Annotated in this window: 213 protein-coding genes and 3 pseudogenes (2 of these 216 only partly in view); 69 read left to right on the top strand and 147 right to left on the bottom strand. The window is 46.4% G+C overall.

From position 1 onward, the window contains the following. The 3 genes from DLM76_RS11425 to DLM76_RS11415 form a co-directional block, all read right to left on the bottom strand. Window positions 1–524, bottom strand: partial view of a hypothetical protein gene (locus tag DLM76_RS11425; RefSeq protein WP_118965244.1) — the 5' portion only. It extends 1,831 nt beyond the left edge of the window; only the first 524 of its 2,355 coding nucleotides appear in the window; the start codon lies at window positions 522–524; the stop codon falls past the left edge of the window. Window positions 525–616: 92 nt separating this feature from the next. Then, window positions 617–751, bottom strand: coding sequence for a hypothetical protein (locus DLM76_RS22040; RefSeq protein ID WP_118955234.1), 135 nt, complete (start codon window positions 749–751; stop codon window positions 617–619). Between the two features lie 123 nt (window positions 752–874). Next, the gene (locus tag DLM76_RS11415) at window positions 875–2,974 is read right to left on the bottom strand and encodes a PP2C family protein-serine/threonine phosphatase (protein WP_118955235.1); all 2,100 of its coding nucleotides are present in this window, start codon (window positions 2,972–2,974) and stop codon (window positions 875–877) included. A gap of 341 nt (window positions 2,975–3,315) precedes the next feature. Between DLM76_RS11415 and DLM76_RS11410 the strand changes: the two genes are divergently transcribed. From DLM76_RS11410 to DLM76_RS11385, 6 genes are all read left to right on the top strand, one after another. Then, window positions 3,316–5,145, top strand: coding sequence for an alginate export family protein (locus DLM76_RS11410; protein WP_118965243.1), 1,830 nt, complete (start codon window positions 3,316–3,318; stop codon window positions 5,143–5,145). Window positions 5,146–5,173: 28 nt separating this feature from the next. Continuing rightward, complete coding sequence (locus DLM76_RS11405) at window positions 5,174–6,178, top strand: sulfate ABC transporter substrate-binding protein (RefSeq protein WP_118955237.1); 1,005 nt, start codon at window positions 5,174–5,176, stop codon at window positions 6,176–6,178. A gap of 163 nt (window positions 6,179–6,341) precedes the next feature. Beyond that, the gene (locus DLM76_RS11400; RefSeq protein ID WP_118965242.1) at window positions 6,342–7,352 is read left to right on the top strand and encodes a sulfate ABC transporter substrate-binding protein; all 1,011 of its coding nucleotides are present in this window, start codon (window positions 6,342–6,344) and stop codon (window positions 7,350–7,352) included. 42 nt (window positions 7,353–7,394) lie between these two features. Next, the gene (gene cysT / locus DLM76_RS11395; RefSeq protein ID WP_118955239.1) at window positions 7,395–8,231 is read left to right on the top strand and encodes a sulfate ABC transporter permease subunit CysT; all 837 of its coding nucleotides are present in this window, start codon (window positions 7,395–7,397) and stop codon (window positions 8,229–8,231) included. Further along, window positions 8,228–9,067 carry a sulfate ABC transporter permease subunit CysW gene (gene cysW, locus DLM76_RS11390; RefSeq protein WP_118965241.1) on the top strand — a complete coding sequence of 280 codons (840 nt, stop codon included), beginning with the start codon at window positions 8,228–8,230 and terminating at the stop codon, window positions 9,065–9,067. The genes cysT and cysW overlap by 4 nt, the downstream gene beginning before the upstream one ends. 2 nt (window positions 9,068–9,069) lie before the next feature. Continuing rightward, window positions 9,070–10,140 carry a sulfate/molybdate ABC transporter ATP-binding protein gene (locus tag DLM76_RS11385; protein WP_118955241.1) on the top strand — a complete coding sequence of 357 codons (1,071 nt, stop codon included), beginning with the start codon at window positions 9,070–9,072 and terminating at the stop codon, window positions 10,138–10,140. 90 nt (window positions 10,141–10,230) lie between these two features. Here DLM76_RS11385 and DLM76_RS11380 read toward each other — a convergent pair whose 3' ends face one another. The 3 genes from DLM76_RS11380 to modB are packed head-to-tail and all read right to left on the bottom strand — an operon-like array spanning window position 10,231 to window position 12,443. Beyond that, window positions 10,231–10,926, bottom strand: a complete 696-nt coding sequence (locus DLM76_RS11380; RefSeq protein WP_118965240.1) for an ATP-binding cassette domain-containing protein — start codon at window positions 10,924–10,926, stop codon at window positions 10,231–10,233. Beyond that, window positions 10,926–11,678 carry a molybdate ABC transporter substrate-binding protein gene (gene modA, locus DLM76_RS11375; RefSeq protein ID WP_118965239.1) on the bottom strand — a complete coding sequence of 251 codons (753 nt, stop codon included), beginning with the start codon at window positions 11,676–11,678 and terminating at the stop codon, window positions 10,926–10,928. Before modA ends, DLM76_RS11380 begins: the two co-directional genes overlap by 1 nt. A gap of 24 nt (window positions 11,679–11,702) precedes the next feature. Beyond that, window positions 11,703–12,443 carry a molybdate ABC transporter permease subunit gene (gene modB, locus DLM76_RS11370; protein WP_241548225.1) on the bottom strand — a complete coding sequence of 247 codons (741 nt, stop codon included), beginning with the start codon at window positions 12,441–12,443 and terminating at the stop codon, window positions 11,703–11,705. 167 nt (window positions 12,444–12,610) lie between these two features. Here modB and pdxH point away from each other — a divergent pair, with 167 nt between their 5' ends. Together pdxH and DLM76_RS11355 are read left to right on the top strand one after the other, a co-directional pair. Further along, window positions 12,611–13,255: a pyridoxamine 5'-phosphate oxidase gene (gene pdxH / locus DLM76_RS11365; RefSeq protein WP_118965238.1), complete on the top strand. Its 645-nt coding sequence runs from the start codon at window positions 12,611–12,613 to the stop codon at window positions 13,253–13,255. A gap of 987 nt (window positions 13,256–14,242) precedes the next feature. Continuing rightward, a complete protein-coding gene (locus tag DLM76_RS11355) occupies window positions 14,243–15,163 on the top strand; it encodes a DUF4349 domain-containing protein (RefSeq protein ID WP_241548224.1) in 921 nt (306 codons plus the stop codon). A 246-nt stretch (window positions 15,164–15,409) separates the two neighbouring features. On the opposite strand, the gene DLM76_RS11350 is transcribed toward DLM76_RS11355, so the two are convergent. From DLM76_RS11350 to DLM76_RS11295, 12 genes are all read right to left on the bottom strand, one after another. Further along, window positions 15,410–16,615, bottom strand: a complete 1,206-nt coding sequence (locus tag DLM76_RS11350) for a bifunctional 3,4-dihydroxy-2-butanone-4-phosphate synthase/GTP cyclohydrolase II (RefSeq protein ID WP_118955246.1) — start codon at window positions 16,613–16,615, stop codon at window positions 15,410–15,412. A gap of 121 nt (window positions 16,616–16,736) precedes the next feature. After that, complete coding sequence (locus tag DLM76_RS11345; protein ID WP_118955247.1) at window positions 16,737–17,342, bottom strand: riboflavin synthase; 606 nt, start codon at window positions 17,340–17,342, stop codon at window positions 16,737–16,739. Continuing rightward, a complete protein-coding gene (locus tag DLM76_RS11340; protein WP_118965236.1) occupies window positions 17,327–18,571 on the bottom strand; it encodes a bifunctional diaminohydroxyphosphoribosylaminopyrimidine deaminase/5-amino-6-(5-phosphoribosylamino)uracil reductase RibD in 1,245 nt (414 codons plus the stop codon). Before DLM76_RS11340 ends, DLM76_RS11345 begins: the two co-directional genes overlap by 16 nt. Beyond that, the gene (gene secF, locus DLM76_RS11335) at window positions 18,571–19,509 is read right to left on the bottom strand and encodes a protein translocase subunit SecF (RefSeq protein ID WP_118955249.1); all 939 of its coding nucleotides are present in this window, start codon (window positions 19,507–19,509) and stop codon (window positions 18,571–18,573) included. Before secF ends, DLM76_RS11340 begins: the two co-directional genes overlap by 1 nt. A 2-nt stretch (window positions 19,510–19,511) precedes the next feature. Continuing rightward, window positions 19,512–21,440: a protein translocase subunit SecD gene (gene secD, locus DLM76_RS11330; protein ID WP_118955250.1), complete on the bottom strand. Its 1,929-nt coding sequence runs from the start codon at window positions 21,438–21,440 to the stop codon at window positions 19,512–19,514. Between the two features lie 10 nt (window positions 21,441–21,450). Then, window positions 21,451–22,236, bottom strand: coding sequence for an SRP-less Sec system protein (locus DLM76_RS11325; RefSeq protein ID WP_118965235.1), 786 nt, complete (start codon window positions 22,234–22,236; stop codon window positions 21,451–21,453). Further along, the gene (gene yajC / locus DLM76_RS11320) at window positions 22,233–22,556 is read right to left on the bottom strand and encodes a preprotein translocase subunit YajC (protein WP_174714579.1); all 324 of its coding nucleotides are present in this window, start codon (window positions 22,554–22,556) and stop codon (window positions 22,233–22,235) included. Before yajC ends, DLM76_RS11325 begins: the two co-directional genes overlap by 4 nt. A gap of 59 nt (window positions 22,557–22,615) precedes the next feature. After that, window positions 22,616–23,626, bottom strand: coding sequence for an anthranilate phosphoribosyltransferase (gene trpD / locus DLM76_RS11315; protein WP_118965234.1), 1,011 nt, complete (start codon window positions 23,624–23,626; stop codon window positions 22,616–22,618). Beyond that, window positions 23,601–24,347, bottom strand: coding sequence for a CDP-diacylglycerol--glycerol-3-phosphate 3-phosphatidyltransferase (gene pgsA / locus DLM76_RS11310; protein ID WP_118955254.1), 747 nt, complete (start codon window positions 24,345–24,347; stop codon window positions 23,601–23,603). Before pgsA ends, trpD begins: the two co-directional genes overlap by 26 nt. Beyond that, window positions 24,344–25,663, bottom strand: coding sequence for a 30S ribosomal protein S12 methylthiotransferase RimO (gene rimO, locus DLM76_RS11305; protein WP_118955255.1), 1,320 nt, complete (start codon window positions 25,661–25,663; stop codon window positions 24,344–24,346). Before rimO ends, pgsA begins: the two co-directional genes overlap by 4 nt. Window positions 25,664–25,669: 6 nt before the next feature. Continuing rightward, entirely contained in the window at window positions 25,670–26,785 is a 1,116-nt protein-coding gene (locus tag DLM76_RS11300; RefSeq protein ID WP_118965233.1) for a helix-turn-helix domain-containing protein, read from the bottom strand. Window positions 26,786–26,814: 29 nt separating this feature from the next. Continuing rightward, the gene (locus DLM76_RS11295; RefSeq protein ID WP_174714577.1) at window positions 26,815–27,525 is read right to left on the bottom strand and encodes a LolA family protein; all 711 of its coding nucleotides are present in this window, start codon (window positions 27,523–27,525) and stop codon (window positions 26,815–26,817) included. 321 nt (window positions 27,526–27,846) lie between these two features. Here DLM76_RS11295 and DLM76_RS11290 point away from each other — a divergent pair, with 321 nt between their 5' ends. After that, a complete protein-coding gene (locus tag DLM76_RS11290) occupies window positions 27,847–28,383 on the top strand; it encodes a DUF1564 domain-containing protein (RefSeq protein WP_118955257.1) in 537 nt (178 codons plus the stop codon). 166 nt (window positions 28,384–28,549) lie between these two features. On the opposite strand, the gene DLM76_RS11285 is transcribed toward DLM76_RS11290, so the two are convergent. The 5 genes from DLM76_RS11285 to dut form a co-directional block, all read right to left on the bottom strand. Further along, window positions 28,550–31,393, bottom strand: a complete 2,844-nt coding sequence (locus DLM76_RS11285) for a DNA translocase FtsK (RefSeq protein WP_118965232.1) — start codon at window positions 31,391–31,393, stop codon at window positions 28,550–28,552. 186 nt (window positions 31,394–31,579) lie between these two features. Beyond that, window positions 31,580–32,596: an LLM class flavin-dependent oxidoreductase gene (locus DLM76_RS11275; protein ID WP_118955258.1), complete on the bottom strand. Its 1,017-nt coding sequence runs from the start codon at window positions 32,594–32,596 to the stop codon at window positions 31,580–31,582. 1 nt (window position 32,597) lies between these two features. After that, window positions 32,598–33,392, bottom strand: coding sequence for an SDR family NAD(P)-dependent oxidoreductase (locus DLM76_RS11270; protein WP_118965230.1), 795 nt, complete (start codon window positions 33,390–33,392; stop codon window positions 32,598–32,600). A gap of 138 nt (window positions 33,393–33,530) precedes the next feature. Then, a complete protein-coding gene (locus DLM76_RS11265; RefSeq protein WP_118965229.1) occupies window positions 33,531–34,250 on the bottom strand; it encodes a hypothetical protein in 720 nt (239 codons plus the stop codon). A gap of 125 nt (window positions 34,251–34,375) precedes the next feature. Then, window positions 34,376–34,813: a dUTP diphosphatase gene (gene dut / locus DLM76_RS11260; protein WP_118955261.1), complete on the bottom strand. Its 438-nt coding sequence runs from the start codon at window positions 34,811–34,813 to the stop codon at window positions 34,376–34,378. Window positions 34,814–35,185: 372 nt separating this feature from the next. Between dut and DLM76_RS11250 the strand changes: the two genes are divergently transcribed. Further along, window positions 35,186–35,563, top strand: coding sequence for a VOC family protein (locus tag DLM76_RS11250; protein WP_118965287.1), 378 nt, complete (start codon window positions 35,186–35,188; stop codon window positions 35,561–35,563). A gap of 586 nt (window positions 35,564–36,149) precedes the next feature. Here DLM76_RS11250 and DLM76_RS11245 read toward each other — a convergent pair. The 8 genes from DLM76_RS11245 to rimP form a co-directional block, all read right to left on the bottom strand. Continuing rightward, a complete protein-coding gene (locus tag DLM76_RS11245) occupies window positions 36,150–37,436 on the bottom strand; it encodes a M16 family metallopeptidase (RefSeq protein WP_118965227.1) in 1,287 nt (428 codons plus the stop codon). Window positions 37,437–37,454: 18 nt separating this feature from the next. Then, complete coding sequence (gene pnp, locus DLM76_RS11240) at window positions 37,455–39,551, bottom strand: polyribonucleotide nucleotidyltransferase (RefSeq protein ID WP_118965226.1); 2,097 nt, start codon at window positions 39,549–39,551, stop codon at window positions 37,455–37,457. Between the two features lie 11 nt (window positions 39,552–39,562). Then, window positions 39,563–39,829 carry a 30S ribosomal protein S15 gene (gene rpsO, locus DLM76_RS11235; RefSeq protein WP_010575366.1) on the bottom strand — a complete coding sequence of 89 codons (267 nt, stop codon included), beginning with the start codon at window positions 39,827–39,829 and terminating at the stop codon, window positions 39,563–39,565. A gap of 52 nt (window positions 39,830–39,881) precedes the next feature. Next, on the bottom strand, window positions 39,882–40,733 hold the full coding sequence (locus DLM76_RS11230) for a tRNA pseudouridine(55) synthase (protein ID WP_241548232.1): 852 nt from the start codon (window positions 40,731–40,733) through the stop codon (window positions 39,882–39,884). A gap of 34 nt (window positions 40,734–40,767) precedes the next feature. Next, entirely contained in the window at window positions 40,768–41,121 is a 354-nt protein-coding gene (gene rbfA, locus DLM76_RS11225) for a 30S ribosome-binding factor RbfA (protein WP_118955265.1), read from the bottom strand. Window positions 41,122–41,133: 12 nt separating this feature from the next. Further along, the gene (infB, locus tag DLM76_RS11220) at window positions 41,134–43,860 is read right to left on the bottom strand and encodes a translation initiation factor IF-2 (protein ID WP_118965225.1); all 2,727 of its coding nucleotides are present in this window, start codon (window positions 43,858–43,860) and stop codon (window positions 41,134–41,136) included. A gap of 64 nt (window positions 43,861–43,924) precedes the next feature. Then, window positions 43,925–45,319, bottom strand: a complete 1,395-nt coding sequence (gene nusA, locus DLM76_RS11215) for a transcription termination factor NusA (protein ID WP_118955267.1) — start codon at window positions 45,317–45,319, stop codon at window positions 43,925–43,927. Window position 45,320: 1 nt separating this feature from the next. Beyond that, window positions 45,321–45,809, bottom strand: coding sequence for a ribosome maturation factor RimP (rimP, locus tag DLM76_RS11210; protein WP_118955268.1), 489 nt, complete (start codon window positions 45,807–45,809; stop codon window positions 45,321–45,323). A gap of 244 nt (window positions 45,810–46,053) precedes the next feature. Between rimP and DLM76_RS11205 the strand changes: the two genes are divergently transcribed. From DLM76_RS11205 to DLM76_RS11195, 3 genes are read left to right on the top strand one after another with little or no spacing between them, the layout of a single operon-like run. Next, the gene (locus DLM76_RS11205; protein WP_404820622.1) at window positions 46,054–47,172 is read left to right on the top strand and encodes an LIC_12708 family protein; all 1,119 of its coding nucleotides are present in this window, start codon (window positions 46,054–46,056) and stop codon (window positions 47,170–47,172) included. After that, window positions 47,163–48,689 carry a bifunctional ADP-dependent NAD(P)H-hydrate dehydratase/NAD(P)H-hydrate epimerase gene (locus DLM76_RS11200; protein ID WP_118965224.1) on the top strand — a complete coding sequence of 509 codons (1,527 nt, stop codon included), beginning with the start codon at window positions 47,163–47,165 and terminating at the stop codon, window positions 48,687–48,689. The genes DLM76_RS11205 and DLM76_RS11200 overlap by 10 nt, the downstream gene beginning before the upstream one ends. Window position 48,690: 1 nt before the next feature. Continuing rightward, window positions 48,691–49,296: a hypothetical protein gene (locus tag DLM76_RS11195; RefSeq protein ID WP_118965223.1), complete on the top strand. Its 606-nt coding sequence runs from the start codon at window positions 48,691–48,693 to the stop codon at window positions 49,294–49,296. 340 nt (window positions 49,297–49,636) lie between these two features. Here DLM76_RS11195 and DLM76_RS11190 read toward each other — a convergent pair whose 3' ends face one another. Then, the gene (locus DLM76_RS11190) at window positions 49,637–51,112 is read right to left on the bottom strand and encodes a CARDB domain-containing protein (RefSeq protein WP_118965222.1); all 1,476 of its coding nucleotides are present in this window, start codon (window positions 51,110–51,112) and stop codon (window positions 49,637–49,639) included. A gap of 1,133 nt (window positions 51,113–52,245) precedes the next feature. Between DLM76_RS11190 and DLM76_RS11185 the strand changes: the two genes are divergently transcribed. Next, window positions 52,246–52,794 carry a cysteine hydrolase family protein gene (locus DLM76_RS11185; RefSeq protein WP_118965221.1) on the top strand — a complete coding sequence of 183 codons (549 nt, stop codon included), beginning with the start codon at window positions 52,246–52,248 and terminating at the stop codon, window positions 52,792–52,794. 126 nt (window positions 52,795–52,920) lie between these two features. On the opposite strand, the gene DLM76_RS11180 is transcribed toward DLM76_RS11185, so the two are convergent. Further along, window positions 52,921–53,283 carry a hypothetical protein gene (locus tag DLM76_RS11180; RefSeq protein ID WP_118965220.1) on the bottom strand — a complete coding sequence of 121 codons (363 nt, stop codon included), beginning with the start codon at window positions 53,281–53,283 and terminating at the stop codon, window positions 52,921–52,923. A 334-nt stretch (window positions 53,284–53,617) separates the two neighbouring features. Between DLM76_RS11180 and tmpT the strand changes: the two genes are divergently transcribed. Next, on the top strand, window positions 53,618–54,256 hold the full coding sequence (gene tmpT / locus DLM76_RS11175; RefSeq protein WP_118965219.1) for a thiopurine S-methyltransferase: 639 nt from the start codon (window positions 53,618–53,620) through the stop codon (window positions 54,254–54,256). Window positions 54,257–54,365: 109 nt separating this feature from the next. On the opposite strand, the gene DLM76_RS11170 is transcribed toward tmpT, so the two are convergent. Continuing rightward, window positions 54,366–54,968 carry a TetR/AcrR family transcriptional regulator gene (locus DLM76_RS11170; RefSeq protein ID WP_118965218.1) on the bottom strand — a complete coding sequence of 201 codons (603 nt, stop codon included), beginning with the start codon at window positions 54,966–54,968 and terminating at the stop codon, window positions 54,366–54,368. A 145-nt stretch (window positions 54,969–55,113) separates the two neighbouring features. On the opposite strand from DLM76_RS11170, the gene DLM76_RS11165 reads away from it, so the two are divergent. Then, window positions 55,114–55,926 (top strand): alpha/beta fold hydrolase, encoded by an 813-nt coding sequence (locus tag DLM76_RS11165; protein ID WP_118965286.1) that lies wholly within the window; start codon window positions 55,114–55,116, stop codon window positions 55,924–55,926. Window position 55,927: 1 nt separating this feature from the next. On the opposite strand, the gene DLM76_RS11160 is transcribed toward DLM76_RS11165, so the two are convergent. Continuing rightward, window positions 55,928–57,073, bottom strand: coding sequence for a DUF1343 domain-containing protein (locus tag DLM76_RS11160; protein ID WP_118965217.1), 1,146 nt, complete (start codon window positions 57,071–57,073; stop codon window positions 55,928–55,930). Between the two features lie 201 nt (window positions 57,074–57,274). On the opposite strand from DLM76_RS11160, the gene DLM76_RS11155 reads away from it, so the two are divergent. Continuing rightward, window positions 57,275–59,800 (top strand): DUF8509 domain-containing protein, encoded by a 2,526-nt coding sequence (locus tag DLM76_RS11155; protein WP_118955278.1) that lies wholly within the window; start codon window positions 57,275–57,277, stop codon window positions 59,798–59,800. Between the two features lie 155 nt (window positions 59,801–59,955). Here the strand turns inward: DLM76_RS11155 and DLM76_RS11150 are convergent, their stop codons facing one another. Then, window positions 59,956–60,642: a hypothetical protein gene (locus tag DLM76_RS11150; RefSeq protein ID WP_118955279.1), complete on the bottom strand. Its 687-nt coding sequence runs from the start codon at window positions 60,640–60,642 to the stop codon at window positions 59,956–59,958. 165 nt (window positions 60,643–60,807) lie between these two features. Here DLM76_RS11150 and DLM76_RS11145 point away from each other — a divergent pair, with 165 nt between their 5' ends. Further along, window positions 60,808–61,275, top strand: a complete 468-nt coding sequence (locus tag DLM76_RS11145) for a hypothetical protein (protein ID WP_118965216.1) — start codon at window positions 60,808–60,810, stop codon at window positions 61,273–61,275. An 8-nt stretch (window positions 61,276–61,283) separates the two neighbouring features. Then, window positions 61,284–61,823, top strand: coding sequence for a hypothetical protein (locus tag DLM76_RS11140; RefSeq protein WP_118965215.1), 540 nt, complete (start codon window positions 61,284–61,286; stop codon window positions 61,821–61,823). Window positions 61,824–62,072: 249 nt separating this feature from the next. Here the strand turns inward: DLM76_RS11140 and DLM76_RS11135 are convergent, their stop codons facing one another. The 22 genes from DLM76_RS11135 to dapA form a co-directional block, all read right to left on the bottom strand. After that, window positions 62,073–62,549, bottom strand: coding sequence for a tetratricopeptide repeat protein (locus DLM76_RS11135; RefSeq protein WP_118955283.1), 477 nt, complete (start codon window positions 62,547–62,549; stop codon window positions 62,073–62,075). 35 nt (window positions 62,550–62,584) lie between these two features. After that, the gene (dxs, locus tag DLM76_RS11130; protein ID WP_118965214.1) at window positions 62,585–64,489 is read right to left on the bottom strand and encodes a 1-deoxy-D-xylulose-5-phosphate synthase; all 1,905 of its coding nucleotides are present in this window, start codon (window positions 64,487–64,489) and stop codon (window positions 62,585–62,587) included. Between the two features lie 31 nt (window positions 64,490–64,520). After that, window positions 64,521–66,833 (bottom strand): adenylate/guanylate cyclase domain-containing protein, encoded by a 2,313-nt coding sequence (locus tag DLM76_RS11125; RefSeq protein WP_118965213.1) that lies wholly within the window; start codon window positions 66,831–66,833, stop codon window positions 64,521–64,523. Between the two features lie 79 nt (window positions 66,834–66,912). Beyond that, a complete protein-coding gene (gene trpA, locus DLM76_RS11120) occupies window positions 66,913–67,707 on the bottom strand; it encodes a tryptophan synthase subunit alpha (protein WP_118965212.1) in 795 nt (264 codons plus the stop codon). After that, window positions 67,704–68,906: a tryptophan synthase subunit beta gene (gene trpB, locus DLM76_RS11115; protein ID WP_118965211.1), complete on the bottom strand. Its 1,203-nt coding sequence runs from the start codon at window positions 68,904–68,906 to the stop codon at window positions 67,704–67,706. Before trpB ends, trpA begins: the two co-directional genes overlap by 4 nt. Before the next feature lie 2 nt (window positions 68,907–68,908). After that, on the bottom strand, window positions 68,909–70,639 hold the full coding sequence (locus DLM76_RS11110; protein ID WP_118965210.1) for a proline--tRNA ligase: 1,731 nt from the start codon (window positions 70,637–70,639) through the stop codon (window positions 68,909–68,911). 4 nt (window positions 70,640–70,643) lie between these two features. Continuing rightward, on the bottom strand, window positions 70,644–72,371 hold the full coding sequence (locus DLM76_RS11105) for a site-2 protease family protein (protein WP_118965209.1): 1,728 nt from the start codon (window positions 72,369–72,371) through the stop codon (window positions 70,644–70,646). After that, a complete protein-coding gene (dxr, locus tag DLM76_RS11100; protein ID WP_118965208.1) occupies window positions 72,365–73,534 on the bottom strand; it encodes a 1-deoxy-D-xylulose-5-phosphate reductoisomerase in 1,170 nt (389 codons plus the stop codon). The genes DLM76_RS11105 and dxr overlap by 7 nt, the downstream gene beginning before the upstream one ends. A gap of 6 nt (window positions 73,535–73,540) precedes the next feature. Next, a complete protein-coding gene (locus DLM76_RS11095) occupies window positions 73,541–74,455 on the bottom strand; it encodes a phosphatidate cytidylyltransferase (RefSeq protein ID WP_118955291.1) in 915 nt (304 codons plus the stop codon). After that, window positions 74,448–75,128, bottom strand: a complete 681-nt coding sequence (locus tag DLM76_RS11090; RefSeq protein WP_241548230.1) for an isoprenyl transferase — start codon at window positions 75,126–75,128, stop codon at window positions 74,448–74,450. The genes DLM76_RS11095 and DLM76_RS11090 overlap by 8 nt, the downstream gene beginning before the upstream one ends. Before the next feature lie 46 nt (window positions 75,129–75,174). Beyond that, the gene (gene frr / locus DLM76_RS11085) at window positions 75,175–75,729 is read right to left on the bottom strand and encodes a ribosome recycling factor (protein WP_118955293.1); all 555 of its coding nucleotides are present in this window, start codon (window positions 75,727–75,729) and stop codon (window positions 75,175–75,177) included. Continuing rightward, window positions 75,719–76,465: a UMP kinase gene (gene pyrH / locus DLM76_RS11080; protein ID WP_118955294.1), complete on the bottom strand. Its 747-nt coding sequence runs from the start codon at window positions 76,463–76,465 to the stop codon at window positions 75,719–75,721. Before pyrH ends, frr begins: the two co-directional genes overlap by 11 nt. Window positions 76,466–76,468: 3 nt before the next feature. Beyond that, window positions 76,469–77,065, bottom strand: a complete 597-nt coding sequence (tsf, locus tag DLM76_RS11075; RefSeq protein WP_118955295.1) for a translation elongation factor Ts — start codon at window positions 77,063–77,065, stop codon at window positions 76,469–76,471. Window positions 77,066–77,078: 13 nt separating this feature from the next. After that, window positions 77,079–77,948: a 30S ribosomal protein S2 gene (gene rpsB / locus DLM76_RS11070; RefSeq protein WP_118955296.1), complete on the bottom strand. Its 870-nt coding sequence runs from the start codon at window positions 77,946–77,948 to the stop codon at window positions 77,079–77,081. Between the two features lie 3 nt (window positions 77,949–77,951). Beyond that, on the bottom strand, window positions 77,952–78,212 hold the full coding sequence (locus DLM76_RS11065; RefSeq protein WP_118955297.1) for a hypothetical protein: 261 nt from the start codon (window positions 78,210–78,212) through the stop codon (window positions 77,952–77,954). A 22-nt stretch (window positions 78,213–78,234) separates the two neighbouring features. After that, window positions 78,235–78,612 carry a bactofilin family protein gene (locus DLM76_RS11060; protein ID WP_118955298.1) on the bottom strand — a complete coding sequence of 126 codons (378 nt, stop codon included), beginning with the start codon at window positions 78,610–78,612 and terminating at the stop codon, window positions 78,235–78,237. A gap of 8 nt (window positions 78,613–78,620) precedes the next feature. Then, window positions 78,621–78,842, bottom strand: a complete 222-nt coding sequence (locus tag DLM76_RS11055) for a tetratricopeptide repeat protein (protein ID WP_118955299.1) — start codon at window positions 78,840–78,842, stop codon at window positions 78,621–78,623. A 3-nt stretch (window positions 78,843–78,845) separates the two neighbouring features. Further along, entirely contained in the window at window positions 78,846–79,226 is a 381-nt protein-coding gene (gene acpS, locus DLM76_RS11050) for a holo-ACP synthase (protein ID WP_100736512.1), read from the bottom strand. Next, window positions 79,223–80,275, bottom strand: coding sequence for a CdaR family protein (locus tag DLM76_RS11045; RefSeq protein WP_118955635.1), 1,053 nt, complete (start codon window positions 80,273–80,275; stop codon window positions 79,223–79,225). Before DLM76_RS11045 ends, acpS begins: the two co-directional genes overlap by 4 nt. Before the next feature lie 2 nt (window positions 80,276–80,277). Beyond that, window positions 80,278–81,114 carry a diadenylate cyclase CdaA gene (gene cdaA, locus DLM76_RS11040; RefSeq protein ID WP_118955634.1) on the bottom strand — a complete coding sequence of 279 codons (837 nt, stop codon included), beginning with the start codon at window positions 81,112–81,114 and terminating at the stop codon, window positions 80,278–80,280. Between the two features lie 17 nt (window positions 81,115–81,131). Beyond that, the gene (gene dapB, locus DLM76_RS11035) at window positions 81,132–81,941 is read right to left on the bottom strand and encodes a 4-hydroxy-tetrahydrodipicolinate reductase (RefSeq protein ID WP_118965206.1); all 810 of its coding nucleotides are present in this window, start codon (window positions 81,939–81,941) and stop codon (window positions 81,132–81,134) included. 3 nt (window positions 81,942–81,944) lie between these two features. Then, a complete protein-coding gene (dapA, locus tag DLM76_RS11030) occupies window positions 81,945–82,829 on the bottom strand; it encodes a 4-hydroxy-tetrahydrodipicolinate synthase (RefSeq protein WP_118955301.1) in 885 nt (294 codons plus the stop codon). A 95-nt stretch (window positions 82,830–82,924) separates the two neighbouring features. Here dapA and DLM76_RS11025 point away from each other — a divergent pair, with 95 nt between their 5' ends. After that, window positions 82,925–83,950: an MraY family glycosyltransferase gene (locus DLM76_RS11025; protein ID WP_118965205.1), complete on the top strand. Its 1,026-nt coding sequence runs from the start codon at window positions 82,925–82,927 to the stop codon at window positions 83,948–83,950. A gap of 350 nt (window positions 83,951–84,300) precedes the next feature. Continuing rightward, window positions 84,301–84,597, top strand: coding sequence for a helix-turn-helix transcriptional regulator (locus tag DLM76_RS11020; protein ID WP_118955303.1), 297 nt, complete (start codon window positions 84,301–84,303; stop codon window positions 84,595–84,597). 439 nt (window positions 84,598–85,036) lie between these two features. On the opposite strand, the gene DLM76_RS11015 is transcribed toward DLM76_RS11020, so the two are convergent. The 9 genes from DLM76_RS11015 to DLM76_RS10975 all read right to left on the bottom strand — a co-directional run bounded on the left by DLM76_RS11015 (window position 85,037) and on the right by DLM76_RS10975 (window position 92,292). Continuing rightward, the gene (locus DLM76_RS11015) at window positions 85,037–85,543 is read right to left on the bottom strand and encodes a 2Fe-2S iron-sulfur cluster-binding family protein (protein ID WP_118965204.1); all 507 of its coding nucleotides are present in this window, start codon (window positions 85,541–85,543) and stop codon (window positions 85,037–85,039) included. 70 nt (window positions 85,544–85,613) lie between these two features. Beyond that, on the bottom strand, window positions 85,614–86,480 hold the full coding sequence (locus tag DLM76_RS11010) for an AraC family transcriptional regulator (protein ID WP_241548223.1): 867 nt from the start codon (window positions 86,478–86,480) through the stop codon (window positions 85,614–85,616). Between the two features lie 113 nt (window positions 86,481–86,593). Beyond that, window positions 86,594–87,016 (bottom strand): VOC family protein, encoded by a 423-nt coding sequence (locus DLM76_RS11005; protein WP_118965284.1) that lies wholly within the window; start codon window positions 87,014–87,016, stop codon window positions 86,594–86,596. 420 nt (window positions 87,017–87,436) lie between these two features. Beyond that, window positions 87,437–87,937 (bottom strand): tetratricopeptide repeat protein, encoded by a 501-nt coding sequence (locus tag DLM76_RS11000; protein ID WP_118955305.1) that lies wholly within the window; start codon window positions 87,935–87,937, stop codon window positions 87,437–87,439. A 19-nt stretch (window positions 87,938–87,956) separates the two neighbouring features. Next, window positions 87,957–88,400 (bottom strand): hypothetical protein, encoded by a 444-nt coding sequence (locus DLM76_RS10995; RefSeq protein WP_118955306.1) that lies wholly within the window; start codon window positions 88,398–88,400, stop codon window positions 87,957–87,959. Window positions 88,401–88,444: 44 nt separating this feature from the next. Beyond that, window positions 88,445–89,473 (bottom strand): PdxA family dehydrogenase, encoded by a 1,029-nt coding sequence (locus tag DLM76_RS10990; RefSeq protein WP_118955307.1) that lies wholly within the window; start codon window positions 89,471–89,473, stop codon window positions 88,445–88,447. A gap of 53 nt (window positions 89,474–89,526) precedes the next feature. Next, window positions 89,527–89,970: a bactofilin family protein gene (locus DLM76_RS10985; RefSeq protein WP_010575404.1), complete on the bottom strand. Its 444-nt coding sequence runs from the start codon at window positions 89,968–89,970 to the stop codon at window positions 89,527–89,529. A gap of 118 nt (window positions 89,971–90,088) precedes the next feature. After that, the gene (locus tag DLM76_RS10980; RefSeq protein WP_118955308.1) at window positions 90,089–90,856 is read right to left on the bottom strand and encodes a hypothetical protein; all 768 of its coding nucleotides are present in this window, start codon (window positions 90,854–90,856) and stop codon (window positions 90,089–90,091) included. Between the two features lie 95 nt (window positions 90,857–90,951). Then, window positions 90,952–92,292: a tetratricopeptide repeat protein gene (locus tag DLM76_RS10975; RefSeq protein ID WP_118955309.1), complete on the bottom strand. Its 1,341-nt coding sequence runs from the start codon at window positions 92,290–92,292 to the stop codon at window positions 90,952–90,954. Window positions 92,293–92,353: 61 nt separating this feature from the next. Here DLM76_RS10975 and DLM76_RS10970 point away from each other — a divergent pair, with 61 nt between their 5' ends. Next, the gene (locus DLM76_RS10970; protein WP_118965203.1) at window positions 92,354–94,603 is read left to right on the top strand and encodes a lytic transglycosylase domain-containing protein; all 2,250 of its coding nucleotides are present in this window, start codon (window positions 92,354–92,356) and stop codon (window positions 94,601–94,603) included. Here DLM76_RS10970 and DLM76_RS10965 read toward each other — a convergent pair. Next, complete coding sequence (locus DLM76_RS10965; protein ID WP_118955311.1) at window positions 94,600–94,863, bottom strand: DUF2442 domain-containing protein; 264 nt, start codon at window positions 94,861–94,863, stop codon at window positions 94,600–94,602. The genes DLM76_RS10970 and DLM76_RS10965 overlap by 4 nt on opposite strands. Beyond that, complete coding sequence (locus DLM76_RS10960; RefSeq protein WP_206610255.1) at window positions 94,844–95,134, bottom strand: DUF4160 domain-containing protein; 291 nt, start codon at window positions 95,132–95,134, stop codon at window positions 94,844–94,846. Before DLM76_RS10960 ends, DLM76_RS10965 begins: the two co-directional genes overlap by 20 nt. Window positions 95,135–95,335: 201 nt before the next feature. Between DLM76_RS10960 and DLM76_RS10955 the strand changes: the two genes are divergently transcribed. The 6 genes and pseudogenes from DLM76_RS10955 to DLM76_RS10935 all read left to right on the top strand — a co-directional run bounded on the left by DLM76_RS10955 (window position 95,336) and on the right by DLM76_RS10935 (window position 100,820). After that, a complete protein-coding gene (locus DLM76_RS10955) occupies window positions 95,336–96,625 on the top strand; it encodes a citrate synthase (protein ID WP_118955313.1) in 1,290 nt (429 codons plus the stop codon). Window positions 96,626–96,663: 38 nt separating this feature from the next. Further along, window positions 96,664–97,152 (top strand): annotated as a pseudogene (locus DLM76_RS22155) (SAM-dependent methyltransferase); the annotation flags it as partial. Between the two features lie 186 nt (window positions 97,153–97,338). Further along, window positions 97,339–98,010: pseudogene (locus tag DLM76_RS22150) on the top strand (class I SAM-dependent rRNA methyltransferase); the annotation flags it as partial. Continuing rightward, a complete protein-coding gene (locus DLM76_RS10945; protein ID WP_118965202.1) occupies window positions 97,988–98,866 on the top strand; it encodes a class I SAM-dependent methyltransferase in 879 nt (292 codons plus the stop codon). The pseudogene DLM76_RS22150 and the gene DLM76_RS10945, both read left to right, overlap by 23 nt. After that, complete coding sequence (locus DLM76_RS10940; RefSeq protein ID WP_118965201.1) at window positions 98,833–99,696, top strand: TrmH family RNA methyltransferase; 864 nt, start codon at window positions 98,833–98,835, stop codon at window positions 99,694–99,696. Before DLM76_RS10945 ends, DLM76_RS10940 begins: the two co-directional genes overlap by 34 nt. Further along, window positions 99,693–100,820, top strand: a complete 1,128-nt coding sequence (locus DLM76_RS10935; RefSeq protein ID WP_118965200.1) for a glycosyltransferase family protein — start codon at window positions 99,693–99,695, stop codon at window positions 100,818–100,820. The genes DLM76_RS10940 and DLM76_RS10935 overlap by 4 nt, the downstream gene beginning before the upstream one ends. On the opposite strand, the gene mdoH is transcribed toward DLM76_RS10935, so the two are convergent. The 8 genes from mdoH to DLM76_RS10885 all read right to left on the bottom strand — a co-directional run bounded on the left by mdoH (window position 100,817) and on the right by DLM76_RS10885 (window position 113,524). Then, window positions 100,817–102,955, bottom strand: a complete 2,139-nt coding sequence (gene mdoH / locus DLM76_RS10930) for a glucans biosynthesis glucosyltransferase MdoH (RefSeq protein WP_118965199.1) — start codon at window positions 102,953–102,955, stop codon at window positions 100,817–100,819. The genes DLM76_RS10935 and mdoH overlap by 4 nt on opposite strands. Further along, complete coding sequence (locus DLM76_RS10925; RefSeq protein ID WP_118955318.1) at window positions 102,952–103,383, bottom strand: hypothetical protein; 432 nt, start codon at window positions 103,381–103,383, stop codon at window positions 102,952–102,954. The genes mdoH and DLM76_RS10925 overlap by 4 nt, the downstream gene beginning before the upstream one ends. After that, complete coding sequence (locus DLM76_RS10920) at window positions 103,367–104,971, bottom strand: OpgD/OpgG family glucan biosynthesis protein (RefSeq protein ID WP_118955319.1); 1,605 nt, start codon at window positions 104,969–104,971, stop codon at window positions 103,367–103,369. The genes DLM76_RS10925 and DLM76_RS10920 overlap by 17 nt, the downstream gene beginning before the upstream one ends. A 174-nt stretch (window positions 104,972–105,145) precedes the next feature. Further along, complete coding sequence (gene gltB, locus DLM76_RS10915; protein WP_118955320.1) at window positions 105,146–109,642, bottom strand: glutamate synthase large subunit; 4,497 nt, start codon at window positions 109,640–109,642, stop codon at window positions 105,146–105,148. 387 nt (window positions 109,643–110,029) lie between these two features. Continuing rightward, window positions 110,030–111,337 carry a hypothetical protein gene (locus DLM76_RS10910; protein WP_118965198.1) on the bottom strand — a complete coding sequence of 436 codons (1,308 nt, stop codon included), beginning with the start codon at window positions 111,335–111,337 and terminating at the stop codon, window positions 110,030–110,032. Between the two features lie 270 nt (window positions 111,338–111,607). Beyond that, window positions 111,608–112,069: a hypothetical protein gene (locus DLM76_RS10900; protein ID WP_135582499.1), complete on the bottom strand. Its 462-nt coding sequence runs from the start codon at window positions 112,067–112,069 to the stop codon at window positions 111,608–111,610. Between the two features lie 61 nt (window positions 112,070–112,130). Continuing rightward, the gene (locus DLM76_RS10895; protein ID WP_118965195.1) at window positions 112,131–112,670 is read right to left on the bottom strand and encodes a hypothetical protein; all 540 of its coding nucleotides are present in this window, start codon (window positions 112,668–112,670) and stop codon (window positions 112,131–112,133) included. Window positions 112,671–113,287: 617 nt separating this feature from the next. Then, the gene (locus DLM76_RS10885) at window positions 113,288–113,524 is read right to left on the bottom strand and encodes a hypothetical protein (RefSeq protein WP_118955639.1); all 237 of its coding nucleotides are present in this window, start codon (window positions 113,522–113,524) and stop codon (window positions 113,288–113,290) included. A gap of 258 nt (window positions 113,525–113,782) precedes the next feature. Between DLM76_RS10885 and ispG the strand changes: the two genes are divergently transcribed. From ispG to DLM76_RS10870, 3 genes are all read left to right on the top strand, one after another. Further along, window positions 113,783–115,774: a (E)-4-hydroxy-3-methylbut-2-enyl-diphosphate synthase gene (ispG, locus tag DLM76_RS10880; RefSeq protein WP_118965282.1), complete on the top strand. Its 1,992-nt coding sequence runs from the start codon at window positions 113,783–113,785 to the stop codon at window positions 115,772–115,774. A 271-nt stretch (window positions 115,775–116,045) separates the two neighbouring features. Beyond that, window positions 116,046–117,845, top strand: coding sequence for an adenylate/guanylate cyclase domain-containing protein (locus DLM76_RS10875; protein ID WP_118965193.1), 1,800 nt, complete (start codon window positions 116,046–116,048; stop codon window positions 117,843–117,845). Between the two features lie 4 nt (window positions 117,846–117,849). After that, entirely contained in the window at window positions 117,850–119,142 is a 1,293-nt protein-coding gene (locus tag DLM76_RS10870) for a FecR domain-containing protein (protein ID WP_118965192.1), read from the top strand. A gap of 206 nt (window positions 119,143–119,348) precedes the next feature. On the opposite strand, the gene DLM76_RS10865 is transcribed toward DLM76_RS10870, so the two are convergent. The 5 genes from DLM76_RS10865 to DLM76_RS10845 all read right to left on the bottom strand — a co-directional run bounded on the left by DLM76_RS10865 (window position 119,349) and on the right by DLM76_RS10845 (window position 123,378). Beyond that, the gene (locus DLM76_RS10865) at window positions 119,349–119,537 is read right to left on the bottom strand and encodes a hypothetical protein (RefSeq protein ID WP_010575424.1); all 189 of its coding nucleotides are present in this window, start codon (window positions 119,535–119,537) and stop codon (window positions 119,349–119,351) included. After that, the gene (locus DLM76_RS10860) at window positions 119,534–120,325 is read right to left on the bottom strand and encodes a pentapeptide repeat-containing protein (RefSeq protein ID WP_118965191.1); all 792 of its coding nucleotides are present in this window, start codon (window positions 120,323–120,325) and stop codon (window positions 119,534–119,536) included. Before DLM76_RS10860 ends, DLM76_RS10865 begins: the two co-directional genes overlap by 4 nt. A 58-nt stretch (window positions 120,326–120,383) precedes the next feature. Continuing rightward, window positions 120,384–120,587 (bottom strand): 50S ribosomal protein L31, encoded by a 204-nt coding sequence (rpmE, locus tag DLM76_RS10855; RefSeq protein ID WP_118955328.1) that lies wholly within the window; start codon window positions 120,585–120,587, stop codon window positions 120,384–120,386. A gap of 19 nt (window positions 120,588–120,606) precedes the next feature. Then, window positions 120,607–122,061 carry a transcription termination factor Rho gene (gene rho / locus DLM76_RS10850; protein ID WP_118955329.1) on the bottom strand — a complete coding sequence of 485 codons (1,455 nt, stop codon included), beginning with the start codon at window positions 122,059–122,061 and terminating at the stop codon, window positions 120,607–120,609. Window positions 122,062–122,208: 147 nt separating this feature from the next. Next, window positions 122,209–123,378, bottom strand: coding sequence for a transcriptional regulator (locus DLM76_RS10845; protein ID WP_118955641.1), 1,170 nt, complete (start codon window positions 123,376–123,378; stop codon window positions 122,209–122,211). A gap of 600 nt (window positions 123,379–123,978) precedes the next feature. On the opposite strand from DLM76_RS10845, the gene DLM76_RS10835 reads away from it, so the two are divergent. The 4 genes from DLM76_RS10835 to DLM76_RS10805 all read left to right on the top strand — a co-directional run bounded on the left by DLM76_RS10835 (window position 123,979) and on the right by DLM76_RS10805 (window position 132,363). Continuing rightward, window positions 123,979–124,884 carry a hypothetical protein gene (locus DLM76_RS10835; protein ID WP_118955331.1) on the top strand — a complete coding sequence of 302 codons (906 nt, stop codon included), beginning with the start codon at window positions 123,979–123,981 and terminating at the stop codon, window positions 124,882–124,884. A gap of 173 nt (window positions 124,885–125,057) precedes the next feature. Then, window positions 125,058–128,501: a TPR end-of-group domain-containing protein gene (locus DLM76_RS10815; protein WP_158586385.1), complete on the top strand. Its 3,444-nt coding sequence runs from the start codon at window positions 125,058–125,060 to the stop codon at window positions 128,499–128,501. Between the two features lie 9 nt (window positions 128,502–128,510). Next, a complete protein-coding gene (locus tag DLM76_RS10810) occupies window positions 128,511–129,743 on the top strand; it encodes an LVIVD repeat-containing protein (protein ID WP_118965186.1) in 1,233 nt (410 codons plus the stop codon). Between the two features lie 217 nt (window positions 129,744–129,960). Beyond that, window positions 129,961–132,363, top strand: coding sequence for a hypothetical protein (locus tag DLM76_RS10805; protein ID WP_118965185.1), 2,403 nt, complete (start codon window positions 129,961–129,963; stop codon window positions 132,361–132,363). 51 nt (window positions 132,364–132,414) lie between these two features. Here DLM76_RS10805 and DLM76_RS10800 read toward each other — a convergent pair whose 3' ends face one another. From DLM76_RS10800 to DLM76_RS10760, 8 genes are all read right to left on the bottom strand, one after another. Then, entirely contained in the window at window positions 132,415–132,729 is a 315-nt protein-coding gene (locus tag DLM76_RS10800) for an antibiotic biosynthesis monooxygenase family protein (RefSeq protein ID WP_118955338.1), read from the bottom strand. A gap of 75 nt (window positions 132,730–132,804) precedes the next feature. Beyond that, window positions 132,805–133,581, bottom strand: a complete 777-nt coding sequence (locus tag DLM76_RS10795; RefSeq protein ID WP_118965281.1) for a helix-turn-helix transcriptional regulator — start codon at window positions 133,579–133,581, stop codon at window positions 132,805–132,807. Between the two features lie 146 nt (window positions 133,582–133,727). Further along, window positions 133,728–134,954: an LL-diaminopimelate aminotransferase gene (locus DLM76_RS10790; protein WP_118955339.1), complete on the bottom strand. Its 1,227-nt coding sequence runs from the start codon at window positions 134,952–134,954 to the stop codon at window positions 133,728–133,730. Further along, on the bottom strand, window positions 134,938–135,303 hold the full coding sequence (locus DLM76_RS10785; RefSeq protein ID WP_118955340.1) for a DUF2203 domain-containing protein: 366 nt from the start codon (window positions 135,301–135,303) through the stop codon (window positions 134,938–134,940). Before DLM76_RS10785 ends, DLM76_RS10790 begins: the two co-directional genes overlap by 17 nt. Window positions 135,304–135,309: 6 nt before the next feature. Further along, window positions 135,310–136,236 (bottom strand): aspartate carbamoyltransferase, encoded by a 927-nt coding sequence (gene pyrB / locus DLM76_RS10780; RefSeq protein ID WP_118955341.1) that lies wholly within the window; start codon window positions 136,234–136,236, stop codon window positions 135,310–135,312. Window positions 136,237–136,282: 46 nt separating this feature from the next. Then, complete coding sequence (locus DLM76_RS10775; RefSeq protein ID WP_118965184.1) at window positions 136,283–137,281, bottom strand: fatty acid desaturase family protein; 999 nt, start codon at window positions 137,279–137,281, stop codon at window positions 136,283–136,285. A gap of 465 nt (window positions 137,282–137,746) precedes the next feature. Then, complete coding sequence (locus tag DLM76_RS10765) at window positions 137,747–138,013, bottom strand: hypothetical protein (RefSeq protein ID WP_118965280.1); 267 nt, start codon at window positions 138,011–138,013, stop codon at window positions 137,747–137,749. A gap of 166 nt (window positions 138,014–138,179) precedes the next feature. Further along, window positions 138,180–138,701, bottom strand: coding sequence for a DUF4256 domain-containing protein (locus DLM76_RS10760; protein WP_429945071.1), 522 nt, complete (start codon window positions 138,699–138,701; stop codon window positions 138,180–138,182). Between the two features lie 629 nt (window positions 138,702–139,330). Here DLM76_RS10760 and DLM76_RS10755 point away from each other — a divergent pair. From DLM76_RS10755 to lpxB, 9 genes are all read left to right on the top strand, one after another. Continuing rightward, window positions 139,331–140,386 carry an MBL fold metallo-hydrolase gene (locus tag DLM76_RS10755; protein ID WP_118955343.1) on the top strand — a complete coding sequence of 352 codons (1,056 nt, stop codon included), beginning with the start codon at window positions 139,331–139,333 and terminating at the stop codon, window positions 140,384–140,386. Window positions 140,387–140,611: 225 nt separating this feature from the next. Further along, window positions 140,612–141,250 (top strand): Holliday junction branch migration protein RuvA, encoded by a 639-nt coding sequence (ruvA, locus tag DLM76_RS10750; RefSeq protein ID WP_118965182.1) that lies wholly within the window; start codon window positions 140,612–140,614, stop codon window positions 141,248–141,250. 670 nt (window positions 141,251–141,920) lie between these two features. Further along, window positions 141,921–143,093, top strand: a complete 1,173-nt coding sequence (gene sucC / locus DLM76_RS10745) for an ADP-forming succinate--CoA ligase subunit beta (protein ID WP_118955345.1) — start codon at window positions 141,921–141,923, stop codon at window positions 143,091–143,093. A gap of 12 nt (window positions 143,094–143,105) precedes the next feature. Then, entirely contained in the window at window positions 143,106–143,981 is an 876-nt protein-coding gene (gene sucD / locus DLM76_RS10740; RefSeq protein ID WP_118965181.1) for a succinate--CoA ligase subunit alpha, read from the top strand. Window positions 143,982–144,025: 44 nt separating this feature from the next. Beyond that, window positions 144,026–145,615: a TolC family protein gene (locus DLM76_RS10735; RefSeq protein WP_118955347.1), complete on the top strand. Its 1,590-nt coding sequence runs from the start codon at window positions 144,026–144,028 to the stop codon at window positions 145,613–145,615. A gap of 19 nt (window positions 145,616–145,634) precedes the next feature. Next, a complete protein-coding gene (locus tag DLM76_RS10730) occupies window positions 145,635–147,068 on the top strand; it encodes an SH3 domain-containing protein (RefSeq protein WP_118965180.1) in 1,434 nt (477 codons plus the stop codon). Window positions 147,069–147,105: 37 nt separating this feature from the next. Beyond that, entirely contained in the window at window positions 147,106–147,339 is a 234-nt protein-coding gene (locus DLM76_RS10725; RefSeq protein WP_118955349.1) for an FmdB family zinc ribbon protein, read from the top strand. 14 nt (window positions 147,340–147,353) lie between these two features. Next, window positions 147,354–148,202, top strand: a complete 849-nt coding sequence (locus DLM76_RS10720) for an LpxI family protein (protein ID WP_118965179.1) — start codon at window positions 147,354–147,356, stop codon at window positions 148,200–148,202. Continuing rightward, complete coding sequence (gene lpxB, locus DLM76_RS10715) at window positions 148,156–149,451, top strand: lipid-A-disaccharide synthase (protein WP_118955351.1); 1,296 nt, start codon at window positions 148,156–148,158, stop codon at window positions 149,449–149,451. The genes DLM76_RS10720 and lpxB overlap by 47 nt, the downstream gene beginning before the upstream one ends. Window positions 149,452–149,600: 149 nt before the next feature. Here lpxB and DLM76_RS10710 read toward each other — a convergent pair whose 3' ends face one another. From DLM76_RS10710 to DLM76_RS10695, 4 genes are read right to left on the bottom strand one after another with little or no spacing between them, the layout of a single operon-like run. Next, window positions 149,601–150,005, bottom strand: coding sequence for a hypothetical protein (locus tag DLM76_RS10710; RefSeq protein WP_118955352.1), 405 nt, complete (start codon window positions 150,003–150,005; stop codon window positions 149,601–149,603). Continuing rightward, window positions 149,975–152,299, bottom strand: coding sequence for an LIC_12586 family protein (locus tag DLM76_RS10705; protein ID WP_241548222.1), 2,325 nt, complete (start codon window positions 152,297–152,299; stop codon window positions 149,975–149,977). The genes DLM76_RS10710 and DLM76_RS10705 overlap by 31 nt, the downstream gene beginning before the upstream one ends. After that, on the bottom strand, window positions 152,203–152,850 hold the full coding sequence (locus tag DLM76_RS10700) for a tetratricopeptide repeat protein (protein ID WP_118955353.1): 648 nt from the start codon (window positions 152,848–152,850) through the stop codon (window positions 152,203–152,205). Before DLM76_RS10700 ends, DLM76_RS10705 begins: the two co-directional genes overlap by 97 nt. A 2-nt stretch (window positions 152,851–152,852) precedes the next feature. Continuing rightward, window positions 152,853–154,877: an ATP-dependent helicase gene (locus DLM76_RS10695; protein WP_118965178.1), complete on the bottom strand. Its 2,025-nt coding sequence runs from the start codon at window positions 154,875–154,877 to the stop codon at window positions 152,853–152,855. 156 nt (window positions 154,878–155,033) lie between these two features. Between DLM76_RS10695 and DLM76_RS10690 the strand changes: the two genes are divergently transcribed. From DLM76_RS10690 to pepN, 3 genes are all read left to right on the top strand, one after another. After that, window positions 155,034–155,612, top strand: a complete 579-nt coding sequence (locus tag DLM76_RS10690; protein WP_118965278.1) for an NUDIX hydrolase — start codon at window positions 155,034–155,036, stop codon at window positions 155,610–155,612. 1 nt (window position 155,613) lies between these two features. Beyond that, entirely contained in the window at window positions 155,614–156,870 is a 1,257-nt protein-coding gene (locus tag DLM76_RS10685) for an MFS transporter (protein ID WP_118965177.1), read from the top strand. Between the two features lie 167 nt (window positions 156,871–157,037). Further along, window positions 157,038–159,563, top strand: a complete 2,526-nt coding sequence (gene pepN, locus DLM76_RS10680) for an aminopeptidase N (RefSeq protein WP_118965176.1) — start codon at window positions 157,038–157,040, stop codon at window positions 159,561–159,563. A gap of 195 nt (window positions 159,564–159,758) precedes the next feature. Here the strand turns inward: pepN and DLM76_RS10675 are convergent, their stop codons facing one another. Together DLM76_RS10675 and DLM76_RS10670 are read right to left on the bottom strand one after the other, a co-directional pair. Beyond that, window positions 159,759–160,868, bottom strand: coding sequence for an alkane 1-monooxygenase (locus tag DLM76_RS10675; RefSeq protein WP_118965175.1), 1,110 nt, complete (start codon window positions 160,866–160,868; stop codon window positions 159,759–159,761). Window positions 160,869–160,923: 55 nt separating this feature from the next. Next, a complete protein-coding gene (locus tag DLM76_RS10670; protein WP_118955358.1) occupies window positions 160,924–161,514 on the bottom strand; it encodes a TetR/AcrR family transcriptional regulator in 591 nt (196 codons plus the stop codon). Window positions 161,515–162,080: 566 nt separating this feature from the next. Here DLM76_RS10670 and DLM76_RS21560 point away from each other — a divergent pair. The 13 genes from DLM76_RS21560 to DLM76_RS10600 all read left to right on the top strand — a co-directional run bounded on the left by DLM76_RS21560 (window position 162,081) and on the right by DLM76_RS10600 (window position 174,728). Continuing rightward, a complete protein-coding gene (locus tag DLM76_RS21560; protein WP_158586384.1) occupies window positions 162,081–162,236 on the top strand; it encodes a hypothetical protein in 156 nt (51 codons plus the stop codon). Between the two features lie 448 nt (window positions 162,237–162,684). Next, window positions 162,685–162,999, top strand: coding sequence for an LIMLP_04285 family protein (locus DLM76_RS10655; protein ID WP_118955361.1), 315 nt, complete (start codon window positions 162,685–162,687; stop codon window positions 162,997–162,999). A gap of 169 nt (window positions 163,000–163,168) precedes the next feature. Further along, complete coding sequence (gene lipL48 / locus DLM76_RS10650; RefSeq protein WP_118965172.1) at window positions 163,169–164,554, top strand: oxidative stress response protein LipL48; 1,386 nt, start codon at window positions 163,169–163,171, stop codon at window positions 164,552–164,554. A 48-nt stretch (window positions 164,555–164,602) separates the two neighbouring features. Further along, complete coding sequence (locus DLM76_RS10645; protein WP_118955363.1) at window positions 164,603–165,223, top strand: LA3241 family PerA/PerB upregulated protein; 621 nt, start codon at window positions 164,603–164,605, stop codon at window positions 165,221–165,223. Continuing rightward, on the top strand, window positions 165,220–168,183 hold the full coding sequence (locus DLM76_RS10640; RefSeq protein WP_118965171.1) for a TonB-dependent receptor: 2,964 nt from the start codon (window positions 165,220–165,222) through the stop codon (window positions 168,181–168,183). Before DLM76_RS10645 ends, DLM76_RS10640 begins: the two co-directional genes overlap by 4 nt. Before the next feature lie 144 nt (window positions 168,184–168,327). Next, window positions 168,328–169,155 (top strand): MotA/TolQ/ExbB proton channel family protein, encoded by an 828-nt coding sequence (locus tag DLM76_RS10635; RefSeq protein WP_118955365.1) that lies wholly within the window; start codon window positions 168,328–168,330, stop codon window positions 169,153–169,155. Between the two features lie 26 nt (window positions 169,156–169,181). After that, entirely contained in the window at window positions 169,182–169,601 is a 420-nt protein-coding gene (locus tag DLM76_RS10630; protein WP_118955366.1) for an ExbD/TolR family protein, read from the top strand. Beyond that, window positions 169,602–170,018 carry an ExbD/TolR family protein gene (locus tag DLM76_RS10625; RefSeq protein WP_118955367.1) on the top strand — a complete coding sequence of 139 codons (417 nt, stop codon included), beginning with the start codon at window positions 169,602–169,604 and terminating at the stop codon, window positions 170,016–170,018. Window positions 170,019–170,021: 3 nt separating this feature from the next. Further along, window positions 170,022–170,612 carry an energy transducer TonB gene (locus tag DLM76_RS10620; protein WP_118955368.1) on the top strand — a complete coding sequence of 197 codons (591 nt, stop codon included), beginning with the start codon at window positions 170,022–170,024 and terminating at the stop codon, window positions 170,610–170,612. 134 nt (window positions 170,613–170,746) lie between these two features. Next, complete coding sequence (locus DLM76_RS10615) at window positions 170,747–171,271, top strand: DinB family protein (protein ID WP_118965170.1); 525 nt, start codon at window positions 170,747–170,749, stop codon at window positions 171,269–171,271. A 55-nt stretch (window positions 171,272–171,326) separates the two neighbouring features. Continuing rightward, the gene (locus DLM76_RS10610) at window positions 171,327–172,358 is read left to right on the top strand and encodes an ATP-grasp domain-containing protein (RefSeq protein WP_241548221.1); all 1,032 of its coding nucleotides are present in this window, start codon (window positions 171,327–171,329) and stop codon (window positions 172,356–172,358) included. A gap of 169 nt (window positions 172,359–172,527) precedes the next feature. Next, the gene (locus DLM76_RS10605; RefSeq protein WP_118965169.1) at window positions 172,528–173,826 is read left to right on the top strand and encodes an adenylate/guanylate cyclase domain-containing protein; all 1,299 of its coding nucleotides are present in this window, start codon (window positions 172,528–172,530) and stop codon (window positions 173,824–173,826) included. 11 nt (window positions 173,827–173,837) lie between these two features. Beyond that, window positions 173,838–174,728 (top strand): alpha/beta hydrolase family protein, encoded by an 891-nt coding sequence (locus tag DLM76_RS10600; RefSeq protein ID WP_118965168.1) that lies wholly within the window; start codon window positions 173,838–173,840, stop codon window positions 174,726–174,728. A 301-nt stretch (window positions 174,729–175,029) separates the two neighbouring features. On the opposite strand, the gene DLM76_RS10595 is transcribed toward DLM76_RS10600, so the two are convergent. From DLM76_RS10595 to DLM76_RS10510, 18 genes are all read right to left on the bottom strand, one after another. Further along, a complete protein-coding gene (locus tag DLM76_RS10595; protein WP_118955372.1) occupies window positions 175,030–175,749 on the bottom strand; it encodes a DUF4376 domain-containing protein in 720 nt (239 codons plus the stop codon). Next, window positions 175,749–176,615, bottom strand: coding sequence for a hypothetical protein (locus DLM76_RS10590; protein ID WP_118965167.1), 867 nt, complete (start codon window positions 176,613–176,615; stop codon window positions 175,749–175,751). Before DLM76_RS10590 ends, DLM76_RS10595 begins: the two co-directional genes overlap by 1 nt. A gap of 162 nt (window positions 176,616–176,777) precedes the next feature. Continuing rightward, window positions 176,778–177,644: a hypothetical protein gene (locus DLM76_RS10585; RefSeq protein ID WP_118965166.1), complete on the bottom strand. Its 867-nt coding sequence runs from the start codon at window positions 177,642–177,644 to the stop codon at window positions 176,778–176,780. Then, a complete protein-coding gene (locus DLM76_RS10580) occupies window positions 177,631–177,921 on the bottom strand; it encodes an LA_1064 family peroxide-responsive upregulated protein (protein ID WP_118955375.1) in 291 nt (96 codons plus the stop codon). Before DLM76_RS10580 ends, DLM76_RS10585 begins: the two co-directional genes overlap by 14 nt. Further along, a complete protein-coding gene (locus DLM76_RS10575; protein ID WP_118965165.1) occupies window positions 177,918–178,898 on the bottom strand; it encodes a phage tail protein in 981 nt (326 codons plus the stop codon). Before DLM76_RS10575 ends, DLM76_RS10580 begins: the two co-directional genes overlap by 4 nt. Continuing rightward, the gene (locus DLM76_RS10570) at window positions 178,895–180,109 is read right to left on the bottom strand and encodes a baseplate J/gp47 family protein (protein WP_118965164.1); all 1,215 of its coding nucleotides are present in this window, start codon (window positions 180,107–180,109) and stop codon (window positions 178,895–178,897) included. The genes DLM76_RS10575 and DLM76_RS10570 overlap by 4 nt, the downstream gene beginning before the upstream one ends. Continuing rightward, the gene (locus DLM76_RS10565) at window positions 180,109–180,453 is read right to left on the bottom strand and encodes a contractile injection system sheath initiator (protein WP_118965163.1); all 345 of its coding nucleotides are present in this window, start codon (window positions 180,451–180,453) and stop codon (window positions 180,109–180,111) included. The genes DLM76_RS10570 and DLM76_RS10565 overlap by 1 nt, the downstream gene beginning before the upstream one ends. After that, window positions 180,450–181,133: a Gp138 family membrane-puncturing spike protein gene (locus DLM76_RS10560; protein ID WP_118965162.1), complete on the bottom strand. Its 684-nt coding sequence runs from the start codon at window positions 181,131–181,133 to the stop codon at window positions 180,450–180,452. The genes DLM76_RS10565 and DLM76_RS10560 overlap by 4 nt, the downstream gene beginning before the upstream one ends. After that, entirely contained in the window at window positions 181,130–181,948 is an 819-nt protein-coding gene (locus DLM76_RS10555; RefSeq protein WP_118955380.1) for a phage protein, read from the bottom strand. Before DLM76_RS10555 ends, DLM76_RS10560 begins: the two co-directional genes overlap by 4 nt. Continuing rightward, window positions 181,945–182,283, bottom strand: a complete 339-nt coding sequence (locus DLM76_RS10550) for a phage baseplate plug family protein (protein ID WP_118965161.1) — start codon at window positions 182,281–182,283, stop codon at window positions 181,945–181,947. The genes DLM76_RS10555 and DLM76_RS10550 overlap by 4 nt, the downstream gene beginning before the upstream one ends. A gap of 14 nt (window positions 182,284–182,297) precedes the next feature. Further along, entirely contained in the window at window positions 182,298–182,900 is a 603-nt protein-coding gene (locus DLM76_RS10545) for a phage baseplate protein (RefSeq protein WP_118955382.1), read from the bottom strand. Beyond that, window positions 182,900–184,699: an LIC12611 family phage tail protein gene (locus DLM76_RS10540; protein ID WP_118965160.1), complete on the bottom strand. Its 1,800-nt coding sequence runs from the start codon at window positions 184,697–184,699 to the stop codon at window positions 182,900–182,902. Before DLM76_RS10540 ends, DLM76_RS10545 begins: the two co-directional genes overlap by 1 nt. Window positions 184,700–184,741: 42 nt before the next feature. After that, entirely contained in the window at window positions 184,742–184,960 is a 219-nt protein-coding gene (locus DLM76_RS10535; protein WP_118955384.1) for a hypothetical protein, read from the bottom strand. 43 nt (window positions 184,961–185,003) lie between these two features. Then, on the bottom strand, window positions 185,004–185,390 hold the full coding sequence (locus tag DLM76_RS10530) for an LIC_12613 family protein (protein ID WP_118965159.1): 387 nt from the start codon (window positions 185,388–185,390) through the stop codon (window positions 185,004–185,006). Then, entirely contained in the window at window positions 185,387–185,797 is a 411-nt protein-coding gene (locus DLM76_RS10525) for a phage structural protein (RefSeq protein ID WP_118955386.1), read from the bottom strand. Before DLM76_RS10525 ends, DLM76_RS10530 begins: the two co-directional genes overlap by 4 nt. A 12-nt stretch (window positions 185,798–185,809) precedes the next feature. Then, complete coding sequence (locus DLM76_RS10520; protein WP_118965158.1) at window positions 185,810–187,189, bottom strand: DUF3383 family protein; 1,380 nt, start codon at window positions 187,187–187,189, stop codon at window positions 185,810–185,812. Continuing rightward, window positions 187,186–187,710 carry a phage neck terminator protein gene (locus DLM76_RS10515; protein WP_118965157.1) on the bottom strand — a complete coding sequence of 175 codons (525 nt, stop codon included), beginning with the start codon at window positions 187,708–187,710 and terminating at the stop codon, window positions 187,186–187,188. Before DLM76_RS10515 ends, DLM76_RS10520 begins: the two co-directional genes overlap by 4 nt. An 813-nt stretch (window positions 187,711–188,523) precedes the next feature. Beyond that, window positions 188,524–188,886 (bottom strand): helix-turn-helix domain-containing protein, encoded by a 363-nt coding sequence (locus tag DLM76_RS10510; protein WP_118965156.1) that lies wholly within the window; start codon window positions 188,884–188,886, stop codon window positions 188,524–188,526. 329 nt (window positions 188,887–189,215) lie between these two features. Here DLM76_RS10510 and DLM76_RS10500 point away from each other — a divergent pair, with 329 nt between their 5' ends. After that, window positions 189,216–189,467, top strand: a complete 252-nt coding sequence (locus DLM76_RS10500) for a hypothetical protein (RefSeq protein WP_118955390.1) — start codon at window positions 189,216–189,218, stop codon at window positions 189,465–189,467. 69 nt (window positions 189,468–189,536) lie between these two features. Here the strand turns inward: DLM76_RS10500 and greA are convergent, their stop codons facing one another. From greA to DLM76_RS10475, 5 genes and pseudogenes are all read right to left on the bottom strand, one after another. Further along, a complete protein-coding gene (greA, locus tag DLM76_RS10495; RefSeq protein WP_118955391.1) occupies window positions 189,537–192,317 on the bottom strand; it encodes a transcription elongation factor GreA in 2,781 nt (926 codons plus the stop codon). 214 nt (window positions 192,318–192,531) lie between these two features. Then, window positions 192,532–193,479: a flagellar filament outer layer protein FlaA1 gene (gene flaA1 / locus DLM76_RS10490; RefSeq protein WP_118955392.1), complete on the bottom strand. Its 948-nt coding sequence runs from the start codon at window positions 193,477–193,479 to the stop codon at window positions 192,532–192,534. Between the two features lie 23 nt (window positions 193,480–193,502). Next, window positions 193,503–194,222 (bottom strand): flagellar filament outer layer protein FlaA2, encoded by a 720-nt coding sequence (gene flaA2, locus DLM76_RS10485; protein WP_118955393.1) that lies wholly within the window; start codon window positions 194,220–194,222, stop codon window positions 193,503–193,505. A gap of 423 nt (window positions 194,223–194,645) precedes the next feature. Further along, window positions 194,646–195,482: a hypothetical protein gene (locus tag DLM76_RS10480; protein WP_118955394.1), complete on the bottom strand. Its 837-nt coding sequence runs from the start codon at window positions 195,480–195,482 to the stop codon at window positions 194,646–194,648. A 3-nt stretch (window positions 195,483–195,485) separates the two neighbouring features. Next, window positions 195,486–196,478 (bottom strand): annotated as a pseudogene (locus tag DLM76_RS10475) (LIC10775 family protein); the annotation flags it as partial. Window positions 196,479–197,112: 634 nt separating this feature from the next. Here DLM76_RS10475 and DLM76_RS10470 point away from each other — a divergent pair. Then, entirely contained in the window at window positions 197,113–198,681 is a 1,569-nt protein-coding gene (locus DLM76_RS10470; RefSeq protein ID WP_118955395.1) for a beta-propeller fold lactonase family protein, read from the top strand. Between the two features lie 194 nt (window positions 198,682–198,875). Here DLM76_RS10470 and DLM76_RS10465 read toward each other — a convergent pair whose 3' ends face one another. The 3 genes from DLM76_RS10465 to DLM76_RS10455 form a co-directional block, all read right to left on the bottom strand. Then, complete coding sequence (locus DLM76_RS10465) at window positions 198,876–199,607, bottom strand: hypothetical protein (protein WP_118955396.1); 732 nt, start codon at window positions 199,605–199,607, stop codon at window positions 198,876–198,878. Between the two features lie 314 nt (window positions 199,608–199,921). Beyond that, window positions 199,922–201,304, bottom strand: a complete 1,383-nt coding sequence (gene radA / locus DLM76_RS10460; protein WP_118955397.1) for a DNA repair protein RadA — start codon at window positions 201,302–201,304, stop codon at window positions 199,922–199,924. After that, entirely contained in the window at window positions 201,301–201,939 is a 639-nt protein-coding gene (locus DLM76_RS10455; protein WP_118965154.1) for a ribonuclease D, read from the bottom strand. The genes radA and DLM76_RS10455 overlap by 4 nt, the downstream gene beginning before the upstream one ends. 120 nt (window positions 201,940–202,059) lie before the next feature. On the opposite strand from DLM76_RS10455, the gene DLM76_RS10450 reads away from it, so the two are divergent. From DLM76_RS10450 to DLM76_RS10430, 5 genes are all read left to right on the top strand, one after another. Further along, the gene (locus tag DLM76_RS10450) at window positions 202,060–204,000 is read left to right on the top strand and encodes a glycoside hydrolase family 36 protein (protein ID WP_118965153.1); all 1,941 of its coding nucleotides are present in this window, start codon (window positions 202,060–202,062) and stop codon (window positions 203,998–204,000) included. Between the two features lie 61 nt (window positions 204,001–204,061). Further along, the gene (locus tag DLM76_RS10445; RefSeq protein WP_118955400.1) at window positions 204,062–204,547 is read left to right on the top strand and encodes a putative lipoprotein; all 486 of its coding nucleotides are present in this window, start codon (window positions 204,062–204,064) and stop codon (window positions 204,545–204,547) included. Between the two features lie 29 nt (window positions 204,548–204,576). Continuing rightward, entirely contained in the window at window positions 204,577–206,385 is a 1,809-nt protein-coding gene (locus tag DLM76_RS10440) for a hypothetical protein (RefSeq protein WP_118965152.1), read from the top strand. A 47-nt stretch (window positions 206,386–206,432) separates the two neighbouring features. Then, window positions 206,433–206,723, top strand: coding sequence for a BrnT family toxin (locus DLM76_RS10435; RefSeq protein WP_118955402.1), 291 nt, complete (start codon window positions 206,433–206,435; stop codon window positions 206,721–206,723). Continuing rightward, complete coding sequence (locus tag DLM76_RS10430; RefSeq protein WP_118955403.1) at window positions 206,720–206,929, top strand: CopG family antitoxin; 210 nt, start codon at window positions 206,720–206,722, stop codon at window positions 206,927–206,929. Before DLM76_RS10435 ends, DLM76_RS10430 begins: the two co-directional genes overlap by 4 nt. A gap of 9 nt (window positions 206,930–206,938) precedes the next feature. Here DLM76_RS10430 and DLM76_RS10425 read toward each other — a convergent pair whose 3' ends face one another. The 3 genes from DLM76_RS10425 to DLM76_RS10415 are packed head-to-tail and all read right to left on the bottom strand — an operon-like array spanning window position 206,939 to window position 209,772. Further along, window positions 206,939–208,048, bottom strand: a complete 1,110-nt coding sequence (locus tag DLM76_RS10425) for a SpoIIE family protein phosphatase (protein ID WP_118955404.1) — start codon at window positions 208,046–208,048, stop codon at window positions 206,939–206,941. Window position 208,049: 1 nt separating this feature from the next. After that, the gene (locus tag DLM76_RS10420; protein WP_118955405.1) at window positions 208,050–208,865 is read right to left on the bottom strand and encodes a hypothetical protein; all 816 of its coding nucleotides are present in this window, start codon (window positions 208,863–208,865) and stop codon (window positions 208,050–208,052) included. A 1-nt stretch (window position 208,866) separates the two neighbouring features. Then, window positions 208,867–209,772, bottom strand: a complete 906-nt coding sequence (locus DLM76_RS10415; RefSeq protein ID WP_118965151.1) for a histone deacetylase family protein — start codon at window positions 209,770–209,772, stop codon at window positions 208,867–208,869. Between the two features lie 103 nt (window positions 209,773–209,875). On the opposite strand from DLM76_RS10415, the gene pyk reads away from it, so the two are divergent. Then, window positions 209,876–211,303 (top strand): pyruvate kinase, encoded by a 1,428-nt coding sequence (gene pyk, locus DLM76_RS10410; RefSeq protein ID WP_118955407.1) that lies wholly within the window; start codon window positions 209,876–209,878, stop codon window positions 211,301–211,303. Window positions 211,304–211,312: 9 nt separating this feature from the next. Here the strand turns inward: pyk and lepB are convergent, their stop codons facing one another. The 11 genes from lepB to DLM76_RS10350 all read right to left on the bottom strand — a co-directional run bounded on the left by lepB (window position 211,313) and on the right by DLM76_RS10350 (window position 220,380). Beyond that, complete coding sequence (lepB, locus tag DLM76_RS10405; RefSeq protein WP_118965150.1) at window positions 211,313–212,347, bottom strand: signal peptidase I; 1,035 nt, start codon at window positions 212,345–212,347, stop codon at window positions 211,313–211,315. A gap of 46 nt (window positions 212,348–212,393) precedes the next feature. Next, window positions 212,394–213,275 carry a mechanosensitive ion channel family protein gene (locus DLM76_RS10400; protein ID WP_118955409.1) on the bottom strand — a complete coding sequence of 294 codons (882 nt, stop codon included), beginning with the start codon at window positions 213,273–213,275 and terminating at the stop codon, window positions 212,394–212,396. After that, on the bottom strand, window positions 213,275–214,366 hold the full coding sequence (aroB, locus tag DLM76_RS10395; RefSeq protein ID WP_118955410.1) for a 3-dehydroquinate synthase: 1,092 nt from the start codon (window positions 214,364–214,366) through the stop codon (window positions 213,275–213,277). Before aroB ends, DLM76_RS10400 begins: the two co-directional genes overlap by 1 nt. Then, entirely contained in the window at window positions 214,363–214,827 is a 465-nt protein-coding gene (locus DLM76_RS10390; RefSeq protein ID WP_118955411.1) for an NUDIX domain-containing protein, read from the bottom strand. The genes aroB and DLM76_RS10390 overlap by 4 nt, the downstream gene beginning before the upstream one ends. A gap of 56 nt (window positions 214,828–214,883) precedes the next feature. Beyond that, complete coding sequence (gene rnc, locus DLM76_RS10385; RefSeq protein ID WP_118955412.1) at window positions 214,884–215,627, bottom strand: ribonuclease III; 744 nt, start codon at window positions 215,625–215,627, stop codon at window positions 214,884–214,886. 54 nt (window positions 215,628–215,681) lie between these two features. Then, window positions 215,682–215,915 (bottom strand): acyl carrier protein, encoded by a 234-nt coding sequence (acpP, locus tag DLM76_RS10380; RefSeq protein WP_000753030.1) that lies wholly within the window; start codon window positions 215,913–215,915, stop codon window positions 215,682–215,684. A gap of 441 nt (window positions 215,916–216,356) precedes the next feature. Next, on the bottom strand, window positions 216,357–217,121 hold the full coding sequence (gene fabG / locus DLM76_RS10370) for a 3-oxoacyl-[acyl-carrier-protein] reductase (protein ID WP_118955413.1): 765 nt from the start codon (window positions 217,119–217,121) through the stop codon (window positions 216,357–216,359). A gap of 129 nt (window positions 217,122–217,250) precedes the next feature. Then, entirely contained in the window at window positions 217,251–218,537 is a 1,287-nt protein-coding gene (locus tag DLM76_RS10365; RefSeq protein ID WP_118965149.1) for a circularly permuted ATPgrasp domain protein, read from the bottom strand. Continuing rightward, entirely contained in the window at window positions 218,534–219,586 is a 1,053-nt protein-coding gene (arsB, locus tag DLM76_RS10360) for an ACR3 family arsenite efflux transporter (RefSeq protein WP_118955415.1), read from the bottom strand. The genes DLM76_RS10365 and arsB overlap by 4 nt, the downstream gene beginning before the upstream one ends. 6 nt (window positions 219,587–219,592) lie before the next feature. Continuing rightward, the gene (locus DLM76_RS10355; protein WP_118955416.1) at window positions 219,593–220,036 is read right to left on the bottom strand and encodes an arsenate reductase ArsC; all 444 of its coding nucleotides are present in this window, start codon (window positions 220,034–220,036) and stop codon (window positions 219,593–219,595) included. Then, complete coding sequence (locus tag DLM76_RS10350) at window positions 220,036–220,380, bottom strand: ArsR/SmtB family transcription factor (protein WP_118955417.1); 345 nt, start codon at window positions 220,378–220,380, stop codon at window positions 220,036–220,038. Before DLM76_RS10350 ends, DLM76_RS10355 begins: the two co-directional genes overlap by 1 nt. A 91-nt stretch (window positions 220,381–220,471) precedes the next feature. Here DLM76_RS10350 and arsN2 point away from each other — a divergent pair, with 91 nt between their 5' ends. Next, window positions 220,472–220,912, top strand: a complete 441-nt coding sequence (gene arsN2, locus DLM76_RS10345; protein WP_118965148.1) for an arsenic resistance N-acetyltransferase ArsN2 — start codon at window positions 220,472–220,474, stop codon at window positions 220,910–220,912. A gap of 51 nt (window positions 220,913–220,963) precedes the next feature. Here the strand turns inward: arsN2 and DLM76_RS10340 are convergent, their stop codons facing one another. The 11 genes from DLM76_RS10340 to pheA form a co-directional block, all read right to left on the bottom strand. Then, window positions 220,964–221,455 (bottom strand): hypothetical protein, encoded by a 492-nt coding sequence (locus tag DLM76_RS10340; RefSeq protein WP_118965147.1) that lies wholly within the window; start codon window positions 221,453–221,455, stop codon window positions 220,964–220,966. A gap of 115 nt (window positions 221,456–221,570) precedes the next feature. Then, a complete protein-coding gene (locus DLM76_RS10335) occupies window positions 221,571–222,044 on the bottom strand; it encodes a DUF4303 domain-containing protein (RefSeq protein WP_158586039.1) in 474 nt (157 codons plus the stop codon). Window positions 222,045–222,298: 254 nt separating this feature from the next. Further along, a complete protein-coding gene (gene plsX, locus DLM76_RS10330; protein ID WP_118955421.1) occupies window positions 222,299–223,306 on the bottom strand; it encodes a phosphate acyltransferase PlsX in 1,008 nt (335 codons plus the stop codon). Window positions 223,307–223,311: 5 nt separating this feature from the next. Beyond that, complete coding sequence (gene rpmF / locus DLM76_RS10325; RefSeq protein ID WP_000290471.1) at window positions 223,312–223,512, bottom strand: 50S ribosomal protein L32; 201 nt, start codon at window positions 223,510–223,512, stop codon at window positions 223,312–223,314. Between the two features lie 92 nt (window positions 223,513–223,604). Beyond that, a complete protein-coding gene (gene hisG / locus DLM76_RS10320) occupies window positions 223,605–224,222 on the bottom strand; it encodes an ATP phosphoribosyltransferase (protein ID WP_118965146.1) in 618 nt (205 codons plus the stop codon). Further along, window positions 224,222–224,968, bottom strand: coding sequence for a YfgM family protein (locus DLM76_RS10315; protein ID WP_118965145.1), 747 nt, complete (start codon window positions 224,966–224,968; stop codon window positions 224,222–224,224). The genes hisG and DLM76_RS10315 overlap by 1 nt, the downstream gene beginning before the upstream one ends. A 24-nt stretch (window positions 224,969–224,992) precedes the next feature. After that, window positions 224,993–226,675, bottom strand: coding sequence for a 30S ribosomal protein S1 (locus DLM76_RS10310; protein WP_118965144.1), 1,683 nt, complete (start codon window positions 226,673–226,675; stop codon window positions 224,993–224,995). A gap of 57 nt (window positions 226,676–226,732) precedes the next feature. Beyond that, complete coding sequence (cmk, locus tag DLM76_RS10305) at window positions 226,733–227,425, bottom strand: (d)CMP kinase (RefSeq protein ID WP_118955425.1); 693 nt, start codon at window positions 227,423–227,425, stop codon at window positions 226,733–226,735. Continuing rightward, window positions 227,418–228,740, bottom strand: coding sequence for a 3-phosphoshikimate 1-carboxyvinyltransferase (aroA, locus tag DLM76_RS10300; RefSeq protein WP_118965143.1), 1,323 nt, complete (start codon window positions 228,738–228,740; stop codon window positions 227,418–227,420). The genes cmk and aroA overlap by 8 nt, the downstream gene beginning before the upstream one ends. Beyond that, complete coding sequence (locus tag DLM76_RS10295; RefSeq protein WP_118955427.1) at window positions 228,721–229,638, bottom strand: prephenate dehydrogenase; 918 nt, start codon at window positions 229,636–229,638, stop codon at window positions 228,721–228,723. Before DLM76_RS10295 ends, aroA begins: the two co-directional genes overlap by 20 nt. After that, a protein-coding gene (gene pheA / locus DLM76_RS10290) for a prephenate dehydratase (RefSeq protein WP_118955428.1) crosses the window boundary here: on the bottom strand, window positions 229,635–230,686 show its 3' portion. 40 nt of this gene lie beyond the right edge of the window; 1,052 of the gene's 1,092 nt are visible here — the last part of the coding sequence; its start codon lies beyond the right edge, outside the window — the gene reads right to left on this strand; it ends in the stop codon at window positions 229,635–229,637. Before pheA ends, DLM76_RS10295 begins: the two co-directional genes overlap by 4 nt.

Genomic DNA, 230,686 nt, shown 5'->3' with positions numbered 1-230,686 from the left:
CCCAATGCGGAAGAAATCGAATTTTGAAATACGCCAACGATACCCGCGCCGACCGTCCGATCGCCCGGATATAAAAAGTAAAACATAAGCCCAGTCATCGTAAGCAAAGCGTTGCCCGGACTGAGATTGGTTTCGGTGAGAAACAGGAATCCGAGTTTTAAGAACGCGTATGAAAATAAAAAGAGCGTGATCAGAATTCCTAAATTAAACGAAACGCTAAACGGAAGGAAGAACAACAGAAAGGTGTGAAGAAACGAAACCAAAAAGAAAAAGAACGGAGATTGAAAGTAGAAGGTGGGACTTCCCCCTTGCAAGGAACGATCGTATCCGGATGATAGAAAATTCTTAAATAGAACCTGATAGTCCTGTGCGATGAGATATTGATTCTGAAGGGAAACGGATTCGGGAATTCGATCCGAAAATAAAAATCGAAATTGAATGGATAGAAATAAGAAGACTAGGAAAAATACGAGAGGCTTTCGCGCGGCGTGAGGAATTTTCCATTTCCCCGGGATGATTTGCATGGGATGATTCTTACGAAACCCGATTTCCTGACAAGCAAAACGGGCATTTCGATCCCTCTTTCAAATTCCGTTCCCGAAAACGTTTTTCGGATTTACTCTTCCTTTGCGTTTTCCTGAACGTATTTCTTAAATTCCGCTTCCGACATTTTATCGGAGTATAGCGGATAAAGAGCCGCAATCAATTCTTCCAAGGTCGGAAACTTTGCTCCATCTAATTTGTAAGCCATATCAGACTCCTTGCGACTTTTAGAATCGAGCGATCGAACGATTCGAAATACTAAGAACGAATCGCAACCCGCTTCCTTGCCATCTTTTTCGATAGGCCTTTTCTATAAATCGAAAAACCGTTCTTAACTTAAAATCGATCTTTCGATTCCGAGCAAAGTGATATCGTCTTTTTTAAACTCGGGTAAACTCAAAGCATTAGCCGAGCCCAACAATTCTTTACATACGCTTTCGATCGATTGGTTGCATCTTTGCTCGAGCCATCGGTGCATCGAAAAATTCTCGTATTCTCCTTCCGAAAAGATGAATCGATCGGGTAATCCATCCGTAAAGAGATACAATCGAAATTCTTTCGGAAGAATCTCGGATAATTCTTCGTATTTAAATCCGGGAATCATCCCGGCATAGGGTCCGATCAAATCGAGAGAAACCGTTTTTTCGTTCGCACTTAAAATGCAGGAAGGATTTCCCGCGCTTGCAATGAGAATCCGATCGTTTTCGAAATCCAAATCCGCGATCATACCGGAAAAGAAAGGACTGACATCTCCGATTCTCGCGCTGAATCGTCCGGAAAGTTTCGTAAGAAATTCCCCGGGAGAAAGTTTCGGATCGAAGATGGAATTGTATTCGCTCTGAATCACCATCGTCATCAGAGAAGCTTGAACCCCGTGGCCGATCGCGTCCGCAAGAAAGATACGCAGTTTTTTTTCGGCGATCGGACGCACGATATAAAAGTCCCCTCCCACTTTTGCGATCGGTTGATAGAAAGAATACAGACGAATACCCGCGTTTTTTAATACGACATCGTCCGGAACTTCCAAAAAGTCCGTTTGGATTTTGACCGCCATATCCAAATCCTCTTCTATCGTTCGTAAGGCCGCTCGCAGTCTCTGCGTTCTCTCTTCGACTTTTCGCTCCAGATTTCTGGAAAGATCCAAAAGTCTTTGCATGTTTTTAGAATTCCGAACCGAAAGGGAAACGGATTGCGCCGCAAGAAATACGAACGTTCCGATCGAGGAATAATATCCGGTTTCCAAAAAGTAACTTACGTAAAGAAGATCGTTGATCATCGCAAGATAGATGAATACGAACCCGGTCAACAGAATGAGAGAACCTTCCCTCTTTTTACGGACCGCTTTGACGAGCGTATACAATCCCAGACTTCCCGCGATAAAGGCGTTCAGATAATACATCGGAATCGTATGCGTGAAGATCCGCATCGGAAAAAACAAAACCATCGAAGAAGCGACGAGAGAGATCCACCAAAGCACGTCCACGAAGACCCGCTTCAAATCGCGCGGATATAAGGAAAGAATGTAGTTCAAAAAGACGGGAACCGAAAGATAAAAAGTCAAATATTCAATTCGGATCATATTCTCGTAATTGATCGCGTCCGTATATTCCAGAATCAAACGGTTTCCGGGAAACAGACTTCTCGAACCCATGATCAAACAAAATAATCCGAAATACAAAGAAGGCGTCTCCTTTCTTCGTACGATATAAAAGGAAAGATGAAGAAAGGCCATGATCAAAAGACCTCCCACCAAAAAGGAATCCAATCGGAGTGATCGGTTCCATTCGCTGCGAAGCGTTTCCGCGTCCCCGATTACGATCGGAGACCAAAATCCTCCGAGCCGTAAATCTTCATTCGCGATTTGTAATGCGATTTGCAACTCGGCGCCGGAAGGTTGAAATTCGATGAACAACGGACGAATTCCTTCCTCCACCGCTTCCAAACTTCCGTCTTGATTGCGGAGAATGTTTCCGGAATTCAAAACGTGCTTTCCGTCGAGATAGAGTTCATACGACGAACTCTGATCGGGAAGAATCATTCCCAGTTTAAAAGGTTTCGCCGGAAGTTTTACGTCGAGAAGATACGTTCCGAAACCTTTTCCTTTTCTGGATTCCCCGTTCCAAGCAGAAGGAACATATAAGATCTCTCCGGATTTCGAAAGCGCTTCCTCCTCCTTTCCCTGCGGAGAATACTTCCAAGTTCCCCAATAAAACATCCATTCCCCCCGGAGAATCAGTTTCCCTTTTTCGCGGAAGTCCCAAGAGGACGCGTCTAAAATTCCGGATTTTGCGATCGGAGGTTCTTCGTTTTTGCAGGCGACAAGAAGCGCGCATAACGCGGCAACGATCCCAATAAATCGAAACGATGAAAACGGTCTTTGCGTGAAGCGAATCACTCTCGCACTAAAAGATCCGGTTTTGATCGCAAACATAGAGGGAGAATCGTTTCTCAAATTCGTATACTGTTCAAATTCTTTTTGTATTTTTTAGAAGGAATCGATGGTAGTTTCTTCCTCTTTCAACTGTTTTCGCGTTCGTCTTCGATTTATAAAAAGAATTCGTTCTTTGAATTTCGCACATTTGTAGGAGGAATTCTGCCCACGCAACCCATCCACCCTCTCGATAATCCTCTTTTTTCCCAGAATATTTGACAAAATAGCAAAAGAATTATCCTTGATTTTGAAAATATATCCAATATAACGGATTTACTGTTGACTATAACGAGAAAACCGTCTCTTTTGGTAAAAAATTTCTAAAAAGGAGGATTTAGGTGATGCAAACGATTACTCGAATAACAGCAGGAGTTATTTTTATCTGTACTTTCAGCTTTGGCTTACTCTCTCAAGAACCCAAAAAGGAAAAATCGAGAACCGACTCCGCACCGGTCTTAAATCTGGATCCGCCTTCGGATGTGAAATACGAAGAACAACCGAACGATGGAAAAGGGATTCCCGAAATTCAACAGGAACTCGCAAAGGAAGAACCTTATAAAAGTCCGTACAAAGGAAAACTCCCCGGCGAATTTATGAAATCCATGCTCCTTTCTCCGGAACACCAGGACGCGGTGAGAAAGGTGGATCGACTTTGGTTGGGCGATATTTTCCGCGTGGGCTTTCAGATTCGTCCTCGTTTCGACTACAGCCACAACGCCGATTTTGATAAGCGAACTCAGGACGACAGAAACTTTGCGACGCAGAACTCTCAGGTCTCGTTTATCATCGATCCGAACCAGTATGTCGCCGCCAAGGTGACGCTCCAAGACGTTCGAGTTTGGGGTGGCGAGCAATCCCGCAAGGACGGGCAGCTCGGTTATCTCGGTCTTTCCAACTCGGCGGGTGTGGAACTCAGTTCGGCGCCGACTGCTACGAACTCCGTAAGCGTTAAAAACAACACGGACCTCAGAGAAGGTTTTATTCAATTAAAGAATTTCGCGGACGGTTTTGAAGTCTTTCTCGGGAGACAAATCTTCGGATTCGGCGACAACCGATACGTGGGTGGACGAAACGACGGTCAAACCGGAAACTCGTTCGACGGTGCGAGAGTGAAATACAACTCCAAGCATTTCAACTCGGAGGCGTTCACTTCCATCATAGCGGAAGATTCCAACGCCGGCAGCGGAAACAATACCGCAAACGGCGTCAAACGAGGAACCGTTAACGATACCTATCTTTCCGGTTTATACAACACGATCAAGTTCGAAGACTTCCTCGTGGATCTTTACTACTTCAACATCGATAAGAAATGGGAACAAGGTCCCGCTCCGACTACGAGTTTGGATAGAACCAGACAAAGGGACGACTTAAACACGGTGGGATTTCGTTTAACAAACAGAACGGAAAACAACCGTCTGCCGAAAACCAAAGCTTGGGACTGGACTCTGGAAGCGTCTTGGCAATACGGATTCAACGGTCAAAGAGTCAACGCAGGTTGGGACACTCTCAAACAAACAGTCGATGGAAATCCTAAATCACAAAGAATTTATACGGAAAACGTGGAATACGACGCGAAGTATTTCATCGCTCAGACCGGTTATACTTTCTTTGATCGTTTTCGTGTAGGTCTTCAATACTCGATCGGTTCCGGCGACCCGAATCGTACGGACAACAAGGTTGCGACCTATGACGCTTCGTTCGCTACAAGATCGGGAGGATTCCCTTACTTCGACTCCGGAAACGGGATCGTAAACGCGACGTTCTGGTCGAACACGAGAACCAAATCCATCCACTTGATGTATAACTCTCCGAATTACGGAAGATTCATCTTCGTGGCTTACGATATTCAAAAGGCTTCCGAAAACGACGCATGGTATTCCTCCGGTGGAACGGCTAACACGGGTTTAACGACCGAAAACTCGACCGGATCGGCGTTCGGCGGTTACAAACTCGGAGAACGCGGCGGGAAACGTCTGTTCTACGAATTCGATCTGATCTACCAATTCTATCTCAAGGACTACGTATCCATTTGGACCGGCGGTTCTTATCTGTTGGCGGGAGATTCCGTCAGAAACGCGAGAGTGAATCCTTGGGCTCCGAACGTAAACGATCGATACACGTTGGACAACAAGTCCTACAGCTTCTTCCTGTTCGTTCAGTTCGCGATGTAATTCAAATTTAGAAGTTAGGAAAACCAGTATGAAAACAAAAATTTTTAAAACGACCGTGATCGCGTTTCTCGCGATGACTACGAATCTAGGGCTCTTTGCAAAAGACGTAAATCTTCTGAACGTATCTTACGATCCGACCAGAGAATTATACGCGGAATACAACAAACTCTTCGCGAACTATTGGAAATCGAAAACGGGCGACGAAGTGAGAGTCAATCAATCCCACGGCGGCAGCGGCAAACAAGCAAGATCCGTGATCGACGGATTGGAAGCGGACATCGTGACGCTCGCCCTATCCTACGATATCGACATCATCGCTTCCAAAGGTTTGATCGCGAGAGACTGGTTGAAAAGTCTTCCGAACAACAGTACTCCTTACACTTCCACGATCGTCTTCGTTGTAAGAAAAGGAAATCCTAAGAACATCAAGGATTGGGACGATCTTGTCCGCAATAAGGTAAGCGTAATCACTCCGAATCCGAAAACGAGCGGAGGAGCGCGTTGGAATTATCTCGCCGCTTGGGCTTTTGCACAGAAGAAGTTCAACAACGACGCGAATAAGGTGCAGGACTTTATCAAAACCTTATATAAGAACGTTCCCGTTCTCGACTCGGGCGCGAGAGGTTCCAGCAACACGTTCGCGCAAAACGGAATCGGAGACGTTCTTCTCGCATGGGAAAACGAATCCTTTTTGATCCTCGAAGAATTCGGAAAGGATAAATACGAAGTGGTAATTCCTTCCTTGAGCATTCTCGCGGAACCTCCGGTCGCGATCGTGGAAAAGAACGCGGAAAAACACGGAACGTTGGAAACCGCAAAAGCGTATCTTAAATCCCTCTATTCCGAGGCGGCTCAGGAGATCATCGCAAAACACGGTTATCGTCCGAGAAACCCGGCCGTATTGAAAAAATACGAATCCAAGTTTCCGAAATTGGAACTCATCACCATAGACGGACATTTCGGAGGATGGCATAAGGCGCAAAAGGATCATTTTGCCGACGGAGCCTCCTTCGACCAACTCTACGTAAAATAACGCATCCAATTCCGATCCAGCCTGCATTAGAAATCCGAATACCAGGCTGGATTCGCTACAAAATTCTTTACTTTCAAACAATATCTTAAAATATTGGATCAAATTATCTAATAAATTAGATTTTTGTTCACTTTGTTGTAGAACACCCGCAGGAAGGCCCGGGATGAAAACCATCACTTCAAGAATTCAACTCACATCGATCGCACTGTTATTCTTTGCATTTTCCCTCTATTCGGAAACGAAACTCTTAAACGTGTCGTACGATCCGACCCGCGAACTTTACGCGCAAATCAACAAACTCTTTTCAGTCCAATGGAAAAAGCAAACCGGAGAAGATCTTACCATCAATCAATCCCACGGTGGAAGCGGCAAACAAGCGAGAGCCGTGATCGACGGGTTGGAAGCCGACGTCGTAACCCTTGCCCTCGCGCACGACATCGAAGCGATCGCGGAAAAAGGAAAACTTCTTTCCACAGATTGGGAGAATCTTCTCCCGCATCAAAGTTCTCCTTATACTTCCACGATCGTGTTTTTGGTGCGAAAGGGAAATCCGAAGAACATCAAGGACTGGGACGATCTCGCAAAGCCCGGAATCGGAGTGATTACTCCGAATCCGAAAACGGGAGGCGGCGCGCGTTGGAATTATCTCGCCGCTTGGGGTTTTGCGAAAGCGAAATACGGCTCCGAGGAAAAAGCGAAGGAGTTCGTTAAAAATCTATATAAGAACGTTCTTGTATTGGATTCGGGCGCGAGAGGTTCCTTGACGACCTTCGTTCAAAGAGGAATCGGAGACGTACTGATTTCTTGGGAAAACGAAGCTCATCTCGCCATTCAGGAAACCGCCAAAAACTCGAACGGTTCGGTCGAAATCGTTTTTCCTTCGGTGAGCATTTTGGCCGAGCCTTCGGTCGCGGTCGTAACGAAAAACGCCGAAAAACACAAAACGCTCAAAGTCGCGGAAAGTTATCTCAAATATCTTTATACACCGGAAGCGCAGGAAGTGATCGCCAAGAATTACTACCGCCCTACCGATGCGAAAGTCGCATCCAAATATAAAAGTCTATTCAAAAATTTGAAACTGTTTACCATTCGGGACGTGGCGGGATCTTGGAAGAACGCGCAGGAAAAACATTTCGCGGATGGAGCGATCTTCGATCAGATCACTTCCAAGTAAGACGTTTACGGAAGAATCTACAAAGGACTAAAGAGAAGAACATTGGCCAGCTTGAACTTCAGAACCAAACCCTACGGCAAAACGGCCTTCGGAATCACGTTAGGCGTTACGGTCACCTATCTGAGTTTGATCGTAATCATTCCGTTAGGCGCCCTCTTTCTGAAAAGTTCGGGGATCGGCTGGGAAGGTTTTTGGAAACTTCTCACAAACGAAAGAATTTTGGCGGCGCTCTACTTGAGTTTCGGAGCGGGAGCGGTCGCGGCCATCATAAATCTCTTGATCGGATTTTTGTTCGCTTGGGTTTTGGTTCGTTACGATTTTCCGGGTAAATCGCTTTTGGATTCTCTTGTCGATCTTCCGTTTACGTTACCTACGGCCGTAGCAGGGATCGCGCTTACTACGATCTACACGCAGAACGGAATCATCGGAAAACTGTTCATCCCCTTCGACATCAGAATCGCCTACACTCCGATCGGAATCGTAATCGCTCTCGTATTCATCGGATTTCCGTTCGTTGTAAGAACGGTTCAACCCGTATTGGAAGAATTCCCCAAAGAACTCGAAGAATCCGCGTATTGTCTCGGAGCCAACCGCTGGCAGATTTTCAGAAGAGTGATATTCCCCGAACTCGTTCCGCCTTTGATCACCGGCGCGGCCATGGCGTTTGCGAGAGGAATCGGAGAATACGGTTCGGTCGTTTTCATATCGGGAAACCTTCCGGGTAAAACGGAGATTCTCCCTTTATTGATCGTAACCAAACTCGAACAGTATCAATACGAAGAAGCCACCGGAATCGCGTTCATCATGCTCGTAATCTCCTTTAGTATATTATTAGGTATTAATATAATTCAAACGGTTTCCGCAAGGAGAAAGGGATGAGACAGGAATCCTTACTCGTTCGCAGCATTCTGATCGGAACGGTTTTTTTATTAACCGGATTGATTCTACTTCTTCCCATCTACACCGTGTTTCACGAAGCCTTTTCGAAAGGATGGGCGGCGTATTTGGAAGGAATCCAGGAGCCCGATACGGTCTCCGCGCTCAAACTCACGCTTCTGGTCGTATCCATTGCGGTTCCTTTGAACACGATTTTCGGAATCATATCCGCGATCTCGATCACCCGTTTTGAATTTCCCGGGAAGAGCTGGCTTTTGACGATCATAGACTCGCCGTTTTCGGTTTCACCCGTGATCTCCGGTTTGATCTTTATTCTTTTGTTCGGAAGACAAGGTTGGTTCGGGCCCTGGCTCGAAGAAGCGGACATCAAGATCGTATTCAATACGCCGGGACTCGTGATCGCGACGATCTTCATCACGCTTCCTTTCGTCGCGAGGGAACTCATACCCTTACTCGAATCGACCGGAATCGAAGAGGAAGAAGCGGGACTTCTTCTCGGCGCGTCCCCGCTCAAAGTATTCTTTAAGATCGTGGCTCCCGGAATCAAATACGGATTGTTATACGGAATCATTCTTTGCAACGCAAGAGCCATGGGAGAATTCGGCGCCGTTTCCGTTCTTTCGGGTCATATCCGCGGACAAACGAACACCCTTCCGTTGCAGATCGAGGTCTTATACAACGAATACAACTCCGTAGCCGCGTTTTCGGCCGCGTCCTTACTCGTATTTTTATCCTTAATCACATTGGTCGCAAAACAGATCCTGGAAAGAAAGATCAAGATCGGTAAAAAAGAAGATTCGCTTCAAGAGGAGGCATAGTCATGGCAATCGAAGTTAAGAATATTATAAAACGCTTTGGTAATTTTACCGCGATCGACAATCTTTCTTTGGAGGTTCCCTCCGGAGAATTGGTCGCTCTTCTCGGTCCTTCCGGCTCGGGAAAGACGACTCTGCTCCGTATCATCGCGGGACTCGAAGACGCGGACGAAGGTCAGGTCATCTTCGAAGGACTGGAAGTCGGTAAAAAAAACGCGAAGGACCGCGGAGTCGGTTTCGTATTTCAACACTACGCTCTTTTCAGACACATGACGATTTTTGAAAATGTCGCATTCGGACTCGAAGTTCGAAAACGTTCCGAAAGACCGAACAAGGAAGCGATCCGCGAGAAAGTGATGAGCCTATTAAAACTCGTCCAACTCGAGAATTTTCACGGCCGTTATCCTTCCGAACTTTCGGGCGGACAAAGACAAAGGATCGCACTCGCAAGAGCGCTCGCGATCGAGCCCCGTTTTTTACTGTTAGACGAACCCTTCGGAGCCTTGGACGCGAAAGTCAGAAAGGAACTTCGCAATTGGCTCAGACGTCTTCACGACGAAATTCATATCACGAGCGTATTCGTAACGCACGATCAGGAGGAAGCTCTCGAAGTTTCGGACAAGGTCGTGATCCTGAAAGCCGGTAAGATCGAGCAAGTCGGAACGCCGGATGAAGTCTACAATCATCCTAAGAATTCCTTCGTGTTTCACTTTTTGGGAGACGTGAATCTCTTTCACGGAAGGGTGCAAGGCGGACAAACGCATCTAGGAGAAATCAAGGTCGATACCCCCGAACATTCCGAAATTGAAAACGCGTCCGCAGTCGGTTACGTTCGTCCGTACGACGTTGAAATTCTCAGAGCGCCGATCGAAGGTCAAACGATCCCGGCGGAGATTCAGTACATCCACTCGACCGGAAGGACGGTTAAGATCGATCTGAAACGTTTGGATACGGGAACGATTTTGGAATCACAACTCAACTCTTCCGAGTTTCAAGCGCTGAATCTGCTTCCCGGTGAGACTGTCCATATTCGGTTTAAAAAAGTCAAAGTCTACGTGGAAGATTATACGATCTGACCAAAGCGTAGTTCGTAAAGGAAGACGCTGATTTTTTTTATTTGTTAGAACAAAGATAGGCTTCTTTTTCGAACTGACGAATTGCTCGTTTCATTTCCGCTTCGGTTCTTTTTTCTGTTTCAACGGAAACGTAACCCCGTTTTCGATCGAAAGAGAATCCGCTCCGAAATAGGAATAATCCTCCGGATCGTGCGATACGACTACTACGGGAACTTGAAACAATCGTTGGATTTTTTTGAGTTCTTCCTTCATCTTTTCCTTGAGTTCCAGATTCAAAGCGGCAAAGGGTTCATCGAGCAGGAGCAATCCCGGTTTTCCGATCAACGCCCGCGCAAGTGCCACTCTTTGTTTTTGCCCTCCGGAAAGATATCTCGGATAACTGTCGGCGATGTTTTGTATTTCAAAAATTTCTAATATATCATCCACTAGAATCCGATCCGATTCCGATAAACGGAACGAAAAAAGATTCTTTAAGGGAAATTCCAAGTTCTTACGGACCGTAAGATGCGGAAAGAGAGAATAATTCTGAGGCAGATAACCGATCTTTCTTTCTTGGCTGGGAAGATCGATCCGCTTTTCCGAATCGAAAAACAACGTTTCTCCGAGAAGAATTTTTCCCCGATCGGGTTTGATCAAACCCGCAAGAACCTTAAGCGTAAGCGTTTTACCCGCACCCGAAGGACCGTAAATAAACAAGAAATCCTGGATAAATCTGAAATCCAAGTCCAAAAAAAAGGATCTTTTTCGATCGCTTAAGGTTTTTTGAATATTAACGGTTAGGGACACTAAGGTTTTCCGAATCGATATTGCTGAAAGATTTTCTTGGCTTCTTTCGACGTTAAAAATTCGACGAATCGTTTCGCATCGTTCCCATTGGAACTTTTCGCCACGACGATCGCAGGATAAAGAATCGGCTTTGTTTTGAGATTCGCAACCGTGACCTTTATTTTATCCCGAAACAGAGCCGCATCGGTTTTATAAACGAAACCGGCGTCCACTTCTCCCCTGGAAACATAATCCAAAACCTGTCTTACGTTTTCACCGGGAATCCATTTCTTCTCAAGCGCCGCGTCCCATCCTTCTCGTTCCAAAACTTCCTTTGCGTATTTTCCCGCCGGAACGGTCGCCGGATTTCCGAACGAAATTTTCCGAACGGTCTCGCTTTTAAGATCGCTCACTTTTTTTAGATTCAACTTAGAATCGATCGGCACGATCAGCACGAGAGAATTGCTCACGAAATTCTTTCTCGTAGCGGGATCGAATAGGTTCTTAGCCAGCCCCTTATCGACATTCTCCTGATCCGCTGACGCGAATACGTCCACGGGGGCGCCGTTTTCGATCTGCTGGAGCAAAACGCCGGAAGCGGCAAAATTGAAGGAAACCTTAACTCGTTCTTTCTTTTCGAATTCCTTTCCGATTTCGGCAAAAGCCTGCGTCAAACTCGAGGCGGCGGAAACCAAAAGTATCTTCTCTTCGCCGAATACGGGCGAAAGCTGCAGCAGAAAGAAGAGAAGCGCGGGAAACTTGATCTTTGTCATATCATTCTTTCCTTATATTCTAAATTACCAATGTGATTTTCGAAAGATCCGCGTCGATACCGTCAAAATCAGGACGGATAAAATCGAAGTCAGAATCACCAGATAAAACGCGACTTGGTCGTTTCCCGATTGAACCGCGTCGTAAATCGCAAGCGAAAGAGTCTGCGTACGTTTGGGAATGTTTCCCGCGATCATCAACGTGGCACCGAATTCTCCCATTCCGCGCGCATAAGCGAGCATCGCGCCCGCGAGAATTCCTCTCCAAGTTAAAGGAAGAATCACTTCCCAAAAGATGGCGAAGTTCCCCTTCCCCAATGTTTTTGCGGTGTCCTCGTAATCCGGGTCCAGATCTTCCAAAGATGCGAGCGCGGATCGATAAACGAGAGGAAACGATACGAGGATCGAAGCGATCACCGCTCCCGACCAATGGAACAATACGCTGAATCCGAACGATTCCAAAAGAAAGGAACCGATCACCCCGTTTCTTCCGAATAACACCAAAAGATAATATCCCAACACGGTCGGAGGTAAAACAAGAGGAAGGGTCAAGAGGGCATTCAAAAATTCCTTACCGAAAAATCGGAATTTCGAAAGAAGATAAGCGGCCGCCACTCCGAGGACCGTAGCAATCAAAGTGGAAAACAAACTCACGCTTAAAGTCAGAACGATCGGGTATCGAATCGTTTCCCAGTCCAGCTCGGTCATGCACGGATAATACTTCGGTAAACTCTTCGAGGTCAACCAAAGAAGAATCGATTCTTTCAAGGAAACAAATTCTTTTCAGAAAACCGAACCTTCTTCGCTTCACGGTGAAAACGCTTTTCATTCTCCCTTGTAGTCCTTTACGGACAGCCTGCTTCGGAAAAAACGAATCGATGAACTTCAAATTTTTCTTTTCATGTTACGGGCTGCGTGTTTTCTAAAAGGATATTATGAATTCTAAAATCGCGGAAATCAGATCGAGTTATACTTTATCCTCTTTGGACATCGAAGACGCGGGAGAAGATCCCGTTTCATTTTTTCAAAAATGGTTTCAAGAAGCCGTTTTATCGGAAGTAGCGGAAGTCAACGCTATGACGCTCGCAACCGCTTCGAAGGACGGAAGACCGGACGCAAGAACGGTGTTGCTCAAAGGAATCACGAACGATTCGTTCGTCTTTTACACGAACTACGAAAGCAGAAAGGGAAAAGAATTGGATGAGAATCCGCGCGCGTGTCTCGTCTTTTTCTGGTCCGAACTCGAACGCCAAGTCCGTATCGAAGGTTCCGTCAGCAAGGTTTCAAGGGAAGAATCGGAAGAATACTTTCATTCCAGACCGAGAGAATCCCAAATCGGCGCGGTGACTTCTCCGCAAAGCGAAGAGATTCCGGATCGTAAATTCTTAGAGGACCGTTATCAAAAACTTTCCTCTCAATACGAAGGAAAAGAAATCGATCTACCCGGAAACTGGGGAGGTTATGCCGTCCATCCGGAAAGGATCGAATTCTGGCAAGGCCGTTCCAGCCGTTTGCACGATCGGATCGTTTTCGAAAAGAAGTCCGATTCTTCTTGGAGAAAGTTCAGAATCGCACCCTAATTCGCGATCCATAGAGAGCGAATTAGCCAATCGGTAGCGGAGCGTAAAGCCGATGGCTCCCAATGAAATTGGGAAATCTTCGCGATCCATAGAGAGCGAATTAGCCAATCGGTAGCGGAGCGTAAAGCCGATGGCTCCCAATGAAATTGGGAAATCTTCGCGATCCATAGAGAGCGAATTAGCCAATCGGTAGCGGAGCGTAAAGCCGATGGCTCCCAATGAAATTGGGAAATCTTCGCGATCCATAGAGAGCGAATTAGCCAATCGGTAGCGGAGCGTAAAGCCGATGGCTCCCAATGAAATTGGGAAATCTTCGCGATCCATAGAGAGCGAATTAGCCAATCGGTAGCGGAGCGTAAAGCCGATGGCTCCCAATGAAATTGGGAAATCTTCGCGATCCATAGAGAGCGAATTAGCCAATCGGCAGCGGAGCGTAAAGCTGATGGCTCCCAATGAAATTGGGAAATCTTCGCGATCCATAGAGAGCGAATTAGCAATCGGCAGCGGAGCGTAAAGCTGATGGCTCCCAATGAAATTGGGAAATCTTCGCGATCCATAGAGAGCGAATTAGCAATCGGCAGCGGAGCGTAAAGCTGATGGCTCCCAATGAAATTGGGAAATCTTCGCGATCCATAGAGAGCGAATTAGCAATCGGCAGCGGAGCGTAAAGCTGATGGCTCCCAATGAAATTGGGAAATCTTCGCGATCCATAGAGAGCGAATTAGCAATCGGCAGCGGAGCGTAAAGCTGATGGCTCCCAATGAAATTGGGAAATCTTCGCGATCCATAGAGAGCGAATTAGCAATCGGCAGCGGAGCGTAAAGCTGATGGCTCCCAATGAAATTGGGAAATCTTCGCGATCCCGGGAAAAGAACAGCTTCATCTTTGTCGTTCATGCCTTTCCTTGAATCATTCGGAACGTTTTCGAGGAAAAAACGGGTCGACCCAGGTGTTGAATTCAATAAGTTTTCGATCGGGAGATTCGCCTTGAAACAGACAGTTCGATTCATTCTCATAATATCGTTGTTATTCGCTTTCGCGTGCGGAAAAAAAAGCGAAGAATCCAAAGACAGTTCCTCCGCTCCGAGCGAAGTGATGAGCCGATCCGTCGGTTCCGCGGATATGAAAAAATCCGCTCCAATGCCCGAAGCGGAAAAGAAAGAAGCGGCCGATATGGACGATTCTCAGAGTTTTTTCGCTTCGGATAAAGCGGAGAATCAGCTTGGTAAAGTTTTCGCGCCGGTCGCTTCCGCCGGTAACGAAAGGCTTCTCGAATACAACATTCAACTCGCGTATCAATGTTCCGATCTGATTCAAACGAGAAAGCAACTTTTGGATTTTATCGCGAAATACGGTTACTTGGAAAGCAGCTCCGCTACGAATTCCGCTTCTCCATTTATGAGCGCAAGAGTTCACGTTCGTTCGGCGAAACTCTACGAAGCTTTATTAGAACTCGATAAATTAGGAACGCTTCTTTCGGAGGATATCTCAACGATCGATCACACGGAAGGTATGGTCTGGCAAAAACGAAAGATGACCCGTGAAAAGATCCGTCTCGGGAGAAGAAACAACGCGAATAGTCAGATCGGCGCAGGTTCCAAGAACTGGGAAGCGATCGAAGAATCCATCGCAAGCAGCGAAGACGAACTCGATCTCGCGGAACACGAAACGTGGAAGATCAAAGACCGCGTAACGTGGGCTACGATCGCAGTGAGCTACAGCCTTCCCACCGCTCCCGATAAGATCGAAGTTCCCGCATATAAGAACGCTTTTGTCGGTCTCTTGAACGCGTTCCTGCAGCTTACGTATTATTTGATTTGGTGGTTGCCGTTCTTGATCATCGGCGGGGTTGCCGTATATTACGCAGGCGTCGTCTATCAAGCGATTCGAAAGAGGCTCGGAAAGTAAGAAGAGAGGCGCCCGTGTTTTTCAGAGTCTTGTCGGAGTTCCGACAAGACTCTGAGCGTTGAAATTTTGTTGATCACATGCTATTTTTATGATAGAGGGACATTGGCCCGAACACTCCCGCCTCCTCCTAGGCTCAGCGCCTCGCTTCTATGGTCGCTCGTCATCTCCGCCCAATTAAAGGGTGGGGCGCCGTTTTTTACGGAAAGATCGTAGAAACTACAACAAGACCCTTCAATACGATTTAGTTCAGCCGAGTCCCAATATGTGACCGAGCTTCAACTTCTTGGTCATCAAATAACCGTGATTGTCCGAACCCGGTTGGATTTCGATCGGAACTCGTTCTACGACTTCCAGACCGTAACCGTCCAACCCGACGATCTTGCGCGGATTGTTGGTGAGAATCTTCATCTTACCGATGCCTATATCTCTGAGGATCTGAGCGCCGATCCCGTAGTCGCGGAGATCGGGAGCGAATCCGAGTTTCTCGTTCGCTTCGACCGTATCATATCCTTTATCTTGAATATTATAAGCTTTTAATTTATTGATTAGGCCGATTCCTCTTCCTTCCTGCCTCATATAAAGAAGAACTCCCTTTCCTTCTTTGGAGATCATGTCCAGAGCGGAATGAAGCTGAGGACCGCAATCGCAGCGGTTACTCGAAAAAATATCTCCCGTAAGACATTCACTGTGAACGCGAACCATAACGGTTTCGTCCTTTTTGATATCTCCTTTGATCAAAGCGACGTGAATTTTGTCGTCGATCATCGTGGAATATGCGCGGATCGTAAAATCGCCGTATTCGGTGGGAAGTTTGGATTCCACTTCGAGACGGATCAGATTCTCCTTCGCTCTTCTGTAGCGAATCAGATCTTCGATCGTATAAATATTGAGTCCGTGTTTTTGAGCGAACGTTTCCAGATCCGGAAGACGAGCCATCGTCCCGTCGTCGTTCATGATTTCGCAGATCACACCGGCAGAATATAAACCGGCGAGTTTGGACAAATCCACTGCGGCTTCCGTATGTCCTGCCCTTCTCAAAACTCCGCCCGGAACCGCCTGCAAAGGAAACAAATGTCCGGGACGCATTAAATCTCCCGACACCGTTTTTTCGTCCAGAAGCGCCTGCACGGTGATCGCTCTGTCTTGAGCGGAAATCCCCGTCGATGTTCCGTGTTTCGCGTCGACGGAAACCGTAAACGCGGTTCCGTGTTTGTCGCCCAAAGAATAATCGTCCACCATTCGATTGAGACCGAGTTTTTTCAGACGCTCTGCTTCCATCGGCATACAAATCAACCCGCGGCCGAACGTAGCCATAAAGTTGATTTTTTCCTTGTCCGCAAATTCGGCCGCAACCACGAGATCTCCCTCGTTTTCACGGTCTTCCGAATCCACAAGAATGATCATTCTTCCGGATTTGATTTCTTCGATTGCATTCTCAATGGGCTGGATCATAGTTCTGCTCTGTTCTTACCATCTCTTCTATTGGACTATAATTTGGCTACAGAAACTTAAATCTTTGGAACCAAATCCAGGTTTCGAGGCTGTTTCCAAATGAATTAGTTGGAAATCTTAACTATTCCTTAGACTTCAAAAGCTGTTCCAAGTAACGGGCCACGAGATCGATTTCTAAGTTGAGAATCGTGTCGGAACCCCAGGACTTCGCGTTTGTTTTTTTGAGAGTTTCCGGAATCAAAACCAGATCGAATTCTCCCGTGCGAGAATCTACGACAGTCAGAGAAATTCCGTCCACCGTGATGCTTCCCCGAGGCGCGATGTATCGGGAAAGGGAAGAATCGTTTCTTACCGTATAACAGACAACGGAGCCGCCTTCCCTTTCTTCTTTGGAAAGAATTTTCCCGGTTCCATCAACGTGTCCGCTGACCAAGTGGCCTCCGAGTCGAGTTGTAGGAAGAGCGCTTCGTTCGAGGTTCACTTCTTCCCCTACTTTGAGAAGACCGAAGTTGGTGAGTTCGAGAGTTTTAAAGCTCGAGTAAAATCGAAAACGGTTTCCGTTGTTCGTGAACTCCGTCACCGTTTGACAACATCCGTTGACCGATATCGAATCTCCGAGTTTGATGTCGGGTTGAACCCAAGTCGTTTCCACGAGAAATCCTCGTCCGTCCTGCGTGTCGGAGATCTCTAAAATTTTTCCGGTCGTTTCCACTAAACCCGTAAACATCGGTGCGCCTCCCAGCTGTCTTCTCCCACTTCCGTTTTCCAAACGAGAGTTTCCGCGTTCGTTTGCAGCGAAGGCAGAATTCCGTTTTGAATCGATCGAGAAGTTTGAATTTTTAGAATGAGATCGTTTTCCTGCATCTTTGCGGAGAAGGTTTCATAAAGCAGATTGCCGCCTTCCACAAGAAGTAAATTGACTCCGATCGAAGATAAAATCGAAAAACAATCCTCCGCGAGACGATTCGTCGAAACCGTAAAGATTTCGTGATCGGTCAATGAGAACAATGCGCGTTTCGTTTCTTCGGTAAGAATCGCTCCTTCCTTTAACAGAAAGATACATTTCTTAGACTCGTTCCGTTCGTTGATGTTTTTCTGTTTTTCGATCCACTCGGTCGATATATTCTTTTCTTCGAATATAAAAAACACTCGATACGGTTGATACGAAGTTCTCGCGTCCGAGTGAACGTTCCAAACGTCTGCATTCGTTCCGTATCGGAGAATGTTTTTGAGTAAGTTCGCAAATCCGTTTGCTCGTTCCGCTGCAAAATCCGAAAATTCTTCCGTCGCGGCAGGAGCCGGTAAAACCCGAAAATCCAAACCCGGTTTATCATAAAACAAGGTTCCCGGACCGACCAAGACGGCATCGCATTTTGCCCGCAAAAGAGATGTTAGGTGGAGGGAAAGTTTTCCGGATAAAAAAATCTGCGACTTATCGGACGCCGCAAAATATCCTTCTTTCGACACGGCGGTTTTTAAAATCAGAGAAGGTCTTTCGTATTTGATCCGGGAATTGAATCCGAACAGACTTTCGGAGGCGATCTCTGCGAGGTCCTCGTCCTGCACGACGGAAATTCCCGCTTGCGCCGCCTTCTTCAATCCGTCCGTTTCCCGCACAAGAGGGTTTACGTCCTTCCAGCCGTAATACAAGGTCTTCGGTTTGTGTTCTAAAATCAGATCGAGACAAGGAGGGGTTTTTCCGTGATGCGTGCAGGGTTCGAGCGTGACCCACACGTTATGCGCCGTTCCCACCAAGCCGTTCTTTACGAATTCGGAATATGCGTTTCGTTCCGCGTGAGGGCCGCCGGTCGGCGAGGTTCTACCTTTCGCTAGGATTTTTTTATTTTCGATGTCGGTGATGATACAAGAAACGGGCGGGTTCGGAGAACTTTCGCCCGTGGATAAGAAGGAGAGCTTACGCATTTCCTCCCGAATGTTTTCCGGGAGGAAGGTCATCAGCCTCTTGCCTTTCGTATTACGTGATCGTAAATGTCTACGAGAGGGGCGGCGATAAAGATGGAGGAATACGTTCCGATGATGATCCCGAACGTTAAAACGTATGCGAAGTCGAAGAGTTCGGTCGCGCCTCCGATGATGATCGCAATGATGGAAATCAAAGTCGCAAAAGACGTGTTAAACGTTCTTCCGAGAGTTTGGTTGATCGCGGAGTTGATCGTTTGTCCGAAGGTTTCGTTCAGATTTCCTGCCGCATTCTCGCGAATTCTATCGAAAACTACGATCGTATCGTTGATCGAATATCCGAGAAGAGTCAACAAAGCTGCGATGATCGGAACGCTCGGTTTGATTTGAAAGAAGCCGATAAACGCCACGGTCAAAACCAAGTCGTGCGTCAAGGCGACAATCGCACCCAATGCGAACTTGAATTGAAAACGAAAACTGATATAAGCGAGAATGATCGCCATAGTAAGTCCGAGAAGCGTGGTTCCCGTGGAGGAAAGTTCCCCCCCTACTACCGCACCGACTTGGTTCGCACTGAGAACCTTGCTTTTGTCAATTCCGAAATCCGCCATGATGATCGCGATCAACGCGTCGATTCCGGAAACTTCCACCTTATCTTCCGGTTTCAGAGAATTCTTCTGTTTGTATTTTTGAAGAATCGCGTCCACGGAACCGAGGCCGATATCGATCTGATAGTGATTCTTGTCCTTATCGAGCAAAAGAAGAACGGCTTCGATGTTGTTTTCCGCGAAGTAGGTTTCGAGCTTTTTGCGGTCCGTATTCTTATCAAATTCGATTACGGTTCTAAGTCCTCCGTTGAAGTCGAGGGAATTCGCAAAACCGCCGTGAACCACAAACGTATACGTAAAACCGAATACGATTAACGCGAGAGAAGCGCTGATGGAAACGTATTTGTATTTTATAAAATCAAACATTCTTAAGACTCCAATTTTTTAAAGCCGATCTGGAGTTTTTGAACTCCCAGCTTATTGACCAAAAGATCCATCACCAAACGGCTGAGAAACAAGGAGGTAAAAAGTGAAGTAACAATCCCCCAGCAGAGAGTGATCGCAAATCCTTTGATCGGTCCGTTTCCGAGACGAATCATCAGAATTCCGGAAATCAAGGTCGTCACGTTACTATCGATGATCGTCCAAAACGCGTTGTCAAAACCCTGTGCGACCGCGACCGAAGCGGATTTACCCGCTTGGATTTCTTCCTTGATTCGTTCGTAGATGATCACGTTCGCATCCACGGCCATACCGACCGTTAAGATGATCCCCGCAAACCCGGGAAGAGTCAGAGTGAATCCCATCAAGGAAAGAAGCGCGCTCAGAATGATGATGTTCGCAAAGAGCGCAATGTTCGCCACCAATCCGGACAATCTGTAGATCAACAGCATATATAACATTACGAGAACGAATCCGATCATTACGGCTTTCATCCCCACTTCGATCGATTCGATCCCGAGAGTCGGTCCGATAAATCTCATCTCCAAAACGCGGAGAGGAATCGGAAGCGCTCCTTCGCTGATCACGTTCGCAAGATCCACCGCTTCTTCTTTTGCAAAGGATCCGTCGATCTGAGCCACACCGCCCGCGATCGCACCGCGGATCGTAGGAGCGGAAACGACTTTGTCGCCCCAAACGATCGCAAGATTTCTTCCTTTGTTTTGGGAAGTAATCTCGAAGAATTTCTCCGCGCCCGCGCTGGTCAGAGTAAACGATACGATATAACCGAAGGAATTGTTTTCGAAAGAAGGTCTTGCGTCGCGCATATCCCGTCCGTCAAGAGCGATCGCTTTTTCAAGAACGATAAATCTTCTCGGAAGCAACGGAGAATTCTGATTGTTCCCTCTCGCCCAATACGCAAACACTCTGTATTTATCCTTCGGAATTTTATATTTGTCTTCCAAGGATTGAAGGAACTTATCCTGTTCCGCCTTTCCGAGTTTTTGTTTTACGATGTTCTGATATTTAACGATATCGGTTTCTTCGCGTTTGCCGCTTTCCAGAAGTTTGTTTTCTTCCTGTTGAATGATCGCGGCGTAAGTAACACCCGGTCCTGCGGAATTTTCGGGTTCTTCCAAACGATATTCCACGGTTTCGGTGTTCTGGATGATTTCCAAAATCTGAGAAGAGTTCGTCACACCGGGAAGGGAAACCTCGATCGAATCCTGATCCTTTTGAATCCGAACCTGCGGCTCGGTCAGGTTCTGGCTGGTCAAACGGTTGTCGATGATGAGTTTCGCTTTTTCGAGTTCGAGAAGTTTACGGCTCGGTGAAAGTTCGAAATAACTTTCGATCTCCTCGAGGCGGTCCTTCGCCTTTTTCTTTTCCTTCGCGTCCACGGAAGGATCGGCTACGGTTTTATTTAAGGTTTCAATTTCTTTAATATAGCTTTCACGGAGTTTGGAAGCGTAGTCTTCGAAATCCCCTTTCATCGCGACTCTCATCCCGCCTTGCAAGTCGAGACCGAGTTTGATCGTCAGAGGACGTCCTTTGGTGACCCATTCTTCCACGAGAGTCGGGCGAAGTTTATTCTTCGCTTCGAGAATCAGCTCGGGGTTTTCCTGAGAGATCTGATTGATCTTTGCGGAAGTGATGAATCTTCCTTTGACCAAAAGATACGGTTCTTCTTGGAGAGCGGTCGGAGCGGGAGAAATCGTCCAATCGGACTGTTTGTATTCGTGATTCCAACGTTCTTCGAACTTGGCAAGAATCGCTTTTTTCTGTTCCGGTGGGAGCGAAGTGAATTCTTTTCGAACGGCGATTTCTAATTCTCTCGTTGCGAAGTTGGGATAAAGTATGATTGTCGCCGCTAAAATAATAACGAGCGGCAGGAAAATCCATGTCGCAGATTTCAAGGTGAAACTCCTAGTCTCTTCTCATTTTATTGATGGTAACCGGAGATCTGCGGCTGGAACTTCCACGCGATTTACCGGCTTTCAGTCTGTACAAAGCAAATAATAGAATGAATACTACGATGATGATGGGTTTTTTATAATCGGAGATAAAACCCGTAAAGGAACCGGACTTTTGTCCTTCTTGAACCTTCTTCTTTTCCTCTTCCTTTTTCTTATCTTCGCCTAACTTAAGTATGTCGGCGAGGCGGTTCTGAAACGAAGGCCCTTGTTCGTTTTGGGAAGGTTCCGCGGAAGCGGTGTAGCCCGGAAGATTGTTCGGGCGGATTTTCATTTCCTCGTTCACCCAATACGGTTTCGGAAGGCTGCCCGTATCCACGTTAGACGCGCTTGCAACCTGCTGTTCTTCCACGTTACGGGAAGAGGTTTGAGAACCGTTGTTGTTCGATGAGTTCGAGGAGGAATTATTCTGATTGTTCGAACCGTTTTGGGACGAATTCGAAGAAGAATTGGAGAATTCCTCTCCTTGATTCGGTTCCACGTTCTTCTTGCTTCCTTCCGGATTGGTAGGAGTGGAAGACGATGATTTCTTTTTCTTCTTTTTGGATTTTTTCTTTTCCTTCTTTTTGGAAGACTTCGTGGAAGAAGCGGAAGAAGATCCCGAAGAAGACTTTTTGCTCACGGTCTTTTTGGGTTCCGCAACTTTTTCGAGGAAGTCGATTTCTTCCCCGTCCTGGGCGAAGGCAATCGAATTCCAGAGAAATAGAAAGATGGAAATGAAGACCGCGGCTTTTTTCATTTGTCTGCTTGTTTCTTTTTCAAAACGGTGCTTGCCGTAAAGGAAACGTTCGTGTCCTTTGCGATGTTGAGAACGACGACTTCGTTGTTGTCCTTGATTTCCACGACTTTACCGTGAATCCCGGAAGACGTTACGACCTCGTCCCCTTTTTTGAGGCTGTCGATCATCTCTTTGCGTTTCTTTTCTTCGCTTCTCTGAGGACGGATCACGAGAAAGTACATGATAACGAGCATGATCGGGATCAGGAGAAGAGTGGAGAACGGAGACTTGTCGCCTTCTCCCGCCGCCTGAGCCAGTTGTAGTAGAATGATTGAATTCAGAGTCATTTCTTATTCCCTGTATAGATTGAATCGAGGATTCTAACCAGTATTTTTCCAGTTTACTCTTTGGAAATTAAATCTTCGAAATACTTCTTTGTTTTTCCCGAAAGTATCGCTTCCAAGGCGATCTTGGTTCCTTCTTCGATGCTTGCGGCCTTTCCCATCACGAAAAGCCCCGCTCCCGCGTTCAAAGCCACCGCGTGCGTACCGGCGATCTCTTCTCCCTTCAATACGCGTCTGGCCAAAGCCTCGGCGTGATCGGAAGAAGAAGCGTAGACTTCTTCCTTTTTTAATGTCGGCAGTTTTAATACGGAAGGATCAAAAGAATGTCTGCTGATGACCCCGTTCTCCAATAAAGAATAGTCCGTAACCGCAAAGATCGAGAACTCGTCCAGTCCGTCCCGAGAATGACAAACCATCGCCTTTTTGAGTCCGAGAGCCTGCAAAACCTTGATGAAGAGTTCCATCAGCGCTGGTTCGTAGACTCCGATGATTTGGAATTGAGGAGCGAACGGATTGGATAAAGGTCCGATCATGTTGAAGACCGTTCTAAATCCCAATTCCTTGCGGACCGGTCCTGCGTATTTCATGGATGGGTGCCACATCGGCGCAAATAAGAAGGTAAATCCCTGTGATACGAGGTGCGCTTCCACTTCTTCCTGAGTCTTTTCGGTTTTGTATCCAAGTCGGGTTAAAATATCGCTCGATCCGGTATGCGAAGAAACCGATCGGTTTCCGTGTTTGGCGACTTTGACTCCCAGGGAAGAGAGAGTGATCGCGGAAAGAGTACTGATGTTGATCGTTCCCTGCCCGTCTCCTCCGGTTCCGCAAGTGTCCAAAAGATCGAACGGAAATACGGTCTTCGGACGAAGCGCATTTTTACGAAGAGCAAGCGTGCAACCTAACACCTCTTCGACGGATTCTCCGTTGGCGCGCATCGCGGTTAAAAAAGAGGAAAGAAGAATTTCGGATACTTCTCCGCGCATCACTTGACCCAGGAAAGCTTCGGCTTCCTCGGTCGTTAAGTGTTTGCGGTCTATGAGTTTAAGAATGGCTGCTCTGGGTTCCACGTTTCTGAAACATCCTTTTGAGATTGGAAGGGGTCAATACTTTGCTGTTGGTCACAAGATAACGGAGTCCGGAAATCACCGTGATCGCGGTCGTCACGAGCATTCCCCAATACGGAACAAAGGCGCCGAGTCCGAAGATGATATCTCCGAGACCCGTGTATTTGTCCAGGTTTTGAAAAAAGTAGATCGCGTTGCCGGTTGCGATCTCGAAGACCGTCAACCCCGAAGCCTTGCCGGACGCATACGCCTCGTTGATGAGAATGCGCTTCTTGCTCGATACGAGAACGAAGAACACGAGGATGAGAACGATCGCTCCCATCTGGAACGCGGTCTTTACTTTTCCGAGCATGGATGTACGGATGGATTGTCCCTGACGAATCGCGAGATAACGCAAGGAAGTGATGAGCATATCCCTTCCGATGATCAGACAAACCATCCAGAACTCGATCTGTTCCTGCAAAAAGATGAACGTAACGAAACAGCCCGTTACGATGATCTTATCCGCGAGCGGGTCCAAAAATTTTCCGAACTCGGTTTCTTGGTTCCACTTTCTAGCGAGATAACCGTCGATCAAATCGGTGAGAGACGCCGCGATAAAAAGAAGAAGCGCCGCGATATGATATTCGACCTCTTTCTGAAACAGAAGCCATACGAAAAAAGGCACCGCCGCAACGCGGAGCATCGTAAGAATATTAGGAATATTGAAAATAACTTTGTTCATTGGGAAACCCAGGTTCCGTTCATGTCATACTCGTAGAAGGAATCGATTCTCACTTTGCCGATCGTTCCGGGAAGCAGGGATGTATCGTCCACGTAGACGACCTCGTCCATTTCCGGAGCGTCCTGCAGTCTTCTTACGACCGCCTGTCCGTCTTCGATCGCATCCACGATCGCGTCGTAGGTTTTGCCGATTCTGGATTCATGGATCTCTTCCAAGATCGCGAGATGAGCGTCTCGGATCCTATTGATTCGCTTGGATTTTTCTTTTTCGGAAACCGTTTGTTTGGTTTCGGCGCCTTTGGTTCCTTCCTGAGGAGAATAGGAAAACAGGTTCACTTTTTCCGGTCTTGTCTCTTCGATAAACCGTAGAATCTGATCCACGTCGTCCGCTTCTTCCCCCGGATAGCCGATGATAAACGAAGTGCGGATTTCCAATCCCGGTTTTACTTCTCTTGCGAGCGAAAAGAGGTCTTTGAAATAAGAACTTTCTCCGGCTCGATTCATACTTTTTAAAATCTTAGAAGAAACGTGTTGCAAAGGGGACTCGAGATACGGAGCGATTTTCGGAGTTTGACCCATAAGGCGGATCAACTTTTCCGTTTTTTTATCCGGATATAAATATAGAAGTCTCAGGATTTCCAGAGAATCGATTTCGGAAACTCTACGGACCATATCCAAAAGGACTTCCGAATCCCTTCCGTAATACACGGTGTCTTGAGAAACGAGGCAGATTTCTTTTGCGCCCGCACGGATCGCGCGGTCCGCATCACGGATGATATCGTCCACGGGGGATTCTCTGAACTTTCCGCGAAAGGACGGAATGATGCAGAAGGAACAACCGCGGTTGCAGCCGTCCGAAACCTTCACATACGCATACGGCTTCGAGTAGTTTTCGATCCCGGAAGACAGTTTCAATCTTTCTAATATATCATCGTTGAATTCGAGTTTCGGAGGGGAAAGATCGGGGAATTTATCCCGGAGAATTTTTCCGGCCTCCGCATATCTTCCGGTTCCGAAAAACAAATCCACTTCGGGGATTTCCGCGCTGATATTATCGGGATAACGTTCCGCAAAACAACCCACCACTACGAGTTTCTGATGGTGTTGTTTTTTGACCTGAGCGGCGGAAAGAATCGTCTGAATCGTTTCTTCCGTCGCGGATTGAATGAAGGTGCAAGTGTTGATAAAATGAAAGTCCGATTCTTCCGGAAGAGCGGCCGGTGTAAACCCCTCTTCCAAAAGAGAATGGTGCATGCTCATGGAATCCGCTGTGTTCTTCGGACAACCGAGCGTAGTGATGTAGAACTTCTTTTCCAAAGAATTCTACTCTCCCAACTCCCTGATAATGGATTGAGTATTATCGTAAGGGTTTTGCGTTTTTACGAAAATCTTTTTCACGAGTTTTCCCGGACGGCCCAGGGTGATTTTCGGTTTTCCGTTCTGAATCATTTCCACGGCCGAACCGTCTCCGACCTTCAATTCTAAACGATCTTTCGCTTCTAAGCTTCTATTTTCTCCGGCTTGAACGAGGCCTCGGAATCCCATCTGACCGTCGATGATGAATTCGGCATAACTCGCTTTGCTGAAGAACAACGTAACTTGGATCGGAACGTCGCCGAGCGTCTTGGTGTTGTCGACCGCGTTGTTGTTTTCCGGCTTTTGCTCTTCTTCGCTTAACGTTACGAGAACCTTCGCGGAGTTTTCGGTCACGGCCTGCGCGATGATTCTTACGTTGCGTCTTAAGCTGGAGATTTCAGGAATCGTATAACTCAGAACTTTTTCCTGACCCTCGCTCAAACGGAATTTGTAAACGGAGAGATCGGGATAAACGTTGAACGCGAGAACAGCCGTATTCAAAGCCCCGCCTTTTTCCACGGAGTCGATGAACAGTTTACACTGCTGATTGCTCACGGAAAAACTCACGCCCTTATCGGGAGTAAGAATGAAGGACTCGCTTCTGTTGTCCGGAATCGATCTCGATAAGAAGTCGATGTTTTCGGGAATGTCCAGTTTCTTACCGGATTCTTCCACGCTGTCGTCGCCGGACGAGGAACCCATAAAGCTGTCGATGATGAGATAAGCGGAGATGAGAATGATCAATACGGACGCGATCGTAAAGATCTTGTTCTTATCCACGTTGATCTTCGTATAATACGAAGTAGTCGGACGGGTGAGTTCTTCGAGAGGAGCTTGGGATTCTTCGATCTTTTCTCCCCGATATAAGTTGATGAGTTGTCCGGTGTCGAGTTTGAGATAACTTCCGTAATTCTTCAGAAAGCCCATGGTGAACGTTTCACCCGGGAACTGAGAATAATCCTCCGTTTCGAGCGCGAGGATGTATTTAACCGAGATGTTTGTTTCTTTCGCTACGTCTTTAACGCTGAGCTTTTTTTCTTCTCTCGCCTCGCGGAGAATCTGCCCTACTCTTTTCTGATTCAAAGTTTCGCTCCTTCCGGGACTTTCGATTTTTATTGTTCCGACACAAGCGGGTTGTTAACGATTTTCGCGTTTCCGCTGATGTGGAAGTTGAATTGTCCGTCTTCCAGGTCGGGGTTGGTTTCTATATTCAAAAATTCGATTGTAGTTTCCTTTCCTCTTCCGTCGCTCGCGACCGCTTTTTGGATGAAGTAGGATTGCGCGTCCACGTAGAGAAGCATGGTTTCAAATCCTCCGACCTTCTCCCTTTGTTCGAGATTGAGTACGAAGTATTTGCGTCCGTCTTTCGGAGAAACTTGAGGTTGTTCGATGGAATCGAACTTATAATGATACTTTCTGAAAATTCTGGAAAGACCTTCGTCCGTGAAACTGGAAAAGATCGGACCGGATTTATTCGATTTATTTAATGTAAGATCCTGTTTTCCCACCGCGTTCAAACGGGCGATGTAGATATAAAGAGTTTTGCCGTCGGATACGATTTCATCGCCGGAAGGATCGCTGAACTGATACCGGATTCTTCCGCCTTTTTTGTAGAGGCAGACCCCTCTCATGTTTTTGCTTTTTTTATTGGAAACCGTTTGGATCTGAAAATCGGCTTTGTAGGAATTCAGATCGGAGAATTTCTTTTTCACCTGTTTTACCACTTCGGACGGAGAATTCCAGTTATGCGCGGGTTGAGCCAGGAGAGAAGATTCTAAGGCCAGGAATAAAATACAAAAAGAAAGAATGATTGTTTTTTTCATGAGAAAAACCGGATCTCCCGGGATTTTTTTACTAGCTTCGGACGTATCGGGAACCTTGTCACTTTCTAAAATTTTAGGGGTCGGAGTTCCGTGGAATTTCGGTCGAAACGGATTCGGGCGCCCCTTTTTGCTTGGCAGCAAAAAGGCGAGCTCGCCGCGACTCGCTTTCGCTCGGTCCTTTGGACTGCTTCGCATCGCTTTGATCTCTGGCGCGAATTTTATCGTGGTAGAGGATTTTGTGGTAGTTCCAACACTTCTAAAATTCAAAAAAATCTTCGTATTTCGGGTCCTGAGGAAAGACCATACGGAACCGTTTCCGGTATGGGAACATTATTGCTCAATTCGGATTTCCGCATCCAATCGCGTCTTGAGGAAAACAAGACGATCGTAGTCAGCCTTCTGATCGCCGAAGAAGTTTTGCTTCGATATCCTACTCGGATTCGAAAGATTCTCCCGAAAAGAATTCCCGATCTATTACGTCGATATGGAAAATTTTTAACCGCAACCGAACGGATTGGGAACAAGGCGGGCAGGACCTTGTATCAAGCAAGCCCCGGTAAGGAAAAAATGAAAAAGATCAATGCTCGGATCGGCAGTGGAAGCTGGGCCTTACTTGGAACCTTCGCTCAGGCTCACGGAGTGTCGCGATGTTTCCTTTTCGATTATCTTTTATCCCTGGAAGAAGCCGGAGTCGGGGATCTTATCGTGATACCGATGAATGCGGGAGGTCCAACATTTCACGAGAAATACAGTTACATTCTGCATCTCGATCTTCTAAAGAATACGATTTCAAGAACGCTCCAATGCGATCCGAAGGAGAGTTTTTACGTTTTGGATTATCACCACTGGTATCCATAACCCTCCAGGACCTTAAGATAGAAATTAGAATGTAGCAGCTCCTACGTTTTCTCAAAAAGTCGTCGGGTCCGGGCAACCCACACAGAAAATTTTCCCGGAGAGGGGGTAGCGCAAGACGCGCAAGCGGCTGGAGCGAGGGGGACACTTCCCCCTCAACCGCTTCCACCTAACCCGCCCTTAAAATCTCTCTACCCTTCGAACCGATTTGCGCGCTGACATAACCCCTCTCTTCCATGAGCTCCATCAAACGCGCCGCTTTATTGTAACCGATCCGCATTCTTCTTTGGAGATAACTCGCCGAGGCCTTGCGGTCCGTCCGAACGATTTCCCAAGCCTGTTCAAAGAGTTCCTCGTCCTCTTCATCCACTTGGGAAGAATCCGGTTCCTCGTCCAAATCGAATTCCACGTAAGAAGGTTTTCCGTATTTGCGGGCCTCTTCCACGATCTTTTCGATTTCCTCTTCGGAAACGTAAGGGGATTGAATTCTCACTAAGTCGGCCGCGGTCGGAGACTTATACAAAAAGTCCCCTTTGCCGAGAAGAGATTCCGCTCCGTTCTGATCCAGGATGATTTTAGAATCCGTTTTCTGTGCTACGTGGAACGCCATACGCGCGGGGCAGTTCGCCTTAATCAAACCGGTGATTACGTCCACCGAAGGTCTTTGTGTCGCCATGATGAGGTGAATTCCGACCGCTCTCGACTTCTGAGTGATACGGGTGATCGCGTCTTCCAAATCCTTTCCGGAAACCATCATAAGATCCGCCAACTCGTCGATGAAGATCACGATATAAGGCATCTTCTTGTATCCGTCCCGATGCGCGCCTTGTTCCACTTTTTCGTTGTATGTTTTGAAATCCCGGCACTTGAGTTTGGAAACGGAATGATAACGCGCTTCCATCTCTTGAATCGCCCATGCCAAAGCGCGGGTCGCCTTTTTCGGATCGGTGATGACCGGCATCAAAAGATGGGGAATGTCTTCGTATAGCGTGAGTTCCACCATCTTCGGATCGATCATGATAAAACGAACTTCTTCGGGAGAAAGATGAACGACGAGCGAAGAAATCATCGAGTTCAAACAAACCGACTTACCGGAACCGGTCGTTCCCGCGACAAGCAAGTGCGGAAGTTTGTTCAAATCGATGCTGACCAACTTACCGGAAATATCTTTCCCGATCAAAATCGAAAGATCCTTTTTCGGACGCAGACTTAAATTCTGATGCAGAATATCCCCGAGATAAACGTCTTCACGCAGGCTGTTCGGAACTTCGATCCCGATCGTGGACTTGCCCGGAATCGGAGCGACGATACGGATGTTCTTGACCGCAAGATACAAACGCAGCTCGTCCGCGAGAGAAGTGATTCTTCCGAGTTTCACTCCGGGAGGCGGTGTGAGTTCGTAACGCGTGATGATCGGACCGCGTTCCATCGAAACGACCTGCGATTCGTATCCGTATTGACGGATGATCTCTTCGATTTTGCGCGCTACCTTGTCGGCTTCGATCTTAAAGAGTGGATCTTGGATTTTCGTCGTGGTCGTTTTCAAACTCTTCAGAGGAACGTGATAGATCGAACGTTTGGATTTTACTTCCGGGATCAAAGTCACGGGAGGAAACGGTAGAGCTTGTTCGCTCTTCGTTTCCTTTCGTTCGGGAACGGCGATCGGTTTCGGAGCAAACACAACGGGAGAAGGCGCAACTCCGTTCAAGTTTGTCGTTTCGGTTTCGGACGCATCTTCGTCTTCTTCGGAGGAATCTTCCCATTCTTCTTCCGAATCTTGCGCTTCGCCGTCGTCCGCAGCTTCTTCCTCGTCGACATAACCTTCCGCGTCTTCGTACAATTCTTCCTCTTCCAAATCGGATTCTTCTTCCGAATTCGAATCCTGAGCGTAGAAAGAATTCTCCGTCTCCCGTACTTCGTTCAGCTTCACGGAATCGCGCACGTTCGGCTCGATCGAAGGAGGCACGACCAGGGAAACGGGCGGAGACGTTCTCGAAAGAATATTCGAAGATTCTGATGTTCTAAAGTCGATGATTTCCCATTGGGAGGAGGTTTCCTGAAACGTTCTTTCCTCCCGAATCTTTTCCGAAAGGGAAGTTGAAACCGATTGAAAACGGAAAACCTTTCCTTGTTCTTCAAAGGTTCCCGAAAACGCTCCCTGATTTTGAAAACGAACCCGCGAAGTTTCGGGGGTAACCATGGAACTTACGTCGACCTTGGAAAGAAGATCGGACAATCGTCCTTCTTTTCCGAACGTGGAATGAAGTGCGTTTTGCAAAGCGGAAGGTTCGGCTTTAGCCCGAGCCTGTTTGTGAGAACGCATTTGTTGATAGAGTTGTTCGGGAGAATGGTTCCCGCCGTTGTGCGTGGAAAACCAAGGCGGGGTTTCCTCTTTTCTTTGAAATCGTTTGACCGCCGATTGAAAGAGCGCGCCGAGCCCTTCTCCGTTCTTCGCCAAACCCGACTGAAAACCGTCGCGGTATTTCGCTCCGGCGGCGCCGAGAATTCTTCCCAAAAAATGAAGAGGCGATTCGTTTAACAAAAGGATGAAGCCGTAAAAATAAAACACGAGATGGATGAGAGTTTTTCCGGTCGAACCGAAGATGAACTCGAGCCCCGTCGAAAGAAGCTGACCGACGAGTCCTCCTTGCGACGCGAACGGAATCGCCGATACGTGTCCGGTGATCTGAAGCGTAACCGTGAAACAAAATAAGAATACCGGAAGGGAGAAAAGGCGGTTCGTCAGTTCGAATCCTTCTTTGACGAGTCGAAGAGATCCGAGTCCGATCGCGAACAGTCCGGGCAAAAACGAAGCCGCACCGAACATAAAAAACATTCCGTAGGAAAGATAAAATCCGAGTCTTCCGAAGAAGTTATGCTGAATCCCCTGCTCGCCCGCGTCAAAGGAACCCAAGGAAAGGGTCAAAATGATCCCCGCAAAGAGTAACACGTACGGAAGAATCATCTTCCCGTTTTGCAGATTCCAGGCTGGTTTGAGGTCTTTGGATTCCATGCTATTTGTATCGGAAAGAGCCCGGAAAAAGAAAAGAGACTTAATTGGCGTTTTTTGGAAGGGAAATTTCGGGAGAATTCGAAGTGGAAACGGACCGCCTTTCGGTCGGATTTTTTCGTGGGCGGGGAATTGGCCGGAGTTCCGTCCAAACTTTTCGGAGTACGGAAATCCTGCGGTCTTTTCCGTTCAGAGCCTCATCGGCTCCAAATCAAAAACATCCGCAAGCAATTGATACGAACGCAGGCGATCCTCAAAGTCATAACAAATCGTAGTTACGACCACTTCGTCCACGCCGTATTCCGCCGTAAGATTCAAGATCTCCTCTTTGACCTTGTCCGGAGTTCCGGCCACCATTCTCCCCCGATTCTGCGCGATGACCGCTTTTTCAAATTCAGAGTAAGAATGACCGGAAATCTCTTTGTAAGAAACGACCCCTTCACTGATTCCTTTGCCAATGTTCAAAAGCTGTTTGTCCATCACGGTTTGCAATTCTTCCGCCTTGCGTTCGGTTTCCGCACAGAGAACGAAGATCCCGAGGCTCGCTTGCGGAAAATCGAATGCATCCGAAGGTTGAAACCGTTCCTTATACGCGCGCACCGCGTTCGGTCCTCCGAACGGATTGATGAAATGCGCGAACGAAAGAGCGAGACCGAAGTTTGCCGCAAGCAAACCGCTTTCCCCGCTGGAAGTAAGAACCCAAAGTTCGGGAACGGTTTCCGCTTTAGGAATCGCCTTCACCTTTGTTTGAATCGAATCCGCCTCTGCCGTATCGGTCAGAAAACATTGCAGATCCAAAAGCTGTTGTCCGAAATCGTTTCGAACGAATTGAGCGCCCGGATTTAAGATGGAAGCCGTAAGACGATCGCTGCCCGAGGCGCGACCAAGACCGAGATCGATTCTCCCCGGAAAAAGAGTTTCGAGCATTCTAAAATTCTCCGCAACCTTGAGAGAACTGTGATTCGGAAGCATCACTCCTCCGGCGCCGACGCGAATCCTCTGCGTTTCACCCGCGAGATGCGAAATCAAAACCTCCGGAGTGGAACCTGCAAGACCTTGAATATTATGATGTTCTGATACCCAATAACGAGTGTAGCCCAGACGATCCGCGAGTCGTGCGAGTTCCACGGTTTCCTGAATCGCTTGTCTTGCGGTTCCCCCTTTGCGGATGGGGGATTGATCGAGAACGCTGAGTTTCAACTTCATCTTAGAATGCCGACTTCACGACTCCGCCGTCCACTCGCAAGGCCGCGCCGTTCGTTCCGGATGAAAGAGGACTGGAAAGATAAGTAACGAGATTGGCGACTTCTTGCACGCTTGCAAATCGTTGCAGCAAAGAAGTGGGACGTGCGGTTTTAAAGAATTCCTTTTCGATCGCGTCCACGGAAACTTTTTTGTGAGCCGCAAGATTTTCCAGAAATCCGCCGACACCGTCCGAACGCGTTGGACCGGGAAGAACCGAGTTCACCGTAACGTTCGTTCCTTTCGTAAGTTCAGCAAGTCCCCGCGCCAAAGAAATCTGCGCGCTTTTCGTCACTCCGTAGTGAATCATCTCTTCCGGAATCTGAATGCCGGATTCGCTCGAAATAAAGAGAATTCTTCCCCAATTTTGGCGCAGCATCTGCGGCAGATAATATCTTGATAAGCGAACTCCGCTTAACAGATTCACTTCGAAAAAGCGGAACCAATCCTCGTCAGGTATCTCCGCAAATTCCTTCGGTTCAAAAATACCGACGTTGTTGATGAGAATATCTACCGTGGGAATTTTGGAACGGATCGCCTCCACTTCTTCCTTTTTCGCGAAATCCGCGACAACTCCGTGTATCTTCGCGTTAGGCACCGCTTTCCATAACAGTTTAATGGAATTCTCGACCCGCTCCTCGCTTCTTCCGTTGATCCAAACGGTGACTCCCTCTTGCAAAAGTTGTCTCGCGATTTCAAATCCGATTCCGACGGTCGAGCCAGTAACGAGCGCGGTTTTTCCCTTTAAATGTGTATCCATAAATTCAGAACGACTCCGATGCCTTTTACAAGTTAGACTAAAACGGTAACTCCTTACGATCAAAAACGAACGGTCCGATCGACTTAGAGCCGCCTCTAAGTCTAAAAAGACCTGCGTTAAAGAATCCTAAATTCCGTTTTAAGAATTCGAATTTACCGGCAAAAATTCAGACTCGAATTCGTCCTCTCCGGCCCAAATAAAAACGACCGTGATACAGCCGTGGATCAAGGTCCAGACGAAACACGTAAATCGAATCGAAATTACGTTCCAATCATGGAATTCCCGATCAGCTTCTCCCTTTAAACGGAAAAAATCAAAGGCCTCTCGAATCCAATCCGCGGTTCCGAAAAAAACGACTACACCCGAAAGACCGGCGATCAAAGCGATCAGAAATACATAACGAAATTTTAATCTTATATCCGTAGTATATTCAATAATTTTCATCTCCGCAAAGGAAGAAACGCTCAGAATCAGAAAGAATCGCAAAAAATTCAGAAAGACGATGTTTTGTTCGACGAAGTTCGGATCGAACATCCCGTAAAATCGATATTCGACGAGGCGGCTCGAAAGCGCAAAGAGGGAAGCGAAAAGTAAGAATAAAAGATTCGTAAGAATACAAAACAGAGCGAAGGAAAAATTTCGTTTCGGTAGCAGTTTCAGAATGAAATAAAAAGCAAAGGAAAAACCGATCCCGGGCAGTAAGAATGTCGCATAATAAAGAATCGGATGAAGGAGTTTATCGGAATCCGTATAGGTCCAAATTACCCCCGCAAAAAAACCGGAAGCGAAAAGATATTGAAGAGTTTTTATCCATTCGTGAATTCCAAATACCTTCTCGGATGTTTCCGATTTTTCCAACTACGTCCTCCGACCCGCTTCAAATCCGATTACGCTCTCGGCTCTCCGCAGAAAGAAGAATCGAAGTCGTTTAACAAAACAACACTCGATCCGGAAAAAATTCCGTCCTTTTTAGAACGTCGATCTCAATGTCCGGTGGAACCGAAACCTCCCGCACCTCGCGCGGTCTGATCCGCAAACTCGTTCACCAGTTCCCATTCCGCGTACCAGGTTCTTCGGATTAACAGCTGAGCGATTCTCATCCCGTGCTCGACGACAAAGGGAGAATCACCCAAGTTCAAAAGAGGAATCATCAATTCGCCGCGATAATCGCTGTCGATCGTTCCGGGAGAATTCGGAATTAGGATTCGATTTTTTGTGGAAAAGCCGGATCTCGGTCTGATCTCGAAATGATATTCCTCCGGAATCGCGAACGAAAGTCCGGTGGGCACGAGAAAAACCTTACCCGGTTCCAAAACAAGATTCACGTCCAGACAAGCATGAACGTCATATCCGGCTGCGTGTTTCGTTTGTAGAACGGGAAGTTCCGCGTTTGGTTTGAGTTTTTTAACCGAGATTTTCATACGATAAAGATTTCCTTTTGAAAGATCCGAATTTGAATCGAAGTTTCTATTTCCCTGCGAGGGAGAATTCCATGATTTGAGGCCGAAGTTCGATCACAATCTTTTTAAAGGCGAAGAACTGAATGAGAAAAAGGATTTTGTTGAAATTCTGTGTTTCTGCGAATTTCGCATAAATCCTTTGCGCGAAGGGATGGAGTTCGGTCTTTATACGAATGGTGCAGAAAAATCTACTTGGGGGAAGATGGAAACACATAGGTGCGTTTCTGCGAATGTCGCATAAATTCAGCAAAAACTTCCGATTCGAATCTTGAATTTCGAACGAGTTTTTTTCGTTGCGAAGCAGAATCGAAACGAGTACAAAGACAAACTACTATGATTAAATTCAACCAAGTCATGCTTTATGTAAACGATCAAAAAGGAATCGCCGATTTCTGGGTGAGCAATTTAGGCTTTCGGGTGGAAGGAAGAGAGGAATACGGAGAAACCTTCGCCATCATCCTTTCCGACGGAAGACCGAATTCTACCAAACTCGTTCTTCAAAACAAAAAAGCCGTAGCAGCAGCCAATCCGGATATGAATGTCGGAACGCCGTCCATACTCATGTCGACCGACGACGACATCGATGCACTGTACCAAAGACTGAAAGACAAAAAAGTGAACGTCGGGGAAATGGTGAATTTCCCAAACGGAAAAAAAGTATTCAACTTTCCCGATTTTGAAGGGAACTACTTCGCGATCATCGAGGAATAAACAAACGAAAAAGCGGAAATATTTTTCGGTTCTTTTTCAACGAGTGAAAGCCTTATCGATTTCATTTCCGCGGAACGTCGGAAAGTTTTAATACGTCATCACACAACGAAGGCCTATCGAACTTCTGAAAAACTTGTATATTTTGAGTCGATTCACGTAAAAAAGTCAGCGTCGTTGCTGACACATCATATATTTTGAATGTACATCGATTCGGCCGAGTATCTCTCCTCGATCTAATCGATTTATACGAATTTCGTATAAACATACGCACAAACATCGTTATAATCAAAACTATCCCGCGTAAATCTATGAACGTTGTCTAAATTCGGTCGAAGATTTTTGCCCAACGCCTATCTACGACTGTCGCATAAACCGCCCATGCAAACAACAGCTTAACGAAAGCAATGCCGCTGACTTATACGACTGTCGCATAAACGCCCACGCAAACAACGTCCTAACAAAAACAATTCCACCGACTTATACGACTGTCGCATAAACCGCCCACGCAGACAACGTCCTAACAAAAACAATTCCACTGACTTATACGAACGTCGCATAAACGCCCGCGTACGTTCGAATATCTTCGTTAAAACGAAAACAACCGTTGAACGGCCTTTTCTTCCTTAGATCCGAGATTGCCCAACGCAGAAAGATGTAGCTTTGGAATTCCGAATACGGACTTCGCGAACGAATTGAGATCATCCAAAGTGATCGAATAGATTTCCTTTACCCGTTCCTCGTACGAATAATTTCTACCGTAATAAAGCTCCATCAGAGCGATCGTGTTCATTCTCGATTCGGTTTGTTCGTAACTGATGGAAAGCGTCCCTTCGTGATTGGACTGCGCGTCCCGTAATTCTTGTTCCGTAATTCCGCGATCTAAGATGGACTTGATTTCGTCGGAAATCGTTTCCATACAAGTGATGAATTTATCCTTTGAAGTGGAACAAACGATGCTGTTGATTCCGATATCGGCGTAAGAGGAAGGATAAGCGGTAATCTGGTAACAAAGACCTTTTTCTTCCCGCACTTTTTGAAACAAACGGGAAGACGTACCACCGCCCAAGATATGAGTGAAAAGGCTAGCTTTGGAAGCATTGTGAAATTCCCGCGCAAACCCTTCTCCGCCGAGAATAAAATAAACCTGTTCGAGCTTTTTCTTTTTCGGGAAATAACCCCATTGTTTTTTCGGAAGTGAAAGCGAATTTCCTTCCTTCTTTTTCTTTCTGGGCTTATTGAAGTATTTTGCTACGATCGAAAAGATCTCGTCCGGTTCAAAGTTGCCCGAAATCGAAAGAAACATGTTCTCCGTATGATAATACGTATCATAAAAATCTAATAGCTTCTTATGATTGACTCCGCCAACGGATTCTCTCGTTCCGATGATGTCTCGGCCCAGAGAGTTTTTAGGAAAAAAATTCTGATAATAAAAATCGTGGATATAATCTTCGGGAGAATCCTCGTAACCCTGCAATTCTTCCAGAATGACTCCGGCTTCGTTTTCAATGTCCGATTGTTTGAGCAGAGGTTCGTAGATCATCTCGGCTAACAGTTCTAAGCCGAGGCCGATATGTTTACCGGCGACCGTTACGTGAAAATACGTGTATTCCCGGGAAGTCGCCGCGTTCGTAAAGCCGCCCACCCTTTCAATGTCTTCGGCTTGCTGTTTCGCGGTTCTCTTTTCCGTGTCCTTGAAGAGCATGTGCTCCAAGAAATGGCAATAACCCGCGTTCTTTGCGGATTCGTGCCTGGAACCTACGCGGACAAAAACGCCCGCGGAAACGCTGACTGTGTGAGGGGCTTGTTGAAAGAGAACGGTGATTCCCCCGGGCAGAACTTTTCTATGAACTAACTGTGAAGGTTCCTGCGCCAAGGGAATATTAGAAGAATCTTATACTTGTTCTTCTTCGAGAGCGTCTTTTCTGGAGAGATCGATCTTTCCGGTCTTATCGACGTTCAGAACTTTCACTCGAATGATATCGCCTTCTTTGACGATGTCTTTTACCGAGTTCACTCGTTTGAAATCGATCTTGGAGATATGGCAAAGACCTTCTTTTCCGGGAAGAATTTCGACGAACGCACCGAAGTCGGCGATTCGTTTTACTTTTCCTTCGTAGATCTTTCCTACTTCCACTTCGGTAAAGAATCCATCGACCATCTTCGCGGCTTTTTCCGCGGACTCTTGGTTCGAACCGGAAATGGTTACGCGCCCGTCGTCCTCGATGTAAAGTTCCGCTCCGGTCAACTCGCTGATACCGCGAACGTTCTTACCGCCCGGTCCGATCAACTCGCCGATTCTATCCTTAGGAATATTTCGAACGATGATTCTCGGAGCAGTTCCGGCTAACGTAGGCGATGCGGTGGAGATATGTTTCTCCATAATATCAAGAATATGGAATCTTCCCTTTTGCGCTTGAGCGAATACGCTTTCCAAAACGTCGAAGCTGACGCCAGTCACCTTCAAGTCCATTTGGAATGCGGTAATTCCTTTTCTGGTTCCAGCGATTTTGCAGTCCATGTCTCCGAAGTGATCTTCCAAACCGGCGATATCGGAAAGAACCGCATACTTACCGGAAGAATCGGAGAAAAGTCCCATCGCGATTCCGGAAACGCTTCCTTTGATCGGAACACCCGCAGCCATCAGCGCGAGAGAACCGGAACAAACGGAGGCCATGGAACTGGAACCGTTGGATTCTAAGATTTCGGATACGACACGAATCACATACGGAAATTCGTCCGGTTTCGGTAGAACAAGCTTTAACGCGCGTTCTGCAAGGTTTCCGTGTCCGATTTCTCTTCTTCCCGGACCGGAAGATCTGCGAACCTCGCCCACGGAAAACGCGGGGAAGTTATAGTGAAGCATAAAGGACTTTTCTTTTTGTCCTTCGAGTGTTTCGTATCTTTGGTTGTCGGCGCCCGTTCCGAGAGTTACCACTCCCAAGGACTGGGTTTGACCTCTTGTAAAAACGGAGGAACCGTGAGGACCGGGAAGAGGATTTACTTCCACGGAGATCTGACGAATTTCGTCCAACTTTCTTCCGTCGAAACGAGTTCCTTTCGACAAAACCTGTTCGCGAACGATTTCATATTCCAATTCGTGAAGGTAAGCTTTGATGTCCTTGATCTTGTCGGACTCTTCCACGGTTTGTTTGAAGAAGTCCACGACTTCCTTATTTACATTAGAAATTTCTTTACTTCTCGCGGTTTTGTCCGGAGTTTGATTGGCTGCAGTCAGCTTATCAAACGCGTATTCCTTCACCTTTGCGAGAAGTTCAGCGTCACGAACTCTGAGTTTGACTTCTCTTTTAACGACGCCGATTTTTTTCGCGTATTCTTCCTGAAGAGTTACGAATTCCGCGATGTGCTTTTGCGCGAAACGAAGGGCTGCGAGCATTTCCTCGTTGGAAAGTTCTTTCGCTTCTCCCTCGATCATTACGATATGAGTTTTAGTTCCGGCAACGACGAGATCCAAATCGGAATTTACGAGTTCTTTCGTAGTCGGATTGAGGATCAATTCTCCGTTGATTCTTCCGATTCTTGCGCCCGCAATCGGACCGTTGAATGGAATATCAGAAACCGCTAATGCGGCGCTCGCTGCATTCAATGCGTGTCCCGCAACGGAAACGTCTCCGTCCGCGGAAAGAACCTGCACTTGCAACTGAACTTCGCAGAAATATCCTTCTGGAAACAAAGGACGGATCGGTCTGTCTATGATTCTGGAAATGAGAATTTCGTGCTCGGGGGGTTTTGCTTCTCTTTTGAAGTAACCGCCCGGAAAGCGGCCGACGGAATAAAGTTTCTCGGTATATTCGCAAGTAAGAGGAAAGAAATCCTGTCCCTCTTTTGCTTCGTCGGCGGCGCAAACGGTAGCAAGTAAAACCAGATTCCCGGAACGATAGACTACAGCTCCGTGGGCCTGTTTTGCCCAGTTCCCTGTTTCTAAAACGATTGTATCGCGGCCGTATTGGCCGGAGATTGTATGTGCCATGTCTGACTCGCTTACTTACGGAGTCCGAGAGTTTCGATCAGTTTTTTGTAACGGTCTAATTCGGTTCTTTTGAGATAATCCAGAAGTTTCTTTCTTTTGCTCACGAGTCTTAAAAGACCGGTTTTAGAATGAAAATCCTTTTTGTGTGACTTGAAATGTTCGTTGAGTTCTTTGATTCTCGCATCAATCAGAGCGACTTGTACTTCGGTTGAACCGGTGTCTCCCGCTTTGCGGGCAAAATTACTGATAATTTGTTTTTTCTGTTCAGTAGCTATCATATCGTGAATATACCTTTTTACCATTTTTCAGGTGATAGGGACCGCTTTAAAGCTAATTTTTAGGAAAGACCCTTAAATATTTATAATCTAACTCATGAATTCCATGTTCTTCTTTTTTGCACCACGCGAGAATCTCTCCTTCGGGTGAAACGAGAAGAAATTCCGTTCCGGGAATCCATTCTAGTTTGGTCTTTCGTCCATTCAAAACGCCTCGGACTTCCGTGCCGGGGATTTCGACGGTCGGGAATTCTAAGATCGATTCCGGCGGATGAATCTTAACCTTCCCTTCCAACAGATTTTCGTAAGAATCCGCTTGGCTCAGATTTAATTTACCGATGCTCGTGCGGACCAATCGTTCGAGCCGCATCGGGAACCCTGCGCGTTCGGAAATGTCCATCACGATCTTGCGGATGTAGGTTCCCGCGGAAACCCGGATCTTAAAAAAGATCGATTCAGGGGAGAATGTTCCGAGTTCGTATTGATAGATCTTGATTTTTCGGATCGCGGGAACTAAGGCGACCCCTTCCCGAAACAGATCCGATCTTCTTCTCCCGTTGACCTTGAGCGCGGAAACGTCGGGAGCTTCCTGACTTTCCCAGGTCGGGACTTCGAGAAATAATTTTTTGAGTTTATCCTGGTGTTCGTGGAACCAAGTTTCCGTTTGTTCTTTCGGAAGGGATTCTAAGATTTCGCCTTCTTTGTCGCCCGAGTCGGTGGATTCTCCCGGTCTGACCCAAGCCTCGTAGGATTTTTCTTTTTCCAAGAATACGCTGGAAAAACTCGTGCAACTTCCCACGGGAAGAATCATAAGTCCGCTCGCGGCCCGATCCAAGGTTCCGGTATGACCGATCTTTTTGAATCTGAGTTTTTTACGGGCGGTGACCACAAGATCCGAAGAAGTCATTCCTTCCGGTTTGTGGATCAGTAAAAATCCGGATTCAGTCCGGATTTGTGGGTTTTCTGGTAAGTCTGAGTGATTCATCCAAACTCTGAATATATTCCTCATCCCAGAGGAATTGCATTCTTGGTGTGATTCTAAGTCCTAACTTTCCGGACAGCGTCGTCTGAAACAAACCGGCGGCGCTGTTGAGTCCGGATAATACTTTTAATTTCTTTTTGTCCGTGCAGATCGCGGTCACATAAACACGCATGTTCTTTCCGTCGTCGGAAATCTCCGCGCGGTGAACCGAAACCATATGAACTCTCGGATCCTTTACCTTGCCCGATAGGATCATCATCGCAACGGTTCGAACTGCTTCCGCTTCGATTTTTCTTCTTCGGATCGGATTCACGGTCCGGGTTTCCTATTCAAGTTTCCGCTTTATCACGGTGACGTTGTAAGCTTCGATGATATCTCCGACTTTAAAGTCGTTGAAACCGTCCACCTGGATCCCGCACTCGAAACCGGATACGACGTCGTTCACATCGTCTTTGACCCGTTTGAGGGATTTCAGTTTCCCGTCGAACTTCGTTACTCCGTCGCTGATCACGCGCACATTCGCGGACTTCTGGATTCTTCCGGAAGTGACCATACAACCTGCGATGTTTCCGACCTTGGAAACCTTGAAGATTTCTCTGATCTCCGCGGTTCCGATGACTTCTTCGATCTTCTCAGGTTCGAGAAGTCCTTCCATCGCGAGTTTGATCTCATCCACGACTTGATAGATGATATTGTAATACTTGATCTGAACCTGTTCTTTTTCCGCCAAAGCGATCGTCTTCGGATTCGCACGAACGTGGAAACCGATGATCAGCGCGTTCGAAGCGGAAGCGAGCATCACGTCCATATCCACGATGGCGCCTGCGCCGGACTGGATCACGTTCAACTTCACTTCCGGAGTGGAAAGTTTTTCCAAAGATTCTTTGATCGCTTCCGCAGAACCGCGAACGTCGGCCTTGATGATGACCTTGAGTTCCTTCAAAGCCCCTTGTTTGATGAACTCGTTCATGTTCTCGAGAGTTACTTTGGAAGAAGTTCCCGCAGCGGCTCCTGCATTTCCGATTCTTTCGAACTCGATTCTGTGTTGGGAAATATTTCTGGCTTCTTTTTCATCCGCCATCGCGTCGAACGGAGCGCCCGCATCGGGAACGCCGTCGATACCCGTAACCTGAGCCGGGAACGCAGGTCCCGCTTCTTCGATCAGTTGACCGAGGTCGTTGTACATCGCTCTTACGCGACCGGAGAACACTCCCGCAACGAACGGATCTCCCACTCGGAGCGTTCCGTTTTGGATAAGAACCGTTGCAACCGAACCGCGACCCGGATCGAGTTTCGCTTCGATGATGGTTCCTTTCGCTCTCCGTTTCGGATTGGATTTAAGATCCATTACTTCCGCTTGGAGAAGAATCATTTCTAAAAGTTTGTCGATTCCGATGTTTTCACGAGCGGAAATCTTCGCATACATCGTTTCCCCGCCCCACTCTTCGGATTGAAGACCGTGGTTCGCAAGTTCTTGCATGATCTTGTCGGGATTCGCAGTCGGAAGATCGATCTTGTTGATTGCAACGATGATCGGAACTTCCGCCGCTTTTGCGTGGCTGATCGCCTCGAGGGTTTGAGGCATGACTCCGTCATCCGCAGCGACGACAAGAATCACGATGTCGGTTACTTTCGCACCGCGCGCTCTCATCGAAGTAAACGCTTCGTGACCCGGGGTATCCAAGAATGTAATCAAACCGCGTGCGGTTCTTACCTGATACGCACCGATGTGCTGCGTGATTCCGCCGGATTCCGTATCGATCACGGAACTTCTGCGGATCGTATCGAGCAATTTCGTCTTACCGTGGTCGACGTGCCCCATGATCGTAACGACCGGAGGGCGATTGATATAATCTTCTTCGTTGTCTTTTTCTTCTTCGATGATGGTTTCTTCGTAAAGAGAAACTACTTTCACCTTACAACCGTATTCATCCGCGAGAAGTGCAGCCGTTTCCGCGTCGATGATGTTGTTGATCGTCACCATCATACCCATCTTCATGAGTTTTCCGATGACGTCCCCCGGCTTGAGGTTCATCTTCTTGGCGAGTTCGCCTACTTGCACATTTTCTAATACTGTAATTTCTTTCGGTACGGAAATCCCGGAAACTCCGGCGACCTTCGTCTTTTTGAATCTTTGTTTAAAGAATTTCGTGTTTTCCGCGCCGGAAAAATCCCTCTTATCGGAGGATGTTTTTTCTTTTCCGTGGTCTTTCTTTTTGTTCGCACCGGCCGCGCCTCGTGCTTGAGAAAGTTCGACTTCCGCGGAAGTGATCGGCATAGGACGTCCGCCTGGTCCTCCACCGGTACGACCTCCCGGACCGCCGCCGAAACGATTTCCACCACCGGGTCCGCCTTGTCCCGGTCCGCGATTTCCTTGATAACCGCCACCTTGACCTGGACCGCGATTGCCTTGGTAACCACCGCCTTGACCTGGAGCACGATTGCCTTGGTAACCACCACCTTGACCTGGAGCACGATTGCCTTGGTAACCACCGCCTTGACCCGGGCCGCGATTGCCTTGGTAGCCGCCGCCTTGACCTGGACCACGATTGCCTTGGTAACCGCCGCCTTGACCGGGGCCACGATCACGGTTTCCTTGATAGCCGCCGCCTTGACCGGAGCTGCTACGCCCTTGATAACCGCCGCTTTGGGTCGGTCTGGATACGATGATATTAGAATCTTCTTTTTGAAAGGGAGAACGTGAAGTCGGATAGGAAGAATCTCCACTCTGTCCCTGTGAATCCCTGTCTCTTGGAGGACGGGAACCGCTTTGGCCCGCGTCCGGCTTTTTCGGAGATTCTTCGCTTTTTGCGTCTCTCTGAGCGGAAGGAGCGGGACGGACGATCGGTGATTGACCGGAATCGCCTCTTGGAGGCAGCGGGGTGACCGGTTTTGCAGGAGCAGAATCGGCGGCCGCTTCTTTCTTAGGAGATGCAGAGGGGGAAGGAGACGGAGCTTCGTCGCCTTTCTTCTTAATGATCAGCTTCTTGCGTTTTCCCGCGTCCGCTGCGCCCTGGAGCGTTTCCTTGATCGTCTTATTTTTGTCTTCCATAATGATACCCTGGCTTTCCGAAGTCACTGAAGCTCCGGCTCTGAAAAAACCCGTTCGGGTTTTCTCAGTTATCCTCCACCCATTCCACGGATTCTCTCAATAACTTGAGAATCTGTCCGGCGGTCGTATGTCCGATTCCTTGCAGTTTTGCCAGATCGTCTTGGCTGTATTCGATCAGGGTTTCCAGATCTTTGATGCCTTCGCTCTTCAAGATCCCTACAATACGGGCAGAGAGTCCGGGCAGATCTTCCAGAGGAGTCAATCCTTCGTCCTCTTCTTCTTGTTCCGGTTGAACTTTTGCTTCTTCCGCAGGAGTATAAAAAAGTCTTTCGAGTCTTTCTCTCGCTTCCGGAGAAGCAAGTTCCGCGTTGTATTGAGCCACGGTTTTAATATCGATTTTGTAACCCGCAAGCTGAGACGCGAGTTTTACGTTGGAACCGTTGATTCCGATCGCCAGAGAAAGCTGATCGTCGGGAACGACTACCATCGCTTCTCTTCCGGAACCGTCCACTTTTACTTCGACCGGTTTCGCGGGAGAAATCGCGTTCGCGATAAATTCTGCGGCGTCGTCGGAAGATTCTACGATATCGATTCTTTCGTTACCGAGCTCCCGTACGATGGATTGGATACGAACCCCTTTCATCCCGACGCAAGCGCCGACCGGATCGATATCGCCTCGGGTCGCACGAACGACAACCTTCGTTCTGATAGACGGTTGTCTGGCTACGTTTACGATTTCCACAAGTCCGTCGTAGATTTCCGGAATTTCCATTTCGAACAATTTACGAACGAAATCCGCGGAAGCTCTGGAAAGAGTGATCACCGGGATTGGTTCTCTTGGACGAAGTTCCACTCTTTGAATGATTGCTTTGAGTCTGTCTCCGCTGTGATACTTTTCACCCGGATTCTGTTCACGGCGAGGCATGATGCCTTCCACTTTGCCGAGGTCGATGCTCATCGCGTCCTTTTTCCATCTTTGGAAATAACCGTGAGTGAGTTCGCCTTCTTTCGCCTTATACTCGTTATAGAGAAGTTCCTTCTCCATGTCTTTCAATCTCTGAAAGACCATCTGCTTTGCTTGGCTGGAGATGATCCGCGAGAGTTCCACTGGTTTTTCGCGGAACGAAACGACCGAACCGACTTCCGCAGAAGCGTCGATCGCTTTAGCATCTTCTAAACTGATTTCGAGAGCGGAGGAAGGCGCGCCCTCCACTACTTTCTTTGCGATTGCGATGACTACGCTGTCTTTACCGGACGCAAACTCTACGGTAACGGGCGAAGGTATTTCCGAATCTTCGGACTCTTCCAGACCTTCGAGGCCGGACTTTTTCTTATATGCGGTTATGAGAGAATCACGAATGACTCCCATAACGGCTTCCCGATCGAGGGACTTGTCCGCACAAAATTGTTGGATCGCCTCCAACAGATTTCCTTCCGATTGTGTCTTCTTAACTGCCATATCAAATACTTACGTAGAGATTCCCTTTCAGTATATCCTTGAGGTTCAGGGTCGTCTGCTTTTTTCCCGCAGATTTCTTACCCTTCTGGAATTTTTCCAGAATCACCTGATCCCCTTCGCGTCCCACTATCCGAAAAATTCCTTCCTGGGGATTCTCTGATTGTTCGGATAGAAAAATCAGACGAACCGGTATTCCCCGGAAACGATCCAGGTCTCCCGGAAGGTCGAGTTTCCGTTCCGCCCCGGCGGAGGAAACTTTAAGAGTGTAATCCAGATCCGGTGAGATCTGTTCTAACTCTTCTTGCAGTTTTCTGGAAACATGCTCACATTCCAGAAGGCTGACTGAACCATACGGATGTTCAAGATTGTCCAAGACGACCTCGATCAACGAGTGGTTAGGCCTTTGGTTGACCTTTAATGAGTACAGCTTGACAGGCAAATGCAGGACGCCATCCAGAATACTGCTGATTTCTTCCCTGCTTACTGTCAAACCCCGGCCTTAGAGAGAAAACTCAAAAATGAATGAATTTTTCCTGATATCCTAATCAAACTATTCAAATTTGGCTACAGTGTAAAGTAAAAAAACCCGGGTATTCCCAAGCGGAGGGAATTCCCCGGATTATTGCTTGTTTTCCAATCAATGTGTTGGAATGGTATCGTTACATTCCAAGATCCATCAGGCTTTCATGAGAAATCTCAAATCAATTTCCAAAAATCACACCGCAACACGCGGGATGTCGATTCTATTCTTTGGAATCGTTTTTTTAGGCGCGGCAATTCTAGGTTGCACGCGCTTTAAAGTGGACAATTACAACTCTTATCTTTACGGAAGAATCAAGTTAGGCAGCACACTTGCGGACGTTCAGGCCAAAGTTTTGAACGGAGTTCCCACCAATCTCCCCCAAACCTTGCCCGTCGTTTCGAGTAAGATCTATGTTCCGGACTTCGAACAATCCTTATTGAAAGTATTCTCCACCGATGGGGAACTCAAATTCATTTTAGGGACGATCAAGGAAAAAGTCGGAGACAAATACAAACTGATTCCCGCAAAAATCGGAAAGATCGGACTCGTCGCGGTGAACAGCGACGAAGAAATTTATCTTCAATCCAGAACAGGAAAAGAAGAACAACCCAAGGTGGATCCCGCCAACGAAGACATCTTCCTAAAAAAGAGCGGGTCGTTCGACACGGAATACAGAGAAGCGATTCCTTCCGCAATATTACATTTTTCGGATGCTGGAAAACTATTGAATACGATCTACGTGGAAGGAATTTCCGGAACCACTCCGTTCGGATATATCGAACGAATGGAAACCGGAGAAGACGATCTCCTTTTCGTCTTTCACAGATCCGGCGGAGAAATGAAACTTTCCGTGTATGACAACGGAACCCTCCTTCGATCGATCGGAGCTTCCAATTTTTCGGAAGTGATTTCGGATACGGAAACGGCGCAGGCAAGACTCGAAACCATTCTCCCTCATCTGGAAGGAAAATACGCCGTCGCATCGTTCAGCGTGTTCGACAAAAAGAATTCCAGATTCAAATCCCGCAAAATTTTCAAATACGATTTCGAAACCAAAACCGCGACTCCTCTGAAGGAAATCCAAGACCCTTCCGAGTCCCTATATTGGATATTAAAAGATAATAATTTCTTTATATGGGAAACCGAAACAGAAGAGGAAAGTTCGATCCGTCTTCAGGTTCACGACGACGAAGGAAATCACGTCAACAACATCCGCCTCAACTATCTTCCGCCGAGAGGACTTTGGAGAGAAACCTGGATGGATCTAAACGACGAAATCTATTCCGCAAGAATCAAGTCCGGTTATCTGGAAATCCATAAATGGAAATAAAGTTTTTCGAATATTCAGAATCTCTGTTTAACGATCAGGAAAGCGGAGATCTGGATCGAAAAACGATTCTCCAATCCAGAATTTCCGGTTCTCACTTTATGGGCTTTGCCGCCCTCTCCATTTACCAAAAATACAGAAAAAAAATCCTAAAACACGATCGGGTTTGGATCCTCTGCGGAAACGGAAACAACGGAGGGGACGGACTTGCCCTCGCCTTTTTTTTGATCCAGGAAGGAATCGTTCCCGCGGTGTATCTCAAAGATGGAAACTTGTCGGAAGAATCCATGACCTACAAAAACGCGTTCTTAAACGCGGGCGGACAAATTCTTCCTCTGGAGAATTTTTTAACCGAAGAATTTCGTCTCGGAAACGAAAGAATCTTTTTGATCGACGCGCTTCTCGGAACCGGTTTCCATTCTCCCTTAAAACATCCTTTGAACGAGGTCATCGCCCGGATCGAAAGCGTAAAACGTTCCAACCGAAAGCGGGTTTTTGTTCTGAGCATCGACGTCCTATCCGGTTTTACGGAAGACGGAATTCTCCCGTTCGAAGCGGACGCGTTAGCCGAAATCGGAATGAAAAAATGGAGAAACCGTTTTTTACCGAGCAAAATAAAAAGAACGTTTCATCGGATCGGCTTCCCGAGCGGAAATCTACGGAAGGATTCGGGAACGTCTGCTCCTTTCGAAGTCGAAACGAATCCGAATTCATCTTCCACCGGAAAAATTCTCTGGAAAAAAATCCCGAAATCCATTCTGCAAAAAACCTTAGAAAGAACCGAAGATTCGCACAAATACAAAAACGGCTCGGCCGTGATCGTGGGCGGTTCGCAGGGAATGGCAGGAGCGGCGCTTTCTTCCTTACTCGCCTTTCACGAGTTAGGCGGAGGGATTTCTCTTTTGCTGACGCCTTCCGAAAAAACGGTGCGAGCCGTTTTAAAAAAAGATCCTTCGTTGATGGTGAATACGATCCCGGAAACTTCCGAAATACTTTCTCATTCTTTCGTGAAAAAAGCCTCCGTTTTGCTTTTGGGTCCGGGTTTAAAAACGGAAGAATGTCCCAAACTTTTATTGCCCGAGGATAAATTCTGCGTATTGGACGCGGGAGCGATTCTTGCATATAAGAATATTCGAATACACGAAAACGTTTTACTGACCCCGCATACGGGAGAATTGGAACAACTCTTGGGAACCAAGATCGAATCGATTTCGCACGGACTTTCCCTTGCAAAGGAATACGCGCGGAAACACAGCGTGAATCTTTTGTGGAAACGGCATTCTTCCTTTTTGATCGAACCGAACGGAACGGTTTACCTTTGGGAAAAACCCGAGCCCAAGCTCGCCGTGATGGGAACCGGCGATCTTCTTGCGGGAATTCTTTCGTTTTACGGTTCGAGAGGTTTTTCGATTTCCGAAGCGGTTCAACTTTCGTTTTCTTTGCTGACAAGGGCCGCTAAGGAATCAAAAGGCTTTCCAACCGCGTCCGGAATCCGTAAACTACTCAAGGGAGGAATCTAACATGGGCGGTGGGTATCATTCTCGTTCTCCGGAAGAATTCAGAAAATTCTTGGAAGAAAGCAGAAAACAATCCGGCGGAGGAAGATTTTCCAGAGTTCGTTTAATCTTTATCTTGAATTTGGTTTTGGTCGTGTTGGTGATCGGAATGGTCGCACGAACCACTTTACCGGGCGCGTTCACGGTTCAGTCTTCCTCATCCAAAGTTAGAATGGAAGCTTCGACTTTGTACGTAAAATCAAGCCGCGACGGCAAGGACGGCTTCCCGACTTTTTTTCTCTTTATCAAGAACGAAACCGAAACCGCGATCCGCTTTCCCGACCCAACCTGGAAGTTTCAGATTTTCTTAAGCGGCAAAGAAGGTTTGAATTGCCTCGACACAAATTGGGATGTTCCGGAAAGAACGATTCAACCGGGTAAAATCGAGTTCGCGCGATTTCGAGTGAACGACGATACGATCGACTCTCTTCCTCCCGATTGCAAAATCAAATCCTCCGAAGGTTTTTTGGAAAGAATTTTCAGAAGAGCCGGAGGCAAAAGCGGATTGAAGCTGGAAGTTACGGTTTCCCATAAGGAAGAAAAACAGATTCTCACGATCGAAAATTTATAAAAACGGTATTTTCCGTTTTTTGAAAGTGAATTTTACCGATGCGTACGTTGTCCGTTATCGTGCGGCATTTATACGACAGGCGTGTATTTGTGATAAGTGAAATCCGCCTTCGTCGAAAGAAGACCCCTGCATTTAGGCGACTATCGTGTATTTCTGGTGCGAGAAAATCCGTCTTGGTCGAAAAAAGATCCTGCGTTTAGGCGACTGTCGCCTATTCGGAAGGCGCAAAGATCCGATTATCTCGGAAGACCGGCGAACAATCAACGATCGCACATAAAAAAAGGACGGATGCCATCACCCGCCCTCCAGTAAATTCTTGGTTTTCTAGATTGAATTCGACTTACATACAAACGTCTTCCGGCAGAGTGATCTCCAAAATCTTCTTATATCCGTTGTTTTTCACATCGGATTCCTGAATCCAATTTCCGCGGTTCACTCTCAGATCGTACGTATGCTTTCCTCCGTTGTAGGAAAGATCTTTCATATTGAAGTAAATCGGGAACGTTACCGTAACCGTTTCGCCGGGTTGAATCGAGTCGAGACCGATTCCATTCCCGCCTATGCCGTTTCCTGGACCCCAGATTTCTCCTTTCGTATCGAGCGCATTGATCAGACCGACGTCGAGTTTCTTAGGACTTGCGACGGTTCCGATATTTTTCACTTCCGCAGTGATATACATCATCGGAACTCCAGCTCTGCACTTTCTTCCGCTCGGATATATGGAAGCGCGGGGAATAATCAGGTCGGGTTTGTTCTTACTCGAAACGACAACAGGAATACAAACCGTGTTATTCTTTTCGTCGATCTCAGAAACGACCGATCCGACATCGACTCTCGCACAGAGAAAATAATTCCCCGCAGGAACGTCCTTAGGAACGAAGTTGGAACCTTCGCTCACGCGCACTTGTTGCCCGGGTTCTACGTTCGGAGTATTGCTGATTCTTCCTCCGGCCAAAAGAACGTCTTCCTTGTAATTAGGAGAATAAACCGCGTAACCTTCGGGCACGTTCGTATCGCTGGAAAGAATCAGATCAACCATATAACCCGCGTTCGATGGACTACTTCCGTTAGCGGAAGCGATTCCCTGATTGCTCACCCAAACCGGAAACTTCTGAGAAATATCTTCACCCGGAAGAATTTCTGTCGCCGTACGGCTGATGCTCACGATGAGATCCGCCTTCTTTTCCGGGGCGGGTTGTTGCGGTTGCGAAGAAGAATCCGAAGCCTTGCAATTGGAAGCGGATGCAACCGCTTGATCGCTGTTCGTTGGAGAACCGTCCGTAACTCCGATAAACTCCGCGCTGATTTTAAAATCTCCGTTCGGATCGTCGATATCTTCGATGGAATACTTTGCGATAAACGCTAAGTCTTGCGTTTCACCCGGACGAAGATTTCGAAACGCGTGCCCAACTTGAACTCCGTTCTTCACATTCGTTATGGATTGTACAGAGGCACTGATCGTGGAATACGGATTGAAAGTTCCATTCCCTTGATTCTTTACCGTCACCGTAAAATACGTGAAACACTGGCTGTGATCTTGGATATCGATCCAAGCGACGAGTTTCGGATTCAAAAGAATCAAATCGGAAACGCCTTGATTCTCGTTAACGCTTTCCGAACTCGTTTCCACAGGCGAAGAACCGTATGTCAATCCGTCCGCTTCGGAAACCCCCGTGTTTGCGACCGCTTTGTTAGGCGTTAAAAGCAGCAAGAGCGATGACATATCGCCTTGCTTTCCTCCTCCACAGTTACTTATAAAAAATAACGTGATGAGTGTGAGAGTTAATCCTATTCGCTTTTTTAAAAGAATTTCCATTCTGACTCTCCTAATGAATTTTCAATCTTCTTAACAGAAATAAACGATCAAAACTGCAAGATCAGGACTTGAAATTGAATTCAATTTATAATCTAATTCATCTACGCCGCAAAATCGGGTCATTTAAAGACTCAAACGATCGAAAAATCGTTTGGATCCGGTTGATCCGAACATCGAACAAACAAGATCAATCGTTGATTGGCATTTCCAATCTTTGGAACAGGGTTTTCAGAAGAATCCGAAAGTCGAAAATTTCATAAGGAGAATCGAATTTACGGATTGAAGCAGACTCTAATTTCTTCGAGTGTCGATTATTGCTGCGGAAAGGGATCCTCTCTTTTGTCGATCAGGGATTTTTGAAGATTGAGGTATGTTTAATCGAAATTCGACAAGGCGGATGTTGGCATCGCGATTAAAGATTCAGTGTGTGTTTTGACGACATTCGTATAAATTCGTTTGGCATAATGATTAAAAACGCAGTGTGCATTTTGGCGACATTCGTATAAATTCATTTGGCATAATGATTAAGAACGCAGTGTGCATTTTGACGACATTCGTATAAATACTGCAACGTTAATCAACAAATGCATTGTAGTCTGTTTACACCTCCACATAAATAGGGGCAGCTTTTTCGACGTAAAAAAATGAACTAAACGATTTGGATATTTAGGCGACATTCATGTAAATTCGCGAGGTCTCACTTTATGAATGTTATAGCGTTTTTTCATCGACTTTCATACAAATAGACAGATAGGCTCTTTTTTGATTTTGACAGAATTGGGCGTTTATACGAGCGCCGCATAAAATCTCAAAGTCGATCGCGTTCGGCCAATTGATTCGGAAATGAGACGAATCATTCGTCTTACTGATTGGATTGCCGTTTAAACGGCCATAGAAATACGTTTCGAAAGAATTACTCATTTAAAAGCGGAAGCTGACGGATTATTTTCAGTTTGATCCTTAACACCGTCCTTTTTCGAACTTTATATAAATGTTTCAATCTGCAAGTATGACTCAGTGTATTTAAGTCATACTTAGTCTGCATAGATCAAAAAAAATCAAATCGGATTGCAGCGCCGCTTAGTTTGTCATAGATTAACAACGTATTTTCGAATGAGTAGCACTGAAATCCAATGAAGTACGCTTTAATCGTAATCGATTTCCAAAAAGATTTCACCTCCGACAACGGCTTTTATGCAAAAAGACACCCGAACAGAAGGAAGATTATCGAAGCCAAGACGAACTTAAGAAGCCTACTGCGATCGGAGCGAAGCTTCGACCGATACGTCATCGCTTCGAATTATAAGGAGAATCAGTTCGAAGAAGATCTGTCAATGTGTATCCCGAATACCAAAGGACACGAACTGGATTTCGAACTTTCGGACACAACGAATCTTTTCTACAAAGAGGAGCATAGCATTTTTTCGAATCGAAAATTGACCGAGGAACTGCAACAAGAAAACTACGATTCTCTATTTTTAACCGGGTTCTTAGCCGAATATTGCGTCTATAAATCCGCTCTCGATTCTTTCAATCTCGGATTGAACACGTATATAATTCCGGAATGTATCGGAACCGCTGATGAAAAGTATGAAAGCTCTATCCAAAAGATTCAAGAACTCGGCGCAAAATCGATTTCTTTGACTGAATTTCAAATGTCTTTTATCGAATCAAATCCGTAGTTCAGGCTGGACAACTTTTCTCTTCGTTGAACGTCACAAATTTTAAGATTGGATTACGGGAACTGCCCTGCTCTTTAACGGACCGTTCAGAATTCTCCCTTACAAAATATATTAATTCGATTTCAATCAAACCGCAATCGGGCGAACGAAATAGAATTCAAGTGTTGCAAGGAATACGACAAAACAAGCCTCGAACGCAATATGAGCCATCCCGAAAGGATTGATACTAGACAAATTCCATACGATGATCACGATACACACGAAAGCCCAGAAAACATTCGCACGGATCAATAGATTGACAAAAAATTTTTTAAGCGGTTTTTTAAAGACGATCGTTGCGAGCAGAGAACCCGAATAAAGCCCGTAAATAAGATTGATTGCGCCGGTAAACGTAAATAATTCATTTGCAAGGGAATACCAACTCGCAAATGGAATTGGAATCAAAAGAAGAATCAAACCGGCACTCAAAGCGGCGCAACTATCGATCATTAAGATTAGCCTCGATCGCGAAATATCATTTTCAAGATTGATTGTTTCCATTGCTATTGTACGGAACACCTTCCAGATTGAATTCGGATTTCTTTACACGGTTCTCAAAAGGAAACGATCCGAGAATCTCCGCTTTCTATTTATCGGATAGAATTGCGATTCACACCGAAATACAAGTATTTTTACGAAGGTCGCATAAACTCAAATAACCGAAAATATCAATTTATGAGATTGTCGCAAAAATCGGAGGCTGCAATATAGTTTCATTTTGTTCTTTGCAAATTTCATTTTACGAATAACGAAAGCAAAGACGAATCGATTCTAGAGGTTATTTATGGAAGCAAGTTTCTGGCATCAGCGTTGGGGAAAAAATGAGATCGCCTTTCACGAAAAAGAAGCAAATCCATTCTTGGTGGAACATTTTAAAAAGTTGTCTACTCCTGAAAACGGGCGCGTCTTTGTGCCTTTATGCGGTAAAACCTTGGATATTTCCTGGCTTCTTTCCAAAGGATATCGCGTCGCCGGAGCCGAATTGAGTCAAATTGCAATCGATCAATTATTTTCAGAGCTCGGGGTTGAACCGAAAATAAAGCAACTCAACTCTCTGGATCACTATAGCGCGGAGAATATCGACATCTTTGTGGGCGACATTTTTCTCTTATCGAAAGAAATACTCGGCCCCATCGATGCGATTTACGACCGGGCTGCGTTGGTTGCTTTGCCGGAAGAGATGCGCAATCGTTATACGAATCATTTACTCAACCTGACCGACACTGCTCCTCAACTGCTGATTTGTTACGAGTATGATCAGAACTTGATGGAGGGGCCGCCGTTTTCTATAAGCAACGAGGAAGTCGATCGACACTATAAAAAGTCATACGATCCAAATCTGATCGTAAACAAAGAAGTGATCGGAGGTTTAAAGGGAAAATGTAAGGCGATCGAAAACGTTTGGCTTTTACGAAAAGTTTAAGCAAACATCTTCGGACGTTTGCGATGACTTGATCTATCAAACGCAAACTTTGCGAATTTCAAAATCGGAAACTTTCTTTTTGATCAATGAATCAATGGACTGTATCTACTCAATCGGAATTCTTCGGTCTTCCAGGGAGTTCAACGCTCTTCGCCAATTCCTTAAATTTTCCGTCCATCATTTCTATATATCGAATTTCGTTCGTAAGCTTCCATAACGTCACGTATCCTTGATAGATTGCGAGCATATCCAAAGCGATCGTTCTTGCATCGAGATTCTTACGGACGTTTCCCTTTTTTTGCAAGCCTACGATATAATCGGACAAGATTTCTATCCACTGACGGCTGATTTCTTCGACTTTGGGAGTAAATACCGTCGCGTCCTCTTTAGAAAGTTGATAGGAAAAACTCGCAAACGGACAACCGTGAAATTTTCCTTCTTTAATGCTTTTCTTAATATACCAAATCCATTTGTTCAGGTATTCTCCGAGAGATTTTCGTTTACTTACCCACAATCCGATCCGATTGAATAGGTCCTCTTTCATCCTTTCAAGATAAGCGATACCTAACCCCGATTTGGATCCGAAATGATGGTATAAACTCGTTTTTGCTAAATTACATTTACTTAATATTTCGGCCAGTCCTGTATTATTGTATCCGTTCGTATAAAACAGGTCGGCCGTTATCGCCAATATTTCCTCTTTTCCGGACATGATTCGTCCCTCCCCGCTTTCTAATCGGATCGTTTCCGACTGGCTTGACTATAAATCGAGGCGATTTTCAAAAACTCTTGATTATGTACGTACCAGTCGGTACATTATTCTTTCCAATCGTATTTCGGAAAAGGAATTTTTGGGAATGGATCAAAAGAAAAAGTTACGCGACATCGAAGAGTTCGACATTGAGATAAACGGCACAAATATACGAATCGCGAGATTCGAAGAAAACAAGGACCGCTCTTATTTGATCTTTCTTCATGATTCTTTAGGTTGTATACCGTTATGGAAAGATTTTCCCAAACGACTCGCGGAAGCAAACGGCTGCAATTGGATCGTTTACGATCGGATCGGTTACGGAAAATCCGGTCGTTTCCCGTCCGTAAAAAGGGATCGTTCCTACTTGGAAAAGGAAGCGGATACTCTGTTTCAAATAATTCGGGTTTTGAATCTTAAAAAATCGATTCTTTTTGGACATAGCGACGGCGGTTCCATCGCCCTCATAGCGGCCGCTAAATTTCCAGAAACAGTGATCGGAGTTATTACCGAAGGCGCGCACGTTTTTGTGGAAGAAATTACTTTGACCGGTATCCGCGAAGCGGTTGTCGCTTATCAAACTACGAAATTAAAACAGGTTTTGGAAAAATATCATTCCGACAAAACGGAAGAAGTTTTTAAAGCCTGGGCCGATACGTGGCTTTCCGAAGAATTCAGAAATTGGAATATAGAACGTTTTTTACCGAACATTCAATGTCCCGTGCTCGTGATCCAGGGAGAAAAAGACGAGTACGGAAGCGAGGATCAGGTGAATTCGATCGTAAACCAAGTATCCGGTCCTTCCGTAAAAAGGATGATCCAGGGAGTAAAACATACTCCGCACAAGGAAGTCCCAAACGAAATCTTAAAGGAAGCAGGCGAATTGATTCAAAAAATCGTCGGAAACTCCACAAAGTAGCTTACAAAATTTCCTTACACTTCCGTTTCCAGGTCCATTCTTGTTCTCGTAAATATTCGAATACAACGGAATCCGAATATTTTCCCGAAAGGTAATCCAACAAGAATCGATCCCCCACGAGCAGTTCAATCGCTGGCCGGTCGGATCGAAATTCGTAGGCTCCTTCTCTGTATGCGAAGTCGTTCGGATATTCTTCCCGAAGCATTCGTATCAACTTAAGAGAAAAGAAAAGGCTGTGAAATTTTTCGGGCTTCTTCAACAAAATCTGAAAGCCGCCGCAGATTTCATCCTTGTGTTTGTGAAACGTAGGAATGAACTTCAACGGACGCAAGGTGCAGCTTTCATTTTGTGATTCTTCCAAAGCTTTGCGGATTCGATCGTTTTGTTCGTTGATGTAAGGCGCACCGAACGTTTCGAACGGTCTCGTGGTCCCTCTTCCTTCGGAAAGATTGGTTCCTTCCAAAAGACATTGACCCGCATAAACGTAACAGGTCGAACGAAACGGAATATTCGGAGAGGGCGGAATCCAAAGAAATTCGGAATCTTCTTTTGCGTACCAGCCTTTCCTTGCGATCTTGAGTTTCACATTTAAGGAAAATTCTTTTTGATAATACGAAAGTAATTCTCCTGGCGTCAATCCGTGACGATGCAATACCGTTCTGACTCCTACGAAGGATTCGAATTCATTTTCCAAAGGAGAGCCTTCGACTCTTTCTCCCGCCGGGTTCGGCGAATCGAAAACGACGACTGAAATTTCCTGTTTTCCGGAAGAATTCCATTTCGCGATCTCTTCCAAAAAATAATACGCAGTGGTGAGAAAGGTATAATAACGCGCGCCCACGTCCCGAATATCGATGACGATCAAATCCAAACCTTCGAGTGAAACGGAATCGGGCACGAGACTCGATTCATGATCTCCGTAAAGATTGATAAATTCCACTCCGTCCAGGGCGTATTTCAAATTCGATCCGGAAACCTGATCCTGAAGTTCGGCAAACAATCCGTGCTCGGGAAGAAATATCTTTTTCAAGTCGTATCGCTTCCGTAAGGTTTGAAAGTGATATTCCCCGTTCGGCCCGAAGGCGCTTTGATTCGTAACCATGCCGATCCGGGAGACGCGGAGCAGTTTTTCGATTTTATGATTCATTCTTCCCGTATGGTTTTCAGGCGGCGTAAGGAGTCAAGTGCAACGAAAAACGATCCTATCCTGCGGGAGAATTCTCCCGTTTGCATTTATGCGAACTTCGTAGATTTTCAGAGGTCGGTTTTTTGATTCTCCCTCGAAAAAAGTGTTTTCTCCAAGGATAAGAAATAGTTTCTTTTTCATTTAACCCTCGATAATCTAATTATGGCATTTGATCCCTCAGTTCCACAACAACAAGCCCAAGCTCCCGCAGGAACTTTATTGTTTCCCGAAGGTTCTCCCGCAAATACTCTCAACGTGCTTCATAGTGGAACGGTTCGTTATCTGACCGAAGTTCCCGGAGGAAGAAAACTCGAACTTTTTAAACTGGGCGGAGCCAATTTAACTCCGGGATCGGTGGCTCTTTTTACGAGCGGTCGATATCCGTTTCATCTTCAAGCCGAAGACGCCTGCGTCGTTTCCACATACGCAATGAACCGCGACACGATCGGTAAGAGCGTGGGCTCGCGGGTCTCGTTGGGGCTCATGGTCGCGCGGACTCTTCTACGCGAAATCACGGAACTTTTCAAGAAGTCCAATCAGATCCGCAAGATCACTTCCGAAATCGAAAAGGTAAACGATAACCTCTCGATTCTTTACTATCAATTCAATCCGAACGTTTTTCCGGACATCAAACCGGGCGCTCCGATCCCCGAAGTTTCAGCGGATGTCGTGGATCCGGTGATGCGTCTTTGTCGGGAGAACTTGAAATTATTTTTTGACAACGGCGGTCTTTTACCGGATAGACCGAGTCCTCAGTTTTTGGAAGAAGAACACGAATCCCAACTCACGAGACTGTATCCCGAAGAGATCGATTTCCAGGACGGAGAATTCAGCTTCATCCGAAAGCTCGTCATGCAGGACCCGAAAATTTTGAACGCTCTTTTCACGGCGGATCCTACCATGCTCGCTTATGTTTGTTCGAAACTTGCGAACGTATTGGAGCAGATTTCCGGAATTCTCAAAGCCTGTCTTTCCGATTTGGACGAAGCGTTCCGTTTGTTTTTTGTGGGCGAACAAAGTCTCGTTGAAAAGTTTTATCTGATTCTCGACATTACTTCTTCCGGTTACGGAACCGCTCCGGCGGAATTCGTAGTACCCGTGTTAGGCGCCGTTGCCGGCAAGATCGAAAAATATAAGAACGGTCATCAGGCTTTGTTCGGAGTTCCGGTTGCCGGTCTTTCTCCGAACGCGCAAGCGTTTCAATCCAAAGCGGGAGCGCTCGCTAAAAAGATGGAGGAAACGGCCCCTAAAACCCAGGCTCCCGCAGCTTCCGCAATTACGGCGGGTGTGGACGTGAATGCGATCCGCAAGGAACTCGACAACTCCGCTTCGGTCATCATTCAATTCTCCGGTTTGGAAGCGGAGAAGGTAAAGGAATTCTCCGCCTTGATGGTCAAGGTCAAGAGTTTAAAGAATCCACTCGATCCGGAAGGGGACAACAGAAAGATCCGAAGAACGCTGGGAAGACATTACTGGGATATGTATCAGGAATGTTTTACGAAGTATATGAATTCGAACCGCAACGTTCCGAAACCGGTGGATCTCATGTTGAAATACGGATACTTCGACGAGACGATGGTGGACGATTCTCAGATCGCCTTTATGTACACTCAGAAGGATCCGTTGACTCCCGCTTCGGATGTTCCGGTTTGGCTCGGAACGGAGTGGCTGGAAAGAATTTATAAACGGGAGATTCCGACTTCTCTCGACGAGATGGGGCAGAACTTTTTTGAGAAAATAAAGATGGAAAACAGGACCATCAACATCAAAAAAGAATCCGACATTCCTCCCGAACTCGACAACCCGGACACAAGACTCAAGTTCGAATTCGCTTCTCTTTACGAGGCGAACGTTAGACTCACCTCGGGAAGTCCCGCGACACACTTCCCGATCCTGACCAAGTTTCACAGTCAGATGGCGATCGATAAGTCGTATGTCACGAAAAAGATCCTCGAAGACGTGATTCACGAACTTGTCGCGGTGGACTATTCCATCTTCCATCGGGAAGTGATTTACAATAACAACGAATTGGGAATCACGAAAGAATTTATTCAAAAATCGGTGGTTCCCGATTTCATCCTTGTACCATCGATCGGAACCAAGGTGATGATGTGGCAGGATCTTTCGATTCATAGAGGAGCGGGTTCCAAAGAAAGTCCGGGAAGAATCGTTCTTCCGATCTTCGCGCAAGGCGATCTGAAAACGATGGTCACAGACGCACTCGCCGCATTCCGTTGGGAACTAACCAAGTCGATTCTCGGAGCCGAATGGAACAACGTAGGGAACCCTTCGATCACCGCGGATTACACGGATTACATTCAGTTTTTTAAGAAGAACAAGGATCTTTCGATCGAGATTAAGGAAAAGTTGGCGGGCGATTTTAAACGTTTTAGAAACGACCGTGATATTTTCGCGAACGACTATCAGCTTTGGATGAAATACGAATCCGACGGGGTTCAGCGTCTAAACAAGGTCGTTCGGGGAATTTTTTACAGACATATCCCGTTCAGTAAAGCGATTCGCGACAAGGTCGCAAAAACTCCGGCATTCTCGGAGATTCACAACCGCTTCATCAATATTAGAAATCGTAAATATACGGAATTGGAAAATCGTTACAAGAAGTATATGAACGCGCTCGGAACCCTTCCCGATCCGTTACGGGACAACTTGGAATTCTTCAAGGTTTAAAAAAGAAGAAAGCTCGATTCCTTTTTGAACGGGCTTTCGATTTTTTTTCTTTCGATCGTTTGTCGTAAGAATTGTTCTCTAAAACGCAATTCCATCGTTTCTTGAAAACGTATGAGTTCCCACACTTCTCCGCTAAATCGGAAAAAACGCGAAACTTAGATTTCTTCCAAAAGATACGGACGCGTATATTCCCGGATAATCTCCACGACGAAACGTCCCCAGCTTTTCGGATCGTGTTGGGAAATTTCGACCTGTTTGATTTTCGGAAAATATGGATTCGGTTTGAAAAGACTGTGCGAAAGTTCGATTGCGCGCAAATAATTATCGACCCGTTTTACTCGGACGAAATTCAACAGCTCGGATTGAACCTGACTTTGCGGAATATAACCGATGATGATGAGTTTCGGAAATAAGGACTTTTTCAGTAGATTGATGAACTCCGCGAAACTGTCGACGCGGTCGATAAATCCTTCGTAAGCGCCTCCCCCGAGGTTCATGATCTGAGTCACGATATCCATCGTAAAGGAAACGCCTTCGGCGGAAGTCATATCGGAAATGATGACGATCCCCTCGTCGGGTTGAAACGTTTTGAACATCTGAGAACCTTTGAATTGTCTTCTCAAAAGTTTGGCCGCCGAGATGTCGATCTCGGCGGCTTTCGCGAGAATCGTTCTTCCACCGGAATCCAGAATCGGTTCTCTCGTGATGATGTATCTTTTTTTGGCCGCGTTCTGGTTCATAACGCGGAACGCTTTGACCTTTTCCTCGATTTCGTCCAGAGAACAATAACCGATTTTTAATACGTTTTCCCTCGACCTTTTCTCTAACTCTGTATCTTCCATTTGAAGTTTTAAGGACGGTGCGACTCGAATGACTCGAATTCGAACTGGATTCCCTTATCCTGTTTTATCATAACATTTAATTTATTTTGAACAACTCACTTCTCGATAAACGAGAAACAAGATTAAAACACTTGCGCCTTATTTCCAGTTTTTCTGAATGGAATCATGCATCCGGAAACGGAAAATTCTTCCCGATTTCGCTTCTTTTTACGGATTGCGAAGATTCTTTCGGTACTGATTCTACTTTCCACTCTTTTTTCTTGCGAGTCCGTAGAATTTATCCCGGAAACCGTTTTACGAGAAGAATTCGGTTTTTCTCATAAAAGCTCCTGGAACGAAATCGAAATCCGAAATTCTTCTCCTCCGAAGCCTTACCGCACGTACGGTAAAATTATCATTCGCTCCTTCGCGAACGGAAGGGTGCCGGAATACTTGGTCACAGAGCTGAAAAAAGAATTATATGCAAATCATATGGACGGAGTGATCTTCACCGGCCGAGGAATCGTGAACGTTCCGCCTACCCTCGTTCAATCGGGAAACGGAGACGGGAACACGGTCGCCATCGGTTACGTGAACAACGAGATGGGCGTGATCGAAGGCGTCGCGTATCGTTATAAGGATAATTTTAGGTGAAGAATTTTATGGAACCGCAAAGTCCTCATTCCCCTTCTCCTCGAAAATTCAACAGTGAGATTTTTGTCGATTCCGAGGATCGCTGGATTTTCCGCGGGAACCGCATCGATCAAAAAGAAGTGCTTACATATTTTCGTCAAAGTCTTCGCGAAGACGAGCTGGGAATCTTCATCGATAATCGTTTCGGAGAATTTGCGGAGAACGGCTATCTCGAATTGGAAGGATATCCGATCCATCTGGTGGCTTGCAGAGAATCCGAAGACACGTTAGTCTTCCTTTCCGAGTCCGAAACCACCTATTCTTTGAAAGAATTGTATTTCGCATTGGACAAAGACGGTTGTCTTTTTGCCAAAACACCGCATCATAAAAAGTTAAAATTCCGTCCGGATCGAAACTGCCTTTCGGATCTCAGTCCTTTTTTGGAAGAAACAAAAGACGGAACTATGATTTGCTTTCGCGGGGAAAAAATCGCAATTCCCGAAACGGGAGAATCTCCGAAAGTTCCGTTGCCTCCGGAATTCAGTTCGGTTCCTTCTCCAGGGGATTAGTTTGTCGGAGTTCCGACAAACTGTGAGTTCGAAATTGTTCTTGTCGTCAGGCGATTTTTTTGGTAAGGGAAATTTGGTCGAAAATCCCCACGAGTGAAACTCAGCGCCTCGCTCTCTACGGATCGCTCGTCATCGCCACCGCCACCCTGTGGAGCGCCCCTTAGGAAGCGACACATTGAGTTTTTCGGGTGGGGGCCGCTTTTTATTACGGAAGATTTGTCGGAACTTCTATAAAATTCCGGGCGACGATCAAATCGCAGAACCTAATTCTTCTTTGAGTTTTCTGGCTTCTTCAAAGTCGGGTTTGATTAAAATCGCGCGGTGCAGATACTGAAGCGATCTTTCCGGGCGATTCCAAATCTTATACAAAGTGGCAAGATTGTAGAGGGAAATATGCGGCGCGTCGTTGAGCTCACAGCGTAAGGATTTTTTCAGCCAGTACACGGCTTCGGTTTCCTTTCCGGCTCTTAAAAGAATGATTCCGATTTCGTTGCAGGGGTTTCCGTAGTTCGGATTCACTTCCACGGATTTGTAGAACTGCAACAGTCCTCTTTCCGGGTTTCCCTTCTGATTCTCCATAAGCCCTAAAAAGAAATAGGCCTCGTGGTTCTCTTCGTTTTCCAGTGAAAGTTTGAACAGATATTCGGCTCTGTCAGAGTCGCCCGTTTTGTAAAAGTATTTTGCCGCTTCTAGAAAATCCGAAGGAGTAAAGTTTTCCAATTCCATAACCCGTTTTTACTTTGATTTTCGGTTTGGAACCTTCAAGGCTTGATTAAGTTTTTTTTCAAAGCCTCTGCAACGTGTTCGGCGATCGAAGGCGCGTCCAATTTGTACGCATGGAAAATTTCCTTTCTTTCTCCGTGATGGATCGGCTCCGGCGGAAATCCGAACGTCTTGATGTATTTCGAAAGATTTTCCGGCGCGATCCGATTGAGAAGATAACCGGAAGCTCCCGCGTCGACATAACTTTCGTCGAGAATCGCGAAATGTCTGACGTTCGCCAATTCTTCGTTCAACGCGTCGGCGCCGAGAGGTCTCAGCCAAACGAGATCGATCAGAGTTACGCTGAATCCCACCCCTTCGAGAAGTTCGGCCGCCTTCTTTGATTCGTCGAGCATGGAACCGATCGATAAAAGAGCGATATCCCTTCCCTTTTTGAGAACACGAAACGCCCCGGGTCGAATCGGAGATTCTTTGTAAAAATCGAGAGTTTTGATGTCCACGCTCGCCTTCGGGAATCGAATCGCGATCGGAGCCTTATCATACGTCTCCATCCATCGCAAAGAATCGATCATATCCTGTCCGTTCGACGGAACGAACACGTCCATGTTCGGAAGTCCTAAAAGATAACTGAGATCGAAAAGTCCTTGGTGCGTTTCTCCGTCCGGCCCCACGCAACCGGCGCGGTCGATCACGAACCGAACGGGAAGATTCATCAGAGAAACGTCTTCCACGAGCTGATCCATTCCTCTCGTTAAAAACGTGGAATAAATGCACATATACGGAACGATGTTTCCGTTCGTCATCGCGCCCGCAAACGCAACCGAATGTTGTTCCGCGATTCCCACATCGAAAAGATGGTCCGGAAATTTTTCCGCGTATTCTTTGAGTCCGCTTCCCTCGATCATCGCGGGCGTCACGGCCGCGATCTTCGGATTTTTTTCGGTGAGAATGGACAACATCTTTCCTACGATCTTACTATAAGCGATCTTGGAAGAATCCCCGCTGTCCATGGCTCCGTCTTCTTTGCGAAACGGAGTGACTCCGTGATATTTGATCGGATCTCTTTCCGCGGGATCGTATCCCTTTCCCTTTTGCGTGATCAAATGAAGAAGGATCGGTCCTTTCATCTTCTTCACTTTTTCGAGCATCTTGACGAGACGGATCACGTCGTGTCCGTCCTCGGGCCCGATATATCCGAAGCCCAAGTCTTCGAAAAGCCCTCCGGGAGTCAGAACATCCTTAAACCCCTTCTCCACTCGTTTGAAAAAACGTTCGGTCGCAGGTCCGATGATCGGCAGCCACTTTAGAAACGTATAAAAGATCCGTTTCCAGTGATTGTAAAAATGAGAAGTGATGATGTTGTTGAGATAATTCGAAATCGATCCCACGTTCTTGGAGATGGACATGAAGTTATCGTTCAGAATCACGATCATATCCTTCTTCAAATGGCCCGCGTGGTTCATCGCTTCGAGAGCCATTCCGGTCGCGATGGACGCGTCCCCGATGATGGCGACTACGTTGTAGTCTTGTTTGGTAAGATCGCGCGCCGCCGCCTCTCCCAACGCCTGCGAGATCGAAGTTCCCGCGTGACCGGTGTTGTAGAGATCGTATTGGGATTCTTCCCGTTTCGGGAATCCGGAAAGTCCGTTGAATTTACGGACGGTTTTGAGTTTGTCCTTTCTTCCGGTGAGAATTTTATGCGGATACGTTTGATGACCGACGTCCCAAACCAGTCGATCCTTAGGGGTGTCGAAAACGTAGTGAAGTGCGACCGTGAGTTCTACGACTCCCAGATTGCTCGCAAAGTGGCCGCCCACTCCCGAAAGAGTGTCGATGATGTAATTTCGAACCTCTTTGCATACCTCGGGAAGTTTTTCCAAAGGTATGTTTCTGAGATCGGCCGGATAGTTGATTCTATCCAGCAGAGTTGGTTCCTGTTGCATGAAAACTTTCTAATCTAATTTTATAAAATTCTCAGTTCGCCTGCAAAGGTTTTCTTAATAGTTTTAGGTCTTCCTCGTTCACCAAATCCAATAATTCGTAGATGCGAACGGGTTGAGTTTTTCCCTTCACTTTAATCAAGTCCAGTTCTCTTGCGACGACCCTGTCCTTTACCTTTTCGTAGGTGTACTCAGAGATAATGATATGGGTCCCGTATTCCTTATTCGTTCCTTCCAGTCGGGAACCGAGGTTGATCGTATCTCCCATACAGGTGTAATCCATCCTGTGGGAACTCCCCATGTTTCCTACGACGGCAGGTCCGGAATTGAGTCCGATTCCTATATCCATTTGGGGGAGATCCAAGCTCTTCCATTCTTCCTTCAGAGTTGCAAGTCGTCTCATTTGAGCGAGTCCGGCCGCACATCCGTAGTAAGCGTGGTCTTCCAGAGGCACGGGCGCCCCCCAGAATGCCATGATCGCATCCCCCATGTATTTATCAATCGTTCCCTTAAATTCAATGATGATCTCGGTCATTTCGGAAAGGTATTGGTTCAAGAATTGAACCAGCTCTTCCGGTCCCATTTTTTCGGACATGGTCGTAAATCCGCGGATATCCGAGAAGAAGATGGTAATGTCCCGTTTCGATCCACCGAGGTTCAAGTTGTCCGGATTTTTCAAAAGTTCATCCACGACGTCTTTCGAAACGAATTTCGAGAACGTGCTTCGGATATATTTTACGTTCTCTTCTTCCGTTAAGATTCTAAAGCCGATCAAACCGATGAAGATGAATAGCTGTTCGAGAATCACGGTCGGATACAAATGCACCAAGTTGAGTTCCGAGAAGTTTACAAGCGTAATCACGGAATACAAAAACGCCGTCGCTAAGAAGAAGATAAACGCGAGCCAGGTTTTGAGTCGGGGTTGAATGATTCCCGCCAAAATACCCACGATGATCAGAATCAAGAATTCTCCCCAAAGCGGAAGTTCGAAGAGGAAGTCCTGGTTGAGAATGGTATTGATCGCCGCGGCGTGGTGTTCGATCCCGGACATATCGCCGAAAGGAGATAAGTGCGTATCCTTTGCGGCCCCGGCTCCGGTCGCATAATACATCGCTACGAGAAAGATCGTATTCTGAAACTGAGAAGCCGTTTCCTCGTTCCATTCCGTCGCCGCTTCGAAGATTTCGTGCGCACGGAAAGAATAGAGTCCGCCCGGAAAGTTGATCTGCATCTGTCCGTCGTCGTCGATCGGGATCGTGATCTCGCGCGTATCGTTCGGACGATTCATAATGTCCTTCGTTTCCATCTTCAGGGTCTTTCGGTTGAAGCTGGTCAAAGTCTTTTGCGGGATATTCTTGATCTTTACGTATTTTCCCATCACCACGTGAACGTCTCGTTTCACGTCCACGCCGAGATAATTACAGGCGATGATCAAGTCGATGGAAGGATAATATTCCGTTTCTCGGAGAGGTCCCGCGTTCAAAAGTTTTGCGACAAGAGGCATACGGCGGTTGAGACCGCTTTCGTCTTTTTTAATATTCGCAAATCCTAATCCGGATGCCTTTTCCGCAACCGGCTCGATCGGAGGCTGGGGAAATTTCAACCAGGATCTTCCCGTGTCGCCCGGATCTTCCACGTTTTCCAGTTTGAATTTCCGAAGAACGTCGATCCGTTTTTCCAAATTGAGAATCGAACTTTTCGATTCCAAACTCGTTTCCATCGGGTAGTCAAACATGACCTGCGGATTTTTCGCGAGGGCTTCGGCCATTTCTTCCGTTTGTCCCGGCTTGTAGTCGACGAAGAAAATATCGAACATCAGATGGTTGGAAGTGTTCTTAAAAATGTCTATTATGTTTGCGTAATATTTCCAAGGCAGAGGCCATCTTCCCTGAAGTTTTTCCAAAGAAGTGGTGGTGATCCCGATGATCTGAATGTCCTGTCTCGCTCCGGGAGGAGGATTGTAACGAGTGTATTCGATCGTTCCTTCTTCGGATTCTTTTTCGCTCTTGTTGACTCCCGCGCGAAGCAGAGTAAATCTCCAGGATACGGAGGATTCTTCCAACTCGGAAAGAGGAGTGAAGATCTGATAGAGGAAAAACAAGGTGAGAGATACGACGGTAGCGAGCCAGACGCTTCCCGACCTTTGTTTATCCGATGAGTTGGCTTCGATGAACTTGTAGATCGGATACGAACTGATCAAAAGAAGAGCGAATCCGCCCAGCAAGAATTCCGTATTGAGTGAGAAGTTCGGCAAGAAAGCCGTAAAAGAAATGAGAACGATCCCCAAGGATCCCAGAACAAGGGATACGATATGGATGGGAGTGATTTTAAATTTGGTTTCGCTCATGCGTTCCTCCGACAGAGATCGGGGATCAAGTATCCAATCCGTCGGAGTTTCGTCAATATTTTCCGGGTTCTTAGGAAAATTATCTCATCGAAGAACGGATTTCGGACGCGTAGGAAAATAATTTCTGAACGCAAGCGTCCCGATTCGATCCGTTCTCTTCGATGATTCTCTGCACCGCGGAACCGATGATGACTCCGTCCGCGTATTGGGAAATTTCTTTCGATTGAACGGCCGTGGAAATTCCGAACCCGGCGCACACCGGAAGCGAGATCAGTTTTTTTACGAGCCCGATTCTTTCCCGTAGACCGTTGGCGATCGAACTTCTTTCGCCCGTCACTCCGTACGAAGTCACGTAGTAGATAAAGCCGGACGCGAGAGACTTCATCGATTTGATTCGCTCCTCGGTCGTCGCAGGCGTTACGAGGTGGATGAAATCGATTTTTCTCTTTTCCAGTTGCGTGAAGAATTCTTCCGCTTCCGGGGTATCATAAGGCAGATCGGGAATGATCAATCCTTGAATGCCGGAGTTCTTTGCAATCTCCGCGAACCGTTCCAAACCCATCGCATACAACGGATTGAAATACGTTAGATACACGAGAGGAGTTTGCGGATGCAGTTTGTGAATCTCCGCGGTGATCTCGAGAATTTTTTTCATCGAGAAGGGATGTGCGAGCGCGCGTTTGAACGCCTTCTGAATCACGGGACCGTCCGCGGTCGGATCGGTAAACGGAATTCCTAATTCGAGAATCCCCGCGCCTCCGCGAATCAGCGCATCCGCCCAAGCGACACAGGATTCATAATCCGGATCACCGAGAGAAATGTAAGGAATAAAAACGCTTTTGTCTTTTGAAAATACGGAAGAGATCGCGCTCACTCGAATTCTCCTTTGCGAAGTCTTGCGACTTCCGCGACGTCCTTGTCCCCTCTTCCCGAAAGACAGATAAGAATGTCTTCTTTTTTTCCCATCGTCTTGGCGAGGTCTTTCGCAAATCGAAACGCATGAGCGGTTTCTAATGCGGGAATGATTCCCTCCACACGGCAGACTTCAAGAAAGGCGTCTAACGCGCCTTCGTCGTTTACGTTCGCGTAGGTCACTCTTCCGCTTTGATGAAAGTGAGCGTGTTCGGGCCCGACCCCCGGATAATCCAGGCCGGCCGAAACCGAATGCGCCGGAACGATTTGTCCGAACTCGTCTTGGATCACGAGGGTTTTGGTTCCGTGCAGGAAACCCGTTTTACCGAATTGAATCGTTGCGGAATGAGAGCCGGGTTCGGAAGAATAACCCCCCGCTTCCACTCCGTAGAGTTTTACTTTTTTGTCTTTTACGAATCCGTAAAACATTCCGATCGCGTTCGATCCTCCGCCCACACAAGCCACGACTGCGTTCGGAAGTTTTCCGTTTACTTTCTTGAATTGTTTTCTGGATTCGATTCCGATCACGGATTGAAAATCGCGAACGATCGTAGGAAACGGATGCGGTCCGATCGAAGAACCCACGATATAATGTGTATTAGAAACGTTTAATGCCCAGTCCCTCATGGCTTCGCTCGTGGCGTCTTTGAGAGTCGCGGTTCCGCTGGAAACGCCGACCACTTTCGCGCCCATCATTCTCATTCGAATCGCGTTGAGTTCCTGACGGCGAAGATCCTCATCTCCCATATACACGACGGTTTCCATTTTGAACATCGCGCCCACGGTCGCGGTCGCGACTCCGTGTTGTCCAGCGCCGGTTTCCGCGATGATTCTCGTTTTACCCATCGCTTTTGCGATCAACACCTGACCGATCGTATTGTTGATCTTATGCGCGCCTGTATGATTTAAGTCTTCGCGTTTGAGCCAGATTCTCGCGCCGCCCCAAGCCTTGCTCAGCCGTTCCGCGTGCGTAAGCGGAGAAGGTCTTCCGATATAATTTTTACGGTAATACTCGAGTTCTTTTTTGAAGTGTTTGTTCTTCTTGAGCTTCTTGTATGTGCTTTCGAGTTCCACGAGAGCGTCGTGAAGAATTTCGGGAGAATAACGTCCGCCGAATTCTCCGAAATAACCCTCTTTTGGGGAATGATGTTCTTTTCCCATAACTACTCCAGTTCCGCGAAGAGTTCCTGACGAAGCGCTTCCACTCTCGCTACAAGGTCTTCGAATCCGGTGAATGCAAAGGATTCTTCCTTGTCCGCTTTGCGGTTGTAGATCGACACTTCTCCGTTTTCAAAGAATTTTTTTCCGATCGTGACTCGGATCGGAAATCCGATCAGTTCGGAATCCTTGAGTTTGAAGCCCGGTCCCACGTCGCGATCGTCCCAGAAAACTTCCAGGTTTTCGTTCTTTAGAACATTATAAAATTCTTCCGCTTTCGAATATTGTTCCTCTCCTTTCGTGATGCTCACGAGAGAAACTTCGAAAGGAGCGATGCTGATCGGCCAAAAGATCCCTTTTTCGTCGTTGCACTGCTCGATTACCGTCGCCATGGTTCGGTTGACTCCGATTCCGTAACAACCCATCGTAAGGGTTCTGCTTTTTCCGTTCTGATCGAGAACTTGAATTCCGAACGCTTTTGTGTATTTTTCGCCGAGTTTGAAGATATGTCCGACCTCGATTCCCTTTTCGGCCTTGAGAGGAGAATTGCAATTCGGACAAAGATCCCCTTCTCTTGCTAATGCGACATCGGCGAACTCGGGGAGTCCGGAAATTTCTTTTTCGAGTATGAATCCTTGTGTGTGGAAGTCCTCTTTGTTGGAACCGACCACATACGGGAAATCCTTCTGTAAAGAACGATCGTATAAAACTTTTACCTTATCATTCGGCGCGATCGGCGCGATAAATCCGGGAACCAGTCCGAGCTCGCGGACTTCCGCGTCTGTCATCGGTTCCGAATCCACGATTCGAAGGAGCGAATGCAGCTTGTGAAGATTGAGCTCCAAGTCTCCGCGCAAAAACACGAGAATCTTTTTCTTGTCCGATTTGAGCGCGACTGCCTTGATCGTAGTCGACTCGGGGATTCCGAGAAGAGCGCTGACTTCCGCGATCGTTTTTTTACCCGGTGTGGAAATTTCTTTTCTTTCGATCGCGTTTGCGGGTAGATTCTCTTTTTTTAATACAAGAGGAGTCTTTTCGCTGTTGGAACTGTATCCGCACGAATTGCACAACAATAACGTTTCTTCTCCTATCGGAGATACGACCATAAACTCTTCCGACGCGGAACCGCCCATGCTTCCCGAATCCGCTTGCACGGGAATCGTCTTGAGTCCGCACCGATCGAAAATTTTTCGATATGCGACTCGCATCGCTTGATACGTTTCGTCGAGAGAAGGTTCGTCGATATGAAAGGAATACGCGTCCTTCATCACGAATTCTCTAGAGCGGATCACTCCGAAACGAGGACGAATCTCGTCTCTGAATTTCGTCTGGATCTGATAGACGTTGATCGGAAGATCCTTATAGGATTTCAATAAAGGCTTAACGAGAAAGCTGAAGGATTCTTCGTGTGTGGGTCCGAGCGAGTAGGAAAGATCGTGTCTGTCCTTGATACGAAACATTTCCTTTCCCATCGCGTTCCATCTTCCGCTTTGTTCCCAAAGTTCGGAAGGAGTTAAGATCGGAAGATCGAATTCCAACGCACCCGTGTTGTTCATCTCTTCGCGTACGATCTGTTTGATCTTTTGAAGAATCTTTAATCCGAGCGGAAGATAAAAATACAAACCGGCGGAGGACTTGCGTGCGAGCCCCGCGCGGATCATGAGTCGATGGGACGCGACTACCGCGTCCGCAGGATTTTCTTTTTCTGTGGGAAGAATATATTTCGATGCTTTCATGCGTTTAGAAAATTCGCATTACATCGTTGAAGGTGACGTAGAGTCCGAGCCCGAGCAGAAACAAGAATCCGATTCGAAAGATGGACTCGATCACTTTTCCCGGAAGTGGTCTTCCGGTGATCGCTTCATACGCATACAATACGATATGTCCACCGTCCGCCATCGGAATGGGAAGTAAATTCATTATCATCAGAGCGATCGAGATCCTCGCGACAAACTCGAGATACGTTTCCCATCCGATCTCCAAGCTGATTCCCGCGTAGGATACGATCCCGACCGGACCGGACAAACTGTCTTTTACGGAAAGAATTCCGGAAAACAACATCCCGATTCCCTTGAGAGTCGTTTCCACGTTCTCGTAAACGTCTTTCCCCGCGACTGCGAAGGATTCGAAAAAACCGAGTTCGCGTTCCATCGGCGCCGGATTGAATTTCATGTTCGGACGAAAGCCGAGCAAACCGATCGGACGGATCTTAGGTTCGGCTTCCAATCGTAGATTTCCCATATCCACGGAGACGGTTTCTCCGTTTTTGTTTTTGATGTAAGCGAGAAGTTCTTCGAAGTTCGGAAACGTTTTTCCGTCCACGGCTAAGTTTAGAAGTTTTTGACCGAGTTCGGGATCGTAACTCGCAAACTGATACGATTCGAGACCGAGTTCGGGAAATTTTTTATCCCGCAGGTTCTTCAATTCTAATATGTTTGCGCCTAATACCGGTACGTCCACGGCCACGGTTTCGGTGGACCAAGGATTTACCAGCGGATAGGTTTTCCGATCGACTACGATGTTCACCTTTTGATTCTGAAATTCTCCGAGAATCTTTTGCAGTTCTCCCACGGTGGAAATCGTCTTTCCGTTGACGGTTTGAATCACGTCTCCGTCGTTTAAGTAACTGAGTGCGCGGGACCGAAGAAGGTTTTCTTTTTCTTCCTTCTCCTTTTCCAAAAGAACTTCCGCGGGAATGTCTCTTCCTTCCACGGCTTTTTTGAGACGTTCCTGATAGTAGTTCTCCGCTTCGTGCGATTTATCCAGACGGGAAGAAAGCCAGTGTTGAAATTGTTCGGAATAGCTGAACGTAGCCACGACCCTTCTTTCTCCGAAGGGTTCGACGCCGATCGTGGGAATTCCGGAAGAACGTTTCGGGTTGTAGACGATGCGCGGAGTAACGCTCCACTCGATCGGTTTTCCTTCGCGTTCACCTTGGATTTTCAAAGCGCTTCCGGAAGACAATCCCACGTTCGTCACGATGTCCTCGAATTTTTCGGTTTGTTTTCCGTCGATGCTCAGGATTCGATCTCCGGTTCTAAGTCCCGATTGATACGCCGCGGAAAATTCCTGATCGGCCGGATCGATAAAGATGCGGTTGCCCGGAGGATTGTGTCCGAGAAAATTCAAAAGTAATAATATTCCAAAACCTAGAAATAGGTTGAACAGAGGTCCGCCCAATACGGGGATCATCCGTTTCAGAGGTGGCGTGGAAAGAAGTTCTCCGGGTTCACCCTTTACTTCTCCGCCGTAATCGTCCCCTTTGAATAAAACGTATCCTCCGACCGGAATCGCCGTGATTTGGTAGGTCGTTTCTCCGACTTTCTTTTTCCAAACCCCTCTTCCGTAACCGATCGAAAAGATTCTCGCCTTCACTCCTACGAGCATTCCGCAAAGAAGGTGGCCTAATTCGTGAATAAAAATCGAGATCGCCAACATAAATACGGCGCCTAATACCATGATCAACATGCGGATACTGCCTTCCTTGCTTTCAGATTTCTGACGGTTTCCCGCGCGATCCGATCTACTTCTTCGTATTCTTCCAAAGCTTCCGGAAAATCGATCGGTATTTCGTCTAACGCGGCTCGGATATAATCCGGAATTTCCACGAAACGGATTTCGTCTTTGAGGAACAATTCCACGGCCGCCTCATTGGCCGCGTTAAAGATACAAGGACCGGTTCCTCCCGCCTTGCCCGCCGCAAACGCAAGTCCCAAGCCCGGATATCGTTTGAGATCGGGTTCGCGGAATTCGAGCTTGCCCCAGTCCTTTGCAGGATGAGACCGAAGAACTTTCGGGACCGGTTCCGGATGAAAGAGAGAATGTGCGATCGGAAAGATCATATCCGGGTAAGAAGCGTATACGAAAGAAGCCCCGTCCCTGAGTTCGATGATTCCGTGCGCGATGCTCTGCGGATGAATCACGACTCCGATCTTTTCATACGGAACCCCGAAAAGAAAATGCGCTTCGATGACTTCGAGTCCCTTGTTGATCATTCCGTTGGAATCGACCGTGATCTTGGGTCCCATGCTCCAGGTCGGATGATGAAGCGCTTGTTCCTTCGTCACAGACGCAAGCTGTTCGATCGGCATATCCCGAAACGATCCGCCCGATGCGGTGAGAATGATCTTTTCCAGTGCGTTCTGATTGACCGATTCGAGAAGTTGAAAGAGTGCGTTGTGTTCCGAATCGACCGGAACCACTTTCGTTTTGTGTTTTGCGATCAGGGAATTGATGAGAGGTCCCGATGTGACTAACGTTTCTTTATTAGCGATTCCTAATCTTTTTCCGGAAACGATGGCGGCGATGGTCGGACGCAATCCCACCGAACCTACGATGGCGGTAATTACGATCTGCACGTCCGGCTCGCGCACGATTTCGGAAAGGGCGGATTCTCCGTAAAGGATCTGCGTTTTGCCGATTTTGTTTCCAAGGACGGATTTGTCCGCGGTCTCCGAACTGACGCAGATGAATTCGGGGGAGAATTCTTTCTGAATCGAGAGAGCCTTATCGAGATTAGAGTGAACGCTGAACGAATGAAGTCTGAATTCTTCCGGGTAAGCGCGCAGTACTTTTAGAGTCGATTCTCCGACGGAACCGGACGCGCCCAGAAGACAGACGGATGTTGCCATATGCAATTAGACTTGGAATCCAAGATTCCCCTTGATCTGAAGATAATAATAAAGCACTGGAATCGTAATTAAAAGCGCGTCCGCGAGATCGAGCATTCCTCCGTGACCCGGAATCAAAGAACCGGAATCCTTGATCTTTGCGTCGCGTTTCATCGCGGATTCCAATAAGTCGCCGATCACACTCACGAGAGAAATGATAACCGAAATCAAAAATACTTCCACTCCGGAAATCGCGGATGCGGTCCCGGTGGAATTTTCCCAGATCGCGTTGAAGATAAAAACAGAAACGATCGCCGTGATGATTCCCGTCGCATATCCTTCCCAGGTTTTTTTAGGAGAAATCGCGAGTCCCGCGGGATGTCTTCCGAACCATCTTCCGCCGAAGTAGGCTCCCGCGTCCGTGAGAAAGGTAATCACGGATACTAGGATGATGTAATAGATTCCCTGCCCCATCCCGAGCAAAAGAAGAAGATGTCCGAGAGGAACCGCGGTATAAAACACTCCTAAGAACGTGGAAGAAACCGAAAAGATCGCTCCGTCTAACGGGCGTCTGGTGATCTGCAGCGTGAACGTTACGATAAAGAGAAGCAGAAACGCGACCGGAACGGGATCGAACGGAGGAATAAAATATTTGATGTATTGCAGAAAGAAGATCGGAGCTTCGAACTTATTCTGAGCGCCGATAAAACGGAAATAATAAAACGAAAGAATGAGAAGCATAAAGAAGGTTCCCGTTCCGCGAAACGGCCTTCCGTCGTCTCCCCGATCGGAAAGGTTATAGAATTCCTTGATTCCTATATAACCGCCCACGAGAAGAATCAAATACGTCTGCAGGTAGTAAAAACCCGCATAGAATATCATAAAAAGATAAAGTACTACGAGTACAGCCGCCGAAGCGAGTCTTTTGGACGTTTCACCCATTCTCCAATCCTCCGAATTTTCGGGTTCTGGTTTCGTACCACTTGAGGGAATCCACCAGAGATTTTTTGTCGAAGTCGGGCCAGAGAGTATCGGTAAAATAGAGTTCCGCGTATGCGGACTGCCATAATAAAAAGTTCGAGAGTCTTTGTTCTCCGGCCGTTCTGATCAGTAAATCTACGGGAGGAAGGGTGGACGTATATAAAAATTTTTCGAGTTCTTTTTCTTTCAGAGGCTTTTCAAACGAAACTTTGGCCCGCTTTCTCTCTAAAAAAAGCTCCTGTGCCGCCCGCAAAAGTTCGTCCCTTGAACCGTAGTTCAAACAAAAATTGACGGTGAGTTTTTTGTTCTTTTTGGTTTTATCGACGGCAAAGTCGATCTTGTCCAAAACGCCCCGGCTCAATCTTTTTCTGCTTCCGGAATGATGAATTCGAATTCCTCTCGCGTGGATCGTGTCCAAACGGGTTTCGATAAACTCGATCAATAACCCGAAGATCGAACGGATTTCTGTGATCGGACGTTTCCAATTCTCCGTCGAGAATGCGTAGAGGGAAATATTCTGAAGACCGAGTTCCAGACTTGCGTCCATCAATCGGTCGATGGCCCCCGCGCCTTCCCGATGTCCTTCCGATCTGGATTTTCCTCGGGATGTCGCCCAACGGCCGTTGCCGTCCATGATGACGGCGATATGTTTGGGGAGATTGGACTCGAACAAGCCCACGTTAGATCGTAGTGATTTCCTTTTCCTTCTCTGCGGTTAGAGCGGAAATTTTATCGATGTAGGAATCGGTTATCTTTTGGATCTGATCTTGAACGGTTTGGATCTCGTCTTTAGACATACCCTCGGTATGTTTTTTGAGATCTTCCATCGCGTCTCTGCGGATGTTACGGATCGCAACCTTCTTTTCTTCGGACTTGGACTTTACGACTTTTGCAAGTTCCTTGCGTCGTTCGCCCGTAAGTTCGGGAATGACGATTCGGATCACAACACCGTCGTTCGACGGTTGAAGTCCTAAACCGGAAGCTTGGATCGCCTTTTCGATGTCCTTCATGATTCCCTTATCATACGGAGAAATCACGAGCATCCTCGGTTCGGGAACGGAAATGTTTCCGAGCTGATTGATCGGAGTCAACGTTCCATAATAATCGACACGGATGTCTTCCACCAGAGAAGGATTCGCTCTTCCCGTACGAATGGTTCCGAAATCCTTTTTTACCAAGTCGATGGTTTTATCCATCTTGGTCTTCATTCCTGAGATGATTTCTTCACTTGCCATCGATTTGAATGTCCTCCGAGTTAGAGATCAGGGTTCCGATGTTTTGTCCGGTGATAAGGTCTTTGAGGTTGCCTCGTTTGAAAATATCGAAAACGATAATCGACATGTTGTTTTCCATACACAAACTGAGCGCGGTGGAATCCATCACCTTGAGTCTTCGGTTGATCGATTCCATAAAGGAAATTTGAGAATAACGTTTTGCCGTGTTGTCTTTTTTCGGATCGGCCGTATAAACTCCGTCCACTTTCGTCGCCTTGAGAATCACGTCGCATCCTACTTCCACGGCGCGAAGACTTGCGGTCGTATCGGTAGTGAAGTACGGATTTCCGGTTCCTCCGGCAAAGATCACGATTCTTCTTTTTTCAAGATGTCGAACGGCGCGTCTGCGGATATAACTTTCCGCGATGGAGTTGATTTCGATCGCCGATTGAACTCTTGTATAGAGTCCTTTTTTTTCGCAGGCGTCTTGAAGCGCGAGAGCGTTCTGGATCGTGGCGAGCATTCCCATGTAGTCCGCGGTCGCACGGTCGATTCCGGCTTTTGCGAGGTTGGTTCCGCGGATGATGTTTCCGCCTCCGACCACGAGAGCGATTTCCACTCCGAGGTCGTGGACTTCTTTGATTTCTTCCGCGAGAGAATGGGCCTTGTTGGTATCGATCCCGAATTCTCCCTCTCCGGCGAGAGCCTCTCCGGAGAGTTTAATTAGAATTCTCTTATACTTCGCTTCCGTTCCCAAAACTTAGAGTCCGCCTACCTGAAAGCGAACAAAACGAGCGATAAGAATATTCTCGCCGAATTTCGAGATCGCTTCCTTTACTAAGTCGTCGATAGTTTTGGAATCGTCTTTGAAGAACGCCTGGTTTACGAGACAAGCTTCTGAAACGTATTTCTTGATCTTTCCGGGAAGAATCTTTTCGATTTGCTCCGGCTTTTTGCCTTCGGCTTCGAGCTGAGCTTTCATAATTCCCTTTTCTCTTTCGAGGTCTTCCGCAGGAATCGATTCTTCGTTGAGATACAAAGGATTCATCGCCGCGATCTGCATGCAGATTTCTTTTCCAAGAGCTTCGAAGTCCTCGTTTTTAGAAACGAAGTCGGTTTCGGAGTTCAGTTCGACGAGAACTCCGATCTTTCCGTTTCCGTGGATGTAGGAAACGACTCTACCTTCTTTGGTTTCTCTTCCCGCTTTTTTAGCGGCCTTTGCGATCCCTTTTTCACGGAGCCAAGTGATCGCTTTTTCGATATCTGCGTTGTTTTCTTCGAGAGCCTTTTTGCAGTCCATCATCCCTGCGCTGGTTCTCTCTCTGAGTTCTCTGATTAAGTCTGTAGTTACTGCCATTGCTAAGAATCCCTTACTCGTTTTTATCCACTTCGATCGTAGTGGATGGTGCAGCCGCTTCTTCAGCCGCTTTGGCTTTTTTAGCGTCCGCGTCTTCGTCCATAATGAACTTTCCACTTTCATCATATTCACCTTGGTATTCCAGAGCCAGAGCTTCGGAATCCAGGTCTTCGCTGAATCTTGGTTGTTCCACGACTCCGCCGGTTCCTTCGATCACGGCGTTGGACATGGTTTCGAGGAAAAGGGAGATCGCACGGATCGCGTCGTCGTTACCCGGAATCGGATAGTCGATCAGTTCAGGATCACAGTTGGTATCGACCACTGCGAAGATGGTAAGACCGAGTTTTCTCGCTTCTTTTACCGCGATCTCCTCTTTCTTAGGATCGATCACGAACATGATTTCAGGAATGGTAGCCATATCCTTGATTCCACCGAGAGTCTTGCGGAGTTTTTCCAACTCTCTTCTCAGCGTAAGGACTTCTTTTTTTGTTTTAACTTCTTTCTCGAAGCTGTTGTCCGCTTCCATTCCTTCGAGTTTTTTCAGACGCGCGATACTTCTTTTTACCGTGTTCCAGTTCGTAAGAAGTCCGCCCGGCCAGCGGTTATTGATAAAGAACATATTGGAGCGGATGGCTTCTCTTTCGATCGCGCCTCTCGCTTGCTTCTTTGTTCCGACAAAGAGAACTTTCTTCCCGTCGGCGGTTAGCTTCTTCAGAGCGTCGTAAGCTTCTTTCGCTTTTTGAACGGTCTTTTGAAGATCGATGATGTGAATCCCGTTTCTTGCCGTAAAAACGTACGGCGCCATCTTCGGGTTCCATTTGCGGGTCTGGTGTCCGAAGTGTACTCCGGTTTCCAGAAGGTTTTTCATTGAAATCACTGACATGTTTTACCCCTTTTTTAGTACGAAATACAACGTCGCTACGAGTCCCATAAGACTAGCAGGGGTAAATTGTATCTCGACCTTGATTACGTAGAGTTCAAATTTGATTGCTTCTCGGAGCAGGTAGGAAGAGAAAAAAGAAACGCCAGTTAGGCGATCGAGAATGACTCCCGTCACGGCTCCTGCGAAAAATCCAAGGAGCAGAATGAGGGCGATTTTGCCTATCTCAGCCCTGTCCGTAGGCTTTTTCGGGTTAGCAGATACCACTTTTTACTGGTTTAAGCGTGGGTCAATCTTTATTGGGCTGGATCATTTCACAGTTCCCGTCAAAGATCACTCCGTCTGCAATTTGTAATTTGGAAGTTTTGATGTTTCCGTTCACCTTTCCGGTGGATAACATTTCCAGCTTTTGAGTCGCGACTACGTTTCCGGTAATCTCCCCTCCCACGATCACAGTCCCCGCTTTGATGTTCGCGCGGACCTTTGCGCCTTCGCTTACGAGAAGAAATCCTTCGGATTCGATCTCACCTTGAAATTCTCCCGAAATTTCGAGAGGTTTTTGGAAGTTGAGAATTCCGGAAAAGGAAGTTTCCTTTCCGAGGACTGTGGAAATCGCTCCGTATTCGGTGATTGGACGAGCGGTTCTAGTTGCTGGTTTTTTGGACATGGACTCTCTTATTTCGTTTTCATTTCAAAAACCCCGTCCCAGTCTTCGGGAGGAGGAGTCGCAATGAAAGCCTGGCATCGGCCGATGTATTTTTTGGAAGGACCGTCGTCCGGAGTCAACTCGGTCGCCTTTTTGAATTTCTCTAAGGCTTCCGCAAACTTTCTGGTTTTGTACAAACTCAAACCCTCGTTGTAAAACTGAATGGTCTGTTTCATCGTTTCCGAGATCATCGTTCACTCCTTATAAAGCACCACGACAGCGGTCGAATAGTTCTCAGCGTGACTGATCGAAACCGAACAACCGCTGTAACCTTTGGTAAGAAACAATTCTTTGGATTTTCCATGGAGTACCAATTCTTTTTTTCCGAATTCCTTTCCGAAAAGTTCGATTTCCCGCATATCGAGAATCACCTTGTCTCCGGGTTCGATCGCTTTGATGAAGGCTTCCTTGACGCAGAACCTTCCGCTGAGATGAGGAATCGGATCTTTTCGATTGGAACAATATTCCCGTTCGGATTCGGAAAATACCCGTTTTAAAAAACGGTCCCCGTGTTTTTCCAAAAGATCCCGGATGCGGGAATTTTCCACGATATCGTTGCCTACGGAGATTTTCATTCTTCCTCGATCAATTCCGGATTGGAATCCGGTTCGATCGTATTCTCCTCTTCGGTGCCGTCCGGATCTTCTCCGCCCGTTTTGCTTTGATCCGGTTTGACCTTATACAAAATCGAAATTCGATCCGGGAAAACTCCCAGAATGTCCACGGCTTTCAAAGAAGGAGCCTTGTTGAGACGGATCTTTGCGAATACGGGTTTATTGTCCGGAAGAATCTTCTTCGTCTTTGGATCGTATTTATGAGAACAGACCACGCTCGCCGAAAGTCCTTTGATGACTTGGATACTTTTGAGAGGCGTTTTGGATTGCAGTTTCACCGAAACTTCGGGCTCGGAGAATTCCGCTTCGAGATTCTTATCCAAGCTCTGGCACTTGATCGGAATTCCGAGAAGAAGAGTTTCTCCCGCGTTAGACGCGCTTGCAAAGATATTCACGCGGACCGTGACTTCCTTTACGTTGTCCCGCACTTTCACAGCCGCCGGAAAATCGGGAAGCCTGTGTTTGATCGTAAAGGATTCTGTTTTGTCCTTGAGGGAGATCGGAGGAATGTTGATTTTTCCGAGATCTTCCAAAACTCCGGGCGGACCGCTGACATGAACCACGGAAGGGGAAACGAAATGACTCGTCTTCACGTAGTTCGGCGGAAGATCTCCGGTAAACTTCACTTCGATCGGAAGAGTTCTCCCGGAAGTAGATTCTACGATGACCTTGACCTTGTCCTTGAGTCTTGTGATTCGAAGTCCCGCAGGCGCGCCGGAAATCCGAAAAACGGAAACGAGATTCTCCCCCGCCTTGAGTTCGCTCGCGTTGATATGCGCCTTCATAAACTGAGAATAATAATTCACGTATTCGCGCACGCCTTCCACTTTTACGGGGACGGTTTTGTCGGAAAGACGGGAGACGCTCAAAGAACCGCTTAACTTGGGATATTCGATCGGAATATGGATTTCTTTTACGAGTATTTTAGAATTTTGTAAATTCACGTAAAACACGATCGCAAGAAGAAGCGATCCGAGTTTGGCCTGCCAGTTGTTGAAGATCCGTTTCAACATCAGCGGTGTTCCCCCGTTTTTTCTTCGGAAGAAGAAGCGGTTGCGTTGTGTTTTTCCGAACCGGTTTCCCGCTTTTGCAGAATCGTGTTCACGAAATTTTTCAGCTCGATCGGTTTGACCGGGTGCGTCATTTCTCCGTCGTAACAAACGGAAATTTCTCCGGTTTCTTCGGAAGTGACGATGACGATGGAATCCGATTCTTCCGAAATCCCGATGGCCGCTCTGTGTCTCGCGCCCATTCTCGCGTCGTCGAGATTTTGCGTCATCGGTAAGAATGCGCCCGCGCATGCGATCCGGTTTTGTTCGATGATCACCGCTCCGTCGTGAAGCGCGGAATTCTTTTTAAAGATCGTGATGAGCAGACTCGTGGAGATGATCGCGTCGAGCTGCACCGATTGATCGATGATGTCTTTCAAACTGTTTTCACGGACGATGGCGATGAGAGATCCGGTTTTATTCTTCGCCATAATCTTTACGGCTTCGGAGATCGCTTCCAAGTCCGTCGTCTGTTTGAGAAGAAAGGGCTGAAAGATTTTCATCCGGGAAAGATCGGCGGTGATCTTTCTGAGTTCGGGTTGAAGTAATACGATGATCGCGAACACGAGTGCCGGACGGATATTCTCGATGATCCAATCGAGCAACTCGAGTTCGAAGTAACTCGCAAAAATTCCCAAGAGCCAGATCAGCGCCACTCCGAGAAGAAGCTGAATCCCTCTGGTTCTTCGAATCGTGGTATAAAACTGATAGATGAGAACGCTTACGATGAGAACGTCGATGACGATGACGAGAGGATTTTTACCGAGAGGAAAAAGAGATATGTTCTTAAAGAAAAACAAATCCATTCTCCCCTTGGTTAGAGTCCTAAAACGGAAAACATATCATACAAACCGGGTTTGCGTCCGACTAAAAATTCCGCCGCATGAACGCTTCCCACCGCAAAGGTTTTGCGATCCTGCGCCTTGTGCGTGATCTCGATTCTTTCTTCAGGAGTGAAAAAATAAACGGTGTGATCTCCGATCACTTCTCCCGCGCGCAACGTATGAATTCCGATTTCCTTGGGATCTCTTTCCTTTAAGATTCCGTGTCTTCCGTGGACCACGTTCTTTTCCGTTCTTCCCAAGGTCTCGAGAAGAATGTTCTTTAATTTTTCGGCGGTTCCGGACGGTGCGTCCTTTTTATGACGATGATGAATGTCCTGGATTTCGATATCGGAGATTTCTCCCATCACCTTCGCCGCAATTTCGGTTAACTTAAAAAGCAGATTCACGCCGATCGACATGTTCGGCGAATATACGATCGCGATTTCCTTGGACGCAACTTGGACGGAATCTTTTTGCAGCTCCGTAAGTCCTGTCGTTCCGATGACTACCGGTTTTTTGTGCGTTAGACACGCTTTAAGAGTCAAATCCAAATTCTGATGCGTGCTGAAATCGATCACGCAGTCCGCGCTTTTCACGGCCGCGTCGATATCCGAAGTGAAATTGACTCCGTTTTGTTTGATCCCGGAATGCAGACCGGAATCCATTCCGTGAAATACGGAACCGCCGCTGACAACGGCGGAAGAAAGGGAAGACTTGGAAGAAGCGGAAAGCACCGTGATGATGGCGCGCCCCATTCTTCCCGATCCTCCGATCAGAGCGATCTGAAATTTTTGTTCCGACATTTCTTACTCGTATCCTTTTTCTTTCAGACCTTCGAGGGCCTTTTTAAATTTCGCGCTCGTTTCGTTTTGAGAAAGAGGAGTCATCGGTAGACGGATTTCGGGAGAACAATGTCCGAACCAGCTCATAGCTGCCTTAATCGGAATCGGATTGGTTTCCATAAATGCGAGAGAGAATACGTCCAGAAAATCGTAGTGAATCTTTCTCGCTTCCGCGATATTTCCCTCGTGAAACGCGTTGACGAGCTGCACGAGAGCCCTTGGAAATAAATTCGAAACCACGGAAACGACCCCCACTCCGCCGATGGACAAAAGAGGAAGAGTAAGATTGTCGTCTCCCGAAAGAACGGTCATCTTATGACCTACGAGTGAAATCAACTTGGACATCTGCCCCAGATCTCCCGTTGCTTCTTTCATGGAACGAATCTGTTTTACTTCTGTTAAACGAAGTACCGTTTCGGGAAGAAGATTCACTCCGGTTCTACCGGGAATATTATAGAGCATCACCGGCACGGAAGAATGTTCGGCGATTTCTTTGAAGTGCTGAAACAATCCTTCCTGAGTCGGCTTGTTGTAATACGGATTTACGGAAAGAATTCCGTCGACTCCGTCCTTGCACGCCGCCTCCGTGAGCTCGATCGCCTCTCGGGTGGAATTGGAACCCGTTCCCGCGACGACTTGAATACGATTTTTGACGACCTTGACGGTTTCGCGGATCAACTCCGCGTGTTCGGAATGAGAAAGAGTCGGAGATTCTCCCGTTGTCCCACAAGGAACAACCCCGCTGACTTCGGCTTTGATTTGTTTTTCCAGAAGCTTGAAATAGCTGTCGTAGTCGATTTTTCCGTTTTTAAATGGTGTGATGATTGCTGTGTAAACGCCCTGGAACATAAGGTTAGGTTCCCCAGTTTGGCCGGATTTGGCAATCAAAATCGTTTTCGATTTCTGATTGCAGGGAGATTCCTTCCGTCTAGCCTGGAATGCCAGTGGAACCGATCTCACATTTCTGGAATCCGGGAATTCTTTCCGTACTTTTATTCTTTATCACGGCGATTCTTTCCTGGATGTATTTGCGCTCCGATACGTTCGGAATTTCGGACGTCTCCAACGAAAGAAGCATGCACGTCGGAACGACCAAAAAGTCCGGAGGAATCTGGATTTTTCTGAGCGTCTTTTCGATCGCTCTTGTTTGGTTTGGAGGATTCGAGAATGCGGAAGACAGGATTCTCTTTTTCTTTGCGGGACTTTTGTTCTTTTTCGTCATCGGACTCGCGGACGATCTTTTATCTCTCGGTGCGGGAATCCGATTGGTTTTGGAGATCGCGTTCTTGATTTTCTTTTTCGGATTCGTTCCGGTTCGTTTCGTATTCTTAGGAATCGATTTGAGCGGAATCCCGGGCGCGTCGACGGCGGTCTTGATCGTCTACGTGTTGTTCGTCGTAAACGTTTGCAACTTTATGGACGGACTCGACACGTATCTCGTATCTCACTTTCTACTCGCGGTCTTATCGTTTTCATTTTTGTTTCAATCGTTTCTACCCACGTTTTATCTTTGGATCTGCGCGGGATTGTTCGGATTTTTGATCTTCAATCTTCCCAAAGCGCATCTGTTTATGGGGGACGCGGGTTCGTTGCCTCTCGGTTATGCGATCGCCGTTTTGCCGTTGCTTTTTATCAATGAGAAGAATTGGGTTCAGTTCGAATTAACGTCGACCTTCTTTTTATTGCCCGTGTTCTTTGTGGACGGAATCCTAACGATTCTTTTGCGGTTGAAGGATGGGGAGAATATTCTCAAAGCGCACAGAAGACATCTCTATCAGCTCGTAGCCGTGAGAACGGAACACAAAGGACTTGTGTCGATCGCGTTTACCTTGGCGAATCTTCCCGCGATGATCTTGTTCGGGATTCATAGAGAAATCGGGATTCCGGGAAGCGTCGTGTTCTGGATGAGTCTCGGTGTTTACGTTGTTGCGTATTTCGTCATTTGGAAACGGGTTAAAACTCATCCGTAAGAACGCTCGTCGGTCGATTAGAATCAATTCGTATGACCTCATTCGAATGCAAAGAATGGATTCTTCTATTTACGGTGCATCGATACGATCCTTGAATTTACGCTGAATTTCCAAAGTCCCTTCAAAATCAGATACGTTAGTCGCCACCTTGTCCACAATTACAATTCGCCTCTCGTTTTATGAACTTGCCATTCATCGTATAACATTTCAAGTCATCGCGATCATCCAAAATATAAGTTTCAAAGTTTTTAAAGTGATTCTTGTCTCGAAATTCTCCCCGAACCGAAAGTTGGAAGTCAAAAATATCCCATTTTGGTATATTCCATTTCGGAATGTAAAATGAGTTCGTTTTGTTTAAGTCCCTTCATTCACCTGAGGCGAAAATCTTTTGTAAGAATTTAATCGCCGCCCGAAAAGAAGCCGATCTCACGCAACTCGAGATCGCGAAACTTTTGGGAGAACCGCAATCGTATATTTCCAAAATTGAATCCGGCGAGCGCAGACTCGATGTGATTGAGTTCTGGAGAATTTTTAAAATCCTCAAAAAACCCTACGACTATTACTTTCAGTTCGAGGAAAAACAGGATCTTTCCGAGAAAAAATCCAAAACCTTAAAGGCCGCGAGCAGCAAACGCAAGAAGAAGTGAGGGAATGTGGGAGATCCTACATTCTCGTGGGTCGTGAAAGCTGTGGGAACTCTTACATGGTTCTGTGGTAAACGACTTTGTATGAGTTCCCACAATCGTTTGCAGGTTCAACCGTTTCGACGACCTGTCAAATTGTGTGAGTTCCTACATTGGTTAGAAAGGCAAACTACTTCGATGACCTGTCAATTGGTGTGAGTTCCCACATTTTCGCGAAACGTTTCCTGAAATCATCGTGGAAGAGTGAGAGGTCCTACTTTGATTCACAAAACAAACCGCAAGATTCAATTTCGAAATCGGTATGAGTTCCTACAATCGTTCGCAGGTTCAACCGTTTCGACGGGCCGCAAATTGTATGAGTTCCCACACATTGTTAGAAAACGTTGTTATAAAAGTAAAGTTCAAGAGCCCGGGTAACGTGTTTACGCTTTTCTCGGTGAGATCATTGCGGTTCCGTTTTTTCAGATCGGGCTCCGAATAACGCGAGCAACACGCCTACCCCCGCAAACAGAAGGAGCAGAAACCACCCGATCCAAAACAAAGGCTCCGGATCGACTGCGGCATGAAATTCCGTGGAACCCGATCGGAGAGCACCCTTCAGCTCGATTGCAATCCGATCGATGTCCGATTTCCCGATTGGGGCCCGCAACACTTCGCGTTCGCCGTCGGGCGTAACAAGAACCAATTGATAGGTGACGCTCTTGCCGCGACGGACTTGTAAAACCGTTTTCGAAGAACGTACATCCATCGTTGGATACGATGTGCTCCGAGACGAAAATGCGAATTGCTCGGAAATTTTGCATTCCATCGGAACGACAAAATTCGATGCATTCGATCGGCTTCGGAAACAATCGACATAAATCCATCCTTCCAATGTGGATAAGAACCAAGCGGGCAAAGCCGCAAAGAAGAGAGTGGTGAATAAAATGGCTGTCAATCGTTGAAACATAGGAATCATTCGCCAAAGAAGCGGGAAAATACTTTCTCGCCAGGAAACATTCGCTTAACAAACGACTTTCTCATTTTTGAAGAGGAATGTAAATATCCGTAATCGTCACTTCAAATTTTTTACGGAACGGATCTAAATACACTTCGAAAGGCGGGGAATTCTTCAGCGCCAACTTTTTCTCAGTCGCAAAACGATTTAGAAGAAATGAATATACTTCCGGTAACTTCGAATAGTCGCCCCGATGTCGAACGACCAAGTATTTCCCTCCCGCTACGGTTTGTTTTCCGAGTGCGCCTTCATTCGAAACTTCTCCAGCGGCCACGGAAACGCCGAGGTCGAAACGTATTTTTTCGGACGGAGTGATTTCCGGATCGTCCTGCGAAATCCCGATCCACTGATGATTCTCCGGTAAAGAGTTATTGGATTTTAAAAACGAAAGAAGCGATCGCACTTCCTCGGAATTCGGATCGAATCCGGGAAATTCTTCGTAAGGACCGTGATGACGAACGTAAACGATGGGAAAGGAAGAAATTTCTTTTTTATAGATTTCATCGGGATCGATCCCGTTCGGAACCGCGGATTCTTTCCAAACGGTTCGCTTTTCTTTATGAAATCGATTGCGAAATTCTTTCGGAGTAATTTGGAATGCCCGCTTGAACGCTTTGGTGAAGGCTTCGTTCGATTCGTATCCGGCTTCCAACGCGATTTCCAAAATCGGATACGAGGAAATTTTCAGTTCGTAGGCGGCCTTTTCCAATCGCAACCTGCGAATGTATTCCTGTACGGATTCTCCCTGAAGTTTGGAAAAGATCCGATGAAAATGCCAAGGCGAAAGGTTACTGAGAAACGCGAGTTGATTCAGTCCGATCGGCTCTCCGATCTTTTGCTGAATATGATCCCAAGCCGGATATAATTTTTTGGGTTCCCTTCGCTTCACCGATTCGTTTCACGTTTTGCCTCGGCTTCGCTTTTTTGTCTTCTACGATTTTATGCGGAAATTTCTTCCATGCCTTGGCCGGCCTCGGCTTCGCTTTTTTGTCTTCTACGATTTTATGCGGAAATTTCTTCCATGCCTTGGCCGGCCTCGGCTTCCCTCGCTTGAACGATATCGATTCCGATTCCGTTCGGATCGACCAATGTAAAGTGAACGTCTCCCCATTCTTCTTCGGTCAAATGCAGATCGATGGGAGCGCCGTTGTCCTTCATTCGTTCGTAGTCTTGCGCTACATTCTCGGATTCTAATATGATCCAAACTCCGGCACCGGCATACTTTTGTTGAAAGTAATCCTTGCGAACCTGCTCCAAACCGGGCAACATAAATCCGATCTCGTATTCGGGGCGTTCGGGCAAACAGAGAAGCGCGAACCAATCCGATTCGTATTTTACGCGGAGGCCGAGAACCTTCGTGTAGAATTCTTTTGATTCCTTTATCCGCTCCGTGATGATTCCTTTTTGTAAACTTTTGAAACGCATGTTTTCCTCCCGTTCTCCGTTATTCATATCCTAGTTTTGAACGGGAAACTGGATCGTTTTTGCTATTTTTAAAGTTTTGATAAAGGGAATTCGAATGAGCGGGAACCGATTGAAATCGACGCTTTTTTGATTTGAAAACGCGGTCTACTCGCGGTCGTTCGGGAATCGGAAGCGAAGATCGTAGTAATTAAAGATGTAGGATCTCCTGCAGAGTTAGAACGGGAGAAAGGTCCGCCGTTTTTCGCTGAATGTTCCGACAAGAATCGGGATTTTTTGTTGTGGATCGGAGACTTTTCTGTTAAAGGAAAATTCGTAAGGTTTTCCCGCCACCTCTCCTCCTCCACCCAACGCGGGTGGGGCGCCAGCACGTTTCACGAAAAAATCGTCGGAACAACGGCCGAATCTTTTAATCCTACATCTTCAATTGTATCGAATATAAATCCGTTTCAGAGCCAGATTTGCGGGAGGATAATTCGGCTGAATGGCGATCGCCTTTTCGTATTCCAGACGCGCCAATTCGATATGACCTAAAATTTCCAGACAAGAACCGGCGTTGAAGTACGGATACACCGGCACCTCGTATCGCGGAGCCGATTTCGCCCGTTCAAACCAAGGAAGCGCTTCCTGATAGCGTTTTTGCTGAAGCAGATAAACGCCGATATCATTATAAGGATTTCCTAATGTAGGATCGGTTTCGATCGCCGTCTTGCAGAACTCAATCGCACGATCCAATCTTCCCGCCAAGGAATAGGACCAACCCAAAAACGTCCAAGCCTCGGCCGTCGGTTTGGCCGCGATGGACAAACGATAGTGTTTGGAAGCGAGCTTGAGATTTCCCTTGGTTTGATATTCGTAGGCGGTCAAAAAATGTTTCTTCGCCTCTTCCGATTCGCCGAAGGATTGTAAGTAGAGTGGATTCATTCTACACTTTAGACCGAACTTACTTCGTGGAAAACTTCAAGAATTTCAAAAACGTGCCGTTTAAAAAACCGTCCACTTCGGGCGAAAAGTTGTTGTAGAGAATAAAACCGCTCCAGTAGATCAGGGTCGCACTCACCAGCGCTTTCGCGAGGGATTTGCTAACCTGCGGAGAAGCGGAATAAAAGATCCGAAACAAAGCCACGGGCCAAAGAAAGAACAAAAAGAAATAAAAACCTTTTCCGATTCCGTAGATCCAAGAAAGAATTTCCACGGGATAACTCGCGGTCAACCGTTCGTAACTCGCCTTTAATTCCGGAAAGTATTGGAAGAAGTAAAAGATAAAAACGAAAACGAAGATGATCTTCCAGACGAACTCGAAGTCGGAACGGAACAATACCAAAGTAAGACCGCAAAACCAAAACAGGAAAATCGGAAATACGATTTGTTCTAAAAGTCCAGGCATAAACCCTCGTTTTTGTTTTTACCGGCGGCGTATGATTACGAAAATCACGAACGATTCCCGACGACTCGATGCAGACATTCTACAAAGCTGGCTGAATCTGCAAGCCCTTTCCCGGCAATATCGAACGCGGTTCCGTGATCGGGAGAAACGCGGATGAACGGAAGACCCAAGGTAAGATTCACGCCCTTCTTCCCTTCCCACATTTTAAACGGAATCAAACCTTGATCGTGATAACAAGCCAGATGCAGACCGAACTTCTTTCTCGCGGATTCGCCGAACATGGAATCGGCGGACAAAGGCCCTTCCACCTTCAAACCCTTCTTTTTCAAAAACGCAATCATAGGTTCTAAAATTTCCGCTTCTTCCTTTCCGACCTTGCCGCCTTCTCCCGCGTGCGGGTTCAAACCCAAAAACGCGACGGGTTTATTGCGGTCGATCCGATCGCAGGAAAGAATCGAGTCCGCCAACGAAGGAAGATCGATCCCTTTCAAAAACTCGGGCACCCGCACCAACGGAACGTGAGTCGTCAAAGGAAGAACCTGCAGATCCTTACCGGACATGAGCATATACGTTTTCGTATTATATTCTTCGGCTAAAAATTCTGTATGACCGCGGAACGCGGACGCTCCCGAAGCGATCACCCATTCCTTGCTCAAAGGAAGAGTGATGAGATCCCCTCCTCCTATTTTTTGAAATTCGACCGCGAGAGAAAGAGAACCTAACGCCGATTTGCCGGACAACGAAGAAGGTTTTCCGAACTTCAAGGAAGCGATTTCCTTTTTGGAAAGAACGTTGTGCGAAACCGCAAACAAACCCTTCGTTCCGATTTCAGCCGATGCGGATCGGAGCGCGGACGTGTTCGTCGCCGCATCGGAAACGGAAGAATTCTTTACCGCGGGAACGATTTCCTCTGCGACAACGTTCGCAAAATCTTTCGGAAGCGGAAACTTACCCGAATGAAAATAAACGATCGGTCTGGATTTGGAGATTTTTTTTAAAAGAGAAAGGGAATGAAGGAAGATCTCCGGACCGATTCCACAAGGGTCGCCTTCTGTAATCAGGATCCGGTTCACTTTGATTTGAAACGGCTTTCGGATCGGAAGAACTCCGAACGAAAGCCCTTGGATTATTCTTTTGCCGCTCCGGATTGTTTTCCGAAGATTTTTTCCACGCTGAGAGAATCTTTCGAATACTCGAGATCGATCAGATCTTTTGCGGAATGTTTGAGGTCGTTGGAGATCATACAACGTCCTTCGAGGATCACTCCGTTCTGGATGATCAACTCGGGAGTACGGATATCTCCGAGAATTTTGGAAGTAGGAAGAAGCATCACTCTGTTTCTTGCGGTGATGTTTCCGATAACGATTCCTTCGATGATAACGCTGGCTGCGGTGATATTGGTTTTTACCTTACCGGTAACGCCGATATAAAGCTGTTCCGCTTGTAAGGACTTACCTTCGAATTTTCCGTCGATCTTGAGAGATCCGTTGATAAAGAATTTTCCGCTGAAGTAGGAATTTTCTCCGATGGTGGAGTTCGTAACTTCGGATGAATTTTTAACGAGTGCCATGCGCCTGTCTTTCCTGTATGTCCTTTTCGGAGGGAGTTAAAATCACTAAATATGCAGATCCCGTCAGACGGAAAAGGATTTTTCAGACCTTGTCTTGAAAATTGGATGTCCGGGAACATCAACGGATATTGGGAACGTTGATGCGATCGAGAGCCTCGGCGGTGAACTCCTGAAATTCCTTGAGGGCGTCCAGGATCGCCTTTCCTTCCAGCTCGGTGGCCCGTTCGAATCTCGGATTGAAACGGATCGGTTCTTCCAAGTTCATGATGACCCCGCCCACTTCCTTGGTCTCTTTCAGAACCTTGTTGAGAAATTCGTTGAACTTCTGAAACATCTCGAATGCCTCCGCGATGAAGATCCGAGTCTGTTTGTTTTTCATACGGCTGAGCTGTTCGCGGAATTCCTGTTTTTCCGCAGCGTGAAATTCTTCTATGGTCTCGGTGAGAACCTTGATGTTTCTGCGGATGTTCTCCATGTATTTAACGACCCCGTCCTTTTCGTTGGTATGGGAGAAGTCGAAACGGACGTGGGTTTCGTTGAGGATCGGAAGATATTCCCGGTCCATGACGTTGATCCAAGTCCCGATCTGATTGACCTCGGGATCGTTGGAGTTCGGGGAAATTTTCATGACCGGATATTTCGCGAGAATTCTTCCGGCCTCGTTCGGATTGTCTTTGTATCGTTTGATCTGTTCGGCGGCCACGTCCAAGTTATCCGGAATTCCTTCGGGAGAAATGTCCTTCATCTTGTTTCTGTATTTTTCCAAATCCCTCGAAACGCGGTATCGTTGTTCGTCGTTCTTCGACTCCCTCGAGATCTTTTCCAGCTGATGAATCATCTTCTGGTATTTCTGCAGTTCGAGAATTTGTTCGTGACTGATTGCCATTGGATTGTTCTTACGATCCTAAATTTTTTAGGGAACTCCGATCGACTTCAATTCTCCGTTTTCGGCGGAGATCTGTCAAGGGAAGTTCGCCGAAATCAATTCTTCTTGTAACGTTCCAAAACCAAACGCAGATAATCCGAATCCGGAAATTTCAAAAGAAGGCTGTCCAAAATTCCGATTCCCTCGTCGGACCGGCCGATCTCGATCAAAGCCAAACCCTGCAGATACAGCATTTCGGGAGAAAAACGGAAACGTCCGCATTGCTCCAAAGAGTTTAGAAAGTTCTCATATTCCTTTTTGAAAAAGAGAAGCGCGGCTTTCGCCCTGCGCGTAAGATAAGAATCCGGAAGTCGTTCCGAAAAACCTCCGATTTCTTTCTGCACGTTCGAAGATTCCGTGGAGTTCAAGAGAATCAGAAGTTCGAAAGGACTGAGAGTGTAAACGAGATGATTTTCCTTCAAGAGCGCATAACGTTTTTCGAGGGATTCGTCCTGGCCCGCGAGGATATTTTCCTGAAGCGAACCGAGCAGAACCGATCTTCCGTTTTTCTGTTTTTCCCCTTCGAGCCAGGCCTTTCTGTATTCGCGGGGACGGATTCTTTTTAAAACGAAATAGTTCTCCAGATAACCGTGACGGGAAGAATACGCCTTAAAAAAGGATTCCTTTTCTTCGGAGCTGAGATGTTCGATCACCGAAAGAACCCTTCGTTCGATGGGGAACACGGTTCTAAAACCGGTGGTCTCGTGTTTGAAAAGAAGCCATGCAAGTCCGAGCAGCCCCGGCTCCTCCCCCGTGACGACGAGATCGTAGATCGTTTCCCGATCTTCCACCTGAAGGCCGCCGAATTTCCAGAGGGCGCCGAACTTTTGAAAACGGGACGAACCTTTATTCATTAAAGATTCGGAATATTCAATTTTTCCCATGAGCGCGAGAAGCTGTTTCGCCTCCACGACAAAGGGAAGATCCTGATCGTAAACCTGAGTCAGTGCGAGATATTCGTCGAGTTCCTGTTCGTGCAGAAGAAAGGATTCCAAAACCTGAAAGACTTCCGGATCGGCTTGGTGTTCCTCCAGTGCCTTGTCCAAAAGTTCCTCGAAGAAAATCTTCAGAAGATTTTTTTCGCGTTCGGAAAGACCTTCTTCCTCGAAAGGAGAAGTCGCGTCGGATTGAAAACGGAATTCTCCGAGCAAGTCGATTCTTAAACTGGAAAAAGGAGAATGAACCTTGTTGAGAGCGCCGGAAAAATATTCCAAAATTTTGGATTTGAGTCTTAGGATTTCAGGATTGCGCGGAACCGGACCTTCGTTTTTTTTGCGTCTGGGTAAAACGATCTCGGCGATCGGAGGTTCCTCCGGCGTAAAATTTTTTTCCGCGAACGAAGAGAGAGTGATCTCGGGCCACAAATCGTTTGTTTTTTCTTTTTCCAGGATTTGCATGGGAATTTCCTTTTTGCGATTGAATCCTTAGGCCGAAAAGGTAAGTAAAGAAAGAATACGAATGAAAAAATTCGCCCTGACCAGCCTACTCCTCTTCATTTTCGGCAACCTTTACGCAAACGATGATCTCAAATATCTGATCAAATCCTACAGCCTTCAAAAAATACACCGCATTTTTCGGGAGCGTCATCCGGGAACCGAGTCCGAGGTCTACGCCTTGGTCCGCTATCACGAGGAACATCCGGATGGAAGCCGGGACAAAAAGTTTTCTTATCTCGTTTCCCTTCTCAAAGGGAGAATGGTGTCCTCTCCGGGAAGACAGGATCTTTTGGAAATCCTGAATTCTCCGCTTCCGTCGATTTCGATCATCACGCGTCTTTCGCTTTGGAAACTCTATGAAGAAGCAGCGCATCGAAAGATTCTCGGAAAGGAAGAACTGATCGGACTTTTAAAGAAGTTTCCGAGAGAAAACGATCCCCTCTCGCAGAACGCGATCTCCGAAATTTTTAAGATTTATTACGAAGCCGGAATGATCCAGGAATGTCTGGATTTCGCGAAAGGATTCAGCGACCGCGAACAGGCCGAAATTTTTTCTCCGATGATCCAATACCGTTATGCGAAATCGCTCTACAAATCGGGGAACACCGAAAAAGCGGAATCGATCTTCTATTCGATCTTGGAAGATCCCGCGGTTTTATCTTCGGTGAAAAAATTCATCTTAGAAGATCTGCAAGTCTGGAAAGGAAATTCCTTTTATCATTCCCTCACTCCCGAACGAGCGGCCTTATTTCTTCCCCATCTGGACGCGTCCGAAAAAAAACACCTTCTCTCCGCAAAGGATTTGGAAAAGGTTTCCTTTTCCAAGGGAGAAGCCTTCCGCAATACCGCCCGCGTTCTCGCCGCTTACGAACCGGAATCGCTTCCGAACTTCTTTCGTCGCAACTCGGGACTCGCGAGATCCAATCCGGACTTTACCGCCGCGATGTCGAGAGAACTGACCAACCAAAGTTTTTCCGGCAAGGCCTTGGATTTGTTGAACGACTCTGGAGCCGAAAAGAACGACGAGGTTTTATACAGCTACGCGAGAGCGTATAAAAAACAGGGGAACAAGGATCTATATTTCAGAAATCTAATAGACTCCCTCGAAAAAAATCCCACCAATTTAATCCGACAAGACGAACTCATCGAACTTCTCACGGGAAATCACGAAAACTTTTTGGGAGACGCGTATTGGAAGGACGCGCTTCGAAAAATTCCCGATCTTCCCGTCAAAGGAAGACTCGTCTATTGGTATCTTCGTTTTTTGAAAAAGAACGGTCGGACCGAGGAACTGAATTCCTGGCTCAAGTCGTATTACAAACACATTCCGGGTTCGTATTATACGCGCGTGATCCGGGAGGAATTCCAGGAAGAGATCTCGGCCTTCCCTCTTCCTTCCAATCCGACCTGGAACCGCGACAACCTTTTCGAATATCTTTCTTTGACCGCGGGGATTCCCGAACTTTCAGGAAAGATCTTAGGAAAGGATTTGGAATTCGCGACGCAGGCAGCCGCGTTTCAATTGAACGTGCGCATCGACAACGCACATTCCAAGATTCGAGGAAACCGTTATCTTCAAACCGCAAAGGAATATCTCGAAGTCGGAGAGATGGCCTACGCCCTCTCCTTGGTGCAAAGATATAAAGTCCAACAGGGAATCGGGGAAAACGAAAAAGAGGAAATCCTCGCGGCGTTAGGCGAACAAACCGCAACTCCATATCTCACCGTCTTTCACACAAGATCGCTCATGAAGAAAGAAAAACTCAGCGACGACGTGATTCTTCTTCCTTCCAAACTCGCGGCGAGAATTTATCCGAGACCGCATCGCGGTTTGGTCTCTTCGATTTCCGGGAACGTCGGAATCGACGAGGACATCGTCTACGCGATCATGCGTCAGGAATCTTTTTTTAAAGAGAACGCGGTTTCGGTTTCCAACGCGAGAGGTCTGATGCAGATCATGGGACCCACCGGAAGGGAACTCGCCAAGAGGATGAATCTGGATTCTTACTCTTTGTTCGATCCGGAGGTTTCGATCGAGATGGGCGCGCGGTTTTTGCGTTATCTCGTCGCGTCGAACGGAAATCTTCAGTGGGCTTCGATCGCCTACAACGGCGGGCCGGGAAATCTCCGCAAATGGAAACGGAATCATTACCACGGGGACTTCAATCATTTCTTGGAAGAACTTCCCGTCAAGGAACCCCGAGACTACTGCAGGATCGTAAGTTCGAACTATTACAACTATCAGAATTTGAGGAAGTATAAGAACCTCTAACGGGAAAACCGTTTCGTTTGATCGCCGGTTCCCAACAACAGACCGGCGACGCTGATGTCTTCGTCGATTTCCTCCCAGTGCAATCCGATTCCGCCTCCGCTGATAACGACTTCCGCTCTTTGTTTCGAAGTCGCACGCAGAAGACGAGGAAAGTATGTTAGAGGTACTGAAAGTTTTCTGCCGTCGTAAAGAGCGACCCAAAGACTATCTGCGTCGAACCAGACCTTCTGTGCGCGTGCTTCATGCGTTGAAGAAATCATTCCATTTTCCTTGTATCAGTCGCCGATTCTTTTCGATCTCTTCTTGAATCCAGGTCAGCTCTTGAGAACGAAATCCGTAATTTTCATCCAACAATATTTCAGGCTCGATCCAAAATTTTGCAACTCTTTCCCCTTTGCGAACGTGGATATGTAAAGGTTCTCTCGGATTTCCTTCGTTAGAGAAAAAGAAAAATTTGTATCCATTGCTCTCGAACACTTTCGGCACAAACTCATTCTTCACTATATCAAATTTCAAACAAGCAAAAAACATAACGTATGTTTAGTGTTCAAGATTTCTAAGATATAAATCGATTCCGACAAACAACTTCCTATTCTTTCGGATTTTTTAGATTGTCTATCTGACGGAAAGAATAGGATAGGAATCTGAAACGATTTTAAGCGCAATTTTTCAAGCCGCCGATTGGATCTTAAATTCGGCGAAAACAACGAACAACTACTCTAGGAGAGGAACATGGCCGAGGTAGCAATTCTGAAGATCGACGGGAAAGAATACGAACTCCCGATCATCGTAGGCACCGAAAACGAGAAGGCAGTAGACATTTCAAAACTCCGTCAGCAGACGGGATACGTAACACTGGACAACGGATATTTAAACACCGGAGCCTGCACGAGCGCGGTGACCTTTCTCGACGGAGAACTCGGAATCTTACGTTACAGAGGAATTCCGATCGAACAACTCGCGGAAAATTCCACATTCACCGAAGTCGCTTATCTTTTGATCTACGGAAAACTTCCTTCCGACGCGGAACTCAAACGCTGGAACGAAGAACTCACGATGCACACCTTGATCCACGAGGATCTCAAACGTCTTTACAACGGATTTCCGAAAGACGGTCACCCGATGGCGATCATGTCTTCGATGATCGGTTCCCTTTCCACATACTATCAGGATTCGTACGATCCGGAAAACGCGGAACACAGACATATCTCCATGATCCGTCTTCTCGCGAAGTTCCCTACGATCGCGGCGTTCGCATATAAAAAATCCATCGGACAACCTACGATTCATCCTTTGAACAGCCTCGACTACTGCGCGAACTTCATGAACATGATGTTCTCCGTTCCGAGCGAAGAATACAAAGTCGATCCTGAAATCGTAAAAGCCTTGAACCTTCTTTTGATCCTGCACGCGGACCACGAACAAAACTGTTCGACGTCTACGGTGCGTTTGGTGGGTTCCTCTCTTGCAAACCTCTACGGAGCGATCTCCGCGGGAATCTGCGCCCTCTGGGGACCGAGACACGGCGGTGCCAACCAAGAAGTTCTCGAGATGCTGCAGGAGATTCAAGCGAGCGGACTGCCCGTGAAAAAGATCGTGGAAAAAGCGAAGGACAAAAACGATTCCTTCCGTCTTTCCGGATTCGGTCACAGGGTTTATAAAAATTTCGATCCTCGCGCGAAGATCATCAAAAAGGCCTGCGACTCCGTGTTAAAACGGCTCGGGGTTCAAGATCCTTTATTAGATATCGCTAAAGAACTCGAGGAAGCGGCTCTTCACGATCCTTACTTCGTGGAAAGAAAGTTGTATCCGAACGTGGACTTCTACTCCGGAATCATCTACCGCGCCCTCGGAATTCCTGTGAACATGTTCACCGTGATGTTTGCGATGGGACGTCTTCCCGGCTGGATCGCTCAGTGGAAAGAAATGATCGAATCGACCGATATGAAAATCGGCCGTCCAAGACAGATCTACGTCGGAGCGACCGAAACTTCTTACAAAGACGCCAAGAAAAAAGCCTGAACGCACACAAGACAAACTTCCGGTTCCGCAGATATCAGCTGAACCGGAAGAGTGAACTCTCCCTCCAACGAAAACATCCCTGGATCTTCAGCGGAAATCTTTCCACAGCGGCTTCTCCGTTTAAAAACGGACAATGGCTGAATCTCGTCTCCACAAACAACGAACCCGTTGCGACTGGAATCTATTCCGCGACGGGACTCGTACGGATTCGCATCCTTCAATTTTTACCCGAGTTTTCCAAAGAAAAAATACGGGAGAATCTGGTTTCCGCGATTCGACGCCGCGCATCCGTTCGTAAAGAAACGAACGCGTATCGCATCCTGCACGGAGAGAACGATTTTTTTCCGGGAGTAACCGTGGATCGTTTGGCTCAAACCTGGGTGGTAAGAATTTATTCTTCCTCTCTGATGGGTTATGGCCGTTGGCTCGTCTGGAATCTGTATGATCTATGCAAAAATTCTAAATTAGAAGAACCGCAACCGAAACGGATCGTGTTCGATCCGCCCGAAAAAACGGGAGAAGATAAGATCGGCTCTTCCCAATCCGATGTCGCATTCGAAAATCCGCCAAATGTTATAAAACGCCGCGAGGCTCGGATTTGGCGGGGGAACGCGGAAGCCGAAAAGGGGAAAGCGGACGCCCGACCTGCCGACGACAAAAACGAAATTCAGAAAACAAGTCTCGAACCCGTCGATTCAAAACGAAACGCGCAACTCCGTATCCGCGAAACGATCCGATTGAGGGACGTTTCTTTTCCGGTTGAACTTCCCGGACAAAAAGGAGGAATCTTTTTAGATCTCAGAAATCTGCGGCGCTATCTGCTCGAAAAAAAGGAATTGAGCCGCGATCAAAATTGTCTTCATCTTTTTTCACACACGGGTTTAACGTCGATCTGCATGGACGTTGCGGGAGCCGCTTCGGTTTTATCCGTGGACGGATCGAAGGAAGCCTTGGACTCGTTTCAAAGAGTGTTGAGCAAACGCCGAAACGAAACTTCGTGCAGACACAGGTTCGCTCAAAAAAATATCTTTCAGGAACTGGAAGAAATTCTCCGCGGCCAAACCTTCGGATTGATCGTGATCGATCCGCCGAATCTGACGCCGGACGCAAAGTCGAAACCGAACGCGCTGAAATCCTACTCGTATCTTTTCGCAAACTGTCTTGCGTCCTTGGAAGAATCGGGAACGATCATTCTTTGTTCCTGTTCGGGAAGAATTCAATCGAAGGAACTGGAATCGCTCGCTAAGAACATTCTCAAAACGAAAGGCTGGAGTTTTGAAACGTTCACCAGCTTACGACCGGAAGAGGATCATCCGGTGCGAAAGAACTTTCCGGAAGGAAATTATTTTAAGGTACATATCTATGAAAACTGCAAAAAAAACTGAAAGCCTCGAAGGAACATACGCTCTGATCGATTCCGGAGACTTTCGAAAACTCGAACAAATCGGACCTTATACGATCATACGCCCTTCTCCCGTTTCCGCCTGGCCCGCGACTAAACCGCAGCTCTGGAAAAACGTACACGGAGAATACGTCCGTTCCGACAAAGGCGGAGGCGCCTGGACCTGGAACAAAAAGGTGGAAGAAGAATTCTATGTGCAAATATTAGAATATTCCATTAAGATAAAATTCACTCCGTTCGGGCATCTCGGAATCTTCGCGGAACAGCTCGAAAACTGGAAAAAAATCCAGAAACTATGTTCCCAACTCAAAAAAGAGGAGGAAGTCCTGAATCTTTTCGCCTATTCGGGAATTTCCACCTTGGCCGTGTTAGACGGAGGAGCGTCCGCGTGTCACCTCGATTCCTCCAAAGGAATGGTGGATTGGGCCCGCGACAACGCGAACGCATCCGGTCTCGCGGACAAAAAGGTGCGTTGGATGGTCGAGGACGTATTGAAATTCTTGAAGCGCGAAATCAAACGCGGAAAGGATTACCGCGGTTTCATCCTCGACCCGCCCACCTTCGGAAGGGGAGCGAGCGGAGAAGTTTTCAAGATCGAAAAGGATCTTCCCGAGTTGATGGATCTTTTGATGCAGCTTTGCGGAGGCAAACCGGACTTCATCGTTCTCACCTGTCATTCCACCGGATTCAGCCCTCTCGCCTTACAAAGGATTTTGGAGGGAAGAATCCGCAACCGGGGCAAGTTCCATCTCGGAGAACTTTCCATTCCGGAAGAAAGCGGAAGACTTTACCCCGCAGGATCGAATTGTATCTATGTATCGGAGAGACTTTCGCTTTGAACGAAGAAAAGGACATTTCGTTTTTGGAAATCACAAGCTTTTCGAACGAGAAGCTGAAAAATATTTCCAACCTGAAGGAAAAAAAACATCGGGAATCTTCCGGTCTTTTTTTTATCGAAGGATATCGCGAAATTCTCCGCGCCTCCAAATCCGGTAAGTTGAAATTCCAAAACGTACTTTATTCTCCCGAATGTTTTTTAGGAGAAAACGAATATTCTCTTATCCGTTCGATCGGAGCCAAAAACATACGCGTCCCTAAAAAGGTTTTCGAAAAGATTTCGTATCGGGACCGGCCGGACGGACTCGTTGCGACGGCTCAATTTTTCGACACCGGACTCGACGCGTTTCAAAACGAAACGAACGCATTCAAAAATTCGAAACCGATTCTGGTGATCGAAGGAGTGGAAAAACCGGGAAATCTCGGAACGATTCTTAGAACCGCGGAAGGAGCGGGGTTTCACACCGTACTGGTAGCCGATCCTCGGCTTGACTTGTTCAATCCGAACGTGATCCGCGCTTCCACCGGAGCCTTGTTCACCCTCGACGTATATCTGGGTGAAACAGAAGCGATTTATAAAATTCTAAAGAAGAATCAATACAGAACGTTAGCCGTAACACCGGAGGCGAAAAAACTCTACACGGACGCGAACCTCAAAGGAAAAATCGCGCTCGTATTCGGTTCGGAACAATACGGACTTTCTCCGTATGCGAGAGGGAATTCCGACGAATACCTGTCCCTTCCGATGTTCGGAGAAGCGGATTCCCTCAATCTCGCCATGTCCGCGGGAATCGTAATGTACGAAGTGATCCGTCAGGTCGGCGCGAAATGAAACTCACCTATTACGTCAGCGGACACGGATTCGGTCATATCAGCCGATCCATGGAAATCATTTTGTATCTGCTCCGCAGTTTTTCGGATTTGGAAATCGATCTCGTTACGGTCCGCGAACAATTCTTAACGACCCTTTCCTTAAGCGGCGAAGATTCGAAAAACGTAGAGCGTCTGCACGTCCGCAGAAAGCAGGTCGACGTGGGAATGATGCAGAAGGATTCCCTTTCGATCGACATACGCGGAACCGAGGCGAGTCTCGAAGAATTCGAATCAAAAAAATCGTATATTCAAATTTCTGAAATCGAATCCTGTCTGGATTTCGAAACCGAATTGATCCTTTCCGATTCGGCTTCCTTGCCGTTCGTCGTCGCCGATAAGATCAAAGTTCCTTCCCTATTCGTGGGGAACTTCACTTGGGATTTTATCTACGGAGGCTACGCGAAAGAATCCGTCGTTTTCGAGCAGACGGCACGCACTCTCTACGAAGAATATTATTATGCGACATTCGGACTTCTTCTACCCTTTGCCTGCCCCGCGGAATCCTTAGCGGAACAAAAACAGATCGGGTTAGTGGGTCGCAGGCCGCATTTGAGTAAAAAAGCCGCGAAAGAACGTTTCGAACTTTCCGAAGACCGCACCTACCTTTTGTTTTCCTTCGGAGCATACGGAGTGGAAACGACCCATTTCGATTGGGAAAAACTCGACTCGGAAAAATATAAGATCGTGATTTCGGGTGCGACCGATTTCGATTTAATGCAGATTCCCAAAAAACAAAGAAACGGAATCCTCAAACTTTCGGATCTGCATTATCCGGATCTTTTGACCGCCTGCGATTATGTGATCACGAAACCGGGTTATGGAATCTTAAGCGAAGCTGTGTATGCAAACACGCCCGTTCTTTATACGGATCGGGGAAATTTTCCGGAGGTTCCGTATCTGCATCGATCCCTTCGCGAGGAAATCCCGTCGGCCTTTCTTTCAAACGAGGATCTGTTTTCCTTCCGGTTTGAAAAAGCGATCGCGGAAGCGAAACGCTGGAACGGAAACCCTTCTCCTTTGTTTGCGCGGGACGGAAGAGAGGACGTGAAACACGCCGTTTCAGTTTTTCTAAAACTGATCTAAGAAGCGACTTCGCTTAACAAAATCTCTTTTTGATATTCCGAAAAGGACTTCTTCCACCAGGAAGAAACGCGGTTCAAATCCGTGGTCCAAAACCAAGCGTGGAGTTCCGCCACGGAATCGTGGTCCCAAAGAATTCTCTGCAGTTCCTGATTCTTAAACGTTTCCGGTCCTTCCGTTTTCAGTTTGTCGCAAAGAGAGCGCAGATAATTTTTTCGGACGGGCGTTTCTTTTGCGCGTTTGCGTAATCGGGAAAGATGAAATCCGTTCAGTCGGGGATCTACGATCGAAAGAAAAATCCCGCGCCTATCGTCCCCGCCTCCCACAACCTTCCCGTACTCGTTTCTGTTTTGCTCCAGGGTTTCGAGGAGTTTATGCTCTCTTTGCTCCGGCGGGTTGTTCAAAAATCCGAAGGACAGATTTTTTTTCTTCGGAGTGGAGGAAGTCAAGAGGGCCAACGGATACGCGAAGATCCAACCGAGCAACAAAGGTAAAAACCAAAAGAACAAAATCGGATACGTCATAAACATCCAGATTCCGATTCCCAATCCGTAAAACGAAGCGGGGAGAACGGTATATGCCAAGGCCCTGTTATCGGGTCCGGACGCCGCGTCCCTGTTTTGCGGTCCCCATTCTATTTTACGATTTAAGAATGTAAGAAGAATGAATCTCGTATACTGAACCATATAAACGGGCGCCATCAAAACCGAATGGAGAAACTCCGTCAAAAAAGAGAACGTCCAAGAGAAGAACGGGGCGCCCCATTCTTTTCTTCTAAAAAAAGAAACTTCCAAAAACGAAACGATGCGCGGAAGAAACAGGACGAACAAGGTATAACCTTGCAGCGTATAGGCGACCGGAAGATAAAGGTCGTCGCGAAACGCGATCCAATCCTCGGGCAACAACGCGAGTCTAAAAAAATCCACGTCCTCGATCGTCGTCAAAGAAGAAGACAACAACATCAAGGCCCACAACGGAGAACTGAAATACGAAAAAATCCCGAGTAAAATCTGCAGTCGGCTGGAAAAGCGGAGTTTACCTCCGAACAAAAACCAAAAATGCTGCAGGTTCCCCTGACACCAACGATTGTCCCGTTTGAGCGCCTCCAGCACGTTAGGCGGTGCTTCTTCATACGAACCTTTGAGATCGGAGGCGAACCAAACCCCGTAACCGGCTTTCCGAAACAAGGCCGCTTCGATCGTATCGTGGCTCAAAATTTTTCCGCCGATCGCGCTTTCACCGGGAAGTCCGGGAAGCCCGCAGTATTTCATAAACGGCTGCAATCGAATGATCGCGTTGTGTCCCCAAAACGGCCCCGAACGAAGCTGCCAGAAAAAAGAACCCGCTCCGAAAACCGGATTTCCTACCCAAGCCGCAAACGCGGACAGCTTTTGAAAGATGGATTTGGCTCCTATCACCTCGGGAACGGTTTGTATGATTCCCGCGTTCGGAATTTTTTCCATGAGGTATATTAGATTTTTCATACATTCTCCCGTGACGATACTGTCTGCGTCCAGGATGATCATGTATTTATATCGTTTGCCCCATCTTCTGCAGAAATCGGCGATGTTGCCCGACTTCTTGTTCAGGTTGACCCTTCTTTTTCGGTAGTAGATTCTCCCTTGGTTGGCCGGTTTTTGACTTATGTGATAAAAGGCCTTTTCTTCCAGCGCCCAAAGATTCGGATCGGAAGTGTCGGAAAGAATGAAAAAATCCGTTTTCCGCGCGAGTCCGTTCGATGCGATCTCGTCCATCATCAGCTCGACTCCGGCGAAAATGCGCGTAACATCCTCGCAGTGGATCGGCATTACGACTGCCACGGGAGGAATCTCATCCTCTAAAATAGTATAATTTTCTAATATTCGGGAGATCCGCAACGGGTCCCCTCCCCGGATTTTCTGCACGAAACCGATCAACGCGGTCGCCGCCCCGAAGGATATAACGGGAAACAAAAGGCAGAAAAGAATCAGCGTCGCCCATTCGAACGGACTGATCGATTGAAAGGATAAGAACTGAATCTCTAAAAAGACTCCGATGATTACGAAAAAGAACAACAGTCCTCCGAAACTCAAACGGCGATAACTCATCGTTTTGGAATCGATGAGGGTTCCCAGTTTTTCTTTTTCGGTGGAATTCAACTCAAAAGTCCGTAGAGTAAGGATGCGTATACGACTCCCCAGAAGAGAACGGAAAAAATCACCGCGACCGGTTCCAATTTTTCTTTCGGCTCCGCCAAATCACCTAACGGACCGAAGTCGACAGGCTTAGGAATCATGCTCGAAGGTTCTATGGCGGGTAAACCGGCTTCGTTCTTTTTTTCGGAACGAATCGATCCGGATTTCAGAAAGAGTTTCATGGTTTCTTCCTCCCAACCGGACTCGGCCGTTACCGAACTTGAAAGGGGTTTCGTTTCGACCGAACGTAAAAATCGGGTAAGAGTTTCGTGCAATTCGATCGGGTCCGTGATTCCGGAAGCGATACAGTACAGTTTTACTTTGGAATACACCCGAGCCAGTTCTTCCTTTCGGATTCCGGAACGACGGTCGTGATCAGATCGAGGATTCAAGAGTGAACGTCCAGATCTCGCTCAGGTCTTCCTGATTTTTTTTCAATACGGCGCGCAGTTCCGCCGGTTTGTTTCTGTTCTTTTGGACCACGCGGAAGGTGAGTCTCCATACGCCGGTCTCTTCAATTTTTTGAATATTATAATCCGTTAATTCCGCGTTGTCCCCCGTATCGATGGAAGCCTGCAAATACGTGAACGCATCCAAGGCTTTGAGCTTTTCGCCGGCAAAGTCCACATAAAACACGCGCATATCGGATTCTCCCGGGACCGGAGCGATCCTTGTGGAAACGGTTTTCGCAAGTTCCTCCGGAAGAGGATCTTCGTTTAACCAGCGTATGGTGTAACTGAATTCGTAAGGCTGCAAGGGCGCGGGGAAATTCGCCGGCACCCAAAAGGCGCCGATGTTATCGTCCGAATCCTTTACCGTGGGGATCTGCAGAAGTTGTATGCTTCCCTTTCCCCAATTTCCTTCCGGTTCCACCCAAGCGGATGGCCGCAGATGATACTTCATCGAATTGTCTTGATAACTCGCAAAGTTTCGATCCCTCTGCATTAAACCGAAGGCTCTCGGATTCTCGTCCTGAAACGCGTTGATCGTGACTCGTTTCGGATTATCAAGAGGTCTCCAAACCCAATCCCCTTTTCCGCTTTCGATCATCAAGCCGTCCGAATCGTGAGACTCGGGATAGGCTTGTCCTTCCGGAATCCCCCGGGTTTCCGAATACCAATACATCGACGTTAAAGGCGCGATTCCGAATCGATCCACTTTGGTTCTAAGAGTAACCTCCGCGTTCACATGCACGGAAGAAACCTTTCCCGGAGAAATTTGAAATTCATAAGCACCGGTCGCGGTCTTTCCGTCTAACAATGCATAAACGAAAATCGTGGAATCGGTTTTGTCGGGATGAACGATCCAAAAATGCGTGAATCCGGGGAAGTCTTCCGGATAAGGCATTCCCGTATTGATCGCGATTCCCCGCGCGGACAAACCGTAGACCTGTTTTTTGGAAACCATTCTGTAATAACTCGCGCCTTGAAACACGGTGAACTCGTCCGTATGTTCGGGTGTGTTCAAAGGATAATGAATCTTAAATCCGGAATAACCAAGATTCTCCGGAATTTCTCCCTGCACCTTCAAGTTGGAAAGATCGAAATATGCGTCGTCGTACGGAATCTGTCTCGCGTAATCGGAACGGACTTCGTGAAGAGTCACGTTCGTATTGTATAAATGTCCGGGATGAAAGAATTGAATCTGAAACGGATTTCCTTCCTTTTTCCAAAGGGAGGATTCGGGCCGGAAGCGGATATTCTTGTATTGATCCCAACTCAGTCCTTTTAAAAATTGCGTGGAAACGAATTGCGGTTTCACATAACGTCCGTGCGCCATGCTTCTCGCTTTCTTTTTCAGATCCTCGAAAGAAAATCTGGTTACGGGGATTTTGATGCCTGATACCGGATCTAGGATGACGGTTTCTTCGGTTTCGGGAAATTTAAAATCGATCTCCGATTCTTTCTTTTGCTGCCTATTGGCGACCGCAAAGAGAAGGATCGTGGCGAAAAACGCGAGGGCTATGTGTATTCTTAACATTGTATTCTTTCCAGATCAAAACCGCCCTCTTTCGAGAGCGCTTCTTAGAAAATTCTTCAATGAGAAGATTCTTTCTTTTGAATCCAAGGGAAACGATTCGAAATTCTTCCCTGAATCGCCTAACGGTAATTAGGACCCTTTCAGGGAAGTTTTCGTTCTTCGTTTTCGAAGGGATTATTTCGGAACTACCTTCACGAAATAATTTTTGTTTCCTTCAAAGTCCTTTAAGATTCCTTCCGAGAGATCGGAACCGGTCAACTTGGAGTGTTCGGAAATCAAGTTCTTGATGACCTCGTAATCTCCGTTTTCCAGATCCACGGTCTTTACGTATTCCTTATTGAGAAGAGGTTGAATGTCCCATCCCTTTTGGAAGAAATACGCGGTTCCTCCGGTCATACCGGCTCCCATGTTCTTGCCTACGCTTCCGAGACAAACGATGGTTCCGCTGGTCATGTATTCGAGGAAGTGATCTCCGGCTCCGCCGACCACCGCTTCCGCACCCGAGTTACGAACTCCGAAACGTTCTCCCGCTCTACCGGAGCAGAAAAGTTTTCCGGAGGTCGCTCCGTAAAGACAAGTGTTGCCGATGATCGTATTCTCATACGCCTTGAGTTTCGACTTGCGGTGTTTTTTGATTACGATCACACCGCCGCAAAGTCCCTTTCCGACGTAGTCGTTCGCATCTCCGTGTAAGGTGACCTGAACTCCTTTGACAAGCCATGCTCCCAAAGATTGTCCCGCGGTTCCTTCCAGAATGATTTCGAGTTTACCCGGCAATCCTTTCGATCCGTATTTTCTCGCGATAAGACCGGAGATCTTCGCTCCCACGGTTCTATTCGTGTTGCGGACAAGATAAGAAAGAGCCATGGAAGATTTTCCTTCGAGAGCTTTTTCCGCGTCCTTGATGATACGATCGTCCAATACTTCTCCGATCGGTTCCTTGCGGACCGATCTGTCTTTTTTCTGCTTCGTAGGATCGTAGAACAGAGGCAGTCGCACCAAGATCGGGTTGAGATCGAGTGAATCCAAACGATCCCTTTCGTAACGCGTGATCTGCTTGAGAAGATCGGTTCTTCCGATGATTTCGTCGATCGATCTGAATCCGAGTTCCGCAAGATATTCTCTGACTTCCAACGCCAAACAAGCGAAGAGGTTCACGAGTTGATCCGGAGATCCTTTGTATTTCGCGCGGAACTTGATGTCCTGCGTCGCGATTCCGGTCGGACAATTGTTCAAGTGGCATTTTCTCGCCATGATACAACCTAAAGCAACGAGGGAAGCGGTTCCTACTCCGTATTCTTCCGCACCCAAACAAGCCGCGATGATCACGTCTCTTCCGGATACGATCCCTCCGTCCGTTCTTAACACGACTCGGTCGCGGAGTCCGTTCATTACTAAAACTTGATGTGTTTCCGAAAGTCCGAGTTCCCAAGGAGAACCAGCATACTTGATCGAAGTGATCGGAGCCGCACCGGTTCCACCCACGTGACCGGAAATCAAAATCACATCGGCGTTCGCTTTTGCGACACCGGCTGCGATCGTTCCCACGCCCGCTTCGGACACGAGCTTCACGGAAACCTGCGCCTTGTGGTTCGCCATCTTCAAGTCGTAGATGAGCTGTGATAAATCCTCGATCGAATAAATATCGTGGTGAGGAGGAGGAGAAATCAAATCGATTCCCATCGGAGTGTGACGGTTGGTCGCGATCTCCTCGTTGTTCTTTTTACCGGGAAGCTGACCGCCTTCTCCCGGTTTCGCACCTTGCGCGATTTTGATTTCGATTTCGGTTGCGGAGTTCAGATACTCGGAGGTCACACCGAATCTTCCGGAAGCGATCTGCTTGATGGAAGAATTCGCGAGATCCCCTTTTTCGTTCACCACGTAACGGGAAGGATTCTCCCCGCCTTCTCCGGAGGAAGACTTAGCGCCTAACCGGTTCATGGCGATCGCGAGATCTGTATGCGCTTCGATGGACAACGCACCGTGAGACATACCCGGAGTGAGGAAACGTTTTTGAATTTCCGTAACGGTTTCCACTTCCTCGATCGGGATCGGCTTTCTGGCGACGAAGTCGAACAAGTCGCGGATGTTGATCGGATCGCTCTCTTTCAGAATCTTAGTCGCTTCTTTAAACGCTTCGTAGTCGTTGTCGACCGCTGCCTTTCTTAAGAATTTAACGACTCTCGGAGACCAACGGTGAGGTTGATCGTCCTTCTCGGAGATAAAGTCTTCCGGATTGAGTTCTTTGTAGAATGCCTGTTCGTGATTTCGGAGAATGTTTTGTTCGATCCCGCCGATTCCGATTCCGGAAATACGCGAATACGTTCCGGGGAAATACTTGGACACGAGCGTTCTGGAAAGACCGATCGCTTCGAACACCTGACCTCCCACGTAAGAGGAAAGAATCGAGATTCCCATTTTGGACATGATCTTCAAAAGACCGTCGTCCACGCCGTAGCGGTAGTTTCCGCAGATCGTGTGGAATGCCGGGCGAGTTCCGTCTTCTCCGTCGAATTCTCCCTTTTCCCAAAGATCGAATAACGTGTCCCAGATCAGGTAACTGTTTACGCCGGAAGCTCCGTATCCGAGTAGCACGGCCACATTATGAATTTCGAATGCGGAACCGGTTTCCACGAGAATCGAAACCGCCGAACGCGTTTTGTTGCGGATCAAGTGGTTGTGAACCGCGGCGACCGCAAGTTCCATCGGGATCGGCGCTCTTTCTTTCGAAAGCTTTTTATCGGAAAGAACGAGAATGTTCGTTCCGGACTTAGCCGCCTGCAGCGCTTGTTCCAGAAGAGCGTCGAGAGCTTTTTCGAGATAGTTCCGATTCGGGTTCGCTTCCGCTTCGATATGAGCTTCGAAGGTTGCGTCTAATGTGAGAATTTTATACGGTTTTCCGTCCATCTCGCGAATCCGTTTCAGATCCAGATTGGTGAGATACGGATGGGAAAGAACCAGACAGTTCTGAGGTTTGTCGTCTCCGAACAGGTTCATCTTTTTGACAAGACGAGTGTACAGAGAGGTCACGCCTTTTTCACGGATGTAGTCGATCGGAGGATTGGTTACCTGCGCGAATCTCTGACGGAAATAGGTGTAAAGACCGATGCGGGAAAGCATCAGGATCGAAAGAGGAGTATCGTCCCCCATGGAGCTGATCGCTTCTTTTCCCTGATGCGCCTGCGGTTTGATCACAGACTTTTGTTTAAACGGAGAATAAGCGAAAAGAACCTGTCTTCTTCTCAGATCGTCCCCTTTGTAGGTGATCGTCTCCTGCATGGACGCGTCGAGATCCTGGTTGAGATACGAAACGTTCTCTTTGGACCATTCTCTGTAGTCGTATTTTTTCTCGAAGAGAGAATTGATGTCCTCGTTGTAATAGAGCTTTTTCTCTTTGAGATTGATCCCGATCATCTCTCCCGGACCGAGACGTCCTTTTTTGGTTACGATCTCTTCGTCCACTTGAACGAGACCCGCTTCGGAACCCATGATCAAAAGTCCGTCCTCGGTTACCGCGTAACGCGCCGGACGAAGACCGTTTCTATCAAGAGCGCCTCCGATCCAGTCTCCTTCCGCAAACGCGAGCGCGGCGGGACCGTCCCAAGGCTCTATTAAAGTATTATTATATTCGTAAAAGCTTTTCAACTCTTCCGACATCGTGAGGTTTTTGGACCACGCGTTCGGAACGAGCATCGCCTTCGCTTGAAGAACGTCCTTTCCGGAACGAACGATGGCTTCCATCGCGTTGTCCAAACTCGCGGAGTCGCTCATGTGAGGACGGATGATCGGATGGATTTCCTTTTGATATTCTCCCCATTTTTTGCACTCGAGTTCTTCCTCGCGCGCGAGCATCCAGATTCTGTTTCCGGCGATCGTATTGATCTCTCCGTTGTGCGCGAGAATCCGGAACGGCTGAGCAAGCGCCCAAGAGGGGAACGTGTTGGTGGAATATCTTTGGTGAAAGATACAATACGGAGAAACCATCTCTTCCGAGTTCAAGTCTTCGTAGAACTGGGACACTTGGTTTCCGTTGAAGAGACCTTTGAACACGATTCTTTCCGAGGAAAGGGAACAGATGTAAAGATCTCCCGCGAGTGAAAGACGATCCGCGTCTCTCATCAGTTTTTTCTGGATTAAGAATAACTTCGTTTCGAAGTCGTCGTTCGACATTCCTTCCGGTTTGCCGATCAGAACTTGTTCGATCTGAGGTCTGGATTGGTTCGCCTTCGGTCCGAGAACTTCCGGATTTACGGGAACGTATCTCCATGCATAAAGTTTAAAGTTGAATTCCATGAGCGCGGACTCGACGAGGCTGCGGCACATGTCCTGTTTATCGATGTCTTCTCTCGGAAGGAAGATCATACCGACACCGATGGAATCTTCGTCCGGTCTGCGGTGACCCATGTCTTCGATGTAGGTTGCGAACAGCTTCTTAGGAATTTGAATCATGATACCGGCTCCGTCTCCGGTAACCATATCTGCGTCGACCGCTCCCCTATGCGTCAGGCATGCGACTGCCTTGAGTCCCATAGAGACGATTCTGTGACTGTTTTCTCCCTGAAAGGAAGCAACAAATCCCACTCCGCAGTTATCATGTTCAAACGATCTTTCATACAGACCGTTCTCCTCAAGATACTTTTGAAGTTGCAACTGTTCTCTTACATCATTCATCATTTGCCGAGATCCCTCATGATACAAATTCCCTGGTTAACAACGACGTCGGGCGCGCCTATGGCTGAAATTTCAGCAAAATTCCCCAGCTACAGCCAGTAAATTGAGAGTTGCGTAAATTGAAAACATTCTTTTAAAAGGCAGGATTGAAATAAGAAACGCAGATTTCACTGATCAAATTCTCGCTCTTCCCTTCCTCTCTTTCCCTCAGTATAACACAGTTTCCAACTTCGATCCATTCGGATTCAAGAACGCGTTCTTTGCAAAACGACATCCTCATCTAAAAAAATAGATCTCCTCGAGTTAGACTGTTTCAACGGTACGTGAGTCGTTTATCTTGGTCGCCTTTTGCTTGAAGTTTAAGCAGAGAAACGTTCGTAAACGAGGTTAGAGTTTCTGTGCGACGGGAAGAAAAAGATCTCCGAGTTTTTTTCTCTGATTCGCGTCGGGGATTCTCAGAAAAAGCTGATCCAATTTTTGACGCAGAGAAGTCGTGTCCGGATATTCTTCGAAAATTTTCAGGATATGAGGCCAGGCTTTTTTCACGAGTTCTTCCATTCCCGGTCCCGCGGTTTTGGAAGCGACAAAGGCTCTTTCCAATCCGGCGCGCAAGTCCGCGAACGTTCGAGTCAGGTCGAGAATCTTTCGAACCCTCGTATCCTTCAATCCCATACGGGAAGAAATCTGTGCGATCACGGAATTCCAATCCACGGGTTCGTTTTTCATTTCCTTTAACACGAAAGAATGAAGTTGGATGAGAGCGCCGAGTTCCGGAGGAAGAGTCATCACCCAGCGTTTGTAAGCGTCCGGTTGTCCTTCTTTTTGAAACTGACGCACACGGTTTACGCTTTCCATATATTTGGAAAATGGAATGATCACGGGCGGTTCTACAGGAACGATCGGTTCCTCTTCGACAAACGACGGTTCGTCGAATCCGCCGAACTGAAGATCCTCGACTTCGGTTAACAAATCTTCGTTCCCGCTAACCGAGACGGGACTTGGGACGTCGTCTTCTTCCAATTCTTCGCGTTTTAGCACGAGTGCGTTGCCGGAAAAATCGGCGCCGAACCGTTCGACGAGTTCCGTGAGAATCAGCTTCTCCGGAGGTTTTTTCAAAGGCGTAGGCGGAGGAGCGGGTTTACGAACGGCGCTGCTTCCTTCTTCTCCCGGCTTCGGCGGCTCGCCGAAAGAAGAAATCGAAGGCTCCAAATCCTTGCCGGTCGCGTCGTCTCGAAGCACAACGTATCCTTCCATACCGATAAAGCGTTTTCCGGGAGGAACCAGAGTGCCGAACGTTTCCACGATCTCTTCGGAGATGCGCGCGTATTTTTTCTTTCTCGGTTTCCCCGCGTTGGACTTTTCCTGCTCGATGAGCCTGTTCTTGATCCCCGCGTGCGTGTTCATGAAGTTTTTGGTCATGAACGCGGAAAGATCGTTCTGCGACATTCCGAGATATTCGGCGAACTTGGGAAGATGATCGAAGAACTGTTCCGTTTTTTGAATATTGGTTACGATATAGGAACGCATCTTTTGTTTGAGCGCTTCCTGATCGGTGGGGGAAATTTTTTTACCGGAGATCAATCCGTTGAAGAGCTGGATGTGAGTATGGAAATAACTTAAAAATTCCCCGTAGGCGGTAAGTTCAAATTCGCCGTGAGAATTCTGCTCTATGATCTTTTTATCATTTCCGGACATACGATTTTAATTTCCGTAACCTTCGACGTTTCCCATTTCTACTTCCGATCGATTTTCAAACCGTCTGAAAGGTCGGTCTTTGGTAAACCTTCGCCAGTTTTCCCTCCGTTTTCAGGAATTCAAGACATTTCGAAAGATCGGGACGACCGAATTCATTCGGAAACGAGGCGATGAAACCAAAGGAAAGAATCCGCACGTTCGATCCAAGAAACCGCTGAGCCCGTTCGTATTCTTAGAAACGCATTCGTTCTTTCGTTCCGCGTCTACGGATTATAATTCTCGTTTGAATCGATTCAAAAATTCGGCATAGTCCCGGATCGGAAACCGGTATTCTTCCGGATCGGAGAACCAACGCACCTTACTTCCGATATTCGAAAGGTTTGAAACGGTAAACTCAGAGTCGTCCCGGCCGAATCGTTTCCAAAGAACAAACTCCTGCGTTCTTTCGATTTCCACAACGATCAACGTGCAAAAAAAATCGCAATCGTCCGGGCACATCAATAGGGGCGCAACGGAGGACTTTCCGACGTTAGGAAGAATTCTTTCCCAGACGATTTTTCTTTCTTCTTCATCGGAAAGCCAATTCAGCAAAGTCGGGACCAACCCCGCCAGATCTCGATCGGAAAATTTTCGATCTACATACGAAGTCAGAATCTCTCCGTCGATCCGAATGTCGAGGTGTTCCTCCGCGGAATACAAGGAACGATTGTAAACCGCTTCGATTCGATTCATCTCAAGTACTCGCGGACATGATTCGAATCGCCGAAAAAAAATCTCTTTGGCCCGGAGAAAATCATGATCCATATCCCGCCTTCAATGCACGGCAATTATAACGGATCGGGTCGTCTTCGGAATTTTCGCGAAGAAGTCCTATCGACGCGAGTTCCGGTTTTTTGGAATTGGTTTGTATTTCCAAAACGAAACGAAGAGGAAATTCGGAAGTTTCGACGCGGATCAGATGTTTTTCTCCCTTTCTTTCGTATGTCGCGGGAAGCGCGATCTTCGTATCGAAGGTATATTCAGGATCTTTTATGTTTTTCTCCTCGCCCTGATACAAAGTGACGAATGGATTCAGATACGAATCTTTCTTCGGATACGCATAGAATTCGATCGCACAAACGACGCGGGAGGAGCAACGGGGCTTCTCCATTCTGCACTTGAACAACAATTCTCCGTATTTGAGTTCCGTCGACCAGAGTCCCGTAGAATACGATAAAAGACCTACAAGGATCAAAACGCTTCTTGAAACCGCTTTCGGATTTTGAAATCCGATTTTTTTAATAAAGAGAAATACGAATTCGAAAGAGTTTGTTAAAGTTCTACAGGATGCCATTGTATTCTCCGCGTTTTTGCAACAACGGATTACTTTATCTTTTGCTCGCAAAAGAATTCCCGATCCGTTACTCAATCGATACGATAAAGCGTATTATTCCTACTCCGAAAAACCGAACTTCGCTTAACAATGGATTTATCTCCGAAACTCTATCTTCAATCTCGCTCGGCCCTTCTTTTCTTTCGGAGATTCGCGTTGCTTCAAGTAACGGCGTATACGTTTTTAAAAAATTTACCGAACTCTTGTTTCGACATCAAAACAAAAAATACGGAACATTGATGGCGGAAAAATTCGAATGGAGCAATCTGATTTCGCCTAACGTTTCAAGATAAGAAACCCGAAGCCTTCAATAGAGAAGAACGAATAACGTCGTCGATCACGGGCTGGCGTCCATACTGCCCGCGCCGGCTCCGCGCTCTTAAGATAAAAAACGCGTGCGTCGCTTTCCAAGGAATCGCGGATTGCAGAGGCGCTTTCATTAAAACCCGCATTGAAAAACAACAAACAGACATTTTGCAGCCCCTTTGTTTTAACGGCCTCACTGGTTTGAAGGGTCGGTATTCGTGCCGTTTTCGGAAATTCAAGGAATGAGCGCTGAGACGTCCGCGTCGATCGGCTTACTGAATTCTTTCCTTAATCAAACCCTCTCCCGATTTTAAGGAAAGAATTCGATAACGTAAGAACGTATTGCAGGTCGCCTCTTCGGTATAACGGACCAAATCGTAATCCGGTCTCGGAGAACGGAAGAAATTCGAATGCAGAAGGCGTTCCGTAACTTCTTTCTGAATGTGCGCCCTCGCCTCGGTTCTTCGGAAATACTCCGAAGGTATGATGACGTCGTTCTTATAAGACAGAATATTCCCCCGATAGATCGCGACCGTAACACGGATCCGATACGTTTCGGCGGGTTTCAAAGAAGGAAAATCCATAATCAATTTATTTCCAGAGATGTGTATGTACTATCGGAGACGGCCGCCCCGGAATCAAATCCCCGGGATGAAAAACAACGCGGGAATCCCGCAAAAAAGGAGAATGACGGGGCGACCATTCCGTCCAAAATTGTCTTAAGATAAGAGGGAATTCCCGGTGGATCGTGGATTCTTATGAACGGAATGAATTTTAGATACAACCACACGCCTTTCGGCTATCAGAGAAGAAGAACGAGAGAAGTAAAAGTAGGAGACGTGAAAGTCGGGGGCGGAAATCCGATCGTCATCCAGTCGATGATCAACAGCGACACGACCGATACGCAAGGTTCGGTAAAACAAATTCTCGAGTTGGAGCGAGCGGGTTGCGAAATCGTACGACTGACCGTTCCTTCTCAAGCGGACGCGGACAATCTACCGGCCATTCGACAAGAGTTGAAAAAAGCGGGAAGCAAGGTTCCTCTCGTCGCGGACATTCACTTCACTCCGAGCGTCGCGATGAAGGCGGTGGAATACGTTGAAAAAATAAGAATCAATCCGGGCAACTTTGCGGATAAGAAAAAATTCGCGGTTCGGGATTATACGGATGGCGAATACGACGACGAGCTGGGAAGAATCAGCGAAATCTTTTCTCCGCTTGTTCTGAGATGCAAGGAACTCGGAGTCGCGATGAGAATCGGAACGAATCACGGTTCCCTTTCGGATCGGATCATGAACCGATACGGCGACACTCCGCAGGGAATGGTCGAGTCAGCGCTCGAATTCATCCGCATCGCGGAAAGTTTAAATTATTATGATATTATTGTTAGCATGAAAGCTTCGAACCCGCAGGTGATGGTTCAGGCCTATCGGATGCTCGCTTCTAGGTTCGACGAACTTAGAATGGACTACCCTCTTCACTTGGGCGTGACCGAAGCGGGAGACGGAAAGGACGGAAGAATCAAGTCCGCAATCGGAATCGGCTCCTTGCTGGAAGACGGACTCGGAGATACGATCCGCGTTTCTCTTACGGAAGATCCGGTTCTCGAAGTCCCCGTCGCAAAACTTCTCGCGGACAAGTTCAACGCAAGAAGCGCGAGCCCGGAACGTTCGAAAGGATATTCCGAATTTCGAAACCCGTTTTCGTACGAAAGATTTTACAGCAGTGAAATCCGGATCGGAAAATTCGAAGCGGGCGAATCGCATCCGGTGCGCGTCGAATCGGTCCTTCCTTTTGAGAACTCCAATTCCTTTCTTGCGAACGTCGCCAAACTCTATCAATACGGAAAACCTCTTTCGATCGAACCGGAAAGCATCCTGGTCGATTCCCCTTCTCCCGATCTATTAAGCGAAATCGCGGAGTCCGCAAAGGCTTTGGAAATTCCGGTGGGAATTCTTCTCGCAAAGAACGTTTCTCTGAACGAAAAACTCCAAAAGGAACTCAAACGCTTTCCCAAGATCGTATTCGATCCGTTTCTCCAGTTTCAAGACGGGGAAAAGATGCTGGCCTTTCTGCAGGAAAGACAAAGCGCCGGATTGTATACGGAGATTCATACGAGCGGAGAAAGAATCGAGTCCCTCAAGGGACTCCCCGAAACGTTATCCGAAATCGGAATCAAAAACGTGATTTTTTCCCTCGAAACCGGTGAAATCCTCTACGATTACCGCAAACTCGGAAATATTCTGAGCCGTCACGAATTTCCGATCCTGCTGCACGGATCGTTCGGCAACGCGGAAGAAGCGTTATACGGCTCCGCCATCGGAATCGGCGGACTTCTCATCGACGGAATCGGAGATATGATCCGGATTCAAACGCCGAAACTCGAGGAACTCGAAGAAACATTCCAACTTTCTTATGATCTTTTGCAGGGCACAAGACTCCGTCTGACAAAAACCGAATATATTTCCTGCCCCTCCTGCGGAAGAACGTTATTCGACCTTCAAGAGACCACCGCGAGAATCAAGGCGAGAACGGGACATCTCAAAGGCGTAAAAATCGCAATAATGGGTTGTATCGTAAACGGTCCGGGAGAAATGGCGGATGCCGATTTCGGATACGTAGGCGCCGGTCCCGGGAAAGTACACCTCTACAGAGGGAAGGAAATCGTAATGAAGAACGTTCCAAGCGAAGTTGCGGATGAAAAACTCGTAGAACTGATCAAAGACAACGGTCTTTGGCAAGAGCAGGCGATCAGTTAATTTTTTTCCAAGATTCGTTTTGATTTTCCATTTACAGCGCGTCCCTCAAAACCCGCTTTGCTTTGCCAAAAAGATCAAGCCGCAAAAACCTGTCGCGGTTTCGGGACAGCATCTTATAGAATGGAAATCGAACGAGTTTCGTTTATTTGCTCGATTCTGAATCACCGAAATCCGATCATTTTATAAGAACCCGCAAAATAGTGTTGTTTTATAGAATGTTCCGGGTGACATAGACTCTTTTATCGGATAGCAAGACGCGAACGGAAACGTTATGAATTCATTTCTCAATTTATACAACTGGAATATCCGCCAAAAGTTGATGGTGATCATTTCCTTCATCATCCTGGTTTCTTTGGGAGTCATCATCGCTCTCGCGACGTATTTTTTCAAATCGGACAACGAGGTTCGGATCAAGGAGAACAACCTGAAACTGACCGACGTGATCAGTCAAAAGGTTCGTTCCGATATGGCATCGTTGACAAAACGTTCCCTTCTTCTTGCAAGGGCCGTCGCAAATTCCGAAGGGTCGAACGATATTCTTCAGAACGACGAAGACATCTTCTATCTGAAAATTTTCAGAAAGGAAAACGGAGATTACGTCGGAGTCAAACGGATCGTCAACGAAAGCTCCCTCAAAGAACTGAAGATTTCTCCGGAAGAATCGGATAAGATCGTCCGCAAATATTTGAACGGACAACGAAAAGCCCAACCCGGAAAACCCGTAGTGTTGAACGTATCCCCCGATTTCCAAAAACCGGTCCTATATCTGATGATCACCATCGGAGACGGCGTGAATACCGCCATCGTGATTTCCCTCGTAAAGATGGATTCTATATTAGATTCTTTTAAAACGTCCGGAATCACCCAATTCTTTCTCGTGGGTCAGGACGGAAAGTTGATCGCGCATTCCGATCCGAAACTGATTCTACAACCGATCAATCTTTCGGACGATCCGATCGTGAAGAATCTTTTGGACAGCACGATGAGTAACGGACAAACCCGTTACAAAGGAAAGGACAATCAGTTCTATCTCGGTTCTTTCCGAAGAATCGGTTACGCCGGATTAGGCGTGATTTCCAGCACTTCAGAAAAGAAAGCTTTTGAAGAAGTTTATAACATTCAAAAACGAAACATCTATCTGATGATCGTCGTGGTGAACGTATCGATCCTCTTCGTATTCTTTTATTCCAGAAGATTGACGCGTCCGATTCTCAAACTCGTGGACGCTTCCAAAGAAATCGAAAAAGGAAATTTTCATCTTACGTTGGAACCGGAATCCGGAGATGAAATCGGAAAACTCACTTCTTCCTTTGTCGAGATGGGAAAGGGACTTTCGGATCGGGATAAGATGAAGGACGCGTTCGGCAAGTTCGTCAACAAGGACATCGCTGAAATGGTTCTCAAAGGAGAAGTCAAACTCGGAGGAGATAAACGGGAATGCGTGATTCTTTTCTCCGATATCCGAAGTTTTACTTCGATCTCCGAAAGAATCGAACCGGAACTCGTCGTCGAATTCTTAAACCAATACTTTACGGCAATGGTTAAGTGCATCAACGCAAACGGCGGAAGCGTCAACAAATACATCGGGGACGCGATCATGGCGGTTTGGGGAGAATTGGGACATACCGATTCCGATACGGAAAACGCGATCAACGCGGCGCTCGATATGCGTAAGAGTCTTTTGCAGTTCAATAAAGGACGAGGCACGGATAAAAAACCGAGAATCTCGATCGGAATCGGAATCAATACGGGAGAAGTCATCGCCGGTCAAATCGGTTCCGAAGATCGTTTGGAATACACGGTCATCGGAGATACGGTCAACCTCGCTTCCCGAGTAGAATCCCTCACGAAAGAATTCGGAGCGGACATTCTGATCACCGGAAATTCTTACGAAAAGGTGAAAGGCATCTATAACGTGGAAAAACTCAAACCGATCAAGGTAAAGGGCAAACAATCTCTGCAAACAATCTACGCGGTTTTGGGGCCTTCCAAAGATAAGAATTGTCCTAAGAATTTGAAAGAACTCAGAAAACAAATCGGACTGGAGTTCAAGTCGGGCGGGTCTAAATAACGGTATGAGAGATCGCTTTCTTTCAGGCGACAGACCGTTGTTGTTGATTTTGATCTTCAACATAGTCCTGTTTACGGCCGTATTTTTGTACGATTATACGCGATACGGCTATCAGGGTTCTCAAAAAGTCATCGGGACCATTCTTTATAAGTCCAATACCATTCAGAGAAAATATGATTCCGAAGTCGTTTGGAGAGAGATCCAAACCGGAAATTCGGTTCAAAACCGGGATACGATCTTAACTTCGGAAGGTTCTCAAGTCAAGGTTCGCCTTTTGGACGGAAGCGAAATCATGATCGCGGAAAACTCCATGGTCTTTATCGATTATCTGGACAACCGTGCGAGTTTGGAAATTTCTTCCGGCGGCCTTCAGGTAACGAGAAGACCGGATAACAAAGAAAACCCATCTTCTCTCGGAATCCGTTCCGGAGACGGAGTTCTCAAACTCGTCGAAGGGATCATCAACGTCGAAAAACGGAAGGATCGAAACTCGCTGGAATACTCCATTCTTTCCGGATCGATCAAAGCGGATCCGAGCAATCCGTATCCGATGATTCCGAAAAAGTCTTTGGATGGATTTGAGAAATTATTTCCGGTTCCCGATAGCATTCAAACGGCGGCGTCGATCACTGCGGCCGCCAATTCTTCCGCAAACGGAAACAATTCCGCAACTTCCTCTTCGTCCGGTAATTCGTCTACTTCGGCAAACTCTTCTTCGTCTAACGCGGGTTCTGCGACCGGCGGATCATCTACCACAAGTTCGGGCAATTCCGCAAATTCAGAGTCTAACTCCAATTACGGAACCTATGACAACGGAAATCCGAATTACAGATCCACCACGGGTTCCAATGCGAACGGCAGCGGAACGAATTCTTCCAATACGAATTCCGGAACGACCGGCGGTGGAAACGGAAACTCCGGAGCGCATACCAAGTCCGGCTTAAAACTCGATCGTCCCGGAGATGCGAACAAAAACAGCGCTTCGAAACAAAACGAAACCGGCTCTTCCAAATCCGGTTCGACGTATGATCCGGGCGACTATATCAATAAACAGAAATACGAACAGACGAAGATTCAGGAAAAATCCGATTCCACTCCGAATCAAAACCGCGGAGAATTCAAGAATACCGAATCCTCTCAAAAAGACAACAAGGGCGGCGGTTCCACTTCCTCGCAGGAAATGAAAAAGACGAAGCCCGCCCGCGAGTGGACCCCCGAAGAACTTCTTAAACAAGAGAAAGAAAAACGCAGAAGAGAACGGGAAGACAAGGAACAAAGAGAATTCTTGAGGATGTAATTCGCTAAAACTCAGCAGAACACATTCCTATGGAGCGTGTTATAGAGCGAATTAGCCAACGAACAGCATTATCGAGCGATCCGTAGAGAGCATTCCATTGAGTTCGTGCAAAGCCCCATTGTAGCTCCGCAAGCACATTCCAATCTTCAAATATTCTAAAATTAGAATAAACCGTTCTACGTTTCGAACTTGGCTGTCGAATTTGCTTAAGCCGGAACTACGTCGGCCGGAGTCAAAGACTCGATATTGTGGGTAAAACCTTCTTTATCGTGAAAAAGAACGACGAGTTTGTCGTTTTCAAAAGAAATCACTTCAACGATCGTGTTTGTGTGAACGAAAATTCCGTTGTGAAGAAACGTACGTTTGGTGATCTTCAGTTTGTCGCCCGGTTTCATTCGGCCTCTTTGTTAAGATAAAGGTCTTTTCCTTCTTTTTTCATCACGCTGAAGAGATGGATCTGTTTTTGATCCAAACGCGTTCCGATATCGTAGATCGCATCCGTAAAATCGGCGCCTTCCACGTTCGCTCCCGCGAGTTTCGCCCAACGCAGATCGGCTCCCCGGAAATTCGCGTTTCGGAGATCGGCGTTGTTTAAAAAGGAACCTCTGAGTTTCGCGGCAAAAAAGTTCGCGCCCACAAAGGAAGAATTCTGAAGGAACGCGTGTCCGAGATTGGCCCCGCTGAAATCGACTCCGTCAAAATTCTGTTTTTCTAATATGATGCTGGAAAGGTCTTCGCCTTTGAGAGAACCCTTTTCTTTCAGAATCTCGAGCGCCTTACCGGCGGTGATTCGTTTTTCCTTGGGAACCCCTTCTCCGCTTTCATAGTCTTTCACCGCTTGTAAAAGTGCGGCGACCGCGGACTCGGGATAATTTTTTCTTCGTTCGGGAAACTCGAACATCTTTTCGAGATCGGACGGAGTTACGTCCTTCAGTTCTTGAATGGACTTGCCTTTGGCGAACTCGGTTGCCATCGCAAGAGCGACAATTCCGAAACCGCAACCGGTGGTGGTATAACTCGCGTCCGTTACGTGATCGGTAGAATCGATTTTAAGATAAATGCGGTAACCGTCTCCGCAACCGACGTTGCGGTAGTTGGAGACTACGGTCGCATCTTCCATCTCACGATAGTTGACGCGATCGTCGTTGATTTGTTTGTACCGTGCGAAGTCCATTACACTCATGAAAGTTCACCTGCCCGGTTTTTAGACGGCATAAAGGAGGATGGGAGCGAGAAAACTCTCACTGCATCTTGTATTTTTTCTTGAACTTGTCAACCCGACCGGTCGTATCCACGAGTTTGGATTTTCCGGTAAAGAAGGGGTGGCAAGCAGAACAAATTTCCACGTTGATATCGCCGATGGAAGTTCTCGTTTCGTAAACGGTTCCACAGGATGCGCAGCTGATTTTCGCCGCTCTATAGTTTGGATGAATTCCGGTTTTCATAAATTCCCTTTTTAAGCGCTTATTGGGTATTCATACTGGCCAAAAAGGCGTCGTTTGTCTTGGAAAGACGCATTTTTTCCAGCAATAATTCCATGCTTTCCGTGATGCTCATAGGAGAAAGTACTTTTCGGAGAACAAACACTTTCTGCAGAACGTCCTTGGTAATCAGAAGTTCTTCCTTACGAGTTCCGGACTTATTGATGTCGATTGCGGGGAAAATCCGTTTGTCGGAAAGTTTCCGATCGAGATGGATTTCCATGTTACCCGTTCCCTTGAATTCCTCGAAGATGACCTCGTCCATTTTCGAACCGGTGTCGATCAGAGCGGTCGCGATGATGGTCAAAGAACCGCCTTCTTCGATATTTCTCGCGGCCCCGAAGAAACGTTTCGGTTTATGAAGCGCGTTGGAATCCACCCCGCCGGAAAGAATTTTCCCGGAAGTCGGAATGACCTGGTTGTAGGCTCTCGCCAAACGAGTGATCGAATCCAGAAGAATGACGACGTCCTTTCCGTGTTCCACGAGACGTTTCGCTTTTTCGATGACCATCTCCGCCACTTGAACGTGCCTTTGTGCAGGTTCGTCGAACGTGGAAGAAACGACTTCTCCACGAACGTGACGAGCCATATCGGTCACCTCTTCCGGACGCTCGTCGATCAAAAGAACGATCAGAGTGCATTCGGGGTGATTGGAAGTGATCGCGTTCGCGATGTTCTGCATGAGAATCGTTTTACCGGTTCTCGGAGGAGCCACGATCAAGGCTCTCTGTCCTTTTCCGATCGGACACATGAGATCCAAAATTCTCGTGTCCAACATGGAAGGATCGTATTCCATCTTGAGTCTTTCGTTCGGATAAAGAGGAGTTAAATTGTCGAAAAGAGCGCGTTTGCCTGCGACATCGGGAGTATAACCGTTTACGGTTTCGACGCGAAGCATCGCAAAGAATCGTTCGGATTCTTTCGGAGGACGGATTTGCCCTTCCACCGTATCTCCCGTTCGGAGACCAAAAAGTTTAATCTGAGAAGGAGAAACATAAATATCGTCCGGACCCGGAACGTAGTTATAATCGGGGGATCTTAAAAATCCGTAACCGTCCGGTAACTTCTCCATAACGCCTGCGGCGTGAACTTGACCGTCTCTTTCCGCCTGTGCTTGAAGAATGGCGAAAATTAAATTTTGTTTTTTAAGACCGCCGGTATTTTCAACTCCGAGACCTTTCGCGACTTCGATTAAATCCGCGATTGCCTTTTTCTTAAGTTCGACGAGATCGATGGGAGCGGGAGTCGGACCTTCGTATCCTCCCCGTTTGCGTTTGCTGCGGGATCTTTGATCCGCGTTATCGGAAGATTCAAAATCTTGAGATTCTTGACCGACGCCTTCTTCTTCGATTGAATCGGTCGTTTCGGACTCGTTTTGGTTGTGGTTATTATTCTGGTGGTGGTGTCTGTTTTTATTGTCTCGTCTTGCTGTTGCCATATTAAGGAGCTACTTGAGTTTTAAAAAAGGGAAGGATTCGCCTTTTTGAGATTTTATTTTTGAGAATACAGGGTGGAGAAGAGATCTGTTTAGATCGGCTCTAACCATGAAATAACCGACTTTATGGAAGGCTGTCAACGAAATTATTCAGCGGGCTTTTCTTTTTTTTGCGGAAGGTTTAGAAGCGTTCGATTTCGAAGAATTCTTTTTGGGAGAAGAACCGGCTTTCACGGCATTCTTCCCCTGTTTTTTGAAAGAAGAAGCTTGTTTGGAAACGTTTGTTCCTTCTGCGGTTTTCGGATGCGTTCCTTTGTCTTCGGATGGCGAGGACGTTATACCCGCCTTTTTACGAGGAATCGGATTCTCCCTGGAAAGCGAATAACGGCTTTGCAGATCCAAAAACTTGATTCTATTTTGAAGGGTCGTTCGAGGAACGCCGAGTTCCAAAGCGGTATGAGAGATATTGTCCTGATTTCGCTTTAACGAATGAAAGATAAACGAGCTTTCGACTTCTTTCAGCATGGTTTCGAGCGGAAGCTTTTGAAAGAACGCATCGCTTACGGACGGGAATTCCAAACCGCTTTCATCCTGACGACCGACCGACGAACGCGGAGAAACGAAATGATACAGATAACCCGCGATCTTAGAATTCTGTTTGAGAACGATGATGCGAACGTTGCACTCGAGTTCGGTGACGTAGGTTTGCAGAGAAAAGGGAGAATTTCCGTCGAGTCTGAGTTCGTTGGATTTCAAATAGTCCGCCAATAAATTCTTGCTCATTTCCTTGAGAATTCGTTCCGCTTGCAGGATCGAATCGCGGAAGTATTTTTTCGGAAGAATGTTCTGCTCAAAGGTTTCATTGTAAAAGATCGAACTTCCTTCCAGATCCGTCGCGAGAAGTCCGTCCGGAAAATTCTGCAGAATGAGTTCCATAAACCAAAAACGGGAATTCTGTTCTTGTTCCTGTTTTTTCTCTTCGGTGATCGGAGCCGGTCCGGGGCGATTTCCGGAAACGAGTTTTCCCAAACCCGCCATGACTTGGACCTTATCCCATTCTTCCTTTTTTTCACCGGCTTTCGTAAGAACCGGAATCGAGTTTTGTCTTTGGAAGTATTGAAAGAAGGACTCGGGGATTTCCGTTTCTAAAAAAGATTCGGGAAGTTGGGAATATTCTCGGTCGGAAGAACTGAGATCCGCCATTTCCATCTGAATCAATTTGCGCGATAAAAGCCCGACGAGATCCCCCGATTCGTCCACGACCGGAAGATGCGTAGCCGGGGTGATGAGAAAGTATCTGTATAAGGCTTCTATTTTCATGAAAAACGGATCTTTTTCCAAGTGCCGATTTGGCGTCAGAATACTCTTATTTTCCGGTCGGTCAGAAAATTCCTCTCTTTTTTGAGCCTTCCCGGCCGTTTCCCAAAAGATCCACAAGGGAAGATCCGACACTTGTTATCCGACCGCAACGGGCTCGATCTCAAAATCCGGACGTTTCAGCGGCGTTTTCGAAGGAGTCCGTCCCAACGGATTCTCTGTGTCGGGAGAATCAGAGCAGATCACCCGCCCCATTCCCCTGAGAGTTCGGAAAAAATCAGAAACGCAAGCCCAAACGAAGACTAACTTACAATAAGATTACTATATTATAATTTTCAAATCACCTAACACCAAACGCAGGCCACTGATTTACAAAGGAATTCTTTTATTTTAAAATAAAATTTGACAAAAATACTTTGAAACTCGTTGTTATGTTCGTAAAAGATCTAACGCGTGCGTGAGAGTATTCAAACCAACTCACACCCAAAGCACAAAGTATACAATCAAAACATAAATTAAAAAAATAGAATGGGTGCATCTATGAAATTTGAGCCGGAGTTCCGTCCACCACTACATTATAAAAAAAGAAAATCTAATTTTAAAATGAAACAAGTGGCAACCTTGATTCTTCTAGTAGCAGCTTCCTTCTGTAAACCGCCTGGTGGATCGGAAGACTTAAGCGCGCTTTTGATTTCCTTAGCCGGTGGTAGTTCCAACAAAATCGGAACGGGAGTAAGTGGAAATGATGCTGGAAATCCAAGTCAGCCCGAATCTCCGTTTCGGCCGATCTTAAACGACTTAGCTGTTCAAACCGCGTACGTTACCGGAGCGGGCGGCGACGATCGACAAAGAGTCACCGTTACGTTTTCGTTTCAAAATGTTCCAGCAGGACCTTTGACCCTGAAAGCCTACTTAGGAAGACCGAACATTATCGCGCTCAGTGCGGACGGAACTACGGTACAAAACTATATCCAAGAACGCTTTAATCCCGACCCGATGTTCCCGAATGAATTTACGTTTTTATCTCCGGAAACGACACAGCCGTATCGGATCTTTGTGTTGGCTTCGAATTCGTTCGGAAAATCGGCCAAGTCGATTCTCTCCACGGCGCCTACTCCTCCGGCCGGTCCTTGCGCCAACGCGGTCTCCGCACCGACTACGATCGGAAATTGTGCGGAACATTGTATTCAAGTTACAACCAACGGCAATCTAATCGAATTTCGAGGAAGTGTAACTACCGTCAATGCGGAGGAATATCTGTATATGGACCTGAGCTCTTCCACTCCTTCCGGAGGAACAGGACCGTTTCCGTTTTCTTATATCGAGTTATTCAGCGCAGGCGAACCGCCCGTTTCGATCGCTCCTGGAACCTATACAACCGAACTTCACAGTGTAAATTCGGATACATATAATGAGAATGCTTGTATCGGAATTAGTTCGTATCAGGTTCTGGATGGCGCGGGCGGATTCAAAGATAGCTACTTATTTAAAAAAGTCATCATTCCTTGATCAGTTTCGGCGTCGAAAGACGCCGAGTTGTAAACTGAAAGATCAATCCGCATTTTAATATCAAATCGCTCTTCTCGATTTTTAATTTCGTACACGACGCAGTCAAAAAGTGCTGCGAAAGAAGGCATGATAACCGTTATTGTATTCAACATATTCTCCCGACACGGTAACTCATGATCTTCCAACCGAAAGACTTTCAAAAAGAAACGAGCCGCAAATATGACTCCGAATTCTACGGACGACTTCATACTTTCAATTTCGACGGGGCGATGCAATTGCTCGAAACGATCTTCCAAGATAAGGCGAACCAAGGCAGAAAAGGAGAACCGACGGATTTTCTTCACGATGACAACGAGGAAAAAAAAGGGACCTTGTCGGGACATTTCAAGGAAATGGTCGAACAGTTTCATTTCGACGAACCCTTGCAACACAGAGTCGATCGGATTCTCGAGATCTTGGAAGAGAGTGTTACGGAAGAAACCCTTCAATCCCATCGATTCAAACCGTTCAACGGAATCTTATTCAAGATGAGCGATTACGAATTCTGCAACGCCGTCGCGGATTCGATTCACTTCGACGCAAAAACCCATGAAATCTCGTCTATCTTCGGACTCAATCACGAACTGATCTGGGACTCCGATTCCTATCCTCCGGAAGAATCCTCCGAATCCTACGATTTCATCTATGATCTTCAATCGGGAAAATACAAGGTTTCCTACCTGGGAGAAAAACTCAAAGGAAAGAATCTTCACGTTCACATTAAACTATTATTATTTTCTAAAATGATTCGTGAAATCGTAGAAACTCTGTTGTTAAACGAACGCTTCGCGAAATTTCCGAAGGCATTTCCGTTCTACGTTCTCATCAATGCGGACGATTGTTACAACATCGACAAAAAGGATCGTTTTTTGTTGGAGGTGCGTTCTCCGATCGAGCTGAAAGATCTGGCGAACAATCCACATCGATCCTTGTATGAAAAATCCTCCGAGGCAAAAGCCCCTCCTTCGCCCTTGGAAGAATTTTTGTTTTCCTTGGATTTTTTGAACAAATCCGATTCCAACGAATTCCAAACTCTGCTCCGCTTGACCCACGGCGTACCTCAATGGAAAAAGTTCTTGGAACGAGCCTCCCAGAATTCCTTTCTTACGTATGAGGAAAAGAAAAAAGAAATCGAATCACTGGAAGCGGATGCGAAGAATCGCGAGTTCGTTTCAGTTTTGAAAAAAACGCTGAAGTTCGGACCGAGCGAGTTTTCTTCCTTCTTTTGGAAACTCGCGCAAAAAGATCCGCAATCGCACCAGGAATCCGCAAAACGATTTCAAAAACGGGTTTTTCTCAATCCTCCGGCTCCTCTGGAAGACGACTACAAACAAGCCCTCCCCTATATTCAGGATTTTACATATATCATCACCAGTTCTTATGCGGAGATTCCCGAAGACTTCAAAAAAGAATCGGAAGTATATTTGCAGGAAGCGATCGACCGAATGAAACATTCTCCTCATCCGGGATTTCGCATCCGAGCTTTCGAAATCGAATACAGACTGAAGGAAAACGACTGGGAGCCTTCTGAACGGCATCCAATCGAAAAAAATCCGCCTGAAGAGTATTTGGATTTAATGACCGAACTCGTTCGCTGTTTGCCCGAAAAATTCCCTTGGTTCGGGGAAGCCTGGGATTTCGTATTCGAAGACCGCCTCCTTTCCCTCGGACAAAAGGCAAAACGTTCCGCTCCCGCGGTTATCGAAGTTCTGGAACGATACAATCAAGAGCATTTCAATGAAGACGTTACGCGAAACATCGCTCCGGTTTTGTATAAAATCGGTTGCGAAGACATTCATCCCTTGATTCATCAACTCCACCAAAGAAACAAATTCTATTTGGAGGACTTTTATCACAAATGGTCCAAACAAGCTCCGGCCAATCGTTGGAAACAATTTGTCGAAACGATTCGAACCGACATCGATTCTTTTACAAAGGCTTCCGTATGGGAGAATCTACTTTACGACAGCGAACCCGGCTTTTCCTTATATTACGAAAACATCGAAAAAGAATCCGATCGAAATCGAATCTTCGATTTCCTTTTAACGGCTCTTCAAAAGGACGCGGGTCCGATCCTGCGACGGTTCGCATTCTTTTATTGCGAACAAACCAAAAAGAAGGCCGGAAAGAACAAGGAACGGTTTTTCGAAATCGTTTCGGAAATGACGGAATTTCTGCAAAGATTGAACGCGATCGAACCGCTCGAACCGAGTCATCAATTTTCGCTGCGATGCGGAATCGCCGCAAAAGCGATCGAGTCCTATCTGAACGACGAACCGAACGCGCTCGAACACATCCAAAAGACGATCGAAGAGTTTCCGAAAAACCATTTATTATATTTTCTGAAAGTGTCCCACATCGAACGAAAAAGCGGAATTTCAAAAGCGATCGAAGAATTAAGATCCGTTTTACCGATTCTGTGGAAGGACGATTTCGTATTTACGAAAGCGTTGTTTTTATACCTGCTTGCTTCCGAACATAGATGGGAAATACTTTCCGCCGGTAAATTGTACGCATTCTACGGAAAAATCAAAAGCAATTTCGAAAAGGACTTTTTTACGGACGGAAAGTTTTCAGGAAGACTGGATTCTTTCGAAAACGATCCGTTTTCAAAAGTGCTCAAGGAAGAATATTCCAAAATCGTAATCGATTCGCATAGATCCTGGCTTAAATTCAAAACCGAGGAATACGAAGCCGTTTCGAAAACCGATTCTCTTAGTATCGAAGAATTGGTCGCATCTTTAAAACCAGGAAATTCTTCGCTCAATCTTTCCATCGCACTCAGACTGATCGATCAAGCCGCAAAATTCACCAAAGAACTTCTTCAGATCTTGGATTGGGAAGAAACACAAGAAGGCTCCCTCCCGATTTTGAAATTATTCTATCAAAATCCGTATCTCAAAGAACGTTTATTCGAAAACCCGATCTTCCAAAAAAACCTAGGTTTCTTTATCAAAAAATACCGCGATGTCTCCGTGAACGAACTCAGTAAAAGTCTGTTTGTCAAATTCAAGGAACTTCAAAATTCTTCGGTGATCGTTCAAACGGTCGCCGAACTGGAACACGAAACGATCTTGAATTCTTTTCTTTCCGTTCACTGGGCATTCCAAAAGGAAGGTAAACTTTCCGAACTTGGAACGTTGATGGAAGATACATTAAAAAAAATGAATTCTAAAAAACCGGAATACGTTCTTACGGCGACGAACTTGAGCGTGATTCATATTCAAAACGGAAACTTAGAAAAAGCTAAGGAAGTGGCCGAAAATCTATTTTCGATGGATTGGAGTCGTTTCGATTATCAGAAAGACGAAACCGATACGTTCGCCGATACGGTTTTAGGAGGTGATTTGAACGAACAATATTCCGCCGTCTTCAAACAGTATTATTCTCTCGCTCATTTCAACGCGGCCTGCTTGTATTCCAGGTTGGGAGATCCGGAAAAATGCGTGTTTCATCTCAAAGAGGCCAACCGGCTCGGACCGCAAAACTACAATAAGGCGAAGATTCTTGCGGAAAAGGATTTCGAAACCGTAAAAGATCATCCCGTATATCAAGAATTCTTAAATTCCATCCACTGAGACCGATCCATGAAAAAGAATCATTTAAAGTTAACCAATCGACTGAACTTATCCTGCGCGAACCGATTTTTAATTCATAAAAATCATGCGTTCGTATGCGAATTATACGGAAGCGTCCATGAAATCAATATCATCAATCTGGAAAATCCCGAGGCTCCGAATCTAGTTCGATCCCTTACTTTTGAAAGCGCGATCGGCAGCCTGGCTATTCAAGGCGATGTCTTGTATGCGACGGAAGACAGAAGAGCGGTTCATAAATTCTCATTGGAAAACGTTTCCGATCCGAAACGTTTGGATTCATACATTCTGCTCGGATATGATCTTTACGACGTGCGGATCGTAAACGATAAGGCGATTCTTGCGATGAACTGGGACGGAATCGGAGTTGTAGACTTACGCAAACCCGACGAAATCCAACCTACCGTAAAACAAAAAATCGCAAAGGGATACGCTAAACAATTCGTTCCCTTCCGCGATCATTTTTTAATGACGAACGGTTTGCACGATGATCGGTTTCTTTATGAGATTTCCGTCCAAAACGGAAACGTTGAGATTCTTTCCCAGAGGGAATTTCCGAATTTCAATCCGTCCGAGGTGTTTGAGATTTCTTCGGGTGCGGCGTTGTTCGGAGAGGTGAAAAAAGGAAAAAAAGAATATTCTTCTATTCTTATATTGGATGAAAATCTTCAACCGATCGGCGAACCGATCCGTATCGAACGAACTCCGAACGTTTGTCTTTCGCTTTCGGATGGAAACGCGTTATTCGGGTTTGATTATGCGTATGCGCTCTTTGATCGTTCCAAACATTCGATCACACCGTTGTTTCAACAATTCGAGGACGGTAATTCAAAGGAATATATCGAAGTTCCGAGCAACCCGAAACGGATCGACCCGGAATACGACGTTCAGCGGGATTACTATGATCAAGAAGACAATGGGGATCCTGAGAACTACGAAGAGGAAGACGATTACGAAGCGGATCTAGACGACTCGAATGCAGAAGAATTCGAGGACTCCAATGAAAATGAGAATGGCAGCAGTTTAGCAGACAACGTGACGAATCAAGAAGCGACAACTTCCGATTCGGAAGAAAAATTCGATCCCTCAAGACTGGATAACGCTTATTGTATGGATTCCCTAAAATACGCTCAGAAAGTAGGAAGTTATCTTTTTGCCACTCACGGTAATCATTTTATCACGTTCAAAATCGGAGAAAATTCCCTCTTTCAAAAAATCGTTTAACACTCCAACCTCCGCGCTTTTAGAATAAGTTTCCTTACTTCGGAGACCGTTTTCGAAGAGCAAAGGCAAACAACCTCCCCTTCTTTCATTCCTGATTTTTCGAACACCCGAGAAATCAGGAATTTCCATTTATAACTTTCAAACGCAAAGTGAAAAAAAGCGAGTAAAAACTCACAGTCAATTTGTTGCATTTGTAAATAATTATATTTATAAAAAGATGCATAAATTTTATAAATCCGTACAAACAGGATTCCGAGTTCTTTTCTGCCTTTTCTTGATTTCCAACTGCGTTCCCAAACCGATCGGTTTATCCTTCGTTGACGCGACCCTCTTTTCGAATTACTTTATTTCCAACTCTTCTCTCCCTTTGAAAGTTCAAGTCCAAGGGCTCGCAAGCGGGGCTTCTTTTCAAATTTCAAATCACAATTCGGAAACTCTCACGATTTCGTCGAACGGAGAATTCGAGTTCACAAAAAAACTGCAGCGATTCTCCAATTTCACAGTTTCGATAGAAAGACAGCCTAGCACTTCTCCCAATCAAACCTGCGTTATCACGAATCCGACGGGGTCCGTTTCGCCCGACACAAATCTGGTGGAGATCAATTGCGGAACGAGTTTTTTCAACGTAAACGTGAACGTTTTCGGGATCGCTTCGGGCGCTACGGGAAGTCTTTCGATTCGAAACGGAAGCGTGGATACTCTCAGCATAGGATCGGACGGGAATTATGCTTTTTCGGCGCAAGTGCCCGATACTGGAAATTATTCGGTCGTACTTCTTTCCAGTCCGAGCCAGCACAACTGCGTAATCGAAGCGCTTCCTCCTTCGGCCGGAACGATCAACAACGCGCCTGTGACGCTTAACGTGAATTGCCTGAGTTTGACGAACGCTTCTCCCGTAAATCAAACCGCGATCAACGTTGGGGATACGATCCAGTTTACGTTTTCAAAACCGGTCACTCCTTTGAGCTGCAGCTTTACCGCGCCGACACCGACGCCTTCTTCCGGCGCTTGCGCTTCCGATCTCGCGCCGTTCGCCAATCCGATAACTGCGCTAAGTTATGCGGGGAACACCGTTTCTATTACGCCTAACGTAAGTTGGCCGGGAGGACTCGGTCAATGTATTCAGCTTTCCGGTTGCACCGAAGCCGGAACCAATCGTCCATTCCAGATAACGTCTCCGATTCGTTACGGAGTTACGAGTCAGATCAAATACGTCAAGGTCGGCGGTTTAGCGGCGGGAACATGCGACACGATCGCGAACGCTTGCAACGAAATTCAATATGCGATCACTCAGTGTAATACCGCGACCCCTTGTTTCGTTATGGTTTCGCAAGGAACATATTCGATGTTCGGCATGGGCCAAAGAATTATTCTGAAGGATAAACTCCAGCTTTTAGGCGGTTTCGGAAACGACTTTCAAGCGAGAGATTCGGTCGCATATCCCACGATCATTCGAGACGACGTGGGAACCGGAGGCTGCGGAGCTTCCGATTTCGGAACCTGTACTCCGATCGCAGGAGGTTCATTTACGATGACTTCCAATATGATGATCCAAGGTTTTACGATCATTACCAACCAGTTCAACGCGTGGGGAACCGGAATCTGGCTGAGCAATTTGAATACCGCGGGCTTTTCCTTGACCATCACGGGAAACTTGATCCTCGGCGCCACGGACGTCACTTCTGCATACGGTTTATTCATTACGAAATCCGCGATGTATCTTTACAACGTCGGCCCGAATCTCGTCGTCGCCGGAAATTACATTCTCGGGGGAAGCGGAAATTCGATTTCGGTCGGCATGAGGATCCTGGAAGGAACGCAAGGCGTAATCAGCAACAACTACATCAACGGGGGTTCGCACGTCAACATCAACGACGGTTTGGATTTTTCTCTAGGAATTATGGTGAACAACACAGCGACCAATACTACGCAGTCGTTACGGATCGTGAACAATATATTCAATTCTCATCATATTACCTCCGCTACTCCCGTTTCGGTTAGATCGAGTGCGGCGGTTCAGGCATTATCCATCAATTCTCCGAACTTCGTTTTTATCAACAATACGATGTATGGGGGAAATGGAACCACACGTTCGTACGGAATCCATCAACAGTCTTCTCCCGGAAATTTACGGATCAATGTGATTAACAATCAAGTTCTCACCAATCCGGGGGCAACGACCAGCGTCTGCCTGAACTACGATACCAACAACGTAAGCGCAACATCCAATATCTCGGGAAACAATCTTATAGGATGCAACACCCTCGCCACTTCGAATGGAGCGCCGTATAGACTCTGCGGGCCGGAACCGAGCGTTCTGCTCGATTTCTTCACCTGCTCCTTTCCGTTGACAAACAATCTGCAATTGAACTTCTCGCACAATCCGAACTTCGATGCGCCCACAAGTGCGACTCAGGTTTTTAGACTCAGCTCTTCTTCCCCCTGCAATTCCGTTTACGGAGGAGTCGATCCCGGTTTTGCACCTCCTGTGCTGCAACTGTATCAATCGGACCTGCTCGGAAATACGAGAACGAACAACGTGGCTCCGCTTCCCGTTCCGCTCGGGTCTTTCGGTTATTCGATCGGAGCGTTCGAAGTCAACGGAAACTGCACGCCTTAATCGGAAGACGCGCACGGTTGAAACCGCGCGCTCGTTTTTTACTTCGATTTTTTAAACCGACATGGTTTTGTAGACGCCTCGTTCCATCGTCATCCCCAAACGACGCGTCATAGAGCTTATATCGAATCCCTGTTTGGCGTATTCCGCAGCGACGGCTTTTTTCGCGTTCAGAAATTTTTCCTCATCCTCCCATACGGCCACGGTTACCACGTTGAATGTTCCGTTTTCATCCGAGGCTTCGTATAAGGAATCCTTGATAAACCCGGGCAATGCGCGTATAAAATTACGGTTGATCTTCAGCCGTTCTAAAAATTCGGTTCGTGCGGTTTCGGGAATCGTGAATTTATCGATCAATATGGTGTTCATCTTCGTCTCCAAGAACGTTTTCTTACGGAGAGATTACCACGCATCTACTTTGAAAAATTGTAAAAAATCATTCTTTTACCATTCTTTGGAATTTTTGAAAAATTCCTTGGGTTTCAGTCCGGTAAACGCCTTGAATTCTTTCGTAAAATGCGCCTGATCGAAATAACCGGAAGAATATGCCAAATCCGTAAAGTTCATGGAAGGCGAATACGTATCGATCAGATGTCGCATCCGAACGATCGACGAATATCGTTTCGGAGAAGTCCCCACGATACGGCGGAATCTTTTTTCAAAAACATCCACGCTAACGGGAAGCCCGGCGACCAAGTCCTTTATCCTGAGTTCGCCGGAGGATTTTCGAATCTTACGGATCGTATCCCGAACGAGCGCGTCCTCTTCGGATTTCTTCCATTCTCGAAGCAAAAAACATTCTATTTTTTGAATGCGCTCTTCGTCGCTGGAAGACTCGGAAAGTTCCTCCTCGATCCGTTCGATTTTCGATTCGGAAAATACGTCCCTAAGCGAAACGGTCTTAGCAAAAAATTCGTGGAGTGATTCTCGAAAGAACGCGGCGGCTCCGGTTTCCCGAAACGTTACGAGAAGATTGGAAGTTTTTGGAGAATAAGAAATCAGACGCGACGTGTTAAAAAGACCGGTGATGCCCGAAGCGGGAAGCTGCTTTGTTCCGTTCGGATCAACCGATTCGATCCGGCCTCTATAACGAAAATAGAATACGATCGACGAATTCGGAAGAATTCGGTTTTCCCTTCCCTCTTCCATTTCCAAAATGAGATAGGATTCTACGAGCGATTGCAGAAGAGGATGGCGCGGTAAGAATTTTCGGAAATACATCGTTGTTTGTCTTCGGCCGGGGGACTGCTTCTGATCGATTGTATCGATACCGAATTCCGATTGCAAACGAAAGAATCGGATTCGATTTGCCGGCGGAAAAGCCCAACGACGCGTCCTATCGGCCGCGTCGTCTCTTAACAATTTTGTTAAAGCGAAGAGATCCTTGCGATCGCCTCTTCCACGTCCTCTTTTTTACCGAAGGCGCTGAGTCGGAAATAACCTTCTCCCGCGGGACCGAATCCGGAACCGGGAGTTCCCACCACCTGCGCTTTGTCCAAAAGTCGATCGAAGAAATCCCAAGATGAAAGTTTATCCGATGTCTTGAGCCAGATATAAGGCGCGTTGACTCCGCCGAACACTTCGTAGCCGGCCTTTTTCAAACCTTCGCGAATCTTTGCGGCGTTCGACATATAATACGCGATAGAACCTTGGATTTCTTTTTTGCCCTGCGGAGAATAACAAGCCTCCGCGCCTTTCTGAGTCACATACGAAACTCCGTTGAACTTAGTCGTATGTCTTCTGCTCCATAAAGAATTGATGCTGACTTCTTCGCCGGAACGGGTTCTTCCTTTGAGTTCTTTCGGGATCACGATATAAGCGCAGCGCAATCCTGTAAATCCAGCGGTCTTTGAGAAAGAACGGAATTCGATCGCGACTTCTCTCGCTCCTTCCACTTCGTAGATCGAACGAGGAACGCCCGGTTCGCTGATAAACGCTTCGTATGCGGAATCGTAAAGAATGATGGAATTGTTTTTCTTCGCGTATTCCACCCAAGCCTTTAAACTTTCCTTGGTAGTCACGGTTCCGGTCGGGTTGTTCGGATAACAAAGATAAATGATGTCCGCTTTTTCTTTCGGAATTTCCGGTTGAAACCCGTTCTCTTTCGTTGCGGGCATGTAGATCAGATTGGAATATCTTCCGTCGGCTCCGATCTCTCCCGTTCTTCCCGCCATCACGTTCGTATCGACATACACCGGATAGACGGGATCGGCTACCGCAATCTTCGCATCGGTGGAAAAAATTTCCTGAATGTTTCCGCAGTCGCATTTGGATCCGTCCGAAACGAAAATCTCGCTTTCGTCGATTTTGATTCCGAGAGGTGCGTAGTCGTTATCGGCGATGGACTTTAGTAAAAATGAATATCCTTGTTCCGGTCCGTAACCGTGAAAACCTCCCTGCGTACCCATCTCTTTGGAAGCTTCGACCATCGCGTTTACGACCGAAGGAACGATCGGAAGAGTCACGTCTCCGATTCCCAAGCGGATGATTTTTGCGGAAGGATTTTTTTCGGAATAAGCCTTTACTCGTTTCGAAATTTCGGGAAATAAATATCCCGCTTTTAATTTTAAATAATTCTCATTGATGTTCGCCATCTTCCATATCCTTATCGATTAGTTTTCTTCCGGCAAAACCTTCCTCATAACCGTGTTCGTAAAGAAGATCCTCTTCACCGAGGTGCCAGCAATAATATCCGTGTCCGTTATCGAAATCGATGAGCCAAAGTCCTTTGACTTCGATTCCGTATTCCTGAATTTTGGAAGACCATTCGAAGATCGAAATCCGAACGTCTTCCTCTTTTTTTTCCATTTCGTTTTCGGGAAGAATCTGCTCCCGAAGTTGAACCGTCAGTTCCGATACGTGAGAATAATATTCCTCCGTAATCTCCCTGATTACGGGTAGAATTTTACGAGCCTCTTCGTATGTCCAGAGTTTCCGTTCCAAAGACGATTAGAAATCCTGACCTAAGGAAAGACAAAGAAGAGCCATCCTGCTCACGACTCCGTATCTCGCCTGTCTGAAATACGCCGCGTTCGGAAGATCGTCGACATCCGTGGAAAGTTCGTTCACTCTCGGAAGAGGATGAAGAATGGTCGTCTCCTTCTTCGAAGCGAGAATCAACTCCTTGTTGATCTTAAAAAGATCCTTGAGACGTTCGTATTCTTTGTGATCCGGAAAACGTTCTTCCTGAATTCTCGTAACGTAAGCGACGTCGCAATCCCAAACCGCTTTGATATCGGTCGTCTCTTCGAGAGTCAGAGGATATCCTTCCAAACCTTTTTTGTAAGAATCGGGTAACGCGAGTTCGGGAGGAGAAATCAGATACAGGCGAACCTTATAATGTCTGAGTAAATTGATAAGCGAATGAATCGTTCTTCCGTATTTCAGATCTCCGATAAACGCGACGGTCAAACCGTCTAACGTTCCTTTTTCGGAGATGATTGTATAAAGATCGAGAATGGCCTGCGTCGGGTGTTGCCCCGCGCCGTCTCCCGCGTTGATGACCGGAATCTTCACCGCGCCCGCCGCGATTCGGGAAGAACCTTCTACCGGGTGACGGATCACCGCGATGTCCGCGTAAGCTTCGATCATCTTCATGGTGTCATACAACGTTTCCCCTTTCGAGATCGAGGAGAACTGAAAGCCCACGGTGGAAATCACTCTTCCTCCGAGACGTTCCATCGCCGCCTCAAAGGAAAGTCTGGTTCTTGTCGAAGCTTCAAAGAACAACGAAGCCAAAAGTTTTCCGGTTAGGATTCCGAACGCTTTGTTCTGTTCGACCAATCGTTCCATGTCTCTCGTTTTTCCGATGAGAAAATCAAGATCCGCTTTCGAGAATTGTTCCGTGTCGAGGACGTTCTTATGATTATAGGACATTAAGCGACAGAATGTAGAAAAACCCCCTTTTGACAATCAAATTGAGTCAGAGGTTTTGAGATTTTTCGGGAAGAATCAAAAGCCCTCGCAGTTGACGCAGAGCTTGTTTCCAAAGGGGAGAATCCATCGTATCATTCGAATTCGCGAATTGAACCGGAAGCCTGTTCCAAGGACAACCGGGAAAATGATGATGCACCCTATGATAGTTGAAGTTGAGAAAAAGAAACGAAACCGATTTCGGAAGAGAAAGGTTATACGAAGAATATACGTTATCGATTTCCTTGCCGTAGTGATACGAGTGATCCAAAAAGGAAACGATAAAACCTCGAAGGAAAAAAACCGCGATCAAAAATCCGATCTGCGGACCCGCAAAATAAAACGCGCTACCGTATAAAAGAAGAATCAAGAACGAATCGATTCTAAGTTCGCGCACGATTTCCCGTTTTTGGATCTGCTTGAAGAACGCAGCATGAACCGGAAATTTGGAAATATATTTTCCGGAAATCGGCACGCTCCAAGACAAGGGAAGAGAAAGAAGAAACCCGCCCGCCGCCTCCAGAAAATACGTTCCTAAACACAGCCGAACGTAGTATAAGAATTTCTGAATCCGAATCGGCGTTTTGTTGTTTTCCAAATATTCGATTCGTTCCCCTTCCGCGCGGTTGAATTTATGATGCATGAGATGGGCGGTTTTTACGACCTGATAGGGAGTCCCGAAAAGAATGCAAAGAATTCTGCCTGCAAGATGACTCTCATCCCGCGAGTTCGAAAAATTCCCGTGAACACATTCGTGAATCAGCGCCCACTGCGTATAAGAAAAAATCGCGGAAAAAAGAAGGAGAATCGTCGCGATAAAAATCGATTCGTATGTTTCGACCGCAAAAGAAAGCGTCGCCGCCGACGGATTTGAAATAGAAAACCAAGAGCCGTCTATCCGATTGAAAATCGGATTCCAAAAATACAACGTCAGAAAGAATGCGCTTAACAAAAGGGCGATCGTTCGATTCGTTTTTTCGGGAAGATTTCTTCGAGGAGGATGAGACATTTTACGATTTCACGATGTGTTTCTTCCTTTGTGAAAAAGCTCGGGATTTTCTGCAATGGAAATGTTCCCGGAAAGAATCGAAAAATGACTCCTCGATACGACTGGGTCTCCGTAAGAGATGATAAGTGCAAATCGTAATCGATGCGCTCCGTAACCTCTTAAAGAACTAGCACGCTGCAAAAGATAGAAACCGAAGTTAGACACGCAAATTTCTCGGCCTTTCCGATCCCTTGTGGGACAACCTATCCACAAACGGAGATTTTAAAAGAGGAACATCGATTGTTTCTTTTGCTTGTTGCGCAAGCTAACAAAGAATTTAGAAGCGAGACGATTCAGGCAACATAATTGTGCCTGAGTCGCCTTGAAATGTCGAACAGAAAGATAAAAATCGTTTCGATCACGAAATAAGTCGTACCCGAAATTAAATTCTTATTTTATAATATTCTTACGTGCTGAACGGAAAATTCAGTAACCCCCTCCTCCACCGCCGGAACCGCCGCCCCCATATCCACCACCTCCGCAAACGCCGAGAACCCCAAGATACAGGGAATCACATGCGCCCAGGGCGGGATTGGAAGACGTGCACGATAAATATGCGGCCACCGCCGTTTGACATTTCTTTTTGTCTTCATCCTTCTTTTGTTTGTCTTGATCGAGACCGTAATTGGAACAAGACCAAAACGCCAAAACAAAAGCAAAGAGGAAGATCCTTAGAAGAGATATAAGTTTCACTTGGCTTCTCCTTTTCGAGATCGAAAAAATTCTTCTCAAATCATAAAAGCATATCATCGAAAAAGATTAAGGAAATAGAAAAATAGATCCGGCATAAGATGTCGGAATGTACGCACCGTTTTGCGGAATTAAAGGAGAGATCGGAGGTAAAATCCATCTCGCAAACTTAAATACGAAGCAAACCGCGAAAACCTCGGGCGGCATAATACGATTCGGCTCCGTTGTGATAGAGAAATACGGTGTCGTAACGCCGATCACAAAACAATGCGCCACCCAGCTTTCGAATCGAAGGAGGAGTCTGCACCCAGCTGGAAGTTTTCGTATCGAATTCTCCCAGCGCTTGCAACTCCCGATATTGTTGTTCGTTTAACAATTCAATGCCCATAGAGGATGCCATATCGATCGCGCTGTCAGCGGGTTTATACTCTTTTCTGGAGTTCAATGCCTCGCGATCGTAACAAACGCTTCTGCGACCCTTCGGACTTTCCGCCGCACAATCATAGAAGATATATTCGCCGGTCTTTTTATCAAAATCGATGACGTCCGGTTCACCGCCGGTTCGTTCCATTTCCCGGAGCGACCAGAGTTTTTTGGAGTTCGCTTCCAGTCGTTTCTGAACATCCGCCCAGAGTATTCCTCTATGACGTTTCCCGTTTTTTTCAAACCGATCCTTCAACGTTCGGATCAACTCTTCTTGTTCAGGCGTGGATAATTCTTTTTGAGTTCCCTTTGTCTTGTTCGCAGATTTCGATTGTCCCAAGGAATTCACCTCGTTTCCGGCTAATGGATGAAAACGATTTTCTGCGTTCGTATGTGTAGAATACAACGTTTTATTTTTTCCGATTCCGATCCGGGATTAGAAATTCACGAATGTCGTAGATATTTTTGGGTTCGGTGGGTCTGGACGGTTTATTGCGTTTATGCGAACGTCGTAGATATTTTCGGATTGAGCTGATTCTAACGGTTCATTTGGTTTTATGCGCATGTCGTAGATTTCCGTGAATGCGGATCTTACGCTACACTGCGTTTATGCGAACGTCGTAGATATTTTCGGATTGAGCTGATTCTAACGGTTCATTTGGTTTTATGCGCATGTCGTAGATTTCCGTGAATGCGGATCTTACGCAACACTGCATTTATACGAACGTCGTAGATATTAAATAGGGCGAATCGAAAAGCACCAAATCTTTGCGGATGTTTAGGCGACCTACGTAAATCTCTGCTCCGGCGCCGTTTTTTTCAAAAGAAGAATCGCAGAACGCAAGCGGATTGCGGAACCTGGAAAAAAACCCTGGATCGAACGATTCGTTACAACTTATGAAAAAGCTTTTATTCGTTTTTTTGTTCTTCGTATGCGTAGCCCTTCTTTTACAAACTTGTTTTGCGATCGATCCGGAACGTGTCCGTTCTTCTCACTTTCAAAACGGAAAATATCATAATATAGAGGAAGATGAAAGACTAAACAAAAGCTTCTTCTCCGTTCTCCGTTGGAAAATTTTCGGCCCTGTCGATCCGGTAACGGTAGACGGAAACGTCCAAAAAATTCCGGATGTGATTCCGAGAAAGAAGGAAGATTTTCTCGCACCCGAAGGAAAGGTAAGAATCATTTGGCTCGGCCATGCGACCGTTTGGATCGCCGCAAACTTTCATGGAAAGAGAATGCACATTCTTACCGATCCGATATTTACCGGGATTCCCCCTTTTCTTACGCGTTTGACCCCGCTTCCAATTCAACCCGAGGATTTACCGGGAATCGATATCGTTGCAGTCAGCCACGCTCATAGAGATCATCTCGATATCGATTCCATTAAACGAATCCAGAAATTATTTCCCGAAGCGACTATTCATCTACCTTCCGGGATGGGTGAATTTGCAAAAGACGAAGGTTTCGAAAATTCGATCATTCAGGAATGGTGGAACACGACGGAATACGCCGGTACGAAGATTCATTTTCTTCCCGCAAAACATTGGAGCAGAATGGGCCTCACGGATATGAACCAGTATCACTGGGGAAGCTATGCATTCGAATTAGAGAATATTCGAATATACTTCGGCGGCGATACCGGCTTTTCGAATCACTTCTCCGAAATAGGAAAGAAATTTCCACAAGGATTTTCCGCAACGATTTTACCGATCGGAGCATTCAAACCTAGATGGTTTATGGAACCGGCGCATATCGGCCCCAAAGAGGCACTGGATGTAAGCGGAATTCTACGCTCTTCACTTCTACTACCGATGCACTGGGGAACTTTTATGCTCGGGGATGATCTTCCCTCCGAAGCTCCGCTTTTTTTGAAAAAACTACATTCCGAAAAGAACGGGACCGCTCCTCCGCTCAAGGTCTGGACCATCGGAGAAATCATCGATCTATAATGGGAAAGGATTTATCGAGAAGTTTTGTGGGAGTTCCGACAAAGAATCGTTATAAAAATTTCGTTGAAGCAAAGAAGATTCTGTGCTAAGGGAAATTTTCCGATTCTTCCCCGCCACCTCTCCTCCTCCACCCAATCTGGGTGGGGCGTGCACGTTTTAGGAAGGATCGTCGGAACTCCGACAAAATTCACTTTACTCTTCGCCTTTTGAACCTTGGATGGAACGATGATCTCCGGTTTAAATGGAATTCTCAAAAAATTAGAAGTCGGCTTCGCACACATCGAAACCGGCGGAGTAACATACGAAGTAACGATCTCATTCAAAACCTATCTCGAACTCAAAAGCCTACCTTCCTCAAAAGACGTTCGCCTCCACATTTTTCACGCGATGAGCGAACGAGGACAAAGACTCTTCGGATTTTTGAACGAACAAGATAAAGAATTCTTTAAAGTCATCAAAGGCCTACAAGGAATCGGAGAATTAACGGCGCTCAAAATTCTTTCCTTTTTCTCCGCGGAAGATCTCTACCGGATCGCCCAGTCCGGGGAAGCGAAAGAGCTTGAAAAAATTCCGAAAGTGAAAGGCAAGACTTCGGAGAAAATCTTCTTTGAGGTAAAACAAAACTTAAAAAAGTTAGAACTCTTCCTTTCCGGAACCACGAAAGAACTTTCGATTTCACTGTCCGCTTCCGCTCCAACTCCGGAAGAAGCGGCCGTTGCAAGAAAAAGGGAAATCGCGATTCTCGGTTTGGTTCAACTCGGTTTCGAAGAAAAGTCCGCGAGCAAAGAAGTCGATAAAGTCCTGAAGAATTCTCCCGAAACCGACCCCGGCGAAATTATCCGTGAAATTTTAAAGAGTTTGTAAGAGTTCCCACAATCTCTCTTTCCAATGCTTAAATGTTGGAACTCCTCCGAAATTATAGATTCAGATCCGCGATATACGACTGTCGCCCATCATTCCTCGAAATCTCGAAGACTCGACAAAACTTCAGGGGAGTTCCGGCAAATCCGCTCATTGACCCTACCCTTGGACGGAACACCGGCCTTTCATTCTTACACCGCAAATCTCTCGATCCAAAACCCACTACTCTAGAACGGTTTTAAAACAACCACAACCGAATCGTCGCTCTTCCTCCATAGTTGACTGTCGCAGAAACAACCACCCCAAAAAAGGCGACTGTCGCATAACTGCACACGCCCACTCCCAGACATCGACCGACCGTTAGACAACTCAAGCTTCCTTGCTAATTTCTACGACTGTCGTAGAAACATCCCTGTCCCGCCCAGACCCAACTCGTTCACACCCATCTTCTGTAACCCGTGAACCCGACCTCAATCCTCCCTTCTCCGCTCTCAGAATCCCAACCGCCGCTCAATTCCTTGCGAATCCTTCGGTCCCAAAACTTCCCGGAAACCCTTCGCCAATCCTTTGAATTTTTTACTGACACCAAAGTTCCTACCGAAAACATTATAAATTTTGAGTAAACTGTACCTCCTACTAAAAGCACTGAACTAAGTTCAATGAAGGTTAATTCATGAAAATTCACGAGTATCAGGCAAAAGAAATCCTGAGAAGGCACAAAGCCAACGTTCCTTTTGGAGTCGTAATCGATAATAAAGAAAACGGATCCAAAGCCCACGACGAAGTCACATACGCAACCGAAGGTTCCGTAGTAGTTGTAAAAGCGCAGATTCACGCCGGCGGGCGTGGAAAAGGCGGCGGTGTTAAGGTGACCAAAACCAAAGACGACGCTCTTGCCGCAATCGACAAAATTCTCGGAATGCAGCTCATCACTCCCCAAACCGGACCCGAAGGAAAAAAAGTCCTGAAAGTGTATCTGGAACAGGGAATCGATATCGCAAAGGAATATTATCTAAGTATCCTCCTCGATCGTTCCATCCGCAAAACCATCATCATGGCTTCCACCGAAGGCGGGATGGAAATCGAAGAAGTAGCGGAAACACACCCTGAGAAAATCCTGAAAATCGCAGTTGATCCGGGAATCGGACTTCAACTCAATCAAGCGAGACAACTTGCGTTCGAACTCGGACTTCCGATCGAATCCCATAAGTCGTTTCAAAGTCTTCTTTTTGCGATCTACGAAGCTTATATCAAAGAAGACGCTTCTCTTTTAGAAATCAATCCTCTCATTCTTACGAAACAGAATGAAATCATCGCGGGAGATTGCAAGATCGACCTGGATGAAAACGCTCTTTATCGTCATCCTGATAATGCTGCGTTTCGCGACATTACGGAAGAAGATCCTCTCGAAGTTCAAGCTTCCGAATTCAACCTCAACTACGTCAAGTTAGACGGCAACATCGGTTGTATGGTCAACGGAGCGGGTCTCGCAATGGCGACTATGGACATCGTGAAACTCGCGGGCGCGGAACCTGCGAACTTTTTGGACGTAGGAGGCGGGGCAAGTAAAACCACCGTAACCAACGGATTCAAAATCATCCTCGGTGATCCGAACGTAAAAGGAATCTTCGTAAACATCTTCGGCGGGATCGTTCGTTGCGACATGGTTGCGGAAGGAATCATCGAAGCGGCTAAAGCCGTGGATTTGAAAGTTCCTCTCGTGGTTCGTCTCCAAGGAACCAACTCGGAACTCGGAAGAGAAGTCCTCAACAAAAGCGGACTGAAAATCACCGGAGTCGACGATCTCCGCGAAGCGGCAAGCACGATTGCCAAACTCATTCAATAAGAGAGAACATACATGGCAGTATTAGTAGACGAAAACACAAAAGTCGTAGTGCAAGGGATCACCGGTAAGGAAGGTTCTTTCCACGCGACACAAATGCTCGCTTACGGCACAAAGGTTGTCGCCGGAGTGACTCCCGGAAAAGGCGGAAGCAAATGGGAAGATAAAGTTCCCGTTTTTAACACGATCCACGATTCCGTAAAAAACGAAGGCGTAAACGCAGCCGTAATTTTCGTTCCCCCCGCTTTTGCGGCGGACGCGATCATCGAAGGAATTCTCGCGGAACTTCCTCTCGTAATTTGCATCACAGAAGGAATTCCGACTCACGATATGCTGAAAGTTTACAGCATATTAAGAAATTCTAAAACAAGACTGGTAGGACCGAACTGCCCCGGAGTGATCACTCCCCGCGCGAAACAAAAACTCGGAATTATGCCGGGCTTTATCCACAGTCCAGGGTCGGTGGGAATCGTTTCCCGTTCCGGAACCTTGACTTACGAATCGGTGGCTCAGATCACGAAACAAGGTCTGGGACAATCCACTTGTATCGGAATCGGAGGAGACCCCGTTCCCGGTATGAACCACACCGAAGCGATCAAATTGTTAAACGAAGATCCTGAAACAAAAGGAATCGTGATGATCGGTGAAATCGGCGGAACTTCGGAAGAAGAAGCGGCGGAATACATCAAAAATCACGTAAAAAAACCGGTAGTCGGCTTTATCGCCGGTCAAACCGCGCCTCCCGGCAAAAGAATGGGACACGCAGGTGCGATCATCAGCGGCGGTTTAGGAACGGCGACCTCCAAAATGAAAGCGATGCAGGAAGCGGGCATTCAAGTTTGCCAATCGATCGCGGAAGTTGGAGAAAAAATGAAGAAGGCTCTGGGGTAACCAGGGTCTATCTTACAAGGGTTCAGAACGAAAGGAGGTTCGGAGTGGAACACAAAGGGTTAAATTTGAAACAGAGAATTTTAAAGATTCAAGATTGGTCTCGAATTCTTTTGGGAACTTTCGTCCTCCTTTCTTCTTCGTTGTATGCGGAAGGTACCGCAACGAACACGACGCTCAGACTTTCCACGGAAGAAACCGTAAAGCGCGCGCTCGAAAGCAATTATAGCTTGCAGAATCTTCGTTACGAATTGGCGAAATCCGATACGAACTTTCTGAAAAACGATTCCAAATATTCTTGGAGATTGGTAGCGGACGGAAGAGCGAGCCAGAACATTCTTCCTTTTAACCAAGCGAACCTCCTCTCAGGAACGAAGATCTCCGATGATACGATCAAGGGCGGGATTGAAAAAACCCTCCAAACCACCGGAACCTATTTCAAGGTAGAAGCCGGATCGAGAAGATTCGACTCGAACGCGTTTGAAAACGCGGCGACCACTCCTGCGGGTTTCTCGGCTTTAGGAATTCCTCCTTTATACACGGGATTCGTAAGAGCGACGATCAGCCAGGACTTGCTCAAAAACGCATTCGGATACAAAGGCAGAAACGAAGTAAAAATCTTAGAATCCCAAGCGGAGATCGCAAAGAACCAAGTATCTCAGCAAATTTCTTCCGTAATCGTGGATTCTCTCGTCGACTTCTGGGATTACTCGATCAAAACCCAAGCGGTCAAAACCTACAAACAGCTCGTAGAAAATACGAAGAACATACGCAATCTTACCGTTCGCAAACAAGGCCTCGGACTTTCCGAAAGTTTCGAAGTCAATCAGTGGAACGCGCTTCTTGCCCAAGCGGAAAACCAATTGGAAACCGCTCAGGTTCAAAAGGAAGAAGCGAAACGAAAGCTCGTTCGTTCCTTAAAGATTCCGGACGGAACCACTCTCTCCGAAGAGACCAATCTTCTGGAAGAGATCGTGGACAAACCGGAATATACAAAAGATTTAGAATATGCTTATAAACATAGAGCGGACTTCTTAAACGCGCTCAAACAAAAAGAAATCGCGGAAGCGGCTCTGAAGAACGCAAACAACGACCGTCTTCCTACCTTGACGATTTCGGGAACCGGCGCGAGCCAAGCGCAGAACATCGTTTCTCCGCAGGAAAACTACACCGATTCCAATCACGGGATCACCACCGCGAAATACAAGGAATGGACCGGACAAATGAACTTCGTCTATCCGATCATGGACAAAGGAATTTATGCCGGAGTGAGAGACGCGAACATCGGAATGCGTCAGGCGACATTGAGAGAAGAAGAACTGAAAAACGAAGTCAGAGACGACGTGAAAACCAGAATCGAAGCTCTCGAAGCGAGCCACAGAATCTATAAAAACAACATCATCACCGAAAGAGAAACCGAAAACTATTACAACGGAGTTCTAAGAAGCTTCCGTCAAGGTAGAGCCGATGCGGTTTCCGTGAAGAACGCGCTCGACACGCACGTTCAGGATCAACTCAGACTGACCCAAGCAAGAGTGAACTTCAACATCGATCTTCTTCGTTATTATCTTGCAAAGAACGCTTTGCTCGAACGCTTCCAAGTGGATCGGGACAAACTTCTCCCTCATTTAGATTGATAGAAAGACCGAGGCACGATTGAGAAAGAGTTTTTTTGTAGCCCTCGGCCTTATCTTTGCTTCCATCCTGCTCGGTTTTCTCGTCTGGAAACTTCTGACCCGCAAAACCGATTCCGTATATAGGAATTATTCCAAAGGAAATTGGGAAGACGTAGTCTTAGAAGTATTAAGAAAAAAAGATCCGGATTTGGAAGACTACTCGTATGCTTCCCTATCTCTCGCGGAATTTAATTCGCAACTTCTGACCGTTCCTTCGGAGAAAAAGGAAAAAACCGCGCAAAAGTTCGCCGAAAAATCCGGACTCAAGTTCTCCAAAAGAGAAGTCAGCGGAAGAACCATTTATACGTTCGAAGATCGATTCTTTTCTTTTTTACCGGACGGTTCCTTTCTCAAAACCAGAGCGCTTTGTAAAAAACTCACTCTCGGCGCCGAATACGAAACGGGAGAAGTTCTTTCCCGTTATCTCACAAAACTCATTTCGTCCAACCCTCTTCCGCTCTACAACGAATACAACCTTGCGTTGTTGAAGTCCTTGTCCGCCGGTTCCGCGAAAGAACTCGACGAGAACGGAAGATCCAAGCTGGCTCGTTTGCTCGAATACTTTTCGGGAAGAGAGGATTCTCCGTTTAGCGGCGGTAAGGCGGAAATCGAAGGAAAGAATCTGAACGTAAGAACGGGACCAGGCACCGAAAACCCGATCGCGTTTCAATTCAAAGGCGGAGAAACCGTATTCATACTCGACCGGGATTCGCGCACCGAAACGATCGCGGGCAAACGCGGAAGTTGGAATCAGGTCCTGGATCTGCGAAACGGAAGCGTCGGATGGATCTTTTCCGGCTTCTTAAAAAACGTCGCGTCCGATCTTACGATCTCTCAATCCATGGAAGAATCCTTCCGCGCCTTGGACAGAGCCCCCGTTTGGGACTTTGAAGCTTGGAAAGAAACTGCGGCTCCGATCGGATTTCAAGGAGAATATCATCCCACCGAAAAGATCGCACTCGACGGAGACACGGGAATCGTTCTTCATTCTTCGCAAAATAAATACGACTCGATTTGCCGCACGGTGGAAGAACCCTTCCGTGATCTGGAATTTTACGTTTCCTTTTTAGGCGGAGACGAGCCACTCCCCGTTTTCACGTTGTATGCGGGCTCGCCGGGAGAGCTGCAAAAAGCGTTCGAGATCGAGATGGATAAGGAAAGTATTTCCATCAATCGAAACCGTTACATCACCGGAGATAATTTTTCCAAGAAGAGATTCCGTCTAAACATACAAAGCGGCGGTGCGGGTTTTCAAGGCGGTTTGATCGTTGCGGAAAAGAAGGTTCTTTCGGGAATCGATTCCCTCGAAACGATCGACGCGGGTTCTGGAATTCGCTGGAGACTTTGTCTTCCGATGGCGAGGGAGAACGGCGATTCGAGCCTGAGCGTATTCCAGTTCAAATTCGTGCCGTAGCAATATTAAATTAGAAGATTCTAATAGAGAGAAATCCATGCCGACATACGACTACAAATGTAAAGCCTGCGGACAAACGTTCGAACAATTCCATTCCATGAAGGACGATCCGATTCAGGATTGTCACCTCTGCGGAAAAAAAGGGGAAGTGGAAAGGATGATTTCCAACGGTTCCGGGATCATCTTCAAAGGAACCGGCTTTTACGTGACCGACTACAAAAAAAGCGGTTCGGGAGAATCCACAAAGTCCGCTTCTTCCTCTTCGGATTAATAAGGTCGCTTGCGTTGGGAAGATTAGGAATTCTCGCCGGAGCGGGAGAACTCCCTCATATCGGTATGAAAGAGGCTCTCGCGGCGGGAGAGAATCCCCTCTTTCTCTCGATCATCGAATCCGACTTTCAAGTGGGAGAATACGCGGATCGCAATCTTCCGATTCATATCGTAAAGATCGGGACGCTGATGAAGTTATGCAAACAACATAACATCGACCGGCTTCTTCTTCTCGGAAAAGTTAAAAAAGAAATCATATTCAAAAACCTTAAATTCGATCTGAAAGCGATCAGCCTTCTCGCGAGAATGATCAACAAACACGACTACTCGATCTTCAAGACGGTTTCGGACGAGTTCGCGAAGGAAAAGATCACGATCATTTCCCAAAAGACCTATTTAAAATCCCTCTTTCTTCCCGAAGGAAGATACACGAAAAAGTCCCTCAGCAAAAAGGAACTCGAAGACGTCGCTTTCGGAATGGAATACGCGGAGAAGATGGCGGGTCTCGACATCGGTCAAACCGTTGTCGTTCTCGACAAATCCATTCTCGCGGTCGAAGCCGTCGAAGGAACGGACCTCGCGATCCAACGCGGCGGTTCATACGCTAAAAAAGGAAAGGCGATCGTCTGTAAAAGTTCCAAACCGAACCAGGATCACCGTTTCGATCTTCCCACGGTCGGCGAGGAAACTCTCCGCAGAATGTATGAAAACAACTGCGGCACACTCGCGCTCCGAACCGGAGAGACGATCATCGTTCATCCCAAAGAATTTATTAACCTTGCAGAAAAATTAAAAATCCACATCTTGAGTATCGGCAGTGGCAACCTTACGAAAATCAACTCTACAACCCAAAAAATCAAGTAGCCCCTCCGCGTCCAGACGCCCGACTGCGCCGAGCAAGAAAGAAGATCCGAAAATTCTCATGTTGGCCGGAGAACATTCGGGAGATCTTCTCGGCGGAGAATTGATCCGCGAACTCAAGAAAAACTTTCCCGATCTCGAAACGTTCGGAGTCGGCGGAGAAAGAATGATCGAAGAAGGATTCACATCGATCGAATCCATGGAAGAACTGTCGATCATCGGATTTTCCGCGATTCTTTTCAAATACAGATTTTTAAAGGCGCTCATCGGAAGACTTCTCAACGTAGCCGTAGAAAGAAATTGCACGCACGCCATTCTGATCGATTATCCGGGATTCAATCTTCGTCTCGCAAAAGAATTAAAAAAGCTCGGAATCACCGTCATCTTCTACGTTTCTCCGCAGCTCTGGGCTTGGAAGTTCAATCGGATTTATACGATCCGGGACAATATCGACTTGATGCTCGTTTTATTTCCCTTCGAGAAAGAAATTTATGACAAATACGGAGTGCCTTGCGAATTCGTGGGACATCCCCTCGCCGTTCGTTTGCGCGAAAAAATCCGCAAGGAAGCCGCTATTCCCGAGCCGGAAGATAAAACGCATTTTCATTCCACGATTACGTTGATGCCGGGCTCGCGCAGCGGCGAGATTCGAAGAATCTTAAACGATCTTTTGGAAACCGCAGGACGACTTTCGGATCATTATGAAAACGAAAAAAAGAAGATCCGTTTTCTTTTACCGAACATCAACCAGAAGGAAGAGGTCTTTATCCTCGAACAGATCGAACTTGCTAAAACGAAATACCCGAATCTAAAAATCGAATATCTTTTCGATCGTTCTCTGCGCGCCATCGAAGCTTCGGATTTGGTTCTCGTAACCTCCGGCACGGCCACTTTGGAAGTCGCCTACTTTGAAAAACCGATGATCATACTTTACAAAGTCAGCATGTTCACGTATGTGATCGGTTCTTTGTTTATCCGTACTCCGCATATAGGACTTGTGAATATTCTTTCAGGAAAGGAAATTTGCAGAGAATTGGTTCAAGCGGAATGCACCCCTCCTCACATCGTGGAAGAATCGATCGCGCTTTTGGAAAACAAAAAATACCGATCGAAAACGATCGATGAAATCCGTAAGGTCAAAGAAGCCTTGGGAAGCGAGAATTCTTCCCGCCACGCTTCGAGAGAAATTACGAAACTGATTAAGGGAATGTCAAAACGGCCCGATTCCGAGAAAACGGAAGAGCTGAGTTAAGGGAAATTTCGTCTTTTAGGGAAAATTCCACCGTCCTTTAGAGAACATTCAGTAAAACCGCGAGTTCGTATGAGTTCCTACATTCTTGTTGGATCTACAAACAATCCGACTTTGTTCACGGGACCCTTATTCAATTTGTAGGATCTCCTTCAATTCTCCGCAGAAAGCCGTTTGAGAACGACAAGATCATCGCCCCAAAGACCTTGCCAAGTATTCAACTTCAGTTCACGAAATAAAAAATATCCGCTCGGAGTTTCTTCCCCTCTTCTTCTGAGTTGAAGACCTTCCCCGTCTTCCAGAAGATACAGCTTTGTTTCCCCGTTTTCTTCCAAAAGAACGGCTTCCTTCTCGCTGATAAAACGGATCTGTTTTGCGGGAACGATGGGAGAAACCCTCCAAGTGCCAATCAGATCGACCTTGGACTCGGAACTTTTTCCGACCTGAATACCGGAACTTCTGAAAATAAAAAGATAAATCCCGAACGCCAACAGAATCGTCAAAAGAACTCCGGCCGAGATGAGAATTATCTGTCTCCGATTGATTCCAGTTTGCATTCTCCGGACTCCTCCTTAAACTTTCTGCTGATAAAAGCGTCGTTCAACTTTCCGTTGGCGTTGATTCGAATGCGATGATTTTCGACGGCGCCGTAACCCGTAAGATCCGCGCTTTCATTCTTCCAAAAAATATTTCTATAATAAGAGAGAGTCGGCAAGAGATTGAGTTCGTATCCGAAATCGAACGGTTCTCTTAGATTCAAAGGAAGCGATCGTTTGTCCTGAAAACGCGCGCGGTTGAAACTTACGTTATGCAACACGTTGAGGGAATTGTGAAGCGCCAAAAAATCGTCCCCGAAAAATCGAATCGTCGTATCCGAAGTTACCGTCTCCGGCAGAATCCAAGATCCGCAAAATCCGTTCACGGGTTCTTCCCAGGGCATTTCCGTTACCTTGATTCTCAGATCCGTATACGGATTGTTTTGACCGAATGTGAAATTGGCGAATACCTCGACAAACTGATTCTCTTCCCGATATCCTTTCAGATCCAATCGCGAAAAGAAAGGAACGATCTTTCCGTCAAGCGTCGCCCGTCCGAGATCCCGATCCTTGAATCGAAAGGATTTCAATTTCCAGTGAACTTGGATCGTAAGGAACTCCATTAGATATTTGTAAAACGGCGTTCTCGTCCAACTGATTTCAGGAACGAGTTTTTCCTGACGCGTCTTGATATCGGTTCGAATCCAATTCTTCCAGGAATGATACACGGGAAGAAAATCCTTCACCGAAACCCGATCCAGTTCCAGATCCCATTTCCAATCGTTGTACAAAGGATAATAAAAAGAACCGTTCCCGCGAACCGCTTTTTTCCATCCCGTTTTACCGGTGATTTTGGTCGCGATCGCTTCCTGATACAAAGAACCCTTCGCGTTCCAGCCTATCAGATTTCCGGGTGCGATGTTCAGTTCGGCCTGATCGAGCCGAACGTCGAAGAACGGATCTTTCCAATGAAATCCCAAAAGACTCAAAGAAACGCTGCTTTTGATCCAATCCCCGTAATTGCCGGATTCTTCCCATTTCCCTTTGAGATTGAGCTGGCCTTCGAGAGTTTCCAAGTCGCCCGGAAACTGAAAGATCGCCTTTAGTTCGCGGACGTTTTTCCAGTCGGCAAATACTTCCCAAGTCGCGAGCTTTTTCGGATTCAAAGAATACGTTAGACGAAACAGATTTTCTTCCTTTGTAAACGTATGAATCTGTTTCTCGCCGGTTTCATCCAGCTTCAGATCCATCTCGTGAACGAGATCCGCGTCTTTGAGATCGGGGATTTTCAAACCCAAGGGAAGATCCTGGAGAATTTTTCCGGATATGTTCGTGAACTGATTCTTTCCTTGGATGGAAACCTTCTTTCCGTTCAGAAGAATCTCGTATTCTCCCGAGATCTTTCCGGAACTCGGAGCCATTCTTCCGAAGAGAGAATACACTCCGCGGATCTTTTCCGCTTTTACGTTCTGAAAACGGAATTTGCTTTTCGATTCGGGAGAATCGAACTGAGTCTCGAAACTTCCTTGAATAAAACGGGAATACGGCAAAGGAAACAACGAATCGCTGACCGCAACGGTTACGCCTTCGGGCCGTTTGGTGATCACGATATCGATGCCTTTCAGCGCGTTCAAAACCTCTTCTCCGCCGCGAGAGATCGTGATCGTGGTGTTCATCAACCGGATTTCGGGAATGTTGATCTTTTGGATATAACCGATCAATTCTCCTGCGATCTGATCCTGCAGATCGATATTGATCGCCGAGTCTTTGACTACGATTCCGCGGATATACGGTTGTCCTCTCCACAATCCGCCGAGCTTAAATTGGATCTTGTTCGTTCGAAAGAGAATGTGATTGAGTGCGAAATCCTCTTCGGAAGAAATCCGAAAGTCCTCGAATACGACCGCATTCGGAAAATCGTATTCCACGACTCCGAGAGTCACCGCGCGTCCGAGTTCTTTGTTGATGAAGTTTCTGGAAAGTTCCTTCAAACCTCGAAGATCCAAAAGATAATTCCGAACGTAATAGCCGACCGATTCGACTACGATCGCGTGAACTCCGACGACGATCAAAAAGGAGATGAGAATGATCCGGGTTCTTTTGTTTTCTTTTAAGAATGTAAAGAAGGAACCGAGAAAGCGGACGAGATCAACGGGTTCTAACGTTTTGATCTTTTGTAGAACCCTGTTTGCTAAGCTGAATTTGAAGTCGGGGCGAGTTATCTTGGAAGAACCTGAGAAAGTTGTTCCTGAATTTCCTTCAGAACCGGACTCTCCGGAAATTTCTGAAGACCCTCTTCCAGAACCATCTGACATCTTTTGAATTCCTTGATCCGCATAAAGCTGTTGGCTACGGTTTCGTAAAAGAGAATGTCTTTTTCAAAGTCCTTTTCTCTGGAAGCGCGTCCCAAAATTCCCAGTGCAAGACCGTATTTCTCCTCTTGGTAGAGGGCTTTTGCATACATTTTCTTACGGGTGGTGGACTCGTAATTCTTATCCAAGGACTCGGATTTCCGGAAGTGAACGATCGCGTTTTCCGTGTCGTTGATTCCGAGATAAGCGGTTCCGAGGTAATGGTCTAAGTGTTCCAGACCCTTTCCTTCTTTGGAGCTTTGGATTTGTTTTAAAACGATGGAAGCTTCTTTATAGGATTCGATTTGAAGCAGTAATTTTGCTTTTTCCATGAGTAAGGACGAACGTTTTTTTTCGTCCAAATTGGAAACGGATAGTTGAGAATCGATTCCTTGAATTTTCGAGCGAACTGCGGATTCTTGAGAAAGGCCCGAATCCACGGATTTCTGACCGCTCGCACAAGCGGAAAGAAGGAGAATGATCACCAGAGTCAGTATTTTTTTGTATAAAGTCATGCCTACGATCCTGTTTTCAATTTTTCCAGCTCGGCGAAGAAGTCTTCCGTCTCCTGTTGCCGAACCTCATCATTGGAAACCCAGTCCATAGTCTCCGAATCGATTTCCGTAAGGAACCGGGAGGCCTGGGTAGCCATTTGCTCCCCAAATTTGCGTCGATTTGCGGCCCCTGTCAAGCATAAATGCTTCTTGGCGCGGGTCATAGCCACGTAGAGCAAACGCCTCTCCTCGTCCACGGAGGATTCTTCGGTTAACACCCGAGAGTTGGGAAGAATTCCTTCTTCCATTCCTGCGACATAAACGGAATCGAATTCCAATCCCTTCGATTGATGAATCGTGAGCAGCTGGATCCGATTGTCTTCCTTATCATCTTCGGAAGGAGTCTCGTCCTCCATAAGCAAATTGAGCCGGTTGATAAAATCGAACAGGGTCGGTTTTTCGGGAGAATCGTGATTCTCCTCAAAGTAAGACATCATGTTTACGAGTTCGGAAAGGTTGAAGGACCGCGCCTTCGCGACCTTCTCGTCTTTTTCCTCGAGAAGAATTTCCTTTTCGATTCCCACGTCTTGGATGAATTCGCGGAACGCAAAATACATCTTCGGCGCCGTCGAGAATTTCTTTTTAGTCCGCTCGATCAGATTTACGAAGTTGTAAATTTCGGATTGGATCTTTTTCTGCAGGCCCGGAATGAAATCGGGGGACTCGCAGACCCGGAAAAGAATCTCGTATAAGGATTCTCCCATCTGCGCGGCCTTTTCGTGGATCAGAGAAATGCTTCCCGGTCCGATCCCGCGCTTCGGATAATTCAAAATTCTTAATAAAGAAGCGTCGTCTCTCGTGTTCGCGATCAGACGGATGTACGAAATCATATCGCGGACTTCCTTTCGATCGAAAAAGTTATATCCCCCCACGAGTTTATACGGAATCGATCTGCTTCTGAGTTCCTCTTCGAAAGGACGCGTTTGAAAATTCGTTCTGAAAAGAATCGCGATCTGACTTCCGACTCTCGCGTCCTTGATGATTTCGTCGCGGATACAATCGACCACGTAGGCCGCTTCGTCCTTCTCATCCATCCGCTCGATGTAACGGATCTTTCTTCCGCCGGGAATAGAGGAGAACAATTCCTTCGATCTTCTCGAAAGATTGTTTTTGATAAGCGAATTCGCGCCTTGGATGATGACCTGAGTCGATCGGTAATTTTCCAAAAGACGCACAACGTTCGCTTCGGGGAAATCGTTTTCGAATCCGAGAATCAAACTTAAGTCCGATCCTCGGAACGCATAGATGGATTGGTCGTCGTCTCCGACCACGCAAAGATTTCGATTCTCCCCCATCAGCGCCCTTAGAAAAACATACTGCGTCTGATTCGTGTCCTGAAACTCGTCGACCATGAAGTATTGATACTTCTTATGATATTCTTCCCTTACTTCCGGGAAGTCGCGGAGAAGCACTCCGGGCAAAAGAATGAGATCGTCGAAGTCGAGGGAATTCTGTTCTTTGAGAGAAGTCTGATAACTGTCGAAGATAAGATTTGCGATCTGATCCGATTCGACCAAGGAAGAATCCAGATATTCCCTGTACGCCGGTCCCGAGTTTTTGATTCTCGAAATTTTTCCGAGAACCTCGGAGACTTTCGCTTTTTTCAATTCTACTTTATTAGCGATTAATAATGTAGTTACGAACCCTTCCTGATCGTTTTGGTTCATCAAAAGAAACGGATGTTTGTATCCCAAAAGTCCGATGTGTTTTTTGAGAATATTGAGTCCGAGAGAGTGAAACGTGGACAATACGATTCCTTTGAGCTTTTGCCGCGGAATCATTTTGCGAACGCGCTCTTCCATTTCCCGCGCGCTCTTATTCGTAAAGGATAAGGCGACGATTTTTCCCGCGGGAACTCCCGCGTTTTCGATCAAATGCGCGATCCGGTTGGAGATCACGCGCGTTTTTCCGGAGCCTGCGCCGGCAAAGATGAGAATCGGTCCGTCTACGTGGCGAACCGCTTTTTCCTGTTCAGGATTGAGCTTCATGGGACATGTGACATAATTAGAGTGGGAAAGATTCTGTCAATCCTGTACAACTGAAAATCTCAAAACTAGTTTCGTCGGCCGGAGTTCCGTCCACTGGCGATCGGTCGGAATTCTCTCTTGGATAAAAAAACAGGTTCGGAAAGAATGGAGATGCGAATGAAACCTTTTAACCCGGAAGAATACGATCCTCTCGCAAATCTTTGGTCCAAAAACGATCGAAAAGATTTGATCCAAACCCCGATTTTCAAACTCGTTTCCTGGCATACCACTTCCCCCGACCGAAAAGTTTCGAGGGACTTTTTTCACTTGGAATCATTGGATTGGGTCAACGTGATCGCTCTTACACCGGACGACAAAATTCTTCTCATCGACCAATACAGACACGGCATTCATCGTTTCAGTTTGGAAATCCCCGGAGGAATCGCAGAGAAAGCGACCCTTCTCGAATCGGCGCAAGCCGAACTGGTGGAAGAGACGGGTTACGTCTCCGACGAATGGGAATACTTGGGAAAGGTTACGGGAAACCCCGCGATCCTGAACAATTGGTGTCATACTTTTATTGCGAAAAACGTTCGTAAACTTCACGATCAGGATCTGGACGATAGCGAACAAATCGAAATCTTTGAAACTCCTCTCCGCAACGTTCCCCGTTTGATCGACGAGAACATTCTCCATCATGGAATGATGGTCGCCGCTCTCGGAATGTATTTTATAAAGAACCCAATCCAAAACTAGAATGACTCAAACTTCAACTAAACACGATCCTTTTCAAGCGCTGAAAGTCGCCGATTATCGCTCCTTTCTTTTCGGCAAGTTTATGGTGACTCTTTCCATCAGCATTCAAACCACCGTGGTCGGCTGGCAAATGTATCATCTCACGGGAAGCAACCTGCACGTCGGATTTATCGGACTTACGGAAGCGATTCCTTCGATCACGATGGCGTTGTTTTCCGGTTTGATCATCGATTCTTTTCCGAGAAAAAAAATCATCACATCCGCGCTCGGCCTTTTGTCGATTTGTTCCCTTCTCCTCCTTGTATTAGTAGTTCCTAATATGAATTGGATTCTCCGAGATTTCGGAGTGTATCCGATCTACGGAGTGATCTTTCTTTCCGGAATCGCGAGAGGATTTTTAAATCCGGCGACGGCCGCGTTTCAAACGCAACTCGTCGATAAGGAAACGTTTCCCAACTCGGCGACTTGGAGCGGGATCGCGTGGCAGACTTCTTTGGTTTTAGGTCCTCTTACGGGAGGAATGCTGATCGTAGCCGGTCTTTATTTCGCGTATTCGGTCGACCTTTTACTGATGACCTTCGGTTTAACGATGATGCTTCTCGTAAAAGGAAAACCGGTTCCTCCGAAACCGGAAGAAAGCGAAACCATCTGGCAAAGTTTGAGCAGCGGATGGAAGTTCGTTTCTTCGCATCAGATCATTCTCGGAGCGATTTCACTCGACTTGTTCGCGGTATTGTTCGGAGGCGCGGTCGCCCTTCTTCCTTCGTTTACCGAAAAGATTCTCGGTCAAAGTCCGGAGATTTTCGGAATTCTTCGTTCGGCTCAAGGAGTCGGCGCGGTTCTTTGCGCGTTCTTCATCGCGGCGAGACCTCCGAAAAAACATTCTGGTTGGATTCTTCTTTCCTGCGTGTTCGGTTTCGGTATAAGCATCATTCTTTTCGGACTTTCTAACGATTATAGAATTTCGTTTCTTTGTCTTGCGGCGGCGGGTGCGTTCGATATGGTCAGCGTCGTGATTCGACATACGATCGTGCAGATGCATACACCCGATCACATGAGAGGAAGGGTTTCCGCGGTGAATCATATCTTCATCGGTTCTTCGAACGAAATCGGAGAATTCGAATCCGGTGTGACCGCGGAATGGCTCGGAATCCGTAAGTCCATCGTCGCGGGCGGCGCGTTGACCCTTTTGACGGTTGCGTTTGTGGGCGGAATCGCCCCTCGCCTTCGCAAAATGCAGCTGAAAGACATTCTTTAAGAACCCGGCCCTTAAACGAGCCGGAACCTTGTAGCGAATTCGTTTCAGAACGAAAAATTGAATTTTAAAACACTCTGTAAATTATTTATTGCTGGAAAAATCTTAGACTCGGGCGTTCTCTTTGTCCTTTACGGAACGCCCGCGTTCTTGTAAAAACGGAAAACCTCATGGACGCTCCAAATATACTCACACAAACGGAAGCTCTTGAAAGAGCAAGCCTCGTCAATCAAGTCAGCTACGAAATTCGCCTCGATCTGAAAGCTGGATCGTCCACGTATCAGGGAGAAACGAAGATTCTCTTTTTTTATACGGGCAAAGGAAAGGGAAAACTCAAAGTGGACTTTGTCACAAAGAAGATCGAAGTATTTCTTCTGAACGGAAAGGATTTTTCCGGTTACACCAAAACCGATTCCTCTTTGGATTTGCCGGGCGATTCGCTGAATCAAGGGAAGAATGAAATCAAGATCAAGTATGTGAACGACTACAATCACAGCGGTTCGGGATTTCATCAGTTCAAAGATCCTTCGGACAATTCGGAATATCTTCACACGGATTTCGAACCGTTCGAAGCGCACCGATTGTTTCCGTGTTTCGATCAGCCCGATCTTAAAGCGACGTACGAACTTTCCCTTGTTGGTCCGAAGGAATGGAAATACGTTCACAACACTCTTCCTCTCAAAGAAGAAGTTCAAAAAGAAAGAATCTCCATTCGGTTTCAAAAGACCGCTTTGTTCTCCACGTATTTGTTCGCTTTGATCGCAGGACCGTACGAAGTTTGGGAAGATAAATACAAAAACATTCCCTTACGAATTTTATGCAGAAAGTCCCTTTCCAAATATTTGGATGCGGAGAATCTGTTTGCGATCACGAAGGAATCCTTTGCGTTTTTAGAATCGTATTTCGATCTTCCGTATCCGTACGCCAAATACGATCAGATCTTCGTGCCCGAATTCAATATGGGTGCGATGGAAAACGTGGGGGCGGTTACGTTTTCGGAACATTATATTTTTAGAAGTCCCCGGATCTATTCCGAATATCTCGGAAGAGCCAACACGATCTATCACGAGATGGTTCATATGTGGTTCGGAAATCTGGTCACGATGAAATGGTGGAACGATCTTTGGTTGAACGAAAGTTTTGCGGATTACCTTTCCTATTACGCGATGTCGCACGGGAAATTATTTCCGGACGCGCTCGAACACTTTTATGTTCGGGAAGAATGGGCGTATCGGGAAGATCAGTTGTCCACGACTCATCCGATAGCCGGAAGCGCGGAAAACACGTTAGACGCCATCAGCAATTTCGACGGGATCTCCTATTCCAAAGGAGCTTCCGTCCTTCGGCAGTTGATGTATTATATCGGAGAGGATTCTTTCCGAAAAGCGATGCGGAAATACTTTCAGAAATTCGCGAATTCGAATACGGTTCAAACCGACTTTTTGGATACGATGTCCGAAACGTCGGGAATCGATATCCGCGGCTGGAGCAAAGAATGGCTGGATACGACCGGAGTGAATACGCTTCTTCCCGAATGGAAAGAGGATCATCTGTTAATCCGACAGCTTCCTTCCGAAAAGAACGGTCTCTTTCGAACGCACGCGCTGGAAGTTACGATTTTTTCCCTGAATGGCGACACGTTCGAAGTCGCGTGGAAGGACCGGGTGGTCGTCAAGGGACAAGAAACGATTCTCCCTTATAAACACAAACCGGGATCTTCGGAGATCGTCGTATTGAACACGAACGATTATGCGTATGCGAAGACCTATCTTCCGAAGGACGGGATCGCTCTTTTAAAAACTTCTTTGAACAAACTCAAGGATCGTTTTGCGCGGAGAATTCTCTGGGGTTCCCTGTGGCAGATGACGCGCGACGCGGAAATTTCTCCGAAAGATTTTCTGGAACTGGTATTCGCACAAGGAATTTACGAAGAGGACATCGCGGTTCGAAGCAGTCATATTCTAACGAAGGCTTCTTCCATCGCCGCGAGTTATCTCAAAAAAGAACACAGGGAAGAATGGTCCACAAAGCTGAACGAACTCGCCAAACGCGGGTTACACGATTCATCCACGAAGGAAGAGGAAAAAATCGTGTGGTATCGAATGCTGGAAGGAACTTCGAGAACGCCCGGGCAACTCTCCTACCTAAAGGATCTTTTGGACGGAACGATTGTCATTCCCGGAATTAAAATCGATCAGGAAAGAAGATGGAGTATTTTGACCCGTCTTTCGGCGTTCGGAAACAAAGACGCGTTCGATCTGATAGCGCAAGAGGAAAAAGCGGACACTTCCGATCTCGGCGCCAAAAAAGCATACGGTGCGAGAGTCGCTTATCCCGATGCAAAATCCAAAGCAGAAGCTTGGAAAGAATTCACGAATGCGAAAACGAAACTTTCCACGGACACGCTTCGTTACGGAATGCGAGGTTTTTATTGGGATCATCAGGAAGATATGCTGAAGCAATACGAAGACTTATACTTTGCGGCGGTGATCGGAATTTATAAGGATCGCGATTCTCATTTTTCTTCCGCTTTTGGAAATATCTTATTTCCAGGTGTCGAACCGAACCAAGCGCTCGTCGATAAAACAAATCGTTTTTTGAAAGAACAGAAGGAAATTCCGGCCTTGCTGAAGAAGGATTTAAAACAACACAGGGATGATTTGGAAAGAACGGTGAAAATTCTTTCGAGACAGTGAGAAGTTTTGTGGGAGTTCCCACGCCGAAGCAGGATGAATTTGCCTTGCGGGATCGGGAATTTTCTGCTATAGACAAGTCGTCCGTGTTTTCCCACCGCCACACCCCCCACCCAACTAGGGCGGGGCGCGAAAATTTTACGGAAAGACCGTCGTACCTCCGACAAATCTTTCCTTTTACAATTTCCTTGACCTACTTCAACCGTTCGCTCCGACAGACAAAGCCGCATCCCCATAATATTTCTTCTTCCAGGCTTCCAGTCTCCAATCCATAATCTTAAACCAAAGAGGGGGAAACAGGGCGATCAATACCATCACTTCATATCCGTAAGGAAGCTGCGGACTTTCCTCGAAATGTCTTAAAGCCGAATAACGTCTTCCGGCGTTCGCATGGTGATCCGAATGTCTCTGAAGATGAAACAAAAACGCGTTACTCACCGCAAAGTTTTGATTCCATGAATGAATCGGCTGCACTCTTTCGAATTTACCCGGAGCGATTTCTTTTCTTTGAAGACCGTAGTGTTCGATATAGTTGACGAGTTCCAAAAGGGAAAATGCGATAAAGCTCTGAGCGAAAAAGAACGCGGGGACTTCCCAGGAAAAACGACCCGTATAAAGAGTCAATGTCGCAGTAACAAATCCGATAAACAGAAGCGGAACGATCGTGGAAGAGATCATCTCATTCTCTAAAGAAAGAACGGATTTTCCCGCTTTCGAAAGACGTTTCGCTTCTAACTTCCATGCGGAAAAATAAGAACCGAAAACCGTTCTTGGATAAAAACGGTAAAAGGATTCACCCTTACGGGAAGAAGCGGGATCTTCGTGTGTCGAAACGTTCACATGATGACCGCGGTTATGTTCGATAAAAAAATGCATATAACAAACGGTCATCAGAATGAACTTGGAATACCATTGTTCTATCTTCTTGCTTTTATGACCCAGTTCGTGCGCTACCGTGATGCCGATTCCTCCGGTGTTGATTCCGATCGCGAGAACGAAACCCCACCATTCCAAAGTGGAAAGGTCCTTCGTTTGAACTTCGTATAAGGCCCAAAGAACCAAACCGAATTGCACCCACGCCCAAACGTATGTCAAAAATCGAAAGTAGAATTCGTTCTGTAGCGCCGGAACTTCTTCTTCCGCCGGATTGGATGGATCGGCTCCGATCACAACGTCCAAGATCGGCAATAAACCGAACACGATCGCGAAGGTAAGAAAGTTATATGCTCCGCCTAAATAATATCCAAGCACTGCAAAGGCAGGCACTAAAAAGCAAACGATAAACGAATAACGTTTCAAATTGTTCATAACAAAATTCTCTCCATTTTCTCTTTGATGCCAGATACGGATCGAACGAACCGCATCAGGCTCTTTTAGGTTCCAATAATAAACCGATCGAAATCAAAGGAGCAAAACCTCTGACAAGGGAGAATGTCTTTTCAAAATCCGCCGTTTCCCGATCCAGCATTCTTTGAAAAACGGTTCCGATCAAAACTCCGAAGAAAAGTTTTTCCAGCTCCTCGTTATTCAACGCGAGATGACTTTCGATCGCGTCTCGAAAAACCGAAGAACACTCCTTTAAGATCGCCCTGGCAGGCTCGGACTCTTCCAATCGGTAAAGATCGGAAGCGATTAGAATGAGCTTTTGAAAATGCCCTTCCCTTTCTTTCACGAAATCGAAAAGAACCTCAAGCCTTTCCCGAAAATCCTTAGATCGGCTTCCGTTTCGAATCCCTTCCAATTGCTCCGCGTCATCCCGAACGATCCATCGCGCCATTTGCTCGAACAAAACTTCTTTTGTCGGAAAATAGTGATACAGAGTCCCCGTAGAAACACGAAGCTCTTTGGAAATCTCCCGCATCGTAACCGTCGCATATCCCTTCATTGCGAATAAATCGAGGCAACGCTTTAAAATGGAAATTCGATACGCGTCATGATCTACAACCTTTGGCAATGGATTCTCCTTAATTTCGAACAATCGTTTTTATAGAACACCGGTTATTATATAAAAAAATAAATCAACCGCAAGAAAAAAATCTGAAAAAACGAAAAAGGCGGTTTTTATAGAAAGAATTCCGAATTTTTTTTCGAGAAACGTAGCTTTTTCCTGACAATTTTTCAGAGATCGCAAAGAATTGTAGGGATTTCGGCTTCCCGAAACTCTCCATTTAAGCGAAGCAAAGAATCGAAATCACGAACTCGATCCGTAAGAATTTCTATCATTTTGTTCCGGAAAACCCATCTGCATAGACGCATCCGTGATTGGAATTGTCTGCGTTTCGGTTTGTTTCCTTTCGGTTTCAGTTTTGAAGATCAAAAAAGGTCCTGTTTGAGACAGACCCACCGCTCGGAAATCGTCCCCGTGCCCGTGCCTCCATTGTGAGGAATCAATTGAAGAATGGGAACTAAACCAATTCTCGTTTTCATAAACCTTTCTCCAATCCATTTAGAAAATTTTTTGACAGAGAGGATCTGAATATTCTCGGCAAAGGCATCAGGACGACGCACAGGAATCAAAACTTGAAAGCGCAGAAAAGCGCTTATGCGGGAGATTGGATTTCCACTTTAGAAGTTTTGAATTTTCTTCCCAAGGCGGGGATAATCCCGTTGTTCTACGATTTCGGCCCGGGCTACTCTTCTTTAAGCGCCTTGAGGCAATCTCGCTCCACACATTGAATCCGCCGATCACCGGAATCGTTTGAAAACGCACGGCTTCGAAATGGATCAAGGATTTTTACTTTTAAAACCCCTCACCACTTATGATCGGAGAATTTCGCCGAAAACCCTTCGGCCGTATCTTTCTTCTAACTTTTCCATTCATTCCCGTAAGAGACGACGCTTTATTCCCAATGTCCGAAAGAGTAGTCCGTTTCGCGAAGCTCACTCAAACTTCTCCTTTAAAACGCCATTTCATCTCGACTTTGTTAAACGAACTCACTCCAATTCGTTTTCACGCGTCAGGAAATCGGTTAAGAATTCGAACGAGATTCAATTCGATTGGAATCATTCTATAAGAACCGGCGATCATCTTTAACACGTTTGTAACATTCATCGCGTTTTTCCTCTTGTGCGATTTTGTAATAATGAGAAGCGGTAGACATTCTCTTTGGGAAATGATTACAAAATGATTACACGTTTATCCATAACTCTTTTATTATTCGCGTTATTCTCGTTTAACGGCCTCTTTGCTGACACAGTAAAAAACGTTAAAACGAACGAAACGATCGAGAACGTCAAGACTTCCGAAAACGAACAAGGCATCATTGTAGAATATGAAGACGGAACCAAAAGGGGCTTCAAAAAAGACGCGGTCACCGTGGAAAAAAAAGAAGTCGCTTGGAATAAGGAAGAGGAATCAAAAGAAGAGACGAAAGGAGATCGTTATTTCGCTTTCGGCTCTTTAGGATTTCTTCTCATTCTTTTTTTCGCCCTCCCGTAACATATTAGTAATATTTTATATTTATGAAAGCGGCGAAAAACATCTCCAAATCCGATCGATTATCAGGAGCGAAAGTTACGGGAATTATATCCGTTTGTAACTCCAACGTAACGCCCTTTCGTTATTTTACATTTAGACCTTTTAGGTTTATTCTCCAAGGAGTCATAAGATGAAATCGACTTATACCAAAAGAGTGTCGCTTCTAATTGTAAGCCTCTCACTCTTGTTATCCTCTTTCGCAAACTGCAAAGAAGATAAACAAGACAACAACATGGCCATTCTTCTGGCCTTACTGGCTAGCTCCAACGAAAACGCAGGTTCTGCGATCTGTGACGGAGCTTCAATCCAAGGCGGAAACACCGTTCTTTCAGGAAACATCACTTCCAGTCAAAGTTTCGCAGCTTACTCTTCCACTTCTATTAGCGGAATCGTAAGAGTAAAGAGCGGCGCGACTTTAACGTTTGCAAGAGGCGCGGTGGTTTTCGGAACGGCAGGTTCCGCATTGATCATCGAACAAGGTGCAAAAATCGTAACCAACGGAGACGCTGCCGCTCCGGTATGTTTCACATCTTCTAAAACTTCCGGCAACAGAGCGCCAGGCGACTGGGGTGGAATCTTGATCGTAGGCGACGGTATCGGTTCCAGAGCTGCGGCTCAGAACACCGAAGGAGGAACCGGTCTCCAATACAATAGCGGCGCAAACGATGCGGGTAATTCCGGAAGTTTCGCTTATACCATCGTTGAATTTGCAGGAAACGAAGTATCGGTCGGAGACGAGCTGAACGGAATTTCCATGTATGTGGTCGGTAGCGGAACAACCTTGGATCACGTTCAAGTTCACAGACATTTGGACGACGGCGTTGAATCTTGGGGCGGGGCATGGACCGGAAAATATCTTCTGATGACAGGCGGTATGGACGACGACCTCGACTTGGATGAAGCATACACCGGAAAAGTTCAGTTCGTAATCTCTCAAAAATATCCAACCTCTTGCGGTGGAACCGCTTCCACGGATCCTCACGGATTTGAGATGGACGGAACTCACAGTTCCGGAACCGCATCCGCAACTGCCAAAACGACGACCAATGTAAAACTTTCCAACTTCACTCTCCTCGGAAAAAGCGTTTCCAACGGATTCGGTGCGAGATTGAGAGAAGGACTTCAAGGAAAATTTACGAATGGTCTGATCTACGGATTCCAATCCGGAAACATCGACTGTGTGTTGAACGCAACCGGTGGCGGACCAGCAACGGCGCCTACGTTCGCAAACGTATTGGTCGAAGCGGCTAAAACAAATGGAAACACCGCAGCTTGCACTCTTCCTTCAACAGGACTGACTGCGCTTCCGGTTGTTTCTTTAGGATCGGGAGATTCCGACAACTGCGCTTTCGCGACAAAACCGGATTATCAGCCTTCCGGTGAAGCTGCTGCGGCTGCAGGTTCTGCCCTTACTGCGCAATCCTCTGACACGTTTTTTACCGATAACACCACTTACGGTGGTATGATCACAGGTCAAAACTGGGCCAGCGGATGGACGGTTTATAGAGCGAGATAATTTTACGAAGAGGATTCTCTTGGGAGAATCCTCTTTTTACCTTCGAATATGTTCCAGAAAACATTCAATTTTTTAAATATTCCTCTGCTCCTTCTTGTTTCCCTTTCGATCCTCGATTGCAAACAAAAAGGACAACGACCCGACTTCGACAAGGAAATCTTGGATCCGAAACTCGCGGCAGAAATTCAAAAAGACAGAAACATTCTTACATCCGAACTCAAGGATTCGTATCATATCGATCATTCTTCCAAATCCGTGGAAGAGGCTTTGGAAAAAGCCCTGACCGAAATCAGAAATTCCAAAGGGAATACGGACGATCTGTTTCGATACTCGTGCAGTCCGAACGAAATACGAACTATTTACCTTCCTAATAATTTAGATCAAAACAACATCATAGCGAACTCGAAAATCGAAGACGCGATGTATCTGCTGCAAATAAGACGCACGGCAGGAATCGATAAAGTCAGACAAAATCTTCAAGGAACCAAAGGGAAAATCAAAGTTCTCCCTCTTCCTAAGCCGTATAACGTGCGTAAGCTGACAAACATCAACGGCTATATCATTAAGGACTTCGATTTGGAAGTCGATCTGAAGACGATCCACATAGATGAAATCAAACTCGTTATAGAACATAAAAATCAATTTAAAGTTTGTACGTACGGAACATGAAAAAGAAAACAATCAGCTTACTATTCTTTGTCTCGATATTGGCCAGCCCGGTATTCGGACAAAATACGGGGAAACTCAGGGGAAAGATCGTGGATTCGGAATCGGGGGATCCGGTCTTCGGAGCGGTAGTTATCGTTCGCTCGATCAAAGCGGCAACGCGAAGCGACTTCGACGGTAAATACGAATTGAATCTTCCCGCCGGAGAACATACGGTCGAATTCCAAATGATGGGCTTCGCTACGCAGTTTAAAAAGATCACGATCGCACCCGGCGCACAACTTCCGATGAACATCGTAATGGGGGCGCAGGTTCTCGACACCGTGGAAGTCAAGGGACGCGGTCTTGAAAATTCGGAATCCGCCTTATTGGCTCTTCAAAGAAAGAGCGGCGTCGTTTCCGACGGGATCAGCGAGGAAGCGATCAAGAAAAGTCCGGATTCGTCCGCAGGAGACGTTCTTCGAAGAGTAACTGGGATCACTCTTGTCGGCGGTAAGTTTATCTTTGTCCGCGGTTTAGGAGAAAGATACTCGAATACGATTTTGAACGATTCCATCATTCCTTCTCCCGAGCCGGATAAACGGATCGTTCCTTTGGATTTATTTCCCGCAGGAGTCATCAAAAATATCCGCGTAATCAAAACGGCTTCGGCGGAAGATTCCGCGGAATTTTCCGGAGGGATCGTTAAGATCGAAACGAAAGAATATCCAGACAATCTTCTTCTTTCCGTATCGTTAGGAGTCGGTAAGAACACGCAAGTTGCGGGTCATAAATTCAAAACGTTCAACGTCGGCGACATGAACAACAACTTCGGTTTGCCTTCGAAAAATCAGCAACTGCCCGATTTGATCTCCGGGTTACCGAAAGTCGTTCCGTTCGTGGAAGGAGACCGTTTCGGCGGAATTCCGACTAACTTAATGAAGCTGGGAGCGTTGTCGTTCAATCAAGAATGGTCTCCGAGAGAAGAGGATTCTCCATTTAACAAATCCTTCAGCATTTCAGCGGGAAACTCGTTCAAAACGGAAAAATGGGGAAGATTCGGAGTACTCGCGGGAACCACCTATAACAGAAGTTACAACTATAGAGAAGAAGCAAACGCTCGTTTTCAAGCGTCGAATCCGATTTCCCTTTATTTAAAAGATTCGAATATGCTCCGTCCGTTAAACCAGAACAACCAAAAGATCTACACCGAGGAAGTTCTCTGGGGAAACAACTTAAACCTCGCATACGAACCGAAGATCGGTCAGCAGTTCTTCATTAAAACCTTATATTCGGTCCAGTCCGATAAGATCGTAAGAGAAGGAGAAGGAACGAATTACATCGACAACTTCAACTTTAAATCTTCCAACTTGAACTTCGTGAGCAGAACGATTTTCAACAATACCTTGGGCGGAGAACACGAAATCCGCGCTCTCGGAGGTGCAAGACCGCATAAGCTGGAATGGAACGTCAACTACGCGTTAGCCGAAAGAGACGAACCCAACGCGAGCAACCAAGCTTGGTCCCAAGGCGGAAGCGATCTCGCGAACGGATTCCGCAGACTGGGAAACAACCCGGACGGAACGAGATACTTTTCAACCACTGCGGACACCGCTCGCAGCCAATCTTTGAAATACGAGATTCCGTTCAGTCAATGGGACGGACTTCAGAGCAAGCTGAAACTCGGAGTGAGCAACCTGGACCGTTTCAAACACTTCGAATTCAGAGAATTCGCACAAAGAAACTTTGCGGGTAGCGATCGCGATTACATCTATCCGATTCCCGGGGAAATCATCTACAACCCTCTGACCTATTTAAACGGTAATAGAAAAATTTTCGAACGTGCTTCGGGTAACAACGCATACGACGCCGCACAAGCTCTCAAAGCGGCTTTCGCACAATTGGAAGTTCCGATGATGGCGAAGTTGAAATCCATCGTCGGCGTTAGATACGAAGACAGTTATCAAAAAACTCAAACTTACGATCTTAAGAACAGCTGGAACGGATTCATTCCGAACTACGGCTGTAAAACGAACTCGGAAGAGGAAAGACTTCTTCTGGTACGATCCAACGTTTGCGATACCAACAACAACGGTATCGGAGAGTTGAGAACGAAAGATAAACTTCCTTCCGCGAACGTTGCTTGGGAATTCGCAAAAGACATGAATCTTAGATTCGGTTATTCCCAAACACTAACAAGACCCGACTTGAGAGAACTTTCTCCTTTCGGTTTTGCCGCCTACTTTCAGGCGGATCGAATCTTCGGTAATTCGAGTCTTCAAAGAACGTATATCCATAACTACGATGTACGATGGGAATACTATGTGACCAACACGGACTATATCGGAGTCGGGGCGTTCTATAAGAATCTTTCCAATCCGATCGAGTTGATCGGATTACCGGTGGCCGGAAGCGCAAGTTTGGTATACAAATACGCGAACGCGCAGCAAGCGACCATCCGAGGAATCGAGTTGGATTACCGTAAGGAACTTCTCTGGTGGTTGCGATTGGAAGCGAACGTATTCTTTATCAAGTCCAGAGTGGACGTGATCGACGCGAATATCTACGGCTTCATCGCTACCGGACAAGTGGATCCGGTCTCGACTTACGCGGCCTATGCCCCGACTACTCTCAATCGCCCGCTTCAAGGACAATCCGATTTCGTCGCGAACATGAGAATAGACGTATTCACCTCCAGAACGAAAAAACACAACGTAGGATTCTATTATAACTACTTCAGCGATCGGATCGCGCTCGTTGGTTCGGACGGAGTTCCTAACGCCATTCAAAAAGGAACGGGAACTTCGGATGTCGTATACACTTACAGGCACAACGATCGATTGGATTTTAGAGCAGCCGCACGAAACATCATGAACACCCAGTTCAAGATCACGCAAACCGACCCGCTTACCGGTCAGGAATACGTGTTCCAAAAATATAGAACCGGGGTCGATATTTCCTTCTCTGCTACATACAAACTCTGATTTTAAATTCTCCGAATCCGGTTCGAAATCGAATCGGATTCGGTTCTTCTTCCTCCTCCTTAAGTTTCAAATCCGTAATTTCTTTGTAATCATCCGGTAACAATCCAAAGGTATATTACAGAAATATTTTAATCGGAGATATCGATGAAATTTTCTTCCATAAAAAAAGAATTCAAATGGGTCGCAACGGCGATCATTCTTTCGGGACTCATTTCGCTTTCTACAAACGTAATATTCGCACAGGATAAAGCATCGGAACCAGCTAAAACGGAAGCGACCGGAACGGCGACTCCCGCGACCGAAGAGGCTAAAACGGAAACTCCCGCACCGAAAGCGGAAAAGAACTGGGGATTCGTGGATTTATTCCTTCTCGGCGGTTGGACTATGTATCCTCTCGCTCTTTCATCGATCGTTGCGCTCGGAATCATCTTTGAAAGAATCTATTTCATAGCGACTGCCAAACTTCTTCCCAAGGGATACAACATCGACTTAGGCGAAGCGATGGACACGAAAGGACTCGACGCGGTTCAAGGGTTCTTGGACGAAAGAAAGGAATATAAAATTTCCCAAGTTCTTGCGGGCGGCATCGACGTATCTTCCGGCGACGCGGAAATCTTCGCGAAAGGTGTGGAAAGAGAAGCGGCCGAAGTCATCACCGTTCTCGAACGAGGACTCGTAATTCTCGCGGCGGTATCGACCATCGCCCCTTTGATCGGATTCTTAGGAACGGTATCCGGGATGATCAACGCGTTCGACGCGATCGCAAACGCGGATCAAGTAAACGCGAAAGTGGTGGCCGGCGGTATTAAAGAAGCGTTGATCACGACCGCCGCAGGTTTGATCGTTGCGATTCCCGCGATGACCTTCCACCAATATCTGACTTCCAGAATCGACGGATTCACTTCCGAAATCGAGGAAGCGGCAAACAGAATTTACAAAGAATTCTTAAAAAGAAACTCTAAGAAAGCATAATCGCTTTTTTGAATATAGGTATCATTATGATCCGAATCAAAAAGAAACGCGTATTAGAGGAGATATCCGCATCGTCGATGTCGGATATCGCGTTCCTTCTATTGGTGTTTTTCATGGTGACTGCGGTCTTCTTCGTAAAGGAAGGTTTGAACATTCAGCTTCCGAGAAAGAATTCCAATCCGACTTTGGTTCTTCGCGAAAATATCTATGAAATCCTCGTCACGGGCGAGCTCGTAAAGATGAAGAACAAAAGCATCGGCACGAAGGATTACAGAAACCTGGTAGATTTCAGAGAACAACTCAACCTGATGGATATTCCTGATATCGAAAACAAAGTCGCATTGATCAAAACGACCGGAGACACGAAATACGGCAACATGCTCGACGCGTTATCCGCCGTTCAAATTCGGGGATTCAAACAGATCTCCGTAAAAAGGCTGAAATAAATGAGCTTAAAAAAGAAAAAGAATCCACCGTCCATCCCGGTCAGCTCGATGGCCGATATAGCCTTTCTGCTTCTAGTTTTCTTTATGGTGACTTCCGTTCTTGATACGGACCCGGATCTGCCGATCGCACTTCCGGACGTACCAGGCGGAGAACAGCTCAACAAGAAAATCGCGAACTTATATCTCAGCGCTGATAAGGACAAGGCCGTTTACTTCAACCAAGTGAGAATGCCATTAAACGAAGCGATCAATAACGTAAGAGCGAAACTGACGACGACTCCCGATCTGAAAGTGTTGATCCACGCCGACAAGGATCTTTCTTACGCGGAGTTGGACAATGCGTTCGAGCTCTTGAAGGAAGCGGGCGCTCTCAAAGTCTCTCTCGTAACAAAGACGACGCAGGGCGGAGGTCTTTGATCGATGGAACAATCCAAATCCATACTCATGACGATCCGAAGAGGTAAGCTCAGAAGATTCATCGATCGATATAGGATGGAATTCTTTCTATCCTCATCCTTGGTTCTGCAGCTTCTGATCCTATTCTTCTGGTACACTCCATCGATTGAATTCAACCGATTGGATCGACTCGTCGACGAAGTGGCCTTTGTGGACAACTTAGTCATACAAGAGCCGAACGTCGGGGAAGCGGCGGACGACGGAGAATTCGAAGTCACGGATACGATTAAGAAGAAGGAAGATCCGAGAATCGCAGGCGCACAAGACGCGATCATTTCGGGTGCGACCGCTCCCGTTGACTTAACGCCGAACGTAACTCCGGAATATCCATCGGAAGCGAGAGGCGCGGGAATTACCGGAACGTCTACGCTCGAAGTAATCATCGGAGACGACGGACATGTTCTTCGTGTGCGTTCCGTTGGAAAGCCTCTCGGATTCGGCCTGGACGAAGCCGCAGTCGAAGCCTTTTACAAAAAGAGATATTCTCCTTCTATGCTGGAAGGTAAACCGATCACCGTAAAAGTATTGATACCGGTTCGTTTCAGTCTTTATTAACCCCACTCAAAATTCTCAGGACAGGGTTACGGCTCTGTCCCTTTTTTGATTTTCGTTTCTCGAGATCATCGCAAAAACCGAGAAAAAAGAAATCTCTATGTAACTTCTAAAGTTTTCACCCGAAGAACTTTCCGATGTTGCACATACAATACCAAAATATTCGACATACGTTTCATCAGTTGACCGATTTTTTATCAACGATCGAACCGGATCAATATTCGCAGGAAATCGCTCCCAACAAGGGTTCCAGTCTCGGAAAACACGTTCGCCATTGTATCGAAGTACTGGAGAATCTGACGGAGGCTCTTGAAACGTCGAACATATCTTACGATCGACGAAACAGAAATCCGTTTTATGAATCTTCTCCGCTTGCGGCAAGGGAGAAGATTTTCGAATTGTTAGGGAAACTGGAATCAATCGAAGAAAATAAAATCATCGAACTCTCCTATTTGATGGATCCGGCTACCGGGTTAGAAGGAAAAACCTTATCCAATCTCAAACGGGAATTTTTATACGTTCAGGATCATACGATCCATCACATGGCAATCATCAAGCTTTACGCGGAGTGTTTTTTAAATAATGTTTTTTTACCGGAAGAATTTGGAGTCGCCCTATCGACTCTTCAGTTCCAGAAAAAAGTCGATCTCAAACAAGCCTAAATCGTCCTTTCGAAAGGTTCAGATTTCGAACGGAAGAATTCGACTGCAAAAATTAATGCGACCTGAGTTCTGGCCGGCCTGGCTTTTTTATATCCCTTTGATTCCGTATATCATCTACCTTACGATTCGTCATAGAGGTTTTGGAACGATTTGTGCGGCCAATCCCGGAATCCCATTCGGAGGTTTGGTGGGAGAATCCAAGGAAGAAATATTAAAGAACTTGAATACTCCTCATGTCCTTAAATTCGTAAAAATACCTCGGCCGGAAGACGGCCATAACAAAACTTACGATATATTGGAGCGCGCCGTTTCGAAAAAAGAATTCAATTTTCCTTATATACTCAAGCCGGACGCGGGTCAAAGAGGAGCCGGCCTGAAATTAGCGCACGATAAAGAGGAAGTATTAAATTATTTGAAAACGACGGATGTGGATTTAATCGCGCAGGAATATCATCCCGGTCCGGAGGAGGCCGGAATCTTTTATTATCGGTTTCCGAACCAAGGCAAAGGAAGAATTCTATCGATTACGAAAAAGACCTTTCCCGTTTTAGAAGGAAACGGAATTGAAACCTTGGGAGAATTGATCGTCAAACATCCGCGATTCCGGTATCAATGGAAGGTCTTTTACGAACGACATCATAAGGACTGGGGCTTAGTCCTTCCTCAAGGAAAAAGAAAACGATTGGCCGAAGCGGGAAACCATTGCCAAGGAACGCTTTTCACGGATGGCGCCTCGCTCATCACGAAAGAGCTGACCGAAAAGATCGATCAAATTTCCCAAACATTTTCGGGCTTTTACTTCGGAAGATATGACGTCCGCTATCGATCCGACTCGGACTTAAAAGCGGGCAAAGAATTCGGAATCGTAGAATTGAATGGAATCACATCGGAATCCACAAACCTCTACGACCCCAAATTTTCGCTTCTTCAAATGTATACGATCTTGTTTCATCAATGGTCACTCCTCTTTGAAATCGGTACAGCGAATCGAAAACGAGGAATTCAAAAAGCAAGCCTATCGGCCATCGCGAAAGAAGTGTACCGTTTTTATTTCGGAAAGCGCAGGGTTAACAAACGATCGGACTAAAAAGGAATGGAGAAATCGGATTCAAGAAGATAAAAATTTAAATCGTTTGTCGGAACAATTTAAAAAGCGAAAAAGAATCGATTGACTTCCAATTAAGCCCCACCGTTGGCCGGGAATGCAAAAACAGAAACGAATCATCTATAGTCGTAAGAAAAAAGGATAGCGGATTATGATCGAAAGAATTCTAAAAACCGTATATTTTATGTTTGGCGATCCCAAAAAGAACTCACTGGAACACAGACTTTTCAACACGGTCGCGTTCGTAAACGGGATATTGAATATCTTTGGGGCGTTTTCCTCCTTTTATCTCGAAAACTTTATGACGATTTTTCTGCTGAATTTTGTTTCGGGAACTCTGCTCACGGGAATGTATCTTTTATCCCGATTAAAAAACATCTATTATTCCCTCTTTTGGCCGTTCAATATTACCATTCTGATTTATCTTTCCTCTATGTGGTTTTTCAACGGGGGATCGATCGGGGGGAATCACTATTATTTCATCCCGGCTCTCGTAATTGCGACGATCCTATTAAGAAACCATAATGTATGGATCGTATATCTGGTTTACGCAGCGGCGACGGCGTTTTTATACGGTATGGAATATTTCAACCGGGGATTAATCAAAATGTATCCGAACGAAACGGAACGTTACCTGGACGCGGGCGGGAATTTTCTTTTCGTTCAAATACTTACTGGTTTGCTGATCTTCATTCTTACGAGAAACTTAAACATCGAAAGAAAAAAATCCGACGCCTTACTACTAAACGTTCTCCCCGATACCGTTGCGGAAGAATTAAAAAGAAACGACTCGGTGGCTCCCGTGCGCTATGAAAGCGTAACGGTTCTATTTACCGATATGGCGGGATTCACTCAAATCGCGGAAACGATGACTCCCGAAGAATTATTAAGCGAATTGGACCTGTTCTTCCGAAAATTCGATTCCATTACGAAAAATCACCGAATGGAAAAAATAAAGACGATCGGAGACGCGTATATGGCCGCGGGAGGTTTACCGGTTCCGAACAAGACCCACTGCATAGACGCTGTGTTATGCGGTCTCGAATTTCAAAGATTTATGATTTCTAAAAAGATCGAACGAGAATCAAAGGGCTTACCCTATTGGGAGCTTCGATTAGGAATTCATACCGGCTCGGTCGTGGCCGGAGTCGTAGGTACGGAAAAATTCGCTTATGATATATGGGGGGATACGGTAAACACGGCTAGCCGAATGGAAAGCTCGGGAATTCCGGGTGAAGTGAATATTTCCAGTCAGACGTATGAACAGATACGGGATTTTTTTCATTGCGAATATAGAGGAAAAATTAAAGCGAAGAATAAAGGAGAGATCGATATGTATCTCGTAAAAAAAATCCGAGAGGAGCTACACGATCCTCAGGATGAATTAAAGCCGAATCAGACGTTTCTTCGATTTTACGACCAAGTTCAAAGAGGAGAGTTCCCGGCTTGAGAAATACGCGAATGTATTCGAAGACTTGCCATCTATTCGTTTTGCTAGGCACTCTAACTTTAATCCTTGTTTTCGGTGTTTCGTGCAAAATTCCGGAAGATTTAAAGAAAAAACCGGATGAAAGCCTTCTTCAACTGAAGGAATCCGGCGCTACGCCTTCGGAAGTTTATCTTAAATCCGGAAATCGTAAGTTGTACGGGGTAGCAAGCGGTTGTAAAACAGGAAAACAAAATATTCTTATATTCATACACGGTTCACCGGGAGGTTGGCAAAACTACACTTGGTATTTGGAAAATAAAAATCTGCTCGCGAAATACTGTATTTTGTCCTTGGATAGGCCGGGCTTCGGAAAATCAAGCCCAAACATGGTAGTAGCAGATGTGGAATCGCAAGCGGCGTTGATTGAAAATGCAATTCATGAATTTTTACAATCGAGTTCTACATCAAAAAAAGAGAATATAGTAATCGTCGGTCATTCCTATGGAGGGCCGATCGCAGCAAAAATCGCTTCCGATCCAAAGAATCATATAAATGTCTTGGTTTTACTTGCGGCTCCTTTAAGCGCTGAACACGAAGAAATTCGATGGTACAATCAAATCGCGGATTGGAACTGGGTTAAATTCTTTCTGCCGATTGAAATCCAAAATAGTAACGACGAAATGCTTCCCCTTAAAGAGCAGCTCCATTCATTAGAAGTCTTTTGGGCAAAGATCTATTGTAAAATCATTATGATTCACGGAAGAAAAGATTCGTTAGTTCCATTTAAAAATCTAGAATACTCTCGGACACATTTTTTGAAATCGCAATTAACGACAATCGCTTTAGACGAAGAAGATCATTTTATACCTTGGACACAAAAGAATCTGGTGGAAAAAGTTTTATTGGATGTAGATCAAGAATAAGCCACATGGACGGAATAAAGAAATCTATAGAACCGAATTGAAAAATTTAAAATTTTATCATTCTTCATAAACTTTAGTGACTGGATATCGAATAATATTCTGATTAAGAGTCGACTTTAAAACCTTGTTCATCGCAAAAAACTTTCCGTAAGTTAAAACATCGATCAGCTTTTCCTTTGATTTTTCACAATCGATCAAGTTGAATTCAGAAATTTCTCAAACTTTAAATTATTAGAAATGAAGGAGCCCCTAAATTGCGCGCCCGAAAGACGGGAAAACAATGAAGGGGCAAAAACGAAAATCATTCCCAGCCGGAATTAATATCGATAGAATTCATCTCCTCATATGTATTCGCAGCTCTTAGCAGAGACTTAAGTGCATTCGCTGTTTGCAACAGCTGAATCTTACGTGCCGCCCCCTCATTCAGCACCTGCTTGATTTGAGCGCTGGTATGAAGCCTATATTCCTTTATGCCGTTTGTATCTTCGCATTTGTATGGAACAGGATCACCCATTGAAACCGAACCGATCAAGTTCAACTGATCGTCGCGATCGGATTCATAGCGATGCAATGCTCCCAACGCTGACGATGTAAATCCGGAAGTGATTTTTAATTCGCAAATTCGATCGACGGAACGTAACAAGTCTTCTTTCCATAAAGGAAGGTCGATACTCCAGCCTGCTTCTGAATGCTTTTGATATGGTAAATTAAATCCTTTTTCATCCCGAAGGGGTTCGTCTTCCGTTTCCGTTGCAGGATCCGGTTCTTCATCCCAATTCAGTAGAACTCTCTCTATCATCGTATCTTTGTTATATACTTTTTTCGATACGAATTGTTTTGCGATTCCATTTTCTAATGTCGCCGTAAAAGTCTCACCCACTTGGGGGTTGTAATGAAGAGCATATGCGATTTGATGCCGACTTGGATCGAAATTCGACCAGGCGTTTTCTCCTGCAAGCTGATTCGGATCAGAGTTTATCCATACTACTCTCTTTGTTTGTTGATCAATGATATAATTCATTATGCTACCCTCACTTTATATCTTACTGCGACGTAGGCAGGTGTTGTTTCGTCTCCGGTCCGTGGAGTTCCATTATTAGGATCCGCTTTCGGACTTCCAACGCCACTAGCCGGAGATCCTGAGGAAAAATTTACACCTACATAATCATCGGTTACACCACCGCTCGAATAGGCCTTTGGGCTAATTGCATTATTATGAAAATGTCCTTGTATTTGATCTTGCCCATCGAAGCCAACGACACCTCCATTGTAATTTCCATTAATAGCCTTTCCCCTCGTTCCATGAGTGCCTGCCCCTCTCCCAAAAATCCCCCTTCGATCCGGAACATTATACGTTGTTGAACCGTCCCCAAAACTATATTCAACATTCGTAATCATATCACCCGTTTGAGAAGAAGTCAGATCGATGATTGAACCCGTGGGTGTCGCAGAAATCTGAAAGTCATTCGCGGTAGGGTTACGAACATAGTATTTCGTAAGCGCTGTAACCCCACCTCCCGTAAACGAAAACTTCACAAGTTGACCTTCGATACATCCATGATTCGCAGAATTGATTCGATCTGTAGCCGGAACGATTCCAGTGATAATTTTATGAACGAATTCCCAAAGTGCAGAAAACGTAGTTCTTGAAATCGCCTGAGCGTTCGCATCCTTGAAATTAGAAGCAGGCGCAATATTCAAACTGTCCTCAATGATTCCACCTAGCGGAACTTGAACTGTGACAAAGTTTGACTCTAACTGGTCAATTCGATCCTTTAGATATTGATCATTTTCATATTGCCGATCTACTTCTTCGTTAATGAGATCGCCATCGGCTGGTGTGCTTTTGTTCCAAGTTCTGGTTTTCGTTGAATTAAATACAGCCATAGGCTCCTCCTAAAACGGTTTCAGATTGTGACATTACTGGGAAATGCATAATGAAAGTACTCGACATAAAACAATCGTTCATTCTTTCTCCTGCGAAAAATTCCACTATCGACCTTAACAGATGCAAAATGAACAAACGACCTTTTACTGCTATGTCCAACATCAAAGCACCCTTATCTTATATTTTACGGCTACATAAACAGGAGAAGTTTCACTACCAACCCGTGGTTGTCCGTTCAATCCGTCCGTCTTTGGAGATCTTATACCTATAACTGAATTTCCAAGTCCATCGGCGGATATATACGCACCTAGTGCACTTCCAATCTGGTAGGGTTTCGAATCGTAAGAATAATTATCATGATAGTGTCCTTGCATCTGATCTTGTCCTTCCGTCCCGACAACTCCTGCATCATAATTTCCTCCGGCAGCTTTCGCTCTCGTTCCGTGAACCCCAGCGCCTCTCGCAAAAATTCCTCTCCGATCAGGAAGATTGTAGGTTGTCGAACCGTCTCCAAAACCATATTCAACATTCGTAATCATATCCCCGGTTTGAGAAGAAGTCAGATCGATGATCGAACCCGTGGGTGTCGCAGAAATCTGAAAGTCATTTAAGGTTGGATTACGAACGTAGTATTTCGTAAGCGCTGTAACCCCACCTCCCGTAAACGAAAACTTCACAAGTTGACCTTCGATACATCCATGATCTGTGGAATTGATTCGATCTGTAGCCGGAACGATTCCGGTGATTACCCGATGCACGGAATCCCACAACGAAACAAAGGAAGTTCTTGAAATTGCCTGAGCGTTGGCATCCTTAAAGTTCGAAGCAGGCGCAAGATTCAAGCTATCTTCAATGATGCTTCCGATCGGGATCAGAAAATTCACTAAATTCGAGTCGGTTGTATCGATTCGATCTTTTAAATACTGGAAATTCTCGTATTGACGATCGAACTCGTCGTCAATCAGATCTCCATCGGCGGGAGTATTTTTGCTCCAGGTTCTTGTTTTTACGGGGTTAAACACTGCCATCGTCGCTCCTCACTTCCTGTTCCAATATGATAAACTTTTCATATACTTTAAACGGCTGATCTACGAATCTTTTTAATCTGTCCCGAACCGGTTTTAAATCCTCGTCCCGAGTAAATTCCGAATCCAATCCGGACCCGCTTTTTTTATACCCTTTTCGATCGCAGTATTGCAAAAGGCTTTCGTGCGTTTTGAATAGAGCGATCGGAAGCAATTCGATTCTGAATTTTCCGGTTCCCGCAAATTCTACGTTCGTTTCTCTCGCGAGTATTTGAATCACTGAAATTCCTCCTTTATTATAAAATCATAAACTATTAAATGGTCTTTTGCCTTTGATGGAAATGTTTTCAGATAGAGAAGGTTTCCATCCTCATCGAAAAGACCGATTTCATTGATATTGCAACCGATCGCCTCTCCTTGTTTTAATGTCGCTTGAAAGAAGCGATTCCCTTCGTTATCGTAACGGATATCGATTAGCTTTCGATACACTTCATTTTGCAATCCAAGGTCTCCGATTTGCGGAACTCGCGGAACTTCGTTTATTAGCCCTCCGATTCCGAATGCGATTTCGTAGGGACGGATTCGAACTTTTTCTCCTGACAAAAGAGTAAAACCGTTCAGTGACCAACTCCCATCCAGGAGCGGAGTTCGCAGTGAAACTCCATAAAGCCTTCCGGCCAACGTGGACATTTCGAATCGATATCGAATGATCGCCTTGACCCCGCCGGCGCGTATCTGCGCCATCGCCTTATTAAACTCGGGAGCCACAACGACCGAATCCACCGAACCGGAGAAAACAACTTCGATCGTTGCCGGACGTTTCGTACTTCCGGAAAGCGGATATTCTCCGTTTAGGGTGAGTAGCGCATCCAAAAGCATGGGCTCCCCTCCGTAACAGAGTTCCTTGATTTCGTATAACGTTCCCGTTCCGGCGAGAATCTGAGATCCGATTTCGTTCATCGAATGAATGTCGCCTTTCGATTTCCGTTTTTGTCTTGCGATGGAAAGAAAAATCTTATATTTAAAATCATCCATCCCGTCTCTCGGTTGTTTGAGATTCTTCCCTATCAAATCCAGGACGGCGCCGTTTTGTGTTCTAAAATCCGCAACACCTTGAATGGACTTCAAAACGGTACGAACTTCGTTTAACAATTCAAGGTCGACTTCCCATTTTTTTCCGATCTGCGAATCGGGGGTCCTCGTAAAAAGCGAGAGCGGATACTTTTGTAATACGGAATCCAAATCGCTGGAATTCATACAAAGTTCACCTGAATGTTTGCGGTAATCAGTTTGGCTCTTTGGCGACTGTTGATCGACAATTCATCCAAGTTTGCGGGCGAAGAAGAGCCGACCTTTACGGTCATCGCTTTAATTCCTAAAACCTTGACGGACTCGTATTCGCTCAATCCGCTCTGGGCCGCAATCAACTTCCATGCGAACACGTCCGCACCTGTGCCGTCTCCTTTATAGGATGTGGAAACGGAGCCGATCGTATCCACGCCTCCGATCACTTTGATACAATTCGTTTTTACGATCGTTTCCGAACCGGATACCCATTGCGCTAAGTCTCGCGTTATATCGATCTTAACAAAAAGAGTAACGTCGGCGGGACGATTGAAATAATAGGTTCTCGTAACTCCTTTACTATCGATCACGGTTGCGTTCTGCGATCCGTAGGATTCAATGCCGCCCGGCCAATTTCGCAAACAAGCCTCTGCGATCTCCTGCGGAGTTCCTCCTTCGATCACGGCTTCCATAGAATGAGGAGGTCTTCCGTCTACATCGACGAAATCTGTGTTGTTCTCATAGACGACAGCCGCTAAAACCGAGTCGATTTGATTCAAAACGCTTTGTACGTTTGCGGCCGAAGAACCGCCGTTGACTCCGTCGTTCATAAAACGATTCAGATATTCGATATCCGTCTCGATCGATCTTCCTCCGGTTGCCGGTTCCGGATTGGTAACCGAATCTACTCCGGCGATCGCCGTTGCGATCGTACTGATTGTGTTAGCCGGAACATTTCCGTTGATTCCGTATTCCAAATTTAAAGCCTGCGCGTTGAGTGTCACAAACCCGCCGGAAATTGTTCCGGATTGAATCGTAATGAATTGCAGTCCGTTTCCCGTTTGACAGATCGTTCCGATGTCCACAAAGGAACCGTTCACTCCGGAAAAATTTAATGCGACAATGGAACGTTTCGCCGGTTGTCTTTCTCCTCCCAAAGGATTCAACACTCGATCCAGAGAAACGCCGGTCGCCGTGTGCGCGAAATTCGAATAAAAGACGGATTCCGCAAGCTGATGAACCGCGTCCAGTTCGTCCGCGAGAATTCTCATTCGAATTCCGTCTTCGCTCAGAATCGAAAGATCGATGTCCTGTCCCAACGCGGTCCTGTATTTTTCTTCCAAATCGGAAAGAATTTCGTCTTTCGATTTTCGTATAAAACCTTGTTCCGTTACTCCGGCCATTATATTTCCTCCGTTACGTTCCCATAAATGGTATTTGCGGAAAATCGAATATAGATTCCCCTGCTTTTTCCTTCGGTTTCGACAACCTCGATGTTTTCCAAAGATACGGTTTCCGGATCTTTAAGAATGATTCTTCTGATTTCAAACAGAACCCGGTCCGTCGAAACCTTCGAAGAAAAGATCGTAAACCAATCGATTCCGCTTAACGTATCATACGCGGACTCTCCTAAAGACAGAAGAATCGCGTGTTTGATTCTTTGTGAATAATACTCCAATCCGTCCAAAACGATCGGGCGCCCTTGTTCCCGAACAACGTCTCCGTGTTCTATCTTTAAACCTTTCATCCTATCTTCACCTTTTGAGAAAGAATTTGATCCACTTCCGCCTTACGCGCATTCAACGCAGATACGATTGATGGGGACAAAGCGGCTGGAGAACCGGGAACCGTATTTGCGGTAAACGAAGCCGCGTTGTTGATAAAGACATCCAAGATCATGCGCATCAAATCGGCCAATGTCTCCCCTAAAACCGCCGACTCGGAAAGATCGACGGAACCGCCTCGAATCTTAATCCGATCTTCATCGAGTTGAATGAGAGAACTTCCTTGTTTATTTCCGATGAGCAAACCGGATTCGCCTGCGGTAGTTGGAGGAGCTTCAGTTTCTCCTTTGTAGCCGGAAACGACACACGCGCTTTGCAGATCGAATAAGGACTCCGAGACTACCGAACTTACTCCTCGAACCGCGTCGCCGATATCGTGCGTAGAAAACGAAACCCAGACTTTATCTCCCCGTTTGTAATCGGGTTTGATGAAAAAATCCCCGGCCCACAGTGTTCCCACCCGAACATTGGAAAGAATCGGAAACGCCTTTTCTTCTCCGCTTCCGTCTTTTTGTTTAAAAGGAAGTTTTACGTTAGCCGTCATCTGATTCGCATTGAACGAATCGATGATTCCCGGCAATCCGACTTGGGCGCGTGAAAGCGATTTTTGTATCGCAGCGAGAATGACTTCGTCCAAATTCATAACGGCATCACCTCCAGTTCGGAATAACTCTCCGTTTGAAACGTGGAAAAAACGTGTTTCCCTTTTTCGATTCTGTAGTCGCCGTTCAACCCGCCTCCTTTCACAGAGACGATTACATTCTTCTTGAACTGATGCCGAAACAGACTTTTAATCTTCCAGGTTTTTTGACCTTTTTCCGGAACACCGATCAAACCGGATGAATCGTCCAAAAAGATTCTGCTCGGCTTCTTATCCGGGCTTAAAGAATCAACGTATAAAAAACCGTCCTGAAACCAATACTGCGACTTTGTCAGTTTACAGAATTTTTGAATGCAATCGCCTAACGAAACGTTGGCGCTGAAATTCACGATCTTGTTTTCCCCTAAGGTAATTCTCCCCGGTTTTAGATTCCCTTGCTTGATTATATCCAGGATCACGGTCATCGCCGGAAGATTATTGTACGTTTTCATAATATAAGAACTCGCCCAAGAGGCTGCGTTCGCGCTGATTTTGAACTCTAAAATTTTGTTCGTTTCATCCTGTTTGAATTGAGGGCGAATCACTTCTCCGTTTGCGACGACTCCGAATTCGTCCTTATATCCCGCGCTTAAGGATGCGCTCGGATATTGAAATCCGCTTCCTTTCGATTTCGCTCCGACCAGATTCATCGTATCCTCGTTCACGTTATAGATCTTGACGGTCGTTAGATTCATCGGACCGATCTCCGTTTCGAACTCGATATCGAAAGGCGGATATGTGAATTCTTTCCCTGCTCCGCTTCGTGGAAGAATTTCCAAGGAAACGACCCGGCCGAACAATTTCGGATTTCCGATCATACTTCGCCCTCCAGATAAATTTGCACTCTGCTTCCGAACGTTTTCGCATTCACGGGAATGTCGGTATACTCGTCCCGATACAAGTCGTCCAGGTCCAAAGGTTTAAGAAGAATCGAAAGCGGAAAGTCGTCGACCACGACGTGATTCAAAGGAACCCCGTAAACGAGTTTGGAGGAAAATAATTCTTTTCCGTCCTGATTCCGCACAAGAACGGTAAAGAAGTCTCCGTTCTCATTATATGCGAATTCGAAATCGTATTCTTTCGATCCGATCTCGTACGTGTTGGAGATCGGAAAGGTATCGCTTTTAATCGGTAAATATTGGAATATTGGCATATACTAAACTACCCTTACTTTTTTGGCGCTCCCGTTTTCTCTACCTTCGCGGAACTCTTTCTTCCGCCCGAAGGGACCTTTTTGATTTCTCTCGTTTTCGCTTCCGCAACCAGAATCGGCACGATCGAAAGCGAAACCGTAACGTCCTTTCCCGTTTCCTTGACTTCGGAAAAAGACACGTCTCCTAAAAGAAGATTCGGGATTTCATCGATCGATCTTCCCAGATAACGCCGATCCGGATCGTCCGGTTCGACGAAACGAAAGGAAGCAGGCAGCATGGAAAGAATTCGATTGATGATTCCTCCCGTCTCGTATCCGAGCATCGTAAGAAACGTTCCTTCCGTTTGCCAACGGATCAGAGTTTCCAACTTTCGATCGACGGTTATATTCGATAAAGTGAATGCGTTTACGGAAGATGACAAAATAGCGCGTAATGAAATTCCTCTTTTTCCCGGGATCACATGATCCGTTATGGAAGCTTTTCCTTTTTCCCTTTCGACGGGATGTCCCGTGATTTCCGCAGGATACGTATATTGAATATCCATCGACACGTTCATTTCCACTTCGGTGTCGCCGTCCGTAAACGCAATGGTGTCTCTTCCCGATACGATTCCCATTATCCTACCTCCGGTGCAAGTCCCGATGCGAGACCGATCTTCAACGCGATCTTATCCAGTTCCTTTTCCAGATAGGAAGCGAACACGGCCGCATCTTCTCTTCTGGTCGCGGAACCTAACACTACATTGGCGATGTTTACCGAAATGCCTCCGCCTTTGTTCGACTTCGAACCTCCCAAAACACCCAAGTCCTTGACGGCCACCAAGTTGTCGTCCGGATGAAATTTTACGACTTTTCCCTGTTTGGTGATAATTGCATCCTCGACGGTCTCCACCTTATCGGTTTTTACCGAAGCGACTCCGAAGATTTTTAGTAGGTCGCCGGGAATCATTCCTTTCAAAGCTTCTTTGATCTTAGGACCAAGATTTTTGAAGAACTTCACGATGGTATCCGGCAAACCTTGAAACCAAAGCGCCAAATCGCTAAATAGTTTCTTAATATTATGAAAAGGACCAAGAAACCCTCCGATCACCGACTTACTTCCGCTCATCCATTTGAATAGATCGCGGATGATAAGAATCAAACCCGCGATGACGATTCCTACCGCGGTTCCGATCACGATCGCAGGAATCCAAGGTGCGACCGCCATCAAACCTGCGGCGGCCATTCCGAGTAATGCAGGAATCATCGCACTCAATGTGATGCCCGAAGCCAGAACCATCTTTACGGCGATCGCTCCTAAAACCCCCGCAAGGATGCTTCCGAATACGATCACCCTTTCTTTTAGTTCTTCGATTCCTTCCGCATTTTCCGTATAATAATCATATAAATCCGCAAAATAGTTCATGGCCGGATTCAACGCGTCCAATAGCAAAGTTCCGAACTTGGATTTTAAATCCTCGATTCGATTGCCGAATCTGTCTACAACGGCCGAAGTGGTTCTTACGTGCGCTCCATAAGCATCTTGTAATTTACTGTTTTCGTTGAGCGCATCGGTGATCAACTTCTCCCTTGCGAGACGTTTGTCGATCGCGGACATTCCCGATTCGTTGATTCGTTTGAATTCTTCCGAATAACTTGAAAATAAATTACCGTTATTCGTTAAAAACTCGGTGCTTCCGTTTTCAATCGCATCATACGCTTGATTCATCGAGGAAGACAATTCGTTCCCGCTGAGTCTGGACGCCTTTTGTAATCCGGAAAGATTCCGAGTGATAAAGTCCACCGAAGCTCCCGCTTTGATAGCTTCATTGGCGGCTTGTGTAAGATCTTTTTGCGTCGCAAGTCCTTTCGAAGATTGAATAGTGCTTTCAATCGATGCTTGTAACTTTCCGAAACCTTCGCCGCCGGAAAGTCTTTTCAGGACTTCTCTTTGCTTTTCTAATGCGATTCCCGCCTCCCAAGCCGGAGCGATCACGCTTTTAAAAGCGGTCATTCCGATTTGAGCGAGATTTTTTAAAGCACCGGAAAGAAGTGCGGAAGTTCTGGCCGTGGCATTTAATTGAAAGTCGAGCTTAGCGATGTCCCTTTGCGTAAAACCAGCAGCCTTCGCCACGTCGAAGAATTGTTTTTCCAAAGCGGCATTTCCTTTCACCTTCGAATACAAACTCGTCAGACTTGTTTCACTCGTTTTCAAACGATCCGCAAGCTGCGATAAAGGTGTGGAGAACTTTCCGATAGAATCTGCGATCGATCCTCCGAAATCCCGCATTGCCGTCGCTCCGGCTTTCGAAAACAATTGGAATGAATCCGAAAAATCCAGAAGACGTCCGCGCAAATCGTCGAGTTCGTTTTGGATTTCCGACATGGAATCGTTCGCGTCTATTTTAATCGTAATATTTATTTCTCGGGCCGCCATACTTCCTTCTCTTATCTACGTTATCTTCAAAATCCGTTCGATTCAATGACCGGAGCCTTGAATCAGCTTGGCTAAAAATTTCAGTTCTTCCGCCTTTTCTTCCGCTTCTCTTCTTTTCCGCCGATCCACCACTTCCATCATCTTCATATAAAGAACGGTGGACGCATTCTCAAGTTCCTTACTCGTAAAATGCGCCGCACCGAGGATGAAGGGTTGCCAGAAGAAGAGTTCTCGTTCCACTTCTTCGTCGATCCACTTCATCCATTCTTCGACGGACGGCGCTTCCCCTAAATTCGGGAATCGGTTATTCCAACTCCCACTTAAGAAATCGATTCGCCACGTGCAGCCATACCTCCACATGATTCGGTTCGATTACGTCTAACGTAGGTTCGAAGCCGTGATCGACAGGCTTTACGCAAAACTTAAAGAACTTGTCCATCAGTTTATCCTGATTGAGTCCTTCGGTCAGAGAGATCGATTCCTGTCTCCAACGCAGAGCCTTTCGATTTCCCGGATGCTGAAGTTTGTATCTTCTTCCATCCACGAAATGAATCTGCGCAACCTTTGCATCGTCGTCGATCGTCTCTAAAATCGGCTCGGAAGGAACGGAATTCTCCGCGTCCTGGGAAGAATTCTTCGCAATCTTCTTATCCGTTTTCGCCGTTTCCTGGTTCGCGTTATCCGTTATCATGCGGTCAACACTCCTTTATAATCGGGAAGAAGAAACACCCAAGCGCGATCCTTGTATTCCTTTCCCTTTTCGATGTTGGGTCTTTCCCAAACTCTTCCTTGTGCGGAAAAGCCGAGCATTCCTCCGTCGCTTTTATCCTTGATCGTGAACACGCACGGAAGCCTGCCTTCTCCGAGAGCATAAAAATATTCATTCTCGGGAGAATCACCCATAAGAGTCAGAGTCAACTTTACTCTTCCGTCATATACTTCGGAGATGTTCCAATCTCCTTTTATACCGACTTGCGAAAGGATGTATTCCTTTGTAACCGGTTCGATTTTAAAGAACCCGTCCGCTTGACTTAAGCCGCTTACGTCTCTGCCGTTGCAGCTAACGTTTAATTTTTTTGGATCCCAAATACCGCTCATTCTAAATGCTCCTTAGGTTAATTCCCCGTCGATATCGACTTCGTTGATCGCTCCTCTCAAGCGACAAGAGAATGTGATGTTCGGAAGAACCCGATTGTTTCTGTCGTTCGTCGGAATCTCGTCGATCGATGCGGGAAGGTTGATCTTGTATTGATAGTCTCCGAGATCGGAACGGGTTTTATCCGCTTCGGTCTCGACGGAAGCGATGATCCCTTGAACGCCGGCTTGAACGAATACCTCGCGCATTTTCGATTCGATCATCTGAATACCCTGCATCGTATAGGGAACGACGTCCGAATTCAGAAAGAGAGCTGTGATGTTCTCTTTCAAACGCGCTTTCAGCCAAGAACGATTCTCCACAACGTCGGCATAAACCTTAGCCGTGGAAATTCCCGGATAAGGAACCTGCTTTCCGCCGAAATCAACGATCAAGTTTCCGTTGTCCGCAAATACTGAGTTCATCTGAGAATTTGTGTAACCGGAATTCTCGACGCCATCGAGCGGCAGATAAGCGTAGTTATACGAACCGACTCTGCGAGGTGCGGAGTTGCCGACCCAAGCTGCTTCGGGGAAAGAATCCGGATTCTTATGAAGAGTCAGATATTCCCAGATGGAATTTCTTCCCGTAAGCGCGGTAAGATCGCTCGTGCATGCGAAGAACATCTTTTCGATGGACGCGAGATAATCGCCTAACGCGTGTATTTCGCTTTTATCGTGAGTGGTTGCCGTGGTTTTAAACCAAGCGTCCTTTCCGCCGTCGCGCAATGCCGCGATCTCCGCAGCTGCATTCGCCCAAGCTGTGAGAAGAAAAACCGCAACGGTTTTGGGTCTCGGAGTTTGTCTGAAAACCTTTGTAGCGTGAACGTATTCCTTATCGGAAGAGGTAAAACCCAATTCCAAAAGATCGTCCGCACTCGTGATTTCCATGTATCGTTCGTAAGCGAGCGGAGCTTGTGCGAAAGCCGAAACGACTCCACTGCCCGCATCCGCCGTTTCGATCACATCCACGATCTTCGTAGCGCCTGCGATATTGGAAACCGCCTCCGCTGCGAGTTTGATCTGATGCGCTGTCGAAGTGGCGACGCCGCCTGCATCCGTTGCAACGTTAACCGTAATCACATAAGGGTCATTGACCGTTCCGGTTCCGGCGCGAACTACGCTGAGAGCCGTGTTGTTTCCGGCGACGACGTATTTCACTTGGACATAGACAACTCCCGGAGTTGCGGATTTCCAAATGAGACCGCTGGAATTACTTGAAACTTGTAAAAAATAGGTTGGAGCCTTGATTCCGAGAATCAAAGGTAATCCGAATCCCATTTGAGAAACCGGAGTATTTCTAAGAAATAGATTGATACTGATCGGCTCTATTTTAGAGACTGTTTGTGCGCTCATGCTTCCTCCTGATATTCAACCGTTGGTGCGCTTGCGGTCGATTCGCCTTGCTTTTCGCTGTACTTTCTTAATTTAAAAATGATGTCGAAGCTCGTTCTATACTCGTACGTCAAGCTTGCGGTTAAAACCGTTTGGTCTTGAATCTTCGGAGAAATCAAAACCGGAGTGATCGAAAACGATTCGCATTCGATCATCCCTTCTTTCGAATCGAACCAGCTCATCGCCTTTTCCGAAAGCTCCCAACAAGTCGCGATCGAAGAATCGTGCAGAAATTTAACGTTAAGCGAAATCGATTGTGTAATCCGAGACGTTTCCTTATAATGCGCAGAATCGATCGATTCGATCCGTCTCGACGCGCTGCCGAAAGAATCCTTATTCAATTCTAAAATTTTATAAACTCCGTACGGATAAGAAGAAGGAAGAGAGGATTGATCGGCGAGGATCATAGGGATCGGTGGATCTGGTTTTTTGATCTCCTCGATCATCTTGTCCATCGCCGATTGAATGGATTCTAAATTCATGATGCGGTGAGTTTACGACAAGAGTTCCGACAAATCTACGTCGCGATTGCACGTCATAGGACGGAATTTCCACCCGAAATGGAAAATGACGGGCGCGCGCCAAGATTGAACAAAGGATTAAAGGAAATCCCAAATCATTGAAAAATAAGGAATCGGTAAAAAGCACTGTAAATGCAACGAACAAGCGCGGTGACGTTCGGTTTGTGAACGAATGCGAGCGTATCTCTATGAAATAATTTATAGGTGATAAGAGAATTTTAGATTTAGAAGGGATCAAAAAAGAATCAAAAGCGAACCGAATTCGATTTCAACAAAAGCCGAGGAACACATTCAAGAAACCAAATATGTTTCTACTCATTTAAAAGGATTTCCAACCGGTTCAATTCCGATCCTTATCCGATCTCCGAGGTTCCGATTTCGACTTATACAGAAATCTACATTTAGCTCAAATGTAGGAACTCATACGTTCAAACAAATTTTCAAAAGAATCCTCCGCTTTATCCAAAAATGTGTGGGAACTCGCACATTTTTCTGCCCTAGATCGATTTGTCGGAACAAATGATTGTCACATATTTTCGATCTAGAAAAAAGAAGAAACCGGCAAGACGCGCGCTTTTTACTGAAGATTCTTTTTAATCGAAGAGGGATGAGAGCGCTCCTCTTTCGTTTTAGGATAATCCGAAAAATACATTCAATAAATCGAATGTATGTAAGATTTGATCCCGATTTTGTCGAATGGCAAGGATGATCCCGACCTCGCTTTTACCGAAAACCAATTTCGACAAAGGGCGATTTAGTCGAATCTCATCGCAATCAATCCAGTTCTTCGGTTTCTACGAAATGGCTCCGAAAGAATTCTTCCACTCCGGTTCTGGAATACAAAATGCTACCGTCCGTCAATCTCCAGAATTTACCGAGCAACCCTTCTCTTCTGTAATCTCCCACTCTGCGAATCGTACGTTTCAACAACGCGGCAACTTCCTTCGGGGTCATCGTATCGTTCGGATCTTTCGGAACCGCGGGATCCGCCCGAAATTCCTTCGACGTCGAACCTGATTTGAATTCTTTTTTGCCCGTATTTCCGTAAAGAGAACCTTCCTGTGCAAATCCAACAACCGCCTGCGTCTCGTTTCCGCGATATACTCCCTGGTTCGAGTTTTTTCTTTTTTGAATCATGAGCCTAACGACAAAGCGCATTCGTTTTTGTCAAGCCCGAGGCCATATTCAAAAGTTTGCATTCCTTTGCGCCGTTAGCGGAGGCATTTCGGGCGGTTGGAAACATTTTTCAATCTCGGAGCGTCTAAAAATTCTTCCGAAAGGATTTTTTGTCCGAGGGTGACGTTAGGATAATACCACAGAAATACGATGAACAAGGGCAGTTCGATTCTTCTCAAAAATGAAAATCGGACTAAGATACGAGTTATCGATTCGAACCGGCTCGAAAAGCAAAATGCGATCGAGAGAAAAGCGGACAGACGGAACGTCCGGAACAAAGGAGAAATACAATGGCAAACATCATAAAAAGAGATCGCGTAAAAATCCGTTTTCTCTGCGATCAAGTTGGAGAATTGAAATCAAAAGGTTTGAACGTTCGAACGGTTTTCGATCAGTGTTGGGATAAAATTCCGAACACGATGATTCAAAAACTCAACGCCGAAGAATTACTCGTTTACATGCAAAGACATCTGCTTCCCACCGAAGTCGCATTATTATTGGCGGCAAAAAACGCGGAAGAATACAAAAGCAAGACCGCGTGATCGGGGCAAAAAAAATCCCGAATCGAAAACCGACCCGGGATTTTGAACATTCAAGTTTTTGAATGTTTTTTAGTCTTCTTGGCTTTGAAGCGAGAATCTTCCGATTTCAAGAACCGTATAACGGGTTTCTGCCCCGGTCAGGTTCAACACGGCCGAATCTCCGACCTTCTTTCCGAGAAGCGATTTAGCAAGCGGAGATTGGTAGCTGATGATATGTCTTTCCGTATCCGCGTCCCAAGCGCCTAAGATGGAATAAGCGACCACCTCTCCCGTAGATTCGTTCTTGAGTTTCGCGGTAACTCCGATATTGATCTTGTCCGTTTTGACGTTGGTAAGATCCAGAATGATCGCGCTCTTGATTTCGGCTTCGAGACGTTTGATCGCCGCTTGCAGCTGAACTTGTTTTTCCATAGCGGCTTTGTATTCCGCGTTTTCCCGCAAGTCCCCTCTTTCCTGAGCTTCTCCGATATCCTTGGAGTTCTCCGGCATTTCCACGTTGAGAAGATGTTCGAATTCTTCCTTTTTGCGGTTGAGGGCTTTTCTCGTAACGAGAATCGCTCCTTCCGGAATGCGGTTGAGAATATCATCATCCTCTTCTTCATCGTCTTCGTCTTCTTCCCAAGCGATATCAGGTTTCAACTCGACGATCAAAGAATACAGACGTTCTTTTTCCAAATCCGTAAAATAAGGAACTTCTTTGTAAAGCGCGTAGAGCTTACGGATGTATTCCGAATCTCCTGCGTTGATCGCTTCGCGAAGAACTTCGTCGTCGTTTCCGTGAAGGATTTCCTTACATGCGTTTTTGAGTTTGGTTCCTTTGTCCTCGATCTTAGCGAGAGGTTTGAATAAACGGAACACTTTCAGAATGAGTTCCAGACGTTCTTCCGGTTTGGAAGATACGAGCCATTCCCCTTCCCAGGTTTTGGTAAGAATGGATTTCGCGACCCAGATGAATACTTCGGGGGCTTCTTTCGCTCTCGTACCCGCGGATTTGATAAACGAATTGAGAAGATCGAATTTTCCTTCTTCTTCCAAAATGGAGAAGACGTATTTGTTCACTTTGATCGGAACTTCGAAAAGGATTCCGGTCAACACTTCTTCCGCGTTCGGTGCGTGCTTGCGTAACAAGTTCACGTATCCTTTTTTGATTTCCACGTTTCCGATTTTTGTGGAAATTTCGGTCAACGTAGAGACGGGAAGAGATTTGATGAGGTCCGCGATTTTTTGTTCGGTGAGATGTCTCGGAATTTCCTCGTCGCCGAGTTCTTCCGACGCGGCTTGCAAATACAAGAACGCAACGATCTTGCGAACCGGGTCCGCCGCTTCTTCCTCTTCGTAATAGAAATGGTTGAAGGCTTCGATCGCGCCCTCCGCGTCTTCGCGGTTGTCCAGAGCTTCCATCGCGATATCCAGCTTCTTGTTCGAGTCGGTCTGGTGCGTGAATTTTTCGGATAACTCTTCCGACAAAGAAATCGCCTTTTCGCGATAAACGAGTTCGTCCTTTTTCTTCGGATCAAAACCGATGTTCGGTTCTTTTTTGATCACGTTCTTGGCTTTGTTCCACCACTTGGACCACTCGGCCAATGGAAGAAATTTTCCGGAAACTTCGGACTTGATATCCGCGGTCAACATTCTGTTGTCGAAGGATGTAAGAAGTTCCTTGAAAAAGTCGGGGATGTTGTTCTTGAAAAGATCCACGATCTCTTCTTTGTTTTCGTAGAACTTCACCCAGATATGATCTTTTTTCAGAGGTTTTAAGCTCGTGATCGCCATCTGGATCGAAAGTTTATGATCCTTCTTGTCCTTGAAGTCCACAAAAATGGAATCTCCGTTAGGCGAAATCGAAGTGATCTTCCCCACTCCCCAGTTTCTATGAAGAACGTAGTTGTTCGTGTCGAACACGATGTTTCTTTCGAAGTTCGCGATACAAACCTTGATCGGCTTTCTGTTGTTTCCGATCTCGGACATCTTGAGAAAGTCTTCCAAAAGGGAATGATTCGCATACTTCGCTTTATAAGCACGAATGAGTTCGTTTCTTGCTTTGTTGGAAGAAGCCTCGTGTTCGAGAATCTTCTTTAACAAGTAGATGACCTTTTCCCAATCCTCGAGCTGCTTGTAAGGTTCTACGATCGGATAGAGATAACCGACGAGTCTGGTTCTTTCTCTGTGACCCAACATGATTCTTTCGATTCTTTCAAAGAACTGAAGATCCTCGTGGTTGTTGGTGACGATGATCGGCCAGATCTCCTCAAGCTGAACATAGTCCTTCGTCTTTGCAAACGTCTCGATCGCTTGTTTGAGATAGGTGATCGCTCTTTCTTTATTTTCTTCTAATATGGAAAGAGCGTATTTTTTGAGAATTTCGGGATTTTTACGGTCGTGTTTCGCGAGCTTTTCCAACACGGCTTTGAGTTCTTTATTCTTCTTTAATTTTTCAAGAGCCTCGGCCTTGTATTTAAGCGCGAGTCTTTGATCCCCGTATTTCAGGATTTGATCGGTGATGTGCTCGATGATCGCCCACTTTCCCGCTACTTTAAAAGATTCTAATAGGTTTTTTAATAAACCGGAGTCGCTGATCTCCCCTCTTTCGAGAGAAAGGATTCCGAGTAAATAACGAGCGGAGATGCTGTCTTCGTGTTCCCCGAGATACTCTTCTATTTTTTGTTTCGCTTCGTCTATTTTTCCGGCTGATTTGTAAAATTCGATGAGATCGTCAAAAATTTTAAATTTGGATGCAGGAATTGAGTTCGCATCGGTGCGAACATAGATTTCTTCATTGAAAAGAGATGTCAGCTTATCCAGATCGCTGGCCGGTCTGGATTCCGTAGTTGCTGATATTTCGTTAGACATAGGATACTCCACCGATTGAGTCTCGGCTTGATAGAAAATTGGGACGTTTGGGGTTAAATTCCTCTCTGACAGCCCTGTATTTATCAATTATAGCCAAGTTGGCTTATCCGTAAACCAGAATTTAGAGAGAGGGGGATTTCCCGGCAAAGCCGTTGTTTCGGCCTCACCGAGCGCGGAAGAAACGGGATTTAGAACATCCCGTTGATCAAAGATTTTACTTGTTCGCTCCTGCTCCGCCGCCGCATTCTTTCTCGACTTTGGTCTTGAGCATCTTATCCAATTTGTGTTTCGTCTTGCAATCGTCGTCGTCGAAATCGATGGAAGCTCCGTCGAAGTGAACTTCGAATACGTCCGAAAGAACTCTAAGTTCGTCGAAGAAAACGTAAACCGTTTCACCGCTCGTGTCGGGACGGGAACGAATCTTAAACTGTTTGAAGACGATGGTTTTTACTTGCGGATAAGAATTCACGTCCTGAGGAACTCCCTGAGGAATATGAACGGTAAGAGGTCTCCATCCGATAAAGTCGATCGATCCGAATTGAAGGATATGCGTGTCGCCTTTCCAGTCTTCGATCCAACCTTCGAGGTTGTATTCGTTTCCTCTTCCGCAAACCCAAACGGAGATCGCCTTGCTCACACCCGGAAATTCCACTCCGTAGATTTTAGAAACCTTTCTTTGGTTGTTGGAATCCAAATACGCTTTGGTGCGAAGAACTTCATATTCAGGAACGCGAGGCGGACGAATCGTTACCGAGTTGTCTCCCGGATACGTGAATTGGAATTTTATCCCGAGAACTTTCGCGGTTCCCGCATCCACGTTCTTGATGTCTCCCGGTTTTCCGGAAATTAATTTTACTTCTCTCAGAGCTTGCGCGTTTTGAGCGGTAGCTTGATACGCTTGCTGTTGTCCGTTCTGCGCTTGTTGCGTATCTTTATCCGTGAAAACTTCCCATCCATAAGGAGCGGAACCCGCAGGGTTGTCCCAGGATTCCACAGTGATGGATCTAAGTTCCAATCCGCTTACGTCTATACCGGTTGCGGTATCGATTCCGCGTTTTCCTTTGATGATGTTTTGTCCGTTAACCATTCCCAGGAGAATCGCTCCTCCGAGAATCGTTGTCAGAGCCGCTGTAATTTTGAACGAGTTCATGAACCTTCTCATGTTTGCTTTCCTTTCTCCGAAGATTACCAGTTATCTTTAATTTCCGATCCAGGATACTTCGCATCCGATTTATCGGCACGAACTTCCAAATCGTCCACATAAAAGTAGAATTGCCCGCCGACTTCGTGAACGTCGCTGGTTACGAAGAGGGAAACGAAGTGAAGATTTTTATCCAGAAGCGCGAATCTCGTACTCTGAGGAACGTAACCCGGAATCGTCGCGGTCAGTTTTCTCCAACCGAAATAATCCAATCTTCCCAAGCGGATATTATGAGTGTTGCCTCTGTAGTCTCTTAACTTAGCGAACAGAGTGTGACGGAATTTTCTTCCGAGCGCCCAGATGGAAAGCTGACGCGCTTTTCCTTTCACGACATACTCGTGAGGAGGAAACACTTCCACTCTGTCGAATCCTCTGTTGGTGTAATTGGTTTTCACACCGAGGATATGATTCTTTTCGATCTGATCTCCTCCGTTATCCGGAACGGTGTTCTCGTCGAACACGTCTCTCATCAGACCTCTTTGAACCATTTTGAGAACCTTGGTTTCTCCAAGAGGAGTCGTGGATCTAGCTCTCCAGTCTTCGGCCTCTTCGAAATTCTCGAGAATGAGTTTCTCAAGAGGATCCGGGGTAGCTCCTGTTTGCTGATTTCCACCAGCCTGATTGTTTCCGGTCTGCTGGCTATAGACACCTGGTACAGCAAGAATGCAGAGCAGTCCGGCAAGTAAGATGATCTTCTTCCTCATGAGAATTTCTCCTGGTTACAAAATACAAAAATAAAAAATCGTTTTAGAGACGGATCTCGCAATTCTATCATAGAATTCACGGATGGAGAGAAAATCTGATTCTACTACCCGTCTCTGTATAAATATCGGAAGATAAAGGATCAAAATTAGCAAACGAAAAAGTTTTTTAGGAAATTGAGGATTTTTTGTTTCGGGGTGCGCCGGGAAAATTCAAGTGTTCCGACAAAAACTCCACTTTTTACTTGTGCAAACTGAGATTTTCTGATACGGGAAAATCTCTGCGGTTTCTCCCACCACCTCAAAACTCAGCACCTCGCTCTCTAAGGATCGCTCGTCATCCACCACCCAAAATCGGGGTGGGGCTGGCATTTCACGGAAAAATCGTCGTAGTTCCGACTTTCCCGATAAATACTCCAAGGCAGTTTACTTTTCCATCCGCTTTCCGAAGAATTTCCCCAAAAAGATACAAACGAACCAGGAATAGTTCAGAAAGAACAAACCCGAAAGTCCGTACATTCCTGCCCGAACCAGCTTTTTTTCCGGGTCGGCTATCGGGCGGAAAATCGTAGGATGTTCGGAAATCGGGAATTTATAAATCTTTCCGGCGTCTTGAACGGAAAGTTTATAATAAGGATAGAGGGAATGATTCTTGAGATTCTCCCCCCAAAAAAAGACGGAACTACCCCAAGAACAGTTCGGAAGTTCCATCCGTTCGCAAGCGACCCAAACGTGAATCGGATCTCCTTCTTTCCAACTCGCGGCGACCAACGGCGCGACGTGAAAGTAAATCGTTTTGGCCCGTTTGGGTTCCGACTTCGCTCGGCTAATCGCCGATCGCGAAGAGACATAGTCGGTAAGAATTTTCACTCCTCGAAACACAAGAATTCGATCGTTTCCGAATTCTCCGCTTTGCGCCAAATCGACGTTCTTCCCCACCGGAATTCCGAGAAAGAATCCGATGCTGTGACTGATATAAAGTGCGGAAACTCCCGCGGACAAAAGGCTCAGGAAAAGCGCGACGTAGAGAAGATTCCCGAATTTCGTGCTGAGTCGGATGACCAAAAAGAGCAAGGGAAGAAAGAGGAACAAAAGCAAGGCAGCCGTAAGCAAAACCGAACCGTAGATTCCGAGCGGTATAAACAGAAGCGCCATTCCGTCCACGAGACAAAACCCGATGAGCAGAAGTTGCCAGGGAGAATTGCGAGAAGGAGGTCCCGGCGGATAAGGACGATCTCCGGTTTTTACGAGCGCGATGATCATAGTTCACTCGACGACCAATTTCTGATTCAATTGTGACCAGATTTGTCGGATGCGATCAATCTGTTTTTCCGGACCAGCGACGGAAAACAAAAGCCCCCGATTCTCCCGTAAATAATATTTTTCCAAAATCACGATCGGGACTTTTCGTCCGTCTTTGTGAAAAAAGTCGAATCGGCTCGCGTACGAATCGTCCTCTTTTTTTCTGCGGAAGTTCATCTCACGGATGGTTCTAGGATTGATTCCCCGTTTGAGATCCCAAAGCTGAAAGTAATTTTTGGAAGTATAAACCGAAGCGACCGGATGATAGGTTAACCCGATCGTAAGAGAGATTCGATCCGGTCTGTAATACAGAAATTTTTCCGCTTGGGACCGATAATTCTTTTCCCATTCGTCCGCCCCGGAATCCGCGGGAACGTCGATATAAAACCGGCGCACCTTCCAAAGATGATCTCCTTCGGTTCCGCTTTCCGGCAATTCGAGTTCGGGAAAATAATGTTTCCACTCGTCCGTCGTTTCGAGGGAGAATCGAAACGGTTCACTTTCCAGTTTTAGAATATTCTTTTTTATGCAACCGTATGGATCGGTGAGATCGTCCGTTTCGAGACGTTTGTGGGCCATGTGTTTCATCAAACGGCTCAGATCCTCCCCCGCTTTTCGGGATCCTTCCGGTGCGAGTTTGCCGAACTGGAATCGATAACAAAGTCCGATTCCTTTGAGAAGACGGATCGCCGAATACGGTTCTCCATGATCCGCGAGCGACTTCGCTTCGCTCGTATGCACGTCGAGTTCGGAAGAATCCGGAAAAACTTCGCGATATTCCCGATCGATCAGAAACTCCACTCTTCCGTCTTTGTAGAATCGATAATTTCTACCGCGGGAATCGGTCTTCCAGACGAAGTGCGCGTCCGGTCGAAAGAGTCTCATGACTCGGTTGTAGAGAATGGATTCCTTTTGTTCCTGATCCGCAAACCAAGAACCGCGAAGAAGAGGATCGGTTGCGGATGAGCTCGTCGTAGTCGGCTGCGTTCGGGTTTGCGTGTTTGCGGACGTTCCCGTTGTCGATGAATTTGAAGTCGAAGGCGGCGTTGTCGTTTGTCCGGAGTTTTGCGGATTTGTCTGCGGAGTTCCTTGCCCGAATAACGGAAGGAAGGCGAAAGAAAGAATCACGGCAATAAAGGGAAGAAAAACGCCTCTTTTTTGAAAATCGAAACTGCGATGGATGACTCTGAACATGGGCGCGCCGCTCGCAAAGAACATTCAGAAATAAGAACCGGCACAAGTCCAATTCTTTCCAGGAAAAGATATGATGTATACACGATTTTGCGGCTTCCAAACTCTATCCGACGAGAATCTTTTTCATCGGAGAAGAGCATATTTCCCTCCTCAATCCATGTTTATCGACAATCTACTACGGAGGAAGCCGTCTTCCTTCCGTAGATTCGGATCGGGACCGATCCAACGATAAACCGACCGGCCACAAGACGCCGGCTTGTTCCAAACTATGTTTTAGAATTTCCTAATTTAGATTCGGGAATCGTTTTATAACCTACGATTTTTCAAACCTTTCGAAAACGGTCGATCGCCTTGACTTACGGATTCGCGTAATGCTATTTACCCCAAGGCGGTCCCAATGGAAATAATTAATAAACTTAAAATTATTAAACGGACATTCGAAAATAGGAATACGTTCCGCATCCTATTAATACTTTATAGTTTTTGCATATTCATTTACGATTGCAGACCTACGTTCGATCTGAGCGCCTGCGATCCAGCCAGCGACGCTTTCAAACAAAGCCTTGCCTTAAAACTCGCTTTCAACGACCCAACCGGAGAAGTCTGCGGTTATCAATACGCAAGAAGGATCAATCCAAATCTAAAAGTATTCCAACAAACACCCGCAAGCGGATTGACCTCCGTTTCAAGGGGAACCAGCATCGAGCTGACGTTCAGCGAAAAGATGAGTGCGGAAACTTTGACCGCACAGTCGACCGCGGGAACCTGTTCGGGTTCGGTTCAAGTCAGCTACGACGACTTCGCATCCTGCATCGAAGGGAATCTGGATCTCGCTCAAAATCCGAAAATCATATTCAATCCTTCCAAAGTTCTTCGATCGGGAACCCAATACAAACTCAGGGTAACAACGGACGCTTTGAACGAACAAGGCGAACGGATGGCCTCGAATTACACGAGTTCGGGCGGTTTCGGCACGAGCGGAGCCTGGGCCTATGTTTCTAATTATCAGAATACTCAGATTTGGTTGTTTACGATGAATCCGAATACCGGACTTTTTCAGACTCGAACGACGGTTTTCGTAAATACCGCATCGGGAGTTTCCTCGATGACGATTCATCCTTCCGGAAAATTTCTATTCGCTACGATGGCTTCGGAGATCACGACCTATAGGATCGATACTTCTTCGGGAGATATCACGTTCGCTTCCACCTATGCGGTCGCTTCTCCTTCTAAAATCGTAATCGAACCCACCGGAAAATTCGCGTTTGTAACCGGGGCCGCTGCAAATACGATTTACTATCTCAAAATCGATCCTACGACGGGCGCGCTTTCGCCGAACATCGTTCCCGGATTGGGAGCGTCCACTTCTCCACAAGCGATTTGTTTGAATCCCGCCGGTAACAGCCTTTTCGTTTCCATGAACGGCGGAGGAGGAATTCTGTTTTTCGGTTTGGATTCGACCGGAATCCCGAACGCAAGATCGAATACCCCTTATGGGGCTGGCTCCGTATTTCTCAAGACCGATCCCACCGGAGAACATCTGTATTCGGTTAACAATACCACAAACAGCGTGGATCTATTCACGATCGATTATACGAACGGACTTTTGTCCGCAGGAGCGGCTTTTAATACGATGCTCACGCAACCTACGAGCATCGATTTCGATCCCGCCGGCAAATTCGCGTTTATCTCCAACTATGCGTCCGCGACTACGAACATCGTCATCCCCACGCGTAACGCTTCCGGAGTTTTAAACGCTTGGGGCTCCGCAATCACTTCGAGCATGGGAACACAGAACGTGATTTTGGATTCTTCCGGTAAATACGCTTTTTCCACCGAGTCGACCGGGAACGTCGTCAATCTGTATACCGTGGATACGATCAACGGAAGCGTATCGCCGAACATTCCCAATATCGCCGGCGCCGGCACGGGAAATCCCGGACCTTACGCAATTTTAATTTATTAAAAAATTCTAATGTACCGTTGAAAGCGAGGGACGCAAATGATTTCAATCGGCCGAAAGTCTAAAGGGAAGCCCATCGGCGGCAAACGATACGGCGACCTTTCCTTGTAAAGGCCGCATTGAAATGAGCGGCCGCTCTCGTAAAGGGAACGAGCTCCGTAAGCGCGGATCGGAAAATCAATCCTTTGAAAACGAACCTACTTCATGCTCTTAAATCGTTTCAACACTTCCGAAGAAAATTCGGGAATCACCTTCTCTTTGCTTTCGGCGATGATGGACGCTTCATCGATCCATCCGTAAGGTCGAACCGCGGAGGAAGAAGCTTCGGATTCGGTGGTCAGATACAAATATTCGTTTCGAACATCCCAAAGAGTCGCTTCGAGCGTGAATGTGGATTCTCCCGATGAGCCGGGAACGAGCCAAATTCCGATGATGGTCGCGTAAAGAATACTGAGAAGATTCGGCTTTTGATTGTAACGGACGCCGGGTTTGATCACGAGAACAGCGTCTGCTCCGTACCGCGCCGCGAGAAGACGGATCTTTTTGATTCCGTCCAACGTTCTTGTTCGGACCGGATAATGATCCCGAAAACCGGGAACATGCGTCTGTTGATCCATGCTGTAAACGGATTCCGAAATCAGAAACATCTGGGATACGATTTTTTCGGCCTTTAAAGTTTCTTCGATCGTAAGGAACGCGGATTTATTCTTTGCATCGATTCGATAATTGTATCCTTCCGGATAAAGGATATAAACTCCCACCCGGAAAGGAAATCGGAGTTGCGGCTTTAAAGAAAGATAATGTTTGATTTCTTCGGAATCGATCACGATTTCTTTCGGGTCCACGTGCGGTAAAGGACCTCGGTCGTATCCGGTGCTCGCGCATCCGAGCTGCAATGAGAACAATAGAATCCAGGTGATTTTTTTCATAAGCGATGCTGCTCCTTGGTGAACGTTATATCCTCGTTTCCGACGCTTTGGGACAATCCAGGAGAATCCTTTTTGTGTGAGTTCCTACGTTTGTTTTCAGAAGAATGTGTTTGTAAGAGTTCCCACAAGCTTTGTAGGAACAACAATCGAGCGCTGGAGTTCCCACACAAATTCTTCGGAAGACAATTGACCGAAGGAGTTCCCACAAGCTTTATATTCCAAACCGATCCCTGTGTAGTAGTTCCCACAACCAAGGCTCTCTAATAGCTCCTCATCCTCCCCCAACCGCACAAGGTAGAAAAGCGACGCAAATTCTAATTCGCACCCGGAAACAAAGAACGCAAATCGTTCAACGAACGAATTCCCTGAATCTGAATGTCCAAATTCTTTTCCAGTTCGCCCAAATTTCCTTCCGGCAAAATCACCTTCTTCATTCCGACGCCCGCGAGTTCCTTCACGCGAAGATTCGCTTGTCCGATGCTGCGCACTTCTCCCGAAAGTCCGACCTCGCCGAGAACGCAGGTTCCTTTCGGCAAAGGCTGATCCAAATAACTCGAAATGATCGAAGTGCAGATCGCCAGGTCTAACGCGGGTTCGTCGGCGTTCAAGCCGCCGGCCAGGTTGCTGAATATATCACATTCTCCTAATTTGATTTTGATATATTTTTCGATCACGGCTGCGAGCAGAATCACACGTCGCGTGTCCGGACCTTCCGCCATTCTTCTTGCTTGGGGAAAACCGGTCTTGCTCACGAGCGCCTGCACTTCCACGGTGAGAGCGCGGCTTCCTTCGAGAACGGCGCTGATGACGGAACCGCTTCTTTCTTCCGCCCCCGCGCTGACAAAGATTCGATTGCGATCGCCTACTTCCCGTAAGCCGCCCGAAAACATTTCAAAGATCGCAAGATCGCCCACCGCTCCGAAACGATTCTTTACCGCGCGCAGCAATCGATAGTAATTGAGTCGATCCCCTTCGAAGTATAATACCGTATCGACTAAGTGTTCCAAAACTTTCGGACCTGCGATCGCCCCTTCCTTCGTGATATGACCGGTCATCAACACGGGAATCCCCGTTCTTTTCGCGGTTTCCAAAAGCACCTGCGTACATTCCCGAAGCTGCGTGACGGTTCCCGCTTGATTGGGCAGCGCTTCTCTCGCAATCGTTTGGATCGAATCGACAAAAACCACCGAAGGTCTTTCTCCTTCGATCATCGCGGAAATGTTTTCCGCAAACGTTTCGGAAGTCAGAAGAAGATGGGAAGATCGGATTCCCATCCGCTCGGCGCGCATCCGAATCTGAGAAGGAGATTCTTCCCCTGAAATATAAAGAACGTTCTTCTTTGCCTGTGTCAGATAACGTGAAACTTCGAGAACGAGGGTCGACTTGCCGACTCCGGGCTCTCCGCCGATCAACGTCAAAGAACCGGGAACCAACCCTCCTCCCAAAACGAGATCGAGTTCTTTCAAACCAGTTCCCATTCTTGTAAGAGATTCTTCCCCTACCTTGTCTAACGGAGTCGGCTCCTTATACGTTTTGTGTTTGGATGAATTCCCGTTCGAGGAAGAAGCGAAACGTTCTCCGCCGACTTCTTCCACGATGGTGTTCCATTTCCCGCAGGACTCGCATTTACCCGCCCAACGGGAATAATCCTGACCGCAGGATTGACAGATAAAATTTCGAACGAGTTTCTTTTTCAATGTTCGAAAAGAGCGGGCATCTCAAGCCAATCGATCTGGTTGAAAACGGGAAGACAGGCGAAGGCTTCTCTCGCAAGAGAATCGCGTCCTTCGCGCACGAGAATCTCGGTGAGTTTTTGTTCGAGGGAGATGAGATATTTCACATCGCCGCTCGCATAGTCTACTTGGTCTTTGGTAAGAATTTTTTTCCCCCAATCCGAGGACTGATTCTTCTTATCCAAATTCTCATCGTAAAATTCTCGGATTAAATCTTTGAGACCGTGTTTGTCCGTGTAGGTACGAGCCAGCTTGCTCGCGATCTTCGTGCAGAAAACGTTCTGCAAGGCGATGCCCAAACGATAACGAAGAAAGAGAGAATCCATTCTCGCGAAATGAAAGATCTTCACGATCTCCGGATTTTCGAATAAGGACTTGAGAAGCGGCGCTTCATTTTGATCGGGAAGAATTTGAACCAAACTTACGTTATTGGAAGAATCGCAGATCTGAACCACGCAGAGTCTGTCTCTTCTGGGATTGAGTCCCATCATTTCGCAGTCGACCGCTAGACGGTCGTCCGCCTTGTATTCTTCAAATCTTTTTTGTGAGAGATCCCCGGGAAAAAGCTCCGGTTTTATAGTTGAAGGTTTTGGAGGCATAATTTCATAATAATCCGTACCGCGCGGTTTCGGGAATCAAAAATACAAAACAAGGCCGCCAGAATTTTAGAAAAGTTCCCGATCGAAAAAAGAAAAACGACTCAAAACACTTAGAGAAACATGAGAGCCATTTTAAACTACAAAGTCTATGAGGATTCTTATTCGTCCTCGTTTGAAATTTCCGGAAAAGAATTGAAGACCAAGAGCGATTGCGGAAATTTCTCGCTCGCGCTCGGTCATAAAAAAACGGGAAAGAATGAAACGTATAAGCCGATCCTCGAATGGGTGGGCGATCAAAGACCCAAGGCCGGAACCGAAATTCTTACCTTGGAAATCGAACTTCCTCCGCACGCTTTGACGGAACCGAAGGTCTTCCAACACGGATATCAATCCTGGAGTCTTTCCGCAGTTCACTCGCTGAGCGAACCGGACGAATCGCCCAAACTCGACTTTCTTCAGTATTCTCAGGAAAACATCTACACACATCCTTCCAATGAAAGCGGAGATTGGCACAGCGAAGGATTTCTGCTTCTGCTCGCTTCGAACCAAGAACCGCATTACTTTGCGGGCGCGACCGGTCCCGGAGAACAAGGAGTCAAGTTTCGGGTTCTTTCTTCGCAACGAAAAGAAGAATTGGAGAATTCCAAAAAGAAAACCTGGGTTTCCCGATCCGGAGTTTCGCTGATCTATGATTTTTACCGTTACGAGGATTTTCGCGGGAATAAACTTTCTTTGACTCCCGTCGGAGTTTCCCGATTTACGATCGAACCCGAAGCGTATCTCAAAAAGTACTTTAGTGAATTAGGAAAAACTCATAAAGTAAAACTATCCACCGCGCCCGTTCCTACGGGCTGGTGTTCTTGGTATCACTACTACACGAAGATTTCCGAAAAGATCATTCTGAAAAATCTCGCTCTCGTAAAAGAGAAGAAGCTGCCGATCCAATTTTTTCAGATCGACGACGGATATCAAAACGAGATCGGAGATTGGCTTAAAACCAACGATAAATTCCCCGGAGGTATGAGACTCTTAGCGGAGGAAATCCGAAGAGAAAAACTTACGCCTGGAATTTGGCTCGCACCGTTCTTGGTTCGAAAAAAATCCGAGTTCTATCAAAAATATCCCGAAGCGGTTCTCAAAGATCGGGACGGCAAACCGGTGCCAGCGCTTTGGAATCCTCTCTGGGGAGTGGATTATACGTATTGCATCGACGTCACCCATCCGACCTCCCGCGACTTTCTGGAGAATGTCTTTAAAACTCTCGTAAAAGAATACGGATATCCGTATCTTAAACTCGATTTCTTGTACGCCGCGCTTCTTCCCGGATGGACTTACGACCGGGGAATCTCGCCTCACAAACGTTATGCGGACACGATCCGTTTTATCCGTAAAGTCGTCGGCAAGGACGTTTTTCTTTTGGGATGCGGCGCGCCGATCTATCCTTCGATCGGATTATTCGACGCGATGCGGATCAGCTGCGACGTCGCTCCGTTTTGGGGAAGAGAAAAAAAACGCATTCTCGTAAAAGACAAACACGCTCTTTGTACGGAACGAGCGTTGATCAACGATATCACCCGTTCTTCCATGCACCGAACCCTTTGGTACAACGATCCGGATTGTCTGCTCGTACGCGAAAGCAAGAATCAGATGAACGCGGCGCAAACGCAGTTGATGGCGAGCGTGATGGCCGTGAGCGGAGGAATGATTCTCGTCAGCGACGATCTTTCCTTAATCGGAGACGAAAGACTGGCCTTGTTGAAAAAGACGTTGGAACTCGGGGCGAAGTGCAGAACCAAAACTCCGATCCCGGTCGGAATCGCATCGGGCTTATTTCCGCCGGCGCTTTATAATCCGGCAGGCTTTTTAGGAATGTGGAATCCAAGCGAAGAAGAAAATACGATCGAAATCCAAGTTCCGTTCGTATCGAAGTTGAAACAATTCCCGGATTATTGGACCGGAAAGGTTCCCGAAAACTTCGAGTATTCTTCCAGAACGGGAATTCTCAAATTAAAACTCCCCGCGTTCGGCTCCGTAGTTTTGCAAACTGCAAAAGTTGTTTGACTCAAAGGAAGGAAGCTGTAAAATTCCTTCCGACAAAACAACGTAACGGAGAATCCATCTGATGAAACGCACTCAAAAGCTGCTGATGACTTTAACAACCGGACTTTTTATCATCGGCCTCAATCACTGTTTTATTTTCGAATCGATCTCGACCGGAATCAACTCTCTCAGTAAGTCTTCCGATTCTTTGGAAAGTCTTTCCAAATCCGTAAAATCGATTTCCGGCTCGATCAGCTCCATCCTCTCCTCTTCTTCCGGAGATGATGAGAAAAAAGAAAAAGCGTATCTCAAAGACGTACGTGATCTGACCGCGATGCACGTGGAAAACGGATTTCAGGAAATCGAATTCAAAAACGATCTTTCGACTCTCGCGCTTCAAAACGGGCTGACCAACTGGAAGTCGTTGCGCGTAACGTATCTCGGAATCGGAAGCGGACTTAAAAAAGCGGGAGTAAGCGAGGAAAAATTTTCCAAGTTCGTTTCCGAAATGGGAAGCGCTAAACCGGAAGTCGTCGAATCCATCCGCAAAGGATATCATCAGCTCTGAGATTTTTTCGCTTCCTCTTTGCGACGGCCCTGCTCTTTCCTGCGGGGCTGTTTTCCACGCCGACCACCGCCGATTTCATTTACGTAGACGCAAACACCGGACAATCCAGCGGAGGACATACCGGAATCCGAATCGGAAACAAGGTCTATCACTATCAGTTCTTTCCCGATGATATCTTTCACTTGGTGAGAGAATCGTATGACGACTTCGCGTTCAGCTACAACATCGTATCCAATCGAACGAGCATTCTTACCCGACTCGCATTGACCGGGAAAGAAATTTCCGTTTTGGAAAGCGGACTCAACCGCTTGTATCTCGTTCAGTTCCGTCATCTTCAAAATCTGGAAACTCTCAAAAAGGAAACCAAGTTCCTGGAGGAATTGCATTCTCCCGAAAAGAAAATCGGGCTACGCGCAACCGCGTATTTCACTTCCAGCGATCGATCCGCTCTCGCAAACGAACTAAAATCGCGTCTTGCGACCGATCTTGGGGAGAATTATCTGAAGGATCTGGAACACTCCTTAAAGGAAGCGCTTCTTTCCGAAAACGGAGGACTGATGAATCCGGAATTTCCTCCGTTGCCGTCCAAACTCACTCGAGAAGGCTTCCCTTTTTTCAAACCGGGTTCTTATTTACGATTGCGGGACATACTCGAAGGAATCGCATTCTGCCAAATTCTAAAAGAAGAATGGGGACTCGATTCTGAATTCAAAATTTCGAATATTCAGGAATCATTAACAGCCGAAGAAATCGAGCTTCTGAAAAAATTCCGCACCAAACAGACCGAATCTCTCGTTCAAATTCTCGCGGAAAAAGACCCGGGCTGGGCCTACAGCGCCCTCGTCGTATTGGGAAGACTTCACGCGATCGAAGAAAGCGTTCGCACCGGCGTCCCGGTATTTTTATCCACTTTCCCCGAAGAATCCCCCATCGTGTATCAGGAAGACGAAAACGACAAACAGGCCTTGGAACATCTCTCCCGAGAAACCTGGGCCGTCGTCTCGCTTGCGCGCAAAAAAATATCCGCCTTACGCGAGTTATCCGAAAAGGAATATCAGATCTGGGAAGACGCGACCAACCGCGCCTACGAACTCCGCGAAGGAATCGAAACCTCGATTCCCGTTCGAGTGACTTCGGGAAAACTTCTTCCGCAAAGGGAAAAACGGTTTTTGATTCCGATGCGTTTGCCCTCGGACGAGATCCTTTCCGGATATCTAAAACTCGCCCAAGAACGGGAAAAAGAATATCACTTCCGATTAAAAAAACTTTATCCGTTTCATCTTCTCTTTGAAAACTGCACGACCGAAATCGTCAAAAGCGTCCAAACTTCGTTCGAAAAACAGGAAACGAAGTTTCCCGGCGAGCCGATCGACTTTCGTTATTCCTTCGCATTCATTCCGTTCTACGCTTCTTATTCCGTTTCCAAACATTGGAAAACGGAAGGGGAACAAACCCTTCTCTCCTATCGAAGAAAGAAATTGGAGGAACTCCGGCGACAAAAGCCGGGTTGGAAAACATCTCTTCGCGAGTCCTTCACGTTCACCTCTTCGATCTACAAGGCGAATCGGGAAGACCATTTTTTTCCGATGTTCACGGACGACGTATTTTGGGCGCGTCCGGCCTATGGAACCGTGAACCTATTCGCAGGTTTGGGGATGACCGCGGCGGGAATCTTCACTTCTCCTCTCGACAAAGGGGAACGGTTTCAGAAGGGATTTCAATCCCTGTTTTTCAGCTTTCCTGAATTCGTTTTTTTTAATATTCGAAAAGGAACGTTTCCTTCGGTCTCTATGCGGGAAATCCCGGAAGAACTCTTCCGGTTTCAGGACGAAGACTGAAATTAAGTTGAATTCACTTATATTTATGATATATTGACAATATAAATATGTCTTCGATCGAATTCGAATGGGACTCCGGCAAAAACAAATTCAATCTCAAAAAGCACGGAATCTCTTTCGAGGAGGCTAAAACCGTTTTTTATGACGAAAAAGCGAGAATCATCGACGATCCGGATCACTCGCAAGATGAAGATCGATTCATTATCTTAGGATTCAGTTATAGATTGAATTTATTGATGGTGTCTCATTGTTATCGATCGTCTAAAGATGTGATCCGAATCATTTCGGCGCGAAAAGCGACAAAAACCGAGACGAAACAATACAAGGAATTATTATGAGAAAAGAATACGATTTTTCAAAGTCGAAAAAGAATCCTTATCTAAAGAAATTAAAAAAGCCCATTACGATCCGAGTCGATGTGGATACCATCGGATATTTCAAAGGATTATCGGATCAAACCGGAATTCCTTATCAAAATCTAATCAACTTGTATCTAGCCGAATGCGCTTCGAAACACAAAAAGATCGATCTTTCTTGGAAATGAACGTAATTCTTATCTGACTTCCAAAAGAATATACGAAGCGTCGTCCCTATATTCTCTGGAAGGAATCGCGGAACGAACATACGTATCGAGCGCGTTCTTCATACGCTTCAACGGGTCCGGACCGGACTTATGAATCTGATTCAATTCTTCAATGAGAGGATGACTGAGATTGTTGATGATTCCGTCCGAAAAAAGAAAGATCACGTCCTTCTCCGCAAAACCGATTTCGTGACTCGGGAAATCGACGTCTTCCAAGATTCCGAGAAGTTGTCCGGACTTTTCCTTTAAAAAGGAAAACCCGTCCTTGTGAAAGTGAACCGGAAAGGGATGCCCTCCCCTCGCATAAACGAGTTTCTTTTCTTCCGGGAATAATATTACGCAAGCGGCAGTCATACTGTGCGTTCCGATATTCAGACAGAGTTCGTGGTTCATTCGTTTTAGAATTTCGCTCGGATTATCCGAATGTTTGAATTCTTCGCGCGCCAAAGTGGTCATCAAAAGAGCGATCAACCCCGAAGTAACGCCGTGATCCTCGACGTCTCCGAGAAGCAATAGAACCGATTTTTCCTTTTTGAGCACTACGTTGAAATCCCCGCTGACGAAGGAAACCGGAGTCACGTCCGCTTCCACCTTATACGGGCTTAGGTCCGGAATCGAAAAAATCTTTCCCTGCACTCTCGACGCAAGACGCAGATCGCGCATGATCACCTCGTCGCGCAGATCCTTCTCCTTTAGCATAGTATAATAATCGTATGCTCTTTGGATCGCGATCTGGACCGTTTGAATGGAGAAAGGTTTCAACAAAAAGTCGCTGGCCTTGTGCGTAAGGGAAGTAACGACGTTGTTGATGTCGCGTTCCCCGGTCATCATGATGACTTGGGTTTTCGCTTCCAGGTTTTTGAAGTAAGGGAGAATTTCAAGGCCGCTCGTTCCGGGCATGTGAATGTCCAGAAACACGATCGGGTTCAGCTCCTTCTCGAAATATTGTTTCCCCTGTTCGACGGAATCGAAAAACACGCTCTGATATCCGAGTTTGGTCAAAATGAGCTCTAGGGTTTCTCCTACATCCCTGTCGTCGTCAAGAATGATGATTTCCGGTCTTAGGGAAAACTCCGTCATATTACACTTTCCTTATGTATTTGGTTCCCGAAACGATCTTATTCACTTTTCTGTAATATTCCTCGTCGAAAAGCGCCGATTCGAGATAACTGTTGATGCAGGAGACCATCTCCCCGTATTTCCAAACATAAACTTCTCCGGAGGATGCGTCGCAGATTTTTTCCGTGTGAATCTGATCGCTTAATTCTCGGAGATTCGTTCTGCTGAAGGATTGAAGAATCGCACGAAATCTTCCCTCCTTTTCGGGGTCCACGAACTGAAAGGATTTATGGAATAATACCGCGTCATGAAAGTATTCCGGAATGTTAAAGGCGCCGTACGCTCCCATCTTAGTGGCGAGAATGCGGATAAAGCCGGTGATCTCGTTCATCAGAGAAAGACCCGGATATTCCTGTCCCTGATAGAGTTTCTTTTTGGCCTTCATGTTTTTCATCTTTAGGTTCTGGGTCAAGAGCCAGTCAATATAAACGAGCTTATAGGATTGATCCAGCTTTTTAAACTGGAAGTCGGAAAATTTTAGACGCATGTGAACGAGAATTCCGCCCGAAGGATCTTTGATATAAATACGGTTGTCCATATCGGAGATTCCGTCCAAGGAAATCTCGTAGTCGTTATAACCTCTGGCCTGTAAGGTGCGGAAGATCCCAGCGCTTTCGAGCATCTCCCTGACTTCTTCCCCTGTGAATCGATTGAAGAGACTGTTTTCGATTCCGAGCGACGTATGAAATTCTTTCGAGATGTCGATCATCCCGAGCTCTTGGCTTTCTAGAAATCCGGGATTTCCTTTTTTTTTATCCGAGTCCGAAAAGATACCCATGTCACTCGGCCGCAAACACTTTGATCGTGTTGTAATGAATCGTCACCGTATCGTGAAAGTCCTTCGCATACCCGCCCGCGGGAAGAATCACGGTGCGCGCGCCTGTTGCTAATGCGAAGTCCCGCACGATCTTATCCCGCTTACGCAGACCTTGGAACGTGAGTTTCAAATCTCCGAGCGAATCGCCTTCGAACGGATCGGCGCCCGCGATGTAATAAATCAGATCGGGTTTGAACTCGGATCGAATCTCGTTCAAAGACTTCTCCAGAAGTTCCAGATATTTTTTATCGTCCGTTCCTTCTCCGAGAGGAATGTCGAGTCCCGATTTTTCCTTTTTTGGATATAGATTTTCCTGGTGCATGGAGAACGTAAAGACGTCCGGGTCTTCCTGAAATACGACGGAATTTCCGTTTCCTTGATGCAGGTCCAAATCGATAAAAAGAATTTTTTTACGGGGATGTTGTTTCTGAAACAGCTTCCCCGCAATTGCCGCGTCGTTCAGATAACAGAAACCTTCGGCGCGGTCCGGCATACTATGATGAAAGCCGCCTCCGATATGATAAACGAATTTGTATTTTTCCGTCAGTTCCGTCGCCAGAATCGTTCCGCCGACCGCTAAAACGAAACTGTGTACGATTTGTTTGGTGAGAGGAAGCTCCGAATTCTGCGTTCTTTCTGTGAGCTTGAGCGAGAAAAAATCCTGTAAGAATTCTTTGGTGTGAACTAACGCTAGATCCTTGTCTTTAGCGGGATCGGGCTTATAGATATAAAGTTCCGCGAGTTTCGGATCTTGTTTTACGAGATTATAAACCATCTGGTATTTCCGCGCGGGAAATACATGAGGACCCAGATCCATATTATAATCCGGGTGATATACCAAACCAATTCGTTCTAACTGCTTCTCCAAGAAGAGGACGCCTATTTTTGGTTCATTCTATTTTCCGGTTTCCGTTCGTAAAGAGGAAATATTCGCTGGAACAACGGGAGGCGTTTGTCTACAATTGCCGTTCATGAAAATCCTGAACGGGAAAAAAACCAAAATAGTCTGCACGATCGGTCCGGCCTCCTCTGCCGAAGAAACCGTTCTTTCCATTCTCAAAGCGGGAATGGATATCGCCCGAATGAATTTTTCACACGGCACGCACGAATCCCACAAAAGAGTTTACGACACGCTTCGCAAATGCGAGCAAATCTCCGGTTTCCCGCTGGGGATTATGGCCGATCTGCAAGGCCCGAAGATTCGAACGGGAAAATTAAAACTCAATTCCATTCTTCTCCATAAGGATCAGGAAATTACGATCGTTCCCGATGCGGAATACCAAGGAGACGAACATACGATCGGCTGCACTTATCCCAATCTGATAAGCGACATTAAGGAAGGAGATAAGATTCTTATCGACGACGGGAAACTCGTATTGAAAGTCGCGTCGAAAAAATCGGATTCCGCCGTTTTGAAAGTGATCGTCGGCGGAATTTTATGGAGCAACAAAGGAATCAATCTTCCGGGAACTCCCATCTCCGCACCCGCCCTTTCCGAAAAAGACATCGAGGATTTGAAGTTCGCGCTTTCTCTCGGCGTGGACTACGTGGCGCTTAGTTTCGTACGAACGGGAGCCGACTTGGAGTTGGCGCGTTCCCTTCTCGAAGGAACATACGCGGGGCTCATCGCAAAGATCGAAAGGCCCGAAGCGATCGGAAACATCGACGAGATCATCGAACGCGCGGACGGAATCATGATCGCGAGAGGAGATCTCGGAGTGGAAATCGAAACCGAAAAAGTTCCCATCCTTCAAAAAGAGCTCATCTACAAACTCAACCAGGCGGGCAAACCGGTGATCACCGCCACACAGATGTTGGAGTCGATGATCGAAAATCCGAGACCGACAAGGGCGGAAGCAAGCGACGTAGCCAACGCCGTGATGGACGGAACGGACGCAGTGATGTTGTCCGCAGAATCGGCGAGCGGTCATTATCCAGTCGAATCCGTGGAGATCATGTCCAAGATCATTCAAGAAACCGAAACCATCGATCATATCTACGAGGTTCACTGGAATATCAAAAAAACTTTCCTGGAATCGGAACGCACCGCGTTGGGAAACGCGGCGCGGGAAATCGCGCACGGAATTCACGCCAAAGCGATCATCAACTTCACAAGAAGCGGGTATTCCGCTTTGATCACGTCGGAGATGCGTCCGAAAGTTCCGATCTATTCCTTTACTCCGTTTGCAACGACTGCGAGAAAGATGAAACTCTATCGGGGAGTGATTCCGTTCGTCATGCCGTTCTTTACGAGACTGGAAGATATGATCGCGTATATGAATCAGAAACTGAAAGAGGACGAGTTCCTGTTTCCGGGAGATAAGGTAGTAATCCTTTCGGGAGCGCCGGGAACCACAGTTCGCAGCGTGGATTTTTTACAGATCTATAAGATCCACTAAGAGCAACTGCTACTTGGAGTTATCGAACCCCAGATAACTCCAGCGCACGTTTCCTAAGATTAGAATTTTATAAAACCATTTTATACCGCAAAACGTTTCCTGATTGGTTTCGCAGACGCTTCCGTTTAGATCGTTCAGATTCGCCGAAAAATAGGTGAACAAAAACTTACCGGCGATTTGTCCCCCGCGAATCGGCCCAAGAATTCTCGAATCCACAGAATCGTCCCGATTGTCTCCGATCAGATAAAACTCATCTTCTTTCAGCTTCCAACTTCCGAGCGAGGAAGAAGCGGATAAGTTTTTGGTTTCGAGAATAGGAACCGATTTTCCACCGATCGTCTCTACAAGCGCGATCCGATCCTTGCCGCTCAAGCCGGATTGAAACTCTTCCACTCGCTTTGCGGACCGTTCTTGGGGAATTTTTTCTCCGTTGATCAGGATTCTGCTTACTTCAAAACGATCCGCGGTGATCTCGTCCACAACGCTGACCGTATCGCCGGGAAGACCGATCACACGGCTTAAGAATTGTCTTCCCGATTCCGGATTTTTATAAACGACGATGTCTCCCCGTTTGAGTTCTTTCGTATAAAATAATTCCGTGGTATAAAAGGAATCGTTGAGGTTGACGCTCGGCATCATACCCGAAGAGGCTTGGATTTTTCCCTTGAGGATTCTATCCTTTAAAAATTCGTCGATTACGATTCCTAAAAACAACAAACCGATCACGGTCGCCGGCAAAAACCAAACCGGAGAAGGGAATTTGTTCTCCGATTCATAAAGTTTTTTTCCTTCCGATTGAAGAGCCGCGACGACAAGAATTCCCCAGCTAAACAAAACGTAAAAGGACAAAACGAAAAGCGCGAATCGACCTCCGCCGTTTACGAACGAGGAATACGTCAAAAGGGAACCCAAAACTCCTGCCAAGGAAACGAAGATAAAAAAGATCCAAAAGAATTTTCGATCGTTCAGATAATAAAAACCGAAAGGGGGAAGAAACAAATTCAATACTACGGCGATGCCTTTTCGTCGGGTTCGGTCATCCATTGCGTTTTTCCTTATTTTGTTAAGCGAAATCGATAAAGGGAGAATATTATAAAATACGAATACCCGGAAACTGTTTGAATTCCTTGAGGATCTGATGCGAGATTTTGGTCTTCATATCGCGGCGTTCCCGGACGTGCGTGAGATAACGCAGAGAAAAGAGAATTCCTCCCTCTTCCAAGGAAAGATAAACGATCGGAGACGTTTTTCCCAATCGCACCAAATAATTTTTGGAAAGCTCCTGAAGCGTGTAATCGATCTCTCCTTGATCAATGATCGCGTTGTTGCGTATGATTCCGTTCAGCAATTCCTCGGCCTTTTCGAAATCGGAATCGTACGGGATCTTGATTCTCATCTCGTCCCAGACGTAATTCATCTTGTCCTTTACGACGATCACCTGACGCAGAATCACGAAATGATTCGGAAAATGAACGAGACGATTCGTGGATTGATCGGACTTCGGATCGGAGGAGATCTCCATCAACGTAAATCGATTCATCCCGATATTGATGACGTCTCCCCGAACCCCTTCGATTTCGATACGGTCCCCCACTTCAAAACCGTTGCTTCCGTGGATAAAAAACCAACCCACGAAATTCAACGTGATGTCCTTCAACGAAATGACGATACCGGCTCCGGCCAAACCCATCACCGTGGGCAAATAAGAAAGCCCCGAAAACACTACGGGCAAAAGAGTAACAAGACCGAGAATGACGAAGGACATACGGGCCATTTTTCTTCGGTTGTAACGGGAAGTGACGTCGATCGTAGGTTTGAAAAAATCGAGAACGATTATGATGACTTTGTAGGAAAGAATCAGGAAGATGATGAAATAAACGACTAAAATCAATTCTTCCGCAAGACTCCGTTCGTTCAACTTTAGAAGAATAAACGGATTGATACTTTTCAGAAAATCGATTTCGAAACCCATCAGAGACCTTTTTGTTTGCGGATGGTTAATACGATATCCCTGGATTCGACGGGGATATCGAACACCGGAGAACCGGGTTTTTCGAGAAGAACGAAACGGATCGAACCGCCCACGTTCTTTTTATCGTGTAACATGTGTTTCGCGAGTTCCTTCGATTTCAATTTCGTCTGAAACGGAAGTTCGTAATTCTTCAGAGTATCGATCGTTTCCCGAGTGATAACCGGATCGAGACCCGATTTCAGTTCGCTTAACAATAGCGCGGTCACAAGACCGATTCCCACCGCTTCCCCGTGCGAATATTTTTTATACTTCGTTACCGATTCGATCGCGTGCGCGGTCGTATGTCCGAGATTCAAGATCTTTCTAAGTCCGGTTTCCTTTTCGTCGCTCGAAACCACGTTCGCCTTAAAACGAACCGATTCCGCGATCAAATACGGAAGGATCGGAGAATCAACATTCAAATCCTTGAACGAATGCGCCTTTACCTTCTCCCAGTATTCTCCTCCCGAAAGGAGCGCGTGTTTGATGATCTCCGCCTGACCGCATCTCCATTCGCGCGCGGGCAACGTTGACAAAGCGAACAAAGGAGCGAACACGAACTCCGGCTGATAGAACGCACCGATCATATTCTTACCGAGATCCGCGTTGACCGCGACCTTTCCGCCCACGGAAGAATCGACACAAGCGAGAAGCGTGGTCGGAATCTGAACGAAACGGATTCCTCTCAAATACGTGGACGCGATAAAACCGGCGAAGTCGCCGACGACCCCGCCTCCGAAGGCGAGGATCAAAGACTTGCGGTCCGCGCCGTATTCAATGAGTTTATTATATACTTCTCCGGTGCGGTTGATATGTTTCGATTTTTCCCCGCCTTTGACGTAGATCTCTTTGACCGGAATTCCGAGAGAGGAAAATTCCTTTTCCAGATATTTGGAATATAAGGAATGAATCGATCTTTCCGTGATCAAGAATACGGACGTAACTCCGGGAAGTTTTAAAATTTCTTCGGACAAGCCGGAAAGATCGGAGTGAAGTTGAACCGGAACGGATTTGTGTTCCGTGTTCACGGTAACGGTTTCGATAAGACTCATTTTTTTTCTGATACCCAGGTGCTTTTGATAAACGGCGCCGATTGAAAATCCCCTTCCAAAAGAAAAGATTTGATATCGGGTCTAAGATCCATTTCACGAACCGCCGCCGGAGAAAAATAACCGAAACCGGTGATCGCCTTTTCCTTCAAGTTGAGTTCGGGAACTTCTTTTTTGACGTTCACCGCAAAGACGAGTTGAATGAGATGTCTTTTTCCGCCGGGTTCTATGGATTCATTTAAGAGTAAAAAAGACGCCGATTTCATTTCAAGAGAAAGTTCTTCTTTGAGTTCCCTTTTGAGAGCGTCTTCCGCGCTTTCCCCGAACTCGATTCCCCCGCCCGGCAAAAGCCAATAATAAGAATCCTTTTTCTTTTGTTGAATGAGAAGAATTTCGTTCTGCGAGTTTTCGATCAGAGCGGCGACTCTGACTCTCATTCCTTTCTTTTTAAAGAAAAAATCCATCTACTTAGATTGTCGTCCTTTGATCCGAGGAATCTTGATTTGGAAAGGAATGTTTTCTAAGATCCTCTCTGAATCCGGTTGTAAAGTTCTTTGGCCGCGTTTTGTTCCGCCGCTTTTTTACTGACGCCGGTACCGTTCGCTTCCCACTTATCCCGAATCCGAACGGAAACCTGAAAGACTTTCGAGTGATCGGGACCGGATTCTCCCTTGAGACGATAAATGGGAAGAACCTTAAAGTGTTTTTGGGAATATTCCTGGAGCTGAGTTTTGTAATCCCTGACAGATTCCTCTTTTTCGGGATTTTCCGCAAATTCTATTAAATGTTTGAGAATGAATTTTTCGGCGGCTTCAAAACCGAGATCCATATAGATCGCGCCTATAAGCGATTCGAAAAGGTTTGCGGAGAGTTTACGGCGCCCTTTGCCTTGCGAATTTTTTTCGCCTTTTCCGAGCAGAAGGTATTCGCCTAAGTCGAGTTTTTCGGAGATGGAGTTGAGGATCGGAGTCGAAACGATTCTCGATTTGATGCGGGATAATTCTCCTTCGCTCGCTTTCGGATATTTTTGAAACAAGGAGCGAGCGGCCACGAGACCCAGCACGGAATCGCCTAAGAATTCAAGACGTTCATTGTCTTCTAAGATCTCCGGATTTTCGTTCTTATACGAACTGTGAATGAATGCGGTATTATAATATTCTAGTTTAGAAAACTTGATTCCGATCTTTTTGGAAAGTTTTTGAAGCGTTTGTACCCGTTCCGGGTTTTTGAGAGAGGAAGAAGGTTGTGTTTTCTTAAGGATCAAAGGAAGGAAAAAAGAATTCCGAGTTCCGTGAAGAACCCGGAAAGTCTCAAACGATTAGGACTTGAGGTTGTCGATGAACTTAGTTACGTCCCCGACAGTTTGAATTTTCTCAGCGTCTTCGTCAGAGATTTCGATTCCGAATTCTTCTTCGAGAGCCATTACTAATTCAACCGTGTCCAGAGAATCTGCACCGAGGTCGTCGATGAAGTGAGCCTCAGGTGTAACTTCAGATTCATCCACTCCAAGTTGTTCTACGATGATAGATTTAACTTTTTCAAAGTCTGCCATTGTTTCCTCCGTACCACATTTAGGTGGTATGATGATTTTTTGTTAGATTTAGCCAGGCGGATATAAAATCCACCGAATTTTATAGATTTAATTCCGAAAATATTTGGCAAGCCAATATACTTTTTTTCAGAAAAAAACTCCTTTAAATTGTTTATTCGTTTTTATTTTTCGAATCGGTTTTTTATCGATTGAAAACGTTTGGATCATTACTCGGAAGGTTTCGTAAGAGTTTGTCTCATTAGAATCGCTTTAAATTCATTCAATCGATTTCATTCTATTCCAAAAAAGAAAAACTGAAAATAGAAAAGATAATTTTTTGATGCGAAGAATGGAAAGATTCGCGTGAGAATTTGATTTTTTTCGAACGAATGAATGGAAATACAGACAAAGGGATTCTTTCACTCCTGAGCGAGTGAAAGAATCACGGAGAATTGGAAGTTCTTACGCTGAAGCGCCTGGTAAAAAGCCCCCGCCGTTTACTTCGATTACCTGACCGGTAATGAACGAAGAAATATCGGATGCTAAGAATGCGATCGTGTTCGCGATATCTTCCGGTTGTCCTGCTCTTTTCAACGGGATCGCCGCAACCATGGCAGTTCTGATTTTTTCAGGGATCGCTTCTGTCATTTCGGTGGCGATAAAACCCGGTGCGATCGCGTTGCAACGAACTTTACGAGAAGCCATTTCCAAAGCCACCGCTTTCGTAAAACCGATCACACCCGCTTTGGAAGCGGAATAGTTGGTTTGTCCGATGTTTCCGTTTACTCCGGCAATCGAAGAAAGATTGATGATGGAACCTCCGTTCGGGTTTTTCATCATGAACTTAATCGCCGCTTGCGTGCAGTTGTAAGTTCCGGTAAGGTTTACGGCGATGACCGCATCCCATTGTTCTTTTTTCATTCTCATAAGAAGAGTGTCTTTGGTGATTCCGGCGTTGTTTACTAAAACGTCTACCGTTCCGAATTCATCCACACAAGCTTGAATCGCTTTGGCTGCTGAGTCCGCGTCAGCAACGTTTGTTCCGATTCCGATGGCTTTCACGCCTGTTTGTTTTGCGATTTCTTCCGCAGTCGCTTTGCTGGCTTCCTCATTGAGGTCCGCGATTACGATATTCGCTCCCGCTTTTGCGAGAGTTAAAGCCGTGGATTTTCCGATCCCTCTTGCGGATCCGGTGATTACGGCATTTTTGCCTTTTAAATCGATCATAATTCTTTCCTATTCGGGTTCTCTGCGGCTAAAGTATTTCGCTCGAATATCGGGTCAAGGGAGTTTTCCGCATTTTACGGCGAGGAAACAGAACGGACGTTCTGGTTGATCGATGGCGCCGACCGGCCTTTATGAATTTTTGAGACCCAAAACGTAAACGGGAGAAAAACCTCCCCCCGGAGTTCTGAAATTGGTCGTCTGACCTTGATACAATCGGGCGGCCAAAAGAAGAATTCTTTCTTTGTAAACATACGCTCTTAAATCCATTTTATAAGGAACCCGTTGAGCGTCCGCGTTCAGAAGAATTCTTTCCGAAGGATGGACGATTTCCTGAATCAGATGATTCCCCGAAAGAATTTCCTGAAACGTTCCTTTGGTGAGTTTATCTCCTCTATAAACGGCCTTACTTCCGTAACCGGACGTTGGTTTAAAAAAGAATTTCTTTCTCTCCGCCCAGAGGGTGTCCGGATCCATGTCCTTCGCATATCCCGTAAAGGGAACCGTACGATCGAGAATCTTTCGATCTTCTTCCGGGATTCCCGCGTCATTCAGGAAGGAGTCGTTTTTCCAGAGAATCAAGTTCGTCTTTTTTGCGTAGAGTTCATAGTCGAGAGGATTCGGGGTCACAACGACGGTTTGTTTTTCCCAAGCGCCGTGCATCGCCTTACTGCCGGGGTCGGTGAGATAAAAATCGGTGAGACGATTGTAGATCAGATCGACCTTCTTTCCGTTTACGAAAAGAAAACCTTCTTCGTTCGTTTGAAAGGCTTCGGGCGAAACGATTTCGGAATCGATTCCGTGACTTGTAAAGAGTTCGCGGAATAACAAAAATTCCGGATAAAGAAATTGTTCCTGGGGTGATTCGTCCACGATCGCGATAAATTTGGGTCGGTCCGGTTTTCCCGCGTCCTTCCATTCCTGAAGAAAGGTTTGTAAAAAATCGGATTCGATCGCATCCAATTCTTCCTTTGTGGGAAGAGCGTCTCGAACTTCAGCGCAGCATTCTTGTTGCGCCTCCACGAGCTTCTTTTGTAAAAAGGCTCCGCCGGCGTTCGTGTTGATTTCGATCAGTTTCGGACCTTGATCGGTAAGATGAAAATCGAAACTCAGAAAAACGCCGCCTTCGGAAAAACGATGCTTCAACTCTTCGGGGAATTCCCGAAGAAGCCGCTTGCGAACGACCTCGTTTTTTAAACTTTTCTGAAACGTGGAAACGGTCGTCTGAATCGCATTCAATTCCTTCGGATCCAAAAAAGAAGCGCTTGGAGAAAAGAATCTTTCGGATAACGCGTTCGCATCCAAATGTTCGGCGCCTTTGGCTTCTAAAATCTTAGAATGAAACGTTTGCTCTAAGACTTTTTTTTCGAGAGTAACACATTGGCATTCGCGGTTGAATAGTTGCGAGATCGTAGTCATTGCAGAACCTCCGCAGGCGTAGAAAACCATTTCTTGCGGAACCAAAATGCGACTCGAACCAATAGGATCAAGGCGGGAACTTCGACCAAAGGTCCGATGACTCCCGCGAACGCTTGGCCGCTTGCAATTCCGAAAACACCGATTGCGACGGCTATCGCGAGTTCGAAATTATTACCCGCCGAAGTGAACGCGATGGAAGTCGTTTTGGAATATTCCACTTTCATAATTTTTCCGATCCAGAAGCTGATCATAAACATGATCACGAAGTAGAATACCAACGGAACGGCGATGATCAGAACATCCGCGGGAATTTCCAGAATCAGATTCCCCTTGAGGCTAAACATAAAGAAAATGGTGAACAACAAAGAGATCAGAGTGATGGGTGAAACGAGCGGAATAAACGTTTCATCGTACCATTTTTTTCCTTTGTAACGCAATAACGTAAAACGAACCAGGATCGCGGAAAAAAAAGGAATTCCTAAATATATAAGAACGCTTTCCGCAATCTGCCCGATGGTCAGATGAATTTCGTGAACTTCTAAACCCACATAAGCCGGTAAAATCGAAATGAAAAAGTAGGCGTAAAAGCTGTAGAAAAATATTTGGAATAGACTGTTCAACGCAACCAAACCGGCGGCGTAATCTCGATTTCCTTCTCCTAATTCGTTCCAAACGATAACCATCGCGATACATCGCGCTAAACCGATTAAGATCAAGCCGATCCTATATTCGGGAAAATCGGCCAGAAAAATACTCGCCAAAACGAACATCAGCAACGGACCCACGATCCAATTCAGAAAAAGGGAAATCGATAGTACCTTAACGTTGGAAAAAACGTCCTTCATTTTTTCGTATTGAACTTTTGCAAGGGGAGGAAACATCATCAAGATCAAACCGATCGCCAAAGGAATGTTCGTTGTTCCGATGGAAAGTCGACTGAAAGCCAACTCGACGGAGGGAAACATTTTTCCGAATATAACTCCCGCGCCCATCGAAAGAAAGATCCAAAGGGTAAGATACCGGTCTACAAAACTTAATTTTGAACCCATCTCGCTTCAATCCTTAGCCGAAGAGGAAATCAGATTCAGCTTTTGCAGGAAATCCAGCGAATACTCGCGAATCATTTCCCGAACTTTTCGAAACTCCTCTTGGATTTCCGTCTCCGTACCGGTGGCTTTTGCGGGATCCGGAAAATTGTGATGAAAACGCTCGGCTTTCGAGGGAAAATAAGGGCAATTCTCCTTCGCATGATCGCAAACGGTAAGAATATAAGAAAAATCTAAATTACGATATTCGTCGATATGATTGGAGGTGTGTTTCGAAATGTCGATCCCCGCTTCTTTCATCGCGGCGACCGCACGCGGATTGACTCCGTGAGTTTCGATTCCGGCGCTGTAAATATCGGCCTTATCTCCCGCGTAATACCTAAGCCAACCCTCGGCAATTTGACTTCTACAACTGTTTCCCGTACATAAAACGAGAATTTTCGGTTTATTCATCAGCAACAATCCTCTCCTAGGGAGGTTTTATAACGTTTTAAATCTTTGAAAAAGGAAGCAACATCGGATTCGAACTCTTCTAAACGAGTCCAATTGATACAGTAACAGGATTTATTTCCTTCAACTTCGCCTTTGATTAACCCGATTCCTCTTAACTCCCGGAGGTGCTGCGAAACCGTAGCTTGCGCCAAAGGCAAAACCTCGACAATCTCGCCGCAAATACATTCCGTCCGCTCGGCGATCGTCTGTAAGATCGCGAGGCGAGCCGGATGCGCAAACGCTTTCGAGAAATCCGCCAAGGATCTCGTATCATCGGAGAATTCCGTCTTTTTGTTGACTGCCATATTGTATATCGTAAATATACGATAAAAAAAGCAAGTAGAATTTTTAGAACTTGAGAATTGAACTCGAAGTGCGAATTTAAGAGATTCCGGTATGAGTGAAAAATCGATTTTAAGAAAGCCGAATTTAGCCGAGATAATCCCGCTTTTACAAAGTGCGAATCTGCCGACGGAAGATTTACATCGATTGGATCTCGATCATTTTTTCGGAATCGAAAAGGATTCGAATCTCGTCGGAATCATCGGGCTCGAGCCGATCGGTCGTTTTGGTTTGTTGCGCTCCTTGGCCGTTTCGGAAGGATTCAGAAATCAAGGAATCGGAACCGAATTGATTCGAAAGTTGTTGTCCTACGCAAAATCCATCGGAATCCAGAGACTTTTTCTTCTCACGAACGGAGCCGAAGAATATTTTTCTATATTCGGTTTTTCTGAAGTAGAACGAAACGAAGTTCCGGCTGAAATCTCACAAACCGAAGAATTTTCGAAACTTTGCCCTGCTCATTCTTCCGTAATGTGCAGGATGCTTTCCGAATAAAGTATCAGTACGCCGCTTCTGCGATGATTCCGCTTTCGAATCAAACGCGAGTCAATCCAAGGCAAGGATCGCCTTCGACCAGAAAAAATTCCAGATCAATCGAATCAAAGTTCTCAGAGCGAAAAAACCGATCGCAATAACGGAAAAGATCTGTCTGAACTCGGATCTCATACTTTCCCACATCGGCTGTCCCTCTTCCAGATCGGTGGAGGCTTGCACGAACAAATCCCAAAAGAATCGGATCGATTTCGAATAATACGCAAGTTCGGCGAAAATACAAACGAATGATAGAATACAAACAAGAACTCTCAGCCTTCGATCGATCTTCTTTTCCATAAGCAGCGCGATGTCGACCGCAGTGAAAAAAAGAAGCCCGATCGCGAAAACCGCAACCACATATTTGACGCGAACGAAATCTTCGGCCTCCATGTCCTCGTGCATTCCCAAGAAAGAATGAAATTTTGAGCTTACCAAAAAAAAGAGAACCGCAAAGATAAGGTCGATCCGGAGAGTTCGATCGAGTTTGTTTTTGATTTCGGTCATGAATGAATACTCCCGATTCGTTTAACAAAATCGATTCGATTTTTTGACTTTAGGAAAGGAAAGAATTATTTTTTTGAAAAGCGGAGACGAACGCATTCGATCGTCTCCGTTCGTTCTAACGGTGTGCGAGGGTTTTGGAATCGAATTCCGATTTTTCGATCTTAAAATCCTTCGTCGTAGGTAGGGAATCGAAGACGTTTCTTTCTTTTAAAATTCTAAGAACTTCGTTGATCGCGAGACGATATTGACTCTTTTCCTGATCTTGCGATTCTAGTTTCGCATGCTCGTTGTAAAGGGTTTCGTCAAAAGGCGCCTCAAAACCGCGGTTCAACGCGCGGAAGCAGGCAAAACCGTGATACGCCCAACCGTTCGGATCGTTTCGCAACGTTCTGATTTTTTCGGGGGAATCGTAGTAACGGGGGGATTGTGTCGCAAACTCTCGGAGCGCTTTTTCAAAGTGACCTACCGAGTTGAGACAAAGTCTGCTGTCTTCGATCGCAAACGCGTAAAAGATTTCCCCTTGATGTTCTCGGGAAAATTTCTCGATTTCGGCCTGAGCAAAGTCGGCCATTTTTTTTACGTCAAACATGAAGCCCATCCTGCTTTTGTTCTGAAAGGTCTACAACCGTCCGATTTTTTTTTGAATCTTTTTTGCTCCATTTTAGAAAGTCCGAATGGATTGAGCCTCGACACCCCCGTCAAACGCCTTGCGGTTGCTCGGATCCTGACGATTTTATGCGTTTAATGTAAGTTATGCGCCTTGGAGGGGGATTCGGATTGAAAAATCCTGGTGCATCGCCAAAAAATCAAAGGGGTTTCGAGATAATCGATCCCGGCGTCGGATCAGATATTGTATTTTTTGAGGTCGGCCGCGATTCGATCGTTGATCTGATGTTGAGCGCATTCGATCACGACCCGGATCGCACTTTGAACGGCAAGCGCGTTAGACGAACCGTGTCCGATCAAACAGATTCCGTCCACGCCCAACAACAAAGCCCCGCCGTATTCCGCATAGTCGAGGCGCTTTTTGATCGCACCGAAGGTAGGCTTCAAAAGAAGCGCGCCTGTTTGTGCGAGACTCGATTGTTTGATGCTTTCGCGTAACACGTTGAAGATGGATTTGGAAAGACCTTCCGTGGCTTTTAGAACGATGTTTCCGATAAACCCGTCGCAGACTACCACGTCCACGTCCTTACCGCTTCCGTAGAGATCCCGTCCTTCCACGTTTCCTACGAAGTTGATCGGAAGTTTTTTGATCATTTCGAAAGCCTTGAGAGAAACCGTGTTCCCTTTTTTGTCCTCTTCCCCGTTGGAAAGAATCCCGACTTTCGGATTAGAAATATTGAATATTAGCTTTGAATAAATCTCTCCCATCACCGCGAACTGAGCCAGATAATCCGGCTTACAATCCACGTTTGCACCCGCATCCAGGAGAAGCATCGGAGGTCCGTTTTCTTGGGGAATCGGAGCGGCGATCGGAGGACGCAAAACCCCCGGGACTCTTCCGAGATACAAAAGGGCCGAAGCCATAGTTGCGCCCGTGTTTCCCGGAGAAAACATTCCGACGCAGGTTTTATCCGCTACGAGTTGTGTGGCTTGAACGACGGAAGAATCCTGAAGGGTCCGCACTGCGATGGACGGAGAATCGTTCATATCGATGATCTCCGACGCGTGCTGGATTCTTACTTTGTTTGTGTCGTATTCGAATTTGAGGAGGATCTCCCCGATTTCTTCTTCTTTGCCGACCAGGACGACATTTGCCCCATCCTGGTTAACGGCATTTACGGCGCCTTCAATGATCTTTTCCGGCCCGTAATCGCCGCTCATTACATCGACGGCGACCCACATCATAGGAATTAATTTTCTTCTTTAGGCTTCTTAACTTTCGGCTCTAAAACGATTCCGGTCTTATAGAATCCGCAGGTCGGGCAAATTCTATGAGGAAGTCTGTAAGAATTGCAATTAGGACAAGGAACCAAATTTGGTTTTCCGATGGCATGATGCGCCCGTTTTGTCCTTACTTTTGATTTCGATTTTCGTCTTTTGGGAACTGCCATTGCTTTCCTCTTGGGAAATTGAAGTTGTTAAACTATACTTTTTTGAGGCTGGTAATCCTCAACTATTATTTCTCGTAAACGCGTCGAATGACTCAGAAATTGGAAAGAGAATCCATAAATTCCACCGCTTCCTTTCTTTTTCCGTAGAGGGAAGAGCGATTGAATACGAGACGGGCCGAAGATTCCAAAATTATGTCCAACTCTTTGAGTCCGTTCGCCTTAAGGGTTCCTCCGGTGGAAACCAAATCCACGATACAATCCGAAAGTCCCACTAACGGAGCCAATTCGATGCTTCCGTAGAGTTTGAAAATCTCGCAGGACAATCCTTTGTGAAAGAAGAATTCTCTGGCTAAGTTCGGATATTTGGTCGCGACTCGGATTTTGCGATGACGCGCTTCCAGAGTATACCCCTCAGGGGCCGCCAACGAAAGTCTGCATTTCCCGATCTTCAGATCGAGCGGGGTTGCGAGGTCGTATCCGCCTTCTTTGAGGACGTCCCAGCCGCTGATCCCCGCGTCCGCAGCGCATTGTTCCACGTAGGTGGCAACGTCTTGGGAGCGCACGAAAAGAATCCGAATTCTCCCCATCGGATCGTTGTAGATGAGTTCTTTGGAATCGGGATCGGGCTTGGAAGAAAGCCAGCCCTTGGAGATCATCAGATCGATGCTCTCCGTAGCAAGTCTTCCTTTGGGCAAAGCCAGTGTAAGCATCAGCCTTTCTGGTTGAGTTGTATGAGTAAGAATGTCGCGAATTGTTTTACGGTATTGTAATCGGTCGCGGGAGTTTTGATGTCCTGATCGAGAACCTTTTTCAAGGATTCGATCGCTTCCGCCTTCTTACCGTTTTTCGCTTTGAGTCTTCCGGTCTGGTATAAACTCCAAGCTAAGAATCCGTTCGCTTCTCTCGTGTTGGAAAGAAGATTCGCGGCGGTTGCAAAATCGGTTTCCGCCAATTCGAAGTTTCCTTCCCTTTCGCGAAGATTTCCCGCCAGGTAAAAGTAATACGCCTTCACTTCGGTCGGCTCGTCGATCTTCTTACCGGCCCATTCGATTTTCTCGGCGGCCTTTTGGAATTCTCCGTTTCTGGAATAAAGATCGGAAAGGACTTTTGCAAGTCTCAAATCGAGTTTTTTGGAGGAATACTGGGAAGAAATTTCTTCGTACGCCTTGATCTTTTCTTTCAGATCGATCGCCGGATTCGCGCGGAATTTTTTTTCCAACGCTTCCAAGGCGAGCGTTCCTTTTTCGAACTGCGCGTCTTGATACTGAAAATAGATCACGAACGCGAGAATGATCACGAGAATCGTTCCCGCTCCGATTAGAACTTCCTTGATACGAGAAGCGACCGCTCTGAAAAATTTAATCAGAGCCAATTCTATCTTACTGCCTTGAAAATCCGCGTAAGGGTCCACCTTAACTTCTTTCGCGGCCGTTTGACCTACTTCGTAGCGTTTCATATCAAGTCCTTCTTTCCAGGATTCTTATCTGAGAGAAGTGTTCAGGAAGCTTCCCAGACTTTCGCGGGAAGGTGCGTCCGAAGTCTTGAGATACTTGGACATTTCTTCTCTTTCGAGAGCCTTATCGAAGTCCTTGATGGAGAGAGAAATTTTCTTATTCTTCACGTCCACTTTGATGACTGCGGTTTTTACGATCTCATCGGGTTTGTAAACTTCCGCGATGTTCGTTTCTCTTCCGTTCGGAACTTCCGAGATATGAACGAGACCTTCGATTCCGGGAGCCACTTCCACAAAGATACCGAATTCTTTGATGGACTTGATCTTTCCTTCTACGATGGTTCCGATCGGATGTTCGTTGCGGAAAATTTCATACGGGTTTTCCAAGAGTTGTTTCAGACCGCAGGAAATTCTCTGCGCGTCCAAGTTCACGTCGAGGATCATGTATTTTACTGTGTCGCCTTTCTTCAATTGAGAAGTAGGATTGCTCGCTTTCTCGTCCCAAGTGATGTCGCTGATGTGGATCAAACCTTCGATTCCGTTTTCCACTTCGACGAACGCGCCGTATTTTGTAATGCCGGTGATTACACCTTCTAAAACGTTTCCTCTGCGGATTTCAGGGCTAAGCTGATCCCAAGGATTCGGTTGAAGTTGTTTTAAGCCGAGAGAAAGTCTTCTGTTTTTGAAATCGATATCCAAAACCAGCGCTTCCACTTCTTGACCTTTTTTAAGAATGTCTTTCGGTTGTGGGGGTTTTTTAGACCAAGCCAGTTCGGAAGTATGAATGAGTCCTTCCAGACCTTCTTTCAATTCCACGAACGCTCCGAACTTCGTTAAAGAAGTAACGGTTCCGCGGATAACCATTTCCTTTTCCAAAGAACGTTCCGCCCAAACCCAAGGATCTTCGTAGAGTTGTTTCAGACCTAACGCGAGTTTGTTGTTTTCCTTGTCGAGTTCGAGAACGACAAGTTCCACTTCCTGACCGATCTGAAAGTATTGTTTGAATGGAGCGTATTTTTTGTAAGAGATATCTCTTTGACGCAGAAGACCGGTAACTCCGTCCACTTCGCAGAACACTCCGAAAGAAGCGATCTTACTTACGTTGGATTTTACTTTATCCCCTACTTTGATTTTAAGAAGAAGAGCGTCCCACTTTTCTTCGTTTACTTCGTCCAAAAGTTTCTTTCTGGAAACGACTCCGGAACGAGTACGGTCGTTGAGTTCGATGATCTTAAACTCAAGTTCCTTATTTTTGAAGGTTTCCCCTTCTTTGAATTTATAGCTGAGTTGAGAAGCCGGTAAAAAGAGATCCACCCCTTCTACGTTTACGATGTAACCTTTGCCTTTGATTTCGTTTACGAGACGGCCGGTAACTTGGTAGCCGTTTTTAAACGCTTCTTTTACGATTTCCCAACCTTTTCTTTGGTCGGCTTCTTTTTTGGAGAGAATACATCCGGAATCCTGAGATTCCTTTCTTTTTACGATTGCAGAGACATAATTGCCGCGTTCCGGAGTTTCGTCGAAATCTCCTCTTGGGATACGGCCTTCTTGTTTGAGCCCTTCGATTGCCACATAAACATAGTCGTTGTCGACGGATACGATCTTTCCTTCAACGACTTGATCTTTCCGGAGTTCCGGTTCTTCGTGTATTGATTGTTCCCACTGTTTGAATACTTCTGCAAAAGTGGACTTCTCTTCCTTGTTTGTCATGGGGCGTAGGTTACTCGGCTAATGGTAGTTCAGGATCCGTCTGGAAATTTTCGGGGATCATCGATCCAGAATCTCAAGGATCTTGCTAATTACACTATTTTTAGGGAGGAGATCAGTGTCAATTAGGATTGCGTCGTTTGCCTGATAAAGAGGCGCGATTTCCCTTTCCATATCCGATTTGTCGCGAAGAATGATTTCTCTTTCGATCTCGTCCCGATCCGCGGCGATCCCCTGCTCTTGCAGTTGTAAATATCTTCTTTCTGCGCGCACTTTAGAAGAAGCCGTTAAGTAAAACTTGAACTTCGCGTCGGGGAAAACTTCGGTTCCGATATCGCGCCCGTCCATAATCAATTTGTAACGTTTTGCGAGAGAATGGAGTTCCTTGTTTACGAAGTCGCGGTAAATTCTTTGGTTCGCGATATGTTTGATTTCCTTCGTGATTTCGGGGGTTCGAATCGCGAGCGAAACGTCCTCTCCTCCGAGCAGGATTTTGTTTTCGTTTCCTGCGGAGAATTCACAGAGGATATGCGCCTCTCCGATCGAGGATTTTGCCTCGTCCGTTTTCACCCATTCGGAGAATTCTCCCGCGTTAGTCGCCGCTTGGTATTTTCGGAATAAAAACAACGTTAAGGCGCGGTAGAACGCTCCCGTATCCAAATAATTGAATCCGATCTTTTCGGCGATCTGCCGTGCGACGGTGCTTTTGCCGGAACCGGCCGGACCGTCGAGAGCGATTACGTTTTCATTCATACAGACATCCCTCGAGCAATGTTTCGAATCCCGGAAAAGAAGTTTCGATCCACGAAGTCTCGTCGATTTCCAGTTGAAATCCGGAAAGGGCTTTGAGGATCAAAAAGCTCATCGCGATTCTATGATCCATGTAGGAAAGAATGGGGATCTTTTTTCCTTTGGAAAGTTCGCTCCAAATCGCCTCGGATTTTTTCGAAGTTCCGTCTAACGCATAACCGTCCGGAAACTCCTCCACTTCGATTCCGAGCGCGCGAAAGTTCGAAACCATCGTATGAATCCGGTCCGATTCCTTGGCGCGCAATTCCTCCGCGTGACGGATTTCAAAACCGCCTTCGGCGAAAAGTCCCGCCACGGACAAAATCGGAATTTCGTCGATGATCGAAGGGATTAAGGATTCCGGAATATTCGATTTTTTTAATGTGGACGGAAACGTTTTGAGATCGCCGACCGGTTCTCCGCATTCGACTCTTTGGTTGAGAATTTCGATCTTCGCTCCCATGAGTTCGAGCGCTTTTAAGATTCCGATCCTGGCCGGATTGAGTCCAATGTTCTGAATCAGAAGATTTCCTTCTTTCGCCAAAACCCCTAATACTAAAAAGAACGCCGCCGAGGAAATATCGCCCGGCACTTTGAATTCTCCTCCGTTCAAAACATACGGAGGTTTGATTTTAAACCGAAGAGGCGAGATCTGTTCGATTTTGTTTCCTAAAAACCGAAACATGTTTTCGGTGTGATCTCGGGATAGTATGTTTTCCGAATATTCCAATTCCGTTTCGGACGCGATCGCCGCAAGCATGAGACAGGATTTGATCTGAGCGCTCGCGATCGGACTTTCGTAGCGGAACGCGCTCAATTTTTTTCCTTCGATTTTCAGGGGAGCGGTTTCTTTTTCCCCGAGTCCCACGATGGAAGCGCCCATGGCAGTGAGAGGTTTGATGATTCTTCCCATGGGACGTTTTTTGAGAGAATCGTCTCCGGTCAAAGTCGCTTTCACTCCGGGAAGTCCGCAGATCAGTCCCGCCGACAGACGAATCCCCGTTCCCGCGTTTCCGAAATCCAACTCCACACTCGGAGAAACGAGCGCATCCTTTCCGGGACTCGTAAATTCGTATTCTCCGGGGCCGATTTTTTTTGCGTTTAATCCGAGTTTGGTGAACGCGGACATCGTATTGAGCGGATCTTCCGCTTCGAGAAATCCCGTCACCTTGGAACGCCCTTTGGAAAGAGCGGCGAACAAAACGGAACGATGCGATAAGGATTTATCTCCGGGAACCGTGATTTCCCGGGACTTGAGCTTAGTGTTTCTTGGAATCATCCTGGTTCTTCAAAATATAATCCCTGGATCTGCGGGAAGTTTCCATGAAACCCTCCCACTCTTTCGGATTCAGGGTGTTTTTTGGATTCAATTTTTCTAATATAATATCGAGACGATCGCGGTAGTCGAGAAGCGACTTGTAGATTTCCTCTTGGTTTGAGGAAAAAATCGCCGCCCACATCTTCGGATTGGAACCCGCGATCCTCGTCATGTCGCGGAAGCCTCCTCCGTTCAACGGAATCGGGGACATGTCCGTATATTGTTTTACGATCTTCTGATTGGCCGCCCAATCCGCCATGATCGAAGAAAGTATATGAGGAGAATGGGATAGATACGATAGAATCGCGTCGTGTTTATCCGCTGGAATTTCGATCGTTTCCATTCCGATGCTTTTCCAAAACGCGTCCAAACTCGTCCGCACTTCCGGCCTCGCGTGTTTGGGAGAAGTCAGAATACAAAGTCTTCCCTCGTATAACGAGGCGTTTGCGAACTCGAGCCCTGATTCTTCCGATCCGCACATAGGATGCGAGGAGACGTAATTGTGCGCGTTCGAAAACCGCGCTTCGACCGCGTGAATGATTTCGTTTTTAGTGGAACCGAGGTCGGTGATCACGCCTGAATAATCCAACGGAAGTTCCGCGATCAGCTTAACGGTCAAATCGACCGGAACTCCGAATATGATAAAATCGTAATCTTCCCAACGTTTGGTTGAGTGAAATTCGTCCGAGGTCAAAATCTCGTCCGCCGAGCGGAGGGATTCTCCCTTTGCCTTGCTTTTGGAGGAACTCACTACACCCGTGACCCGCGCGGAGATCCCCTTCTTTTTGAGCGCTAAGGACAAAGAGGCGCCCATCAACCCGAGGCCGTATATGAGAATATTAGAAAATTCTGATTTCACAGGCTTTGCGGAGACATCGGATAGGAACCGAGGACCCGGAGAAAGATCGTATTTTCTTTCAAACTGGAAAGAACGGCTTGGATGGATTCGTCCTTTTGATGACCGTTAAAGTCGATGAAGAAGTTGTATTCCCATGAGTTTCTTCTCGTAGGTCTGGATTCTATCTTTGTCAGATTGAGTTGATGATCGAAGAACGGTTTTAATACGCGGTACAACGCCCCCGGTTTATCGGGACAGGAGAACACGACGGAAGTTTTATCGTTTCCGGTGGGAGGACATTGATTTTTTCCGATGATCAAAAAACGAGTCGTGTTGTCCGCGAGATCTTCGATGGACTCGCGGATCAAACTGAGTCCGTAGATTTCAGCGGCGATGGAGGAAGCGATCGCGGCGCATCCCTCTTTTTTCTCCGCTACGATCTGCGCGGCTTTTGCGGTGGAGGAAGTTTCCACGATCTCGACGTGCGGTAAGTTTGCGGCGAGCCAGTTCTTGCACTGAGAGTTCGCGATTTTGATTCCGTACAAAGTATGAATTTTGGAAAGGTCGTGTTCGAATCCCAAAAGGCTGATGCTGATTCGCAGATAATGTTCGGAATAGATGAGAAGATCGGAAACCAAAAACTGATCGAGTGTGGAGTTGACGAGGCCTTCGCTCGAGTTCTCGACGGGAACGACTCCGTAGTCGATCTTATCGGTTTCCACGGCGCGGAACACGTCGGGAATGGAATTGAATTCCAACGCTTGAATGGACGCTCCGAAACGAGTGCGCACCGCTTGATTGGAAAAAGAACCGGCAGGTCCGAGATAACCCACTTCCAATCCTTTTTCGACGGAGATGGAACCGGACATGATTTCGCGGTAGATCGCGATCAATACCTTATCGGGAAGAGGTCCGGCGCTTAAGGACTTTATCTTTTCATAAACTTCTTTTTCGCGGTCGGGACGGAAGACCGGTTCGTTTCGTTCGCGTTTCAGTTCGCCGATTTTCGCGACGAATTCCGTGCGAGCCTGGATCGCCTTTACGATTTCTTGGTCCAGAGAATCGATCT

The sequence above is a fragment of the Leptospira yasudae genome (genome assembly GCF_003545925.1).
Classification (GTDB): Bacteria; Spirochaetota; Leptospiria; order Leptospirales; family Leptospiraceae; genus Leptospira; species Leptospira yasudae.
Note: the sequence above shows the minus strand (reverse complement) of the source record. Positions and strands in the feature narration are given on the sequence as shown.

Bases quoted from the DNA above. Each gene is read 5' to 3' on its own strand.
- DLM76_RS22040 (WP_118955234.1), bottom strand. From the start codon at position 751: ATGGCTTACAAATTAGATGGAGCAAAGTTTCCGACCTTGGAAGAATTG.
- DLM76_RS11415 (WP_118955235.1), bottom strand. From the start codon at position 2,974: ATGTTTGCGATCAAAACCGGATCTTTTAGTGCGAGAGTGATTCGCTTC.
- DLM76_RS11410 (WP_118965243.1), top strand. From the start codon at position 3,316: ATGCAAACGATTACTCGAATAACAGCAGGAGTTATTTTTATCTGTACT.
- DLM76_RS11405 (WP_118955237.1), top strand. From the start codon at position 5,174: ATGAAAACAAAAATTTTTAAAACGACCGTGATCGCGTTTCTCGCGATG.
- DLM76_RS11400 (WP_118965242.1), top strand. From the start codon at position 6,342: ATGAAAACCATCACTTCAAGAATTCAACTCACATCGATCGCACTGTTA.
- cysW (WP_118965241.1), top strand. From the start codon at position 8,228: ATGAGACAGGAATCCTTACTCGTTCGCAGCATTCTGATCGGAACGGTT.
- DLM76_RS11385 (WP_118955241.1), top strand. From the start codon at position 9,070: ATGGCAATCGAAGTTAAGAATATTATAAAACGCTTTGGTAATTTTACC.
- modA (WP_118965239.1), bottom strand. From the start codon at position 11,678: ATGACAAAGATCAAGTTTCCCGCGCTTCTCTTCTTTCTGCTGCAGCTT.
- pdxH (WP_118965238.1), top strand. From the start codon at position 12,611: ATGAATTCTAAAATCGCGGAAATCAGATCGAGTTATACTTTATCCTCT.
- DLM76_RS11350 (WP_118955246.1), bottom strand. From the start codon at position 16,615: ATGATCCAGCCCATTGAGAATGCAATCGAAGAAATCAAATCCGGAAGA.
- DLM76_RS11345 (WP_118955247.1), bottom strand. From the start codon at position 17,342: ATGTTTACGGGTTTAGTGGAAACGACCGGAAAAATTTTAGAGATCTCC.
- DLM76_RS11340 (WP_118965236.1), bottom strand. From the start codon at position 18,571: ATGACCTTCCTCCCGGAAAACATTCGGGAGGAAATGCGTAAGCTCTCC.
- secF (WP_118955249.1), bottom strand. From the start codon at position 19,509: ATGTTTGATTTTATAAAATACAAATACGTTTCCATCAGCGCTTCTCTC.
- DLM76_RS11325 (WP_118965235.1), bottom strand. From the start codon at position 22,236: ATGAAAAAAGCCGCGGTCTTCATTTCCATCTTTCTATTTCTCTGGAAT.
- pgsA (WP_118955254.1), bottom strand. From the start codon at position 24,347: ATGAACAAAGTTATTTTCAATATTCCTAATATTCTTACGATGCTCCGC.
- DLM76_RS11295 (WP_174714577.1), bottom strand. From the start codon at position 27,525: ATGAAAAAAACAATCATTCTTTCTTTTTGTATTTTATTCCTGGCCTTA.
- DLM76_RS11290 (WP_118955257.1), top strand. From the start codon at position 27,847: ATGGGAACATTATTGCTCAATTCGGATTTCCGCATCCAATCGCGTCTT.
- DLM76_RS11285 (WP_118965232.1), bottom strand. From the start codon at position 31,393: ATGGAATCCAAAGACCTCAAACCAGCCTGGAATCTGCAAAACGGGAAG.
- DLM76_RS11275 (WP_118955258.1), bottom strand. From the start codon at position 32,596: ATGAAGTTGAAACTCAGCGTTCTCGATCAATCCCCCATCCGCAAAGGG.
- DLM76_RS11270 (WP_118965230.1), bottom strand. From the start codon at position 33,392: ATGGATACACATTTAAAGGGAAAAACCGCGCTCGTTACTGGCTCGACC.
- dut (WP_118955261.1), bottom strand. From the start codon at position 34,813: ATGAAAATCTCGGTTAAAAAACTCAAACCAAACGCGGAACTTCCCGTT.
- DLM76_RS11250 (WP_118965287.1), top strand. From the start codon at position 35,186: ATGATTAAATTCAACCAAGTCATGCTTTATGTAAACGATCAAAAAGGA.
- pnp (WP_118965226.1), bottom strand. From the start codon at position 39,551: ATGGCACATACAATCTCCGGCCAATACGGCCGCGATACAATCGTTTTA.
- rpsO (WP_010575366.1), bottom strand. From the start codon at position 39,829: ATGATAGCTACTGAACAGAAAAAACAAATTATCAGTAATTTTGCCCGC.
- DLM76_RS11230 (WP_241548232.1), bottom strand. From the start codon at position 40,733: ATGACTTCTTCGGATCTTGTGGTCACCGCCCGTAAAAAACTCAGATTC.
- infB (WP_118965225.1), bottom strand. From the start codon at position 43,860: ATGGAAGACAAAAATAAGACGATCAAGGAAACGCTCCAGGGCGCAGCG.
- nusA (WP_118955267.1), bottom strand. From the start codon at position 45,319: ATGGCAGTTAAGAAGACACAATCGGAAGGAAATCTGTTGGAGGCGATC.
- DLM76_RS11205 (WP_404820622.1), top strand. From the start codon at position 46,054: ATGTCGATTCTATTCTTTGGAATCGTTTTTTTAGGCGCGGCAATTCTA.
- DLM76_RS11200 (WP_118965224.1), top strand. From the start codon at position 47,163: ATGGAAATAAAGTTTTTCGAATATTCAGAATCTCTGTTTAACGATCAG.
- DLM76_RS11195 (WP_118965223.1), top strand. From the start codon at position 48,691: ATGGGCGGTGGGTATCATTCTCGTTCTCCGGAAGAATTCAGAAAATTC.
- DLM76_RS11190 (WP_118965222.1), bottom strand. From the start codon at position 51,112: ATGGAAATTCTTTTAAAAAAGCGAATAGGATTAACTCTCACACTCATC.
- DLM76_RS11185 (WP_118965221.1), top strand. From the start codon at position 52,246: ATGAAGTACGCTTTAATCGTAATCGATTTCCAAAAAGATTTCACCTCC.
- DLM76_RS11180 (WP_118965220.1), bottom strand. From the start codon at position 53,283: ATGATCGATAGTTGCGCCGCTTTGAGTGCCGGTTTGATTCTTCTTTTG.
- tmpT (WP_118965219.1), top strand. From the start codon at position 53,618: ATGGAAGCAAGTTTCTGGCATCAGCGTTGGGGAAAAAATGAGATCGCC.
- DLM76_RS11170 (WP_118965218.1), bottom strand. From the start codon at position 54,968: ATGTCCGGAAAAGAGGAAATATTGGCGATAACGGCCGACCTGTTTTAT.
- DLM76_RS11165 (WP_118965286.1), top strand. From the start codon at position 55,114: ATGGATCAAAAGAAAAAGTTACGCGACATCGAAGAGTTCGACATTGAG.
- DLM76_RS11160 (WP_118965217.1), bottom strand. From the start codon at position 57,073: ATGAATCATAAAATCGAAAAACTGCTCCGCGTCTCCCGGATCGGCATG.
- DLM76_RS11155 (WP_118955278.1), top strand. From the start codon at position 57,275: ATGGCATTTGATCCCTCAGTTCCACAACAACAAGCCCAAGCTCCCGCA.
- DLM76_RS11150 (WP_118955279.1), bottom strand. From the start codon at position 60,642: ATGGAAGATACAGAGTTAGAGAAAAGGTCGAGGGAAAACGTATTAAAA.
- DLM76_RS11145 (WP_118965216.1), top strand. From the start codon at position 60,808: ATGCATCCGGAAACGGAAAATTCTTCCCGATTTCGCTTCTTTTTACGG.
- DLM76_RS11140 (WP_118965215.1), top strand. From the start codon at position 61,284: ATGGAACCGCAAAGTCCTCATTCCCCTTCTCCTCGAAAATTCAACAGT.
- DLM76_RS11135 (WP_118955283.1), bottom strand. From the start codon at position 62,549: ATGGAATTGGAAAACTTTACTCCTTCGGATTTTCTAGAAGCGGCAAAA.
- dxs (WP_118965214.1), bottom strand. From the start codon at position 64,489: ATGCAACAGGAACCAACTCTGCTGGATAGAATCAACTATCCGGCCGAT.
- DLM76_RS11125 (WP_118965213.1), bottom strand. From the start codon at position 66,833: ATGAGCGAAACCAAATTTAAAATCACTCCCATCCATATCGTATCCCTT.
- trpB (WP_118965211.1), bottom strand. From the start codon at position 68,906: ATGGGAAAAGAACATCATTCCCCAAAAGAGGGTTATTTCGGAGAATTC.
- DLM76_RS11110 (WP_118965210.1), bottom strand. From the start codon at position 70,639: ATGAAAGCATCGAAATATATTCTTCCCACAGAAAAAGAAAATCCTGCG.
- DLM76_RS11105 (WP_118965209.1), bottom strand. From the start codon at position 72,371: ATGTTGATCATGGTATTAGGCGCCGTATTTATGTTGGCGATCTCGATT.
- dxr (WP_118965208.1), bottom strand. From the start codon at position 73,534: ATGGCAACATCCGTCTGTCTTCTGGGCGCGTCCGGTTCCGTCGGAGAA.
- DLM76_RS11095 (WP_118955291.1), bottom strand. From the start codon at position 74,455: ATGGGTGAAACGTCCAAAAGACTCGCTTCGGCGGCTGTACTCGTAGTA.
- DLM76_RS11090 (WP_241548230.1), bottom strand. From the start codon at position 75,128: ATGGACGGCAACGGCCGTTGGGCGACATCCCGAGGAAAATCCAGATCG.
- frr (WP_118955293.1), bottom strand. From the start codon at position 75,729: ATGGCAAGTGAAGAAATCATCTCAGGAATGAAGACCAAGATGGATAAA.
- tsf (WP_118955295.1), bottom strand. From the start codon at position 77,065: ATGGCAGTAACTACAGACTTAATCAGAGAACTCAGAGAGAGAACCAGC.
- rpsB (WP_118955296.1), bottom strand. From the start codon at position 77,948: ATGTCAGTGATTTCAATGAAAAACCTTCTGGAAACCGGAGTACACTTC.
- DLM76_RS11060 (WP_118955298.1), bottom strand. From the start codon at position 78,612: ATGTCCAAAAAACCAGCAACTAGAACCGCTCGTCCAATCACCGAATAC.
- DLM76_RS11055 (WP_118955299.1), bottom strand. From the start codon at position 78,842: ATGATCTCGGAAACGATGAAACAGACCATTCAGTTTTACAACGAGGGT.
- acpS (WP_100736512.1), bottom strand. From the start codon at position 79,226: ATGAAAATCTCCGTAGGCAACGATATCGTGGAAAATTCCCGCATCCGG.
- dapB (WP_118965206.1), bottom strand. From the start codon at position 81,941: ATGTCGGAACAAAAATTTCAGATCGCTCTGATCGGAGGATCGGGAAGA.
- dapA (WP_118955301.1), bottom strand. From the start codon at position 82,829: ATGTTCCAGGGCGTTTACACAGCAATCATCACACCATTTAAAAACGGA.
- DLM76_RS11015 (WP_118965204.1), bottom strand. From the start codon at position 85,543: ATGTTTCAACGATTGACAGCCATTTTATTCACCACTCTCTTCTTTGCG.
- DLM76_RS11005 (WP_118965284.1), bottom strand. From the start codon at position 87,016: ATGCGTTTCAAAAGTTTACAAAAAGGAATCATCACGGAGCGGATAAAG.
- DLM76_RS11000 (WP_118955305.1), bottom strand. From the start codon at position 87,937: ATGAATCCACTCTACTTACAATCCTTCGGCGAATCGGAAGAGGCGAAG.
- DLM76_RS10995 (WP_118955306.1), bottom strand. From the start codon at position 88,400: ATGCCTGGACTTTTAGAACAAATCGTATTTCCGATTTTCCTGTTTTGG.
- DLM76_RS10985 (WP_010575404.1), bottom strand. From the start codon at position 89,970: ATGGCACTCGTTAAAAATTCATCCGAAGTTACGAACTCCACCATCGGA.
- DLM76_RS10980 (WP_118955308.1), bottom strand. From the start codon at position 90,856: ATGGCAATCAGTCACGAACAAATTCTCGAACTGCAGAAATACCAGAAG.
- DLM76_RS10975 (WP_118955309.1), bottom strand. From the start codon at position 92,292: ATGCAAATCCTGGAAAAAGAAAAAACAAACGATTTGTGGCCCGAGATC.
- DLM76_RS10970 (WP_118965203.1), top strand. From the start codon at position 92,354: ATGAAAAAATTCGCCCTGACCAGCCTACTCCTCTTCATTTTCGGCAAC.
- DLM76_RS10965 (WP_118955311.1), bottom strand. From the start codon at position 94,863: ATGATTTCTTCAACGCATGAAGCACGCGCACAGAAGGTCTGGTTCGAC.
- DLM76_RS10960 (WP_206610255.1), bottom strand. From the start codon at position 95,134: ATGTTTTTTGCTTGTTTGAAATTTGATATAGTGAAGAATGAGTTTGTG.
- DLM76_RS10955 (WP_118955313.1), top strand. From the start codon at position 95,336: ATGGCCGAGGTAGCAATTCTGAAGATCGACGGGAAAGAATACGAACTC.
- DLM76_RS10945 (WP_118965202.1), top strand. From the start codon at position 97,988: ATGAAAACTGCAAAAAAAACTGAAAGCCTCGAAGGAACATACGCTCTG.
- DLM76_RS10935 (WP_118965200.1), top strand. From the start codon at position 99,693: ATGAAACTCACCTATTACGTCAGCGGACACGGATTCGGTCATATCAGC.
- DLM76_RS10920 (WP_118955319.1), bottom strand. From the start codon at position 104,971: ATGTTAAGAATACACATAGCCCTCGCGTTTTTCGCCACGATCCTTCTC.
- gltB (WP_118955320.1), bottom strand. From the start codon at position 109,642: ATGAATGATGTAAGAGAACAGTTGCAACTTCAAAAGTATCTTGAGGAG.
- DLM76_RS10910 (WP_118965198.1), bottom strand. From the start codon at position 111,337: ATGTCCGGAAATGATAAAAAGATCATAGAGCAGAATTCTCACGGCGAA.
- DLM76_RS10900 (WP_135582499.1), bottom strand. From the start codon at position 112,069: ATGAATCGAATCGAAGCGGTTTACAATCGTTCCTTGTATTCCGCGGAG.
- DLM76_RS10895 (WP_118965195.1), bottom strand. From the start codon at position 112,670: ATGGCATCCTGTAGAACTTTAACAAACTCTTTCGAATTCGTATTTCTC.
- ispG (WP_118965282.1), top strand. From the start codon at position 113,783: ATGAATTTTAGATACAACCACACGCCTTTCGGCTATCAGAGAAGAAGA.
- DLM76_RS10875 (WP_118965193.1), top strand. From the start codon at position 116,046: ATGAATTCATTTCTCAATTTATACAACTGGAATATCCGCCAAAAGTTG.
- DLM76_RS10870 (WP_118965192.1), top strand. From the start codon at position 117,850: ATGAGAGATCGCTTTCTTTCAGGCGACAGACCGTTGTTGTTGATTTTG.
- DLM76_RS10865 (WP_010575424.1), bottom strand. From the start codon at position 119,537: ATGAAACCGGGCGACAAACTGAAGATCACCAAACGTACGTTTCTTCAC.
- DLM76_RS10860 (WP_118965191.1), bottom strand. From the start codon at position 120,325: ATGAGTGTAATGGACTTCGCACGGTACAAACAAATCAACGACGATCGC.
- rpmE (WP_118955328.1), bottom strand. From the start codon at position 120,587: ATGAAAACCGGAATTCATCCAAACTATAGAGCGGCGAAAATCAGCTGC.
- rho (WP_118955329.1), bottom strand. From the start codon at position 122,061: ATGGCAACAGCAAGACGAGACAATAAAAACAGACACCACCACCAGAAT.
- DLM76_RS10845 (WP_118955641.1), bottom strand. From the start codon at position 123,378: ATGAAAATAGAAGCCTTATACAGATACTTTCTCATCACCCCGGCTACG.
- DLM76_RS10835 (WP_118955331.1), top strand. From the start codon at position 123,979: ATGAAACAAGTGGCAACCTTGATTCTTCTAGTAGCAGCTTCCTTCTGT.
- DLM76_RS10815 (WP_158586385.1), top strand. From the start codon at position 125,058: ATGATCTTCCAACCGAAAGACTTTCAAAAAGAAACGAGCCGCAAATAT.
- DLM76_RS10810 (WP_118965186.1), top strand. From the start codon at position 128,511: ATGAAAAAGAATCATTTAAAGTTAACCAATCGACTGAACTTATCCTGC.
- DLM76_RS10805 (WP_118965185.1), top strand. From the start codon at position 129,961: ATGCATAAATTTTATAAATCCGTACAAACAGGATTCCGAGTTCTTTTC.
- DLM76_RS10800 (WP_118955338.1), bottom strand. From the start codon at position 132,729: ATGAACACCATATTGATCGATAAATTCACGATTCCCGAAACCGCACGA.
- DLM76_RS10795 (WP_118965281.1), bottom strand. From the start codon at position 133,581: ATGTATTTCCGAAAATTCTTACCGCGCCATCCTCTTCTGCAATCGCTC.
- DLM76_RS10790 (WP_118955339.1), bottom strand. From the start codon at position 134,954: ATGGCGAACATCAATGAGAATTATTTAAAATTAAAAGCGGGATATTTA.
- pyrB (WP_118955341.1), bottom strand. From the start codon at position 136,236: ATGTCCTATAATCATAAGAACGTCCTCGACACGGAACAATTCTCGAAA.
- DLM76_RS10775 (WP_118965184.1), bottom strand. From the start codon at position 137,281: ATGTCTCATCCTCCTCGAAGAAATCTTCCCGAAAAAACGAATCGAACG.
- DLM76_RS10755 (WP_118955343.1), top strand. From the start codon at position 139,331: ATGAAAAAGCTTTTATTCGTTTTTTTGTTCTTCGTATGCGTAGCCCTT.
- ruvA (WP_118965182.1), top strand. From the start codon at position 140,612: ATGATCTCCGGTTTAAATGGAATTCTCAAAAAATTAGAAGTCGGCTTC.
- sucC (WP_118955345.1), top strand. From the start codon at position 141,921: ATGAAAATTCACGAGTATCAGGCAAAAGAAATCCTGAGAAGGCACAAA.
- sucD (WP_118965181.1), top strand. From the start codon at position 143,106: ATGGCAGTATTAGTAGACGAAAACACAAAAGTCGTAGTGCAAGGGATC.
- DLM76_RS10725 (WP_118955349.1), top strand. From the start codon at position 147,106: ATGCCGACATACGACTACAAATGTAAAGCCTGCGGACAAACGTTCGAA.
- DLM76_RS10710 (WP_118955352.1), bottom strand. From the start codon at position 150,005: ATGCAAACTGGAATCAATCGGAGACAGATAATTCTCATCTCGGCCGGA.
- DLM76_RS10705 (WP_241548222.1), bottom strand. From the start codon at position 152,299: ATGTCAGATGGTTCTGGAAGAGGGTCTTCAGAAATTTCCGGAGAGTCC.
- DLM76_RS10700 (WP_118955353.1), bottom strand. From the start codon at position 152,850: ATGACTTTATACAAAAAAATACTGACTCTGGTGATCATTCTCCTTCTT.
- DLM76_RS10695 (WP_118965178.1), bottom strand. From the start codon at position 154,877: ATGAAGCTCAATCCTGAACAGGAAAAAGCGGTTCGCCACGTAGACGGA.
- DLM76_RS10690 (WP_118965278.1), top strand. From the start codon at position 155,034: ATGAAACCTTTTAACCCGGAAGAATACGATCCTCTCGCAAATCTTTGG.
- DLM76_RS10685 (WP_118965177.1), top strand. From the start codon at position 155,614: ATGACTCAAACTTCAACTAAACACGATCCTTTTCAAGCGCTGAAAGTC.
- pepN (WP_118965176.1), top strand. From the start codon at position 157,038: ATGGACGCTCCAAATATACTCACACAAACGGAAGCTCTTGAAAGAGCA.
- DLM76_RS10675 (WP_118965175.1), bottom strand. From the start codon at position 160,868: ATGAACAATTTGAAACGTTATTCGTTTATCGTTTGCTTTTTAGTGCCT.
- DLM76_RS10655 (WP_118955361.1), top strand. From the start codon at position 162,685: ATGATTACACGTTTATCCATAACTCTTTTATTATTCGCGTTATTCTCG.
- lipL48 (WP_118965172.1), top strand. From the start codon at position 163,169: ATGAAATCGACTTATACCAAAAGAGTGTCGCTTCTAATTGTAAGCCTC.
- DLM76_RS10645 (WP_118955363.1), top strand. From the start codon at position 164,603: ATGTTCCAGAAAACATTCAATTTTTTAAATATTCCTCTGCTCCTTCTT.
- DLM76_RS10640 (WP_118965171.1), top strand. From the start codon at position 165,220: ATGAAAAAGAAAACAATCAGCTTACTATTCTTTGTCTCGATATTGGCC.
- DLM76_RS10635 (WP_118955365.1), top strand. From the start codon at position 168,328: ATGAAATTTTCTTCCATAAAAAAAGAATTCAAATGGGTCGCAACGGCG.
- DLM76_RS10630 (WP_118955366.1), top strand. From the start codon at position 169,182: ATGATCCGAATCAAAAAGAAACGCGTATTAGAGGAGATATCCGCATCG.
- DLM76_RS10625 (WP_118955367.1), top strand. From the start codon at position 169,602: ATGAGCTTAAAAAAGAAAAAGAATCCACCGTCCATCCCGGTCAGCTCG.
- DLM76_RS10620 (WP_118955368.1), top strand. From the start codon at position 170,022: ATGGAACAATCCAAATCCATACTCATGACGATCCGAAGAGGTAAGCTC.
- DLM76_RS10615 (WP_118965170.1), top strand. From the start codon at position 170,747: ATGTTGCACATACAATACCAAAATATTCGACATACGTTTCATCAGTTG.
- DLM76_RS10610 (WP_241548221.1), top strand. From the start codon at position 171,327: ATGCGACCTGAGTTCTGGCCGGCCTGGCTTTTTTATATCCCTTTGATT.
- DLM76_RS10605 (WP_118965169.1), top strand. From the start codon at position 172,528: ATGATCGAAAGAATTCTAAAAACCGTATATTTTATGTTTGGCGATCCC.
- DLM76_RS10600 (WP_118965168.1), top strand. From the start codon at position 173,838: ATGTATTCGAAGACTTGCCATCTATTCGTTTTGCTAGGCACTCTAACT.
- DLM76_RS10595 (WP_118955372.1), bottom strand. From the start codon at position 175,749: ATGAATTATATCATTGATCAACAAACAAAGAGAGTAGTATGGATAAAC.
- DLM76_RS10590 (WP_118965167.1), bottom strand. From the start codon at position 176,615: ATGGCTGTATTTAATTCAACGAAAACCAGAACTTGGAACAAAAGCACA.
- DLM76_RS10585 (WP_118965166.1), bottom strand. From the start codon at position 177,644: ATGGCAGTGTTTAACCCCGTAAAAACAAGAACCTGGAGCAAAAATACT.
- DLM76_RS10575 (WP_118965165.1), bottom strand. From the start codon at position 178,898: ATGAATTCCAGCGATTTGGATTCCGTATTACAAAAGTATCCGCTCTCG.
- DLM76_RS10570 (WP_118965164.1), bottom strand. From the start codon at position 180,109: ATGGCCGGAGTAACGGAACAAGGTTTTATACGAAAATCGAAAGACGAA.
- DLM76_RS10565 (WP_118965163.1), bottom strand. From the start codon at position 180,453: ATGAAAGGTTTAAAGATAGAACACGGAGACGTTGTTCGGGAACAAGGG.
- DLM76_RS10560 (WP_118965162.1), bottom strand. From the start codon at position 181,133: ATGAATTTGGACGAAGTCATTCTCGCTGCGATACAAAAATCGCTTTCA.
- DLM76_RS10555 (WP_118955380.1), bottom strand. From the start codon at position 181,948: ATGATCGGAAATCCGAAATTGTTCGGCCGGGTCGTTTCCTTGGAAATT.
- DLM76_RS10550 (WP_118965161.1), bottom strand. From the start codon at position 182,283: ATGCCAATATTCCAATATTTACCGATTAAAAGCGATACCTTTCCGATC.
- DLM76_RS10545 (WP_118955382.1), bottom strand. From the start codon at position 182,900: ATGGGAATCGTATCGGGAAGAGACACCATTGCGTTTACGGACGGCGAC.
- DLM76_RS10540 (WP_118965160.1), bottom strand. From the start codon at position 184,699: ATGGCGGCCCGAGAAATAAATATTACGATTAAAATAGACGCGAACGAT.
- DLM76_RS10535 (WP_118955384.1), bottom strand. From the start codon at position 184,960: ATGAAGTGGATCGACGAAGAAGTGGAACGAGAACTCTTCTTCTGGCAA.
- DLM76_RS10530 (WP_118965159.1), bottom strand. From the start codon at position 185,390: ATGATAACGGATAACGCGAACCAGGAAACGGCGAAAACGGATAAGAAG.
- DLM76_RS10525 (WP_118955386.1), bottom strand. From the start codon at position 185,797: ATGAGCGGTATTTGGGATCCAAAAAAATTAAACGTTAGCTGCAACGGC.
- DLM76_RS10520 (WP_118965158.1), bottom strand. From the start codon at position 187,189: ATGAGCGCACAAACAGTCTCTAAAATAGAGCCGATCAGTATCAATCTA.
- DLM76_RS10515 (WP_118965157.1), bottom strand. From the start codon at position 187,710: ATGAATTTAGAATCCATTCAATCGGCGATGGACAAGATGATCGAGGAG.
- DLM76_RS10510 (WP_118965156.1), bottom strand. From the start codon at position 188,886: ATGATTCAAAAAAGAAAAAACTCGAACCAGGGAGTATATCGCGGAAAC.
- DLM76_RS10500 (WP_118955390.1), top strand. From the start codon at position 189,216: ATGGCAAACATCATAAAAAGAGATCGCGTAAAAATCCGTTTTCTCTGC.
- greA (WP_118955391.1), bottom strand. From the start codon at position 192,317: ATGTCTAACGAAATATCAGCAACTACGGAATCCAGACCGGCCAGCGAT.
- flaA1 (WP_118955392.1), bottom strand. From the start codon at position 193,479: ATGAGAAGGTTCATGAACTCGTTCAAAATTACAGCGGCTCTGACAACG.
- flaA2 (WP_118955393.1), bottom strand. From the start codon at position 194,222: ATGAGGAAGAAGATCATCTTACTTGCCGGACTGCTCTGCATTCTTGCT.
- DLM76_RS10480 (WP_118955394.1), bottom strand. From the start codon at position 195,482: ATGATCATCGCGCTCGTAAAAACCGGAGATCGTCCTTATCCGCCGGGA.
- DLM76_RS10470 (WP_118955395.1), top strand. From the start codon at position 197,113: ATGGAAATAATTAATAAACTTAAAATTATTAAACGGACATTCGAAAAT.
- DLM76_RS10465 (WP_118955396.1), bottom strand. From the start codon at position 199,607: ATGAAAAAAATCACCTGGATTCTATTGTTCTCATTGCAGCTCGGATGC.
- DLM76_RS10455 (WP_118965154.1), bottom strand. From the start codon at position 201,939: ATGCCTCCAAAACCTTCAACTATAAAACCGGAGCTTTTTCCCGGGGAT.
- DLM76_RS10450 (WP_118965153.1), top strand. From the start codon at position 202,060: ATGAGAGCCATTTTAAACTACAAAGTCTATGAGGATTCTTATTCGTCC.
- DLM76_RS10445 (WP_118955400.1), top strand. From the start codon at position 204,062: ATGAAACGCACTCAAAAGCTGCTGATGACTTTAACAACCGGACTTTTT.
- DLM76_RS10435 (WP_118955402.1), top strand. From the start codon at position 206,433: ATGTCTTCGATCGAATTCGAATGGGACTCCGGCAAAAACAAATTCAAT.
- DLM76_RS10430 (WP_118955403.1), top strand. From the start codon at position 206,720: ATGAGAAAAGAATACGATTTTTCAAAGTCGAAAAAGAATCCTTATCTA.
- DLM76_RS10425 (WP_118955404.1), bottom strand. From the start codon at position 208,048: ATGACGGAGTTTTCCCTAAGACCGGAAATCATCATTCTTGACGACGAC.
- DLM76_RS10420 (WP_118955405.1), bottom strand. From the start codon at position 208,865: ATGGGTATCTTTTCGGACTCGGATAAAAAAAAAGGAAATCCCGGATTT.
- pyk (WP_118955407.1), top strand. From the start codon at position 209,876: ATGAAAATCCTGAACGGGAAAAAAACCAAAATAGTCTGCACGATCGGT.
- lepB (WP_118965150.1), bottom strand. From the start codon at position 212,347: ATGGATGACCGAACCCGACGAAAAGGCATCGCCGTAGTATTGAATTTG.
- DLM76_RS10400 (WP_118955409.1), bottom strand. From the start codon at position 213,275: ATGGGTTTCGAAATCGATTTTCTGAAAAGTATCAATCCGTTTATTCTT.
- aroB (WP_118955410.1), bottom strand. From the start codon at position 214,366: ATGAGTCTTATCGAAACCGTTACCGTGAACACGGAACACAAATCCGTT.
- DLM76_RS10390 (WP_118955411.1), bottom strand. From the start codon at position 214,827: ATGGATTTTTTCTTTAAAAAGAAAGGAATGAGAGTCAGAGTCGCCGCT.
- acpP (WP_000753030.1), bottom strand. From the start codon at position 215,915: ATGGCAGACTTTGAAAAAGTTAAATCTATCATCGTAGAACAACTTGGA.
- fabG (WP_118955413.1), bottom strand. From the start codon at position 217,121: ATGATCGATTTAAAAGGCAAAAATGCCGTAATCACCGGATCCGCAAGA.
- DLM76_RS10365 (WP_118965149.1), bottom strand. From the start codon at position 218,537: ATGACTACGATCTCGCAACTATTCAACCGCGAATGCCAATGTGTTACT.
- arsB (WP_118955415.1), bottom strand. From the start codon at position 219,586: ATGGGTTCAAAATTAAGTTTTGTAGACCGGTATCTTACCCTTTGGATC.
- DLM76_RS10355 (WP_118955416.1), bottom strand. From the start codon at position 220,036: ATGAATAAACCGAAAATTCTCGTTTTATGTACGGGAAACAGTTGTAGA.
- DLM76_RS10350 (WP_118955417.1), bottom strand. From the start codon at position 220,380: ATGGCAGTCAACAAAAAGACGGAATTCTCCGATGATACGAGATCCTTG.
- arsN2 (WP_118965148.1), top strand. From the start codon at position 220,472: ATGAGTGAAAAATCGATTTTAAGAAAGCCGAATTTAGCCGAGATAATC.
- DLM76_RS10340 (WP_118965147.1), bottom strand. From the start codon at position 221,455: ATGACCGAAATCAAAAACAAACTCGATCGAACTCTCCGGATCGACCTT.
- DLM76_RS10335 (WP_158586039.1), bottom strand. From the start codon at position 222,044: ATGTTTGACGTAAAAAAAATGGCCGACTTTGCTCAGGCCGAAATCGAG.
- plsX (WP_118955421.1), bottom strand. From the start codon at position 223,306: ATGATGTGGGTCGCCGTCGATGTAATGAGCGGCGATTACGGGCCGGAA.
- rpmF (WP_000290471.1), bottom strand. From the start codon at position 223,512: ATGGCAGTTCCCAAAAGACGAAAATCGAAATCAAAAGTAAGGACAAAA.
- hisG (WP_118965146.1), bottom strand. From the start codon at position 224,222: ATGCTTACACTGGCTTTGCCCAAAGGAAGACTTGCTACGGAGAGCATC.
- DLM76_RS10315 (WP_118965145.1), bottom strand. From the start codon at position 224,968: ATGAAACGCTACGAAGTAGGTCAAACGGCCGCGAAAGAAGTTAAGGTG.
- DLM76_RS10310 (WP_118965144.1), bottom strand. From the start codon at position 226,675: ATGACAAACAAGGAAGAGAAGTCCACTTTTGCAGAAGTATTCAAACAG.
- cmk (WP_118955425.1), bottom strand. From the start codon at position 227,425: ATGAATGAAAACGTAATCGCTCTCGACGGTCCGGCCGGTTCCGGCAAA.
- aroA (WP_118965143.1), bottom strand. From the start codon at position 228,740: ATGATTCCAAGAAACACTAAGCTCAAGTCCCGGGAAATCACGGTTCCC.